This is a genomic window from Fervidobacterium gondwanense DSM 13020, assembly GCF_900143265.1.
Taxonomy (GTDB): Bacteria; Thermotogota; Thermotogae; order Thermotogales; family Fervidobacteriaceae; genus Fervidobacterium; species Fervidobacterium gondwanense.
This window is the reverse complement of record NZ_FRDJ01000002.1, coordinates 1-230,686: the sequence shown is the minus strand read 5'-3', so window position 1 is coordinate 230,686 and position 230,686 is coordinate 1. Positions and strand designations below refer to the sequence as shown.

Below are 230,686 nucleotides of genomic sequence, written 5' to 3'. Positions count from 1 at the left end.
CCTGTAGGGCGGGTTTGGAGTGAGGAAGAGCTTAGAAAGTTGTATGACGTAGCTCTAAAACATGAACTTGTTATTATCTCAGATGAAATTCATGCGGACATAATCTATAAGCCAAATCAATTCACAACGATGCTTAAAATTGGCACTGAGAATGTTGTGATCTTGAACTCACCTGGGAAGACTTTTAATATCGCAGGTCTGACAAATTCATATGGAATAATTCCAAATAGAACATTGAGAGTGTTGTATAAGAACTACCTTGAATCTTTAGAGTTGCTCACAGGCAATGTTTTAAGCCTTGAAGCTTTGAAAGCTGCCTACAAATCCGAAGATTGGGTGGACCAGCTAGTTGAGTACCTAAAATCGAATAGAGATTTTGCATATGGGTTTATAACCAGAAATATGCCTTTAACAAGACCAACGCTACCAGAAGGCACTTATTTAATGTGGATAGATTGCAGTAAGTTAAAACTTGGAAACCCGCAGAAATACTTTCTCGAACATGCACGTGTTTATCTCAACGATGGTCAGGAGTTTGGAGATCCTCAAGCAGTGCGTCTCAATTTCGCATGTCCAAGGGCATTGCTTGAAGAAATACTGAGACGGTTGAAAGAAGCGTACGAAAAGGCACTCATAATAGAACATTTTGACTTTCAAGACGAAAGATATGAAATATGCAAAAAGATAAGGTATGATGTGTTCGTTAAAGGACAGAACATCGATGAGAAGCTCGAGCAGGATGGAAAAGATACAGAAGCAGTTCATTTCTTGTGTAAGCATTTTTCAAACTATGTAGGAACGGCAAGAATCAGAGATATCGGAACACATTGGAAAGTGGAACGAGTTGCGGTATTGGAAGAATACAGAGGTATGGGATACGGTAAAAAGATAATGGAAGCTATTGAAGAATACATTAAAACAACGAACCCCAAGCTGATTGTTTTAAATGCACAGCTTGAGGTACGTGATTTTTATGGAAAACTTGGCTATGAGGCAATAAGTGACATATTCATCGAAGCCGGAATACAGCACGTGAAAATGGAAAAAAGAATGTTTTAAAACAGAGTATCTATGCCAATTACTAAGTTAAAATTGTTGGAAGTGAATATCGTTTCTAAATTTCCAACATTGCCGAGTGGAATTTTAATTAGTAATTGCGTGTAAAAACTACTGCCACCAAAAGATAGGGCGGAATTCCTTGAATACGTAGAGAGTGTAAATCCGCTGAATATACCGAAATCTTGAAGTTGAGTTGAGCTGTTGGATGTTGAATTCAAAACCGTAAAGTACCCACCAAAATTAAACTCAAAATTCTGGAGTCCTAAGAATTTTGAATACTCAATTCTCATTGGAATTTCCGTATCGATGCTTGTTGAAGAAAAGTTTTTGTATGGGAACAAAATACCAAATGTTAATGACCAGTTATAATTGCCATATATATCAGCATGTGCATAACCCGTTCTTATACCGAAACTCTCGTCATCGATAAAATAACTTGCCCTGAGATTCAATGAAACAGGGTATTGTTTTGTCTCAATTGCGAAGGTATTAGGCTTAACACTTTCACCCGGAACTATGTAAAAGATCTTCGCGCTGGATTTCAAATCACCAACATTTGTTATGCGCATGAATCCGGTCGTGTAGCCATTTTCAATACCTGCAAAAACGTAGTTGGGCTTAATTCCTATGTTCTTCCCACTCAATAATTGAACATCGAGGTTGTTAACTTCTCTTACAGCAGTAGTCAACGGAAAAACACTCTGGAAAAATTTCTGAACATTTGCCGCTATTGATGTATAACTCTCCCAAAGATTTTCTGTTGCTGATTGAACTCTTTCAGATAAAAAGCGGTCTACCGGGTTTTTCAACGTTGTATGCACACTATCGCTGAAGAACTTCCCACCAACAACTTCGGCTGATTCTGTGGAAATAGCTTTCACCGAGAAGCTGTAGAAATTGTAAACATTATCAGTTTGATAAAAGATGTAATCATAGAATGATGAGGTGCTTATGTATTCATCTTTCTCCCAAGGTCCTTTGTAGTACTTAATGTAATTTCCCTTTTCTCTATCAAGCACATACTTCTTTTGAGATGAGTCATATCTGTAGTAATTCCCAACCTCTACACGAACCGGAAAGCCCGATTTGTTTATATATGCACCATTCACATCGTTTGAGAAAAAGTAATACTTTTCCTCTTTGTATCTATCCACCTTATCGAAGTAGTTTTCAAAGCTTAGTATGAATTTGGGTGGTTTGTATTTCAGCTCGATATTTTCTCCACCGAACAACTCTGTTGTGCGGATTATATCCATCAGCTCTTTGAGATACAACCTATCGTATATATTGTAACGAGTATCCTCTTGGAATTTCGCTAAGATCTTTGCTCTAAGAATTGGATTAAAAGATTTTTCAAAAACAAGCGCAACGTCTATTTTATCTGGACTGTATTCATTCACAATACTTAAATAATACTTAGAAGCATTCTTGATGGCACTAAGAAGTGTATCTCCGGACGAGAAGACCGGTGTTATAGACTTCACGAAGAAAGTGCTGAGGTCTATATCGGTAACAACACCTGCAATAAAGTACTTTTCCTTTGTAACTGTGTAGCTTTTTTTCGAATAAAAAGAGCCAAGACCATACCATATGTACCTATCCTCGTCTTTCCTTGCCCAAGGATAATCGGTTAAGTAGATATAACTTCCGTTCTTATCAGGAACGTACCTCTTGTTTTTTGAGTCATACGAGTACCTTCTCCTATCGTTAGTCTGATAGTAGCTTCCTTTGTAAGCAATATACGTTCCGTTTTCGTCGGGCACGAATTCGTTGACTTTGTAAGAAAACGTCTCCTTTGAAACGTTAAGAACGTGAACAATCCTTGCATTCCCTTCTTTTGCATCCGCAAAAGCTTCAGCAAACGAATCCAGGAGACTCACATTTTCGTATACCGGTGAGATTTTGCTATCGAGATATACTTTGATGCGTATCTCTATACTTATCGAGCCTAACAAAATTACGTTACTCAGAAGGACATACAATAATGTAAGTAAACACAGTATTTTCTTCTTGATCACCATGAAATACCACCGCCTATCTCATAACTTGAAAATGTAAAATCGGTTAGAAATTTCACCGCAAGCATCCCTATTTGCGTTTCTAAACCTATTTTTGATACGGGTTGGAATATTTCATCTTCCAAATCATAGTCGAAAATTATCGAACTCAATAACTTCAGTTTAACAGGTTCGAAAAGTAGATTCTTTGAAAAGCTAAAGACTAAGCTTTTCAATCTTTCTTCAACAAATGAATATCGCATCCCAAAATCAAAGGTTGCGACGGTTTCTCTATGGATGTTCAGTGATTTTCCAATCAGTGAAAATTCGGCAAAATGCTCACCAGATGAATTGTAAATATAAAACATGCTAACTCCAAATGGAAGAACAAAGTCCGAATACTTTTCAAACACATACATTCCTGCAAGAATTTCTGAGCCCTTTCTTAAGTAATTTATTTCGCACTCGCTGTAATCTCCACCAACTCTCATTACTCTTAATTCTGCTATGTATTTTTTACCATCATTAACCCCGAGAATCATACCGTTCTTTACGCCATCCTGAGAACCTATGTTGACAATAACTCTTGGGAACTTGACATTTTCAACTTCGCCCTTTAATTTCCTGGAGCTCATAATCCTTTGATATATAGCACTGCTAATATGAGAAGATAAAACTTCATAAACCTCACTTACTGGCGATTCATTCCTTATCAATCTCTTGTTGTATGGATCGTATAAGTACTTTACAACGGAGACCATAGCATTATCAACAAAGTTATCTGAGATATCATAGCTTTCTTCAAAGAATCTATAAGTAAGTTTTAAACTTACTGAATAGGATATATAGTAATCAATTTCCTCGTGTGGTTCTCTTGAATAAAAGTTTCCAAAATATGGATAAAATTCACCGTTGGTACCTTTTACATATGAACCTTCTTCGCTACGTATGTAGGTTTTCTTTTCATAGTCATATTTGTATCGTTCTCCGGGAATTACACTGACGTATTTTCCAGAATAGTATATGTAATCACCAGATATATTGTTGATTATATACTCTTCGTATTTCTTCTTGTAGCCAGCATCTTTTATCGAAAGTACAATTTCGAGCTTTCCTTCAATTTTCTCCTCCTTCGAAAGTACAACATTCTCTGTCGACAGCAAATCTTGGAGTCGAAGTTCTTCAGCAAGAGTTTTTAAAGCTTCCTTCAATGTTATCTTGAATTTGTTTGTATCAAGCACCTCAGAAAAAATGATTCCTTGTGCAATTTTCATAATCGCTTCATCGCCAAAGACTGTAACCGAAACATCAATAACAGGTTTTGCAGAGAAAGATATTACCGACATCATAATTAATAAACAGATATACATTACCGGTCTTACAAGTTTATTTTTCATGCTTAAACACCCTTTCCAATTCTCTTGCGTAATTATGTTCAAATAACGATACTAACTGGTTCGAATATTTCCACAGCTAACAGCCCTGACTGCCTTCCGTAGAATTTATTTAATTCAATATATGGCAGCAGTACGTCAACTTGTGTCTTGAAGCGTTGAATAATCTTGTACTTTTCTTCGAAAACTTCAGAAATGTCTATATACAACCTTCTTGACGGCATTTGGAAAGGGTCAGATACAAAGAAGAGAACATTTTTACATACGTGAGGTTCATACTCCAAGAACTCTGGTGATGTCATTGCCATAAAAAGTGACTTCTCTACCGTTTCTCCAATTGTTGAATGGTCTGGATGTCTGTCCGTCCTTGGGTGAGTGACAAGCATATCGGGTTTGTACTTTCGAATAAGATTCGCAATTATCTTTGGCAGGTCTTGATACATACAAAGTGAGCCGTCTTTTAGCCCAAGCCTTTCGTATGTTTCTACCCCCAACATTTCCGCAGCGTTTAAGCTTTCTTGCTTACGTTCTTCAACTGTTCCGTAACCTGCCGAGCCATCTGTCAAAACAACGCAATGTACTTTTGCACCTTTGTTTTCTCTCAATATTCTTAGAACAAACCCTCCTGCCCAGATTTCAATATCGTCAGGATGTGCGCCTATGAAGAGATAATTATTGAAAATCTCAAACATCTTTTTTCACCTCTTTTCTGCCTACTGCAAATCTATTATATAACTTTTATCTGAAATTTTTGCGGTACACAATTTTAGTGTATAATTTTTGTCGGAGGTGATAATACTATGGATAAGGAGGACTATCTCAAAGAGTTTGAACCATTTGTTTATAAGGACTACGAATTACGACTGCCTTATCGTCTTTACATTCCAAGAGCTTATAGACGAGGTAACGTGGAGAATCAGAACTTCCCACTGGTTGTCTTTCTCCACGGAGCGGGTGAACGAGGGACTGACAATATTAAGCAAATCACCGCAAATGAAGGAGCAACAGTTTGGGCAAGTGATGAAGTTCAGGCAAAACACCCATGCTTCGTTCTTGCACCTCAATGTCCTGAAGATTCATATTGGGGCACGTCGTTTAGGACTGTCGGTTCATCAGAGTATTTAGAGCCGAACGCGTTGCTTGCGACAGTAAACGTTATAATAGAGAAACTTGTTGATAATTATCCAATTGATGTTTCCAGAATATACATTACCGGTCTTTCTATGGGGGGATTCGGAAGCATAGCATTAATGACAATGTGTCCTGATAGATTCGCAGCTAGTGTTGTAGTCTGTGGTGGGGGAAATGTACAGAAGGCTTACAAAATAGCGAAAATTCCAATTTGGTTTTTTCATGCAGAGGATGACGATGTTGTTCCTATACATTTTACAAGAGATTTAGTTCGTGAATTAGAAAGACTCGGTGCACCTGTGAAGTACACAGAGTACCCGAAAGGATATATGAGTTCACTTGGATTACCTCCACACGCATCTTGGGTTCCGACATATCGAAACAAAGAAATGATAGATTGGCTTTTTGAACAGCGAAAAAAATAACGAGGTGGTTAATCCACCTCGTTTCATTTGTTTTAAAACTTAACTATTTAGAATACTCATCCAGAAGTTTATTTAGAAATTCAATCACTTCACCTTTGCTGGTGTACTTTGGAATGTTGAACGATACCTCGCCCCAATCTTTGAGTATCACCGCTTCTTCCTCTGACTTGTACTTATCTAATAGCATCACGATCGTACTTAATAATTCATCTTTTATCAGTTCATAATGTGCTTTGAATCGCGCGTATCTTTCGTAAAGCATCATGCTTTGGGAGGTTATTATAGACGTCATAAGCGATGTAATTTGAGATTTCGCGTTGTCAGAGAATCCGAGAACCCTGGTCTGATTTTCAAAATCTAACATTGAGTTGTACGCATTTGTTTTCCATACACTCTTCTTTGAAACCTGTGGCCAAATCGAAGCCGGAAGTCTTGAAAGTTGGTCAACAAAATCTTTTTCGACGGCTTTGAAATCTGTTTGTATCAGTTGTTCGTGTAGCCTGTTTATTTTATCAACAAATATTGGGGTAAGGCTGTTTGAAAGGCTTCCTTTTTCATCGTCTTCCAGAATTTTGTCTAAGCTCTGCTTTGACTGCTCGACAAGTTGTTCAAAGGTACTCTTCCAAGAGTCTTCATCAGAAAGCTTCTTTGAAATGTATTCATAAGTTTCTTTATACATATCCAAAAGTTGCTTGTAAGTGTATACACTTTCTTGGTAATCTGAGATAAGCTGATACTCTCTTGCTAAGGCGTGCAAGTGGTCAAGTACACCATCAGGTACTCCCCATACTCCTTTGGATTCCATATACTTGCACGTCTTTATTTCCAGATTCGCCATGTCAACAAGTAAACGCCTTGCATCGTAATTTATAGGATCTTTGAGCGTCACAGTCATATTAGCAAAGAACCTATAAATATCTTGTCCACCACTTGTTGCAAGCTCGATATCGATGTTTTTCCAATCTGGGAACCTATTCCAACCACCCGGCATTATGTAAAGTGTCCTTCTTGTCCACGTATCGAATTTATTGAAGAATATTGATAAGAGCCCTCCTATCTTTTGCTCAAGATCTGCGCCTTTGATATTGTCTAAAAGCATCTCTGTTACTCTATAAAGCGAATTGTATCTAACAGCAAGCGTTTTGAATGTATTTCGTTCGGTAAATGTCAACAAAGATAATTCGTAGATACCGGCAGAATCGACAAGAGCTTGGGTAGTTGCAAGGTCAAACTTGTCGACAAAATCTGGATTAGCTTTCAAATAATCGTTTAGCACAGCAAAATACCTTGTCTTAAATCTTTCAGGCAACAATTTATGATATTCATCTGCTTCTTGGTTTAGGACAGACTGAGGATCTTGTTTCAAGCGTTGTTTTAGTTCTTCAATTCTTATTGGATCTGCAGCAAGCGCTGCCAAATAGAAGAATGACTTTCCGTAAGTGTGATTCAATTTTACACTTTTAAGGAGGTTTTCTTTAGCTTCTTGATACTGCTTCATTATTTCGTTTGGTATACCCTGCTTCTGTGCAAGTAACTGGTTTCTATTTGCGTTTATCTGACTTCTAATATTTTGAATTGTTTGCTGTCTTTCATTCTCTGCTTTCAATCTATCGTACGCAATTCCCAGTCTTCTTGCCTCAGCTTGTTTCTGACCGTGCCAATTTTCCTCTGAAAGTCCGACAAATTGACCAGAGAAACTGTTCAAATCTGATTCGATTTGGTCAAGCTGTTTCAGGTAATTTTCAATTTGCGTTTGTTGGTCTCTTAACATAGTCATAGTTTGGAAAGCAACGTTTCCGTTTCTAAAATAAACTTCTGAAATGAAGTGGTTCCATCTAAGGTATGTCGAAGCACCAATAGTACCTACAAGAACCAAACCCAGCGCCACAGCTTTAACGCCGTGAAGTTTGTATTCTTTTCCATCAACTTTGTTAAAATACTTCCCTAAGCCTACGCTCAGAACAAACGTCGCAAGAAGTGCGTTGGGCAAAAGGTGCCCAGGAAAACTGAAGACACTTTGGAACGCAAAGACAACACCACTTAAAACAAGCATTGAAAAGAGGGTTATATCGTCTTGTTCATCTATCTTTTGAGTGTTCTTGACCACGTATATTACTAATAAAATAAGCATAACCAAGATTAAACCAAAACCTATCAATCCTGTTTCGGAAAGTACTTGGAAATAATCATTGTGAGCGCGCTTGAAATTGTTCCAACCGTAGTTGTACTCTGGATTGTTTTCTATCAAATCAGCAATACCATAAAGGCTATAGATTTGATAAGTACCTATTCCTTGCCCCAAGATTTTGTGCTTCTGCCAAATGTATATTGTGGAAAACCAAGAGAGAAATCTTTCATCCATACTTGAAACAGAAGCCATTGCGCTGAATCTATCAGTCATTTTGAATGAACCGTAGTTGTTAAACGCCGACGGTACGTTGTAAAGAACGATAAGAAGAATAGTAATTAATACGAACACAGCAACTGAAATGCGTCTCAGAAATTTGAGCTTTTTAAGTAAGCTCGGATTTTTCTTCTCTAACTCCTTTTCGTGTAAGTTTTCTCGTTTCCTAATATAGAAGATGTAAGCGACTGCTAGTAGAATACCTTCAACTATCAATGCCAAATATTCAGAACGGGTTTGAGAGAATATTATAACGGTAATGTACAATAATGCAGAGATTAGAGACATTATCTTAACAAAGGCTATTCCAACGAATTTTTTTAGATTTATGGCACCTATATCAAGGCTTATGACAAAATACAGAGCTATTGGCAAAAGCATGTTCAAATAGTTAGATACAAATATGACATTACCGATATTAGCCTTTATACTTGCGCGCTCAAAAGGATTACCAACTTGACCTAAGAAGATGTCATATCCCATGTAGAAGTTAAGAATTGCATTTACAGCGATAAATAAACCTGTTAATACAAATATAAATAAGAATCTAACAATTTTTTGCTTGTCGTTTAAAATTGTAGCGAAATAAAATGCCAGAATTACGTTTAAGAAGAGATACAAACCTATATCAATACCTTGTCTGAAAAAGTAAGGATTGTCTTTCCACGTATTGATTGTCGAAAGCAGAGCCACAATGGAAAATGCGAACCACACAAAATGGATCTTGGAAGCAAAGAACTTGATCTGCTTGGTTTTGAACATTCTCCAAAGAAGGTATAACCCTATCAACAAAGTTGCGACCGTTAGTATGGCATACTTAGGCGTACTGAATTCGTATGTGTACTGCCTGTGTGCAAATAGTGCAACAAGTGGAATAGTAATGTAAAGAACAAGTTCTTCAAAGAATGACAACACGTGTACCCGCCTCCCTATATCACAGATTTAATTCTGTCAGTACTTGAGAATATTCAACCATTTGGAGAGAAACGCGTAAAGTATTAATATTACAACAACGCCAGATATCATCATGTAAATATTGATTCTAACAATTAGTCCTACAAGTAAGACGAAACATTGGATAAATATCATTGTCCATAAAGTTTTTCGTTTATCATTTACAACATTATAGATTTTATCATATACATGACCTCTATCACCGCTAAAGGGTGAACGTCCGTTTAGCAGTCGTCTGAAAACACCCGATGATAGATCAAAAAAGAAAATTGATACAAGAATTAGTGCTGAAACAGCTCTCGGAAAATTGTTTGTGCCTTCTCTAAACGCAGAAAGAAGACCTATCGAGAGTGTTCCTCCAATTAGATAACTTCCAGCGTCACCCATAAATATCCTTGCCGGTGGGTAGTTATAAATTAGATAACCTAACAACGCTCCAACAAGAGCTACAAGTAGCGTGGTATCATACTTTGAAGTAGAGACAACTGCTAATCCAAGAGCAGACAACAGACTGACACTTGCACATACACCATCTAACCCGTCCATCATATTCGTTGCGTTTATGAGCGCAACGACAACAAGCACATAGAAAGGTAGGAAGATTGAGAGTCCTAAATATTTGAATACTAACAGAGTAGAAACTACAAATTCAATTAATAACCTAATCTTTGGATTTAGATTTCTAACATCGTCATACAACCCAGTCAAGGTAAGGATCGTGAGACATATTTTTGAAATGATGTCAAACTCAGTTGTTATTATTACAGCCAAGAATATTGATAACCCACCGAGATAAGGTGTTATTCTTTCATGAGGTTTCAAGTCTCCATCGGGTTTGTCCACTATCCCTGTTTTGTATGCAATCCTTCCAAACAAAGGTATCGTTGTGACTGATATTATAAACGAGAAAATCATCGTCAAGAAATAATTATGCTGCATCGTACTGCCTCCAAGTTCAGAATTGTCCCGTTTGTGGAGCTTCAGGTTGCTGCTCTTCTTTTTCTTCCTGAGGAGGCTGTTGAGATTGCTGAGTTTTCTTCTTTTCCAAACTTTCCAGACTACCACCGTCTTCAAGCAGTTTAACTATTTCTGCAGTTTTTGTTGACATATCTTGTCCCTTATAGAACAGCTGAACTACGTTTACTTTTCCTGACGGCTCTACACTAAAATACACAGTTAAATTTGAACTCGAAAAAACAACCCTATCGTATTGCCTATCTATAGACCAGCCAACAGGTCCAAGGATCTCTTCATATGTTTTGTATGTAAAGATTGTATTTTTAACAAGTTCAGACAGATTATTTCCTAAGGTTTCTACTCTAAAGACTTTTGATACTACGTAGTCAACAACTTCGTCGATAGCTTGTGTACCGTCCATATAAACATATTCCAACACAGGCTCTTTACCAAAGAAAGTTTCAAACACAAATTTGAAGTTCCAATCACGTGAACCATATTTTCCTATGCCTGACAACACAACTCTGTCCGCGTTACTGTCATACTGCCATACTGGAGATTTCAAGAAAGACTCAAAAGCGACTTTGTTACTTTGAACAGGGGAGTACTTTACTATTTTGCCATTCATTACAACGCTCAATATGTTAGTCTGTGAAACTTGAAGGCTCTCATTTAAAACATTGTTGATAACAATGTCCGATTTTGCTTTCTCACTGCCGTAAACCGATTCAGCCAAATAAAGTCCATCAGGTGTAGAGATGAATCTCAGCTCAACCGGCGTATTCTTAGCCCGTGTCTTTCCAGACACTACGAATTCATATGAATTAGGTTTGTAATACATATCCCATTGAACTTCTGAAAAATGCTTGTCGAAAAACTCTTGAAAAGTTGATAAACCATTCGGCAGTCGAGATTTTAAAATTAAATCCTTGAACTTAGCTATATCCTTTTCTTTATCTGCATAACCGTACTTTGAATAAATATAACTGATGTAATAAATAATGGCCTTTTCATCGATCTTCTCGCCATTTAACAACAGATAATCTATGACAGTGTCTCCATTTTCGTCTATTCTGAACCCTAATGTAAGTGCTACTTCACTTTCTTCAATTTTCTCTATACCATTTAATTCTACAACTTTCTTAGTTTCATCTTTTATAGTCCATCTTGCGTTTGACAATTTTGAGAATACTTCTCCAATGGAGACATTTTGAAAGTCTTTAAGAAAGCTGTTTTTAATTGCTTCAATTAAATCTTTATCGATTTCCTTCTTGTATATTTTTGCAAGTGTTACACGCATTGCATTAGAGTTTAATTCTTTACCATTAATAACTAATTTTTCCGCTGTAACTTTAAATTTGCCACCGAACTTAGTGATAGCGTAAGAAATCTTGAGTATATTTCCTTCTTTATCACTTCCAGTTATCCTGAGATAATCCTTTTCGTTCTCTTTATAATATTCCATCGCAATATTATTTAGATAACTCAGGAAAGACGTTGGATCAGACGACTCGTAATCAGAAAGAGGTGTACTCGTTAAAATTTTATACAAAGCTCTTGTATAAATTTCCTTGTACACATCTTCAACGTTTGGTTGTATGGTGCCATTTATATGTATAAATATCGTACCGTCTTGTGAGACAACTACTGTGTAGCTATTATTCATTTCATCATTTCCCGTAACTTTGACGCTTCCAAAAAGGCTTATCTGGACATTTGCCTCACCGAACGCATGTTGAAAAACTTCTCTGATGCTTAACAATTTGAACTCACCATGTGGCCTTTGCACGCTTTGGATTCTTATATTGAAAAGAACAACTCCGATGATAACTATCGATACTATAGCAATTACCAAAAATGCAACCATCTTTCCGCCGCGCTTCTTTGGAACAGAATACCTTCTCATTTATATCCCCCCGATTTATTTTCTTTGGTTCATCTAAAATATTATACACTGAAATTCATCAACTTTGAACAGAATGCCACAAACATTATTAAATTAAGAAAAGACCCTCTTGAAAGATGCATCCACATATGGTAGAATCTTAAACGGATTTATCATTACGTGGGGCCGTAGCTCAGTTGGGAGAGCGCTACCTTCGCACGGTAGAGGCCGTGGGTTCAAATCCCATCGGCTCCACCAAAATATAAGAATTTCGGAAGCCTTGAGAAATCTCAAGGCTTTTTTATTTTTGTATATTAGTGCACAATGGAAGAACAGATAACATTATGAGCTGTATTCTTCTTCTATTATGGTCTATCTATACTGCTCTAAGTATATGTATGAAGTCTTAATGTATCGATATATCTACGAAAAGAGTTATACTTAAGCTAAGGAGGTGAATTCCATGGTAGGAAAATTGAATAAAATTCTAACAATTACAGGCTTAATACTCGTATGGATACCGGTATTAGCCCCTGCTTTCTTCTCCATAGTTGCTTTGATACAAATGGGAAGGTTTTTATTCGATTTCTTAATGCCAGCTGAGTTGTTTTTGGTATTTCTTGCGGGCGCTATTCTACTTCTTGTGGCTTCGATAAGGACCAAACATTACGTAAAACAGATAGGATTCGGATTATTGTCAGCAGTTATACTCTTATTTGGAGGACAAGGTATAGCTGTTATAACCGGGCTCGCTTCAGGTGAAAGAGAATTCGGTGATTGGGTAACAGTCTTGGTAATGGTAATGATATTTCTGTATATATTCGCAGTTATCGAAATCGAAATCTTCGGTTTCTATTTGCTGAGAAAGATGAATTCAAACAGCTCAGCAGATACAGAACGCAAGTAACAAGAATGTGATTTTGGATATTGGAGAGAACACTCATATGTACTGCCTAATTGAGCCTTTTTGAGTTACTTTGATTAAGGTTATTATTATGTATTCTTCAAATAGAACAAAATCACCTAGTATTAGAAAGCCATAGCTATATATGGCTTTTTTCTTTTTTTAATGTGAGTTTGAATAACAAAAGTGTATAATATCATTAGAAAATGTTTCCAAAACCCATCAAACACATTAAAGGAGGGAAGATAGCATGAGTAAAAGAGCAAAAGCTATGATTAGCGGTATTTTGCTTGTATTGACTCTTGTCATAAATACCTTGGGAGCTTTAGGCTTCATCAACGGGCGTTCGCAAAAGGATATTTCAGATTCGTATCCCACATTGATAACACCTGCTCCTTCAACATTCAGCATCTGGAGTTTGATTTATACTCTCTTAATTATTTCGGTTATATTCATGATAATTAGGGCAAAAGACGAATATTATGGTGATGTTGTCGATGAACTCAGCTTTCTCTTCTGGTTATCATGCATTTTCAATATTGTTTGGATTGTGCTATTCTCTTTTGATCTAATTGGACTTTCAACCATTGCGATTTTTGCTCTGCTTATAACAGACGTACTGATAGTTCAGAAAATTGGTAAGCTACAAACTCAAAGAAGGTTCTTGTTCCCTGTCACATTTGGTTTATATTCAGGCTGGCTGTTTATTGCAACGGTTGCAAACATTACTCTATGGCTTGTGAGTATTAATTGGAGCGGATTTGGAATTTCACCAGAAGTATGGGGCATAGTGATACTTCTTGTTGCAGTCGTACTCACATGGCTTGTGTTAACGAGAATAAAGAACGCAATCTTTCCTTTGCCTATCGCATGGGCATATTTTGGCATCTATAAAAACCTGACCTCACCAGAGGGTTATAACAATCAGTACACATTATTACCGAAGATAGCAATAATTGGTGCAATTATACTGATTTTGCTTGCTGTATTCCAATTTTATAGAAATAAATTCTGTTCAATGCCCATAAGAGTGATGAAATAAAACTATTATTTATTTACGGCTCCCCGAGCAAAGGCTCGGGATTTTTTAGTTTACGAGAAGATGTGCTATAATCACCATAGAATAGGAAAATCCGAAATGTCTTGAGGTATTGACTATGGCAAGCTCAACGGTTGTAAGCTGGGTAGGGTTTTACAAGGAATTTGCATACAAAAATGTTTTGCAAGAAATAATAACAAAATAATTGGGGGTTGACACCTATGAAATCTTTGGTTGTATTTTTCTCACTCGAAGGACACACAAAATACGTTGCAAAATTGCTCGCTGAAGAACTGAAAGCTGATTTGGTTGAATTAGAGACTGTTAAAGAATATCCAAAAAGGGGCTTTGCAAAATATTTCTGGTGTGGAAAGGCTTCCGTTTTCAGAGAAAAACCCGAGCTCAAAACAAAAATTCCTGACTTCTCAAAATACGAGCTCATCGTGATTGGCACTCCTGTATGGGCAGGGAATTGCACACCACCGATAAACACGCTTTTGAGCAAAGCTAGTTTCTCGGGAAAAAAACTTGGAATATTGGTCACAAATGGCGGTGGAAGTATTGCTAAATGTGTCAAGCAAATCACCAAAGTCTTGCCCGGAAATAACGTTCTCCAACCACTGCATTTTGTGAATCCGGAAGAAAGTAAAAGAGAAGAAATACTTCAGAAGATAAGGTCTTGGATTAATGCCATTAATGAGTAGACAGTATTTATTATTCGCAAAGCAATACAAAAGTGGGGTAATTACTCTACAAACTCCTCCCACAACAATCAATAAACAGAATCATTGGAAAATCTTTTACAGTTATTTCATAAATCGCCTCAGGTCCGAGGTCTTCAAATGCAACGATACGCCAGTCTATTGTTTTCTGAGATAGGTATGCAGCACAACCACTCGGTGCAACGAGGTATGGTACCTTGTATTTTTCTATTGCTTTAATGACTTCCTGTGTCCTAACTCCTTTACCCACGGTTGCCAATATGCCCTTCTGTGCGGTGAATTCAAAGAATGAATCCATTCTTTTGGAGGTTGTGGGACCAATAATCATCTTGTCATTTACAAATGTTGGTCCCGCGTAGAATATTATTTTCCCTCCAAGGTTTATAGGTAGTTGTTCGCCCTGTTTATCCATTTCAACCAATCTTTTGTGTGCAGCATCACGCATAGCATAAAGTTTGCCTGCGTAATTAATCTGAGTACCTGCAGGTAAATTGCAAAGAAATTGCCTACCCTCATCAGCGTTGCCATTGTAAATAAATCCAACTTTCTGGCTCATCAAAAGGCCACCCTCTTTGTTCTTGTTAGATAGCAATCGACACTTACAGCAACAGGTAAGGTAGCGATATGCGTCGGGTAGCCAAGCACTTTTGTCTTTATGATGCTCGGTCCTGTACCAAGCCCCTGAACGCCTATTTTCAAAGCTTCAAGCGAGCTGTGAAGCTTCTGAGAAAATTCGGTGTATTCTATAACGTTTGGTATGTTCGGCTTATGCTCGAATAACGCTAATCTTGAAAGAAGCATCGCGAAGTCAGCAGTTCCACCAATGCCAACTCCAACCGATATTGGCGGACATGCGTTTGGTCCGCTCTTTCCAATATGTTCTGCAACCGCTTCGAGTACAACGTTTTCTTTCGAAGATGGTGGTAGCATAAACAAAGCAGATAAGTTTTCACTTCCACCACCCTTGACCATTATCCAGATTTCCAATTTTGGAGCGTCTTTATAGAGAGTTTCATCAACATCAAATTCATGGATTACCGCAGGTAGGTTGGTTTTGGTATTTGTTCTTGAGAAGAGAGGATCATTTACTACACTTTTTCGATAGCCATTTATTTGATAAGTATCTTCTACAGCTTTAAAGAGTATTGATTGAAGTGACTGCAAATTATCTAATCTGTGGAATTTGTTTTTTTTGAAAACGAAAAACTCGACAATACCTGTATCTTGGCAAAGCGGAATTCTGTTTTCTCTTGCTATCCTTATATTTTCTTTCAACTCATTAGAAAATGGTCCTGTGTAATCTCGTAATATCTCTTCAACCTTAGGTGTAATTTGTGTGTTCAGCTCTATAAGCGCATCGCAAACCTGTTTGTATATTTCTTGATATGTTATCATTTTATCCCCCCTGCGGTAGAGATGATATATATTTAATCTGCAATCTCCTCGCTTTGAGCCGCAATGACTATTTCTTCAGTGCTCATAGTCACGTTTCTTATCCATTTGTTTCCACGGATTCTAAAGTAAACAACTATGGCTTTCGCTATTTCATCAGAAAGCGTCAAAAGGTAAACGAATGGAAGTGATAATTTAAAGATAAACGCACCGATTAACGCAAGCGGTATGCCTATCACCCATAGTGTTATTGTTTCAAGAATGAATGCGAACTTTGCATCGCCTCCAGCACGTAGTACACCTACAATCCCTGCACCGTTGAAAGCTTTTACGGGAGCGCCAAAGAGCATTACCCACATAGTTGTCGTAAGCATCTTCTTCGTTTCAACGTCAATTTTAAACGTTGGCAGTAATATGTAATACACAACAATTATTATAATTGCGGAAAGAAAACCTATTACTGCGTTTATTAAGAGCATCTTCTTACCAAATGAATGCGCTTTATCGTATTCTGTTTTTCCTATGTGTTTGCCAACGATGACTGATGTTCCTATGACCAATCCAAATGTGAACGTCCATACGTAATTTTCGAAAGAGGACAGTATATTTCTCGCGGAGTAGACATTGGTACCCATTCTTCCAAAGATGATTCCGTAAACAGTCATTCCAAGAGACCATGCTATTTCATTGAGTGTTGTTGGCGTTGCAAACTCGAAGAATTTTTTTACGAATGTCCTCTCAATGATAGATATGTTGAAGCTGTAAGGCACTTTGAGTAATGTAGCACGTACGATTTGGTAGAGTGGAATGAAAAAACGAGCTACAGTCGTAGCTATAGCTATACCAAGTAGTCCAATGTTTGGAAATCCGAATTTTCCATACAAAAGAGTATAAGCTAAGAATATTTGCAATATTGTTCCAAAAATATACGATTCCATCGGAATTTTAGCCTGTTCGATACCTCTGAGTAGGGTTCTGAATGCTATCTCCAAAGCTAAGCCAAAGTATGAAAGAGATATTATTCTCAAAAAGAGTACAGAAGTTTCTATTACTCGCGGGTCATTTGTGAATATTCTCGTAAATATAGATGGAAAGAAAAATGTTAGTGCGAAAAAAGCAGTAGCTATGACAATAGATGAGTATATCATCAAGGTAGAAGTTCTCTTAATCCCTGCATAATCCTTCTTCCCCCAATACTGCGAGACAAAAATCGCTCCTCCTGTGTTCAATCCAAAAAGGAACAAGATAACTAAAAAAGAACCTTGATTAGCAATGCCATTAACTGCCACCTCAACGTCGCCGAGTCGAGATAAAAAGATCGTCAGGATGAAGGTTCCAGTGTTGGCTATTAAGTTCTCTACGGAAACTGGTATAGCAATCCTTAATATGTCTTTAATCATTTTCCACACCCCTAATTAATATTTGATAGACTGTTTGTTTTTGAAAATATGAATTGGTTCGTGGAACGTATTATTTGGTACTTTTATTTTATCACATTGAGTGTATAATTCAATTAGAAAGCAATGCTCTCCCGAAAACCGCCTGCTGGGGTGGGAGAGTTACAACAAAAGGCGGCTAAAAATACCCCAGCTCAAGCTGTGCTATTTCGCACAGTTTGAAGAGATGATAAGTATGGCTGATAAGAGATACGACTTGAATAATTACAGATGGGCTTTAGTAACTGGTGGTTCCTCAGGCATAGGTAGAGAATTTGCAATCCAGTTAGCCCAGAAAGGAGTTAATGTAATAATAGTTGGACGAAATGCTGTAGCACTGAGTGAAGTGGCTGATGAAATTCATAAGATCTCGAATGTGAGTGTTGTAATTATTCAAGCCGATTTGACAAAGGATACCGATCAAGTGATTGATAATACGTCGAGATTTGAGATTGACTTATTAATTAACAATGCTGGCTTTGGTTTGTACGGTGATTTTGTGAGTCACTCCGAGCATGAGTACGAAAATATGGTAGAACTGAATGTTAAAGTTTTGACAAAATTGGCACGTCACTACGTTGAGAAGATGGTGAAAAAAGAACACGGCGGTATTATAAACATCGCATCGGTTGCCGGTTTCTTCCCAATCCCGCACCTATCAGTTTACGGTGCGACAAAGGCTTTTGTTTACAGCCTTTCAATGAGCTTGTGGGCGGAGCTTAAGGATAAGAATGTCCATGTCCTGTGCGTTGCTCCAGGTCCGACGGAAACAAAGTTTTTTGAAAGGGCGAAGATGAAACCGGGTAAACGAGTAATGAAACCTCAGGAAGTCGTATCGGGGGCACTTCAGGCTTTTGAGTATGGTAAACCACTGTACATTCCAGGTATTGAAAATCAGCTAAGTTATCATTTAGTAAGACGCCTGTTTGGCGACAAGTTTATTGCAAAATTTTTGGTGAAAAATTTTTGATATTCGGGAGCATGAAAACGGATGCGAATAACAAACAGCGATGTTAAGACAATATACTTCTGTCCAAGAAAAGCTCAATTTGAGCTAAAAGAAAGAAAAATAGAAAAAGATCAATTCAATGAACTCTTTGACATCTTTGAGACGGAAGCTTTTGGCTGCACGTTGGTGGCTGTAGTTGATGAAGTTGTATCGCGTGAACCGTACGTTGTTAAAATTAGAAAGAGTGGAAAAAGAGTTTCTGAATACCATATGCTTGAGGCAGCTTTCATTGGGTATGTTATTGAAAGCAATGGTAGAAGTGTAGAGAATATAATAATGGAAAGCCCGTTTTATAGCGTTTTTATCAATTGGCGACCTTATGTCACTAAGATGTTGTCATTACTATCATTTTTCTGTGAAAACTCGGAATTTAAAGTGGTAAAGACACACTTGTGCAGAACTTGTCAGTATTCAGGAGAATGTTTTAGAGAAGTTGCAGAAGTGGAAGGTTTGAATTTCCTGCATGGAGTAAAAGGGAGCAGTTTGGAAAAACTTCGTTCGTACGGCATAACGAACTTGAAGGATGTAATAAAACTTTATCATATTGTAGAAGAGCTTTTCGGCCAAGAAAAGTCACGAAGGATTGTAGCACAAGCTAAAAGCATTATAGAGCAAAAGCCAGTAGTTTTTAAGCAACTGCCTGAGATACGAGACGGGATATTTCTGGATATAGAAAGTTATACACCTTTCAATTTTGATTATCTATTTGGAATATTGGATAACGACAAATATATCCCATTTCTTGCGGAGGGAGTAAGCTCTGAAAGAGAAGCATTCGAAAGTACGGTCGAATATATTAAAAACACAGGAAAAATAGTGTACCATTTCCACAATTACGAAGTAACAAGATTTAAAAAGCTATCAAAGAAGTATAACATCAACTTACCCAAGAAATTCTTTGAAACTTTTGTAGACGTTTATAAACTTTATGCAGATCACGTAGCGTTACCCGTACCCTCTTATTCTCTCAAAAGTATTGCAAGATTCTTTGGCTTTAACTGGAGAACGTCTCTTAATGGTCAAATAGTTGTCCGCTCTTATGCGGAATATTTGGCTACCAGTGACAAGCATATCCTTTACGAAATACTAATCTACAACGAAGATGATGTCAGAGCTACGGAGCTTATTTTAAGAAAACTAAGAGAGTTCTCTTCACAAAAAAACTAAAAGCATAGTCCAAGCGATACATACCACTCTTCAGGAGAAAGGAAAAAGTTTGTCGTTGAGGGTTCTAAGATGTAGTACCAGCGAATACCACCTTCAAGGCAAAGGAATAACACTTTAAATCCACCACCAAGTTTTCCGAAAACATGAAGTGTTCCAGTGCTCGGAAATTCCATCATTTTGCCGTAGTTAACATAGGCAGCTCCGCGAATGAAAATAGGGTCGAGTGGAAGTTTGATACCTAATCCAAGTAGAAGTGAGTTGATGTCAAACGTTGGAGCAAGATGGAAATTTCCGCTAATTGGATCAACATCACCTATAGGATACATAAGTGTAAAGATTAAGACATCGGCTCTCACGGATACGTAGTATTCTGGCGGAGGTGACTCAAAATAAGGACTTGATGGTGGAAAATGTTCTATTTCCAGCCCCAAAAACGGCAAACAGAGTGTTGTCAAAAAGATGAAACTAGTGGCAAAAAGAAGTTTTCTCATAGTTACTGCCTCCTTCTGTTATAACTTCTCACTTTAACTTTACCACCCATACGTCATAATAACCGTTGTTACCACTTACATCTCCGTTCTTTGAAATAGTTCTTCCTGCAATAATATATCCACCATCTTTTGTTTGTTGAATACTGGAACCTTCTTCATGACTAGTTCCACCGACGCATTTTCGCCATTCAATATCTCCGCTTGTACCCAATTTGACAATCCATACATCGAAATCACCGTGATTTTCAGTAACATTCCCATCATTTGAATTAGTCGTTCCAATGATGACAAAACCGCCATCTGTCGTTTGCTGAATAGCACTAGCCCGCTCTTCATTTGTTCCTCCTAAGCACTTTTGCCACTCGATGTGAAGTTGCCTTTTATGTCCAACATCTTCCTTTGATATGTATACATTCAAGACCTTTGACATTCCAGGATTGATTGTTGCTGTTACGTTCTTAGTTCCTTTCCAGCTTGGTGGCAGACTGTACTCATCTTTTGCGGTCAATGATATGTTTAGTGCTGCTGTGTACTGTGCTGGTTGCACATCCCTGATCTGAATGAGAGTTTCTGTTGAGCTTACTGTTACCAACTCATCTGCAACAATAAAATCATCGTTCTCTCTTAAAATAGTTATTCTCGCTTGGGAAACTGTGTAATACTTAATCACTTCTTCGTCAATGAGTATTCGAATCATCAAATTACTTTTTGAAGGGATTGGCTTGGGCTCACATGAATAAATCATAGAGACAATGATAAGAAGAGTACTGAGAAACCAAAAACTTGTTCTTTTTGTAATAGCAGTACGCAAATAGTTCACCTCTTTTCAATGGAGTGAGCAGAACAGCACTTAACAAGTGATAAATCGAAATGATAAGTTGAATTTAGAACATCCCACCCCCCTATAAGTATCAGCCTTTTGGTACGAAAAACAAACATGTTTCAAACGTTATCTTAAAAAACGTAACTCACACTGATTTAGACAAATTGTCCATGCATAATGTTGTATGAACAATTCCACATTCTTATTTATATATAATTACATTAATATTAACGAATCAATACTCATATTTTTTTGAAAGTATGAGACAAAGGGTATTTGTTTTCAAAAGATTTTTGATATAAAAAAACACAGGAGGGAATCTATTTTCCCTCCTGCTCTATTGATTTGCTTTTTTCAGATATGTCAGAATGCTAAACCTACCGCAAAGTAATACTGTGTTGGGTCAAATGAAAATTCAAACTCTGGGTCTCCAAACAAGTAATACAGTCTTATTCCACCTTCAAGCCTAATGAAAAGTATGTCAAGTCCAAGTCCAATACGACCATAGATGCCGAGCTTCTGGATGTCCATGTAATTGGTAAAATCTCCTACAGTTGTGTACGCGGCTCCACGCAGATGTATTCCTCCGAGTGGTATATCAAGATTCAAGCCAAAAAAGATATCATTGAAATTGAAACCTTCGAAGATTGAAACTCCGCCTTCCATGTCATAGACGCCAAAAGGATACATCAGCGTGATTAAACCAGCGTCTAATCTGGCGTACAAACCAAAAACGTTTTCTTGAATATTAGTTGCCTCAACGCCCATAAATGAAAAACTGGAAACAGCCAAGACTCCTATGAGTAATAGCAAGAGAACCCTTTTCATACTTTTCACCTCCAACAAAGTTTGGTGCTACATGAGTATTATACCACTCATATATTTGGACTTAACAATATCAGTTTTCGTTTATTTACATCTTGATTATTCTAATTATCTCGCCCGGATTTTCAACAACAGGGCTATGGCCTATATCTTCTAAAACTATAAGCTCACCATTTTTAAAAGCCTTCGCAGTGATTTCCATCGATTCCAATGTCAGGATTACATCTTTGTCTCCATAGACAACCTTTACTGGTATTTCAATATTCTTTGCCTGTTCCGAATAGTTATAACTCGCTAACGCTTTTGCATTTCCTATGAATGTCTTTCTTGCCATCCTTAAAGCATCAGACATAATCTTCTTGAAGAACTTTTCATTTTCGTAAGTTGGCGCATTTATCATGAGTGCCTTCTTTATCATATCTGGATTCTTTCTGTAAAGTTCAATAATCTTGTACGCACTTTCATCATACTTTGGCATACCGTAGACCGGTGCTGGGTCAACTAATATCAGTTTCTGCAACTTAGACGGATTTTTAACAGCGTATCCCATCGCTACGGCTCCACCAAGTGAATGTCCAAGTAATATAATGTTTGAGATACCCAATTTCTCAATAAATGCACTCAATGCATCAGCGTATTTCTCGATACTTACCTCACCTTCAAATTCTTCCGAGAATCCAAAATTTGGAAGGTCCAACGCGTACACAGTGTACTCGTTCTTTGGAATTAACGCTATAAGAGGTTCAAAGAATCTTGCAGATGCAAAATTACCATGAACTAATACTAAATTCTTAGGACCTGAGCCAGATTTTATATAGTGAATTTTCCCAAACTTCGTGTCTAAGAATTGACCATACGGCTTTCGTGACTTCTTAAGATAGGCAGCAATTGAGTTTAGGTACTTCGTTCTGAATTTCCCAATATAAAAACTTACACCAAGTGGCATGAATAAAACTACAAATATAAGTATTATTCCGAACACGATTGAGAGTGATAGGTGTGATCTGCTGAACAAGAAAGGCAAAGCTGTGTATACAAGCGAACCATAGAAGGGACCATCAAGCGAAGCCATACCACCTATGACAGATATTGCTAATAAATCAAGTGACTTTGCTATTCCAAAGTCACTCGGTGCAATGTAACCAATGACATGTGCGTATAATGCACCAGCAATTCCAGCAAGCATAGAACCAATTGCGAATGCTAAAACTTTGTACTTTGCCACATTAACACCCATCACCGCCGATGCTATTTCATTTTCTCTTATCGCCATCCATGCTCTACCATTCTTGGAGTTTATTAGTCTTTGAAGAAGTATGTAAGAGATAAACAGGAAGCTGAGAACTAAGAGATATTTCTCAACATCCGAATTCCAAAGATATGGGAATGGTATATTCCTGATACCTGCGTGACCGCCTGTTAAGTGTTCAAGAGAACTGAAAAGTTGTTCTACCGCAACAACAAAACCCAATGTAGCTATTGCAAGGTAGAAACCTGAAAGTCTTAGTGCAGGAAATCCGATTAGTAATCCAAATAAAAACGCAACAATCCCACCTATTAAGATGCCAAAGACAATTGGGAGATTGTAGTTCATAACAAGAAGGGTGGAAGTATAGGCTCCAATGCTCATAAACGCTGCATGACCAATTGATATCTGCCCAGAATAACCCATTATCAAGTTCAATCCTAAGGAGGCTATCGAGTATATTCCAACAAGACTAAGGATTGTCATTATGAAAGCATTTTTGATAAGCAAGAAAGGTAATACAGCCAAGAAGATCCAAAGCCACATCATACTCGCCTCCTTATGTTTCTACCAAAGAGTCCTTTCGGGAAAAAGACTAAAACCACGATTATTATTATCAAAGATATTGTCGCCTTAAATCCCTCGAATATATAGTTGCCTACGATCTTTTCAATTACCCCAAGTATTAATCCACCAAATACTGCACCGGTAAAAGTTTCAAATCCACCAAGAACCGCCGCAGTAAATCCCTGGATTTGATAAAAGACTAGCATTGAAGGAGAGACAAAAACCTTTGGAGCGGATATGATACCAACAAGCGCAGCCATAGAAACACCAAACGCCCATGAAAAGCTCAATATCGTTCCAGTGTTTATTCCCATGTAACCGGCAATCTCCTCGTTTTCAGATACCGCACGAACGGCAATTCCAAATCGCGTATATTTTGTAATAAATGCCAGTAGTATAGAAATAGCTAACAGTAAGCTAAAAATTAGCAAATCTTGCCTCCTCAAAACCATTACTCCAAAGTTACCTCTAAGAACAAAAGGAGCACCTGTTACTAACTCAGGAAATGATTTATATTGTGTTCCCCAAATTTGAACTGCCAAACCTTCAAGAATCATAAGTAATCCAAATGTAACTATCAACATAGAACCGTGTGAAAGGTGTCTAATTGGTCTCAGACCAAATCTTTCAGTCAGTATACCCATAACCGCTGCAAAGATAATACCTACAACTATGGAAAAATAAATGTTCAGACCAAGAGAAGAAAGAAGCCACCACGTTATATACGTAGCAAACATTCCCATATTTCCAAAAGCAAAATTCATAACCCCACTGACTTTGTACATCATCACCAAACCTATAGCAACCAGTGAGTACATTGCACCTGTAGATAAACCAAGCAAGATTTGATTAATCACTTCGAAGCACCTCCAAGATATTTTTCTTGGATAACGGGATTGTTCTTCAGTTCATTTGATTTGCCATGAAGTGCCACTCGTCCATTTTCTAATACGTACCCATACTGTGCAAGATTCAACGCTAAAGAAGTATTTTGCTCAACTAGAACAACCGTAATCTTCAGCGTTTCATTTATATGTCTTATAACCTCGGCAATTTTCTGAATGATAATTGGTGCGAGTCCAAGTGAAGGTTCGTCCAAAAGAAGATATTTCGGATTAGCCATAAGAGCCCTTGCTATTGCAAGCATTTGCTGTTCTCCTCCAGAAAGTGTCCCAGCTATTTGATTTAATCTTTCTTTCAGGAATGGAAAAACACTGAATGCTATGTCAAAATTTGACCTGGAATTTGTATAAGCACCAGCCAAGAGGTTTTCCTTTACGGTCATGTTGTAAAAAATTCCCCTGCCTTCTGGACAGAGGACAATGCCTCTTCTGACTCTTTGATGTACCGGCAAATTATCTATGGCGTTCTCGCCAATGTAAATGTTTCCTTGATACTTTATACCGCCAGCTATAGCTTTAAGAGTCGAGCTTTTTCCTGCGCCATTTGCTCCAAAAATTGCTGTTATACTGCCTTCAGCAATTCTAATATCGATGCCTTTAACAGCATAAACAGGACCGTACCACACGTTAAGGTTCTTAATTGTTAAATCGTTAGCCATCAACTTTTCACCTCACAAATCTACAGCAGCTCAAGGTTGAGTTATCTCAGTTCCAAGATAAGCACTTATTACCTCTGGGGACTTAACAATCTCGTTCGGCATACCTTCAGCTATTTTCTTTCCAAAATTAATAACAGTTATTTTATCCGATATATCAAACACCATGCGCATGTCGTGTTCAATTAGGAAAGTAGTTAGCCCTGCTTCCTTTATCTTTAAAATCTTTTCTTTAAATATATCTGATTCCTTCTCAGTCAAACCAGCTGCTGGTTCGTCGAGAAGGATTATTTTTGGCTCACTCATAAGTGCTCGACCAACATCTATTAATTTCTGGTAACCATATGGCAGCGTACCCGCGTACACTCCAAGAATACTCTTAATACCGAGAATGTCGGCTACTTCGATAGCTTTTAGTCGTGCTTTTCTCTCGTATGTCGAGAATTTTGATGTCTCAAAAACACTGTCAAAAAACGTATAGTCCAAGTGGGGATGAATTCCAAGCATCAAGTTCTGAAGAACGGTAAGATATTTGAATATGATAATATTTTGGAAACTTCTGCCTATTCCGTAGTAAACCCTTTTATGAACCGGCAGTTTCGTCAGTTCGTATTCATCCAAGAAAATCCTTCCATCATGCTTTACTAAGCCAGAAATAGCGTTAAAAACGGTTGTCTTACCTGCACCGTTAGGACCTATCAATGAATGAATAGTTCTATCTTTAACGATCATAGATAAATTATCAACAGCCACAAGTCCGCTGAATCTAACAGTTATATTCTCAAGCCTAAGCATCAAGCACCAACTCCCGATACTATTTTTTTAATCTTTTCAAAACCCGCGGGCATTTTAAATAGCCCGCGGGAAATATCTAAATCCTGTTTTGAACCACGAAAAATAATTATGGTCTAATGAGATCGGTAAGTGGGACAAATTGCCCATTCTTTACTACCATAAAGTACATTGATGTTTTACCTCTTCTCAAGTTGGGACCCCAAGTAATATCTTTTGATAATATTCCATCCCAGTTCTTGAAGCTTTCAAGTGCTTTCACTAAGCCTTCTCTTGTTAAGTTTTTGCCTGCTCTCACCAAACCTTCGGTGAAGACTTCAGCTGCGATAAATCCTGCAACTGCGTAAGATGATGGAATTTCTTTTGGGTATGTCTGTTGGAAAATAGAAATGGCTCTTTGGTAGTCTCTAACAAAATCTGGTCTGTCTGGAGTTGCCAGTGGTACCCAACCAGTAAATATTACACCTTCGGCATATTTTCCAGCAAGCTTTATGAAGGATGGATCAGCATTTGGGTAAATCGTTATGATTTTGCTATCAAGACCGTAATCTCTTATTGTCTTTATCCATCTTATGGTATCTGTTATCAATCCGTAAATCACTATTACATCTGGGTTCTTTTCAACAAGCTTTATGACCGGACCGCTGTAATCAGTATCTGCTGGGTTGTATGATATTTCAACAGATGGCGTCATTTTGTAAGTCGAAAGTCTCTCTTTGAACGCTGCATACCCTTCCAAGCCTATGTCGTTGTTCATATAAACTATTGCAGGAGCTTTAAACTTTGCAATTTCACCAACGTACTTTGCAATCAGGGTTCCTTCAAGTGTGTAGTCTGGTTGAACACCAAATATGTACCTTTTTGGTGGAAACACAAGCTTCGATGTTCCTGCACCTTGGTATACGAATGGAACTTTGTTCTGTTCAAGGTAGTCCATTACCGCCAAACAACCGTAAGTACCAAGTCCACCAACTATTGCAAAGACTTTATCCTGTTCAACTAACCTTTTGACTTCGACAACTGTTTTTGCAGGGTTGAGCTGGTCATCGGCAACTATGAGTTCTATTTTCCTTCCGTGTATGCCACCACGACTGTTGATCCAGTTGAAATACGCCTTCATTCCTTTGGTCATTTCTTGTCCGATAACAGCATAAGCACCAGAAAGCGCTTGGAATGAACCAATAACTACCTTATCGTTGTAAACACCTACTTCTGCAAATACATTTACCAAGAGTACTAATGTCAAAATAAGAGCGAAGAACCTCTTCATACACCCACCTCCTAAAGTAGGATACAGTAAATTTTACTCTTAAATAATTCCGAGTTTTCTTGCTTCTTGCAAAAGGCTATCCCTAAAATCAGGGTGTGATACAGAAATCAGCGCAAGTGCTCTTTTTCTAACTGGAAGACCTCTCAACTTTACAGCTCCCCACTCTGTTACTATATAGTCAAGCTCTTGTCTCGGAACAGTGATTGGTGATCCCTGTGGAAGTAATGGAACGATTGTTGATACTTGCCCATCTTTGGCTGTTGACCTCATCGCAATTATACCTTTTCCACCTTTACTTTTTACAGCGCCACGATGAGTATCGAGTTGTCCACCAGTACCGCTGTAATGAGTTGTTCCAAGAGCTTCTGAGCAGACATTGCCAGTTAAGTCAACCATCAAAGCAGTGTTTATGCTAACCATCTTCTCGTTTTGTGATATTACGTATGGATCATTGACGTATCGACCACGTAAAAATAAGACTGAAGGATTGTCATCAACAAATTTGTACATTCTCTCGCTTCCATATGCGAAGGTACAGACAAATTTTCCGTTCCATAAGGTTTTCTTTTTGTTGGTAATAACCCCTGCCGCAAAGAGGTCAATCATACTTTCAGTGAACATCTCTGTATGAACTCCCAAATCCTTCTTATTTACCAAAAACTTTGCGACAGCATTTGGTATTCCACCGATTCCGAGCTGAATCGTTGAACCGTCTTCAATAAGTTCCACAATGTTTTCAGCTATCTTTTTTTCAATATCTGTTGGTTCGAGAAGTTCTGCCTGGGGCAGGTTATAATCTACCTCAATTAGATAATCCACATCTGTAATATGAATCTGAGTATCTCCATGCGTGCGTGGAGCTTTTGGATTAACTTCTAGAATTACAATATCGGCATTTTCCAAGACATCCTTTTCATACACAACGCTTGCCGAAAGCGTGAAAAACCCCTTCTCATCCATTGGGGAAGCAACACCAACAAACACATTTACGTGACTTGAATCTATTAAATTAGTGCCTGCTTGGTGCAAGTTGTTGGGAACGTAAAAAGTATTCCTTGAAGACTTTCTGTTGTACGGTCCGAAGAACCAAGAGTAATTATAAAACCTTTCGAAATACTCAGGGTTTGAACAAAATTCGTATGGTTCGGTATTTAGACAAGTATATACTTCCAAGCCATTAGCCTGTGTCTTATGAAGATTTCTGAGGAACATTTTTGGTTCCATTGGCGTCATTCCGACAACTATCGTCCAGTTATCTTTCAATAACGAAAGAACGGAATCAACATCGATAAGCTTTCGGTCATATAGTTCTCTTATCCTTGCTAAACGCACATCATTCGCCCCCTAAGCCTTCGAAAATGTAAACACATAGATCTTGGAGAAACTTTTCTAAATTTTCTGTCTCGGCTACTCTTCCGCTTATGAGGTACTTCTCACCTAAATAGTGTCCCAAACCCATAAGCATCAATGAATAATATTTGGATAGGACATCTTTGTCATAATTTATAACCTCATCTTTGGAAGCATTTTCAAAGAGCGATCTTAAATTACTGTAATATGGTTTATAAATTGAGATGTAATAAGTCTTTGCTAACTCCAAATCTAACGATTGACTTTCTCGAACTACTTTGTACATATTGGTATGATTTTTAAAAAACTGAACAAATGCATAAAGACCTGCTATCTCTTGAATTATCCTCGGCTCATTTTTATATCTCTCGACTGCAAGCTTAACATTGTACCTCAATCCTCGACTGATCCACTCTACAAGTTCTTTCAGTAACTCTTTTTTGGTTTTGAAATAGAGATAGAAAGTCCCTACAGCTATTCCTGAAGCTCTTGCTATATCGTAAATTTGAGTCTTGTTGAAACCATAGGTTCCAAAAAGACTTTCCGCGTTAGCAAGTATAATTTCACGTTTCTCATCACCTGAAAGCAAATGTTTGACCGGCTGAAAGTTAAAAATATCATCAGGCAACTGCCTAACGTTACCTTTAAAAACTTTGTAATTTATACCCTTCAGAACTATTTTTACAAAAATATCTGGCTGAATCTCTACATCAAGCAAGTCGCCAAAATTCACAGCAAATCTCAGTGGTGACCAGAAATAGAAATGTCCAACTTCAGACAATTCGAATTTTTTTGACACACTGTAGAGTATTTCTTCAAGATTGTTTCTAATCCATTCGAAGTGGTATTCATTTAAATGCATTGCTTTCACAAAATGTTTATTATTATTGCAATACCTTATATAGCTCAACCCTACTTCAGAAAGACTTGTTCCTGTCAGAAACTGCCTTAATCCAGAAAAAAATTCATCTGCAATTTCTCTGAAAATTTCGTCTTTACTAAGGTAATATTGGTAGAACGCAGCACTGCTTAGTCCTGACTTCTTTGAGATCTGGGAAATGGATACATTTGCAAAATTATTCTTGCTGAATAGTTTCACTGCTGCAGATTTCAATCGTTCCTTCGATTCTATTCCATCTGTTCTTTGCGGAATTCTCTTCTGCCTTGGCAAATTCTTACCTCCCAGATTTCCACTGAAAATTCTATACTCTCTCACACTCTAAACGCTGTAGCAACCTGCTGGAATCCTACTCCCGAAGTTAAGAAAATTATAACTTTCCCTTCAAGGTTATTCAATTTACCTTCGTCGAGTGCATCATCATATGCCATGTATACGCAAGCTGAACCTGTATAGCCGTACTTATGCATTATCATATGAGTTTTTTCAATGGGAAGTCCAAGTATGTCCATGACCTTTTCTATAGTCTTCTTTCTAACTTGTGTGAAGAAAATCATTCCAATTTCTTCTTTTGTTAAATTGTATTTTTCCATGAGTTTGTTAATAAGCATAGGCCAGCCTTCTTCGTTCACAGTTGCTGGATATGCAGCTCTCAAATCCAATTTATGAAGGCCTCTTTCAAAACCTTCAAGATTCATCGTTCCTGCTCCCATGTAGATACCCCAGTTCTGCCACCAGCTACCGTCTGCCCTGGAAACGCTACCGATAAAGCCAGGTTCATCAGATGCGGTAAGTATCAACGCACCTGCACCGTCACTGAAGAGCGCTTCCCAAGAGTACTTCCAGCTGAGAAATTTTGTCATTGCATAAGTACCGATAACAAGAACGTTCTTGTAATCACCCATTGCAATGTACCTTGCAGCTATATCGAGCATCAAGGCTCCGTTAGCACAGGAAGCATTAACATTAAAAGCGAGTGGTTCTGCTTTGTGTGCACCTATCAAGTACTGAACGCGAGGAGCATCTGGTGGTGAAACGGACTCTGGAGTATCAGTTCCAACAATGATTAAATCTATTTCCTCAGGGTTCATTCCTATCCTTTGTAAAGCTTTTTTTGCCGCTTCAGCTGCCATATATGTTGGTGTTTCCCAATCTTCAGAGACATGTCTGTGATTGATGCCTATCACTTCCGAAAAATATGGATCGATGGTAAATAATGTTTTCTTTTCAAATTCTGCGTTACTCATAACTTTTTGTGGAACATACATTCCTGAAGAAATAATCTTTGCATACTTCATACAACCTACCTCCCAAAGCAATTGTTGTGTGCTTCATAAGTATGATTAACGATGAATCACTCGTTATGTTTTTAGTGAATCAGCTTTCACATTATACCACTCATAGCCTGGTAAAAACTATAAATGATTAGTGACAAATATCGCACGTAATAGCAAAAGAGGTTAAATAAATTCTCATTTTGCCTAAATGCTCTTGATTTCTTTAATTTTCTTAATAAAAAAATTGACCAGGCTAATTTAAAAGCCTGGTCAGGTTAGTTTATGAAATTCATCAAATGTTGAGCAGTTTAAATTCCCAAATAGTTTTTTATATTGCTTTCTTTGTCGATAACTGGTACTATGTTACCTTCTTTGGACGTCATAATTATAACCATCCCAGGTCCGTGACCAGTTTTGAAGCAATCGGAATGGACAACTATACCTATTGAAACTGCGCCTCCTTTGTAGCCACCCGCACCATAGCCGTTGTAATGATCAGATATAGCGACGAGGTCCCCGATTCTCACTTCATCAAGTTTGTATTTCCTTATTTCCTCTTTGTCCAAGGTATTCATGTCGTAATCCGTTGCTGCTGGATTACCTGCACCGATTCCAGAGCCTGTGAGATGTGAAGGAACGATCGCTGTTACTGGTACATGAAGCTTTTTCTTCTGAACTTTTATTGGTATCTTTTCAAATAGCTCTGGGTCTATGTTTAGAACCTTTATCTCAGGAAAGTCAACGAGTTCCAATCCTTGTCCCCAGGCTTTGATTTGGATTTTATCTCCAATAGCCAATTTTTCTTTATCCGGAACCCAAATCAGGACGTGATCGATCCCACCATGTTTGCCTATAACATACCCTTCCATTCCTTTTCCATCACCAGATACTACAGTGGCTTTGTTACCGATGCAGGCTAATGCCATGCATGTTGGATTAATATCTTTGTCCTTGTTCTTCGCACTGACATCTGGCTCAATATGATCTCCATGCATCTTGAATGCATTATCGCCAAGACCAAAGTTGTAAGTTATACCACCAACTCCAGGAAAGTAATATACTCTTCCATCACCATCAACAACTGGCATTCTAACAACGGGATGTGCAACTTCAACAAGTATAGAGAGCTTTACCACGCTTTCTTTGTTCGTTTTAATGTTGTTCTTTTTCAACTTCTCCACCTCCAAAAGATTAGAAAATACATTGAATTACCACTGATTTGTGTGCATCTTTCGATTGTCTACTTCTTGTAATGAATGATATGGTTTCTCTTCGTCGGCATATCCGATACCGATTACACAGAGTACACGGTAGTTACTGGGAACATGTAATATATTCTTGATTTCCGCCTCCACGGAGAGATTATTATAGTACCTCTCATGGGCATGTCCCCAACAGCTTGAAAGGCCATAATCAACAGCTAAAAGTTGTACGTACGAAGCGACGATAGAAGCATCGGAAATCCATGTAGAGCTTGACTCATCTGCAACAATTACAAAACAGGCAGGTGCTGTCGAAAGGAAAGAAAACGCACCTTCTCTTGACTTCTTGATCTTCTCTATTACGTGCTTGTCCGTTACAATAACTATATCAACTGGTTTCTGATTTCTTCCGCTTGGTGCAAGCAATGCGTATTTGGCTATTTCCTGCAATTTTTCGTATGGAACAGTCTCATTTTTGTATTGCCTAATGCTTCGCCTCTGAAGTATAACATCTCTTAATTCCATAAAATCCCCCCTTAATAATTGTTCGCACTGCAAATTTATTATACAACACCTATTCAGAATTTGTTATCATCAGATGTGATCTTTTTAAAATGAAAAACCAGCCACAAACGCTATATTTCGCAGTGGCTGGTCTGTTTTGAAGAAGATACTATAAATTACTTATTTGATTTATCCATCTTTTCTAAAGCCTTAAGGGCAACGGTATTAAGGAAATTCCATGGTTTATTGAAGTACGGCTGGAAGAAGAAATCGGCAAAAGCTAAGTCCTTTATTTTGTATTTATTTTGAATAGCGACAGAAAGTGTATTCGCACTCTCAGTTACGTCCGCCCTTGACATAACTTGACCTCCGACAATGGTTCCATCATCTTTTCTATAAACTAATTTTACGTAAACCGGTTCATAGTCAGGCATGAATTCTGGTCTGTTGTTTTCAATTGCATATATGACGTCATAGTCAATCCCTTTTTGCTGGGCGAGCAACTCGTTTATACCAGATGTCGCTACGTTGTAAGAGAACACTTTAACACCTGATGTACCTTGAGTTCCAGGATATCTTATCCTGTCCTCAAATAGGTTATACGCTATGATTGTTCCCATCCTAACGGCATTCGTTGCTAATGGAATATACTCGTAAGAGTCTGTAGGATTGTACCATACTGCTGCACTGTCGCCCGCAGCATAGGCATCTTGGTTAGAGGTGTGTAAATATTCATCAACAATCAAAGCGCCACCGGGCAGAGTTTTGAGTTTATCTCTAAAAATATCCGTATTCGGTCTGAATCCTGTTGCTAAAACTACCATGTCAGCTTCATAGACTGATTTATTCGTTACTACCTTCTTTACACAACCATTTTCTCCTTCGAATCTCACGACGGTTTCACCCAAGGCAAGTTTTACACCATTTTCTGTCATTTCATTCTCAAGAAGTTCAGTGAATTCCTTGTCCAAATATCTTGACAGAATTCTGTCTGCAATATCGATAAGTACTACTTCCTTTCCTCTATGTTTAAAAGCTTCAGCCAGTTCAACGCCTATATAGCCAGCACCTATAACAACTATCTTCTGAGCGTTCTTTGAGTTATTGGCTATATCCTTTGCATGGTAAAAGTTCTTCGAAAGAAGTATGCCTTGTAAATCTTTTCCAGGTACATCAGGAACAATTGGCCATGAGCCTGAAGTGATAACTAGTTTGTCAAAATGGTCTTTGAACGTTTCGCCAGTCTCTAAATTCTTTGCTATTACATACTTTTCATCAAAATTAACACCGAAAACCTCATGTCTCATTTTCATCTCTGCTCCTAAATCGGAGAGTGTTTTTGGAGATGAGTAAAAGAGCTTCATTGGATCTTTAACAACACCACCAATGTGGAGAGCAATTCCACATGAAAGAAACGACACCGTGTCATTCCTTTCATATGTGGTTATTTTCACATTATCACCGTACAGTTTCTTTGCTGTCGTAATAAAAGCAGTTCCTGCATGTGTGCATCCTATCACGATTACTTTCATACAATTCAACCTCCCATAGTTCTTTTCTGCATTTTTCAAGTGATTTATATCACTTACTACTTAGATTATACTAAGTCTATTTATAGTTGTCAAGTAATTTTGTTTTTAATAAAAAAGCTCGGCATTTACCGAGCTTTTTTGATTTTGTTCGACAAAGGAATTTTAGAAGCGCTAAATTTGAATATTATAGATCTTTGAATACTTGTCTCCTATATAATCAATGAAAGGAGACGCGCTAAAGGGCTTACCAGTAACAATATGGATTAATTCCATTGGTTCGTATAGCCTACCCTTCGAATGGACACTTTCCTTCAAAAATTTGGCTATGACATCAAATCTACCTTCTTCCACGACACTTTCAAACTCTATTTCTTCCTTCATTTTTTCGTAAATCTGCGCTGAATAGAAGTTTCCGAGTGCATAAGTTGGGAAATATCCAAACGAACCGCCAAACCAGTGTGGATCTTGCATACATCCGAATGTGTTGCTTGGCACTTTCAAACCAAAGTAATTTTCAAATCTCTCATTCCATATTTCTGGAATGTCCTTTGCAAAGATTTTACCATTTATTAGGTCCCTCTCAATTTCGAACCTGAGTATTATGTGCAGATTGTAGGTTACTTCATCGGCTTCCGTTCTAATATAGGATCTTCTAACGTTATTTGCACCTCTCCACAAGTCTTCAGGTGTATATGTCTTCATTTCCGGGAATATTTCAGTGAATTTATCATAAACACTTTTCCAGAATGATAGACTCCTACCGACTATGTTTTCCCAAAATCGTGATTGACTTTCGTCAAAACCGTAAGATGCACTTGCGCCAATTGGCAATCCATAGAACTCTTCAGGAATCGAAAGTGAATAAAGTGCATGACCAAATTCGTGTATCGTAGAGTATATTGAGTTTTTTATGTCCTCTTCAAAGTACCTGGTTGTTATTCTAACGTCGTTAAGCCCAACGGGATTGGTAAATGGATGAGTTGAGACATCGAGACGTCCCTTTTTAAAATCGTATCCTAAGTATTGCAACAACCAATGGTTGAACACTTTTTGTTTTTCTATTTCAAATGTTCTGTTGAACGGATCTTCGAATTTCTCGGCAGATTCTATTTTCTTCAGAACATCTTGGATAAAGATCTTTATTTCAGAAAATACTTTTTCTATTTCTTTCGCTTTTACTCCTGGTTCGTAAAGATCAAGTAGCGCATCATATGGTTCTGTCTCATATCCAAGAAGTTCTGCATATTTCTTGTTCAAATCTACCAATTTTTGAAAGAGTGGATAGAGTTCTTGGTAATTGCCTGTAAACTTTTCTGTTTCCCATCTGTGTTCTAAGAGTGTACTTAGTTGCATCATTTCTTCAAACATCTCAGGCGGTATCTTTTTATATCTATAATATTCTTTCTTACCTAACTTTATTATCTTCTCTTCAATATCATTGCTCGGCACCGATTCTTCAAGAAGTTTTTCTAATTCATCAGATATGAGAAGTTTAAACACGTATGTACTTATATCTGAGAAAGCTTTGGCACGATATTGTGCGGCATCAGGTGGCATGTAAGTTCTCATATCCCAGTACATGAGTGAAACGGCACTTTCAAACATCTCGGCTTTGCGATAGTATGTTTTAAGTTCTTCAACTTTTGACATTCAAAATCCCCCTTTGTCTTATAATATAAACTCTAATTCCATATTGTTGAGTCGATATTGCACAGCTTCACTTATAGCTAATTTATCAATCCGTTCACTGTTGTTAAGATCAGCAATCGTTCGCGCGACTTTAAGTATCTTATCTATCGCTCTTCCAGACAATCTAAATTTCTTGGAATATTCTTTCAGAAATTCTTCGGCGTTTTCTTCGAGGATTATGTACTTTTCAACCATTTTATGGGTTAGCTTTGCGTTAAGCTTTATTCTTTCATCCTTATACCTTGTGTTTTGAATTTCGCGTGCCTTAATAACACGTTCCCGTATAGTTTCACTTGATTCTGCAGCAATATTTGTTTTACCTCGCATTTCTTCAAATGTTATTCGCGGTATTTGAATTTGTATATCTATTCTATCAAGAATAGGACCTGATATGTTTTTCCAATATCTTCTGATTTCGTATGGAGAACACTTACAAGCTACTTCTTTGTCACCATAATGACCACAGGGACAAGGGTTCATAGCGGCGATGAACTGAAAACTGGCTGGAAAAACGTGAGTTGCTTTTGATCTTGAAACTGTAACAACACCATCTTCAAGAGGTTCTCTAAGTGCTTCTAAGACATCCCTGCGAAATTCTGGTAGTTCATCCAAAAAAAGTACCCCGTTGTGAGCTAACGTTACTTCCCCAGGTTTAACGTTTGTTCCACCACCAATTATGGCTACTGCGCTAGAGGTGTGGTGTGGGCTTCTAAAAGGACGTTCTTCAATTAGTTTGGAATCGAGTAAACCCACTGCACTGTAAATCTTCGATATTTCTATCTTTTCTTGTTCACTTAGCGGGGGTAATATTGTTGAAAATCTTCTTGCAAACATAGTTTTGCCAGTTCCCGGAGGTCCAACCATCAAGACATTATGCCCACCAGCTGCCGCCACTTCAAGTGCTCTCTTTGGCATTATGTGGCCCCTTATGTCTGAAAAATCGACTTCAGATTGTGATTTCTCAATACTTGGAATGGAGTGCTGCGGAGGCTGGTAATTCCCATTGCGGAGTGAAACGACAGTATCGTATAAGTTTTTAAACGCAAGAAACTTACTTTTTGTTGCTGATGCTTCAGGAATGTTGTCATAAGGTATTATGAATGTTGTGTCAGGCTGGCTGAATTCTAACAGAATAGGAAGGACGCCTTTAACTTTTCTGATATTTCCCTCAAGTCCAAGTTCTCCAAGAACAATCATATCGAGCGTAGGAATATATTTATTCGCACCAAGTATCGCTAAAGCGATTGCTAAATCAAGGTAGGTTCCCTCTTTTTTGACATCGCTTGGCGCAAGATTAACAGTTATTAATCCATCAGGAATCAAGATGTTCGAGTTTTTAAACGCGCTGAGAATTCTTTGCTTACTCTCTTTAACCGCTGCATCTGGCAATCCAACTATGTTTATATCTCGCTTGACACTCCTTGAATTTATATCAACCTCGACTGTCACGAGCAAAGGGCTTATACCAACTATCACCGCCGACTTGGTGCTAAAATACATACCCCTATCCCCCCGAAGAATCAAATTTCAGATTTTCTCAAGACTTCGTAAGCTCTTTGAGCTATACGTGCTGTAAGCCCCCATATTACATAATTATTGTATTTATAAAAAAGTACCTTATAAATCCCTTTCTTCCAAGGATAATCTTCACCATAAAGTATAAGAGAAAATGGAAAATCTTCTCTTGGTCTCAAATCCACATCTACATAACCTACAGCATATGGTTCTCCAAAATTGTCGATAGGTGCAAAAAAAGTCTCCTTGACTTCTTCATGATTGATTTTTAATTCATCAATTTCTAATGAGACCAAAAATGGAAATATAACAGTATTAAAAGGTGTTATTAAAGGCTCTAAGTCACGTATTAGTTTACAATTCGTGATACCAAGTTCTTCTCTTAGTTCTCTCAAAGCGGCATCTTTTGGTGTTTCGTATTCTTCTATTCTTCCTCCTGGGAAAGATACCTCAAGTGGTTGAGATATATTTTCTGCCCTTACTTCGAACAGAAAACTATCTCTATAAACTGGTACAGCCACAGCATAATAAGAAAACTCGCCGAGGAATCTCAAAGTCTCACCCACATTATTTAACTCCAGAATTCCAGTTCAATGGATTTGCAAATAAACTGTTCCAGAAACCGGCAGGTGTATCGTTAACATAGTAGCTTCTTACTTCTTTTCCGAATGCGTAAAGATACCCATTGCTCAGACTTATGTACTTGCCGTTAGGAACTGTATCAGAAAAGAGGGTCTTTTTTGTACTTTTGTCTATAATAAGCAACTTGCCAGATGAAGTCATTATGTAAAGCTTTTCTTTACTTACGACCGCATCTGTTACCTCTTCGTTTATGGTCATGAATACTGATTTTCCTCTGAGAATCTGTGTTTCTTTTACCATAGGAACAAATTCGTAACTAACGCCCATATCATCATATAGGGTGAATCCGAGTTGCTGGCTGATATACGGAGTTTCAGAAACTACCGGCAGATTCTTTACTTTCCCTACAAAAGATTGAACAGATTTATCTCGCCATAAGTTACCTACACCATCTACTACAAATATTTTTCCTGACAGTGACACAGACGGTGGAACTACTGGGTATGAAGCTGTTCTATATGATGAAACTATGGAAGCATTTCTTATATTGTCTTTTAAAACATAGACTGTGCCATTATCCGTAACAACATACAAATAATACCCATCCCATGCGGGTCCTTGTGAAATATCGCCATCAAGCGCTAATTTCCACTTTAAACTTCCCTTTTCGTCAACAGCGTAAATGTTGTCATCCCATGAGGCAAGATATATATGTTCTCCAACCGTTACATGCCCAACGACTACAAAAGATGCCTTGTAAGTCCAATTTATCTTTCCGTTCGATATTGATAAGAGATTTCCTTTCAAAGTAGGTACATAGGCAACGTTATCCTTAACGGCAGGCTTTCCAAAGACATCATCGCTTAGCACTACCTTCCACACGAGCTCATAGAGCTTCGGGGTTTTCTGAACTGGTTGTGTTACTGTTGGTTTAACAATCGTTGGTTCAGGTTCTGAAGGCTTTTCTTGAGATGGATAATTTTTTTCAGATGTTTCAGTCTCTTTATTGGTCGTGGTTTGTGGTGTAGTCTGTATAGTAGTTTGCTGTGTACTCGGAATTTGAACTATTTGTTTTTCTCCTTCATCAGTTTCTGAACTCGAAGGAACTGGCACTAAGGATTTGACTGAGAATTTCAATTCCTTTTGCGTTAACTCTGACGAAATCACCAACGTTCCTGAGTACAGGAACGTTCCATCTGTCAGTAATGCTCCTTTGTAGGGAAAAGTTGTGCTAAGTCGTGCGTTGCCGCGGTAGAAATAAATCTTGGAATCATCTGCAAAGACGTGATAGATATCAAAGAACACATAATCTTTGAACTTAGGATATACCCTTTCCAATTTTATGTACTTTGGATTTGAAATATTAAAAAGCTGAGTTTGTGAATCAAAGACAGCTAAATAAGAACCACTCACCTTGATAGAAGAAGCGGAAGTTGATATAGACCAGACTATTTTGTCTTGGAAATAGCAAACTATCTGATTTCCCTCGATACCAATTATGTAATCGTCTTGAACGTAGATGCTTTTCATTTTCGATGAAACTGTTCCTATAGTTGTCGCATTTCCTTTCGAAATCTTGTAGACCTTTAGATTTGCCAAAACATAGTTTAACCCAACTCTTTGAGCATTCTTAATATCTATCTTTGTCTTCCCATCTAATGTATAGATGCCATCGGTTTGTATATAATAATACTCTGTGCCATCAAACAACAAATCATTCACTGTCAAACTCTTTATTAAGTTTCCTGATTCATCATATATCCCATTCCCAGAGACTAAAAGCGCACCAGCAAACACGTTAGAAAAAGATAGGAAGAAAAGATATGTAAAGAAAATTAAGTAAGCGAAGCCTCTTGCATTTTTAAAACTCAAATCACCCTTAACAAACACCACTATTACCCCCTGTTTTCTATTGATATCATGGTTCAGAATTCATTATACCATATCAAGAACTCTTATTTGTTAAGAAGTGAAACTTGCAGAATCAAAAATTTGAGATACATCGTTTCTAAGATATTGTAAATCTGAGGATGGTCAATTGGTTGCCCACCTCTGTGCAAAAGTCTCAAAATAACTTTCGCATCGATAGCTGAATCGACTAATATAGATTCAAATTCACTCTGAGAAACAACCTGGGTACATGAAGCTGTTGCTAATATACCACCATCTTTTATCAACTTCATACTTCTGTAGTTTATTTCCTTATATCCCTTGAAAGCTGCATCTCTACTTGTTGCGCTTTTTGCAAATGATGGTGGATCTAAGACTATGATGTCATATTTTTTCGCACTCTCATACTGGTTTTTAAGAAAATCAAAAACATTTGCCACGATAAATTCGCAGTTTTCGAATCCGTTCATTTTAGCTATCTCTTTTGCTACATCAATGGCACGTTCTGAGTAATCAACAAAAGTTACATGTTTGGCCCCACCCTTGAGAAGATGCATTCCAAAGTTGCCGGTATATGAAAAACAATCTAAACAGTTTTTTCCTTCTGCGAATTCCATAAGCTTCTTGGCATTTTCTCTTTGGTCTAAGAATGCTCCTGTCTTTTGTCCCTTCGTATCGGCGAGGAATTTGATATCGTTAATTTCAAAAGGGATTAATTCAGGACCTGAACCGTAAATCCAACCGCTAAACTCTTCGAGTCCTTCTTTTCTTACAGCACTCCCCTCGGTTCTCTCGAAAATTCCGAGAGGGTTAAATATCTCAACGAGTGTTTGTAGAATATAGCTTCTAAGTTTGTTAATACCAAGCGTGTTGAACTGCACAGAGAGATATTCCCCAAACTTATCAACGATTAATCCGGGTAGTCCGTCAGCTTCGCCAAAGACCACACGAAACGCATTTTCTTTGGCGAGGTTATACCTGTTTTTTATTGCCTCTAAAATTTTATCTTTGACAAATTCTTGATCAATTTCCATAGGTTTTCTTGAAAGTATCCTAATTGTTATCTTGGATTTCGTGTTTATATATCCAATTCCAAGGAACTGATTTGCAAATGTGTATATACCGACGACATCTCCATCGTCGAAATCGCCCTCAATACGTTCGATCTCGTTGTCATATATCCAAGGATGTCCAGATAAGACTCTTCTTTTTATATCTTTCTTAAGAATCGCCTTCGCTTTGTACATAAAGATATCACCTCTTTAAAGGATTTTATCTATAATCCTGTTTACACGAACATTATAACATAAAGAAAAGTAAAACATAAGTATTGAACCGTACTGGTAAATTGCTTTGGATAACGAACAAATTTCGTGTTTTGGTTCAACAGAGCCAATATTCTATAATTATTATTGAACACCATACAGTATTTCTGGGGAAGGGGGAAACAGCTGCAAATGAGAGTTAAAACACATCCTGTGATTGAGATCATTAAAGGAGGCGAGGAACGTTTTGTAACGTTCTTTTTTGAAAACACTCCGATTAAAGCCTTTACAACCGATACTGTCGCAAGTGCACTTATAGCAAACGGGATTGATATTTTTGGATTCACTGAGCATGGTCATCCAAGAGGCTTTTTCTGTGCAATTGGTAAATGCTCAGCATGCTTGGTAGAGGTCGATGGCATTCCAAATGTTAGGGCCTGTATAACACCAGTAAGGGAAGGAATGAAGGTTAATCGGCAGGTCGGAAGGGGGAAACCAAAATGGTAAAACATGTCAAAGCATTGATTGTAGGTTCAGGACCTGCTGGAATGACCGGAGCAATTGCTATTGCAGAAACACTTGGAAATGGTAAGGAAGTTCTGATAGTTGATGAAGGATTAGAACCCGGTGGACAGTTACCAAAGCAAACTCATAAATTCTTTGGCCATGAGGGGTTCTATGCATCAACACGAGGATTTGAGATAGGAAAAATCTTGACGAACAAAGTGCGAAGTCTCGGCGTAGAAATAATGCAGCAAACAACAGTTACAGGTATATATGAAGATGTTATCGTTTTGTATGATAGATTGAACAACATCATTTATGAGTATACAGCAGACTATTTATTGATAGCAACTGGCGCAACTGAAAAATTTCTGCTGTTCAAAAACAACACACTTCCGGGTGTATATGGCGCAGGGGCTGTTCAAACATTGATGAACCAGTATAAAGTTCTGCCAGGGCAATCATTCTTGATCGTTGGCGCAGGAAATATCGGACTTATAGTTGCATATCAATTAGCTCAAGCTGGTGCAACAGTGAAGGCAATTGTGGAAGCTTCATCACGAGTCGGCGGTTACGCAGTTCATGCAAACAAAGTGAAGAGACTCGGAATACCAATTCTTCTTAGGCATACTATAATTGAGGCTGTCGGAAATGATAAGGTTCGAGGCGCAGTTGTCTCACAAGTTGACGAAAAGTTCAAGCCTATAATTGGAACAGAAATGGAGTATATTGTTGACGCAATATGCCTTGCTGTTGGACTTCAACCCAACGTCGAACTTGTAGCACAGACAGGTGCAAAACTTTCATACGTTCCTGAACTCGGAGGTTATGTACCTGTTCGAGATGAAGACATGAAAACAACGATGGATAATGTCTATGTAGCTGGTGATCTGTCTGGTATAGAAGAAGCAACAACTGCAATGATAGAGGGATACATCGCAGGGTATAATATCGCTCAGAAATTGACAGGCAAAGACTTAAGTCAGAAGATAAATCATTTTAAAGAGGAACTTGTTGAATTTCGAAGAGGCCCATTTTCAAGTAAAGTACGAGAAGGTCTGAAAAGGATGGGTATAACCTTTCCATCGGGTGGTTACAGGGAAGAAATTCAAGAGGACATTGGACCCGCTGGAAAATTGAGAGCGATTATAGAATGTCCCGAGGCGATACCGTGTAACCCATGTGAAACATCTTGTCCAACCGGTGCAATAAACGTTGGAGGGAACATAAACGGAATTCCACAAATAGACTACGATAAATGCATAGGATGCGGCATCTGTGTTATGAAATGTCCAGGGCTTGCAATATTCTTGATTCAGGAAAAGGAAAACTCATCAATTATTGGTATACCATACGAATTACTACCTATGCCAGAAAAAAATCAAGTTGTAGATTTGCTTGACAAGGAAGGAAGAGTCATTTCACAAGGAAGAGTTCAGAACGTGACTGTAAACAACAAAGGAAAAACACATATCATCTTTTTAGAAGTGCCGAAAGGACTTGAATACGCAGTTCGAAGTTTCCAATTTGTAAAAGAGTCAGAAGAATTCGTCTGTAGATGTGAAGAAATAACAAGGAAGGATATTGAACAAGTAATCGATATGGGGGTAACGGATTACGAGGAGTTAAGACGTGTATTAAGAATCGGAATGGGACCGTGTGGAGGAAAGACCTGTCGAACACTTACGTTACAAATCCTTTCCCAAAAGACTGGTATGAATATTTCTGACATCCAACTTGGCGCATATCGCCCACCTACAATGCCTATCCCATTTGAGGCTATAGCTAATGCTGGTAATAATTCAAGAGATGATTTTTCGTCGGAGGTGGGCAAAAATGAGTAACAAAAAATATGATGTGTGTATTATAGGCGGAGGAATAACGGGAACAGCTCTTGGGTATTTTCTGTGTAAATTGGGTAAGACTTCAGTTGCTATATTTGAGAAATCGTACCTTTCTTCAGGTTCAACAGGAAGGTGTGCAGGTGGTATTAGGCAACAATGGTCAACAAGACCAAATGTAAGACTCGCAATGAGGAGTGTTAAGTTATTTGAAAGATTCAAAGAGGATGTAGGGATGGATATTGAGTATACACAAGGTGGTTATTTGGTACTTTCGTATACTGAGAATGAAGCTGCACAATTCGAACGCAACGTTTTGATGCAAAGAGAAGAAGGACTGAATGTTGAGATTCTCTCACCAAGCGAAGTGAGCAAGAGGTATCCTTATATAAATATTGAGGGATTAAAGCTGGCAACGTTTTGCCAAACAGATGGACATGCAAATCCGCACAAGGCAGTAATTGGATATGCTCAAGCGATTAGAAAAATGGGAGGTGCGATATTTACACACACAGAAGTAACAGATATAGATGTTATAAACGATCGGGTGGTAGGAATAAATACTTCGAGGGGTTATTTCTCTTGCGATGTGGTTGTTAACGCTTCGGGTCCCTGGTCGAGAGAAATATCTGAACTGGTTGGTGTTGAACTTCCTACGGAAAGTTACAGACATCAGATAATGGTTACTGAACCTCTTGAAAATTTCTTTCCAATGATGGCTATAAGTTTTTCAGGCAATTTCTACATGAGACAGACACAACATGGGCAATTCATACTCGGTCAAGGAGATAAAGATGAGAAACCTGGCATAAACTACAACGTGACATTCAAATTCGAGAAAGAACTTACCAGCAAAATGATAAGAATTTTCCCGTTTCTAAAGAACGTTAGATTGATTAGACATTGGAGTGGAATGTATAACATGTCCCCGGATGCACAGCCAATAATCGGTGAAAGTGAGAAAGTCAAAGGTTATTACTATGCTGTAGGATACTCTGGACACGGATTCATGGTTGCACCGGCAGTTGGCGAGGCTCTTGCCGAGCTACTAGTGTTTGGTAAGACACTTCATACCGACATATCATACCTCGGTTTGAAAAGATTCGAAAACATGGTTGTTGAAAAAGAGAAAAATGTTGTATAATATTGCTGAATTCCAACCTTAATAGACAATGCATGGGAGGATATTAAGTGGGTAAGAAAGTTCTTGTGGTCGATGACAGTAAGTTTTGGCGATTGGTCTTGCAGAGCATTCTTGAAAAATTTCAAATCGAAGCGGTATATACTGCGGAAAACGCTATGCAAGGTATAGAGCTCGCACTGAAAAACTTTCCGGATATTATAATTACTGATTACAATATGCCTGGTATTTCAGGATTACAGATGTGCCTTTACCTTAGGTCGATTCCTGCGTTCAAAGACGCAGGAATCGTTGTTCTAACAGGTTCTGATGATATAATCAATCAATTTTGGGCTGAACACAGTGGTGCCAACAAATTTCTTTCAAAATTACTTCCTAAGGATGAGCTCGAAAAAGAGATTGAAACTTTCATAGAAATGAACTTTTGTGCAAACAAAGGTACTGAAAAGTTCTACGTAAGCAGCATATATGATGTTTTAGAACAGAAAATGAGATCCGAAGTTTTGAACAGAGAAATATTATCCTTAATTCAATTCGCACGCGATGAAGTTTATGTGGTTAGAAAACTTGTTAATTTGTTTGAAAACTTTGCTCAGTTTTCTGCCTCTGCTGTTCTTTTGTTGTCGCCCGTCGAAGGACGCATATATAATTTTGGGTTTCAGACAACACGTAAGACGTTACACGATGAGTTAGTGAAAAACTTTGAAAAGCCAATTCAGCCATCTGATTGGTCATACATAGGTGGATATGGTCAGGAACTAAAAATAAATAACGCTATAACATTCCCAATAAAGTATGATGAAAACGAAATAGGGCTGATCTCATTTTCAAAAGCATCAGACTCAAGAGCACTTACAAAGATAGTAACAGAAGCATACGAAAGTCTTGCACTGCTTTTTAATACAATGAATCTTTTTAGAGAATTAAGAGTAGCATCAACGATAGACGGGCTAACGGGATTGTTCAACAAGAAGGAACTACTTAGGTTTTTAGAAGAGACTCACGAGCTTTCCAAAAGGTCCAATTTTGTATACTATGTCGCCATGTTTGATGTGGACAATTTTAAGAGAGTGAACGACACGTTTGGTCACATTGTTGGTGATGAGGTACTTAAAATAATAGGTAAAATATTGAAAGAAAAGATTCAGGGGAATGGTATCGTTGGAAGGTATGGTGGGGAAGAATTCTGTGCTGTTCTACCAAAAGTAGATTCGGATAGTGTGGTTCGATTGATTGACGACATCTTAGACACGGTCCGCAGCACAAAATTTTCGCATGGAAATTGTACTGTTTCATGTGGCGTAGTTAGCTCAGAATACTACTCATCCCCAACAGAGGTTCTAAAGGCTGCTGATGAGATGTTGTACATATCAAAACGAACAGGAAAAGACAGAGCGAGCTATATGTTCCTGCCTAAGGAAAATTCCCCAACTTTTTAATAAACGACTCTATCCTAATAAAACATCAAGAACAGACATTACTAAAAAACCGAATATCAAAAAGTATGTCGAGAGCCTTTCATTGCCCCTCAAATGAGTTTCTGGTATGACCTCATCGCTAACAACGAAAACCATAGCACCTGCGGCGAAGGCAAGCATGTATGGTAAAAGCTTTTGGCTTATCAATATCAAACCAGCGCCGAAAATACCACCAATTACTTCGACAATACCAGTAAGAAGCGTAACAAGAAGCGACGTTCTTACAGAATACCCAGCGTTCATCAAAGCAACCATCGTTGCTGCACCTTCTGGAATATTCTGAGCACCTATCGCAATGGCCACGTCTATCGCTTCGGGAGTGTAGCCACTAATCCCAACAGCCATTCCTTCTGGAAAATTATGAATAGTTATGGCTATTACAAAAAGCCATATTTTTGCCAACCTTCTTAGTTCAGCTCCTTCATGGCCTTTGAGAAAATGTTCGTGCGGTGAAAATTTGTCGAAAAGGTCAACTAATAATGCTCCAAGCAGGAAACCAACAGAGAATCTAATGCCTCCGCCAATTTCTAACGCCGGACCGGCTAGACTAAAAGCACTGGCAGCCAGCATTATTCCGGCAGCCATACCTAATAGTGCATCTATCAATTTTTCGCCAAAATGCTTATGAAAAACTAGCAAAGGAATAGCCCCTACAACTGTTGTAATTCCAGCAAGTGAACTAAGTACCACTCCACGCACAAAGTCAGAGATAACGACCACTCCTTTAGCTTCAGTAAATTCACTTAGTATTATAACATATTTTTATTAAACAACAGCTGTTGAATCATGCGGAACGGGTTCATAAGCTTCTTTCGGTGCTGTGAGTAAGAATATTACAACAACAACAGTAGATATAATATTCACACCAAGAAAGAGCCAAAATGGACTGATTCTATCTATTAAGTAGCCGTATAACATGGAAGATATCGGTACACTACCAGTTGCGAGGAAAGACAGGACCGAGAAAACTCGTGAACGCAGCTCAGATGGAACCAACAACTGCAGATTTGCGTTTATTGGGATGTTAACAAGTACGTTAAAGAAGCTGAAGATGAAGACGCCTATGGAATTTATGATATACAGCTGAGGATTGTTAAACCCGAAAAATGGCATTATCATAAACGAGAAAATTAACGTTGTTGTTTGTTGAATGAGTAATCCAGAGGAAATCAGAAGTTTTGAACTAAATTTATGAAGGAAAAACATTATGGCAATGTTTCCAACCAATGCTCCAAGCGTTCCAAAAACCTGGAACGAACCGAATTGGTTAGACGAAAATTTCCAAACGGTTCTTAATAAATATGGCCAGACAACACTGAAAAGCGAAGACATTAAAAAGTTTATGACAATTGCGAACGTAAAGAGAAATCTCAATCCATTATTATCCTTGACAAATTTAATCCCTTCAACTAAATCTTTTAAGAAGTTCAACTTGCCTTCTCTTCTAGAATGATTATAGATTATGAACAACTCGGTAATTCCAGAGAAAACGTATAACAAGCCCGTGAGAATGAGAACGTTTGCAAAACCGTAATACCCGTAAAGCATTGAACCTACTATAGGACCTATAATGTTTGCTACACTATTAGCCATTGCATTCAGTGATGTAGCACGTTTCAAGTTTTCTTTCCTAACAACATCACCAAACATAGCACCTGTTGGTCCGTCGAATAGTCCATCAAAAAAAGACAGAACCGCTCTGAAGAATAACAACAACGGTATAGAGAGTTTATTGGACAAAGCAAGAAGGTACATTATTAAGAGCAAGATTCCGCGAAGTTCATCAAGGATCACCATTATATGCTTTCTGTTTATCCTATCACCGATAACGCCACCAAATGGTGTTATTATCAGTCTGGGGAGAATACCAAGAAGGGTAAATATCCCCATCATCATACCGGAACCTGTCTTATCAAGTATATACAGTGGCATCGCAACCATTAATGCCGCAGCGCCTATTAACGATTCAAACCTCCCGCTAATAATCAGTGAAAGGTTTCTTTTCTCATACTTGTAAATATCATCACGACCACCCATAACTATCCCTCCACATTTTATTTGGTTTTTGACAAAAATATTTTATACTATACCAAAATTTTTGTCAATAGAAAAAATTTATTTGTATCCGGGATAACTTAGCATTACGAATAAGTTTTATGATATACTTTATTTATAAGAAGCGGTTTTCATTTCGAATTGGGGGGAGTGATGTTATGTTATCAAGCTTTTCAGCAGGTAGTTCAGTAGATGTGAATGTGGAAGATTTAATCGCACTTTGTAGCGTTCCCGGGGTATCAGGGAGAGAGGAGAATGTTAGAAACGAGATCTCAAAATTACTAAGAGTAGAAAACGGCCAGTTAAAGACAGACAAGATTGGGAATTTACTCTATGAAAAGTTTGGAACCGAAAATCATAAAGAGATACTAATTATGGCACATATGGACGAGATAGGTTTCTATATAACAAGTGTAAGAGAAGATGGAAAACTTGAAGTGAGAAATGTCGGTGGAATTATCGAAGATGCAATTCAAGGCTCGTTTGTTGAGATTATAACAAGAGGCGGTGTGATCCCCGGTGTGATTGGAGCAGTGCCACCACATCTGAAAGCGGACGGAGTCAACTTTGATAAGGTAATTGATGTTGGTGCAAAAAGCAAAGACGAAGTTTTAAAATTAGGTATCGACGTGATGGACTATGCGGTATTTAAAAAGCATTATGCTATCTTGAATAATGATTACATCGCGATGAGGAGTTTGGATGATAGATTTGGATGTTACACGTTAGTTGAATGTTCAAGAGGGTTTTCTAACAAATCAAAAGTAGTTTTTGCGTGGACCGTTCAAGAAGAAGTTGGACTAAGAGGCGCAAAAGCACTGGCAACCAATTATTCTCCCGATGTGGCAATCGCAGTCGATTCTTTTGCATGTTGTAGTAAACAGAACAGGCACATTGAACTTGGTAAAGGTCCAGTCATTAGAGCTCTTGACAACAGCTCAATTTCTGATGTTGAATATGTTCGGTATATGATCTCAATTGCAAAAGATAACGGTATTCCAATTCAAATCGGTGCTACGGGCGGTGGAAACGATGCAAGTGTGTTCGTTGAGAAAGGTGTGCCGATGATAGCGCTAAGCGTCCCAGTTAGATATTTGCATTCACAGGTTGAGATGATAAGTTTAACAGATTTGTGGAATCTTATCCGACTGTTAAAGAAGTTTTTGGAGGTGTACTGATGGCCGAGTTATTGCTTTTTCTCGCTGGCTTGTTTGCAGGTGTCATCAACGTGTTAGCAGGTGGCGGATCTTTTCTTACACTTCCTGTACTAGGATTTTATGGACTATCTACAACAGTTGCCAATGGAACAAATAGAATTGGAATACTGCTACAAAATATATCTGCTACTTGGAGTTTTTTTAGAAGAAAAGAGATTAGGCTAAATGATATTATTTTCGTTTCAATTCCAACTGTTCTTGGAGCAATATGCGGAACTTTGACAGTTCTGAGTTTACCAGAGAATGTTGTCAAATTAAGCGTTGGTATTCTATTTTTGATCATGTCATATTTTGTTTTGTTTTCTCCGAAAATATGGGAAGAAGGGCGAAAATCTAAATCAAATAGGGTTGTTAGTTTTCTTGTATTCTTTCTTATAGGGATATACGGTGGATATATCCAAGCGGGTGTTGGTTTTTTCTTGATATACGCTCTAACTATGTTAGAGGGGTTTGATATAAGGAAAGCTAACGCAATAAAGATATTCCTAACATTACTTTTTACTGTGTTCTCATTGGCTATTTTCTCTTTTAAGAGCAAGATTGAATTATTACCGGGGTTAATCTTAGGAATTGGGGCATTCTTTGGAGGATATATAGGTTCTTATTTGAATATGATGGTAACAAAGAAAATAATAAGGATTGTCGTCGCAATAATGATGATTCTATCAGCTCTCAACTATATTTTATGATTAAAAACAACAGCCCGGAAGTATCACCAGGGCTGTTGCTTTAATTTTCTGTTTATTTCATCTATCATTTTTTTGAGCTTTTTCGCTTTCTCATAATCTTCTTTTCTGATAGCTTTGCTTAATTTATGCTCAAGTAAAGTCAACCTTCTGCCTTCTATATCAGATACAATTTTTCCATACAAGTTAGCATCTCTTGGAAACATAGTTAGCTGGATTGTACTCGGTTGCTCTGAATAAAGGAATTCTAACGAAAATTCGAATTTCTTGTTTTTCGCGGGGGATTCTTCCATGAGCTTTTTGTGAGAGACAATCGTTTGAATCCCCGCTCGAGTGAATTTCTCACTTTCAAATGAGAAAATTTCACTTACACACTTCTTGCAGTAAGATATTATCTTGTAAGTACCATCTACGTATACCTTCTGTGAAATTTGTGCTCTACTTCCACACCTTGTACACTTAACGTCTTTTTCATTAGTCATAACATCTATCACCTTCTGGCCTCTATACCGTTGCAGAGTTATACTTATTCATAGCCTTATCTATACCTTCAGAGATTATACTTTTTATGGCTTCGATCGTAAGTTCCATAACTTTTTCCAATTTTTCGAATTCTTCTTGGCTGAAATTTGAGAGTACGTAGTCAGCTGCATCAACATCTTGTGGTTTTGGTCCAATTCCTATTCTTATCCTCGGAAAATCTTGACCAATAAACGATATTATGGATTTAATACCGTTATGTCCACCAGCACTACCATTCTTTCTGATCCTTATCCTCCCAAGTGGTAGATCAAGGTCGTCATACACCACAATTATATCATCATGCGGTAAATATTTAAAGACCTCTCCACTTAAGTTCATGTACGTTGTAGGTTTCACAAGTCTTACTTTTTCGCCAAAGATGTTTATATCAGAATATAGATAGTTGGGTCCCCTTTTCCATGATTTAGACAATTTATCGAGTACCATGAATCCGACATTATGACGTGTATTCTCGTATTTTTCACCCGGATTTCCAAGTCCTATTATTATCATCTTAATTTCTGCACCTCTCACAAATTTGTTTTCCTTGTTAGAAAAGTCCCCCATTCGGGGGACTTTTTACAGTCTTTTTTATTTCAAAATCTTCGGGTATAATTCTCTTATTCTTATTCTTCCTCTTCCTTCTTACCTTTCTTCAGCACTTCTGGTTCTACACTTTCTGTTGTTGCTGTTGTTTCCTCAACTTCAAGACCTCTTGGAACTACTACTGTAACAAGAACATCTTCTGGTTCCATATCAATTTTAACGCCTTCCGGAAGTTTTACGTCTTTTACTCTTATACTTTCACCAAGGCCAAGGTTAGCAACATCGATTTCTATAACTTCTGGAATTCTGTCTGGGAGTGCTTCAACAACAACTTCGTGGTGTACAACTTCCAGTATTCCACCTTTTTCAACACCAATAGCCTTGCCAATGAAGTGTACTGGAACGTTGATTTTCATTTTGTGGTGAGCTTCTGGAATGTAAAAGTCGATATGTTTAACTTCATCAGTTACTTTGTCGTACTGTACCATTTTAATGAATGCCATGTGCTTCAATACTTCTTTTCCGCTCTCGTCATTCACAACAAGTGTGAGAGGTGTTGATTCGGAAACTTCTTTAAAAAGTTTCATAAAATCAGCCTTCTTGAGCGTCAAGTTCAATGGTTTTTCAACTCCAGGACCGTAGGCTATCGCTGGAATGACGCCCTGTGCTCTCAATCTTCTGACTGCGCGCTTTTTTCCTACTACCGACCTAAGCTGCGCGTTAACTACGTGCTCCATGTCGAATACCTCCTTTTTTTCTTTTTTTAAGGTTTTTATTTTATTCTTTATTTTTCATCATTTAAAAAGTATGCTTACAGATAGATTCTTTCTTACACGTATAATAGCCTCTCCAAGAAGTGGTGCAACGGAAACAATGTAGAATTTTTTCGGAAGACTCTGATGATATATTGTATCACTAATATAAATCTTTTCAATACTCGAATTCTCTATTCTTTCAACAGCACCCGAAGAAAGCACTGGATGTGTTATACAAGCAACAACCCTACTTGCACCAGCATTCTTAATTGCGTTCGCACCTTCAACAAGAGATCTTGCAGTATCAACGATGTCGTCGACAATTATAGCAGTTCTTCCACTTACATCACCTATAATATTGAGTATTTCTGCGACGTTATCTTTTGGTCTTCTCTTATCCAATATCGCCAATGGTAAACCAACTTTCTCAGCAATCTGTCTGGCACGTTTCACACCACCAACATCTGGCGAAACTATAACGGCATCTTCGTTAAGTAAGCCGTCCTTATTCAAAGTTTCCAGAAAAACTGGGAAGCTCCACAAGTTGTCAACTGGTATGTCAAAGAACCCCTGAACTTGTTCTGCATGCAAGTCAACGGTCATTATTCTTGTTGCACCGGCAACGGTAATAAGGTTGGCTACGAGTTTAGCAGTGATTGGGTCTCGTCCTTTGGCTTTCCTGTCTTGCCTTGCGTACCCGTAATAAGGCATTACGACTGCAACGCTGTTTGCTGACGCTCGTTTAAATGCATCTATCATAATGAGTAACTCCATTAAGTTCTCATTAACTGGAGGGCATGTTGGTTGAATAACAAAGACGTCGTGGCCGCGGACCGTTTCTTCTATTCTTACGTTTATTTCCCCGTCTGCAAATTTGCCAACGGTAATATCGCCAAGTCGCATTCCAATGTAACTTGCAACCTTTTCAGCCAAGACTCTGTTCGCATTTCCTGAGAAAATTTTCATTTCATTTCTTGTTATCTGCATTCTCCATAGCCTCCCTCTTTTGTTTTGCCCAACCTTCCTTGATTGTCTGTCTCGCTCTTCCAAGTGCTAATGAATCGTCAGGAACATCCTCAGTGATAACAGATCCAGCACCAACGATTGCCCCTGAACCAATTGTGACAGGCGCAACGAGTGATGAATTGCTACCAATAAACGCTTTATCCTTTATATGTGTCGGATACTTTTTATATCCATCGTAGTTGCAAGTTATTGTACCAGCCCCAACATTTACGTCTTCTCCAACAGTTGCGTCACCGAGGTATGTCAGGTGTTGCGCCTTTGAATTCTTGCCGATTATGGATTTCTTCGTTTCAACGAAATTACCTATCTTCACATTTTCTTTAAGCACAGTTCCTTCTCTCAATCGGGCAAATGGCCCGACCGAGACGTTGTTTTCTATCTTCACACCTTCAAGTTCGGATCTCATAACTTTCACTTTATTTCCTATTTCCGAATCGATAATTCTCGTGTATGGACCTATTTCACAATCTTCACCTATTGTTGTCTTGCCTTCTATAATGGTAAATGGATGGACAACAGTGTCCATACCTATCACTACATCAGGACTTATGAACGTCGATTGCGGATCAACGATCGTAACACCCGAGAGCATCAATTCGTTGAGAATTCTCTCTTTTGCTATACTTTCAAGCTGGGCGAGCTGGATTCTGTCGTTTACGCCTGAAACTTGGATTGGGTCATCTAAGATTAAAGCCTCGGCATTTTGAGCCAAACCTACAAGATCAGTTAGATAGTATTCACCCTGTGCATTGTTATTGTTCAGTCTATCCAAATTTGCTAAAAGAAAGTTTCCTTTGAATATATATATGCCGCTGTTTACTTCTTTTATCTCTTTTTCGCTTTCCGAAGCATCTTTGTGCTCAACAATCCTTATCCTTCCATCCTGTCTGATTATTCTACCGTACCCAGTTGGGTCGTCAGCGATAAATGAAAGTACAGTAACATCAGCATTTCTACTCTTATGTATTTCGTTCAACTTTTCTATCGTTTCACTCTTGAGAAGAGGCACGTCACCGTATAAAATTAACACATCATCATTTTCGTCTATAAATTCCCTTGCACACATTACTGCGTGTCCTGTGCCAAGCTGATGTTCTTGAAGATATGTTCGCACATCCATCGGTAAGTATCCTTTAACGATTTCTGCTTTGTGACCAACAACAACACCGACTTCACCAAATCTCTTTCCAAGGTCAATAACCCAATTTATCATCGGTTTTCCGAGGATTTTGTGAACAACCTTTGGGTACTTAGACTTCATTCTTTTTCCTAGACCAGCGGCAAGTATGAGAACCTTCATTATACCCCACCTCTTTGCCAATTTATTTATTGTTTATGTTATTCAACTCATCAGTTGCCTTTTTCTGAAGGTGATATTCACGAATGATAACCGGAATGAGAATAAGTCCGAGGAAATAACCTTTCATACCCCACCTCAGATATCCTATCGCACCTATACCCATTCCGGTCAGTAATAACATTGGGATTAAAGAATACCATTTCTTCATTAGGTCATATAGTATGACTAAGAATGTTCCAATAAACATTAAGAATATACCCCTTATAATTAGGAATATTTGCGTGTCGTCGTAAAATTTGAATTTCCCGAAGAGTGCCATAGCACTTATAAGCAGCATATTTAAACCTGCAAGTGATTCAGCTCGTTCGTTCTTTCTTATCAAGAAATATACGCCAAGTAGAATTAGTAGAAAAGATAAGTAGTTCTTTGTTAGGAAAAAAGTCAGAACGGATGAGATGATTGAGAAAATCAAGGTAACCATTCAAACCACGCTCCATATTCTTTTTCACAGCAATAAATATATGGGGCGCAAAAGCGCCCCGAGAGAAAGACAATTATTAGCTTCTGTATTTGATGCTTGCTTGTGCAGCTGCAAGTCTTGCAACTGGAATTCTGTATGGTGATGCGCTGACATAGTCGAGTTTTGTTGTGGCAAAGAACATGATGGATTTTGGATCTCCACCGTGTTCACCACAAACTCCACATTTGAGTTTTTCCTTGACTTCTTTTCCTTTCTCTGTAGCCATCTTAACGAGCTGACCAACGCCTTGTGTATCAACGTGTTTGAATGGGTCATCTTCGAGTATACCTTTTGCAAGGTACTCTGGCAAGAACTTACCAACGTCATCTCTACTGAATCCAAAGGTCATCTGTGTAAGGTCGTTTGTACCAAAGCTGAAGAAGTCAGCTTCTTGAGCAATCTGATCAGCTGTAACTGCCGCTCTTGGAACCTCAATCATCGTACCGACAAGGTATTTAAGTTCAACGCCATGTTGTTTGATAAGTTCATCAGCGGTCTTTATTACAACATCTTTAATGTATTTAAGTTCGTTAATGTGTCCTACAAGAGGAATCATTATTTCTGGAACAACGTCAATTCCTTCTTCTTTCTTGAGCTCTATTGCGGCAAGAATTATTGCTTTCGTCTGCATAACAGCTATCTCAGGATATGTTATGACAAGTCGCACGCCTCTGTGCCCAAGCATTGGGTTGAGCTCGTGGAGTTGTTCAACAACTTTCTTAAGTTCTTCTACGCTTATACCTATCTGAGCAGCAACTTCCGCCATCTGTTCTTCTTCGTGTGGCAAGAATTCGTGGAGTGGTGGGTCAATCAATCTTATTGTAACCGGGTAACCCTTCATTTCTCTGAAGAGGCCTTTGAAGTCTTCTTTCTGGAGTGGCAGAAGTTCAGCAAGTGCTGCTTCTCTTTCTTCAACTGTTCTCGCAACGATCATTCTTCTGACCTTTGGTATTCTGTCCTTTTCAAAGAACATGTGTTCTGTTCGGCACAAACCGATACCCTCTGCTCCGAATTCCCTTGCAACCTTTGCGTCTCTTGGAACGTCTGCGTTTGCCCTAACGCCGAGTTTTCTGAATTCGTCTGCCCATGATAGCAGTTCTGCAACTGGTCCTTCAAGACCGCGTGGTTTGACTGTTGTCACTTTACCGAGGAAAACTTCACCAGTCGTACCATCGATTGAGAGCCATTCTCCTTCTTTGACAACAAAATCTCCAACTTTAAGGAAGCCTTCTTCTTCGTCAACATATATGCTCTCTGCACCAACTACCGCTGGCTTACCAAGACCTCTTGCGACAACTGCCGCGTGCGATGTCATACCACCACGTGCGGTGAGTATGCCTTCTGCTGCGTTCATACCGCCAACATCTTCAGGGCTTGTTTCAGGTCTTACAAGCAGCACTTTTTCTCCTGCTTCAGCCATTTTCTCAGCCTTGTGTGCGTCGAAGTAAATCTTACCTGTTGCAGCACCTGGTGACGCTGGAAGTCCCTTTGCTATAACTTTTGCATTCTTTCTTTCATTTTCATCGAATTTTGGATGGAGGACTCTTTCAATGTCTGACGGCTGTACTCTAAGGACTGCTGTCTTCTTGTCGATAAGCCCTTCGTGTACCATATCAACAGCGATTCTTATAGCTGCCTGGCTTGTTCTCTTAGCATTTCTTGTTTGGAGAATGTAGAGTTTTCCTCTTTCAACTGTGAATTCGATGTCTTGCATATCTTTGAAATATGCTTCAAGTCTATCCATTATTTCAATAAGTTCATCATACGCGTGTGGGATCATTTCCTTCATCTTTTCGAGAGGATATGGTGTCCTTATACCTGCGACAACGTCTTCACCTTGCGCATTTGGCAAGAACTCTCCATAGTGTACCTTTTCTCCAGTGTTTGGATCTCTCGTGAAGCAGACACCAGTACCGCTGTCGTCACCCATGTTACCGAATACCATGGCAACGATGTTAACAGCTGTTCCGAGAAGTTGTCCTTCCTTGATTCCGTGAATTTCTCTGTACTTAATTGCCCTGTCGCTCATCCATGACCAAATAACAGCCTCAATAGCTGCCCATAGCTGTTTATTTACATCTTGTGGGAATTCTTTTCCATGTTTCTTGTAAATTTCCTTGTAAATTTCGACAAGCTTCTTAAGGTCTTCTGCATCGAGGTCTGTATCGAGCTTTACACCTTTGTTAGCTTTCATTTCAGAGAGTGCATTTTCGAAATCAGAGTGAGGAATGCCAAGTGCAGTATCACCAAACATCTGTAAGAACCTTCTGTATGAGTCGTATGCGAATCTTTCATTGTTGGTCATTTCAACAAGACCCTTAACTGTCTCGTCGTTAAGACCGAGGTTGAGGATTGTGTCCATCATTCCTGGCATGGAAATTGCAGCACCGGACCTGACTGATACAAGAAGAGGTTTTATCGGATCCCCAAAACCTTTTCCTGTAACTTTTTCCAACTCTTTAATTGCTGCGTTGACTTGTTCTGCTAAATCTTGTGGATAAGTTCTGTTGTTGTCGTAGTAATACTTACAAACCTCAGTTGTGATAGTAAAGCCAGGAGGTACTGGAACACCGGCGTTTGTCATTTCAGCAAGGTTTGCACCCTTACCGCCAAGCAACTCTTTCATTTGAGCGGTTCCTTCGGCTTTGCCGTCGGCAAAGAAATAAACCCACTTTTTACTCATTTTCACACCTCCAAAATCAAAATTTTAGAAAAGTACCTGTATAATTCTACCATACTTTTCTAATTTCTCGTATACACTCTCTGATAAATTGTTTTTTTCTTTTATGTTAATTTAGGCAAATACCAGCAGGAGTATAATTGAATAAGGTAAGCATTGTCTAAATATGTGCTTATTGAAAGAGGTGTTTAAAGTGGCTAATCTTCTTCGAACTATACTAATAAGCCTTTTGGCATTTCTCATCACAACTGACATAGCTACAAGAAATCTACATAAACAGCTTTCTAAGGAAATTAGGACAGTTCGAATTGAAGGACTGACTTTATCTTACAGAGAGAGCGGTCCTGTTAATGGGAAGACAGTAGTCTTTTTACATGGATTTGGTGGTTCATCATATGATTGGAACTTTTTAATGGGAGAACTATCCAAAGAATATCGGTGTGTCGCATTAGATATTCCACCGTTTGGTCTGTCAGAAAAAAGCGTAACCTTTGATTACTCAGATAGAAACTTGGTTAAAGTAATTATATCTTTCATAGAATCATTAAATATAAACCAATTCACTCTTGTTGGTCATTCTATGGGTGGTTATTTGTCAATACTAACGGCTATCAACCAGCCTGGTCGAGTCGAAAGACTTATCTTGGTGGATTCTGCATTTAGTTTTAGACAATCAAATGAAAATATAAACGTTAATTCGAATGTACCATCAGATGAAGAAACATTCGATAGGCTTACGCTATTGTTAAACGTAGGTTTGAAGACTTATCCTGTTGTGAAATTTGTGTACAGAAATTTCCTCGGTGAGACAAAGGATTTGAAAAATATGGAACACTTTGACTATATTTTCTCACAAAATTATTTCCTGCCTGCGGAAGTACTCGTTAAGTTCTCTAAGGACAAAATTGCACAAGAAGAGATAGAAATAGACTTAAGTAATTTGAACATTCCCACACTTATAATATATGGTGAAAACGACACCATCACACCACCAAGTATAGGGAAGTACTTGTCAGAACATATTAAAAAGTCAAAATTCATTCTGATACCAAGCGAGGGACATTTACCTCTCTGGAATGAAAAAGTTCTTCTGGAGATAAGAAGATTTCTTCGCGAAAGTGAATGAAAAATACCGGTCCGTTCTTTGGACCGGCAACTATGGTATTAAAGCTATACGATAGGCAACACTTAGAGAGGAGGAGTATTTCAGTTTTAAGCAACTGAAATTACAATTCCATACCGCCATCAATCACTATTACTTGACCATTTATATATGTTGCTTCTGCAACAAGAAATCTAACTACTTTTGCGACTTCTTCCGGTTTTCCAAATCTTCTCATCGATATCTTCTCTATCGCTGCTTTTTTTATCTCTTCTGGTAATTTCTCGGTCATTGGAGTCTCAATGAATCCTGGTGCTATTGCATTAACCCGGACGTTCTTTCTTCCAAATTCTTTAGCCAGAGATTTTGTCAGCCCAATCAGTCCCGCTTTAGATGCTGAATAGTTTGCTTGACCTATATTACCTTCCAGTCCAACTACTGACGAAACGTTGATAATAACTCCTTGATTTTTAACGATATCTCTTATGCATGATTTAACCAAGTTGAAAGCACCAGTCAGGTTTGTGTTGATGACGCTATCCCAGTCTTCATAGCTCATTCTATAAGTAAGATTATCCTTAGTAATACCAGCGTTGTTGATTAACATATCAATCCTTCCGAACTTCTGAATCACATCATGGACCGCATTTTCAACACTTTTTCGGTCCGTTATATCAACAACATACTCATTATCAGCGCCTGTTGGAGCGTAGTTGAAACCAATCACCACAGCGCCTTCGTCTGATAGTTCCTTAGCAATTGCCCTACCTATCCCGCCAGATGCCCCCGTCACTATAGCAACTTTTCCATCAAGCTTTCCCATACACGCTTCCTCCTAATACTTTTTCAATCTTTTGAGCTGCGTATATCGCAAGAGCTAATTTGACTGCATCGATTAACGCAAACGGAACTACACCGACTAAAAAAGCCTTACTGAAGTTCTTCAGATACATTCCAAGAACTAACCAACCGTGAAAATAGACTATCGATAATCCTACGAACCCTGCAAAAATATTGCCCAGTTTCCTTCTCAAATTTGCTATCAACAATGCCGAGATAGGAAATGCCCAAAGGTACCCTGCGGTTGGACCAACAAGATGTGATAATCCTGCTGAAAAATTTGCAAAAACAGGTATACCACTTGCTCCAAGTACTAAGTATAGTGCCATAGATACAAAAGCGTCGATTGGCTCAAGTAGAAAACCTGTTAGGAAGACAAATAGCATTTGTAGCGTAATCGGAACACTACCAATAGGGAGTGAAATCTGTGCACCAACTGCTGTCAAAGCTGTAAAAAGTGGTATGAACCCAAGCCGAAGAGTCCTTTCCGATTTATTTTGTGTATATCTGTAATTATTTGCCATCCAAGACCCCCTCCTGAACAACAGCTGTGAAGTGTTTGGCATTAAACTTAGCTTTCTTAAGCATTGATGACAACACGTTCTTAGGTCCGAGCTCAATGAACTCTTCGACACCAAGTTCCAACATTCTGTCGATCGATTGTTTCCAATAAACTGGTCCACTTATTTGCTCTAAGACATAGTGTTTTATCTGATGCGGATCTGAGATTTCTTTTGCAACACTGTTCATAACTATCGGATATTTTGGCTTATTAAATTTTATATGCTCAATTTCCTTTGCCATCTTCTCCCTTGCGCTATCAAGGTATGGTGTATGGAATGGACCAGAAACCTTTAATTCCATTGCTCTCTTTCCTTGTTCTGTTAAATTAATCACAAAAGATTTAATACTCTCTGCTTTTCCACTAACTACGGTCTGTTCATTCGAATTGTAATTTGCGATGTATAATCCTTCATATTTTTTCACAAGTTCTTCAAGCTCTTCAGCAGATACACCGATAACAGCAGCCATACTTCCTTTACCTGGTTCGATAGCTTGCGATATATACTCGCCCCTCTTTCTAACTAAATATATGCCCGTTTCGAAGTCATAAACACCAGCGGCAGCAAGTGCTGTGTACTCGCCAAGACTGTGTCCAGCCACGTATTCAGGTTCTATACCTTTCTTAAAGATCTCAACATATGCAACATAACTTGCAAGATATATTGCAGGCTGGGCATTTTCTGTAAGTTTAAGAGTTTCCTCGTCACCATCCATGATTTCTGTGATAGAAAAGCCTAATACTTCATTTGCTTTTTGAGCGTATTCGTCCCAAGATTCATATTTGGAAAAGTCACTAGCCATACCACTGTATTGAGAACCTTGGCCAGGGAATATGAATGCCCTTATCATATTTTCACCCCCACTTTTTCATCATTAAAGCCCTTTGAATTACTTACAAGACGAGATTTCTCAATCAAATCTTCAATTGCTCTGTGGAATTCAATGATGATATCTTCAATTACTTCTTTTACAGTCTTTATCTCGGTTATTAAGCCTACACACTGCCCTGCCATAAACGAGCCTTCGTCGATATTACCATCTACGACAGCTTTTCTTAAGCTTCCAACTAAGACTTCTTCCGCCTCCTGCAAACTCTTAGTTTCCAATTCTTTTACCTTTTTTGCAAATCTGGTTTCTATAACTCTTGCCGGATGACCGAGTGCTGCTCCAGTTACAACAGTATCGCGTATTGAAGATTTGAGTATAAGCTTCTTAAAATTTTCGTGAGTGTCTGCTTCAACAGTTGCAATGAACCTTGTTCCCATCTGTATCCCTTCAGCTCCAAGAGCGAACATGGCTGCCATTGCTCTACCATCTGCAATTCCACCCGCGGCTATTACAGGGATTTTAACAGCCTTGCACACTGCATTGACAAGTACAAGTGTGGTGACCTCCCCAATGTGTCCTCCAGATTCCATACCTTCCGCTATAACAGCATCAGCTCCGATGCGTTCCATCATCTTTGCCATATTGTCGGAAGCTACCACTGGTATTACTTTAGTGCCAGCTTCCTTAAGCTTTGACATGTACTTACCAGGGTTTCCAGCTCCAAAAGTTACGACTGGTACTTTCTCCTCAATGACCAAATCAACAAGTTCGTCGGCATATGGTGAGACAAGTATAATATTGACACCAAAAGGTCTATCTGTGAGCGCTCTGATTTTGTCAATCGCTTCTTTCAAATGTTCCCTCTTCATCGCACCGGAACCGATTATTCCAAGTCCACCTGCGTTTGACACAGCAGCTGCAAGGACTGGCGTTCCTGCCCAAGACATTCCACCCATGATGATTGGATATTCAATATTCAGTAATTCGCACACTCTGTTCATCTTCATACAGCATCAACCCCACCGTTGTTATTCTCCTTAACGCCAAGCATTAATCTCGCTTTCGCTACAATTTGCCCATTTACAAGCGCTTTTCCTTCAACAAATGTTATTGGACCTTTTTGTTCAAGGAGTTTTACATTGTAAACAAGCTCACACTCTGGCCTTACTTCTTTCTTAAATCTTGCTTCGTCGATACCCAAAAACAACGGAACGGTGTTTGATAAGTCTGGTTTAAGTAAGAGAAGTCCAGCACTTTGTGCAAGACCTTCGATGATATAGACGCCAGGATATATAGGATAATCAGGAAAATGCCCTTTCAAAACAGGTTCATTAGCTGTAATGTACTTCTTGGCTATAATATAATCTTCACCTTTTTCCATAACTTCGTCAACCAAAAGTATAGGTTCTCTGTGTGGTAAAATATTCATTATGTCTTCCCTCTTCATTGAGATGTTAGACATATTTTCCCACCACCACGGAAGCGTTATGGCCACCAAAACCGAAAGAATTTTTGACAAAGTTTCTTATGTTTGCTTTGACTGTTTCACGTGGAATATTGAAATATTCAGGTCCATCAAGTTCTTCAAGGTTGGGCATGCCGTGTACAAATCCCTCGTTCATCTGAATTATCGCACCTATCGTTTCAACAGCACCGGCTGCTCCGAGCAAATGACCAGTGAGTGTCTTTGTTGCATTGACATAGATATTTTTTACATGTTCACCAAAAACTTTCTCTATTGCTTTAAGTTCAACCTCATCACCTGCTGGTGTACTCGTAGCATGGCAGTTAACAAAATCTATATCTTCTGGTTTGAGTGTCGCATCATTTATGGCAGCTTTCATCACCTTAGATGAACCATTGGCTTCTGGATCAGGTGCACTGAAATGATGTGCGTCATCGTTCATCGCAAAACCTTTAACTTCGGCTATTATTCTGGCACCTCTCTTGATTGCAAACTCCTCGGCTTCTAAGACTAAAACGCCTGCACCTTCTCCCATCACAAAACCATCTCTGTTTTTGTCAAATGGTCTCGAAGCCTTCTTGGGTTCATTATTTCTTGTTGAAAGAGCCCGCATAGATGCAAAACCAGCTATTGGAAGTGGTGCAATAGTGGCTTCTGTGCCACCGACTAACACTACGTCAGCATATCCATGTCTTATCAGCATAGAACCTATGGCTATCGAGTGAACAGAGGTTGCACACGCACTAACAGGTGCAAAGTTAGGACCTTTTAATCCAAATTCCATAGCTACAACGCCGCTTGCCATGTTTATTAAGATCATCGGTATCAAAAATGGGCTAACCCTATCCGGTCCTTTTTCTCGCAATACCTCGTTCTGTTCAGATAGAGTTAGAAATCCACCCATACCTGAAGATATCAAAACGCCAACTCGATCTTCAATGCCGTTGAACGTTAGTCCACTCATCTCAACTGCTTGTCTTGCCGCTGCCAAAGCGAATTGTGAGTACCTATCGAGCCTTTTTACAAGCTTTTTGTCCATATATTCTTCTGGTTTGAAATCTTTAATTTCAGCTGCTATCTGGACAGGAAGGTGCGAAGCATCAAATGACGTTATACGATCAATACCAATCTCCATACCTCTAAGATTCCGGGAGAATTCTCTAATACTATTTCCCAAAGGAGACACAACCCCCATACCTGTTATGACGACCTTTCTCAATTTCAAACACCTCCACTGCATTGTAAAGATTAGTCGTTATAACTCTATCCTTTCGCCTATAACCAACCCGAACGCCTCAGGACCAACGTGAGCAGCTATCGCTGAACCTATTGTTGAAGAGCCGATCACACTTGAAGTAGAGAAATTACTAAGCAGCCTTTCTAAATTAACCTTTGTGGAACCGATCGTGTAGCCGCCTACAATAGAATAAGAATTTTCCAACCCTTTGCTCTGAACAAAATTCTTAGCAAGATTAGCCATCGACGATATTGCAAGTTCTACAGAACGAGCTGTTGCAAGTGTGCTGACTTCGCCTTCATTATCTGTCGTGAGAATTGGTTTTATATTCAGAACTTTTCCCAAAAGCGCTTTTGCTTTACCTATTCGTCCTCCTTTATAGAGATATTCCAAAGTTGGCACATAAAACACAAGAAGGCTATTGGAAACTATACTGTCTATAACAGCCTGCGTAAGATTGTCTCGTTTCTGAACATACTCCATAGCCTTTAAGAGGACATATGCTTGCTTTATTGAAGCGGTTTTTGAATCTAAGACCTTTACATTCTTCAGATTTAGCGAATTGACTATATTCTTTATAAGGTCGTGCGTGTTACTAAGTTTTGCAGATATGGTTATTACATATACATACTCACTCTTCTCAGCAGCACCTTTTATTCTTTTTTCGATAATCTCCGGCCTTGGTAGAGAAGTACTCGCGAGTTCACCTTTTAGCTCATCATTATAAAGTTCTTCAGGTGTTATTGTCACTTTGTCATCGTATTCTTGATTTTTCAAAAATACCCTTAGTGGCAAATACTCGACTTCATAAGGCAGATTCAAAGCCTTAGGAATATCACAACCAGTGTCAGTGATGAAAGTTACCATTTTACTCACCTCTCAAAAGATAGCTAGCTGAAGCTCAAACAAATTATATCAACATCAACAAAATTAGTCAAGTTTAATTTTTTTGCTATACATAAAAATAGTTGTTGACAACAAACATTTTATATGGTATATTAATTTGCGTTGGTGAGGAGTCACAACGTATTGAATTTGGAAACTAAAAGTCTTAAGAAGTAGAAGGGGGTATATAATATGGAAGAACTTGAAAGCAAGGTATGTGAAATCATCGCTGAGCAACTTGGTGTTGATGCGTCAGACGTTAAACTGGAAAAGAGTTTGACTGAAGATTTAGGAGCAGATTCCTTAGACATAGTGGACTTAGTTATGGCTTTTGAAGATGAGTTCGGTGTAAAAATCAGTGACCAAGACTTATCAAAGATTAAAACGGTTAAAGATGTAGTGGACGCCATAAAGTTGCGAATTTGATTTGAAAAGTAGATAAGTTCAATAGAGGTCTTGGGTTTGCCCAAGACCTTTTTTCATTTGTTACAAGAATTCTTAAATTTGTGTTTGGATTAGGAATAAAATTCTGATATAATTTTTTTGTAACCCTTCAATAGGAGATGAGATAATGTATATTCTTGGTCACAGAGGAATTCCAACTTTGGTTAAGGAAAACACTCTCGCCTCGCTTTTAAAGGCGATTGATCTTGGAGCAGACGGTATCGAGACGGACGTTAGACTAACAAGAGACGGTGTTCCTGTATTGATTCACGATGATAATCTTTCAACTTTTGATGGAAGCGATCTTAAAGTTCATGATTTAACTTTAGCTGAGCTAAAAGAACATTCTTGTGATGGACTAACCATCCCTACGTTAGAAGAGTTTCTAAAGGCAGCTCCTGATGGCAAGTGCTTGAATATAGAGCTGAAAGAATACGAGGCTGGCGAAATTGCATTAAAGATGTGTGAAGAGCTTTATCAGGGAGAAATAATATACAGTTCGTTTAACCATACTCTTATTTCGGAACTAAAGCAAAAGTATCCAACTCTCAAGTTCGGATATCTTTTTGATGATCGCCACCTTTCAATGAGTGACGAAGGAATATTACAGTTATTCAAAACTAATACATACAGTGCACACCTTCCTATTGAAGGTTATATGCAGTATCCTGAAAGACTGAAAAGTATACTGAAGGAACTTAAAAGGCTTGATGTAAAGATTGTATTCTGGACTGTGAATTCAAAGGATGTAATTAAAGATATTTTTGATTTAATAGATTATGTTATCACCGATGATGTCAGGCTTTTTATCTAATCAATAATCTATAACCATGTGGGGTGTCTAAAAAGATGAGAAAACTATTCATAGTTTTATTTTTAATGTTCCTTGTCGTCTACACATGGTTTAATTATTCTTCTAAAACTGTTGGATATGTTTACAACCCAATTACACATGCCGATGACTATCTCAGTGAGAAAAAGGCAGTGCTAAATCTTGTTACTTTTAACACTTTGGGAAACGTCGACAAAGCATTTCAGTATTTTTCCAGACTCGGAATTAAGTTTGTTATAGGTCCATCAATGTCAACAGATGGAATGAAAATATTGCCATATTTAAAGAAATACAAGATGCTTTCGATCTCTCCAACAATTTCCTCTACGAAGCTTTTGAATTCAGGTTATTTTTATTCTCTCACTCCAAGCAATTTGCAAATAATAGATGTATTTAAAAAGTACCTTAAATTATTCGAAGCCAAACGTATATTGCTTGTTCTGGATGATAATAATAGAGAATATGCCGACGAATTTAAGAGCTTACTGAACGTGTTTGAAGGCAACTACGTTTATTATGATGATGTAAGTTCTCTTTTTTCAATTGAGATTAGCCAATTTGATACGGTTATCTTGACAACTATAGGCACAGAATCTGCTAAAATAGTGAAATATATTAGGACAAAAGATGACGATGTAAGAATAATAGTAAGTGAGGCAGCTTTCACTCCTGAGTTCCTCTCGTTAGGCGGAAGTGTTGTTGCAAATACATATGCAATAGTTCCTTCCTTAAGCGTTCGAAACACGGAGACAGAGCTAATAGAAGAATGTGAGAGACTATTAACGGATCATAGGTTTTTATCAATTGAGCAGATGAAAAGGTTTTTAAGCAGATCAATCATAAACACCAGAGAGGGATATTTGTACTTTACACCAGATGGAATAAGTCAGAAAATAGGTCTTTACAAAGTGATAGAAGGACAGTTCAAGGAGGTATTTTTAGAGTGAAAGCAAAATACATCATAATTATCCTTGTTCTCTCTTTAATAGTTTTTTTGTTTTCGACTTACTTATACTTTTCTTCAGTTTTGAATTACTCATCGGTATATCTCAAGAATTTCGCGATCACAATTGACAAGCACATAGAAAACAGAATAGGCATAATTACTGAACTTTCGAACGATTTTAAGATAAACGATTACGATTATTCAAATTATCTTAAAATGGGGCCGAACAGTTATTTGCCTGGTATTTCGACTAAAGAATATTCTCTAAAATACGTGACGAAGGAAAGCGATAAATTGATACTCATAGAAATACCTTTTTCGGCGATCGTCTTCCCTTCAGATGACTATACCGTAGCTATTTCATTAGACGGAAAAATTGTTTACTCAAACAATTATGGCTTGATTGGTGCATTGGAGAACAATACGCTTCCAAGATTTCTCAAGCATTCAGCAACAACAAATTCAAAATTCGATATTTCAATCATTCCGGCAACCGAAATCACATTGCTTAGAGCCTCCATCATGGCTCTTTGGGGATTCATACCTCTGATTGCATTCCTCTCGATCAACCGAATTCATTGGAATAAACAGAGAGATTTGGAGAAAGCTACAGAAGCTCTGGAGACAATAATTAACGATATGATTATGCGTGTAGAAACTGGCGAGCATGTAGAATATAAACCAATTGAAACTCAACATGAACCTCTGAGAAAGATACAGCAAGCTTTGGAAAACTTGTTTTCAAGATACGTTGAAGCAATTGAAGGGTATAAATCGACAACAGAAGAACTTGAGAATACAATGTCTCAAATTGAAGAGATGCAATCAGCTTTAGAAGAAAGAAATTTTCTACTTATTAATACTTTGGCTGAAACGGTGGAGCTTAAAGACGTTGGCACAGGTGAACATTCAAGGAAGGTTATGCAGCTTTCTTTATCAGTTGCTTCAAGGCTCGGAATTGTTGACCCCGAGGAACTCAACGCAATAAAGTACGGTGCAATATTGCACGATGTTGGAAAGATTGGAATACCCGATAGAATTCTCCTAAAACCCGGAAAGCTAAGTTTGGAAGAGTTCGAAGTTATGAAAGAGCATACAATATTAGGAGAACGTGTCGTCTTACAGATTCCAGGTTGGGAACTCGTAGCGGATATAGTCAGGCATCATCATGAAAATGTAGATGGTAGCGGATATCCTGATGGTCTTTCAAAAGATACACTAAGCCTCAGAGCGCAAATTGTAGCACTTGTTGACGTTTATATAGCTCTTACCGAAGACAGACCGTATAGGAAGGCATTGACTCCATCAGAAGCCTTAGAACTTATGCAAACCATGGTTGGCACTAAGTTCGATCCTGAGCTATTTAATGTATTCAGGGAAACTGTTCTTGAACACTTTTCAAATTCTGACATTCTTTTAAATAATCATGGAGAATCACGCGAATTCGAAGATAAAGATAACTTACCCGGAGAGATGCGTGTATGAAAGTAGAGAAATTTAGTCTAATCCTTTTAACTATATTTGCTGTATTGTTTATAGTAAGTTATTCTCATAGTCTGAAAATATCAAATGAGTTAGAGCAGACAAAAAAGGTAGTCAAAGCGTACGAACTTTACGTAAATAATGATCAAAACTTTGAAAAGTTCGTTTCTGAAAATGACCTGAAAGATCTGGTAAATCTGGTTTCAAAACAAAAAATAACGTCTATACGAACGAAAATAGATAATGCCAAGAGCGCTTACAGAAATGGTAATTATTCAGAATCGGCTGATATATTGAGAACCATCAAAGACGAGGAAAACCCTTGGGCTGATGAGATATACTTTTACCTTGGAATGTCACTTTACAAAATTGGAGAAATTGAAAGTGCAAAACTTTTCCTGTCATCGTTTATAGATAATTTCCAGTATTCAATATACAGAAAAGAGGCTTTGATGTTGCTCAGAGAAATATCGATTGGAGACATGAAAAAACGAGTCGAAGAAGCTTTGAATAAACTATCAACTTCATATTAGTCTCCTTCTAAAATCATTAATTTTTTTTCTCGGAGGTCTAGACGATGCTCAAAGATGTTCAAAGTCAACATGATAGTAGAAATGTCTATCTAAGAAGGGTTGGCGTTAAAGGGGTAAGATATCCCGTAGTTGTTCTGGACAAGACAAATGGTTCTCAGTCGACGGTTGCTACTGTAAATATGTATGTTGATCTTCCAAAGAGATATAGAGGCACGCACATGAGTAGATTCATCGAAGTCTTAAATGAGTACCATCTTGAAATTAATCCAAGAAGAATTAGAGAGATACTTTCCAGATTGAAGGAAGTTCTACATGCAAAAAGATCCTTTATCGAAATATCTTTCCCGTACTTTCTCAGGAAACAGGCTCCTGTGTCCAGGAGTGAAAGTTATCTTGAATACGAGTGTTCATTTGAAGCAGAAATGTACGATGAGTCTTTTAACTTTCTTTCAAGCGTTAGAGTTCCAATACACACTTTATGCCCGTGCTCTAAAGAAATCAGTGAGCGTGGAGCCCACAATCAAAGAGCTTTCTGCACAGTCACATTTGAAAGCAAGGAAATGGTGTGGTTTGAAGAGATAATTGAAATTGTGGAGAGAAACGCAAGTTCGCCCCTATACACTTTGCTAAAACGACCAGATGAAAAGTATGTAACTGAACACGCTTATGACAATCCTAAGTTTGTTGAAGATGTAGCAAGAGATGTTGCACTTGAACTTAAAAGATATGATAAAATAAGATGGTACAAAGTTGAAGTTGAAAGTTTTGAATCAATTCATTTGCATAACGCATACGCCTGTGTTATGAGTGACGAAATTCATATTTAGAATCATTATTGAACGATTATCTCATTGAGGTGAAACAATGGAAGAAAAACTTATTAGAGTACTGAGTTACTTGGGATTCGCTGCAAAGGCAAATAAGATAGTGTTTGGAAAAGATATGATAAAAGAATATCTAAATAACCCAAAAATTAAGGATAAACTATTAATCATAGCGAAGGATGCAGGTGAGAGGGTTAAGAAGGATATTATAATAAGATGCGATATTAACAACGTTGATTATTTTGAAGTGTTTGATAAGAAGACTTTGGCAAAGGCTGTTGGAAAGAAGGAAATATCGGTTCTTGGGATTGAGGACGAAAATTTGGTAAGAGCAATCAAAACCGTTCTGAAAGACAAATAATGTTAACCGAGGTTCTTTAACTTCCAAGGGGGTGTTTATATGACTGAAACGAGAGTTGTAACGTTAGCAGAATACCCTTTGATAGATTTTGTTGAGTTAGTAAACAGAATCTTTGCTGATTATGTAGTTCCAATAAATTGGAACGTTTTATCTTTCAAAATGGACGCACGCGAAAACTCCATATCTTTTGCTGATTCGTTCATCTTTCTGCGTGGCAATGAACCGCTTGGTTTCATACTAACTGCTGTTCGAGGAAGCAAGGCAAGGATTGACGCGATGGGAGTAGTCACTAATGAGCGAGGAAAAGGTTTAGCCGAGCAAATTCTGAAGCATGCTTTCAGGCATTTGAAAACCAAAAATATAGATAGTATATTCCTTGAGGTTGCATCTTCAGATGAACGAGCCGTACGTTTTTACGACAAGAACGGATTCCGAAAAGTGCGTAATCTAAATACTTTCGTTTTGAATAATCCTCAACCATCGACAATCAAATACTCTTCATTTACCGCTGATAATAGGCTTGTCTATTCCATAGCTATCTCTAACGAGATAAATATCCCACGGAAAGTAAATTGGCAGCGTGAGCCAATTACGCTCCTACTTTCTGACGGAAGATATAACCTTGTACGATTGCACTTTAAAAATGTCGAAGGATACTTAGTATGGGGCAAGAATGAAGATAACAGTGCTTACATTGTAGATTGTGCCCCGAAATCTTCAGAAGATTTGGACTGGTCATCTATCATTAATATCTCGGTTGACTATATTCTCCAAAATACAAATGCTCATTTGATATCTGTTGTTTCTGTTGCGGAAGATGACAAGTTGCATCAGGCTCTCTTAGAAAATAAATTTAACATAGTATTAACTCAATACGAAATGTTCAGGAAACTCTAGTAGCAATTCACTTAGATTGACTTAGTAAACTTTTATAAGCTTTGTGCCACTATAGAAATACTCTAATATCTGTTGATATGTCCAGCCGTATTTTTTGGCAAATGCATTTGCGGCAACTTGACTCAAACCAATGCCGTGTCCAAACCCACCGCCATAGATGACTACAGAATTAATGTTTAGTTCACTGTCCCTAATTACATCAATGGAGTAGAATTTGCTGGGGAATGAAGAAAAGTCATCACGTTGTATCCCATTAAGTAAAGTGATTTTCTTTCCTGAAATATCAAAAAGTTTTCTAACGTCAGCTTCGGAAAGTTTATATATGCTGTCTGCCGTCTCTACAGTGAGTTCTTCCACGTATCTTCCATTAGTTCTTTTGCTTATATATATGTCTGTAATTTTCTCTTCATTTTCCTTATCCTCTTCAGTAACTCCTTCCTCAGTAACTTCTACGGGAGCATTATTCTTAGAATATTGTAAACAGTTAATTCCTTGCTCCTCTCGCAAAGATAAAATTTCCGCTTCCTCAATTTTTAAATCAGTGTTTTCAACAATAACAGGATTATTACTCCAATATTTTTCATCTAATTTTTTCGACAAGTCTAACACGCTATAAAGCAGGGTGCGAGTATTATCTCTTGTAGACTGAGAATTCTTCATTGACACTGACTTTACTTTCAGATTACTTAAACGCTCGTACAGTTCTTGTGGAGAAAACTCAACTTTCCATCTAAAAAATCCGTTCTCGACTTCAACAAAGCCAATCTCGCTCAGTGATTGTCTATCCCAGTTTTTCAAAAAATTCAGAATACTTTGTTCATCATCTAAAAAATAGATGCTTGCCATATTTGTACCGTTGATTTTCGATTTCAGATATGGTACCGACATTTTGAAGACATCCTTAACATCGAAGTTTACGCCACCTGAAACAGCATAGTAAAATGTCGATGCAGGTTTAGAGTTGTAGAGCATTAGCTCTCCGCTGGTTAATTTTACAGCACTTACTGCTTTTTCGTTTGTTTTTTGTGTGTTGTAGGCTTGGAAATTTATTGAATCGTCAATGTTTGCACCAATTTTTGTATACCTTCGATCAGAAAGAATCTTGTCTATAACGTATGTTCTGGCAACTACTGCTTGAGCTTTAAGAGCTTCTAAATGATAAGTCGAGGGCATTTCGCTTGAGACAACGGAATAGAGGTACTGTTCTATTTCTACATCGTTTATCAAATAAAATCCACCTTGTGTTGTGGCCAGTATTTCAAAATCGCCATAATACTTGTTTCTGCTTCTCTGAACGAGTAGAACATACGAATCAGAATTCTTACTTTTCAAATAAAACCTTGTTCCATCTATAAACGGTCCGAATATTCCACTTTCTGTTTCAATGTATACAAAGTCATTATTCTTATACAACATAACTTTTCTATTTCCTACCAGTGAAAGAAGACGCACTAAGTTATTACCTACCCCTGAATACAAATCATAAATTCCGTTAAGTTCTATTAGTAAATCGCTGAATTTATTTGAAACCATACCACCAACTGAATTAATCCTCGAGCTAACAAGAACTCTCACTCTTTTTGGAAAATCATTCTCAAAGGAAAGAATTCGTGATATGCGATCGCCTGAAAATTCAACGATCAAGTTTTTCACACCAGGGTAGAGAACATTAGCCCAATTTGATTTTTCATACCCAACCACTTTTACATCTTTTGACAGCTTAAAATCTCCTTCTAGTTCGAAGCATATCCTCTTTGCCTCTGAATCAAATGAGATTACTTTTGACAGGCGAGCAACATTTTTTTCTAAAATTATACTGTTTTTCTTTGTATCAACTTTCATCATTATTGCTGAGAATTCACCGGGTTGAAGTGCCATAGGATAGTTGACCAACTTAGTAAGCGAACCATCGTTTTTTGCAATACCGATTTCATAATTGCTCGGAAGAAGCTCCAAGTTTATTGGTTCTTCTTCATTTAGTTGACTAAACGTTGTGAGCTCTTTGCTGATCACATTCTCCAAATATATAACTTTACCCTTAAAGTATTCACTCTTTTGGTCCATCTTGAATGTAATTAAAAGTTTTGAGGTAATGGGCTTTAGATTTACAACTAAGAAGCTATCTGGTTTATCCCATCCAACGTATGTTTCACCATTTCCAGTGAAATACCTTTTGCTCTTATAAAACACATCAACAAATACTCTATAATGACCTGGATTAGAAACTGAAAAGCTGTTAATGAGGCTATGTGATGGAAATAACATTCTCATTCCATTAGGAGCTTCGAAAACTATCTCCGCAGCAAAGTCGTTTTCCAAATCTGGGGACGAGTCGAAAAAGATATTATCAGGGAACCTAATTTCTATGTTGATCGTAAAATTATTAGAGGCAAAAGTCTGTCCAAAAACTGACATCAAGAATGTTAGAAAAAGGACCGTGAGTAAACCAGGCAATACTTTCAAACTATCACCCCGTGAATATTATGAGTTAACGTCTCTCATTTAGTCAATAGCACATCAAGTATAGCAAAATAGTGACTCAAACTTCCAAGCAAAACAAAAAGATGCCAAATCATATGATGATATTTGAAACCCCTCCATACATAGAAGATAGCTCCAACCGTATATAATATACCACCAGCAACGAGAAACATAAGAGACACATTTGATACACTATTAACGAGCGGTTTAAAAACTAAGACAACCATCCAACCCATCAGTATATAAAGCAAAGTTGACAAAATCATGAATTTTTTTACAAAGAATACCTTAAAGACAATACCAACAATAGTTAAAGCCCAAATTATACTGAATAAAGTCCATCCAAGCCATCCTTTTAAGGATATTATAAGGAAAGGTGTATAACTTCCTGCAATCAGAATATATATCGATGAGTGGTCCATGATTTCTAAAACGTATTTTGCCTTTTTGTGTTGGATTGAGTGATATAAAGTTGAATTCATGTACAGAATAAACAAAGAAATACCATAAACTATCGCTGAGGCAAGTTTACCTCCACCTCCGTTGTTAGCAGCAACAATTATAAGGATAACAAAACCGGCGAGGCTTAAAAGTGCACCTACTCCATGAGTAACTGAATTTGCTATCTCTTCCCCTATAGTGTATTTTTCTATATTTTCTTTATCTTTTATTTTTGCCATCTTTGCTCCCCCTACTCAACAATCTAAAGAGCCATTGAAAGGCTTTAAGTCCAATAGCATAACACTGATCATTATATTATTTATTATACATCTAATTCATCAGAACACAATTGACTGAAAAACAAATGCACGCAAAAAACTACCAAGAGCTATTCAGCAATCGTTTCATTTAAAACATCGGATATTTTCACATTCACTGTTTCAACCATCATACCAGTCATCTCTTGAACACTCTTTTTTACGTGACAAGCAATAGAATTAGCAAACTCTACAAAATTACTGTTAAATTCAGCGGGCAGAGAAATAAAAAGTCTAACTATCTCCTTTTGGTCTTCATTTGCAGATTGTACTTTTTCAACAACTATGTTTCCTTTCTTAAAATTAATAACTTTATCTGCCTCTTGAATTCCAAGATACTCACAAATACTTCTGTACGCAATCTCTGGATAGACATTGGAATTTATTTCAACATAACCCATGTTCAACCCTCCCATGTTTTTGTATCATGCAGTTACTTAAGTTCGGTAACATGCATGTTTACATCTACATTTTCAATTGCAAAATGCTTCTTAAAGGATTCTATAATCTTATCTTTGACAACTGCAAAAGTTTCAGGGATGTTTATTCCATAACCAACAGCTACGTACAGGTCAATCGTCACACCGGAATCATCATTGATAACCAAGTTTGACTCTTCCGAAGAGAATATGTTTAAAACCTTCTGCAGCCAGTTTCTCGCGGATACACTTAACTTATCAGAAAGCTCTGTTAATGAGTAATATACTATTTTCTTTAACGCCTTTTGTGTCACTTCAACCTCTCCACAAGTTCCTTGAAACTTCACTATAATCACCTCCATACCACGGTTAAAATAACTTAAAAAATGTTACTGTGTAACATAGTATTTTAATACGCAGTAAATAGATTTTACTACTACGTTAAGATATGTCAAGTGGTTTTACCAAAAATCAAAAAGCCTCCCTGAACCCACACCGGATCAAGAACAGGGAGGCCATTTTACCAGTCTTCTTAGTCACAGAATCCATGGGAAGAAGTAATGAATAGCTAAGAGCATCAAAAGGACAAACCCCATTGCTCTGTGAATCACTATCCATTTCTTGCCTACTCTATTCTTGAAAAGGAAACTGATAAACATAATTAGTGCACCAAACCAGAGTATCCATCCTGTATGAAGCTGAATTCTTCCAAGTATCAGCATTCCGTGAATGAATCCTATTACAACAAGAGCTATCCCAGTATAAGTATGGGCATTCTTAAGAAATTTCAGCAATGGTATAAACACCTTTGGTTTTTTTGGAAGGTACTTGTACAATCTTCTGAACAAGAACAATGATAGTTGAAAAAATAGTAGAATAGCACTGGTTATTCCAAGGTAGCGAAAAAGCATTTAATCATTCCCTTCTTGTTTAAGTCATAGGTTATTTGAATACATATCCTACGACTAACCATTCTTTTCGAGGTGTACCTGTAAGCATAGAGCCGGCTTTCACGCCATCAGAATTTTTGGAGATATCGTAAACTTTATCATCGGCAATTACAAACGGTTTGTTGTTCTTGCCGTCGAATTTCGCAATGCTTTTTTCATCAAATACGTACAATCCTATTGCATACAATTTGCTCAGCAAGTTAACGTGACCTTGCAATGAGAGTATTTCATTTGTTAGGTCAACACCCATATCATGTCCGTAATGCTCACCACCTGAGAATTTTCTTGAATAGGTTGCATCGTAGACTATTCCGTACACGGAAACGTATATCTTTTTCTGGTTTTTTCCATCGAATTTTAACATCTCATCTGGCGTAAAGACAAGAACACCATACGATGGGAAGGATTTGATTTTGCTTATCCCGTGTGGTGAGAGTTTTAAAATATCATATGTCAAATCTTGACCAGCTGTATGTTGATTCTTGTGGTTTCCACCACTCCATGATTTAGAATTGCTCAAGTCATAGATAATACCGCCCACAGATACCATAACTGGAGCATTCTTACCGTTGTATTTGGATAATTCAGAGTACGTAACACCAAGCAATCCCACAATTTTGTCTTTCGTCAGCAATTTTGAATCGATTTCTGAGAGTTTTACGTGCTTTTTCAACACTGAACTACCAAGATTGTAAATTACACCTTCAACAGAAACCCAGCCGGAAGTCTTTTCAAGAGTTTGAGGTGAGATGATTTTGTACTGACCACTGAAGTTAGAAATGTTGAAAATGTTGTCAAGATGTCCGGCAAATACAGTCATCACCATAACAACTAATAGCACTGCTGCTGTTGAAAATCTTGTCATAATTCCACCTCCTTGCAACTCCATTTTTTATTATATCAGAAAATAGAATTCTAAGCAAATTAAGACTTAGTTTTACCTAAATTGAAGTTAGAGAAATTTGACTACTTTGTTGTTTAGAAAAAACAAAACATGGTATAATTATATATGCTGTACATTGTGTGGGATGATAAATTGTACTTTCAATCAGAAAGGGGTGGTGCTATGGCAAAGAGCTTTTTTCAGAAGCAACCCATGATGAGAAAGATGTTGTATGCTCTATTGCCTATTTTATTGTTCTCTGTATTTGCTTACGGTTTCACAGTTTTGATTAATGCCGTGGTTGTGTTTGGCGTTGCCATTTTGGTTGAATACGCATTTGAAAGGAACAAAAACAAACCTGTTAGTGAAGCTGTTCTTGTCACGGCAATGTTGTTTTTGCTTTCGCTTCCTCCAAAGGTTCCATTCTGGGTAGCAGCGCTTGGAATTGCGTTTGGAGTGGCTTTTGGTAAAGAAGTATATGGCGGTTTTGGAAGGAACGTTTTTAATCCCGCTATTGTTGGAAGGTTGTTTATATATATAACCTTTCCAGTCTACATGACTACGAATTGGGTCAGACCTTCCATTCTTGGTCTTGATTCCATTACTTCCGCGACGCCTTTGCAGATATTAAGAGAGAACGGTCTAGTTAATATTTTAGATTTATTCTTGGGTTGGCGCGCTGGCTCTTTTGGTGAGGCGCCTGTCTTTCTGATTCTGGCAGCTGCTGTATATTTAATCTACACAAAGACAGCAAGCTGGAGGCTTATGCTCTCCACATATGGCGCTGCTGCATTGTTAACGTTCTTCTTAGACATTCTCAACGTGCCCAAGGCACTGCCAACATTACCTGCTATCATGTCTGGTAGTTTGATTTTTGTAACAGTCTTTATGGCAACAGAGCCAATAACTGCACCAAAGAAGGTTAAATCGCAGTGGATTTATGGAATGATAATAGGTGTAAGCGGTGTTATTATAAGGACGTTCTCACTATTCTCTGAGGGATGGAGTTTCGCGATCTTAATAGGAAATGTATTCGCACCACTTCTTGATGAAATTATAAAAGAGAAAAAAGTGAAAAAATCCGTTCCTGAAGCAAAGAAGGTGGGAGCATGAAATTTGACAGGGAGAGTAAAATTTATACCGTGATTTTTACTTTTGTTATATCTTTTGTTTTTGTATTTGTACTTTCTGGTTTGAATTACTTAACAACGTCAAAGGTAAAGATCAATCAAGAATTGTTTACAGTAAGGGCTGTTTTGAATGCAATGGGGATAAGTTATAAATCGAATGAAGAGGCATTGGAGATATATAAATCGCAAGTTAAGGTTGAAAATGTAGGTTCGTATACCTTATTTTCCGCTGTTGTTAACGGTGACGAAGTATATGCTATTTTATTCAACGGAAGTGGTCTTTGGGGAAATATCTCCGGTGTTTTGGCTGTGAATAAAGACGTCTCAAAAATAGTAGGTATAGATTTCATATCTCAAAGTGAAACACCGGGACTTGGTGGTAGAATCGAAGAAAGTTGGTTTAAGGATCAATTTAAAAACGAAAGTCTTGTGAATGATAGAATCATCGTATCAACAACAAAAGTGAGTGAAACAAAAGACGATGGTCAAGTCGATGCAATAACAGGTGCAACTTTGACTTCAAAATCTATTGAGAAAATCATAGCAACTTATATCCCCATTTTAAAAGAATTGTTGGGGGTGAAGTGATATGTCAGATTTCAAGAAGATTTTCAAGAACAACTTTTGGCTTGAAAATCCTGTTTTTGTTCAAATATTAGGAATCTGTTCTACTTTAGCAGTCACAAACAATCTGCGCAACACACTTATTATGACTATAGGTGTTACTCTCGTTACCGCCCTGTCAAATCTCACTATCTCAATGATAAGGAACATCATACCTCGAAAGGTCAGGATGATCACTCAGGTTCTTGTGATCTCATTCTATGTGATTGTCGTTGATATAATACTGAGGGCGTACGTACCTGAGGTTAGTAAAGCTCTTGGTCCATATGTTGGATTGATAATTACCAACTGCATCATAATGGGACGTGCAGAAGCGTTTGCGCAAGGAAACAAGCCTCTAATCTCGTTCTGGGATGGTTTCACAGCCGGTCTCGGATATATGTTGGTGCTTGTCACCGTTGCTTTCTTCAGGGAGCTTCTCGGATTTGGTACAATCTTAGGATTTCCAGTTCTACCTGATTCCTTTACAAAGTGGACAATTATGGTAATGCCACCAAGTGCATTTTTCGTACTTGCTGCTTTTATTTGGATAGTGAGAGGTGCACAGATAAAGAAAGATATTCAGACATCGAGACAAAGCGTACAACAGCCAGCACAAGTAGGGGGTGATAAAAGATGACAGGTTTAATTCCTAACATAAACCCATTAATTCTCTTCTTTGCATCTATCCTTACAAGCAATATATTATTAACAAACTTCTTAGGGATGTGTTCTTTTATATCTATTTCAAAAGACCTCAAGTCTTCTAACGGACTGGGCGTTGCTGTTACGCTTGTTATGACCGTGACCACGGCTCTGAACTGGTTGATAGAGAAGTACATAATTCAACCACTTGATTTAGGTTATCTTAGATACATAGTTTATATAATCGTCATCGCGGCTGTTGTTCAGGTTCTCGAGATGATAATCGATAGAGTTTCACCAACACTTTATATGGTCCTTGGTATATTCTTACCATTAATAACAGTTAACTGTGCTATCCTTGGTGTTGCACTTTTCATGCAACTGCGCAATTATTCTTTCATCCAGTCAGTCTTTTTTGGTTTAGGCAGCGGAATTGGCTGGTGGCTTGCAATAGTTCTTTTGGCTGCAATTAGGAAGAAAACAGACAATGCTCCTGTTCCAGCCCCGTTAAAGGGTGTTGGTATAACACTTATCACTATCGGAATCATGGCTATGGCGTTCATAGGTTTCGCTGGCATGATAAACGTTCAGTAAAGCGGAGCGATTTTGTAAAATGGGCAGGTGATTTGTATGAGTATGATTATTGCGCCTTTAGTTGTATCAGCGGTTAGTACAGTCCTTGCAATAATTATCACCATAGTTGATAGCATAGTAAATAATTACGGCGAAGTGCAGATAGATATAAATGATTCAAAAAAGGTCTTGAAAGTAAACGGAGGTTCTCCGTTGCTTCAAACACTCAGTTCACAAGGAATTTTCGTACCTTCGGCTTGTGGCGGGAGAGGTAGTTGCGGTGCATGTAAAGTTAAAGTCCTGTCCGATGTCGGTCCACATCTGCCCACCGAATTACCGTACATGTCAAAAGAAGAAATAAATGCTAACGTAAGGCTTGCATGTCAAATAAAATTGAAAAAGGATATCAAGATTTACTTGCCGGAAGAACTCTTCAATATTAGGAAATTCAAAGGAATTGTTGAAAGCTTGAAAGATGTTACGTACGACATAAAGGAATTAAGAATAAGGCTTGTCGAGCCTAAAGAAGTTAGTTTCAAAGCAGGTCAATACGTTCAACTGGTTATACCACCTTACGAAAACATAAGAGAATCAACACAAAGAGCATATTCCATTTCTTCTTCGCCAAGTGATAAGAATCATGTTGAGCTGTTGATAAGATTAGTTCCTGGTGGTATAGCTACCACTTACGTTCACAAATACATGAAAGAAGGAGATATTGTAGAGGTTGTTGGACCTTTCGGCGATTTTTACATGCGCGATACAAACGCTGATATGATAATGGTTGCTGGTGGAAGTGGAATGGCACCGATAAAATCCATAATCTTCGATATGTGGGAGAGGGGAATCACAGATAGAAATGTTTGGTACTTCTTCGGAGCTCGAAGTAAGAGAGATCTGTACTACGTTGAAATTTTCAGAGAACTTGAAAAGAAATGGGATAAATTTCACTTCATACCAGCGCTTTCTGATCCACTACCGGAGGATAATTGGGACGGAGAAACAGGACTTATTACAAATGTTCTTGATAAATATTTGCAGAGTGTTATACCAAATGAGAATCCAAAAGAAGGTTATTTGTGCGGTAGTCCCGGAATGATAAACGCGTGTGTCCAGGTTTTTGATAACCATGGAGTCAAAGATGTCTATTACGACAAATTCGCATGATGAGGGGGGATACATATGAAAATGACTCCCAAATATATAAGAGCTCAAGAGAATATGAAACCAGGCAAGATAACAGCAGATGGATTTTTAGGAGATGATGATAGAAATATCGTAGATATAATAGCTGCGGATGAAGAAGAATTTCAGTTCTTAGGGCTTGATTTTGTTGAGGTAGCGAAATTGATGAGAAAACTTATGAAAGAAGGTCTGAAAGGGCTTGGCGAACCGATTAGGTTCGAAAAATGGGAGATACGTGTAGACGAGGCACGCGGATTTTTAGCTTGTCCATTTCAAGACGGGATTTTTAGAAAGCGCGTAGCGGTTGTGAGAAATGTGAACAACAATAGTGAGTTAATGTACAGTGAACTGTCCATTCATCTGCTTGCGGCGCATCATTTCCTTCAAGGAAAGGGTGCAAGATTTAGATTAGAACCTGCAATTATTAAGGCAGTATTATACGAATGAATTTTCTTCACTACTATTAAAGGAGGGGGATTTATGAAAGTTACATTTTTGGGACATGCCGCTGTACTTGTAAGCGATATCGAAGAAAAGTACAACGTGATAATAGACCCTTTCATATCCGGAAATCCTGCTTTTCCAAAGGGATTTGAGCTTCCAAAGATTGATTACGTATTAGTTACTCACGGACATGCTGATCACATAGGAGATACTGTAGAAATCTGTAAGGAGCATAGCTCCACTGTTATATCAAACTATGAACTTTGCAATTATCTCCAAACCAAAGGGTGTAAAGTGCATCCAATGCACGTTGGAGGGGTATACTACTTTGAATTTGGGAAAGTGAAACTCACACCAGCACTCCACGGTTCTGGTATTCATGATGGAGATAAGGTAATATATGGGGGTAATCCCTGCGGATTCTTGATTAAAGCTGAAGGCAAAACTATTTACCATGCTGGTGACACCGGTTTGACAAAGGAAATGGAACTATTGAAAGGCGTAGACATCGCTTTCATACCGATAGGCGGTAATTTCGTAATGGATGTGGAAGATGCGTTAATCGCTGTTGAAATGTTCAAACCTAAGACTGTCGTACCTATACATTACAATACCTGGGATATAATACATGCTGATGCCGAGAAGTTCAAAGACGGTGTAGAAAAACTTGGACTGAGATGTGTTATTTTGAAACCAGGTGAAAGTATTTCTTGTGAAGGCGTCTAAATATGATAAAAAACGAAAGGCTCGCAAATTGCGAGCCTTTTTCACTATTATCTTAAACTAAGCTTGATTAATTCTTTGGTTTTGCAATTTGCACAAGCGGCCGTGATGGCTTCTTGCCTCTTCTTGAACTCTTGTTGAAAGTCTTCATGATTATTTCCGCATCGATTTCGCTCACGTCTATAAAAGAATAGGTTTCAAATATACGCACGTTGTTAATGTTCCTTTGTTCGATTCCCGTCTTTTCAGAAATGTACTCAACGAGTTTTTTCTTGTCGAGGCCTTTTGAAGTTCCAAGAGCAACAAACAATCTCACTGTTGAATCTTTGCTAACATTCTTCGAGAAATCCTTTGGCTTTATGTTTCCGTATCTTTCGACATCTATTCTCTCTTTGAGAAGGGCGTGCAGGAGCATTTCAACAACTTCCGTAGGTCCCATCTCTTGAAGAAGTTTCTGCGCTATATCCTTATATAGTTCATTTGATACATGGGGCATTGATTTTATACTTTCTACAATATTTTCAAGCTGTCTATTAAGGATTTCTTCAACCATTGGTACTTTGTCTTTTACAATCTTGGCTTTTGCAAATCTCTTGACTTTTGAAAAGTGATAATATTCATCTTTAGTAACGAATGTAATGGCAAACCCTTTTTTTCCTGCTCTGCCAGTTCTTCCTATTCTATGTACATAATATTCCGGGTCTCTCGGTACTGAATAGTTAATCACATGTGTAAGACCTTCTATATCGATTCCACGAGCGGCAACATCGGTGGTCACAAGAATATTCAATTGCCTCTTTCTAAACTTGTCGAGAACTCTTTCGCGTTGGTACTGAGAATAATCTCCATGCAAACCATCTGCGTTGTATCCAAGATCAGAAAGTTTCTTTGATAGTTCGTCCACTTCGGATTTTGTTTGACAGAAGATGATACCGTAAAAACCAGGATTCATATCAATAATTCTGCAAAGAAGTGGTAATTTATCAGCTTCATCGACTTCGAAATAAATCTGCTCTGCATTCTCTGTGGTTAGCTCTTCTCCAACTGTTGAGATGTGTTCGTATTCTTTCATGAATTTTCTTGCTATGTTAACTATTTCCTTTGGCATAGTTGCCGAGAAAAGGAACGTTCTTTTAGACTCTGGCGTTTGTTTTATAATCTCCAAAACGTCGTCAAGAAATCCCATGTCTAACATTCTATCTGCTTCATCAAGTACCAAATATTGGACATTCGAGAGATCCATTGTCTTTCTATTAATGTGGTCAAGCAGTCTTCCAGGTGTACCAACAACTATGTCAACGCCTTTTTCCAGATCCTTTAACTGCCTTTCCATCGACTGCCCACCATATACTGTGGCTATTCTGATTCTTCGGTTTCCTTTAAGACTTTTCAACTCTTCGTATATCTGCAATGCAAGTTCCCTTGTTGGTGTTACTATCAAAGCCTTGATACTCTTGCCTGATTTGAAGTCAATTCTTTCAAGTATTGGAATTCCGAAGGCTGCGGTTTTCCCAGTACCAGTTTGAGCTTGCGCAATGATGTCCTTATCTGTTCCCAAAGCTATTGGGAGGACTAACCTCTGTATTTCCGTTGGTTCCACGTACCCTTTTTCTTCAATAGCCTTGAGTGTTTCATCGCTTAAACCAAAATTTTTGAAACTAAGTTTTGTTTCAACACTTGTCGTACTGTTCATATGTTCTTCTACCTCTCTCCTCGCGATATTTTCTCCACCCCTCACCTTGCTTTTTTCTCTTTACGATAAAATTCGGGCGGATTTCCAATCAGCAAGGAGAAAGGTGTGGCGTGCAATATGTTAGATATTCACACATGCTAAGTAAGTTTAACACACTTTCGACAAAGTACAATTAACATCCTATTAAGATTGATTACAATTGCGTTCTCGTATTTGGAAAGAAAATGTTCTTATACCAACTTAGCAAGTAACACTTCCTTCATTTGACGTAAAGCGAATTCGTGCATTGCCTTGTCAAAACTATCAACGCACTTTGTATGGACAGTTGTTTCTATTCCTCTATTTCTAAGCTCCTCAACCGTAAATAGGACACATATGTGAGTAACCAGTCCACCAACATGAACACTCGTTACTCCGAGTTCTTTGAGCAGATTTTCTAAGTTTGTTCCATAGAACGCAGAGTACCTACTCTTCTTAATTTCGTATGCCTTATCGTATCCAACTAAAGCTTCTTTTAATTCATCGACAATTTCACTGCCCTTAGTATCGTGCAGACAATGGACGCCCCATACGTCGAACTCATAATCGTTATCTTCGTGCCAATCTCGAGTGTAAATGATCGGAAGATTCCGTTTTTTGAAATCATTAACCAATTCTATTATTGGAGAAATGACATTCTCTGCACCTTGAAAGTATAATGCACCACCTGGTTTTGCAAAGTCGTTTTGTAAATCAACAATTATAAGAGCTTCCATTAGAACCACCCCCTGTTTAGACTTACGTTTTTATTCTGTCGCCTCTTCATTATCTTTTGTTATTCGATATCTTCTTATTGCTTTCAGTATTTTATTCATCGTCTCTTCGTCTGGTGCTTCAATTGTATGTAGGTGGATACCGTTTGATATTTCAGACAACGGTTTAGTACCGGTTGAGGCAAGCAGAGATACAAATTTCTCAACTTCATCAAGAGTCCCCACATCTATACGACCTGTCAATTCTCCGTATATTGGATGCTCAACTATAACATCGAGAACCTTACCACCGTTTTCTACAATCTTTTTGAGTTCGTCATATATATCACTCACATTGTGTTTCACAGCAATGACCCTTCTCACAGTATTGCCATGGTCAAAGACATATCCATCTCTTGTGGAAACAATTTTGTATCCTTCCTCTCTTAACTCAGCGATGTCTGAGACTATCATTTGTCTACTTACATTAAACATCTCCGACAAATCTTTTCCCTTAATGGGTGTCTTACTCTTCTTAAGCACTTCTAAAATCTGATACTTTCTTTCCATTCTAATCACCCCTGTTTCGGTGTTCAGCTTTATTATACAACATTTCACAAAAAAATGTTAAGAACGGCAATTACTAACTACTGTGAAAAAATAAGGCGGGGCTTGAAAATTGCCCCGCCTTCGAAAATCCTAAAATTTGCTAGATTTTGTTATGTTATTATTTTCTTTCTACCCTTGGCTTATCATCGTAGGTAGTTATCTTACCGCCAAGAACATTCTGTATATATTCTACAACAACGTCAGCCATGACGTAGAAGGTATTGTATCCTTTTTGACCCTTGAGAGTTGCGTATCCGTCGCCACCCGCTGCCATATAGTCATTCGTGACAACTTTGTAAATCTTTTCTGGGTCAACTGGTTTTCCACCGATGAGTAACTCTGTAAGTTTTCCGCCTTCTGCTTTCCATGTTGCGCCAGCAACCTGTAAGAATGCTCCCTGACCGTTCGGAACGGAAGCGGCGTATTCAAAAACCTTAACTAAGTCAGAGCCCTTCATTTCAAGAACGTAAAGGGTGTTTCCGAATGGCAGCACTGTGAGTACATCGCGAATCTTTATCTCACCCGGTTTTATCGATGCCCTTATACCTCCACCATTTGTAAGTGCCACATCTGCACCTGTTTTCCACTTCATTGAATCTGCTATCAAGTTTGCGAGGTTCGTTGTCTTTGATCTGACATCCGCTCTTTCACCGTTCAGGAGTATTTCGGTTCTGCCGATTACCGTATCAAGTTTTGCGCCACCTAATTTTTTGAAGTAATCAAGAGCGGTCTTCACATAAGGTGCTTCAGGTGTCACAACCTGGTATATATTCTTACCTGCTTCGTCTTTTCCAACAACTTTTGACTGGATGACAGGTATAGCACTCCACTCTATTTTTACAACCTTACCATTTTCAATTTCCATATCGACTTTTCCAAGTATCTTTGCCCATTCGAACGCTTGAACAATTGGAACTCCATTAACAACCATCGGTGTTGTCATATTTGTATGGCTGTGTCCATCGATTATCAAGTCTATACCTTCGACATTCTGAGCCAATTGGTCTGCGGTTGTGTAAATATCTGAATACCCTTGTCCAACTCCGAGGTGTGTGAGAGCAATTACAACATCTGCTTGTTTTCTAATTTCTGGAATTAGTTTTTTTGCAACCTCAACAACATTTTTGAATTCGAGATCTTCCGAATTTGGACCTTCCAAAATTTTGGTATGTTCAGTTGTAAAGCCAATTATAGCTATTCTAACTCCTCCAACGTTCTTAATTATGTATTGTGTAAAGAGTGGTTCGCCACCTTTGTAAATATTCGCACTCAAGAATGGAAACTTTGCCCACGAGATTTGTTTTAAAAGCACATCGCGTGGTTTGTCAAACTCGTGGTTTCCTACTGCGACTGCATCAAGCTTCATTCTGTTGAGAACAAAAATATCAGGTAAAGCATTCAACAAATCTGATTCTGGAACGCCTGTGTTGATATCACCAGCGTGTAAGAAGAGTACGTTGGGATTTACTTTGCGTTCGGCATCAATAATAGACGCAACTGTTGCAAAACCGCCTATGACATTTCCTGCTGAGTCGGTGAAGGACCACGCACGACCATGAGTATCGTTAACGTGGAAAACCGTGATCTTAACCGCTAACGCCAAAAGACTCAACACTAAAAAAAGCAAAACAACGTACTTTCTCATACCTTATCCCTCCTTTTGAAGATATTGGCAAAATTAATTATACTACAATAGCGTTAATTTAAAAAAGTTTTTCTATAAGCGACATGGCGATTTCTACAACAAAAAGGAGAATAATCATCCATTCTAAAAAGTTAGCCTTACTTTCGCTATGAATTTCGAGCAATACACTCGCAACTTCAAAAGCGTGATCAAGTTTGGTTGTGACATTTTTGTACCGTCTTGATAATTCATAGTAACGGGAGAGCTTCTGATATATTTGATCATAGACTTCGCTTTCCCAAGTAATGTCTGGTTTATCCAGAATCATAACGTCGGATAGTATCTCATGTCGAGTCTTCAATATCTTCATTGCTAATCCGAGAGATTTTCTTCCTTTTGCTACTTTTCCTTTTTCAGAGAGAAATTTTTCTATTTCGTCTATGAGAACACCTGTCTTTTGTTCAACTCGCTCTAAAGAGACACTCTGAGCTAATACGAAAGCTACAGTTGCGATAACGCCGTCGTCGAGTTTTGGAACATAGAACCTATCTTCAAAAACTTCTAACTCTTTTTCTTTATTCGTTATAATTTCAAGTGTTTCGATAGAAGTATGTTTAACTTGACCAACCACATATTCATCGAGCTCAGATAGTAAAGTGTTAAATTGCTTTGTTGGAACGTTCAACCCGACAACAGCTCCAAATGAATAAACATATACCATGCCATCCCCATACTTGAATTTAAAAGGTTCTTCCCATCTTATGTACTCAACATGCGAAGATTTTTCCTGCATCAATTTCTTTATATTAATATCGTCACCTAAGTCCAGAGCTATAAATTTCACACAATACACCTCTTATTTTAAGATTATCTCCATTTTATTTTCCATTTGCTCAATCACAACAAGATTGCCATAAGAATATACTATTCTGCCACCATAAATCGAAAATTCTCCTCGTACTCTCAAATAATAGTACCTGGGCAAATGGTGGCCAATAGGAATCTCAACGCTTAGTTTGTTTGCAAATTTTCTTATTATGGGTTTTTGAGTTAAGAAATCATAAAGAATCTCACCACTCTCAGATGCTGTGTGATTTCTCAAGAAAGGGTAATACCTTGTCATAGTCGAAAGAAATTCTCTAAGGCTATTATACATCTCCTTCCAAGTTTTCCCATCAGGATTTCTGTCTTTGGAGAATAAATCATCAGGATGCAGGAAGTACTGAAATGTACCAAAGGTCATGAGTGAAAGTATTGAACTTGCCAAGAGATTTTCAGCGGGATAGTATCCAAATGTGGTTCTTGGCATTACAACAACTTTTTCATGAATAACCTCAAATTCGTCAAAAAGTTTTTGAGTTGTGGTATAAGATGTGCCTATCACTTTAATGCTTGGAAAAATTCTGAGCAATGTTTCAACTCCGAATGAGTCTATTATATTATTAGGTGCAACATAAACATAAGGTATGTAGTTGTCACCTAATGTATTCTTTAGAAAAGTTTTGTAAAGCTTTAGAACAGTTTCGAGATTCTCCTGTTTCCAGTTTTCTTGAGTCAAGTGAATGTGATTGTATCCGTGCAACCCTATCTCGTAAGAGCTGCTGATAAGTTCTTGAAGAGCTCGCATCTGTTCTGGTGTATTCGTATACTCTTGAAAACTAAATGGCCAAGTCACGGAAGCATTATAATTTGCGACAAATATAGTAGTATATTTAATCGAAAACTCCTTCGAAAGTTGCTTCATCATTGGCCACCAGATGTTGTAGTAGAACTCATTGTCAGTGATATCTCCAAATTCTCTCGTAATTATGTCAATCTTCCTTTTATATGCAGGTAATGGAAAGTCATCAAGATGCATAGACCAGCTGTTCACTATAGGTTGTATTGATACTTTAAGCTGTGACAAAGCACTTTGCATAAGCAAGCCTCTGTAGGTTTTACTTACCAATTCAATTGGGTAGAATATCACGGTACCATTTCCAAGTGGAATTGACCAAACAAGCGCTTCGCCATTTGATGAGGTTACAAGAACCTTCGAATTTTGTGGTGGTTTTTCCCAACTGATGTTCTTCTTTACATTAAATTTCAAATTTGCCGGCACTGGAAAAACTTCGTCACTTACTGTCATGTAATCAACAAAACTTAAGTTACTACCTTTTCCAATAATAACAGCAGTTCCACCATTAGATAAATAACTTACAAGGTTCTTGTCGGCCGGTGGATAACTACCACCAAAATGAAACACCAAATCATATGTGGACAGTACAGATGACATCTGCTTTTTCCATTGATATTTGAATGAGGTGTAATCAAGAGCTTTCCGAAGCTCATAGTTATCTTGACCAACAACTAATATTTTGAATTCTTCATCATTGCCAATAAGTATGTTCGAAAAAATCTTCTGAAGGTCGAGTACAATTTTCCCGTCATCATCGAAAAGATAGTTGTACGCTATCAGTCCACCAAGTGGACTTAGAAAAGCCATGTTATATGTATTACCTTGCTGATCTTTCAGTTCAACAAGAGTTTTGATAAACGTACTTATTGGTGTGTAGCGCTCAACATCTCTTTCATTTTCAAATTTCAGCAAGGTCGTGTTTATAAAATTCTCATTTATATTTATGGTACTTGGTTTAACCTTTCTCCAGCCGAAATAGTATGACAAACCAAGCAGATTATACACAGAATTGATTTCATATAAACCCGGATGGTTTTCACCAGATGAATCAAGTGTTGCTCCGAGATTGTTTATAATGAATAACTTTCCACCATTGATCAAAAACATCGAGAGTTTCTCGAGATACTTCTTAGCATCTCTCATTTGAGGCGTGTAATAGCATGTTACTATTAAATCATAATTATTTAAATCAAAACTGATGAAGTTCAGACTTTCGACATCAATTATTTCGTAATCTTCAAGTATGTCTTTCAAGGCTGGGGCAACATACTTCAGAAGGATACTGTATCCATATCCCTGTTCTGATCCCTTATACAGCAAGAGAGTCTTTGAATATACAATTGTTTCTGATAGTATTAAAGACCATATTAGAACAATCATGACTTTTACAAACTTATTAAGTGTTTTGTATTGCACTACTCAAAACCTCCTCATACAACCTTCTGTACTCGCTAATCATCTTTTCTAAGTTGTATTTTTCCTGTACAATTTTTCTTCCATTTTCACCAAAAGTTTTGCACAAGTGTTTATCTGATGCTAAAACATCAAGTTTTTCAGCCATGGCTTGATAATCTTTCGGCTCAACAACAAAACCAGATTGCCCATCAGGGTCAAGCGCGATTTCTGGGCAATTCCCTACGTTTGTAACAACAACTGGAATGCCTGATGCCATAGCCTCTAATTGTACAAGCGGTTGACCCTCGGAGATACTGCTTATTAGCAAAACATCGATCAGAGGATAATAATCCAAGACATTCGCCCTGCCAGTGAATATTACCTTTTCTTCCAAGTTAAAAAGTCTAACAATGTCAACGCACCTTTGATAATATTCTTCATCCTCGTCTGTTGGTCCGATGATGTACAATTTTGAATTTGGATGCTTCTTTACAAAAATATCGAACGCTTTAATTCCAGTTATCACGTCTTTTATTGGCACAACCCTGCCAATCATTCCTATGTTAAATGTGTCATGTTCGACAGGCTCGATTGCTGAAAACTTTTTAACATCAATACCATTGGGAATAACTCGAGACTTGCGGATATCGGCGTTCAACTCAAATTGGAAGAGCTGATTTTTTTCAAAGAGGGTTGTTAGCGCATCACACTCTTGATAAGCAGTTTCACTTATGAGTCTGAAAATCTCAATCCATGTCTTCTTATATATTTCTTGAATACTCGTTGATTTTATGATCTCTATTTCTCTTTCACGATGATATATCCCGTGTTCTGTTACTATCAGCTTTCCCTTGTGTATATATTTTCCAGAAAGAGCGCTGAGAACTGCGTAGCCGGTGGTTGTTGAATGATATATATCAGCTTTTGGTGGGATTGATTGGATGGCGCTTAAAATTGGAAGCACAAAACCTATAATTGTCCAATAGAAACTTGGAAACCCTTCTTCATAAAAGTAACGTTCGTAAATGTCAACCAGAAATTGCCAAAATGTCTTGCTTTGAAGTATATAATCAATATGTTTTCCTGAAACAGATCTAAGGATGTTAGAAAAAAACTCAACTCTACTTTCCTTCAAAAAGAGTAGTTGTCTTATGTTACGAACTATTTCCTTTTCATCTAACATTTCTCCGTCCTTCTTGAAATCCACAGAAAAAAGCGGATATTCGTACACGCTCTTCAAATTAACTGGCATTTTATAAGAAAAAGGACGTGACCATTTCCACGGTGCTAAATGGACCACGTCGAATTCTACGTCAGGTATATTTTCAATTATCATTTGAATCCATGAAGAAACCCCACCTGTAATGTAAGGATACGTTCCTTCAACAATCAAGCATACACGCATAAAATTACGAAATTTCTATGATCTCAACCTCAAATATAAGGTTCTTTCCAGCCAACGGATGGTTTGCATCAAGTATCGCAACATTTTCATTGAGTTCCTCAATTCGCACAACGAAGAAACCACCGTCTTGTTGGTGAACTTCAAGAAGGTCTCCTACATTAGCATCTTCAGGAAGCATCGATCTTTGAACACTGAATTTTAAGTCTTCTCTTACTGGGCCATAAGCTTTTTCAAAAGGTATAAGAAATTTCTTCCTATCACCAATTTCCAAACCGATAAGTTCTTCTTCAAAACCTTGAATAACTTGACCTGCTCCAACTACAAATTCGAGCGGTTCTCTGTTGAGCGAAGTGTCAAAAACCTGACCATCCTCAAACATCCCTGTGTAATGAACCTTGATCTTATCTCCATTCTTAATACCCATAAAATCACATCCTTTGTTTTTTTCGACATTTTGATTATAGCACAAAATTTCAAAATCAAAAGTCGCTTCTTTTTCTCCTTACTGATCCTTGTTTAACGAACACAGAAACATAATGCCTTTTCGTCGTTGTATTAGGAGTATGGATATGAATACTAACATGAGTTGTTCTTCTAAAAAGTGGAAAAGTTTTCTTCGCTTTAGGAACAGGTCTACTTTTCTTGCTGTTCTGCTTTTCTGATAATTTGTGGGCCTCAGAATTAGTATTCTGTTCTGACACTTTATACATCAGGTAGAACACAAACAGTGTGAGTAATGTGTTCAATAGATAAAACAATCCAGTAACTCCAAAAAGCTTATTGTAATCTGTCTCACCGGTTACAGACAATTTTGTAAATATTTGTGCTGACACTGCCCGCATGACATTATTAACAAAGTAGCTCAATCCTGAATATGTAGCTATGTACTGTCTTGGAAGATAAGATAGGCAGAATACCATGTAGAGCGGTGTTGAAATATTTATCAAGACGTATCTGAGAATGTAAGCAATGCTGAAAACATATGAATTAAGCATGAAAATTGGCATCAGGAAAATTAGAACTGAAACACTAAGGTATATCAAAAACAGCGACAATTTATAGCCGTATCTGTGAGTAAGTTTGTGTGAAAAAAGAGATGTCGCCGCTGTGGATAACTGAGATATCGCAAGCACAACAGTAATCATAGCCGTTGAGAATGAAAATAGGTCATAGAAAATGACATTTCCAAAATTTATAAAAACTCCAGCAGCCAAACTAACAAGCGCACCGGAAGATATGTAATAAATTAACATTATCAGCTGTGACGGTGACAATTCATTTTTCCTCTTAATTAATCTTTTCTTTATACGAACATTTGGAAATGCCAATACTGGCAGTACGGACAATATTGCAAGTACCATTGAGATGTTGAGACTTGGATACAGGCCAATACGTTCTGAGAGTACCCCAGCACCGAAATATCCAATGACACCAGTAATCATTACTATGGCGAAGTTTATATTCGAGTTTCTTAGCCTCTTCTTCTCGTCTGAATTTTCAATAACCGATATTGTAGGCATTATGACTGATGTATCGAAAAATCCAAACAGAAAGGATACTAAATACAAGTATAATGCCCATTGCAAGTTAAGAAGTCTAAGTATTCCAAATAATCCATAAAGAGGCATCGTAAATAAAATGGTCTTTTTTCTCCCTATCTTATCTGAAATCCCGGCAAATAAGAACCCACCAATCGCCATCCCCCAAGAATAATAGAATGTTGCATTCCCAATAACAGTATTGGGGATATCATATGATTTAAGATACAAATTGAATAACGCGGTGTACGCAGCACGCGATATACCAACCAGAAGGGTATAAAGATTGATAAGAAATATCAAACCAATCCCCCCAATATTCCTTTAACATTCTTCCCTTAAGTTAAATCCATAAAAGGCATCGTAACTTCAGCCATAAAGCAAGATTGTGTAACGGATTTATGAATAAAAGCCTGTATGTTCATCTTCCAGAATGATTTAAAATAGCTCATTACGGATTATAGCACAAAACCTCCAATTTCTATCTTTGCAATTATGTAACGACAAATGTGTTTGTTAAGTAAACTCATCTAACTATGGACACCTAAAATTAACATATCTTTTTCGTCTTTGTTACCTATGACTTGTTTAATTAATTGATTTTTCTGCAATAGAATGTATGATATTCTACGGAACACTTCTGCGGGGTGATAAGATGTTTGAGGGTTTAAGGGATAAGTTATCCAATGCATTTAAGACATTGGCTGGTAAAGGAAAGATCACAGAGAGGAATATAGAAGAAGCCATACAAATAGTAAAGACGTCTCTCTTAGCAGCAGACGTTAACTACAAAGTAGTTAAAGAGTTTGTTGAAGAGATCAAGAAAAAGGCACTTGGCGAAGAGGTGCTTAAATCACTTACTCCTGATCAGATGTTCATTAAAATAGTTAGAGACGAACTAATAAAATTGTTGGGTGAGAAAGAATCGTTCAGGTTGATTCACAACCCATCGTACGTTATGATGGTAGGTCTTCAGGGTACCGGTAAAACAACAAGTGCTGCTAAGATAGCTAACTATCTTAAAAAGCAAGGTAAACATCCAATTTTAGTTGCCGCTGATACTTACCGACCTGCAGCAATTGATCAGTTGGAAACCTTAGGAAAAAAGATAAATGTGCCAGTCATAACTGGTGATAGAAAGAATGCGTTGAAAATCGTTGAGGAAGCAATGAAGCAAGTTAAGGATAGCGGATATGATGTCGTAATTTTAGATACTGCCGGACGTTTACATATCGACGATGAAATGATGAATGAACTTGAAAAGATAAAGGACATGGTAAATCCAGATGAGATACTCCTAACTGTCGATGCCATGGCCGGTCAAGATGCCGTTAATTCTGGTAAGGTTTTCAACGAAAGGCTTGACGTGAGTGGATTTGTTGTTACAAAACTCGACGGTGACTCACGCGGTGGTGTAATACTCACAATAAGATATATCACCGGAAAACCCATTAAATTTGTTGGTGTTGGAGAAAAGATAGATGATTTCGACGAGTTCTATCCCGACAGAATGGCAAACAGAATTCTTGGTTTAGGTGATGTGCTTTCTCTGATCGAAAAAGTTGAGAGAGAATTAGACCAAGAAAAGATGCAAAAGATGGGCGAAAAATTCATGAGAGCGGAATTTACTTTGGACGATTTCAGAGAGCAGATTAAAGAGATCAAAAAGCTTGGAATGGACAAGATTCTTGAGGCTCTGCCTGGTGCGCCCGAAGTCGATTTGAACACAAGTGAAAAAGAACTTAAGAAAGTGGAGGCTATAATTAACTCAATGACACCAGAAGAGCGAAACAATCCTTCAATAATAAACGCAAGTAGAAAGAAGAGAATCGCCAATGGGAGCGGTACAACAGTGCAAGATATAAACAAACTCTTGAAATCTTATGAAGAAATGAAAAAGCTTATGAAGATGATGAAAAAAGGGAGAATGCCATTCGGTTTGAAGGGCTTGAAATTCTGACGATGTCATCACATAGAAAACTTAGGAGGTGTTGTTAGTGGTTAGGATTAGATTAACACGCATGGGAAAGAAGAAACAACCATTCTACAGAATCGTCGTCGTTGATCAAAGAAAGAAACGCGATGGTGCGTACATCGAGAGCCTTGGTTATTACAACCCACTCAAGGAACCATATGAAGTGAAGGTTGACATTGATAAAGCAGTTGAGTGGATGTTGAAAGGTGCTCAGCCAAGTGAAACAGTTTCAAAACTTCTTGGAAAACTTGGACTTTACGAAAAGCTTGAAGCTGCAAAAGCAAAGAAGTGAGAAGTTTAAGGATAAGCATTCTTGACTATGGAACGGTCAGAAGGAGGCATAAGCGTGAAAGATTTCCTCGAGTACGTCCTCAAGTCAATAGCAAAACACCCAGACGATGTCGTAGTAGTCGAGTATGAAGAGGGCGGAAAAAAGGTTTTTGATATTTCTGTCCATCCAGAGGATGTGGGTCAGGTTATCGGTAAAGACGGCAGGACAATCAAATCTATTAAGATATTGCTTTCCGCTATGGCCGATGATTCTGACTTCATCCTGAAGGTGATAAGATGAGGAAAGTAGAAGAACTTTTGAAAGAAAAGATACCTGTTGGTGTATTGAGTAATACTCACGGTTTAAATGGAGATTTGAAACTACACACTTTTACAAATCTGCCAGAAGTAATTGCTAAGCTCGTTGAAGTAATAGCATATAATGAGGCTCAGAAAAAGTTTACGTATTGCAAATTCGAAAAGATCAAAAAGGCTCACGGATATTTTATTGTCCACATAGCTGGTGTAAATACTATATCTGAAGCTGAGAAACTTAAAGGATTTGTAATTTATGTAGACAAATCGGCATTTCCAAAGTCGAAAGATGGAGAATATTACTTCTACGAACTACTCAATTCCGAAGTCTATGACGAAAACGAAAATTATATTGGTCTTGTTGAAGACATCGTAGAAACTGGGAATAACGATGTGATAGTTGTGAAGAAGAATAAAAGCTCTAAGGAAGAGATTATGATTCCAGTTATTGAACGGTACGTTCTAAAGATCGACAAGGAAGGAAAGAAAATTCAGGTCAAGCTTCCGGAGTGGTTAGAGTGAGAGTAGGTGTAGTTACCATATTCCCGGACTTTGTAAAAGTAATAAAAGATTACGGAGTAATTGCACAGGCTGTTGAGAATGGTCTCATTGACATTGAAATATTTAATTTGAGGGATTTTACAACAGACAAACACAAAGTTGTTGACGACTACCCATATGGCGGTGGACCGGGTATGGTAATGAAGCCCGAACCATTTTTTAGATTCTTCGAGTTTTACAATCAAAAGTACGGAAAACCTTACGTTTTACTTACAACACCACAAGGAAAAAGACTTACAAATAGCTTTGCTCAAGAATTAGCATCAAAGGAACATATACTGATAATTTGCGGTCGGTACGAAGGAATAGATGAGCGAGTCAGTCATTTTGTCGATGAAGAAGTATCTATAGGTGATTATGTTCTTACTGGTGGAGAGTTACCTGCAATGGTAGTTATAGACGTCGTGTCAAGGTTTGTATCAGGAGTCGTTGAGGAGGAATCGGTAAAGAACGATTCTTTCTACAATGACTTATTAGACCACCCACATTATACACGTCCAAGGGAAATTGAGGGTTTCAAAGTGCCAGAAGTGTTGGTCAGCGGCAATCACGAAGAAGTAGAACTGTGGAGAAGGAAAGAATCGCTCAAAAAGACGATACTTAAGAGACCTGACTTGTTCATGAAACACGCATTTGATGATTTAGACAAGAAGGCTTTAATAAGCCTCTTCAAGGAGTTGATGTCAAATGCTCAATAAAGTTTACACTGCGCTGATACATTACCCTGTGCTCGGGAGAGACGGTAGAATAATAACCACGGCTGTAACTAACTTAGACATACACGATATAGCAAGAAGCTCCCGCACATACAATATCAAAAAATATTATGTTGTCACTCATCTTCCAGCTCAGCAAGATATCGTAAGAAAGGTGCTCGGTTATTGGACGGATGGGTTTGGTAAAACCTATAATCCAAATCGTTCTGATGCATTGTCTATTGTCGAGCTAAAGTCATACGTCGAAGATGTCATAAAGGACATAGAAGAATCGGAAGGACAAAAACCAATAGTTATGTTCACTTCAGCAAAAGTCAGGCCAAACACAATAACATACGAAGAAGGAAGAAAGATTATCCTTGAAGACGAAAGACCAGTATTATTGCTTTTCGGAACTGGTTGGGGAATGCCTAAGGAACTCGAAAATATGTGCGATTACTCTTTGGAACCAGTAAGAGGAAAGAGCGACTTTAATCACCTATCCGTTAGAGCAGCGGTAGCGATAATACTTGATAGATTGATTGGTGAATCAGTCATCGAAGAAAAGTAAAATAGCAAAAGGGAGGTCATACATATGAGCATGGACAACTTAGTGAGAATCATCGAAAAGAGCCAACTTAAGGAAGTTCCTCAGTTCAGACCTGGAGATACCGTAAGAGTCCACGTGAGAGTAAGAGAAGGTGACAAGGAAAGAATCCAGGCTTATGAAGGTATCGTTATAGCTATCAGAGGTTCGGGAGTTAGCAAAACGTTCACAGTAAGAAGAGTTGCTGCAGGCGGAATAGGTGTTGAAAGAATATTCCCACTTTATGCTCCAACCATTGAAAAGGTAGAGGTTATAAAGAAAGGAAGAGTGAGAAGGGCAAAGCTTTACTATCTCAGAAACGTCAAGGGTAAGGTGAAAATTAAGGAGAGAAAATAAAATGCCCAAATCAAATATTACAGATAAAAGAACAAAAGAAGGGCAGAAAGCTAAAAGCATAGTTAAGGAAGTTTTTTTGACTTTAATCTATGCGGTAGTTGCAGCAACTATAATAAGAATTTTTGTGTTTGAAACAATGCTCGTCCCTACACCATCTATGGTCCCCACAATAAATGTAGGGGACCGTCTGTTTGTTGAAAAAATAACATATTCGGCACGCGAACCAGAAATAGGAGAGATAGTAGTATTCTATACTCCTTTCCCTGACGAGAGAGCCCAGCAAATGCTAAGAGCATTCGACAAGTTCATGGATATGTTCACACCAAAGCAATTCTCAGGCTCTGTAAAATATGTTAAACGTCTTGTTGCAAAAGAAGGAGATGTTATAACTCTCAAAAATGTCGACGGAAACTGGAAATTATTTGTAAACGGTAAGATACCGGAACATTTAAAGAGCGTGAATTATACTCTTGAAGGAATATTTAAGTATCCAAAACTGTGGAGCTATCTTGCTGAGGCAAGCCGGTTGAGAAATGACAAGCCAAAATACCGAGAATATCTCTTTAATTTAGCTTCAAGAGATGGGAACGAGATTGCGAATATAGTATTTAGCATATTGGGTGGTCTTGAGCCTGTACCCTACGGTATAGATTACACTGTATTTGTCGATAGATATCTTATCCCAAACAATATCGACTTCTCAAACTATGTATGGGAAGAGAACGGGCAAGTTTATGTAAAGATCCCAAAAGGTTTCTATTTCTTCATGGGAGATAATTCTTCACAAAGTCTTGACAGTAGATATTTCGGTTTCGTTCCAAAAAGTGCGGTTGTTGGACGTCCAATTCTTAGAATTTGGCCTTTCAAAGCATTTGGACCTGTTCAGCCATTGATTGCAGAGAAGAAATAAGAAGAATGAAGCGGGGAGCTTTCCCCGCTTTTTTGTTTTCTTATTAGTCTATTTTTGAGCTTCTTCGATAACGGCATTGAGTGCTTTGAAGAAATCGACGCCAGACTTTCCGAGTTCTTCAATTTGTTTAGAAATTTCTTCATTTTGTTTTAACGCTTCAATAGCACCTGCTGGATCAAAAACTAAAAGTACATATGTGTACACAAGCGCTCCCACTCTTTCTTCCCAGATCGCGTAGATGTAGGCACCTGATACTTGAGCGTCAGAAAAGAGCTGTGTTACTCTTTTATAAGCATCGAGAGCAACACTTTTGACTTGTTGTGCGTTTTGTCCAGTAACCGACTGGAGTTGTCCCTCAACTAATGTAGCAAATGTATGGACCCTTGCTGTGAAATATTCGGAAAGTTCTTTAAACGCGTTAATTTTTGCCTTATCACGTGCCGTTACAGTGTCTATTCCACCACCGATACTTTCGCCACGAAATGCAAGAAGCTTCCCTGATTTGTAAAGTTCCGCAACCCTCTTCTCCATACTGTTGTTAACGTACACAATATTTGCATCTTTTGGTATGCTCTGTATTCTTACACCGTTTGCTGTTATCCATTGTACGTCCTCTTTTGGTAAGAGAAGAAATATAAGCAATCCTGCTAACAGAATTCCTGAAACCACAAGTATAATCCACGCTGTAGTGCTATCTAATCCCATCGTTTCAGCCTCCCCTTAGACATTTGCTTTAAAGCGACAGACGGTTTTGATTATTTTGTAACTTGATATGTATTATCTGATGTCTTTTTGATCTTCAAAACATCGATACTTGAAAGGTACCTTTCGAAATCTGAAGGAGGTACGTTTTCCAATTCGACAATCAGTTTTGTATCAACCTTTTCTATTACCTTCATATCTTTGAATTTTGCGTTCAAATTATCAAGTAATATCGAACCGTAAATGGTCTTTTCAAGTATGAATGTGTACCTATAAGCTGCTTTCGTTGCTACATTTTCGAATCTTAACGAGCTTATCAACTCATTTACGTAATCTTTGAATTTCTGTCCCGAGACAGTTTTTGAGATTGCCGCCTGTTCTGTTGCTCCAGTATTGGTTTCTTCAAATCTCGGTGCTGCAAGTATATTACCGGTGATTGTATCAATTATTTGAGTTGTTACAAGCGTGCGGACAGAATAAACCTTATAATCCGAAAGGTATGTTGATGTGTAATTTACTGTAACGTACAAAAGATACCTTGCAGCGCTCAGTGCAGTTATCTTTGCAAGCGTAGCTGGTGGAAGATTAGTTTTCGCTTGGGTTTCGAGTACCTTTTTCGAAAAATCCTTCGACACGAGGTTTATTTTTGACCTTGTTAATTCGTCAATCAAGGCCGGTTCAACATATCCGAGAGTATCACCTTCTGTTATAATCATAGCAAAACCAGATGGTGCATTTCTGAGCGCATCTTTTACGTACGCTTCAAAAACGTCCTTTGAAATCGTAGAACTTACAAGAACGTAATACAAACCGCTATACTCGCCTGTAGCCGTTATCTCATAGTCAATAGCTCCGACAACTTTGCCGAGGATGTAATCGTCTATCGGTATGTCAAGTAGTTCTCTATCCGAACCAGCCAGAAGTTCTGATGCTACTTTTTTGATAGTCTTTACAAGAGCATCTTTAATTGCATTTTCCCGCATAAGCTTTTGGTCAGAAAGTATCTTTGACGTACCACCAGCAATAATCTTTATTTCCTGCTCACCTTTATAAGTTGTTCGCAAAATATCAGGATCTTGGGTAACGCTTCCCGGTGCCCAGGCACTCTCAACAATACCAGATAACGACACATTCAATTTTGAATTTGGAGCTTTTACTATGGCAGACAAAACTGCTGTTCCATTTTGAAGGGTAACTAAATCCTGCGTTTCAATATTATCACCATAGACGAATAAGGATTTCACAGTACCGGGCTCGACTTTCACCTCGACCTTAACCTGCTCACCAAGAAGGACTTCCTTAGGACCGCTTAGCGATATTTTGACATCCTTCAAGTAAGGTCTGAGTTTTTCAGTATCTATTAAATTCGCTGGTAAATCATTGACTGTCGCAAATAACTGGTTTACCAAGTCTGCAGCGTCGAATGCAGTTTGTGCATCTCTAACCTGTGCAGAATTTATATTTTTTATGAGCCCTTGAACTTTATCATATTTTGATTTTATTTGACTTATCAAACTAGTAAGTTCCTCACTGATTTTGGGTGGAAACACATTTTGGGAAAGGAGTGGTTCGTACTTGTCAGCAATATTCTTCGCAGTGAATACCATCTTGTTGTCCAGCAAAGTTTTGCCGATATTGATCGCTATGTAAGCTTCTAATGCTTGCTTTGCCTTTTCTGCTTCTATATATACTTGCACTTTGGCGTAGTATTGATTCCCGGATTGCTTTCTTTCGACTAACCTGTAAGTAACCCCCGTTAACTCAAATTCTGTTTTCGTCTGTATAGTTTTTTCATACTGGCTTTCAAATTTCTCCCTGACTTTTCCATCCTGGATAACTGTTGTTAGCTTTTCTTTCAGCTCTGCAGATGTTTTTACCTGAACATAGAGCTGTTCAGTTAGATTCTTTAATCCATTATTCTTAGCGATTTCCTCTGCTTCCAATTCTGTCTTGCCATATCCTTCTCCGTATGCCTGAATGTACGCACTTGATAACTGAGCTGGTGGTTGTACTGGAGAGGTAGAAGGCTGTTGTGGAGACTGTGTACCCTGAGAAGGTTGAGTTGGTTGAGTCGGCTGCGTTGGTTGAGAAGGAGTAGATGGTGTTGCCGAACCTGAACTACTGGACATCACTTTATTAATGTCTTCCATGGTTTTAACAGCTGAAGATGTGTCTAATGGTCGAGAAGGTTCTTCTTTCGGCATGAGGAACAGGAATCCAATTACGATAGCACCAACAAGTACTGCGGATATTAATATTATTGTAGTTGTATCCATGTAAACACCTCCTTGCCTGCACTACAAAGTGCAAGCTTAAAATAAAATTACCCCCTGCACACCTGCAGGGGGCAAGAATAAAAGTATATTACTTTTGTTCCATCGGAGTCCCTTTTGTCGCTTCACCGAGAACTGCATTCAAGTTCTCGAAGAAGTTCACTCCTTGCTTTCCAAGCTCATCGACTTTTTGTTTTACCACTGCATCAATTTCAAGTAGCTTTATAATCTGAGCAGGATCGTAGACTAACAAAGAATAGGTGTTGACTACATTACCTTGTTTGACTGTCCAAACGGCAAAAACATACGCTCCTGAAATATTGGCATCCGCGAGCAGGGATGTAACCCTCTTATAAGCATCAACAGATGCGCTGACTATCTCTTGCTTATTACCTGACACTTGAACGTTTTGAAGCTGACCTTCTACAAGTTGGGCAAATGTCTGCACTTTTGCATTAAGAAACTCTGCAACTTGTTGATACGCACGAATCTTTGCTTTTTCCTTGTCTTGAGACGTGCCTGTTCCCTGTGCTTCGCCAACAAACGCAATAAGTTGCCCTTTTTGAACAAGACTCTTCACACTTGCGGCTTTCGACTGATCCACAAATATAATTTCAGCATCGTTTGGAATTTTCCAGACCTTAACCCCGTCGACCTCAATGTACTTATCTTTTGGCATCAAGAAAAATATCGCACCGACAACTATACCAACCGCTAAAACACCGATAAGTACCCATGTTAACAAATTCTGATCCATACAATTTCCCTCCCTAATTTTTGAAGCGTACAATAATTTGACTTTCTAAAATCTGAAATCGTTCAATTCGAAATTAGGAAGGTTGAATATAGAAAACCATTTCAACTATTACACCCTTACCCTTTTCAGATAAAACAACCATCTTATCTGAGAATCTTTTCATATTTGGTAGCCCCATTCCAGCGCCAAATCCAAGTTCTCGGACATAGTCCGGCGCTGTAGAATAGCCCTCTTTCATTGCAAGTTCTATACTTTCGATACCCTTGCCCTTATCTTCTACTCTCACAACTATCCTATCTGGATATATAAAACAGAATATCTCGCCTTCGCTTCCACTGTGGATAACAACATTCGTCTCGGCTTCGTAAGTAGCTACCGCTACACGTCTCACGTTTGATGAATCTATTCCCTTACTTATAAGAAACTTCTTTAGCTGTGCAGCACCAACTCCAGCAAGATTTATGTCGAAATAATCAACCTTGAAATAGAAATCTGCCCCTTTTTTGTCAATTTCTTCGCCCGTGACAAGGGATCTATTCAGAATATCCTCATCAAGTACCTCTTTCCGACGCTCGTCATGCAAATAAAGAAGACCAAGTCTTGTAGCAACAGCGGCTAAAATGTCGTTTTTGGTTACGATACCAACGAGACGGTTATTATTATCGACTACTGGGAAACGACCATACCTATATCTTTCAAATTGTTTAATTACATCTTGCAAAGTTGAATTTTCATCTAAGCAAATAACATTCTGCGTCATATGTTTTTCAACATGTTCGTTGAGAGTACCATTTTCAAGGCACTTAATAATATCTTCTATGCTTATTATTCCAACAACTTTTCCTTCATCGTCCACAACTGGGACACCTGAAATCCTCTTTAGTCGCAGGATCTCTTTTACCTGAGCTACCGTTCTATCTGGTTTCACATACACGACGTCCTTCGTCATAAATTCTGATACTTTGATATTAGCAAAAACTTTTTGAACCTTTTCAAGAATTTCTGTCAAGTTATACACCCCTTAAGAAAATATTCGATAACCATAGATTACCAATTTGTTTGAACCATTATGCATTTAATGAATGAGAATTCAGCATCATTCAACGTTTTTGCGTACTCAAGAATTTCTGGTGATTCGGCTCCGGGTTGGAACCAGAATTTTCTAAATCCGGTACCGTAAGCCTTCTTCAGTTCTTCAATCCCAATTTCAGGTGGAACGATGAAAACGATAAGTTCCGTATCGACCGGTAATTCTTCAACACTTTTGTAAACTTTCAGTCCTTCTATGAAATCATACCTTGGACTGACAGGGAGAACATCGTATCCTTTTTTCAATAAATCTTTCAAGACTATATTCCCAAACTTTTCCGGATTAGTTGTGGCACCTATAATAGCTATTTTCTTAATCTGTCTCAAATCCATTCTAACACCTCCGACTTTATTATACTCATTCAATAAGGCTTTTCTCGAAATCGTTTATATCTTTCTGAATCGATGACATGAAATCTATAGAGTCAAAATTATATCCACCAAAGACAAGTTCTTTTAAAATTTTCGCTGGTCCGCTGTCAAGTACACCATTTTGAACCGCACGTTCAACTTCTTCGTAAGCTTTTTCGGGTGTGTTCGCTCCTCTGTAAGGGCGGGGCTCAAGAACGGCAGTGAAATAATCGGCAACCTGCAATATTTTATCTTTGAAACTCATTTGGTTTCCCCTGAGTTTCCAAGGATAACCGCTCCCATCAATTCTTTCTTGATGCCTGACTGCTGGCCAGAACCATGGTTCGTCTTCATGCTCTAAAAGTATAAGATAGCTGTAATAAACATGTTTGCGCATTATATCCATCTCAGCTGCTGTTAACTTCCCCTTTTTTTCGAGGACTTCTATAGGTGTAGTTATCTTTCCTATGTCGTGAAATAGACCAGCAATAAAAAATTCGTGCTCATTTAAAAGAATTTCTTTCGCAATAGCAGCTGAGACTTTCGCCACTCTCCAACTATGTTCTCTTGTAAATTGGCTCTTTGAATCAATTATATAAGCAAGCACGGCACCGATTTCTATAATCTCGTCTATGGTAAGCTTAGTATCTAACTTGAATTCCTGGATCAATCTTTCCCTGTTAAACCCAGCTTTAATGTCGTAAAGCATCCATCTTATGTACTCTTGCTTAATAACCTTGAGCGCGGCATCGTAAACACTGCCGAAAAATCTATTCTTGATCATGGACAAAGGTACAAGAAAATCCTCATAAGTTAGTTCCTCATCATTTACTAACACATACTTAGAAATCTCTTCGCTTATAGAAATGACATTTGCGGCAACATCCTTTGTTGATGACTCATTCAAGTAATTTGGTAGTGCATGATGTAAAAGTATACTTGAAGAAAGATTTGGAAAGTGTTTTAAAAGTGCGGAAATTTTTGAAACTTCGAAAGACGATATAAGGGTATGGTCTTTTGTTGGAGATTCATATGTCGGGATGTCTTCTTTTATAAGAAATTCGTTGTCAATGTCATCTAACAAGATACCTTTGTGTGGAGTAAGGACACCTATATCGTGTAATACACCGGCGTAAAACATTTCAAATTCATCCAAATTCAGTTCCTTAGCAATTTTCGATGCCAGAAAACCGACCTGAAGCGAATGTATACCAAATTTTGGAACAAACATGATTGTTTTCAGCAGCACATTTATCATGATCTCACCTCTAAACATATTATATCATACATCATTAACTACAGACCGTGAAAATTAAGTCTTGACAATTTCTCGTGATATGTTAATATATAACACGGTTAGTGATGAGTCTTTCAAATGCATATATACAAGGCCCCATAGGATAACGGCTAGTCCATCGGATTCTCAGTCCGAGGGTCGGGGTTCGATTCCCCGTGGGGCTGCCAGATTCGACGCCCCCATAGTTCAAAGGATAGAACGGCGGATTCCTAATCCGCAAATGGAGGTTCGATTCCTCCTGGGGGCACCATAATTGGGCCGCTAGCTCAGTAGGTAGAGCACCTGACTCTTAATCAGGTGGCCGTGGGTTCGAGTCCCACGCGGCCCACCAGAGTTTTTTAAGGCATTTAGTTGAAGTGGAGGCGCCCGGCTTCCCACCCAGCGGCAATCGGCTAGTTGGGTTCAGATCAGAAGTGTTAAAACTTAAATTCTATAAAGAATGAATCAAGCGGGCGCATGCTCGCTTTATTTTTTTAATCCTACTAAGGAGGGTGAAACTTATTAAAAACGAGAAGGAAAAGATTATAAAGAACGAAGAGATTCCATTCTCTGAACTGAGGGTTGTTGATGAGGAAGGAAAAGCTGTTGGTGTAATGTCTAAGAGCACAGCAATTGACTTGGCAAAATCAAGAGGGTTAGATTTGATTTTGGTTGCACCAAATGCTCAACCACCAGTGGCAAGAATTTTGGACTACGGTAAATATAAGTACGAACTTGCAAAGAGAGAGCAGAAGGCAAAGAAGAACCAAAGGATAATAGAAGTTAAAGAAATGAAATTTAGAACCGCGATAAATGAACATGACTATCAGACAAAACTTAAGCACATTAAACGGTTCTTGGAAGAAGGTAACAAGGTTAAGGTTACCGTGATGTTCAGAGGCAGAGAAATGGCATTCATGGACAAAGGGAAGGAGATATTAGATAGAATTGCGAAAGATATAGCTGATATCGGTAATGTCGAAAAAGAAGCGAAGGTTGAAGGCAGAGATATGTGGATGGTTCTTAAACCCAAGAATTTGTAAGAATAGAATAAACTTTTACAGGAGGGATGAGTCATGGCTAAGCAAAAGATGAAGACAAGCAAAACCGCAGCAAAGAGGTTTAAAGTAACAAAGAATGGAAAAATAATGAGAAGGCATGCAAATGCGTGGCACAAAACTGGAAAGAAGAGAAGATCAACGCTCCGCGCTTTAAGACTCGAAGATGTAGTTGCAAGTTCTGATAGCTCAAGAATCCTTAGACTTCTTGGAAAAAAATAATCATAGGGAGGAATAGACATGCGAGTAAAGAATGCTGTAAATGCTAAGAAGAAAAGAAAAAAGGTTCTGAAATTCGCCAAAGGATTCAGAGGTGCACTCGGCAGAAGATATACCCTTGCAAAACAATCCTATTATAGAGCTCTTAAATTCGCTTTCGACGGAAGAAGAAACAAGAAAGGGAATTTCAGAAAGCTCTGGATAACAAGAATCAATATAGCAGCGAGAAATGAAGGCTTGAAATACAACGAACTCATCCACGGATTAAAGTTAGCAAACGTAACCATAAATAGAAAGATGCTTGCTGAGCTTGCAGTCAACGATCCAGTGAGTTTCAAGGAATACGTAGCGATTGCGAAAACGGCTCTTGGAAAATAATTGATAATGATTCTCAGCATCAAGGGGCTTGAATAAGCCCCTTGTTTTTATAAAAATCTACAATAAGGAGGAATTAAATTGCAGAACTCCACAATTGATAAGAAACTTCGCCAAGTTGCAATAATAGCTGTGGCAACGAATTTACTGCTCGCAGTACTAAAAGTGACCGTTGGGCTGATTTTCAAGAGCATGGCGGTTTTAGCGGACGGTATAGACACATCTACCGATATCCTGACATCTTCTACAATGTTACTTGCAACGATAATTTCTCGAAGACCACCAGATAAGGAACACCCTTACGGACACCAAAAGGCTGAGAACATAGGTGCTAAGATAATCTCTTTCGTCGTATTCTATGCTGGCGTGAGCCTACTTATTGAAAGTTTGCATAGACTTATAACAGGGCGTTATCAAGTTTTGGAAGGTTTCTTACCCCTTTTAGTCGCGGTATTGTCGGTCGCTGGAAAGACATTCTTGTTTACGATTGAGTACTCTACAGGTAAGAAATACAAGAGTAATTCAATGATTGCGGAAGCAAAGAATATGAGAAATGATATACTGCTTTCAGGACTTGTGTTCCTTGGGGTTGGATTAAACAAAATTGGATTAGCATGGATGGACCCTTTGATTGGTGTCGTGATGTCTGGTATAATTATAAAAGTGGCATGGGAAGTATTTGAAGAGAACGCTCACGAGTTAATGGATGGTCTCAAGGAAGAAGAGATGTGGATTTACGAAAATATATTCAAAGTGTGTAAAGAGTGTGGTGCTCTAAACCCACACAAAGTCAGGGTACGCAAGGTCGGTGGGAAATTCGATATAGATATGGATATAGAAGTCACTGGCACTATGAGTGTAAAAGAAGCACACGATATAACAAAGTGTATCAAAAGAAAACTCAGCGATACAAAGGAAATATATGATGTCGTAATTCATGTCGAACCGGAGGAAAACGATGAAACAGAACCTTTCGGATTGTCAGAAAAGCACTAAAGTTGACATATTTCTCAAGTCTTTATTTGTTGCTATAATTCTACTCTCTTCTCTTGTCTTTCCACTGACATTAGATGAAATCGCTGAGAAGTCAAAAACTGACCCAGAGTTTGCCTGGGATATGTATCTTGTTTATGTTTCAAGGCTCGGTAGTAGCATATCTAAAGATGAGGAAGAAAAAATCGAAAGAATTGGAAGGCTTGTAAACGCAAAACGCAAACTCAAAGATTACGAATTTGCAGTGAAAGAAGATTTGTCACAGCTTGTTGAGTTTTCTAAGAATTTTGAGATTCTTAAAAGCTCGCAATATTACATCGTAGAGATTTTTGGGACTGAGCGAATAGTAAATTACATCAGTGAAAATATATCTAAAGATTTATCAGTAATTATTTTATTAAAGTTTCTACCAGAGACAGAGCATTTTTTTGAAAAATTCACACGTGAAATAATACAAATTTTGTTAGAAGACCAAAAAGCACGCGAATACTTTGTTAAAAACATCCTTAAGAAATTGGATATTGCAGATGCTGGCAGTAAGCTTCTCAAACATTTGTATAAGCAGTATTCCGAGTCGGACGAAAATCAAAGAGTCAAATTGCTCGAACTTTATAGGTACTTTAGCAATGATGGCTACAAACTCCAAGAAATGGAAGAACTTTTTCTAAAGGAGGAAGAAAAGAATAAGATATCTTGGCATAAAAGGATTTCTATATGGTTTGCTGAGCATCTTAAAAAGTTAGGAAGTATAAAATTGTCTTCATATGTTCAAAAGCTTATTATCACCGTTCTTATAATTCTCCCAATTACAATTGTCTTCGCGTTTCGCTATCCACGGTATGTTCTATTTAGGACTTTTGGTTTGAAAAAACGTGCGGCAAATATTTACAAGAAGATTGTTGAAAAAGATCCTTTTAATCCTGACAAGCGCCTCAAACTTGCACAACTTTTTGAAGAAGCTGGTATGTATGAAGAAGCCTTCAATGAATATAATTTTCTGAAAAGAATAAAAATCGAATAGTTGGTAAACAAATGCAGGTATAAAAGTGTCCCAATTAGGGACATTTTTTGTCGTTTTATGATATAATCTCTCTGGAGTGCAGAATTATTACAATATAAGGAGCTGATGAGATGGAAGAAAAAGGTAAAAAGACAGTTCCACTTTCAAATCCGCAGATATCAGAAGGTGATATAGAAGTTGTTGTAGAAGTCTTGAAATCAGGCAGGTTGAGCATAGGAAAATACACAAGAATGTTTGAGGAGAGTATTGCGAGCTATGTTGGGACAAAATATGCAGTCGCAGTTTCAAGCGGTACAAGTGCTCTGCACTTAATCATCAAAGCTTTGGGGTTTGGAAAGGATGATTTACTCATAGTTCCGTCATTTACATTCGTTGCTTCTGCAAACGTTGCACTTTATGAAGGTGGGAATGTTGAGTTCGTTGACATAGAACCTGAGACTATGAATATGGATATGGAACATTTTGAGCAAGTCGTTGAAAAAAACGCTGGAAAATACAGAAGTATGTTTCTAATGGCGGTTGACGTATTTGGGCATCCATTGGATTGGGATAGCGTAGTTAACGTATGCGAGAAATATGACGTGAAGATAATTGAAGATTCTTGTGAAGCCCTCGGAAGTGAATATAAAGGAAAGAAAGTTGGAACATTTGGATTAGCTGGCGCATTTGCGTTTTATCCCAATAAACAGATAACCACAGGCGAAGGTGGCATAATAGTTACAGATAGTGACGAAATATTCAAACTGTCTGCTGCGATGAGAAACCAAGGAAGAGGAGAAGGTCAAGGATGGCTTTCGCACGATTATATAGGATACAATTACAGAATAGATGAAATGTCAGCAGCGCTTGGATGGTCTCAGATGAAGCGAATAGATACGATTATTGATAAGAGAAATACCGTAGCGAAGAGATACGAGGAACTGTTAAAAGACTCTGGCATTGAAACTCCAAAGGTTATGGATTACGTGACAAAGATGTCATGGTTTGTGTATGTGGTAAGACTGCCAAAGCCTGCAAACAAGTCTATTAGGGATAACGTTATGAAGTATTTGGAAGAGAATGGCATACAATGTAGAAATTATTTCTCTCCTGTGCACCTACAAAGACCATATAGAGAACTTGGATGGAGCGAGGGAACCTTGTCTGTTACGGAAGATATTTCAGGAAGAACAATAGCGATACCGTTCTACACTGACCTTGAAAAAGAAGACCAAGAATACGTTGCCAACCATCTGAGAAAAGCGGTTGAGATATTCATAAAATAATTAAACTTCTTTATGTGTATAAATTAATGAGAAAACGGGGGGAATTTTGTGGGTGAGATATTAAATATCTTAATCGCATCGCTTCTCACGACTCTTTCCATGCCAGGTTATCTCTACGGGGGATTAGTGTTTTTTGCGTTAATACCGCTGTTCTTTTCGTTAGAGAGAAAGGGACCCATTCTCACAGCTCTTAGCTCATTTTTATACTTCTTCATTTTCTCTTTTGTTAATTTTCACTACTTAATTAACACACTCACCACAGGTTTACCAGAGCTTTTCGGAAGATTTGGACCAACCGCGGGTTTTTTCGTATATTTGCTTTTTTGCGTACTTGAAGCCCTGCCATTTTTGTTATTCGGCTTCTTATACGGTCTCTGGGCTGAAAGGATAAAATACAGGTTTCTGCAACCACTGTTCGTTGCTTCTGCGTACACACTGTCAGAATATCTTAGGGGAATCGGCGACCTGGGATTCACAGGTGGAAGATTGAGTGATGCACTGTACAACTTCACAGGGATATTACAACTACTTTCTATTACTGGCACCCTTGGATTGGTCTTTGTAATCGTTGTAATAAACTATGAATCTTACAGATTGCTCAAAAAAAGCAAAGCAAATCTGCTTGTAATGTTATCAATATTTGTCATAATAATTTCTGGTGATGGTATTATCGAGCGATTCATACCTAAGATAATTGGGGACAAACCTGTTGTTCTTGCCCAAACAAATGTACCGCAAAAAGTCAAGTATTCTTACAGTTCCTCAGAAATCGTCGACTATATAGAAAAGCAATTTTCAGATACGCCAGAATATATGACAATATTTCCCGAAGCTGTTTTTCCTGGAACAGATATAAGAAATTCTGATGTTGAAAAAGAGCTTCTTGAAATATTCTCTAAAAGAATAATAGTTGTTGGGTTCCCAACTCTTGATGAAGACAAAGCTTTTAACAGCGCTGTTATTTATAGTAATGGAAGCTTCTTAGATAAATATGATAAAGTAAAGCTCTTTCCATTTGTCGAAATGCTACCGTATGGGAGCATATTTGGCTCTCTGAGCTTTTTGAAGGGAATGTATTATTTCTCGCCTGGGACGCTAAAGGATATCGATATTCCAGGGTATGGAAAAATCGGCTTTGAAATATGTTTTGAGTCTTTCTTTCCAAACTTGTCAAGAAAATTGGCTCGCGATGTTGGGGCAATAGTGGTTATAACTAATGATGGATGGTATAACTCACGCATTCCGCTCCAACAGCATTTTGTCCAATCGATTTTCAGAGCTATAGAAACAAGAAGATATGTCATTCAAGTTTCGAACACCGGCATAAGTGGTGTTGTAGACATCTTTGGAAACTATACACAACTTCCTTATGGAACAATTTCAAGAACAATGTATATCAGCATAAATACACAAGAAACGTTTTATATAAAGTTTGGAGAATATATTGTTCTCGTCTCCTTATTTATAATAATTCTTAGCGGCTTAACATTGAAGAAGAAAAATACCATTTTCGACTAATAGCAGTTTGAGGAGGTAGCATAAGTGAAGAATATACCTGCCAGCATAGAAGCAGAACAAGCCCTAATTGGAAGCATATTAATTGAGCCAGAGAGATTGGATAACATTGTTTCAATTGTAAGCTCAGCAGATTTTTACGACCAAAAACACAAAGCTATCTTCAGCGCCATAGAAGAGCTTCATGATGATGGCCAACCTATAGATATAATATCTGTCTGCGACAGGCTAAAATCAAAGGGGCTGCTTGAAAAAATAGGCGGTGAACTTTACGTTGCTCAGCTTGCTGATAACGTGCCAACTGCCGCACACTCTGAGATGTATGCACAGATCATTCGTGATAAAGCAGTTCTTAGAGAGCTTATCACAGCAGGTAGCATGATTGTCGAAAAAGCATACAACGAAGCGCTTGACGTAGAAGAGGTTTTGGATGAGGCAGAAAGACTTGTGTTTAGAATCGCTGAATCAAGAGCAACAAAGACATACATTGATATAAGAAGCGCACTTACCGAGGTTTTTGAACATCTCGAAGATCTGAGAAACAAACATTTAAAAGGAATGACAGGATTAGTTACGGGAATTCCAACAGGTTTCAAAAAGTTGGACGAAATGACCTCTGGGTTCCACAAGTCTGATTTGATTATCATCGCAGCGAGGCCAAGTGTTGGTAAAACAGCTTTTGCGCTAAACCTTGCTAAGAACATGGCAATGATTGGAGAAGCTTCTGTGGGTATCTTCAGTCTCGAAATGAGCAAAGAACAACTTATACAAAGGCTCCTTTGTATGGAATCTCTCGTGGACTTACAGAAAGTTAGGCGCGGATGGTTGAGCGATGATGAATGGAAGAGGCTTGTACAAGGAGCTTCAAGAATAATGAAAGCAAACATCATAGTCGATGATGAGTCTAACCTCGAACCGAGAGTTTTGAGGGCTAAAGCGCGAAGAATGAAAAAGGAGTATAACATAGATGCGATATTTATTGATTACCTGCAACTTATGGATATAGGAGATGGAAGGAGAGACAGCAGACAACAAGAAATCTCAGAAATTTCTAGATCTTTAAAACTGCTTGCAAGAGAGCTTGATGTATCAATCATAGCACTTTCGCAATTATCACGTGCAGTTGAGCAAAGGGAAGACAAACGCCCACGTCTTAGCGATTTGAGAGAATCAGGGGCAATCGAACAAGATGCCGACGTAGTTATATTCCTGTACAGAGATGAGTACTACAAAAAACAGCACGTAGATTTGCCACATGAAACTGAGATAATCATTGGAAAGCAAAGAAACGGTCCAATAGGGACAGTAACGTTGATGTTCAATCCATCCTCTACAAATTTCTTCGAGCCAGATGTTTTCCACTCTGAGCAATAGAAGGGGTGTACGATATGGTAAAAGCTGTGTATCCCGGGTCATTTGACCCAATAACTTACGGTCATATAGATATTGCAAAGCGGGCAGCGTTGCTATTCGACGAGCTTTATGTGGTTATAATGGAAAACAAAAAGAAGAATTACACATTCAGCGTTGATGAGAGGATAGAAATGGTTCAAGAATGCTTGAAAAACATACCAAATGTACATGTTGAAACATTTTCTGGTCTGCTTGTGGAATACACTTCAGCGAAGAAGATCAATGTAGTAATAAGGGGTCTCAGGGCAGTTACAGATTTTGAATATGAATTGCAAATGGCGCTTGCAAACAAAGAAATTTGCGACGGTGTGGAAACCGTATTCCTTATGACCGATAAGAATTTTTCGTTTCTTTCCTCAAGTCTTGTCAAAGAAGTTGCGTCGTTCGGAGGCACAATCTCTCAGTGGGTACCAGAAATTGTTGAAAAGAAACTTCGAGAGAAATTCAAAATTCAAACTGAGGTGAAATGATGGAATCAAAAAATCCTGTGATATTAGCTGAAAACCTATCAAAGGTTTATGGAAGTGGTAATTCTAAGGTCGTTGCACTCGACAGTGTGAATTTGGAAATCTATGACAGGGAAATCGTTGCAATATTGGGACCTTCTGGATCTGGTAAAACAACACTGCTCAACTTGCTTGCAGGTTTAGATATTCCAACAACTGGAAGGATAATTATTGAAGAGAAAGAAATAACAAAAATGAGCGAAGAAGAAAAGGCAAAATTCAGGGCAAAGTATATGGGATTTATATTCCAGTTCTTCAACTTGATACCCGTACTAACAGCTGTCGAAAATGTCGAACTGCCAATGTTACTAAATAAAACCCCCATAACACAAGCAAGAGATCGTGCATTAGAATTATTAAACAAAATGGGAATCATACACAGAAAAGATGCCTATCCTTCACAACTTTCAGGCGGTGAGCAACAAAGGGTTGCCGTTGCAAGAGCTCTATCGACAAACCCAAAGATAATATGGGCAGATGAACCTACCGGAGCTCTTGACGCGAAGAATGGGGAACAGATAAAACAACTGATTATAGACCTTAACAGAGAATTTGGGACTATCTTCGTCATAGTCACGCATGACCATACCGTTGCACAGATTGCCCATAGAATATTCAGAATGGAAAGTGGAAAAATAGTCGAAGTAATAAACAACAGGGAGGACAAATGATAACATCTTATGGTTATATATCTTACTGGCGATTCTGAGCTCAAAAAGGAATTTTACGTAAAAAATTACATATCTGGAAAGGATATACACTACAGAAGAATATATGCAGATGACACAGATAAAATATCGGAACTGAAATATGCATCCCAAAGTGTTGGTTTATTCTCTAATTCGAAGGTATATGACCTTGTTGATTTCGATGAGTGGTCGAAAAGTGAAAAGAACGAGTTCATGAATATCTCATTTTCAAATGAGCAAGTAACAGTTTTTGTAAGAACTCAAAAAGTTTCTAAAGACATAGAGGGCGGGCAAGTTGTTGTTCTTGAAAAACCAAAGGACTGGGAAGAAGAAAAGTGGATCGAGTTAATACTACAAACAGCCAAGGAATTGAACATAATTTGCAATAAAGAAGTCGCCCAAGAAATATACAATCTTGTTGGTAGTGACGAGTTTGGAATACTAACAGAACTTGAAAAATTAAAGACCTACTCTAATGACGAAGTCTCTATCGAAGATGTTGATGAGATTGTCTACAAGCGTACAATAAGTAGATTAGATGAGTTTTTATTTGCCATCAGTGAGAGAAAATACTCAAAAGCCTTAGAGCTTTTGAATGACATCGTTTCCGAGTACGATGCAGTCGTAATCTCTTACGCACTCTCAAAACACTTTATAGATCTGTTCAACATAATCGCCAATTTACATAGAAAACAAGGTGAATATTCATGGTCCGAGATAAGTAAATTAGCAAAAGAAACAGAAATTGCATCGCCAAAAGTTGCAAGATTCCTTGGATTTAGATTTAAGAATTCTAAAAACCCACCATTCAATCACGTTTTGTACTATACACCTAAGTCTTTATCAAACCTCATAAACCGTATTTATTTACTTGACAGAAGAGTTAAGCTCGGCGATGATATTAAGGTTTTGCTGAGCGAATTAATATCTGAATTAAAGCAAGAAAAGAGCGAACAATCAGAATAGCTGAAGACAATGATAAGATAACAAGAGGTGTGGAATATGAGAAGTGGATTTGCTTCATTTGTGGGAAAACCTAATGTTGGAAAATCATCAATCATTAACGCAATCATGAAAAAGAAAGTAGTCATCGTCTCTGAGAAGCCACAGACAACTCGAAATAGGATAAACGTAATATACACAGACAACGAAGCGCAGATTATATTTGTAGATACTCCTGGAATACACAAACCATTACACAGACTTGGAGAATACATGGTCAAAGCAGCTGTTCAGGCTTTGAAAAACGTTGATATACTGTTGTTTACGATAGATGCAAAGGAAGGTTTTGAGACGCCAGAAGAATTTATATCGGATTACATCAACCAATCCGGGACACCTACAATAGGTATTATAAACAAAATAGACTTGGTGAAAGAGGATACAATCGTTGAAATTGAAAACAAAATTAGGAAATCTGTAAACGATTTGATTACAGTAGTACGTACGTCCGCTTTAACAGGTTCAGGATTAGACGATTTACTTAAAGTTATTAAGGATAATATCCCGGAAGGACCACAGTTCTATCCTGATGACATTCTCGTTGATAGACCGCTTTCATTCATAGCTGCGGAACTCATACGCGAGAAGATATTCCACTTCACATACGAAGAGGTGCCACATTCCGTCGCTGTTATAGTTGAAGAAGTAAAACAGCGTGACAACGGCATTGTTTACATAAGAGCTAATATATATGTTGAGAGAGATAGCCAAAAAGGAATTATCATAGGCCAAAAAGGTCAGATGATAAAAAAGATAGGTGAAAGTGCGAGAAAAGACATTGAGTATTTCGTCGAATCGAAGGTATATTTGGATCTCCATGTCAAAGTTAAGAAGGACTGGCGGAACAAAGATTTTATAATACTCAATGAAATAGGAATGAGAGACGACCTTGAATAAAAAATCAGTTGATAACTCTTGGAATATTTAGAATATTCAACTTCATATCCGTGCGTGCTACGTAATAAATAAAGCCGTATTTTGTTGCTAATTCGACATAAGTTTTTATCCTTTCAGAGTTAGTCTTATCTAAAGGATTCCCGTTATCTATATACTCAACTGAAAGAATTTCGACTCCATCGTTTCTAAGCTTTAAGAGCTTACTTAATCGCTCGGTATAATATTTTGTACTGAGTTTTAATTTGGTATTTGTGAAAAACAGACTCTCCACTAAAACATACTTGATACTCTTTTTCAAATCAGGAAACTCAATTAAGATATCTTCACCGTTGATTAATACATACTCCATTTTCGGAAATTCTGAGACAATTTTCCTAATATTTTCCACTATCGCAAGTTTAAGATTTTCTTGTGTCTTACCACTTAGCTTTTGAAGATTTTCGTGCGTATAAACATTTATCCAATCAAGCACTACTCCATCGAAGTTAGCGTTAGAGATTTTTGTCATATATTCTTTTATTATCGAATACCATTCTGCGTACCAATATTTTACGTAGTATTCACCGGTCCAACCTTCGAGATTACCTAAGATGATACTCTTTGGAAGTTTGTTCCAATAGAATCTCCAGTCTTCTGCAATCGCAAAATTTATGTATGAAAAAACCTTTTTTCCTGTAGACTTAAGCAAATTAATCTCAGCACTACTGAATGCCTTCTTGTCTGTACCATCTGCTGAGTAATCGATAACTACAATTTTGGCTGGATAATTGATTATCGAATTAATATCAGGTCCATTGGTGAAAAGTATCCAACCTTGTTTTATTTCCACAGCATATAGGTTTATGGTAATTAACAAAACAGAAATTACTAATGTTATCAGAATCGACAGCTTAAACGCAAAAGAACTGTCCACAATGAATCCTCCCAAAAGAAAAGCCGCCGTTTAGGCGGCTTTTATTCTTAGTACTTTATGTAAGGGATCAATGCCATCTGTCTTGCTCTCTTTATTGCATCCTTGACCATTCTTTGGTGCTTTGCACAGTTACCTGTTAATCTTCTTGGAAGGATCTTACCCTTTTCATTGAGGAAGTCCTTGAGTACTCTTATATCTTTATAATCAACGTATTCTACTTTCATTTCGCACATTTTGCATGCTTTAACTTTTCTTCTTCTCTGCCTTACTTTTGGCATATTATTCCCTCCTTTTTATATGTTTAAAACATCAAAACGGTGGTTCATCATCATTTGGTATGTCTTCATCTGTTTCAACATCTTGACCAAAGACTTCTTCGTACGGAATCTCATCAGGTATTTCTCTATCGCCTTTCTTAGAATCAACAAAAACTATATTGTCTGCCCATATTTCGACAGTTGAACGCGGTTGTCCATCGTTTGTCTTCCATTTATTTATCCTGAGCTTACCATCGACGAGGACCATGCGCCCTTTCTGAAGATAATTGTGTGCAAGCTCAGCGAGTTTTCTAAATGCAACGATACGAATGAAATCCACATCATCACCGTTGTTACCTCTATTAACAGCAAGCGTGAACGTTGTTATAAGATTTCCATCGAGTGTTTGTCTTGTTTCAGGATCTCTTGTTAGCCTTCCAACAAGAACAACCTTATTGTAAGACATAATTATTCACCCTTCTCTTCTGTTGTTCCCTCCTGGGATTCCGATGAAACTTCTTCTGTCTTTTTTGCTCTTGCTGCTCTTCTTTCTTTCTTTTCAAGGTCTTCTCTTCTAAATGTCTGCCATCTAATGAACTCTGGGTGAACTCTGAAATAGTTTTCGAACTGTTCAAGACCTTGACCTGTTGACCTGAAGTAGAGAACTGTGTAATCTCCTTCTGAGTATTTGCCGATTCTGTAGGCAAGTTTCCTTATACCCCACCTGTCTACGTTTTCCACATGTGCTCCTACTCTCTCTTCCAAAAACTTCTTCACGTTCTCAACCAAGCTGTTTCTTTCTTCCTCTGACAAATCTGGTTTGATGATGAACATCGTTTCGTAAATCCTCATAAAGCACCTCCTCCCTCGGTCTATGCGGCCCTGCCTTCTTTTAGCAGAGCGGGATTATTGAGCATAAAACAAATACGGGCATAACGCCCGCGGTATCTTTCTGGTGGGCTCGGGAGGGATCGAACCCCCGACCGTCCGGTTATGAGCCGGATGCTCTACCAACTGAGCTACGAGCCCACTCTCTTGGAGGCGACGGAGGGATTTGAACCCTCGAATAGAGATTTTGCAGACCTCCGCCTTAGACCCCTTGGCTACGTCGCCCCGTTGCGAGATACATTCTATCATATAACCGTTGTTCTGTCAACAGCTTCAAGCAAAATTCAACTGGCAAAATCCAAGAGTGCCTATCTTGTCTTTTTTTGAAACACTTCGCCAACACTAACTATGAATGGAACTACGAATACTATTAAGAAATCACGGGATCTGCAAGAGTACTTGCAGATGCCAAAACTGATACATGTATTCTGCTTTAGAGTATTTCCCAGCTTAACCCTTCATCTTTCATCGAGAAGAGCACCTTGTTTCCTTCTTTGACCTTTTCATCTATGATAAGTTCTGCTAATTTGAATTCTATAGTGTTTTCAAACAACCTTCTCAATGGTCTTGCACCCATCGTAGGAACGTATCCTTCTGTTGCTAAATATTCCATTACGTTTTGATCAAGTTCAACTGTAATCTTTCTATCAGCAAGTCTTTCGTTTAGTTCCTTCAAGTAGATGGAGATTATTTGTTTTATATGTTCCTTCTTCAAAGGTTTAAATACAACCGCTGCGTCTATTCTGTTGATGAGTTCGGGTCTGAAGTACCTGCGCATCTCTTCTTCCATATGCCTTGGAATAGCATCTTCCAAGCCATCTTCGATATCCTGGATAATTACGTCTGAACCGATGTTGCTCGTCATGATTATTATCGTGTTTCTAAAGTCCACAGTTGTACCCTTTCCATCTGTAAGCCTTCCATCATCGAAAAGTTGCAATAAGACGTTGAAAACTTCATGATGAGCCTTTTCTATTTCATCGAATAGTACAACGCTGTACGGTCTTCTCCTAACCTGTTCGGTAAGTTGCCCACCTTCTTCGTAACCAACGTATCCCGGAGGCGCACCTATCAACCTTGCAACTGAATGCTTCTCCATGTACTCGCTCATATCTATCCTTATGAGTGCCTTTTCACTTCCGAAGATTACATCAGCCAATCGCTTTGCAAGTTCAGTTTTCCCAACACCAGTCGGACCTAAGAAGAGGAACACGCCAAGTGGACGCTTAGGATTCCTTATACCTGCTCTTGCCATCTTAATTGCGTTAGAAACAAGCCTAACTGCTTCTTTCTGGTCAACAAATTTCTCGTGTATAAACTTTTCTAAGTTTTTAATCTTCTCCTTTTCATCACCCATTAGCTTGCCAACAGGTATGCCTGTCCAACGTTCCACAATCCTTGCAATATCTTCTTCCAATATTTCTGCCTTACCGTCAATCTTCGCTCTTGCAGCAGCTTCATCAACCAAGTCAACCGCCTTGTCAGGCAGAAATCTATCAGTAATGTACTTTGAAGACAACTTCGCAGCTGCCTCAATAGACTTATCAGTTATTTTAACACCGTGGAATTCTTCAAACTTCGGCTTCAATCCTTTCAAAATTTCAATTGTCTCTTCAACGCTTGGCTCTGGTACGAATATAACTTGGAACCTTCTTGCAAGGGCCTTGTCTTTCTCTACATGTTTTCGGTATTCCTCAACGGTTGTAGCACCAATAACTCTTAGAGTTCCTCTCGCCAATTCCGGCTTCAAAATATTTCCCGCGTCAAGTGCACCTTCCGCAGCACCTGCGCCAACGACAGTATGTAGCTCATCTATGAACAGTATTATATCTGTTCGTTTCTTGAGAACATCTATCAGCTTCTTCAACCTTTCTTCAAACTCACCCCTGAATTTCGTTCCTGCAACGAGTCTTGCGAGGTCAAGTTTTAAGACTGTCTTGTTCTTAAGGAAATCAGGAACTTCATTCTTTACAATTCTCTGTGCGAGCCCTTCAACAATCGCAGTCTTCCCAACACCAGGATCACCAATGAGTACTGGATTGTTTTTGATCTTCCTGCCAAGAATCTCTATCATCCTATTAACTTCGTTCTCTCGACCGACAACCGGCATCAATTGACCGTTCCTTGCCATCTCTGTAAGGTTTTCTGTAAATTTTGCAAGTACGTCTATATTTTCCTCTTCAGAATACGTTCTCTTCATCCTCAACTCTTTGATGGCGCTGTAAAGCTTGTCTTGAGTTACGCCATATCTTGTAAGTAACCTGTAAGTTGTAGTTTCTGGAACAATCGTCATCGCCAGCAACAGGTGATCCGTACCTACCTTTTCGTCACCCATGCGTTTCGCTTCACGTTTAGCTTCGTTGATTACCTTCGTAGTGTCTGGTGCTATGAAAACCTGACCTGTTCCACCTGAAGAATAGTAGTATGAGCCTTTTGAACTAATAGCGCGTTCGACATCACTGCGGAGTGCATCAATATCTACATTCAGATGGCTTAGAATATCATAAGCTGCATTTTTTGTGTTTTCTAACATAGTCAACAATATGTGCTCGGGCGCCATCTGATTTTGCCTGTATCTGTTTAAAACATCGGAAACGGACTGCAAAATCTCCTGAGCGTTTTCGGTGAAGTCTTCCGTGTTAAACATCATCATGACCACCCCTTTCTTAATCCTTTTTCTTATTTCCATTCCGGGACAATTTTACCAGATTAGCACTCATATGTCAAGAGTGCTAATTAAATCTCCGCACATTTCTTCTCGAAGAATACACAAATAAAACAATGGTGGATTCTTATATTGAAGTTGAATTGTCTGCTGCCGGATGGTAGAATATACTTGAAACACTTCGTCATGCTAACAGTTTTCGAAACAGGTCAAGCACCTTATTGGAGGGTTAATTGATGCCAATTCCCTATCTCGTAACACTTTTTACATTCATCGATGGACTTGCCCAGGGTATATATGGAACAATATTCAATCTTTTACTGCGCTCATCTGGACTTTCCACAAGTGCTGTTGGTAGGATAACTTCGTTTTCACTGTGGGGAATCGCTTTTTTTGGATTGATATTTGGCTTGCTTGCAGATAGATTTGATAAGAAGCAACTAATGGTGTTCACTCATTTGCTCAGTGTATTTTTTGGAACATATAGAATACTCGTTACTTCTGTCCACCAACTCGCGATTATGTCATTGCTCTTCGGTGGCTTTTCGTCTGCAACAAGTGTAATACTCTCAACTTTGCTGATACTTAAAACAGACGCGCGTAATCGTTCAAAGCACCTTGGAATGAATTTCGGTATTGGGATGTTCACCGGTGTTCTTGGAAATGTTTTTGGTGGTGTGTTTGGCGACCTGTTTGGCTTGAGACCTGTTCTGATAGTTTCGAGTCTATCAAGGCTCATAGCGATATATCCAATTCTCAAAATGAAAGCTTCTGAATTGATGGTAAAGAGAGAATCAAATGAGGGTATCTTAAGATTTTTCTCCATTGTAAGAAACATGGATTACAGAATGAGAAAGATAGTAGTTTATTATTTCCTGTCAACTATAAGCGTTGGTTTCGGTGCAGGATTGTTCGTTAGCTTTGGAAACGTTATCTTCTATGATATATTCCACATGAAACCTGCGATAATCGGTTCTATCCTCGCAAGTGCGCAGTTGGCAACGAGCTTAGGAGCGATGTTTTCACACAAGCTTGGCAAGAAATTTGGCGATATGAATGTACTGATCTTCTCATACGTTGTCGTGCCTATCTTGATAGTTATGCTGAGTTTTGTAAGAGAACCTATCACGTTCACTTCGGTGTACATACTCCGCTTTGCGGTTATGAACATGGTCAGTCCTTTGTTAACTGCTACGGTTTTCTCGAGTATCGATGTAGTGTATTTATCATCGATAAACGGCATGAACGTCTTTTTCAACAACGTCTCTCGAGCTTTTTCTGCAGAGCTCTTCGCTTATTTCACGCGCTTTAATTCTGGTTACACGTTAATCTTTGCAGTTAGCTCCGTTTTTTATTTTGTAAACGCTTATGTTATGATAAGAATGTACAAACATATAAGGGAAAGTTAACTGGTGCACTATGTGCACAGACAAGGTACACAGACGAGTGGAGGGTGAGAATGATAAATTTAGAAAGTGATTTTCGAAACATTTCCAAGAATCTATTTAAACTTTCTGTCCCGACGATGATTGGGTTTTCAATACAATCGCTATACGACTTGGTAGATATGTTCTGGATAGGCAAGATATCATACAAAGCGATTGCAGGCATTGTTATCTTTTCTACAATCTTTTGGCTCGTTGAGATTCTTAACGAGATAATAGGCACATCTTCGGTATCGTTGATATCACAATCTTATGGTTCGGGTGACAAACGCTTAACTTCAAGAATAATAGAACAAACCCTTATTTTTAAGGCATTAGTTGCGGTAATTGCTTCGACAATTTTAATTGTATTTTTCAAACCGCTTGTGTGGTTCTTTTCAAAGGATAGAGAAGTTGTCGAATCTGCAATTAAATATGGTTACATCCGCATATTTTTTATGCCGATATTTTTCATGACTTACTCTACCTTTACCGCACTGCGCAACATTGGACGAGCCACTTTAGCAATGACTACAATGGCTCTTGGGGCTTTTTTAAATATTATCCTTGATCCGGTATTCATTTTTGAAAAAATACCTTACATAGGTGTCCGCGGTCTTGGTTTGGGAATAGAGGGAGCTGCTTGGGCAACAGTTTTATCTTCTTTCTTTCCTCTGATTTGGGGATTAACGTTACTTTCAAGAGGTATAGATGGGGTGAAGGTCTCGTTTAAAGGATTGCTGAAATTGGACAGGCTAATAGATAGAAAACTAATTACCATTGGTTTACCTTCAGGTATAGAGATGCTCCTTCGAAATCTTTCGTATACCGTACTCATAAAATTGTCATCGCTATTTGGTTCGGAAATCGTCACTGTTTTCGGCATAATAGAACGAGTTATGGGTTTTTCCGTTATTCCGATATTCGGTCTTTCAATAGGTTCAAGTACATTAGTTGGATTTGCGCTTGGAAAGAACGATGAAAGGTTGGCAAAAAAGGTTGCCTTCATGGCAACCTTGTATAGTGTCATTATCAACATGGTTATCCTGACCTTGATTGCGAGTTTTAAAGACGACATTTTTAGAATATTCACGACAAACCAAATAGTTATCGAAATTGGTGCTAAGAGTCTCAAATTTGTCTTGACTGCAATGTTCTTTATTTCGGTTACTGCTGGTATTTCAAGTGCGTTCTTTGGATCCGGAAAGACCTCTATTCCGTTCATTTCAAGCATTATAAGTCGATGGGGTGTTATGGTCCCGTTTGTTCTTTTGAGTATTTTGACTTTCAAATTAGGTATAAACGGATTGTGGCTTGCGTTTCCTGTTTCTGAATTTGCAGAAGCAAGTGTGATGCTTTATGCGTTTGTAAAATCTAACTGGACAAAAAAACGAGTGATTTAGTTCTGTGATTTTAGTACATAGAACTTGTTGAAGAATAGCTGTATGGAATAAATAGCAAGTGATATAGCTAATGCATAAACAACCAATCCTGTATTTCCATTGAATCTATCAAGTAACAACCCTCCCAAGAATGGACCAACCCCAAAGAGCATACCTATGACCATCTCATGCAATGCTCCCTGCTTGCCGTGTGCTTCGGTCTCAGAAAGCAGACCGTAGAATATCGCAAAAGTATAGGGAACAGCATAACTGAAACCTGCAAAAAGCGCTGTTATAAAAAACGGCAAAGGTGATTTTGCAAAAATTGCCAAGATACCAGTTGCCGGGACGACACTAAGAAGCAAAGCACAGATTTTCTCGTTGCCTACCCAACCTTTCCAGGATTGAAGAAGAACAAACGTCAGGAAAACACCTATGTTGGCCCCCACTATTAAAAATCCGGCTTTATCCAAATTTAAACCTGCAAGTAAAATCAGTTTCGGAAAATCAGCCATCACAGATGTGTAAACAAGCCCGCCCAAGAACAGGATTATCCTGTATTCTAATCTGAGCTTTCTCATGAGCTTTGAATCGTTAACTATAGAAGAATTGTACGTATGTTCCGTTAACTTATGTGCAGGCTTAAATACAATAACATCACCGCTTTTCCTGCCGTCCTTTGTAATCAAAATAGCGCTACATGATGAAAGGATAAGACCTATCATGAATATAATGTATGACAAGCGAACGGTTAAGTATGGACCAAACGTCACTCCAATTATATTTCCCGTGCTCCATGATAACGTGAACCTGCCGGTAATTGATGGTGGATCTATTCCGAGAGTACTTTCTGACTTTGCAATAAGCCCTTCAACTTGAGGGAAAAATGAACCGAAGAACGCTCCTTGTAATATTGCAAAGAGCGTTAATGCATATGGTGTTCGAACCGCAAGTCCATAGAATGAAACAAACAGGAGGTACGCGAAAAGCAATGACATGGTTTTCTTATAACCATACTTGTATCCGCTATGACCTATCGTAATACTCGCTAAAGCGTAGACAAAGGATGCAACAAGATTGATAAGTCCAATTTGAGTAAATGTAAAATTCAGTTTTGCTGCGGTTGAATTTATAAAAGTACTGAAAAGATACGCTTGAATTGAAACAGAAAACGATAGCAAGTGATATTTATGAAAAAACCTTCCCATAACAATGTTAGCCCCCTAAAATGTAGTTTTCTTACAAACTATAACAAAACATTCTCCATATTACTAGACTGTTATCTACTTGGTATCACCCATGGCGACAGTGGTAAACCATGTGGCGATGAATTGAGTCCAAAATAAATCAGATACAATGGCTCCTCGCTTAGGATTTCAGTAAATGGTGAAAAAATACCTGCAACAGGATAGAGCTTTAAACCTGAGACATACGTTTCAATAAAGAAATGAGTGTAAAGTCCATAGATGGATTCATTTGATAAAGCTACTGGATTGGAAATTCCGAGGGTAATACCGCTATTTCGTACGTAAATAAGATTTCCGAATATAAATGAACTGTCTTTGAACAACGTGTATGCTAATGAAACATCGTACGAAACTGTCTGAATATCCTCGAGTCTTACAGCAGCTTGGCTTTCAAATGTTGTGTCTAAATTCAAAGCAATGCCAAAATAGCCGAAAGCGTACAAGTTTGACAACAGCTTTTCATACGAGAATAGTTCTTCGTACGTTTCACTGCTGAGCAATAAGAAAGCTTGGGATTTATAAGGGTAACCAAACAAATTCGATGTAACAAGTAACCCAAAGCCTATGTTTTTTGAATAAACAGCAGGTACATTAAAGGTAGCAAATAGGTTGAAGTAAGCGTCGAGTATATTGCTATATTCACTTCTAAAACTGAAAGTCAAGTAACCATACATGTTAGTATTAGGCGTTAGTTTAAGAGTCCCAAATCTAAACGCACCGGTCAAGTTGTAGTCGTTTGTTGGATAATAATAACTGGCGAAAAGCTCGTAAGTATCCTTAGATTGGATAGCACCGATGTACTGTGAATAAGAAAGGTTGAAGCTTGAATCTGTTATTTTGAGGTCAAAGATTGGTGTTAAGACTACAAACGTATCGTTCTCTATGTTTCCAAAAGTAAATATCATATACCCACGATGAATGTCGTCAGTTTCGTTGTACTCGTACATCGGAATCCAAGTAAGCGGTTGCATGAATTTATTCATTCTAAACGCGAGCTCAGAGCCGTACTCAAATTTCACGTCAGTAAAACTGAAATCGTATTTATATGATTTCAATTCTGCTTCAGATTGACTATACTTGATTTTGTAAATTCCCATACCGGTATTCACCGTGTAGGGAATATAGCTTACATAATAGATGAAATCATCTGCTACGCAAAAATCATAAACCAACAAATTTTCTCCAAGTTGATAAAGTTTTTTCTTAGATAGGTCATAATAATATGGATTCACGTATTTTCCATCAACTCTTGTAAAGAGAATGCCATCTTTCCAAAATCTTACATACGGGCCCTTCATTGCATCGTCAGTTATCTCAAACGTTTCTTTGGTTTTGGTATCTACTATAAGAATCGAATAATCCGACAGCAGAAGAGCCAATTTCGTATCTCTACCGTCCATATAAGAAACATACTTGTCTATTGTTAATTCAAAGTTCTCTCCTACAATTCTGGTCTTCATAGTTCTATTGTCATAATTTGCTAAGTATACCTTCTTATCTGCTACCGCAAATGCCGATATGTTTCCTTTAGCAATAATCCGGTTTGCACTCAAATCCCAAACCTGATTCTCGTATGTTCCCATAGTCTCGCTTTTGATAAGACCATACTTTGTATCAGAATCAATTTTCAAATCCATTGCAAAAAGAACTTGTTTTGAAATTTCCTTTCCGCTTTGATCCAATTCTATCAATTCTGAATTAGTGGTACCAATGTAAGAAGTTGAGGGACCAAATTTATCAGTTAGTATTCGAATGCCTTTATCTGTTTTGTCGATTTTGTAGATCTGAGTATTTGGAAGTTTGTATATAAGCTCACCTTCATGGTATTTTATCTTCATTACACTTCTAATCCAATCAGTATAAAGCTCGTCAAAAGTTTTTCCAAAGACTTTTTCAAAGATATCTTTATACTTGCTCCCAATCTCTGGGTCAGGTAAAAATGCAGAAGTTAATTCAAGATATTTTTTCATCTTATCCAGACCGTACGTATCTACAAGATATTTATAAAAGCCAGCTGTGAAATTGTAGTACAGCAAACCTCCTCTGAAGTCATCAACAGGCATCAATTCTTTATAGGTGAATGACGGAAAATTTGGAATAGAATAATAATACATACCATCAGAATAGAACGGATTATTCAGTCTACCTGAGGATTTCGAAAAAGAGCTTTCAGCAAAGACCGTTGTGCCTTCGACAAATGGTCCATACATTTGAGGCAAATACGGAATGCCTGTTAAGATACTTATTATCTTTGAGAATAAATCTTGGTAGGTTAAATGCACCATGTGCGTAAATTCGTGAATGATAAGATATGTATACCAATCCTCGAGCGGCAATGAGAATTGGAACCAACTTTCCGGTGGCCAGAGGTAAAGAACTATTGTTTTGTGAAGTAAAGGATTTGTATATCCGTTACTTATGGCTCCCTTATCTTGAAGTATGAAAGTAACTCTACCCGGGTCGTTTCCAATTAAATCGATAACCTGTTGCCGAACGTTTTCGAATATCTTCCCAACAAGTTTGGCGTTTTCTTCATAACCTTCCGGAAAAACAATGTCCGCATGTTCAAAATGCAAGACACCACCAAACGAAATAGTAAGTACAAAAACACTTAGCAAGATAAGAATGTGCTTTCTCATAGTTTCACCCCTTCTTAGAAGTAAGTGGTTTTAGAGATAACCTTTAAGTTAATTTTATCACAATGAAAGTTATGCGCAATAATCGACGATTAAACTTTCCGAAAACTCAACGACTTGACTGTTAGTAACAGCTATTGTAAAATTCATTGTGAAATACTATACCTGGAGGGGAGCTCCTAAATGCGGGGCTGAGAGGGGAACGCAAGTTCCCGACCCTTCGAACCTGATCCGGTTAATACCGGCGGAGGGACCAGGGCACACAATAAGTGTGAATCTGGAAAAATTAATAATAAAACGATGTTCCCTCCGTAAAATTGGAGGGATTTTTTCTTTTAAATGCGCATAACGTATGAATATCGTGAAAAGGAGGGATTTTTATGAAAAAGCTGTTTTTTTTAACTCTTGTGCTCATCACAGCGGTATCTTTCTCTGCTGAACTTGTCATATACACATCCGACAGTTTTGCAGGGGGCATAGCAAAGGTTGTTATACCAAAATTTGAAAAACAGTACAACTGCAAAGTAAAAGTTGTCAGCTTTGGTTCGATGGGCGATGTGCTTGCAAGGCTAATAGCTGAGAAAAATTCGCCAAGAGCTGACATAGTCATAGGATTGAACCTCCAGCAACTGAACAAGGCTATCAGCGAAGGTATCTTGGAAAAATACAGAGCAACGAATTCTAAAAATTTGATGTACAAAGGTTTTGTAAACGACTACGGGACCGTGTACGATTATGGCGCTATAGCTATGCTTTACAACGCGGAGAAGATAAAAAATCCTCCAAGATCATTCAAAGATTTGCTGAAATCGGAATACAAAGGCAAAATCGTTTTAATAGACCCAAGAACTTCAAGTACAGGATTGACATTCCTCATGTGGACAATAGCGGCTTTTGGTGAAGATGGAGCTATGGAGTACTGGAAAGAGCTCAAGAAGAACGTACTTACATTCACAAGTGGTTGGAGTGCAGCATTCAAGATGATTGAAACAGGTGAGGCTGACATAATAGTTAGTTTTGCAACAGACGGAGCTTACAGCATGTATAAATACGGCTCAATAAAGTATGTACCTGTAATCTTTGAAGAAGGCGCATACGTTCTTGAAGAATACGCAGGTATAATTAAGAATGCCAAAAACAGGGCACTTGCAAGAGCGTTTATAGAATTTATTTTGACACCTGAATTTCAAAAAGAAGTTCCTCTGAACCAGTGGATGCTTCCTGTTATAAACATCGAACTACCTGAAGTATTTAAATACGTTCCTGAAACAAAGAAGATTTTGAGAGTAGACCCAAAGATTAACGAACGATTGGATGAAATATTGAAGAAGTGGGAGAAAGCTGTTATAGGATAGTTCTAATTCGAAAAGAGAAGGGCAGGGATTCCTTCCCTGTACTTTTTTTAATAATTTATATAGCTTTCAACGATCCAAAGCTTCGCATAGTCTAAAAGAGTAGATGAGAGACAAGTTTTATCAAATTCCAAGAAGTGAGGTGCTTCGGTTTGATAAGAAGAATTCTTCTGCTACTATTATCTCTTGTTCTTATATTGCCTACATCGTTTATCTTCTCTCAGTATCTTAAAGTTGGGTTCCTGTTAGGTTCTCCATATGCATTTTGGAGTGGGAACACATTCAAAGGCATAGAATGTGATATATGGAAGGCGGTTTCTCAAGAGATAGGTTATCAGCTTGAAGTGTACGTATTACCTTTTTCCGCAATTTCCCCTGAGATTTTAACAAAATTATCGATGGACGTAGTCGTAGGCGGCATACATATGACAGATGAGAGAAAGAAACTCTACGATTTCGGAACACCCTATATGGATTCAGGTTTAGCTATTGTGACAAGAAGTGATCTAAAGTGGGATGGAAGACCGGAAAGCATTACTTTTGGAGTCAAAAAAGGGGCAACAGGAGAAACCATCGTTCAGCAATGGAATCAAAGCGGGAGGAAAGTTAAGTACATATCTTACGTTTCTAACGAAGAGATAATAACACATCTCTTGATAAAGAAAATCGATGGCGCATTTTTTGATTACATCAACGCACTATACCTTGCTAAAATGTACGGACTTACAGTCCAAAAGCAACTCATTTATACGACCAAGATAGGCTATATATCATTGAATAAAGAGCTCAAGAGTCGAATTGATAAAGCGGTTCAGAAGTTAATTCAGGAAAATAAGATAAGGCAGATAATAGCTTCCTATGTAGGAAATTATTGAAAGAAAGCGCTCCTTAAAAGGAGCGCTTCAATTTTATTATTATCAACTACACTATAGTACAAGTCCTCCATCGACACCTATGACTTGACCTGTAATGAATGCTGATTCGTCGGATGCCAAGAACAGGTAAAGATAAGCAACTTCTATAGGTTCTCCAAGCCTCTTTAATGCTGCTTTCTCAGCCATTGCCGTTAAAATCTTTTCTGGCACTTTCTCTGTCATTGGGGTTTTTATAAAGCCCGGAGCAACTGCGTTAACTCTAATTTGTGCGCCTTTTCTTGCAAATTCTTTCGCCCAGGTTTTTGTCATACCTATAACCCCAGCCTTTGTCGCTGAGTAATTCGTTTGCCCAATGTTTCCGTAGACACCTACCACAGACGATGTATTAATTATACTACCTTTTCCAGCTTCGAGCATATAAGGGACAACTGCCTGAGTCATATTGAAAACGCCTTTCAGGTTTACATTTATTACTCTATCCCAATCCTCTTCGGTCATATTTTGAATGAGCGCATCGCGTGTGATACCTGCATTATTAATAAGCACGTCTATTTTTCCGAACTTTTCGATTACATCCTTCACAACTTCTGCTATCCTGTTTCTATCAGTCACATCAAGTTTGTAAAAATGTATGTTCGGATGTTCGTAAGATGCTTCTCCAACATCACATGCAATTACGATAGCACCTTCTTTTGCAAAGAGTTCAGCCGCCGTTCTTCCAATACCGCTTCCTGCGCCTGTGATTATGCAAACTTTACCTTCCAATCTCATGTTGTTTACCCCCTTTTATATAAGAATCATTCAATATTCTCAACGATAACCGCAGTACCCATTCCACCACCGATGCAAAGCGTCGCAAGTCCGTATTTTATATGTCTCTTTTTCATTTCATACAGGAGCGTAACGATTATCCTATTTCCACTTGCACCGATTGGATGTCCAAGCGCAATGCCACCACCGTTTACGTTTGTGCGCTCCAGTATCCATTCCTTCGTAACTCCAAATGCTCGTTCCCAGCCTTTAATAACGGCTAGGCTCTGACCTGCAAACGCTTCGTTCAGCTCTATCAATTCGATATCTTGGAACGACATACCGGCTTTCTTAAGAACCTTTTCTGTCGCAGGAACTGGACCTATCCCCATCCTCATTGGGTCAACACCCGCTTGTGCCCATGCAACTATTCTTCCAAGAGGTTTCAATCCTTTCTTTTCAACATACCTATCACTTGCAAGGACAATTGCACTTCCTCCATCGTTTATACCACTTGCATTACCTGCAGTTATAGTTCCATCTGGTTTAAAAGCTGGTTTAAGTTTTGCCAAACTTTCCAGAGTCACGTCAAATCTTGGATGTTCGTCCGTGTCGAAGAGTTTGACACCCTTTTTGTCTGGTATTTCAACAGGAACGATTTCGTCTTTAAATTTTCCGTTCTCAATTGCTGCCTTTGCTTTCATCTGGCTGTTGTACGCAAATTCATCCTGCTCTTGACGAGATATGTCAAACTCTTCTACAAGTTTCTCAGCGGTCATCCCCATGTGCACTTTATTGAATACATCGGTTAATCCGTCGAGTATCATGTGGTCTTGAATTTCCTGATTTCCAAACTTCAAACCAAAACGTGCGCGATAAGAAAGCAAAAATGGTGCTTGAGACATGCTCTCTATACCACCTGCAAGCACTACATCTGCCTCTCCAAGCTCGATATCGGTAGCACCGATCATGACTGCCTTCATTCCACTACCGCAGAGCATATTGACTGTATAACCAGGTTTCTCAACGGAAATACCTGCGTATATACCAACCTGCCTGCCCGGTCCCATCCCCTGACCTGCGGTAAGTATACATCCAACGATCGTTTCGTCAAAATCTTCTACAGAAACACCGGATTGCGCAATGGCTGCTTTTGCTGCAATTGCTCCGAGTTGTGGTGCCGGAATATCTTTCAAAGAACCCGCGAATGTGCCTATAGCCGTTCTCTTTGCCCCGAGTATATATACCATCAAAACCACCTCCACCTTCTCCAATTAATGAGAAACTGAATAATAAAAAAGATGAATCACCATTTATATTATCAGTTTTATTAAACCATTTTCAAGATTCTACTGTCAAAATAACTGGACGATAAAAATAATTTATTAATTGCATCTTTCTAACTTTTGCAATCTTTTCATTCATATTGCTCAAAATTTTTCAGGATTTCTATATATATCCGAATCTATATTAGTTTTATAGACTAAGCTGTAGATTCAAGCATAATTTGTAGTATAATAATTATTGTAATTTGTGAATTTAACATACGGTAATAATTTTGAGGATGTGAGAGTATCGCTTAGTATCACAAAATCTGAAAGGAGGGCTTTTCATGAGAAACCTTACGATGTTCCAGAAGATCATGGTGGCTGTTGCGATCTTGATTCTCTTCATGGTGGCTATAGGAATTTATTCTTTGTTTACCATGAGATCCATGATTGTAGAAAAGACAGAACAGAACCTCCAAGCACTTGCGGAAAACAGCGGAGACAACTTGATGAGTTTCATTGACGGGCACGTAAAGCTCATCGAACTGCTATCAAAGGATGCAAACGTATTGGGTGTCTACAAAAACGAATTCCAGGAAGATGTTTGGATGAAGAAACTTTTCAACACCGTTATGAAGAGTTATCCAGATGTTATGTATGTTTATGTTGGATTAAAGGACAGAAGAATGTATTTGATACCTGAGACGGAACTCCCTGAAGGATATGACCCAACATCAAGACCGTGGTACAAAGACGCAGTAGCAAAACCAGGGCAGATTATCATTACAGAACCTTATGCTGACGCTTCAACTGGGCAACTTGTTGTTACTATTGCTAAGACTATTCAAACGGATGAAGGAATTGTCGGCGTTGTTGCACTTGACTTTGATATTTCAAAACTTTCGGAAAAACTCATGGTAAAGGGCAAGGGACTTGGATACCTAAATGCAGTTGTGTCAGAGAGCGGCAATATACTGTTGCACACAGATACAACACTGATAGGAAAGAACGTGTCGGATCAGGAATTCTTCAAAAAATGGCTTTCAGGACCTGAGAGTGGTGTTTTTGGATACACATTCAACAATGTCAAACGTATCACAGGATACAAGAGACTGCCAAATGGATGGATTTTTGCAACTCTTGTAATAGAGAAAGACTTGATGAAGGAAGCTAACATTGCCACAATCGTAATGATTGGTATTACTGTGATAGCAATCATCTTGAGCATTCTCTTAGCATTGTGGTTTACAAGAACATTCATCGTCAAACCAATCAACGAAATTGTTGCTGCCGCTGAGAAAGTAGCGCAAGGTGATTTGACTGTGAACATCGAAACCAAATCAAAAGATGAGATTGGAAAGATTGCAACCGGACTTTCGAGCACAATTAATGCTCTTAGAGGTATTGTTTCACAAATCCAGCAGGAAGGAAATGTTATAAAGCAAGAAGCATCTCAAGTGGCAGCAGTATCCGAAGAAACAAGCGCCACGATAGAAGAACTCACAGCACAAGTTGACAGTGTAAACACGAATGTGAACAACGCATCGGCTGCAATTGAAGAGATGACAAGCGGTATACAAGAAGTTGCAGCAAGTGCTTAAAATGTTGCAAACGCTTCACAAAAACTCAGTGAAGAGGCTCAGAGAGTGTCCACACTTTCAACAGAAGGTCAAAAGGCAATATTGTCCATAACAAACGTTATTGAACAAACAAAACAAAAAGCAAATACGACGTTTGAAACAGTTGAAAAACTCAGCGAAAGTGCGAAGAACATAGGCGAGATAGTAGATACGATAAACTCTATCGCCGAACAGACAAACTTGTTGGCACTAAATGCTGCAATAGAAGCAGCAAGGGCAGGAGAAGCTGGTAGAGGCTTTGCTGTTGTTGCGGATGAAATTAGGAAACTTGCAGAAGAGAGTAAACAAGCGACACAGAATATTGCGAACATTCTGAGGGGAATAGTCGATGAAAGCATGAAAGCAAGTGACGCAACAAAAGAAACTGTTGAGATCGTAAACCAGGCAGCAGCGCAATCTACATTAATTAAAACGCAATTTGAACAGATATTGCAGAGCATCGTCAAAATGTCGCAAATGACGGAGAACTTAGCAGCGAGCGCGCAACAGCAGAGTGCAGCAGCTGAAGAAATGAGCAGTGCGATGGACAGCGCAAGTAAGTCCATGGTAAGTGTTGTTGAGCAAATGAACGAAGTAACAACGGCTATTAAACAGCAATCTGATGCAATAGCTAACGTTGCAAAAACAGCAGAAAACTTGGACGATATTGCAGAAAAGTTGGTAGAAACAATAAGGAAATTCAAGATTTAGCAAGTATTTGTTATAAGAAAGCCCCTGAAATGGGGGCTTTCTTTATAAAATTAAACTATTTTATCTATGCTTCTGAAACCTTCTCCAAGTACGTATCTTGCTTCGTTTACTATAACAAACGCATCAGGGTCAATCTGCTTGATAGCATGCAGAACTTCTCCAAGCTCTCTACGCCTTAATGCAACATATAGAACATCCAAATCCCTTCCTGAATAAGCGCCTCGGGCTTTCAGTATAGTTGCCCCTCGTTCCATCTTATTCAATATATAGTCCTTTATTGAGTCGACTTTGCCTGAAATGATAGTCATAGTTACTGCAAGTTCTAAACCTTTTAATATGAAGTCTATCGTTATGCCGTTTATTATGATAGCAAGTAGTGCATACATCGCTATACGCGGGTTAAATGCGAAGCCTGCTAAGATACCGATTGAGAAGTCAATCATGAGTAGTGTCGTTCCTATCGGGGTATGAAAATACTTTGACAATATTTTGGCTACAATGTCTGTTCCGCCGGTCGATGAGTTGTTTGCAAATGCGATGGCCATACCTACTGAGGCTAATACATTGCCAAAAAATACGGCAAGCATCAGGTCGTCTCCTGTATAGCGAGGTATTTTGAGTATTCTATCAAATAAGTCTATAAAGAAATTCAGTGCGAATGTTGAATATATTGTTTTGAAACTGAAGTCCTTTCCTACAAGTGTAAATCCAAGAATGAACAAGACGATGTTAATAATATACATCCAAACACCAATAGGTATAGCACTTAACAAACGATGGAGTATCATAGCCATACCACTTGCCCCACCAGCTGCTATGTTGTTCGGAATAAAGAATATCACAAGCCCGAGTGCTGTAAGTAAGACTCCAATCGTCGATAAAACGTATTCTTTAATCTGTTCTTTTAGATCCATAATTTTAGAAACCTCCTTTCTTTTCTTAAAAATTCTCTCTATTGTATTCTTTGCATAAAATTCATCCGCATGGTATCATTATACCAGAAGGGGTGAAGTATGTGCATATCAAGTTACAGGATGTTTCTGTTAATTACTCAGGCAAGAAGGTTTTGAAAGGTATAACGACGACATTCGAAACAGGTAATATAGTCATGATAATAGGTAGAAACGGCTCCGGGAAATCGACCCTTTTGAAAGTTCTCGCCGGGTTAATTGATTTTGCAGGACAGATAATTATTCCGGGAAAATATTCAGATATATCTGAATTGACAGGGTACGTTTTTCAGAATCCGGAAACTCAAATTGTAGGTAGCACGGTATTTGAAGATGTTATTTTTGGTCTGGAGAATATCGGGCTCAGTAAAACAGAAATGGAAACTCGAGCGAAGTATGTCTTAGATTTACTTGAGCTTTCAGAGCTTAAATTCTTTGATCCATATTACCTTTCAGGTGGACAAAAACAAAGACTCGCTATTGCCTCAGTCTTAGCACTCAATCCTGAGTTTTTATTGCTCGATGAGGTAACCGCCATGCTCGACAAAAACGGTAAAAGAGAGGTTTTGAACGCCGTGCTTAAGTTGAAGGAGACAAATAAAGGCGTGCTCGTTGCAACTCATGAAATTAATTTGTTTCTACCTTACGTAGATAGATGTATTTATATAGAGGATGGAAAGATAGCCTTTGACGGTAATCCGCACGATGGTGCGGAGCTTTACAGAAAAGCAGCCACAGAAAAGTTTAAGAAAATGCAAGTTTAATCAATACAGTTGGGGAGGTGCACTTTCATGGAAGTTCTGACTTTTTCAAAAGGTCCCAAAGCTGTCGGTCCTTATTCATCAGCTGTTAGAGTTGGAAATTTGATCTTCTTTTCGGGCATATTGCCGATCAATCCAGAAAACGGCGAATTAGTTAATGAAAGCATAGAAAAAGCAGCTGAGCAGATTTTGAAGAATCTATCAGCCATGCTTTCCGAAATTGGTCTTACGTTGAAAAACGTCGTCAAGACAACCATATTTACAACTCGCTTGGACGAGTTTTCGAAAATCAACGAAGTCTATCAGAAATACTTTGAAGCTCAAACTTCAGTTTTCCCAGCGAGAAGCACTGTCGGTGTTGCAAGCCTTCCGAAAGGCGCACTGGTTGAGATGGAATTCATTGTTGAAATTGTCTAAGAAATTTTTATTTGGTTTCTCTTTTTTCTTTTACGTTCTTGAATAGTTCAATGCGATTTTTTATCAAATCATCAACATTGGTACTCGAAAAGAGTACCATTTTTTCGTAAGCTACCTTTAACGATTCAATCTCGTCACTTTTATTTCCGAGTGCTATTTTGACTTTATCATAAAAAGCTTTTTCGTTGGAATATTCAACAATATATATCACTGCTATTGCAACGATAATCACAACAGAGATTGAAATTGGATAATTCTTAATTGCAGGGAGCGCAAATCCAAGAAATACGCCCGCGGTACCGATTAATGTGAGGTAAGTCTTGTTACGAATCATGGCTCTGTTAAATAAGAACCTGCGTAAATCTTTAAGCATCTCCTTTCCAACAGGAGTATAAATATACCTCGATGGTAAAAGAAGAAGTGTCAATACAACAACTGCGTATGGATTTTTTATAAGAAAACCTATCCCTACCATCGTTAGTATAAGGATTAGTCTTGATAGAAGTAAACTTGAAACCCAATTATTCAAAAGAATTCCTGTCAAAAAGACAATCGTTCCAAAGAAAGTTTCCATGCTCCGCATTCCTCCCCTAATCAGATATAAATATGACAGTGCTATGCGGTTGAGCTGTATAATATCCCTTCACTAAGTATGGAGTTTCCAAGAAATCATCCGGATAATCTCTAGATGTGTCTACGATTAAGTACCAATCTTCGCCTTGAAGTGGCGGAAGTACAAAGTTCAAAGGTTCTTTCCATTGATTCAAGATAACGTATATATTGTTATCTATCCTTAAACCCTTAACTGGATCTGATCCAGATATCATAAAAGCTATCGAATGAGAATGATAACACATGTCTGGTTCAAAAGGATTAATGCCATGCCAAGTTATATCCGTTATGAGATTGCCAAATTTATCGTATTTTTCGTAAAAACACTCTCTCTTTAAGGCAGGATGTGACTTTCTAAAGCGAATCATCTTTTTAACAAACTCAAACAAATCTTTGTGTTTCTCTTTCAATGTCCAATCAACCCACGTTGTTTCATCATCAATACAGTAAGCATTGTTATTCCCATTTTGTGTTCTGAAAAATTCATCACCCATCAAAATCATTGGAGTTCCATGAGAAAGCATAAGTATGGCAAAAAAGTTCTTTACCTGCTGTTTTCGTATTTTCACGATTTTTTCATTATCTGTGTCACCTTCAACTCCGTAATTATAACTAAAGTTTTCATCTGTACCATCTCTATTTCCTTCGCCATTTGCTTCGTTATGTTTCTTATTGTAAGATAACAGGTCTCTCATGGTGAATCCATCGTGGCATGTTATGAAATTTATGCTTGCATGCGGTTTTCTATTTGCGTAGAGGTCGGGACTACCAGATATTCTAAGCATCAACTCTTCAATTACTCCATTATCGCCTCTGACAAACTTTCTAACGCAATCTCGATATTTTCCATTCCATTCAGCCCATCCTTCTGGAAAGAGTCCTAAGTGATAACCACCTGCAGCATCCCAACCTTCAGCAATCAATTTCAATTTTCCAACAATTGGGTCTTCGGCTATGTCTTTCAAAAGCGATAAATCACCTATCCACCTACCGTCTGGCGTCCTACCAAGCACAGATGCCAAATCAAATCTGAAACCATCAACGTGCATTTCGGTCGCCCAGTATCTCAGGCTGTCAATTATCATCTCTTTGACAACAGGATGATTACAATTCAAGGTATTGCCACACCCTGAATAATTTAAGTAGTACCTTTTATTCTTCGGATCAAGCATATAATATATCTCGTTGTCTATTCCTCTAAAGCAAAGCGTAGGTCCCTTTTCTCCACCTTCTCCTGTGTGGTTGTACACAACATCCAAAATAACTTCAAAGCCATTCTTGTGAAGCATCTTTACAAAGTCTTTGAATAGAAACACCTGTTCACCGAGCTTCAGCCCAACTGAGTAATTTCCGGTGACTGCAAAGAAGTTCAATGGGTTGTATCCCCAAACGTCTTTAAGCTGCTCTCCAGTAACTGGATTCACATTGGGATTTGAGTTAAGATTGAATTCAAAAATTGGCATAAGTTCAATTGTAGTAACGCCGAGCTCTTTTAAATGGTCAAGCTTTTCAATTATTCCAAGGAATGTGCCCGGAAATTTCACGTTTGAAGTCGGGCTTATAGTGAAAAGTCTAACGTGCATCTCGTATATTATAGTTTCGTTCCACGGTATGTGTAGTTGCCTGTCGTCTTCCCAGTCATACTTTGAATCATCAATTACGATTGACCTTATCATGCTTTTTGAAGAATCAATTGTAGAGAATGATAAGTCTCCCATCGGAGAATTTCTCTCGTACCCATAAACAGCATCATCGTTCCAGTCAAAAAATGTTGTTACTGCCTTTGCGTATGGATCTATGAGCAATTTGTTAACATTAAATCGCTTACCATTTAGTGGATCATAAGTTCCATCTACACGCCAACCATAATATTGGCCATGTCCAATGCCGTAGACGTATATGTGCCAAATGTCTCCGGTTTTATTTTTTATGGGATCAAGTTCAAAAGAATGCGATGGTATCGAATCATAGTAATTTTGGTAAAGTTCCAAGATAACTCGAGTGGCATTTCTAGAAAATATTGCAAAGTTAACCCCTGTTTCATCAGGTGTTGCACCTAATCTTGGATAACCTCTCTTCGTTTTTAGTACAACGTCAGGTCCGGGGTTCTTATACTGAAGTGGATAATCAGCCACTTATTTCACCACCGTTCCTAACTTCTCCAATCTGCGGAATTTCGAGTATTTTGTTCAATATTCTCTTGATCTCTTCTTTGGACCTATCTTTCATAAATAACTTCTCAAGTAAGTCTAATGCTTTCAATACGAGAATGTTTATTTCATTTACAGTTTCAGTTAACGCCCCGCTCTCCAAAATCAGACTCTGTATGAGTTCGATCTCTTCCTGAGTTTTTTCCTTTTTGGAAATGATATCAAACAAAGTCATTTTTTTCTCGCTTGAGAGCTTTTCGGAAGTTTTCTTTATCAGTATGGTAGCCTTACCCTCAACAATATCGTTAACACTCTTTTTGTCCCCACCAAATGTACCAATTATGTCATCTCGATACTGAAAAGCAATCCCAACGAGTTTGCCTATTTCTGTGAGCGTTTTTATTTCTTTTTCATCATTCTGGCCACTAAGATAGTAACCGAAAAGCATTGGATGTATAAACGTGTAGTACGCGGTTTTTAACAAGCTGATCTTTGCCGGGATATCGTCTGTTAATATTGTCTCATCCAATCGTCCAGTGTATAATATATCAAGCAGCTGACCGTAACCTGTTTTTACATAACAATCCGAGAAGAGTCTCAATACTTTTCTGAAGGTTCGACTTTCAATGTTTAGTTCAGATAACACGCCAAGAAGATAAAACGATATTATATCTCCAACAATTATTGCAAGGTCTTTACCGAGCTTTTCGTTCTCAAATTTGGATTCGTATATCTTGTGTAACGTTAGTTCCCCTCTTCTTAAAAGTGATTCATCGATAACGTCATCATGCACGAGTAAAAAGGCATGCATGATTTCAATTATTGCTGCTAACTTCAGAGCATTATTTTCAGCATCGTTATCCGAGTACCCCTTGTATGTTAACACAAGCAAAAAAGGTCTGATCCTCTTTCCAGGCCTTAGTACAAAATGTGAAAACTCAACGATCACATCTTTCAGTTCTCCTGGTGTATCTTCAAATAACCCATTAAGGATTCTTTGTATTTCCTGTTCTACGGCCTTCTGTATTTCAAGAGCTTCTTCTCGCATTCTATTTTGCCTCCATTAACCAGTTAGTTTGCAAATAAAATTATACCACACCTGTTTGAAATAGTCTAAAACTGGCAAATGTGGTATAATAAAATATATTGGAAAAGTAGTGAATCAGGAGGTGCATTATTTTTTGGATGTCACATTCAATGAAATTTCTAATGCTGCTGAAAATCTGAGAAAAAGAATCGAGAATGGTAAATCGTATGGTCTTGTAGTTGTGAATAAATCATTCGCCAGGACTTTGTTGAGATCAATAATCGATTTTTCAAAGATTTCTGACGTACTCATCATTGAGCCTGAAACTAATATCGGTATCGATGAAATAAGAAATGCCATAAATTTTTTAGAATTTACTCCTCAGGGTGATTCAAAATTTGTCATTATTTATGATGCTGACAAATTAACGCAGGAAGCAGCAAACGCTTTCTTAAAGACATTGGAAGAACCACCAGCTTATGCTGTCTTGATTCTTGTAACAACAAGGTGGAACTCTCTACTTCCAACGATAAGGAGCAGATTGCAGAAATTGTATGTCAAATTAGAAATCAGCTCTGAATTAAACGATTTTCAAAGATTTATAGCTTACTGGAACTACGATATGCTCAGAGAATTGGTGGGAGGAAACTACGACGTTCTTTCAGAAGATGAACTATTTGAATCTAAAACAGAAGATCTGTCAGATTTAACGATCTTCATGTCATTAAAAGAAATGTTCAAAAAGAATATCTCAGCGGATTTAAGAACCTTTAGTAAATTTCTTTTACGCCTTTCTAAGAAAAATGATGTCCGATTTCTGAAAATAACAGCAAAAGCGGTTATGTGGACTGCCTTCAAAGATGAAAGATTAACACTGAAAGAAAAGATTAGACTTGCACAAGTTTGTGATAGTGTGCTTAAAGCAAAAGTTTTTAACTTTAATTACCAGCTTACGTACTATACTTTATTACTTAACTTAAGAGGTGATAATCTGTGAGTTTACAAGCAACAGTCTATGGTGTTGAATTAATGCCAATGGGTAAGATTATCTATTACTTAGATAATGGTGAGAAAATGACCTATGGAGACTACGCAATTGTTCTCAGTGAGTTTGGAACTGATTACGGCAAAGTTCTTTTGGGGCCGAAAGATATAAGCATAGATGATGTAGACTACGAACTGAAGTCGGTTTTAAGAAAAGCAACGGTAGAAGATTTAGATATAATTCGCGAAAATGAGGAAATTGCAAAAAGAGCACGTGAAGTAACTATTGAACTTGTGAAGAAGCACGAATTGCCCATGAAAGTTCTGCAATCAAAATATATATTCGACAGGAGCAAGTTGGTAATATATTTTAGTTCAAAAACACGTGTGGATTTTAGAGAATTAGTAAAAGATATCGCAAAGGAATTCAAAACACGCATCGAACTTAGGCAAGTTGGTGCAAGAGATGAGATGAAATTCATTAAAGGATTGGGATTATGTGGTAAAAAGAGTTGTTGCTCTTATTTCTTAAGAGAGTTCGACAGTGTTACGCTAAAACATGCAAAACAACAACAGATGATGATTAATACTTCAAAAATAACTGGTCCGTGCGGAAGATTGCTGTGCTGTCTTACTTATGAACACGAATATTACATAGAAGCGCTCAAAAACATACCAGATGAAGGTTCAACGATATACTATGACGGTAAGATCGCTAAAGTAATAACTGTAAACGTCTTCCTCTCAAAAGTAACATTACAAACAGAAGATGGCGAGATGGTCGCACTCCCATTTACATACTTTAAGGAGGGAGAAAATGCGGGAAATTGGAAGGTTATTGATAGTGGTAGGAGTAGTAACTATTACGATGGGCTTGATGATATTGCTGATATCGAAGATGAGTGATTTGAAATGGTTGCCAGGAGATATTGTTATTAGGAAAAAGAATTTTGTGTTTATCTTTCCAATCACAACGATGATCATTTTAAGCGTAGCTTTAACGATTATATTGAATATAATTAGCAAATTTTTTAAATAAGAATGCCGAATGGTAGAGGGGGAAAGGGAAATGTACATTGGACTCGACCAGGGAACTACAAGCACAAGAGCTATACTTTTTGATAAAGACTTTGGGATAATTCACGAAGCGAGAAGAGAATTTAAACAGATATATCCGAAAGAAGGATGGGTTGAGCATAACCCTGATGATATTTGGCAAACAGTTGTGGAGGTTCTTGAAGAGTGTAAAAGAGTTGCAGATTCAAAAGGAGAAAAGATTGAAGTCATTGGCATAACAAACCAGCGAGAAACGGTTGTTGCATGGGATGCTGAAAGTAAAAGAACACTTTACAATGCGATAGTTTGGCAGTGCAGAAGAACAGCAGAGCGTTCAAGCTATTTAAGAAAGGAATACGGAACCGAAATCAAAAGAAGAACAGGTTTAGTTGTTGATCCATATTTTTCAGCAACGAAGATGGAGTGGCTCATCGAAAATGTGCCAGATGTAAAAGAAGCGTACAATAAAGGAACCTTAAGATTTGGAACAATTGATACTTTTCTTGCTTGGAAGCTTACAGGTAAACATGTAACAGATTATTCAAATGCATCAAGAACTATGCTTTTCAATATAAAAACCTTAGACTGGGACGATGAACTTCTTTCGCTATTTAATATACGAAGAGAATTTTTGCCGCAGGTAGTTGATACTGCACAGTTAATAGGCTATACAGAAGATGGTATACCAGTAGCTTCGTTAGTTGGTGACCAGCAGGCAGCACTTTTTGGGCAAACTGCTTTTCAAAAGGGAGATATTAAATGTACGCTCGGCACTGGTAGTTTCATATTGATGAACACTGGTAGTGACCTAATAACATCTGAACACAACCTGTTAACTACAATTGGATGGAAAATAAAAGATGAGCTAACATATGCACTTGAAGGAAGTGTTTTCATAACCGGCACATTGGTCAACTATCTTATTAGAAATCTTGGATTTGCAAAAGATAGTTCCGAATTAACGGAATTAGCCTTACAGGTTGGAAATAACGGAGGTATCTATTTCGTTCCAGCACTTACAGGTATAGGCGCACCGTACTGGGACCCGTACGCAAGGGGTTTGATAATTGGCTTAACACCAGGAACCGATAAGAGGCATATAATATACGCAGCATTTGAAGGTATAGCATTCTCTGTAGGACAACTCGTCATGCTAATGGAGAAGGAGAGTTCTATAAAGGTTAATACTCTCAAAGTAGATGGCGGTGTGTCGAAAAATAATCTTATAATGCAAATACTCTCTGATGTTGTCGGTTCAGTTGTTGAACGTCCAGTGAACAGGGAAACAACAGCCCTGGGTGCGGCAACATTGGCAGCTATGGCTCTTGGAATTGTCGACAAAAAGAAACTTCAAGAGATAAGAAAAATAGACAGAATCTTTACACCAAAACAGTCACGTGAGGAGGAGTTCGGTAAGTGGAAACAGGCTGTGAATCGTGCTTTGAGTTGGGAATCTTGACAGAAAAAGAATTGAAATCATTTGCGCGAACATTTTCCCAATGTCTTGCCGAAGGTGATGTTATAATACTTTCAGGTGAAATAGGCTCAGGAAAGACAACATTTGTAAGAGGACTTGTTACAGGTCTTGGATGCAGTGAAGAGATCGTTACAAGTCCAACTTTTACCTTGATGAACGTATATGCTTGTTCGAAGACGGTATATCACTTAGACGCCTATAGACTCAACGGAATAGAAGACGTTTTCTATGTACTCGAAGGTGAAATAGAAGACAGAAATGGTGTGTTTGTTATAGAATGGGGAAATCTGATAGATTCGTACTTCATAGAGGATGTTATCACTGTATTCTTCGAACATGAAGATGAAAAACACAGAAAGGTAAGACTGCGAGTACCATCAAAGAGGGTTAGCAGGTTCAGGAGGTGCTTAAACTTTGGAGAATATAAAGAACAATAAGAATAAAAGGAAGTTCAGCAGATTGGAGAAAGAAGCGAAAAAGGCCCGCGAAGAGCGAATATCTATTCCAAATACACTCCCAGCAATAGCTATGAGGAGTAACATGGTTATATTCCCAAACACGGTGGTTCCATTTTATGTTGGAAGAGAAATGTCCCTCATGGCTCTTGAAGAGGCTATGGAGAAAACAAATAATCTGGTTTTTGTTGTAAATCAAAAAGATCCTACCGTCGAGAATCCAACTGAAAATGATCTCTACAAGATTGGAACAGTTGTAAGGGTAATTCAAGTTGGTAAGCTTCCAGATGACACGTTCAAGGTTTTAGTAGAAGGTATCACAAGGGCAAGATGGACGAAGAATGTTGGCGAAAAGTTTTTCGTATTCGAACTCGATTTGCTAAGAACTCGATATGGTAAGTCTAAAAGGCTTATAGCTCTTATGCGGATGGTGAAAGAAGAGCTCCACAAATATGTTCAGTATTCAAGAAAAATACCGCCGGAGACGTTAATGCTGTTAGAAGACGTTGATAATCCGGATGTTTTCGCAGATATAGCCGCTTCACTTTGTCCAGGTACTATAGAAGAAAAACAAGAATTGCTTGAGATAGTACATCCCGCAAATAGGCTTGAGAAGATTCTCGATATTTTAGTTAGAGAAACCGAGTTGCTTGAGATAGAACAACAGTTAGACCAGAAAGTCAAGGAAAGAATTGAGAAAACCCAAAGAGAATACTACTTGCGCGAGAAACTTAGAGTTATTCGCGATGAGCTCGGCGGAGAAGAAGATGTCGAAATAAAGGAATTAAAAGCAAAAATAGAGGAAGGTAAATACCCAGATTACGTAAAAGAGAAAGCACAAGCTGAACTGCAAAGACTTGAAAAGATGTCACCATACGCTCCTGAAGCTAACGTCATACGGACTTATCTTGACTGGATTCTCAATCTACCTTGGTACGAGAAGACTGAGGACACATTGGATATAAACCTTGCTGAAAAGGTTTTGGAAGAGGACCACTACGGACTCGAAGAACCGAAAAGAAGAATCCTTGAATACCTTGCGACAAGAAAGCTGTCTGACAAGGCGAAGGCACCTATAATATGTTTCGTTGGACCTCCGGGAGTTGGAAAGACATCGCTCGCAAAATCGATAGCTCGGGCGATGAACAGAAAGTTCGGCAGAATGTCCCTTGGCGGATTGCGAGACGAAGCCGAAATCAGGGGACATCGAAGAACATACGTTGGTGCATTACCAGGAAGAATCATACAGCTAATCAGGAAACTTGGAGTGAGGAATCCCATAATACTTTTAGATGAAATAGACAAAATGGGAATAAGTTTCCAAGGAGATCCAGCATCTGCACTCCTTGAAGTGCTTGATCCCGAACAGAATAAGGACTTTGTTGACCTATACATCGAGTTACCATACGACCTATCCGAAGTACTATTTGTAACAACCGCTAACGTAATATACTCAATACCACCAGCACTGAGAGATCGTATGGAAGTTATTGAAATTTCAAGTTACACGGATGTTGAAAAATTTCATATTGCGAAGAAGCACATAATTCCAAAGATATACGAAGAATTCACAGAAACAGATAAGAAGGTTTTTGAATTCAAAGATGAATCGATAGGGAAAATTATAAATGAATATACAATGGAACCTGGTGTAAGGGAACTTGAAAGACAGCTTAGAAGCGTCATTAGAAGAGCCACATTGGAATACACAAAAGTCGGAAAGAAAGTTGTAATTACTCCCGAAAAAGTATCAGAATATCTTGGACCAAGCAAAGTCAGAGAAGAAGACAGATTAGATGAACCACTTGTAGGTGTTGCAACAGGACTTGCATGGACACCAAACGGTGGAACTACACTCTATGTAGAGAGCACACTTTTACCAGGCAATGGCGGACTGATAATAACCGGACAATTGGGCGATGTTATGAAAGAATCGGTAAGAATTGCTTTAAGTCTTGCCAAAAAGATGTGCGGCGATGAATATGCTGAAAAGTTTTCGAAAAACGATATACATATACACGTGCCAGAAGGCGCAGTACCAAAAGATGGTCCAAGCGCGGGAATTACTATAACAACAGCTCTGGTCTCTATAATCAAGGATATACCCGTTCGAAACGACATAGCAATGACTGGCGAAATAACGCTCAGAGGTCGTATATTACCGGTCGGCGGAATTAAGGAAAAGGTATTGGCGGCTTACAGAAAAGGAATCAATACAGTCATTATGCCTAAGAAGAATGAAGTTGATTTGGAAAAAATACCAAAAGATGTGTGCGAAAAGATGAAGTTTGTGTTCGTCCAAACTATAGATGAGGTACTGGAGGTGGCACTCTGTGACAAATCTAAACAAGAAAAATCCGATGCAATTACAAAAAAGAATAGCGGAAAACGTAGAACTCGCAAAGGTGATAGCAACTCCAAACGATAGATTTCCTGACCCCCTCCTTGGGGAATTCACGTTTGTTGGAAGATCAAATGTTGGAAAATCAAGCTTATTAAATGCGCTCTTAGGAAAAAAAGTTGCTTTTGTTAGTAAAAATCCAGGAAAGACGAAAACAATAAATTATTTTAAGGTTAACGGAAAGTTTTATTTTGTAGACCTTCCCGGATATGGTTACGCAAGGACTTCAAAAAAAGATAGAGAAGAGTGGAGGAAGATTATAGAAAGATACTTTTCAGAAAGAAGTTGGAATATGAAGCTCCTCTTTTCACTTATTGATTCGAGGCACGAATTGATGGAATCCGATGAACAGCTTCTCGAATGGTTACAGATCTTAGGAATTAGTCCAGTTGTGTTGCTGACGAAAACAGATAAACTCTCTTCTAATGAGCTAAACAAGCAAATCTCTTATTTCAAAAGAGTCCTTTCTGAATATGGTGTAGAAAAAATCATTCCTTGTTCATCTTTGAGCAAGGAAGGCATAGAAGATGTATGGAAAGTTATAGTTGAAGCCCTGCAAAACTCGGAAGAGTAATTCTGAATATTTAAAATTATTCACAACAAACAGGAGGTTTTTAGTAGATGATAAAAAGAGAGATAGAATCACTACTTAAGAGTTATCTCATGGAAACAGGAATGGAGTATGATTTCGTTGTAGAGATTCCGGAAGAAAAATTTGGAGATTTTTCGACTAACATAGCATTAATTGGAGCGAAATTCTTTAAAAAACCACCACGTGAAGTCGCCAAGTACTTTGTGGAGAAATTAACTGGACATCCTATGTTTGACGAAATTTCAATCGCAGGTCCTGGGTTTATAAACTTCAAAGTATCAAAAACTTTTTACAGGGATTTCTTGGACAACTTCCTAAGAAGTCCTGAAGGAATCTGGAGATTCAAGAACAAAGGAAAAATATTGTTGGAATATGGTAGTGCGAATCCAACAGGTCCTCTTACAGTTGGACATGGTAGGCAGGTAGTTATAGGTGATGTTCTGGGTAATATCCTAAGGTATATCGGTTTCGATGTAACTAAAGAGATGTACTTAAATGATGCCGGAAGGCAGATAAAACTCCTTTCAAAGTCAGTTTGGGCAAGGTACAATCAACTCCTTGGATACGAAGAACCAATACCCGAGGACGGTTACAAAGGCGATTATGTTATCGATATTGCAAGGCTCGTATTAAAGGATTGCGGTAATAGATTTTTCAGAACATGGGACAACGAAATTGAAGATATTTTCAGGGATTACGCACTGCGCGAAATCACGAAAATGTTTGATAAGACCTTGGAAATGTTAGACACCAAGTTTGATAACGTTTATAGTGAGAAGAGCCTGATAGATGATGGAACTGCAGATGAAGTGCTAAATATACTGAAAGAAAAAGATTTAACCTACGAACATGAGGGTGCACTTTGGCTTAGAGTGTCACGCTTTGTGAATGATAACGATAAAGTTTTGATAAAGAATGATGGCAGCTATACATATTTCCTAACCGATATTGCATACCACTACAAGAAGTTTAAGAGGGGCTATGACATCGCAATCGATATCTTTGGAAGTGATCACCATGGTCATCTTCCAAGAATGTACGCAGCGATGAAAGCTTTGGATGTACCGGAAGATTTTCTCGTTTTCTTACTTCACCAGTTTGTGACTTTGAAACGTGGTGAAGAGATTGTAAAAATGAGTACAAGAGCCGGAGAATTTGTAACACTTGATGAGCTGATAGAGGAAGTTGGCAAAGATGCTACAAGATATTTCTTTGCTATGGTAGATGTAAATACTCATTTAAATTTTGACTTGGAACTGGCAAAATCGAAAACGAATGAAAACCCCGTTTATTATGTACAATATGCTCATGCCAGAATTTCAAGTATCTTTGAAAATGCAAGACAAAAAGGTGTTCAATTTAATCTGTTAGAAAACATTGAATTACTCGAAAACGAGAGTGAAATGAAAATTATAAAACACATATCGTCTTTCGATGATATATTAGAAAGATGTAAAGAAAAACTTTCACCACACTATCTCACTGACTACCTCGAGACGCTTGCTTCCGCGTTTCACAAGTATTATGCTGAGTACAAGATAGTTGACACTGACAATCCAGAACTCACAAATGCAAGGTTAAATTTGGCTCTTGGTGTAAAGATCATACTTTCAGAAGGCTTAAAACTACTCGGAGTGAGTGCGCCCGAAAAAATGTAAGATAAGAATAGTAAAATATTAAAGCTAATTGAGAAGGTGCTTTATTATGGACGTTCAGCAGTTACTTTCGAAGTATATGTTGGAAATCTCAAAGGTGGAAGACGAAAAGACTCTCTATACTGCACTGAGTGAGATTATAAAACGCGTTTTAGACTTTCAGGTATTAAACATTCTGAGCTCTGGAAATGTAATTTATTTAGAACCTAATGGCGTATCGATAAGTGAGAACTATTACAGCGATTATATCAGTTGGGTTGAGGAAAGGTTACATCCAACGTTTTTACCATTTGAAGACCTGTATGTAGGTCTTGTTCCAATATTTAAAGGAAAGAAGAGCCTTGCTATAGCTGTACTTTTAACAACAAGTGAACCAACTCCAGAGATAATTGATTACCTCCAGTTAATTGCATATCTGTCGGGAATTACGTTGGAGAACCTTAGATTGTTCAAGATGGTGGATGATTCGAGAAAGTATTTTGAGACAGTGCTTAACGTTTCAAACGATGGCATTCTGGTATTTAAAGACACAGAAATCGAGTTTATGAATCTTAAAGCCAAACAAATTCTTGAGGAAAGTGGGTCTTTGCTCGAAAAAATTCGAGAAGAAGTTGAGCACGAGTCAGGTTTTTTCGAATTCGAAAAGGAGAGCACATTTTTCAGTATAGCTATTAAGAAGGTCGAATTTTTCGGTGAAGAACGTTTCTTGGTAAGTTTGAGAAACATAACGACTGAAAAGGAAATTCAAAAGTTAAAAGAAGTCGACAAAATAAAGACCAATTTTATAGCGAACATTTCACACGAATTGAGGACGCCTTTAGCTGCCATAAAGGCTTACACAGAAACGATGCTTAACATGCCAATGACATTGGAAGAAATCCAAGAATTCCTTACCATTATTCAAACTCAGTCTGAAAGGCTTGAAAATTTGTTGAACGATTTACTTGATTTTTCACAAATTGAATCTAACACTATGAAGATAGTAAAGGAGAACACGGACATATGCAAGATTGTTGAAAATGTTGTGAAGTCTGCAAAACAAATGGCAAGTGATTATAACGTTGACATCATGGTCGATTGCAAGAACGTGACTGTAAATTGTGACCCGGGGCGTATGGAACAAGTTCTTCTAAATTTAGTGACGAATGCTATCAAATTCTCAGACAAAAGCAAGGAAGAAAGATATGCGAAAATCGAGGCAATAGATGAAGATGATCAGATCAGATTAATGGTCTCAGACAACGGAATAGGAATTCCTGGTGATAAGCTGGACAAGATCTTCGACAAGTTTTACAGGGTCGATAATGATCTTACATATTCAATACCGGGAACAGGTCTTGGACTTGCGATTGTTAGAGAGATTGTTCAATTGCATAAAGGCACAATCCAGGTAGAATCTGAAGAAGGTAAGGGCAGTATCTTTACTGTAATTATACCAAAATAATAATCCAAGAGGGAATAATAATGATTAAAGAGCTACTAAACACAGTTACTGAGATACCTACACCTGACATAGTGGTACAACAGATAATCTCAACAGCTTCAAATCCAAATTCGAGTGCAAAAGACCTCGAAAAGGCTATATCTATGGATGTCGGGTTATCAACCAAAATATTGAGGTTAGTTAACTCCGCGTATTATGGTCTTCCACGCAAGATAACTAAGCTAAGTGAAGCGATTGTAATCGTAGGTTTCAAAACGGTCAGAAATCTTGCGTTAAGCGTCTTTACTTATTCGGCACTTCATTCGAAACATACCTTTATCGACCATGATAAATTATGGTCTCATTTCATGTTAACAGCAGTGTTTTCAGAGCATATTGCAAAAAGCATAGGTTTCATAAACAGAGAAGAAGTTTTCTTGGCTGGGATGATGCATGATATTGGGAAGTTGGTACTTGATTTGATGTTTCCCAAGTATACCTATGAAATTTCAAAAGTTGGTGAAAGATCTCAAGTACCGTTTTTTCTTTTGGAATACAAGGGAAATGTTGAAAATCACATGGAGATAGGTGGTGAACTCCTAAGATTGTGGAAATTCCCAGATGAATACATAAGTGTAGCGCAATACCACGAGAAACCATCATTGAACCCAGATTCTCGTTATATAGAGATGATATGTATAGTCCACTTAGCAAACGTTTATTCTAACATATTCCTACCTGGCTATTCACTGTCATACGGTGAACCGTACCTTGACCCGTTTGCTTTAAGTGTTTTGGGGTTGAAACCTTCTGCCTTGAAAGTAATATACAATGAACTTGATAGAGTGTTTGATAAATCTAAAGATATAATATACGGAGGTGTTGAAGATGAAGCAGGAATACAAGCTTAAAATGCTCGAATCAGAGTTGCGAAAAGTGATTTCTGAGGCGCTGATGGAAATGAAGGACGAATTCATAGAAAAATCAAGGTCTCTCATAACGATCTCAAGAGTAGAAGTATCAAAAGACAAAAGATATGCTGATATTTATGTTAGTGTCCTTGGTGACGAAAATAAAAGAAAAGAGATTTTGGAATACATTGAATCTAAGAAGGGGTATTTTAGAACTTTCGTAGCCAAGAATATAAGAATGTATGTAGCTCCCGAGTTGAGGTTTAAAGAAGATAAAGGCATTGAAGCAACTGTGAGAATAGGTCAGCTGCTTGATTCAATTAAAGAAAATAAAAAACTAGGCGATAACGAATAAGGGATATTCTAATAAACGGAGGGGTCCGTATGGAGGTTATAAAAGGTTTGGGAGTACCAAATGTTGACCAAGAATTTCAAAAGAAATCTCCAATGCCGAACACACATGTACAAACAACCGAAAATAACTCTAATCATCAAAGTGAGCAAATCGGTGTAGTCACTCCTCAATCTGAAAATATTGACTTGTTTAAGGAAAACCTTGAAAAATTAAAGAAAATTTTTAGAGGAGAAGCTGAATTCAAAATAGATAGAGATACAAACATGGTCGTCATAAAGATCAAAGATCCCGAAACGGGGGAAATTATTCGCCAGATTCCTCCAGAACTTGCAGTGAAACTCGCAAAGAATATACAGGAATTGTTGGGGGTTTTGATGGACGAAAGGGTGTGATTAAATGGACCTTTCAAGTATAGCAAATAACATCAATTATCGCTACCAGGGTTCGTCACGGCTGCAAATCGGCGGTGCGGTTAGTGGTCTGGATACACAATCTATCATTGAAAAGTTATTAGAAGTTGAGTCAATGCCCCTCCAGAGACTCAATGAAAAATATTTGCAATACACTTATTTACAAAAGGCCTATCAAAAGGTCTCAGATAAGATTAGAGATTTCTATACATACCTGTCAAACTTCTCGCTCCAGGCAACACTTATACCTAAAAGTGCCACAGCCTCAAATTCTATCCTCAGTGCGGTTGCCACGCCAACTGCTCAAGACGGTACATACAATGTCGAAGTATTGTCACTTGCTACAAACAGCATATTCTTAGGTGAGGACTTTGGAAAGACTATTACATCGGCAGATATGGTTGGTGACATAGATGCAAGATACGTTCCACAGAATTCAACTGTGAAAATAAAGATAGGTACGAATGAGACAACGATTAATGTTGCGACAACAGATACGATAAATGATGTCGTTGCCAATCTTCAAAACGCACTTTCAAGCCTCGGTGCGAACGCGACCGTTACCTTTACGGATGGTAAACTTAAAATAACATCTGATAAGGCGTTTCAGATTTCAAATACGTCTGGTAACTTCACTTTTGTTTTCAGATTAAACGACGCGGTTATGACTCAACAATCCGGAACATTCACCTTGGAAAGTAGCGGAAATGTCGGAGCGTACTCAACATATAAGACACTTTCTAATCTCGGAATTACTGGCGACAGAACTCTAACGATTAATGGAACAAATATAACTTTAAAAGATACAGATACGATTAGTAACATAGTTCAGAAAATAAATAGTTCAGTCTCTTCAGTACTCGCAACTTATGACGATAAAAACGGAAGGTTAGTCATAACAAGCAAAACAACAGGAGACAATATTATTGATGTGACAGGTGATAGCGATTTACTAACCATTCTAAGACTGGACACTGGTACCTTTACACTTGGAAGTGTTGCACAGGTAAACGTAACATTAAATGGATACACTGAACAATTGACCTCAAGAACTAACAGTCTGACATACAACGGGCTGACGCTTAATTTAACAGCAACTGGAGCAACAACAGTTACAGTTTCAACAGACAAGGATAAGATAGTCGAGCGTGTGAAAGAGTTCGTAAATAGGTGGAACGAGTTGACCGATTTTCTTTATACAAAACTCACTGAGAATAAAGTTAGAGGTAAAACAGAAGACCAGATGACTGAAGATGAGAAGATTCAAGGATTACTTAAGAGCGATTCGTTCATAAGAAGAACATTTGACAAATTCAGAAGCTTCTTAACAATGAACATTGATGGAAAAACTTTGAATACTCTTGGAATTGAATCTGGTGATACAGGAAAAGGTTTCACTAACACAATGAGAGGTAAAATTACCTTGAATGAAGACAAGCTGAAAAGTTTCATCGATGCCAACGGTGCGGAAGCGGTCTGGCAATTTTTTGGGAATACTGAGGGAACTAAAGGATTGGCGCTTCAAATAAAAGATTACAGCTGGACATTGACAAAATTCAACGGCGAAATAGACACAGTTGCTGGTTTGAACGGAAGGCTCGAGAGAGAGAAACGAATACTTTCCAAGCGTATGGCCACAATGCTTGAGTACTTGCAGAAAAAAGAGCAACAGCTCTGGGCAAAGTACTCAACGCTTGAAAGTGCACTGGCAAAATTGCAAGCACAAGGTGGATTCATGGCTCAGGCGTTTGCTCAAAAGAAGTGATAGAATTAATATTTATCTCTTTAGTTCTGAATAATATCGACAGCAATCTTTCAAAAAACAAATCTCGCATTTTGGTGATACAGGTTTACAAATATTCTTTCCAAACTCAACCATAGAACCATTTATTGGACCCCAAAGTTCGGGGTCCAATATTTTTGTTAATTGTTCTTCTGTATCTTCTGGTCTCTTTGTATTAACCCAACCCAATCTGTTGGAAATTCTGTGAACGTGTGTATCAACAGCAAGTGCAGGTCTTCCAAAACCAACATATAGGACGATATTCGCCGTTTTTCTACCAACACCGGGAAGACGCAGCAATTTTTCTAGCGTGTCAGGTACTACCCCATTATACTCTTCTAAGATTATCCTTGATACTTGAACTATTCTTTCTGCTTTCTCTTTATATAAACCAGCTGGTTTTATCAAATCGTAAAGTTGCGTTGGGTTCAAATTTGCTAAGATTTCTATATTGTTATACACTTCAAAAAGTTGTTTTGCAGCAACGTTTGTATTCTCGTCCCTGCTTCTTTGACTCAGTATAGTTGTTATTAGAACTTTGTATGGATCCGTTTCTGAATGAGGTCGTGGGAAATGTTCTATTATTAACTTCGACAACATATTGAAGTCTTTACAATTAAGACTTCTTCTTTTCATACTCTTCAATAAGCCTCCTTGCGTTTGCCTCATCGTTTTTCATCTGATCTATTAGCTCGCCGATGGAAGAAAATTTTATCTCTGGTCTCATAAATTCCAAGAATTCCACTCGAATTTCTTGCCCGTAGATGTCTGAGGAAAAATCTAATATGTATACCTCATATTTTAACTTCCTTGAATGCTCTATTGTAGGCCTGTAACCAACATTCATCAAGCCATACTTTTGAACAGGCAGATAGACTTTTACAAAGTAGACACCTGGCATCGGTTCAACAAGATAATGGTCTGGTCTTTTTATATTTGCAGTTGGAAATCCCAGCTTTCTTCCTATTTGCTTATCTCTATATACAGTTCCGTGTATTGAGTAATTTCTACCAAGAAATTTTCTGACCTCTGAAACCTGTCCGTTCTTTATGAGTTTTCTTATATAACTGCTGCTTACCCTTACACCATCCACAATTACGGGCGGTATAACCTCAAGTCTTATTCTCTTTTCATTGCAAAGTTTAGAAAGTAAAACAGTATCCCCAATTCCGCCTTTTCCAAATCGAAAATCATGACCAACAACTATACCATCTATGTTAGAGGAAATCCTTTCAAAAAATTCTTCTGGCTCAAAATTCTTTATATTTGGCAGTTCAAGTATTTCAACGTCACCATAAACGGAAAGCAGTTCAAATCGATCTTCAAGTGATGTAATTAACCCATCAAAATTTCCAGTGTAGTATTCCATTGGGTACACAATTGTGTATACACGAGCACCACAATCATTAAATTCGCATAGCTCCTTAAGCCTTGAAAGTATTTTTACATGTCCCTTATGAACACCATCAAAAACACCAATAGTTATGTACATCTATCAAACACTCCTCCTGATTTACTCCTTGTGTCTTCTTAGAAATATCTGACTAATTTCAGAAAACTTTAGAGGTCTGTGACTTTCTCCGATATCCATCTTTATGAAATATATCAAAGCTGCAAGCCTCAGAATGAATGCCAACATGAACATGATGTTGTAACCTGTTAAATTTCCAATAGTGACATCTCTAATTGCTTTCAAGGTAAAGCCACCAGCAAGTGAGGCTATCAGAGATGCAACGCCTGCGACAAAAGCATGCATGGATATGTATACCTCGCTCGGCTCATCTACTATTCTTAAAAGCAAAGTAAAATATGCGAGGTTTATAGCACTCCAAGCCATCGCGGCAACAGTCACATCAATCAAGAGCAAATACTTATAGTTGCTCGGAGTCATAATTGAATACAGAAACGGTATTCCGAGAGCAAGTGTAATACCGTACCTTATCATATTCTTTTCACCAATGTTGCTCGTTACCTTTCCATAGAAAGTGTAAAAGAACATAGCAAGGACTGAATTCACAACATTGAGTACACCAAGATATGAATAAGGAACCTTCAATTGAGAAACCTCGAAATAGCTAAAGAACGGGCCAGCAAATTGAATTGCAAAATTCCATATAAATACAAACAACAAGAAATTCCGAAACTTCTTGTTTCTCAAAGTTCCAAGTGGCATCAATAAACTATACTCTGCAACTTTTGTCTCTGGTATATCGTGTAAATATAAAAGGTATGCCGTTACTATAAATATCACAGATGAAACGGAATAGATCAGCAACAATGCAAGTTCTCTTTCAAAGTACTGAAGAATTAGAGAATACAAAACCCACGCAATTAGACCTGCAAAAGTTGCAATAGTATTCCTCATGCCGAAATACCTGTTCCTCTGCTCCTCAGGAACTATATTTTTCATTGCGGAGGTCCATAGACTACCAACTAAGCTGTTAAGTACACTGAAAAGAACAAAAGGAACCGCAACGATAATATCGTTCCTAATCCTTCCAATTATTGAGATAGGCAGAACGATAAATCCTGTTCGTGCAATTAGTGCAAGCCAAAATATAGCCTTTTGTTTTGACGGTATCAATTTGTATATCATGGGAGTTAGAAACTGTATCAATTGTGACGTTGCTGGTAAAACCGCTAAAACTGAAACAAGTAGCGGATCAAAGTCATAGTAAAGAGCAAGGGTTGAATATACAAACCCCTGTGTGGCGTTGAATGCAAGTGTGTAAAGGGCTCCTTCCAAAACAGAAAGTTTCATCGTCTTGTTGTACATTAGTTGATCTGCTCCTTAATCTTCAATATTCCTTTCATATATTTATATTATCACTGTAGATTAAGTTGTTAAGAGTCATTCATTTGGCATTTATGTTAAAAGTATTAAAAAAGGGCACTCATCAATTCTGCAGAGTGCCCCTATACGATCGCTGATTTTTATAATTCCAAAATAGTTATTTTAATCCGGTTCTTGCAATACCTCTTACGAAATACTTCTGTGTGAAAAGGAATATAACAACAACTGGCAGTATACTAAACGTTGCGGCAGCCATCAACATGTTGTAGAGAGTACCAACCTCTGAGCTAAATGCTTGAAGTCCAACAGTTAGTGTTCTGTATTTTGGACTATTAGTTACTATCAGAACCCACAAGAACGCATTCCAGCTTCCTACAAATTTCAACAATGCACTGGTTATGACAACAGGTTTACTTAAAGGAACAACTATTTGCCACAAAAATCTCCAGTGCGACGAGCCATCTATCTTTGCAGCATCAAAGAGTTCTGTTGGAATACTCATGAAATGCTGTCTCATCAGAAATATAGAAAATACGCTGACAACCCATGGAACGATAAGGGCGTAATACGTGTCAATCCATCCAAGCTTAGTTACTGTTATAAAATTCGGCACAAGCAAGACCTCTCCCGGTACCATCATTGTAGCTAAGAATATGCTGAAAAGAATCTTCTTCCCAGGGAAATTCATCCATGAAAATGCATAAGCAGCCATTGCTGAAATAATGACTTCGAGAATCGTCGTCACAACGGCAACGAATATTGTGTTTGCGTAATACCGTCCAAATGGCGCAGCATTCCAAGCATCAACGTAGTTCTGAAAGATGTTTTTGACAACTTCTGAAAACATGAAGGTCAGGCTAACAGTTTGAATATTGTCATCGACAAAATAAACAGGATGGACACCTTCCATGACTATCTCAACATTCTTTCCTTCTTTTACAAGAATATCTTTTACAAAAGCTGGCGCAGTTTTTATTTTCCATGCATATATAGTGCTCTCGTATATATTTCTCAGATTTTGCATCTCTTGAACGTTCAATGTAATGTCCTTGAATAGATTTTCAGAATTATCTATCTCTTCAGCAAAAGCATCAAGTTTAGATTTTGTTGACATGTACGACAAATTGAAGCCTACAACCTCTTCTATTCTTTTTGTTAGATTTTCAAACGATACTGATGCTTCTTTTTCTACATCTATTCCATTCTCAAGTGCTATATTAATAAGATTTCCTATCAATGTCTTTATACTTGTCAATTCGCTGGAACTCAGTTCATACTCTTTCAAAATCCTATCATCCAATCTCTTTGCAAACTCTTCAACGACACTATTCAGTGGAACGTTTCTAACTATCTCCTGCAACAATTTGTTGTCTTTCAAGTCTTCTGAACGCTTAATAAGTAGCTCAATTCGTTCTTTTTTCGTCATTGGTACTGCGATAATATCGCTGTCAACAACAAGAGACTGTATTTGTCCAAAGTAAGTAGCAACCTCTGTGTAGAATTTTATGTTTTGTAAATATGTGCCCAAACCACCTCTGAAAACGTTATTATAATTATCGCTTATCTCATTAAAACCATCGTAAACGAAGTTGTAATTATTAATGATACTCAGAATTTCGTGTATCTCTTTATCACTCAAAACAAGCTCAGTACCTGCTTTAAATTTCTCAAGTTTTGTTTTCAGCTCTTCGATATCTTTCTGTTTTGCTCTCAAGAAGTTCTCAAAATTGCCTCTTTCTTCATCATCTACTATTCTATCTATACCAAAAGTCATTATAGTATCTATCGTATCAAAGAGAGAATCTAGTGTCATAAGTAAGTTGTTTGTAAATTCAGACCTTTTGAAATATGGGTTAGCTCCACTCTTGTAATACAGAAACACACTTTCAAAAAACTCTTCTGGAGTACCATACTCGTTGCTAAATTCTTGAGGTAACTCGAGTTTTTGAATAAACTCGTCAAGCTTTTGCTTGTCTATACCATAGCTGTACTTCGCATTCTTCAATGGTATCCGAAGTGTTCCTCTATAAAACGGATCATCGTTTACGACAAGGTTCAAACCAGTGCTTTTTTTAGAAACGAATGTAAGCGCTTCTCTAAGACTCAATCCTTTGGCTGTCGAGACAGTACCTGTAGAGGGAACTACTTTTACAATCCTACTTGATAAAAATGATTTTGTAGTCCATCTTGGGGGCCAAGAATTTACTTCAGAAGGAAGCTTGAAAGAAGTTACAAGCATCCAGGCAAAAGGTGCTATCATGACAACAGTTCCAATAATTAACAACACATATATGAACAACTTTTTAAGCTCTCTCATACATTTTCCCCCTCAGCTGACATACTCTACAACTTTGTCGCCAACTTTGTACTGGATGAATGTGAAGACGAGAATTACTAAGAATAGTAGGTAAGCTGCAGCACTTGCTATACCCATCCTCTGTTGTCGGTAAAATAGATCAAAGACGTAGTAAACCATTGTCATACCGCTGTTTCCGTAAGGACCTGGAAGTCCATCGTAGAGTATGAATACTTCCTGGAAGACTTTGAAAGCACCTATCACAGATACTATGAGTAGGAAAAATGTTGTTGGAGAAAGTAGTGGCCATGTTATTTTGAAAAACTTCTGCATACTATTCGCACCATCCACTTCCGCTGCTTCATAGTAAAATGTGTCGATGTTCTGCAGGCCTGCTAAGAATATCATAGCGTTGTATCCAACACTCTTCCAAATTGAAACAATGCTCACAGTTGGTATGGTCCACTTTGCATCTTTCAACCACTTGACAGGTTGCAAACCCATTGAAGTCAATATATAGTTTAACAATCCAACATCATCGTTGTATATCCATTTCCAGATCAATCCAACAGCAACGCTTGATGTAACAAATGGTATGAAAAAAGATGTTCTGAAAAATGCTTTAAACCTTATATCATTGTTTAATAAAAGTGCTATTAACAACGCTAAAGTCAAGCCAATAGGAACGGTGAGGATAACGTAATACGTCGTGTTGAGAAGTGCTTTTGCAAAGAGATTTTTTTCAGAGGCATCGAGTAGGTAATCTATTAGACCATAAGACTGATTGTTTAGACTTGCTGACAATTGGAACTCAAAGACAAGGTATGAAATAATAAATATAATAGCACTAATCCACGCATGTTCTTTAATTAGACTGGTGAACGTAGATTTTTTCCAAAAATATACGATTGCTGCCGAGAACAATATGAACATCAAAATTGCCGCCAGTAACGAGAGGGATTGACGTAAAACAAGATAAATTAGAACAACAGCTATATAAGTTGCTATGAATAAAACATCTCTTCTCGTCCTGCTTCTTTTGATTACAAACTGGACAATGGCAAATACCAACATTGTCGTCAAGAATGCAATGGCAATATAGAGTAAGCTGTAGATTAATCCCTTGTAAAAGGAAAATTTTACAGGATAGTCAAATTTAAGAATCTCTTTGTAGTTCCCTAAGCCGTAGAAAAATGGGTTTTTCATGTTTCGAAAATCCCATTTAAAGAAACTTAGAACGAAGGAAAATCCAATTGGCCAGAATGTAAATACACTCAGCACCAGCAAAGCTGGCAGCAAGAACATGTAAGCAAGCAACCCTTCCTTAAACTTACGTATGTTCGTCTTTAACACGTTTCCACCCCCGTACACTATTTTGCCAATTTAAGATATTTGACATAGTTTTACAAGATATACGATGAAATATTCTCGTCTTTTACTATTTCTCCGAGTTTTTTTACAACAAATTCTCCATCGATGACTACTTTCTTTTCTTCCACTTCAGGTGCTTGGAACATGATGTCTTCTAAGAGCTTTTCAACAACGGTGTACAGTCTTCTTGCGCCTATGTTTTCAAGTCTTTCATTAAGTTGATATGCGATCTTCGCTATCTGTCGTATCGCGTCTTGAGTAAAATCAAGCTCGACACCCTCGGTGTACAACAGCGCTTTGTACTGTTTTACAAGAGCATTTTCAGGTTCAGTTAATATCCTTATAAAATCATCCTCTTTTAGAGGTTCAAGCTCAACTCTTATAGGAAATCTTCCTTGCAGTTCTGGGATGAGATCTGTCGGTTTTGTCATGTGGAACGCCCCGGCTCCGATGAAGAGTATATAATCGGTTCTCACTGGTCCATACCTTGTTGTCACTGTAGTTCCTTCAACTATTGGCAGTAAGTCTCTTTGCACACCTTGTCTTGAAACATCAGGTCCATGTGTTTGCCCCCCACCCGCTACTTTATCAAGCTCGTCAATAAATATGATTCCTCTCTCTTGTGCGAGCACCAACGCTTTTTGCACAACTTCATCCATATCTATAACCTTTTCTGACTCAATAGGTGCCAATACCCTCCGAGCTTCGGAGATTTTCATCCTCCTTCTTTTCTTCTGCTTTGGTAGAATATTTCCCAATACCTGAGAAAAATCTATCCCCATATCTTCCATATCGGGAATTCCCACAAATCCAACGCCTGGTGTAGACGCCTCAACATCTATTTCGATCTCCATGTCTTCCAATTCACCATTCTTGAGTTTTTCTCTTAATTCTGCTCTTCGCCTTCTAATGTCATGCTCATCAGGTTGCTCTGATTGCGGTTGAAAACCGAATATATTTGCAAATGGTACACTCTGTTTTTTACTTGGGACGAGTGCCTCAAGAATTCTCTCCTCCACGAGTTCTTTAATCTTCGGTTCTACTTCTTTTATCTTCTCTTGCTTAACCATATTGACCGCGATTTCAACAAGATCGCGTATCATGGATTCTACATTCTTTCCAACGTAGCCCACTTCTGTGAACTTTGTCGCTTCAACTTTCAAAAACGGAGAACCTGAGAGTTGTGCCAATCTTCTTGCTATCTCGGTCTTTCCAACACCTGTTGGACCTATTAACAGTATATTCTTAGGTATTACTTCTTTTCTCCATTCTTCTGGCAACCTCTGTCTTCTTATCCTATTACGAATTGCGATAGCGACAGCCTTTTTCGCTTCATTCTGCCCTATTATGTATTTGTTTAGCTCTTCTACTATCTGACGGGGTGTTAATGTATCGAAATCGTGCATTTTTCACACCTCCACTTTATTACTTTCATACTCTTATATCTTCCAGTCCAATACTCAGCTCTTCATTTGGCGTAACACACGTCATTGACCATTGTCCAGATATCATTTTTTCATATGCTTTCTTTACCGCTTCCAAATCTACTGCTTTTACATTTTCTATTATCTCATCTAACGTCTTAACTCTTAAGTCATTGGCTAAATATTGTGTGTAAAGCGAAATGAGAGATGATGTACTTTCTGTAAGTAACTCCAAATATCCAAGCAATCGTTTCTTTCCATAGTCAAAGAGCTTCTTAGTAATTTCCAAGTTTTTCAGCAAACCGAACAGCTCGCTAACAAGTGCATTTGAGTTTTCAATTGAAGTGGCCGCATAGATGAGGAAAACTCCCCATTCTTTTCCTTGTAAGTGAGAAGCGCTTATATCGTAAACCAGTCCTTTTCTTTCCCTTATCTGTTCAAAAAGGACAGAACTCATACCGCTTCCAAGCAGTGTTTTGAGAACCATAGCTCCGTAGATATTTTCTTCATCAGAAAGCGATATTCCGTTATGAGAAAAAAGAAAATGCATCTGTTGTGTCTCTTGAAATTTATCGTAAACAATTCCTGGCTTGAGCATAGAGTTTTGTTTTGTAGTTCGAATACCCTCTGAGAGATCTAGTTTTTTCTTAACGTATTCGAGATCTTTCTTGTCTATATGACCAGCTATCAAGACTTTAACGTTATAGGGTGCGTACATTTCGGAATGGAACTGTACGATATCATCTATCGTTATGCTTTTTATAGTTTTCTCATTGCCGATTACAGATTTTGAATGTGGACCGTCTATCAGTTCATCAAAGAATTTGTTAAACAACCTCTGCTCAGGAATTTCCATATCTGAATAGTACTCTTGGAGGATGATCTTCCTTTCTAGTTCCACGTTCCTTTCGATAAAGTAAGGCTCAAAAACTATTTCTCGTAAAATATCGAACGCTGTCTTGAAATACGATGATGGGACTTTGGCATAATAAACGGTGTCCTCTTTGTCGGTCCATGCATTTAAGCTTCCACCAACTTCCTCAATGGGAAATTTTATATCTTTCAGTGTTCTTTTTCTTGTTTTTCTAAAAACTGTGTGTTCAATGAAGTGAGAAATACCGAGTAAATGGTCCGGTTCATAAACCGGACCACTGCCAACAATGAAAGCTATTGTTGCAGAACGAACACCAGGGATTTCGTAATAATAAACGTTCTCCGCTATTTTTATCATAGATTGATCATTCAACCCTCCTTAGTTGAAAACGACCAGTCTCATCTATGCTTACAACTTCTACCTTGATTCTGTCGCCAACTTTGAACGCGTTCGGTTTCATATTACCAAGCTTGCTCGCATGAGTCAAACCTGTTTTACCCGGTGCGATTTCCACGAATATACCGTAGTTTTCAACGCGCGTTACTTTTCCATCGTATACATCACCAACATTCACATCTCTAAACATGTTTTTAATGTATTCGACGGCCTCATTGACTTTCTCTGCGTTAACACCACTAACTGTTACTTTTCCACTCTCGTCATCAAGAGCTATCTCTACATCAAACATCTTAATTATCGATTTTATAATCCTACCACCCGGTCCGATCAATTCTCCAGACCTTGAAGGGTCAATATAGAACCAACTAATTCTTGGGGCATATGGTGATAACTCCTTCCTTGGTTCAGATATTGTTTCGTAGAGTTTACCAAGGATGAACATCCTTGCTTCTTTTGCTTGGTAAAGTGCCGTTCTGAGAAGCTCTTCGCTAACCCCAGAGACTTTACAGTCCATTTGAAATGCTGTTATACCATCGTTTGTTCCCGCGACTTTAAAATCCATATCTCCCCAGTGGTCTTCAAGCCCGAGAATATCTGTAAGCACAACTGACTTATCACCTTCAAGTACCAACCCCATCGCAACTCCTGCAACATGTTTCTTCACGGGAACTCCTGCATCCATTAGTGCTAATGAAGCGGAACATACAGTTGCCATCGACGATGAACCGTTAGATTCAAGTATCTCAGATACAACCCTTATAACGTATGGGAATTCATCTTCTGACGGTATAATAGCTTTTACCGCCCGTTCAGCAAGATGACCATGTCCAATTTCTCTTCTGCTCGTGCCTCTAAGCGGTTTTACTTCACCTGTCGAGAATGGCGGGAAGTTATAGTGAAGTATGAACCTTTTCGTCCCTTCTTCAACGAGTGTGTCGATGATCTGTTCTTCTGCAGGAGAACCGAGCGTTACTATACCGAGACTCTGTGTTTCACCTCGTGTGAAAAGTGAAGAACCGTGGGTTCTTGGTAAAAGGCCGACTTCACATGTAATTGGTCTAATGTCTTTTGGTCCTCTCCCGTCTGCCCTCATTCCACGTTCAATAATTATCTTTCTCATGAGTTTCTTGGATAATTCATCATACTTTTCTTTCAATGGTATCTTATATTCTTCCTGCTCTTCTTCGCATATATTGTTATCCCCAAAGAATTTTTGAACTATACTTTCATAGTAGTCATCAGCCATCTCAGCTCGTTCCTGTTTTCCACGGATAAATATCCTCTTTTCAAGCTCGTTCATATCTACATATTCTGCGAATTTTTCAACGAGCTCAACGTTGTATTTGGGCTCTGGAAGAGGCATTTTCTCAATCTGGAACTCTTTCAAAATTTCCTCTTGGAACGCGACAATTTCCTTGATTGCTTCATGCGCAACCATTAGTGCTTTGAGCATCTCGTCCTCGCTTACCTCTTTTGCTTCACCTTCAACCATTGTGATAGCGTCTTTAGTTCCAGCAACGACGATATCTATCTTACTTCTTTCAAGTTGTTCGACTGTCGGAAAGACTATGAACTCACCATCGACATAACCAACTTGGACACCGGCGGCAATACCGTCAAATGGTATTTTTGAAATATTTAATGTAAGAGACGCGGCAGATATTCCAAGTACATCTGCTGGACAATCAGGATCAACCGATAGAACAGTTACAATAACTTGGACTTCGTTTCTTAGTCTCTTTGGAAAGAGTGGCCTAATAGGTCTATCTATAAGCCTTGAAGAAAGGATTCCGCTTTCTGAAGGCTTCCCTTCTCTTTTAACAAAACCTCCAGGTATCTTACCTGCTGCATAGAACTTCTCCATAAACTCAACGGTTAAAGGAACAAAGTCGATACCCTCAACAATATTGTCAGAAACATTCACGGTTGCCAAAACAACACTGTCACCAAACCTCGCCCAAATAGAACCAGCGGACTGCTTAGCAACTTTACCGTGTTGGAATGTCCATTCCTTACCAAAAAGCACCTTTTTCCATTCTTTCACACTCATATGTGCACCTCCATTTAATTCGCTCCTTATTTGCATCATATTATTTTACCACAAATCCTATACTTTTTGAATGATCAGAAAACTTTCTTTCCAAAAAATGTTAAATACATAAAAAGTTCCGGGGTCACCCCGGAACTTCGCTATTCTATATATTTACTAAGAAATTACTTAATCATGCCCTGGAATCCCATGAACGCTAAGGAAAGAAGAGAGGCTGTTATCATAGATATCGGCAGGTTAAGAAATGGTCTTGGCACATCGTACAAGTCAAGCTTTTCCCTTATACCAGCGAAAATCAACAGCGCTATCAGGAATCCAATGCCAGCACCAAGGGCGTTGAATACAGCTTCTAACAAGTTATACTTCGATAAGCTATTTACAATCGCAATTCCGAGTATTATACAGTTCGTTGTAATCAGAGGAAGATAAATACCGAGAGCTTCGTAGAGCGTTGGGTTATTCTTTTTCAAGAATGCCTCAACAAATTGTACGAAAGTCGCGATAACTAATATGAAGACTATTGTTCTCAAAAATTCTAAGTGAAGCCTTATTAGAAGCAAATCGAGTGACCAAGAAATTGCTGATGACATTACGAGAACAAAAATCACCGCAAAGCCCATACCGAGCGCAGTTGATGTTTTTCGTGACACACCTAAGAACGGACATATACCAAGGAATCTAACAAAAACATAATTGTTAACTAACATTGCGGACAATAATATAAGGAACAACTTCATTTCGATTCACCAGCCTTCTGTGCGGGTTGCGCTTTTTGTGCTTCCTGTTGTGCTTTTTTCTTTGCCCTTTCTTGGTTGTTTATAGATATTGCCGCAAAGAGAGCTGCAAGCAAACCGAGTGTGAGATACGCCCCAGGTGGAAGTATCATAACAAACATATTGAACGCCTTTCCCCATATTTCTACATCGAAAATTGTACCATTTCCGAGCAATTCTCTAATGCTTCCAAGCAATGTTAAACTCAATGTAAATCCAACCCCCATGCCAAGACCATCCAGTAATGAATCTACAACACCGTGCTTTGAAGCGTAAGCTTCCGCACGTCCCATTATTATACAGTTGACAACAATAAGCGGAATGAATAATCCAAGCGTTTTCCACAGCTCGTACGTAAATGCATGCATCAAGAGGTCTACTATCGTAACGAATGTAGCAATTACAGTTATAAATATCGGGATTCGTATCTTATCAGGAACTGTTTTCCGTATGGCTGATATAACAACATTTGACATCACGAGAACTACCGTCGCAGCAATTCCCATACCAAAACCATTCTTGGCGCTTGTAGTCGTAGCAAGCGTAGGACACATGCCGAGAACTTGAACATACGTTGGGTTATCTTTTATTATACCTTTCGTGAACTCTGAGAGCTTGGAGGCCATCACTGTTCACCTCCTAATTCTTTTTCTCTCAAGAATTTATACATTGTATTCAGAGAATTCACAACAGCCCTCGGTGTGATCGTCGCACCAGTCATGACATCTGACACTTTTACTACACCTTCAAGTTTTGCTTCATCAGGGTCTACAGATTGTTTACCTGCATCTTTATCCACCTTTAACCCAGCTTTCAGTCCCTCTTCTGGAATTGGGAAAAATCTTTTTTGGATGCTCTCTTCGGAGATCTTAGCACCAAGTCCTGGTGTCTCTTGCGAATAGTCAAGGACTTTTATCGAACTTAGTGATAGCTCGTTCCTATCATATTTGAATGCTGCCATTGTAACGACATTCCCACCATAACCAACAGCGTAACCACTGAGAATGTAATATTTCTGACCTGAAGTTTCGAATTCGTACACGGGAGAGATTACTGTACCTATATCATCTTGATATATTACCTTACCCATTTCGTTCCTCTTTTCAATCACAAGCTTTTTAATCTCTTCTGGACTTACTATTGGATTACCAGTTTCGTCTGTAAGTAAATACTCCATCGACTTTATAACATTAGCTAACTCAGCTTCAGCTATCCTTGTCTGCGTGTACTGGTAAACAAGCGCAAGAGCGATTCCAGCAATAAGTGTATAAATCATGAGAGTAATGCTAAGTTTCCACATTGCCTTCTTGCTTTCATTATTCTTGTTATTCATGCTTTTCCCCTCCCAAATATCTTTGGCTGGGTGTGCCTGTCAATTATCGGGACTAAACTGTTCATCAGCAGTATGGAGAGTGACACACCTTCAGGATAACCACCTAAGTATCTAATAAGCATCGTTAGTACTCCACAGCCAACACCAAATATGGCTTGCCCTTTCAAAGTCATTGGAGATGTTACCATGTCAGTTGCCATAAAGAGAGCACCAAGCATCAGACCACCAGCTAAGAGATGAAAAGTGGGTGAGCCGAACCTTTCCGGATTTATCGAATAGAAAATCGAGGCGACCAGCAAAACAGTGCCTATATATGTTGCTGGAACTATCACTTTTATCCTTCCTCTGAAAAGCAAATACAAAAAGCCAATAAATAGCAGTATTGCGCTTGTCTCACCAATACAACCGCCTATGTTTCCGAAAGCAAGATCTAAATAATTCGTGTTCTCCATAACCTTGCTAAATCCCTGAAGTTTAAGTATTGCGAGTGGTGTAGCAGTTGTCTGAGCATCAGTATACCATCCAGCAAACGAATTAATTGGTTTATACCATGTGGTCATTGCTGTTGGGAAAGAAACCAATAGGAACACCCTTGCGGCAAGCGCTGGATTGAATATATTTTGACCCAATCCTCCGAAAGCGTGTTTGACTATGGCAATAGCAAAGACAACTCCTATGACCAGTACCCACCAAGGAGTCGCGGCACTTACGTTTAGTGCGAGAAGCAAACCTGTTACTGCCGCGCTACCATTCGGAACAAAACTCTTATCTTTCCTCAATACTCTCATAATAAATAACTCAATTAATTCAGCGCTCACCATTCCTATGATGGAAAGAACCAAAGCGTAAAGCCCGAAAAAGTAAGTACCTGCTATAACGGCCGGGACCAAGGCTACTATCACGTCCAACATTATCTTGCTTGTTGAGTCTTTGGTTCTGACGTGAGGTGCTGAGCTCGTGGATAGTTTCATTTTTTACCACCTCTCAGTGTGCGATATACCTTCTTCGCCAATTTTATGGATTTAACGTGCTCTACGTTAGCTGGACAGATGTAAGTGCATGAGCCACACTCGATACAGTCGAGAAGACCTATAGCAGCGGCTTCGTCATATTTTTTCTTTCTTGCCATCAAATCCAAAAGGTATGGTTGCAAATTCATCGGACAGACATGAACACAATAGGAACATCTAATGCAATTAGTGCTCCTTCTTTCTTGCTCAAGTATAATGGTGATACCATTATTTCCTTTGAGAATCGGAGTATCAAAATTTGGAACAGGTATTCCCATCATGGGTCCACCCATCAATACCTTTATTTGTTCATAACCTTCGACTAAACCACCGCCAAGCTTTTCTATAATCCAAGATATTGGTGTACCTATCCTTACCCACCAATTACCTCTTTGCTTTACACCTTCACCGGTTAGTGTTAATCCTCTTTCTATCAGTGGCTTCCCGTCGATAACAGCTTCTTTTATGGCTATCATTGTACTAACGTTTTGCACAACAACCCCAACATCGGATGGTAGTCCCCCGCTTGGAACTTCCTTTCCCGTGATAGCTTTTATCAGTTGTTTTTCTGCACCCTGAGGATATTTTGTTTTGAGTGGTGCAACTTTTACCTTGCCATTCCATTCTCTTTCAAGTTTTTCAATGGCATCTTTCTTATTACTTTCAATTCCAATATAAACATCTTTTACCCCGAGTATCTTCTTTGTAATTTCTATACCTAAGAGTATATCCTCACTCATTTCAAGCATTACTCGATGGTCTATCGTGAGATACGGTTCACACTCTGCACCATTGATTATCAGAGTGTCCACGGGTTTCGGTGGATTCAACTTTACATGAGTTGGGAACATTGCACCACCCAAACCAACTATCCCCGCCTGTTTGATTCTTTCAACAAGCTCTTCCTTAGAAGCTTTGGCCCAATCCAACTTTGGTAACAGTTCCCATTCGTCTTCACCTGTTACCTCGATTGTAACAGCTTCGACAGCCATGCCGTGAACAGCGCTGTTAATTTTTGTAACACTAACAACGGTTCCAGTCACAGGCGAATGAACATAGGCTGATATAGGACCTTGTGGTTCACCGATAACTTGCCCGGTCCTGACTTGCTGCCCAGTTTGAACAACTGGCTTTGCAGGTGCACCTGCGTGCTGAGCCATCATGACTACAACCTTCTCCGGCAATGGGGCTTTCTGAATTTTTTCGTGCTCTGTTAATTTCCTCTCGGGTGGATGCACTCCTCCCTTAAACGTGAGCAACTTCACTTACCACACCTCCCAAAGAAAATGAAAAATTCAGCTCTATCGTCAAAGTGCTACTGTAACTATTATAAGCATAGTTACCTAATATATGAAGATTAAATTTGTCTAATTTTGTGTGAAAAAACTATAAAAGGTGGTAAAGATACTTGTCATCGTATTTAAAAACCAATACATCTTTGAATGTCACGTTCCTATTATACCCTTTCAAAGCAACCTTGGAGTTAAAGTAAACCCTTATGTTTCTATTTTGTAGGATCTTTATTGACTCAACATTCGTAATTGGTATTTCTTTATAATAAGCGTAAAACTTTAGGTGAGATATATCGTGTTTTTGACTCAATGCTTTTAACGCATCCAAGATTTTTGCTTTTTCTACATACTGTGAGGGTATATATTCACACAAGTAGATTGGAAAATTTTTTCCCTCTTCAACTCGGATATTTGAAGGAAATTTGACGCTACGGTACCCACTAATTTTAGCCTGCCCTATAACGTTGTGAGAAAGTGCAGAGAAATCAAAGGATGGGGTAACCGATTGTATTTTTGCATAGTAAGATGCCATCTCATAATTTTTTATCAGGAATTCCGACTTTGGAAGCGATTCATGTACGGCTATGCGTTGGGCAAGATGGCAACTGTTAACATTCAAAGTTAAGTTTCCGTTAGTATTTCTTACTTTTAAAGCTTGCGAATTCTCAACTAAACTATCAACTTTCAGAGAAAAACTTGCGTGCAAATCTTTAAAAAAAGGTACTACAATATCGAGCTTATCAAACTGAGACTCAAACTTGATAGACTCATTTTTCACGTCAGACTTAAATTCCAACTGTACACTTTTGCTCTTTAGAAAACCCAGTTCAAGTTTGAGAGTTTCTATTATCTCTCTTGCGATTCGCATACGTACTCAAGTGCCTTCTCTATCCTATCAAATGGTTCAAATATATCGAATTTCTGAGATAGCTCTACAACTTTTTGGACAAGAGTATTCTCTACTTTTATGTTTTCAGGAAAAGTTATTCGTATACTCTTGTTATTGACATTTACAACAGCTTCGTTGCCTTCAGTTTTTTCGTTAACCATTTGTGGTAGCAGTGTTACCATAACGATATTCTTGTCGAAAAGTAACATAGGATCCTCGACTAACAATAATTCTGGTCGATTTTCCAGCTTTTGTATCAAACCTTTTGAAATAATCTCGGTATTTAAGTAATATTCAAGCGAATTTCCGTAAATAATTTGCTGCAGCCTCGTTGGAACTATAGGCTCGGAGTACTTGAACTCGACAGGAATGCCGTAATCGTTAACGATCAAGATTCCTCCCAAGTACTTTCCATCGATGCTTTTGACGCTAAGATAGCCGATCATAATTCATACCCTCACATCTAATATATGAGAATTATCTTGATTCTTAATTTTATCCCTTACCCCTTCTTTAGCTTTTCTCTCCGAGGAGTAGTACTCTCCCTGACTCTTGCCCTCCGTGGCGCTTTTCATGTACTTTTGCTCGGTATTTTCAACATTTCTTGTTGAACGGAGCTCTGCTTCAGTTCTTCTCGCAACACTTTGTGCACTACTCATACTTGCAGCTTGTGCAGCATACTGCTGTATACTCACCATATGAGAATTTTCATGGCTAACTTTCAAAAAGATCGTCTGATTCTGTATGCCACTAATTGGTTCTGCCATCTGCATCACTCCCTCTCTGCTTCAATAGAAGCTCGAAGCTTCGAGAGTATCGCACTTAATAATTGAGAAACCCTTGATTCGCTTACACCAAGAATTTCAGCAATTTCTTTAAGTGAAAGCTCATGTTCAAATCTTAGGCTAAGTATAAGTTGCTCTCTTTCATCTAATTTATTTATCGCCAAAATTAGTTGTTCATAAAGTATAGATTTCCATGCCTGTTCTCTAACATCTTCGTCTGATGATATATCAAAGTTAATATGTGAATTTTCTTGAACTTCAAAAAGATATTCATCAATATTCATGTACTGCTTCAACATCAGTTCATTATAAATTTGCTGGATATCTTCTACACTCATGTTAAGGATCTCAGCTAATTCCTCATATTTTGGGAGTCGCTGGTGTTGTACGTAAAATTCTGAAAGTGCCTTGTCCAACCTTTTGATATCCTGTCTGACATTCTTCGGGAGATAATCTAATTTTCTCAAATAGTCTATCATTGCACCTTTTATTCTATTATAGACATATGTCTTAAATGTTGCTCCATGTCTTGGGTCGTATTTTTCCACAGCTTGCAAGAGGGCAATTACACCCTCCTGAATTAAATCATCAATTTCAACATTACGTGGAAGATTAACTTTTAGATCCTTAGCCATCTTTCCGATTAAAGGCAAGAATTCTCTTATTATTGATTCTTTATTAACAATCAAATTTCTATAACCTCCACAGCATCACCTGTTTTAACTTTTCTAACAAGTAACTTCCCACTTTCAATATCATATTCAATGCTCCTAGCTTTATTACCGCCTGTATCCTCAGCTAAAATCCTTACACCATTTCTTTGAAGCGCATTTCTCACAGCCTGGGTGTTTCTTGCACCTATGTCCATAGCAGACTGAAACATCGAGGCTCCACCAGCAATCTTAGCCTCAAGTCTACCCCTACTTGCTCCCATCTTTACCATCTCTTCAATGACCAAATCTATACCGGTATCAGCAAACTTGCCAGGTGTATTCGTAGGTTTACCGCCACTTTCAGGTAGCATTACATGAACCATTCCTCCTACCTTAGCCACTGGGTCTCTAATACACACGCCAACGCAAGAACCCAAGCCGAGTGTTACCAAAACTGCGGGATTCTTTTCAACAGCCCATTCGCCTATTCCTATTATAACCTTTTTCTTCATATTTATCACATCCCTAAGGCTTTAAGGAGCTTTTCCAATGACTCCACGGATGGAACTAAGAGCAGATATCCCTGCAGCTTTTGTTCTATGCCTTCTATCTCTATGAGCGTCTCAATGAGCATTATGCTTTCCTCACCTGCCATCGCTAATGGAATTGAAATTTCTGATATTATGGCGCTTATCATATCTATGGTTAATTCTGGTGGTTCTGGATTTATGAAAAGGTTTGTAAAACCTGCCAGTGCAGTTACATATGAACCGCACATTATATTTCCTATTTCTTTGAGCATTGAAGATGTAAATTCATCAAGTTCGGTGACATCATTAACTTCTACACCTGTTAATGCTTTTGCTATAATCTTAACTGTGTTGGGTTCAAAAATTAAGAGGATCTCACCCGTCATATCCTCTCTAAGTTCCATCTTTACTGAACAAACAACTTCCTCAGGTTTCTCAAACAAAAAAGGTATCTTAGAAATAGGGACAACTTTTACCTGAGGAACCGAAATGTCCACCTTTTTATCAAGCATCATTGAGAGTGCAGTTGCTGCATTACCTGTTCCTATGTTTCCAACTTCTTTTATCGCGTCTAACTGAACGTCTGTAAGCTTTTCAAGCATCCTTCTTCCTCCCTTCAAATAAGGCAAGACCATTGAAAATTATCTTATACTCTTCATTTTCAGTTCTTTCTGGAAAACAAATCTAACCAATTTTGTTTCAAGAGAGACTGGCAAATCCAAGAATTGAACACCGTATACAAATCCATCTTCAGTGTGCTCATCTTCGCGAACAATTTTAGACTTCTGTTTGTTCATCATCAAGTCTGTATCAAGCTTTAAATCGATATATATTATATCACCAACCTTCAAATACTTCTTTGTAGCCATCATGAGCCCACCGGCACTAATATTTTTGGTTGTGAAAACAAACGACTCTGTCTCATTCTCAACTGAAATATAAAATTTTCCCTCCACGTAAATTGGCACTCTAACGAATTTTCTACGCTCCGTCTTTCTAACACTCTCAGGGAATGGAACTGGAATCACGTACATGTTATCATACTTTATGACTCCCAAAGATACAGTATCAAACTCATATACTGAAGATCTATCGAAAAGATTTACGGTCATTCTAACACCTTTGGGAATTGGTATAAACTTGCCTTTTAAAGATGGAATTGATAAAAAAAGGATTCGACGGTTGAAATCTATGTCTGCAACATTACTCTTGTAGACACCTTCCAATTCTTTGACAAAAACTATTTTTATACTTGCCGGTAAACCTATCTTCAGCGTTTTTGAAGCATCGACAAGTTCTACATAAGCCATCACAGTCCCTCTCCTATTTGCTTATAGTTTTCAACTAATTCTTTCCATTCAGGTTTTATATCCTCAATGAAGATTCCATACCTATAACATTCTTCTTCTTCAACAACCCACATTACCGTGCCCTCAACTATAGAGGAATTTATCCTCTCGAGTTTCATCTCTATCTTTTCTTTCAGCTTTGGTTTGAATTCTGATATTACCTGACATCCGTTTTCTGAGACGTCAATAATAACGGTATCAAAACCATATATCGAGCACTCCTCAAACGCGGCGTATCTTGGCTTAGTCCTTCTTTGCAAAATACCAACTTTGTCCAGAGCTTCGTATTCATACAAGCCTTCATTTATGCTTTTAAGCTTCCCGACAAATGTTATAACAAAACCTTCGATTGGAACATCTACTCTGAGTAATTCTGGGATACTGAGAATTGTGACAAAAGTTATCACAAAAACTCGTCCTTTTATACCTTTGAGTCGGACTGTTATTTCTCCATCTTTTGTAAATCCTCGAAGCACAGCATTCATTAAATTGGCATTAATATACTCTTCCAAAGTCACCTGTATTCACCTCTAAAGAAATTGAGAAATCTCTGAATCAGAGTGTTTTCATCCTTTTTGTTGATATTCTCCTTAAGCAAATTAGAAGCGATTCTCATAATAGAAAACGCTGGTTGTATGCTTCTGTATCTGACAACAAAAAGCTCTCTGTCTTGAATACTTTTGACCACCAACGGGTGTTCTTTCATAAGTGTAACGGATGACACCTTGTTTCCTGCAAACTTTTCAACAACCTCAGTCAGCCTTTCCATAAGTTTCGTTGCATCCTTAGAATTCTGAACCATGTTCGCGACAACATGGATGTTTTCACCATTAATTCCCTTGAGACTGAGGAGTTTTATCATGGTGTAAGTATTAACCACAGATGTAGGTTCTGGTGTTGTCATGATAACAAAATCGTCCGTCAATGTTAGGAATGGCATGTAGGAATTCGAAAAACCTGGTGGCATGTCCATTATGACCAAATCATAATGATCTAACAGCTTCAAGAAGTGCACCGCGAAATCCTTCAAGACTAACTCGTTTGTCGCAAGTAAGTCGGTAACGTCTCCCCCAAGTGACATGAGATCCAAACCATATTTTGTTGGTGTGACAAGTTCTTCTATCGAACATTTATGATTCACGAAATCTTTCATTGTAAACTTCGGGTACGCTCCGAGAAGTATATCCGCATTTGTAAATCCCACATCGGCGTCTAAGAGCAGTACTTTTCTTCCGCTTTCCGCGATTACTGCAGCCATGTTTGTAGACACCAACGTTTTACCTACCCCACCTTTTCCACTTATAACTGACACTATCTGACTGCTTTTTAAACTACTTGCTTGATCTTGCATTTTTTAACACCTCGCGTGAGAGTAAAACGGCTAATTCCCTGCTGTTCGCTTCAATTATATCGTCTGGTACTCTCTGTCCATTCGTAACAAAAGCTATGGGAACATTCAAAAATGTCGGAACGTTTACAAAGTGTCCAAGCGATGATGTTTCATCCATCTTGGAAAGAATTACATGGGTTGGTGAAACTATCGAGAACTTAGAAGCAATCTCTTTCACGTCTTCTGATCTGTATTGCATGCCAACAACTAAAAAGACATAGTCGGGTTCAACAATCTCACTCATTGCTTTGATTTCTGTCATGTGGAGTTCGTTTTTTTGACTTCTTCCAGCGGAGTCAATAAGGATTATATCGTAATCAGCGAGTGCTTCTATTTCAAGTTTTGCTTCCTTTGGAGTGTATGCAACTCTTATCGGGACATCGAGAAGCATAGCGTAAGTTTTCAGCTGATCAACCGCTGCTATTCTATACGTATCAAGAGTAATTATCCCAACTCTTCTATGATCGTTTAGCTTCAATTTTGCGGCTAATTTTGCCAGTGTTGTGGTCTTCCCAACACCAGTCGGCCCTACAAACATAACTTTTCCCTTTATCTCTGGTACCGATGTATTCAAGAAAGGAAGGAACATCTCTGAGAGTATTAGTCTAGTGTTTTCATTTGAAAAATCCAGTTCCTGGTATTTTACCCTTGCGTATTCGATGATCTTTTCTGATATCTCTTCATCTATGTCTTGTTTACTCAAAGCTTTTCTAAAGTCTTGAACCCACTGGGGTTCATTGCTTCTCTGACTCACCATCATGGACTTAAGTTCAAGCATCATCTTCTTTAGTTCCGTAATATCTTCTGGACTTTGCTGGGGTTGTTTGGTTTTAGAAAGTATTTCCTGCAATTTATATATCTGACCCTTATCTTCGGTTTGTTGCTGTTTCTTTTCCTCAACGGCCGCCGTCACTTCAATATAAGTCTTTGCACCAATCCCTAAAAAACCACCTTTCTTTATCTTTCGCGTGCTGAGAATCACAGCATCTTTGCCAAGTTCAACTCTTATTTTTTCGAAAGCTTCTTTTATGTCGCTAACAACATACTTCTTCACTATCATATCTTCACCACACCCTCAATTGACAAATTCATATCTTCAGGTATCTCTTCAAATGCAATCACTGTTACGCCAGGTATGAATCGAATGACCATTTTTGCAATGTAAGGCCTTATGGTACCTGAAACAACGAGCACAGGTGCAAAACCTTTTCTCATAAGTTGTTCCAATTCCTGTGAAATCTTTTCTATAATCTCGCGCATAATCTGCGGGTTAACACTCAGGTATCTACCTTCTTCGCTTTCGGAAATCGACTCCGTAAGTAACCTTTCAAGCTCACTATCAAGTGCGATTCCGTGTATTTGTTTATCTTGTGCTAAGAGTTTTATTGTGATTTGCCTTTTGAGACCTCTTCGTACATACTCGACGAGCATCTCAACATCTCTTGCTTTATCTGCGTTATCAAGTATTAGCTCAAAGATATATGGTAAGTTTCTTATCGAAACACCTTCAGCAAGTAACTCTTGTAATACTTTTTTCACAACCGTTGGTTTCACAACGTTGAAGACGTCATCAACTAATCTGTCAAACTTATTTCGTACGCCGTCTACCAGTAGCTGAAATTCTCTATTCCCAAGCAGTTCAGGAGCATGTTTGCGTAGCAATTCAGTTATGTGCGTAGCAAAGACTGTCGGCGGATCGACTACTGTATAGCCCTTTTGAATGGCTTCTTCCTTTTTCGATTCGTCTATCCAAAAAGCCTGCAAACCGAAAGCGGGTTCTTTCACCTCTATACCAGCTATCTTTTCACTTACAAATCCAGGATTTATAGCCAAAAGCCTGTTAGGGATTAGTTCATATCTGTCAATTTCAGCACCTCTAATAAATACAGCGTATTCGTTTGGTTTCAATATCACACTATCTCGAACTCGAATTGGTGAAAGCACAAGTCCCAATTCTTGTGCCAACTGTCTTCGAATCATAGTTAGCCTTTCAAGCATATCGCCACCTTGTGAAAGATCCGCGAGTGGTAAAAGTCCATAACCTATGTTAATTTCAACAGTATCTGACTGAAGAACTTCTGAAACCTCTTCCGGTGTTGAGAGAATAGGACCAGATGGTGCTGGCATACCAGGGCCAGGCGGCGTTGGACCAATCGGTTGCACTTGTGGTTGTAATAGTTCTTGCCTACGTATCATAAATCCGACTATCAAGAAAAATCCGCCAATTATTAAACTCGTGAATGTTGGAAGGGGAGTAAAAACACCGAGAAAGATCAGTACAAATCCTGTTAAAATGATAACTCTCTTTTCTCCTGAAAGTTCTTTTATCAATTCGGTTCCAAGGTTATCTTTCGTCGCACTACGAGAAACAATTATACCCGTTGCGGTTGAAACCATAAGTGCCGGTATTTGACTAACTAACCCATCACCAACCGTGAACAAAAGAAAGGTCTTAGCAGCATCAGCAAAACCCAGTTGGTGCATCAATACCCCTATAATTATACCACCGAGACTATTAACTATTGTAATTATGATACTCGCTATCGCATCGCCTCGTACAAATTTTGAGGCTCCATCCATAGCACCATAAAAATCTGCTTCTCGCCTTATCTCTTCCCTCCTACGTCGCGCTTCCTCTTCCGTTATCAGTCCTGCATTCAAGTCAGCATCGACACTCATCTGTTTTCCAGGCATTGCATCAAGTGTAAACCTCGCTGCAACTTCCGCAATTCTTTCCGAACCACGTGTTATGACTATAAACTGAATGATCACCAAAATAAGGAAAACTACGATTCCTACGACGTAGTTACCACCAACGACGAAATTTCCAAACGTCTGAATCACTTTACCACCAAATTTTGGTCCCTCTAATAATATAGCCCTCGTAGAGGCAACATTCAGGGCTAATCTAAATATAGTTACAATAAGCAATAATGTCGGAAATGATGCAAGCTCAAGTATGTGAGTTATATACATCGTTGAGAATAGGATTACAAGTGAAATCGATATGTTCAATAACTGAAAGAAGTCGAGCATGAAGTCAGATATAGGTATTATCATCAGCAACACAATTGCTACGACCAATAAAGCAACAACTACGTCAAAATTCATAAACCCACCTCTGCCTGGAAAAATTTTAGAAAATTTTGAACGATTTTGAATTATATCGAGTCTAATATATTGAGAGGCAAAATGAGATGTTTTTAAGGCTCTTCTTAACACATCATGTATTCAAGTATTTTGTAACACAATTGTTCGGTGTTATTATAATAAAGAGTACTGATAATTTAACACAAAAAATGGTATACTCACTACAGAGAACCCCCTATCCCCCTTGAGATACACCCCCCACGGCTTTATGCGGGCAAAAAAAGCCCGCTTTTTTTTTAATCATTTACCTACGCAGAAATTTGCAAAGATGTTCTCAAGCAAATCATCTGTGAAATTTCTCCCGAGGAGCTTATCGAGCTCAGACAATGCATTGCGGATGTCTATTGATATGATATCAAGTGGGTAATTTTCTCTAAGCGACCTCATAGCTTTGACAACATTTTCATTCACTAATTTCAGATGTTCAATTTGCCGTTTGGACGTTATGTGTGACAGTTGTCCCTCTGCTACTAGTGGTTGTGCCTTTTCAACGATCTTTGCTTCGAGTTCTCTCAATCCTACACCACTCGATGCACTGAGCAGAATATCTTCGTTGTTTTTAGAAACTTTGATGACTTTGTTTCCAGAATCTATCTTATTCCACACCGGAATGAAATTGCTATCTTTAATTATATTAAGTATATATTGGTCATCCTTAGTGAAACCAGTTGTCGCATCGAGCAAGAATATGACCACATCAGCTTGGCTTGCTTCCTTTATTGCCCTTTCAATTCCAATCTTTTCCACAAAGTCATCCGTATGCCTAATACCTGCAGTATCTGATATGACAAAGTGAATGCCCTGGATCTTTATCTCACCTTTTATAATGTCCCTCGTTGTTCCAGGGATATCTGTTACTATAGCACGATCTTCCAAAAGCAATCTGTTCAAAAGTGTACTCTTTCCAACATTTGGTTTTCCAATTATTGCGAGCGTAACGCCAGTTGAGATGTGTATACCCTTGTCAGCGTGAGCCAATTTGTCTGACAAAAAATGTTCCACATCAGCTATGTCCTGCATAATCTCGTCGCGCGGAACTTCTATATCATCACCGTAATCTATTGAAACTTCGATTTTAGATAGTATATTTATTAGAGAGTTTCTAACTCTGTTTATCTCTTCAGATAGCTTACCTTTAAGGTTGTCAATCGCTAATCGAAGGCTTTCCTCACTCTTGGCTTCTATGATCTGGAGTATTGATTCAGCTTTTATCAAATCTATCTTACCATTTAAAAATGCCCTTCTTGTAAATTCTCCATTTTTTGCAAGCCTTGCACCATGTCTTATCAATTCGGCCAGTATTTTTTGAGTGACCAGTACGCCACCATGGCAATACACTTCTACCATGTCTTCGCCTGTATAACTTTTTGGTGCTTTAAATCCCACAAACAATATTTCATCTACAACGTTGCCATCTGTATCGTAAAAGTTTCCATAAAGAATTCTTCTCTCATCGTATATGCTCTTACGAACACATTTCTGAATTATTTCCCATGACCTTTCACCAGACATTCTTACAATACCAATTGCACCTGTACCCGGTGGGGTGGCGATCGCAACGATAGTATCTCTCTGCGCAGTTTCGACTGCCAAGAAGCTAATAAATAATCACTCCTTTAAACCTAATTTGCAACATTCTTATTATAACATATTTGCTTAAAACTAAAAAGGTGGCTCTCTAATATGAAAGCCACCCTGTGGAGATATACGAAAGAGTTAAACCTTAAACCAGCGAGAAATATTTTCCATCTTTTGCGAGATTACCTTAAGTTTTTCAGTACTCTCACTGAGTTGTTCAAATACTTTTGTAATTCTTCTGAAATCCTCATTGAACTTTTGCAACTGTTGTGAAGAAGAAATTATCGAATTTGCAACATCATCCATGAGGCCTTCTATCTGAGCAAACGCCTGACTGTTCTCTTCTATTTGCATTCCAACTTGTGCGCTCAAACTGCCTATATTTTGAACTTTTTCTATCACTGTATAATAATTCGAGGAAAATTCTTCCTTAGCCTGCTGCAGTTTTTTGAATTTCTCACCGGAGCTTTCATACAATTGGTCAAGCTCTCTGAGGTCATTAGTGTAGGTATCAACTTCTTTCACGAGGTTCTTGGAAAGTGTGTTTATTTCAACAGATAATTTCATAACCTCATCTGCAACAACAGCAAAACCTCTACCAGCTTCTCCTGCCCTTGCTGCTTCGATTGCCGCATTTAGTGCAAGTAAATTAGTTTGTGATGCAACATTTTGTATTTTTGCTATTGATTCTTTTATTGAAGAGAACTTTTCTATAGTTCTCTGAACCGTCGTACTGAACTTTGAAAACACTTCAACGTTAGAATTGACTGAATCGTTCATTTCTTCTATTAGGGCAACGTTCTTTAATATCTCAGCCTGTGCATGTTCAATATCTTTCAATAAATCAGAGAGTTTTTCAGAAAGGTTTTGATTATTAGTCATAGAGCTATCGACTGTATTTTGAAGAGTCATGATCTTGGACTTCACATCTTCAACATTCAGAATGTAGTTTTCTACAAAATCGCTGAAATCTGAAACAGATCTTTCGAGCGTATCTCTTATGGTTGTAACCTGCTCAACTTCGGTATTCAACTCTTTTGAACTCTCTTTCATATCCTTTGCATAGTCTACAAGGTTCTCGGACAATCCCTTTAGAGAATCTATAACACGCTCAAATTCTCCAAATGTCTTAACATCAAACGATACGATTTCGCCATTTGAAAATTTCTCAATTATATCTGCGGATCTCACTATTTCTTTCGAGATATTGTTAATAAGCGGCACAGATGCAATCAAGGCAACTACTAAAATCACAAAACCTACTATCAAGTTGATTACTACAAGCCTTGCAAGGTTGAAATCAACATTTACTTTGATGTCCGGCATTTTGATTTCAGGAAGCTGAAACTTTTCAGGCTGAGGAATCTCAATCTGTGCAGTTACAACTTCTTTTCTTAGTGCAACTTCAAATGTTCCGATCTTGTCTCCCATAACGTTGAGGTCGCTTTTAACTGCAAGATATTCATCACTACCAACTTTGAATGTATATTTTTCTTCTGAGGGTTCATCGATACCAGAGACCCTTTCACCGGATTCGTTCACCCTTGTTGTCACGTAAGCCTTACCGTCCACATATACTGTTAAATCAGCATTTGTAAGCCTTTTTATATCATCAAAAAAGCTTTCTGTAAGTCTACCAGCAGATATTACAAAACCAGTAACTGTGTTGCCAAGTTGGGGGTGCATGACTGGATTTATTGAGACTATATATATTCCCTGGGAACCTTTGAAAACAAAGGAATCGGAATAGGCTGATGGAGATGACAATATTTTATTAGCCCTTTCAATAATCGACTGTGAAAACTCCAAGTCTTTATACAAAGTAGATGAAACACCAGGTGCCAATGAGTAAGCATACTCCACAAGAAACTTCTCATTTAGCTTAACAAAGGGCCTTATCTTCAACTTTGGTTCACTGGGTTCGGTTGTCCAAAGAGAAATGTAATCGAACATTGAACGTTCAACATAGTTATTGAGCAGGCTTCTTTTCAAAGCGAGGTCCAAATTCTTCTCGGCAGCAGCGTTTATAACTTCTTTCGAAGTTGCAGCTACCTTTGAAAGATTTTCAATATTAGCAACTTTGTCTTTAATAAGGTTTTCAACAACGTTCTTTATAGAATTTGCTTCTTTTTCAAGTGTACCAAGGTAAACGTTCTCAAAAGCTGCACTGACGCTTTCTTTTTGTTTCTCTACAGCTGATACCAGTTTTTCATTGTATTCATTTATGTGTCGCTCAAGTTCTTGTGAAAATGTATCGAAAAACTCTTTGAAAAGAACCTCTGGATCACCGAGCTGCTTTTTAACTTCATTTTGTATTCTAGTGCTTTCATTCGATAAATTGATAACGGTAAATAAGATTGAAATTGTTAATGGAACCGCTACCAAAAGAATTGAAAGCAAAAGCAGACGTGTTTTAATAGACATAAAATCACCAGCTTTTGGCTTATTTACACGTTGTTTATAGTCTTTCAATAACTTTCGACAGTATTTTAACTATCATTTGTCCTGTTCTGTTGGCAACTTCAAGAACTTCCTCTGCCGTTAATGGTTTTAAGTCATCAGGAACTGCACGATCCGTGATTGCTGAAATGGCAAGAACCTTTGTACCTCTGTGAGCTGCAGCAATAACCTCAGGAACAGTTGACATACCAACAGCGTCTGCCCCCATCCATCTTAGCATCCTTAGTTCAGCAGGAGTCTCAAAGTTTGGTCCGGAGACGGCAACGTAGACTCCTTCATAAACAGGTATACCAAGTTCACCAGCAACTTCTTTTGCAATTTTCCTTAACTCCTTATCATACGCATTTGACATGTCCGGGAACCTTGGGCCCCACTCTTCAATGTTTGGTCCAATCAAAGGATTGTCACCCATCATGTTTATGTGGTCAGAGATTATCATCGGTCTTCCCACTTCAAAGTCTGGATTGAGCCCTCCTGCAGCATTCGTTAAGAATAAGTACTTAACACCGAGTTCTTGAATAACCCTAACACCAAATGTTACATCTCTCATGTGGTATCCTTCGTAGTAGTGGAATCTACCATTCATGAGCACGACATTCTTACCGTTAAGTTTCCCAAATATCAACTCGCCTTTATGTCCCGGAGCCGTCGAAACCGGAAACTCAGGAACGTCTTTGTAAGATATTCTTACAGGGTTTTCAACGCTATCTGCGATACCGTGTAAACCGGATCCTAGGACTATACAAATCTCAGGAAGCTCCAATACCTTAACTTTCAAATACTCAGCAGCTTTTTTAACCCTTTCAACGTAAGCCTTTACGTCATGTACCATAACTACACCTCCACCATCTGTATTAATATGAAACAAGTGTGAGTTCAACTATATTATATACCTTATATACCGTCTCAGTAAGATACTTATCATCACAGTTCCAATGAGAAGAAGCGTAGAAATAGCATTAATTACAGGTGATATCCCAAATCTTACCATGGAAAAGATTTGCAGTGGCAATGTTGTTGAACTCGGACCAGCAACGAAAAATGTAATCACAAAGTCATCTATGGAAAGTGTGAATGCCATGAAAAATGCTGCTATTACACCTGGTAATGCGATCGGAAAGATAACTTTCCTCAATGCAATGAACTTGGTTGCACCCAAATCGTAAGATGCTTCAATGATTGATTTATCAAAGTCTTGTAGTCTTGTGAGTATTATCATCATCGTGTATGGAATGGAGAACGTCACATGTGCGATGAATATTGTGAAGAGGCTTAGTCTTAAGTGAATTGTCGCAAAAAAAACAAGCAAAGAAACGCCTATTATTATATCCGGTATTATGAAAGGTATGTAAGTAGTTGTCCAGACTATCTTCTTAAATTTCTTGTTGCCGAGATATACAGAAACCGCTCCGAAAGTACCAAGTATAACACCAATGGCACTCGATGATATACCCACAATTAAAGAATTAAAAAAAGTTCTCCAGATGTGAGCAGACGACGTGAATAGTTGTTCATACCATTTAAGGCTAAATCCTGTCCATTCGGGTGATTTTGACGAGTTAAACGAAAAAAGCACAACTATGAAAATAGGTAAGTAGAAGAAAATCATAACAGTTATCAAGATAGCTTTAGCAAAATTACCTGGCTTCACGTTTTTCACCACCGAAAATGAAAAATAGGACAGCTATTATTGTAATCGCAAGCAGAACAGAAGAAATGGCTGCAGCCGCTGGCCAGTTTCTTGCTGTTGTAAGTAATCTTGCTATTTCGTTACCGATAAGTCTTGAGTTTTTCCCACCTACAAGTTCAGGAACTGCATATGTTCCTATCGCTGGAATAAATACAAAGACAAACGCAGACACAATACCTTGACGAATATTTGGCAGCAAGACTTTAAAGAAGGTTTGTCTCCTTGTACAACCTAAATCCATAGCTGCTTCGAATATCTGTTTTTCTAATCGTTCTATTGACGAAAACAGGGGCAGAATAGCAAATGGCAGGTATGTATAAACAAGGACCAAAACTACCGCGAAATTGTTGTATATGAACTTCACGTAAGATTCAATAAATCCAAGCTTAATTAAGAATTGATTGACAAGACCATTGTTACCTAATATGAATATCCAAGCATAGATCCTAATCAGAGAATTTGTCCAGAATGGAATAATTACAAGCAGAAGTAATATATTTTTGTATTTGCTGAAAGCTAAGTAATATGCAACAGGTATCGCTATTAAAATCGATACTGCTGATGAGATAAGGGATATTAGCACAGTTCTACCAAAAACAATTAAGTAATTGAAATTTAGAATATCACGGTAACCATTCAAGGAAAAGTTGAAATTAACTCCACCTTGGTAATCCCTTTCAAGAAAACTGTAAGCTAAGATAATTATGACAGGAATCAAAAAGAACAACAGCAACCAAATCAAATATGTTAACCCATAATTTTCGTATCCTTTGAATTTGGAAGTTTTCTTAGTCAATTCTTTAATCAACTCTTTCTACCTCCACGATGAAACTATCGTCTGGATTCCAGTACATATAAACTTCGTCTTTCCACTGGATTATCTTTTCATCCAAGAGGTAACTAGCATGTTGTTTATAGACCTTTAATATATAACCACCGTCAGTTCTAACGAAATATTTCGTTTGATAGCCCATATATATCGTCTCATCAACAATCCCGTGAACGATATTTGTGTATGAATCTGCAGACAATTGCGGTTTCGAATGACTTATTCTAATTTTTTCAGGTCTCAAAGTTATCAAGACATCATCGCCAAGGTTCAATGGCTTATCCCTAAAACACACGATGTCCCCAAGTGTTGGAAATTCAACAAGTGCGTAATTTTCAGAAATGAGCTCTTTTACCGTTCCCTTCATCAAATTACTTTCACCAATGAACGTTGCTACAAATGTATCCGCTGGGCTTTCATATATTTCATATGGTGTCCCGTACTGCACAACAATGCCATTGTTCATAACGGCGACATGATCCGAAACACTGAGTGCTTCAGATTGGTCGTGCGTAACGTAAATAAACGTGATGCCTACCTTGTCATGAAGATTATCAAGTTCAATTAGCAATTCCTGTCTCAATTTTGCATCAAGTGCACTCACTGGCTCATCAAGAAGAAGTACTTTTGGTTCGTTCGCAAGTGCTCTTGCAAGTGAAACGCGCTGTTTTTGTCCTCCCGAGAGTTGTGTTGGCTTCTTTTTTGCATGTTCTTCCAATCGAGTGAGTGATAGTAGCCATTCAACTTTTTCTTTTATCTCGTTTTCAGATAATTTTTTCAATCTTAGAGGAAAAGCTATATTTTCATAAACAGTTAAGTGCGGAAAAAGTGCGTAATTTTGGAATATCGTATTCACTGGTCTCTTATTTGGTGGCAAGTGAATGATGCTTTTATCATCGAGTAGAACATCGCCATCATCCACATCTTCAAGGCCAGCGATTATTCTCAACAATGTCGTTTTACCACAGCCAGAGGGACCAAGGAGAGAAAAGAATTCATTTTCTCTGATTTCAAGGTTAATATTCTTCAATACGTGAAAATCTCCAAAGTACTTATCGACTTCGACAATGCTCACGCTACTTCCAGGCAACTCAACCACTCCCAAAAAACGTTAGATTTTCATTAATAAGCTACAAACCAAAAAGGTATAGCAGGGCGAGGAAGAAAATTATTATCAGAACAAAAGATATGGATATAAGAACATATGACCAACTGAACGCAGCAAATATATGAAAGATTGTAGTAAGAGCAAAAAAAATATTCGCATATCTCAATTTAAGCGGTATTACTTTCACGCCAATATAAGCGAGAAACAGGAATCCTAATATTATTAAGACCAATCTCATTATTTAACCTCCTTGCATTCAACATCACCTTAGGGTTATGTTTAATTCAGTAGATGAGTTCGTCCGCAGAAATGTTTAGGAACTTAACTCTCACTGTACCGTCTCTCACATACAGACAGCTCAGTGAAGCATTGTCAAGTCCAAAGTTCAGATGCAAAGGTGGAACAAGACCGAGAACTTTGGCAATTAACATCCTCAACGCAATTGCATGCGAAACAATTATAACATTTTCATTCGGATAGTGAACTATTATTTCTGACAAAACTTGGGACATCCGTTCTTGCACGCTTGCTAGAGATTCTGCCCCATCTACATTCGAATAAAGGTTTGTTCTCCATTCGTTGAATTCTTTGTGATGGTCAGTCAGTACTTGTTCAAAATTCTTCCCGTTCCACAACCTTATTTCACATTCGCGAAGTCTGTTGTCGATTTCGATCTGCCCAGTATACCCTATTTCTTCTGCGATTATCTTTGCACTTTGTAAAGCCCTTTTCATAGGACTGGAGGATATTCTCGAGACATTTTTGTTCCTTAAAAGTCTCGCAACGTTTCGCACCTGCTCGTATCCTTTTCTAGACAGCTCTGTGTCGACAACTCCCTGCCATAGTTGTTGTTCATTCCATTCAGTGCTTCCATGTCTTAAGAGATATACGTTTCCCATTCATTAACCCCTCTCGTTTTGAGCATAAATACCTTCGAGTACATTTTCAACCCTTCGGAAGTATTCGATGAAAGCTCTTTTTAGCTCATCGGTGTCTGTAATTTTCATAGCCACATTTCTAAACTCCCGTGCGTATGGCAGGTCCTTAGTATACCCTGCAATGAATTTTCTGAACTCCACAACGCCATGTGTTCCGTATTCACTGTAAAGGCCATCTATATGTTCAAAGACTGTTTTAATTCTCTCATTCAAGGACGGCTTTGCTCCAGAAAAGATCCAAGGGTTACCAATTGCACCTCTGGCAACTATAGCACCGTCCATACCATATTTCTCAGTTGCTCTTTTAAAGTCATCATGAGAATATACGTCCCCACTTATGTATAACGGAACAAGTCCAGGATTGTAGATATCCCATACAGCTTCTCCAGAGTACATCTGCTTCGCAGTTCTTCCGTGGATGAATATCGCGTCCACACCTTCGCTAACAAGTATGTCGTAAATCTTTTCAAATTCGTATTTGTCCCAACCGATACGGGTTTTAACAGTGAATCGTTTTGCAACCTTTCTCATCTCACGCACTATAATTTTTAACTTATGAAGGTCTCTTAACAAACCACTGCCTGCACCTTTTTTTACTACTTTGTTAACTGGACACCCCGCATTTAAATCAATCCACAATCCTCTTTCTTGAACAATTGAAGCTGCTTCAGATAATTCATAAGGATCCGAACCGAAGAGCTGCACGCCAACTTTGTACTTTTCATCTTCTCTTGGCAAATAAGTCTCGTTGACAGATAAATTCATAAGAATACTCTTTGCACTAATCATTTCTGTAAAAGCAAAGTGAGCGCCGCGTGCAAAACATATGCGTCTGAAGGTGTAATCCGTTATTCCAGCCATTGGAGCTAATCCAATATTTCCTGGAAGGAAACTTGCTTTCTTCACCATCTCTCTCCCTCTTCTAAATGTTGGTAAGTTTTGATGACGTCATCCTCTATTTCGGTTGGAACAAGGCCAGTTATCGATTTCCCTTCTCGTACAAATCTCCTAATATCTGATGATGAGATCTCAATAATTGGAAAGTCCAGTTCGAGTACTTTATCATATAACTCCCCGAGAACATCGTGTCCACGTTTGTAAAGCCTTCCATCGCGTGTCCTTGGATACACGGCAAGTGTTGATTTTCTCAAAAGTTCTTCATATTTAAACCACTTTTCAATATTGCCAAGTGCATCTTCCCCAATAAGAAGTATTACATTTCTATAATAATTCAAGAAGTATTCCACGTTATATATGGCGTAATTAACTCCTTCAATATGTTTTTCCAAATCGGTTATGTATAGACCTTTATATTGCGACTTAAAAACCTGAAAAGTTTTGACTGCCCATTCGAAACGTTTTTCAAATGGAACATTTATCGCTTTGTGTGGCGGATTTTTGGTTGGTAAAATATAGAAATCTGCATCGAAGTAATTGAATGCGTAATTAAAAATGACAAGATGTCCTAAATGTGGAGGGTTGAAGGAACTCCCAAAGAGAACTGCAGTATCATTCTTTGAAAGTGAATTCAACTCCCTCAATCCATACAGTATCTCCATCTTTTACACCAGCCTTTCTTAACTTATCATCAAGTCCGTTCTTTTCAAGTATTTCGAGAATATCCTCTAACATGTATTTTGCCTCTTTCTTGTACTTCTCAAGATACGCTGTTATATATTGACTTTTTACTTCGAATTCACCTTTATCATTTCTTGTGATAACGATATCAACCCTATCCGGCAACGTGATTCTAACTGGTTCTGGTTTAGCAAACTGAATCTTTTCAATATCAACTCTGTCCGTAAGTAATTTGCGACTCTCCTTAATGCGCTCCCATATGTTGAACTTAAGCTTGTCAAGGCCAATACCGACCACGGCTGAAATTGGAAGCACGTCTTTTCCCGTTGCTTTCTTAAATCTCTCGATATTTTTTAACAGTTCTTCCTCTGAAAGTAGGTCGGATTTATTCCCAACCACTATCTCTTCCTTGCTTGCCAGGTATGGGCTGAAGAACTCAAGCTCTTTTCTTATATCGTAATAATCCTGCGCTGGATCGCGCCCCTCACTACCAGCAATATCAACAACGTGAACAATTAAATTACACCTTTCTACATGTCTCAGAAAAACGTTCCCAAGTCCTTTTCCATCACTCGCACCCTTAATCAGCCCTGGAATGTCTGCTACAACAAAAGAGTTTTCGGGTTTATCAACGACAACGACTCCAAGGTTGGGTATAAGTGTTGTAAAATGATAGTTTGCTATCTTAGGTTTAGAATTGCTAATTCGTGATATTATCGAGCTTTTCCCAACATTCGGATACCCAACAAGACCTGCATCAGCGAGCAACTTGAGCTCTAGCAAAATATGTCTCTCTTCACCTGCTACACCTCTCTCAGCGATCTTAGGTGCTTGGTTTGTCGACGATTTGAAATGAGTGTTGCCTCTACCACCTTTACCGCCACGCGCAACACAGCAATATTTTTCGGGTTCGTCAAGATCAGCAATCACTTCACCTGTATCGTAATCTTTAACAACAGTGCCTACAGGAACTCTTAATATTAAATCTCGACCACTCTTTCCATCTTGCTTTTTCCGTCGACCATTTTCGCCATTTTCCGCGGTATATTTTCTTTTTTCGGTTAAATGATACAACGTTGATATTGTTGGGTCAGCAACAAGGAAGACAAAACCGCCATCTCCGCCATCTCCGCCATCTGGCCCACCGAAAGGTACGTATTTTTCTCTTCTGAAAGTAGCAGCACCATTTCCACCGTCACCGGCTTTTACGTAGAAATCTACTAAATCCACAAAACCTATCTTCTCCATACTTACACCTCTTTCTTAAACGTTTCCGTTGAATTTACCTCATGTCTCGTACTCTATTATACTATGTATTGAAAAAAATATGGACTCCCAGTCGGAGTCCTAATCAGCTGATATTAGCTATTTGGAGCCAGCGGAGGGACTCGAACCCTCAACCTGCGCATTACGAATGCGTCGCTCTACCGATTGAGCTACGCTGGCTCAAACAAACCAGTGCTAACTTAAAAAATTGGTGGCGGCGAAGGGACTCGAACCCTTGACACGATGATTATGAATCATCTGCTCTAGCCACTGAGCTACGCCGCCACTGCTTATCTCTAACAGCGGTATGATTTTACCATAGCCGTTTTGTACTGTCAAGAATCGATTTTTTCTCATCCAGATAAGCAATCCCAATCGAATTTGTGGTATAATGATTAGCTAAACCGAAATTGGCAATTCAACCATTTCGAAGGGAGGATGGGTCAATGAACACTACGAAATTTGCTAAAGTTTTGCTAACACTTCTATTTTTCTCTTTCATAGTATTCCCAACACTAAGCTTAAGTTCTGCAGATGAGTACCAGATATTTTATGGAAATTTACATGCTCACACATCGTTTTCGGACGGGAAAGGTACACCAGAAGAAGCTTATGAGCATGCTTCAAACTATGCGGATGTTCAGGCAGTCACGGATCACTGCTACTTTTTAAAAATCCCTGTCAATGGTCAGTCAAAGACATCTCTTACCCAGGAAGCGGCAAGAACTTCAACGGTGAAAGGCAAATTTGTGGGACTGCAGGGATTTGAATGGACTGCCGGTTCAGGACACATAAATGTTTACGAAACTTTAGAATTCATAAGTAGAGACGAGAAAGGTGACCTGAAAGACTTTTATGAATGGATAGTAAAGGTAAAGAAGTTGGCTCAATTTAATCATCCAGGAATGACATTTGGAAACTTCAACAATTTCTGGTTTTGGCCAGAGGCTGATAATTACGTCAATCTTGTAGAAATTGGTAATGGTAACTGGTCGAGCTCAGACATTATCTCTGAGGAAATGTACAGAAACTACATCTTAGCACTGAACAGAGGCTGGCATCTAAGCCCCACTGCAAACCAGGATAACCACAAACCAAATTGGGCAAGCGCAAACGATGGTCGAACTGGAATATTAGCTAAAGAACTCACATACGAAGATGTTATGGAGGCTCTGTGGAGCAGAAGAACATTTGCGAGTGAGGATAAAAATGTAAAGATATATTTCTACGCAAATGGTGCAGTAATGGGAAGTATCTTGAATTCATCTAAAGATAGTCAGGTCGAAATATCCGTTTTTTACTCTGATAAGAATGACCCAGTAGGAAAGATGTATATCGTCTCACAAAGCAAAACCTATGAAGTAAAGGATGTTCAGGGCAAGGACGAATTTGAGTATAGAAACTCATTCGAAATTCCTGACGGCTTCGAATGGTATTTTATCTACATCTTGCAAAAGGACGGTAACGAAATCGTCTCTGCACCAGTGTGGTTTGAAGCGGAGTCTGGTATAAGAGTTAACTACGTCAGAGTAGGTCCAGAGAAGCCAAACGTATCACAAAGTGTCAGCGTTAGTTTCGATATTTACAACACAAAAAACACCGCAGAATCAGGAAAACTAAGGATTTTAGTAGACGATTCAGAGGTCTACACCGAAGATATTTCTTTGCCATCGTATGGCATTATTTACGACAAGAGTATAGACTTAGGAAAATTCACTGAGGGTACACACAAGGTTGAGTTCTTGTTCAACGATGTTAATATCCAGTCTATTTCATTTGAAGTTTCAAAAAAGGCGGGATTTTCTATACTATTTGACAAACTTCACGAAAATGACCTTTCAGATGAATTACTCAGAGCCATACAAACACTTAGCAACGCAGGAAATATCGTGTCGTTTAGTGAAACGATGCTAAAAGACTACGATGTCGACTATGTGATCATACCAACTCCAAGTGCTGAAGGCTTGAGCTTTTTCAAGGATTTGATGCCTGACGAGATAGAATGGCTCAACAAGATGGGTGAAAAGGTTTACTTAGTAAAAGGCTCTGATGAAGAATACTTCAATATATACAAAGAAGCTCTCCCAAGTGCGAGGGTGTTTGAAAGTGCAATCGAACTTCTGAAAGCCTTCGGTATATCACAAGATTCCAAGACTATTGAACAGTTAAGAAACGTTGTATTTATTGATCAAGGGCATTCTAACGATTATTCCAAAGATAAGCTGACCCTATTTGATAAGTTCTTGAAGTCAACAGGATATGATGTACAGTACATAAACACGATAGATTCACTTGACGGAAAATATCTCATAGTTATGAACGGAAAGGGATATTCAGATGAAGAAATTAAGAATATAGTGGAGTTCGTGAGAAAAGGTGGTACATTAGTCATTACCTCAAAGAGTGATTATAGTAACGGTGGGAACACTGAGGACCTCAATTTGATTTTAGACGCTATGAACTCACCTGTAAGGTTTAACGATGATCAAGTTGTTGACGAAATTAATAATTATGGTGCAAATTATAAAGTACTTGCAGAGAACGTGAGATTTTACTCAACATGTTCGCTCTTGATATATGGAAACGCAAATATACTGATATCGTCAGAAAGCGCAAATTCAGTGGATTCAGACGGTAAAGATGATGCTCAACCTGTGGATAAGGTTGTGCTCGCTGCAAGTTTCAAATTTGGCGACGGTGAAGTAATACTCCTTGGTAAGGCTGTTTTCTCAGATTACGATTTCGAATTAAATAAGGAATTTGTTCAAAAGATTTTTCGAGGTGCTATAGAGAAATGAAGTGTCCTTTCGGAAGTTTAAATATACCCATAAAGTGAGTTCGAAGATGTTCCTGTTTGACGAAATAGGGGGCAGTAAAAGCCCCCTATTTGTTTTCGATCAATTAACGCAAGAAACAGCAGAATTTCTTTTTCGTAATCTATAGATATTACCTCATGTCAGCTTTTTGTACTCATCTAAGCATTTCCATGAGATACATGAATATTTTGTCATTTAGGAAGAAAATTTGTTCATGTCCAAAGTCAGGGTAGATTAACATCTGCTTTTTACTTTGAATCTTGTTATATGCAGCAAACTGAGTAGATGGCGGGCAGATTGTATCCATAAGTCCCGTGACCATCAGAACTTCTGCCTTAATCCATTTTGCAAGATGTTGGACATCTATGTACCCAAGTCTCGTGAATATTTCATCTTCTCTTTCATGGAGTGGATCTCTGAATCTGAAATACGTCCTGATTTCCTCGTACGCATCCTTTGCAAGGTCCATCTCCCAAACTCTCTTGTAATCACACAAGAATGGGTAAACCGAGATCACTCTTGATACATAAGGCGAGAGCGCAGCACACGCAAGAGCTAGTCCACCACCTTGCGAAAATCCCATTGCAGCGATTCTACGGCTATCTACTTCCGGCATGTTCGCAATTATTTTTGCAAGCTCTGCTGTGTCCAAGAAAATTTGTCTGTACAAGAGGTCTTCTTTTTTCCCGTCTAAACCTCTAATAATGTGTCCATGAACTGTATTTCCTTTCACCCCACCAACATCTTCAGAATAACCGTTCTGTCCTCTCACATCCATCGCGGCAACAATAAAACCAGCAGCAACCAATCCAAATTTATCACTCCAATCGCCTGAATACCAAGAATAACCGTGAAAACTCAATATCGCGGGGCAAGGTTCTTCAATCTTCTTAGGCTTTATGAGCTGTACTCTTATCCTTGCACCTTTTACCCCTGTAAAGTAGAGGTTATAGCACTCCGCATAAGGTGCTTCAATAGACGTTTCTCTCACAATTTCAACTTGTGGATCAACATCGTCCATCTCTTTCAATGCTTGTTGCCAGTATTCGTCAAAGTCTGGTGGACATGGGTTTGTTCCCATATAAGTTTTGAGCTGTTCAAGTGGCATTTCAAATACCATAACGAAAATCCCCCCTGTTTTTTTGCTCTCATTTTCCATTATGAATTTCCGGTATTCTAATTGTAACGCATCTATGTGCCTTTTTGATTATACTTGCAGAGTTAATTAATATAAGGAAAAATCTTACCGGACTTTCTCATTTTTCGCGTTTGCCTTATAAAGAAAAAGAAGTAACTTTTTAATTCACATCCATAAGTTTCACATTACAAACTGGCTGAATAGGTAGAGTAAAACATATTATTGAAAGTTAAATGCAACCAACACTTACATTTAGTTCAATACTGTTCTTTGTTTAATGAATATTAGGCAAGTGAAACACCACATGCTTTATTTTTCTTAAATAGTGTGGTATAATAATTCTGAACATTGGAGGTGATAGATATGTTCGATAGATTTTCTGAAAGATCCGCCAAAGTTTTTGTTACTGCTCAAGAAGAGGCGAAAGACCTTGGACATTCATATGTTGGTACAGAACACCTTTTGCTCGCAATATTAAAACTCAATGATAAACCATTATCTACAATTTTGGAAAGATACGGTTTGACATATGCGCGGGTGAAGAACGAGGTAATATCTATAGTCGGTCTTGGAATGCGCGGTTTCATTATGTCACCACAGATGACTCCGAGAGCAAGAAAAGTAACAGAAATCGCTTTTGAAGAAGCGCGAATGATGGGAAGCGAAAAGATAGATCCCGAACATTTGTTGCTCGGTATATTACGAGAAGGTGAAGGTATAGCAATCCATATTTTGAAAAAATTAAATGTAAACATTCAGGCGCTAAGAAAAGAGATCGCAGATAACATCTCCGAGGAAGATTTCTTCGAAGAAGCTCAGCCACTGCCTTCATACGAAGAGCAGCCATCCTCGCCAGCCGTGAGGCAACTTGAAGGCTTTGGTGTAGACCTGACAGCGCAAGCACTCCGAGGAGAGCTTGACCCGGTTATCGGTCGCGAAAATGAAATAGAAAGATTAATGCAGATATTGGTGAGGAGAAAGAAGAATAATCCAGTTCTCATCGGAGAACCTGGTGTAGGTAAGAGCGCAATTGTTGAAGGGCTCGCACAGAAAATTGTCTCTGGTGAAGTACCTGAACCACTTAAGGGTAAGACTATTTTTTCTCTCGATGTTGCAGCCATAGTAGCAGGCACGAAGTATCGTGGAGAATTCGAAAAGAGGATGAAGAAATTACTCCAAGTAGTAAAAGGAAATAAAGACATAATACTCTTCATAGACGAACTCCACATGATAGTTGGAGCAGGTTCGGCTGAAGGAGCCGTAGATGCGGCAAATATATTGAAACCCGCGCTCGCACGTGGCGAACTTCACTGTATTGGCGCAACGACACCAGATGAATACAGAAAATACATAGAAAAAGATGCGGCACTTGAAAGAAGGTTCCAGAAGATATACGTCCAAGAACCAACGCCACAGATGGCGCTTGAAATCTTAAAAGGTTTGAAGGCAAAATATGAAAGTCATCACAAAGTCAAGTACACAGATAAATCCTTAGAAGCTGCGGTTTATCTCTCCCAGCGTTACATAACTGATCATTTCTTGCCAGACAAAGCAATCGACGTGATAGATGAGGCCGGAGCGAGAACGAGGCTTAAATTGTTTGTAATGCCAAGTGAATTGCAACTATTAAAGCTACAAATAGAATCTGTAAGAAATGAAAAAGAAGAAGCTGTTGCCAAGCAAGACTACGAACGAGCTGCCGAATTAAAACAGAAAGAACAAGAGCTAAGAGAAAAATTCAATGATATGTACAATGACTGGCGCAAAGAGATAGATTCTACAATTGCCACTGTTGATGTTCCAGAAATCGAAGAAGTAGTTGCAGGATGGACAGGCATTCCTTTAAAGAAACTCGAAGAGACAGAAAGAGAAAAATTATTGAAACTCGAATCCGCACTTCACGAGAGGGTTGTAGGTCAAGAAGAAGCGATAAATGCGATAGCAAGGGCTATTAGACGTGCTCGAAGTGGTTTAAAAGATCCAAGAAGACCAGTTGGAGTTTTCTTGTTCTTAGGTCCAACTGGTGTTGGAAAGACAGAGCTTGCAAAGACGTTAGCTGAATACCTGTTTGGTGACGAGAAAGCGCTTGTCAGATTTGACATGAGCGAGTATATGGAAAAATTCTCTGTCTCAAGGCTTATTGGTGCACCTCCGGGATATGTTGGATACGAAGAAGGTGGAACACTAACTGAAAAAGTAAGAAGAAGACCATTCTCTGTGATACTGTTCGATGAAATTGAAAAGGCACACCCCGATGTGTTCAACTTGTTGTTGCAGATAATGGACGACGGAAGGTTAACAGATTCACAGGGTCACGTTGTAGATTTTAGGAACACTATAATAATCATGACAAGCAATATAGGTGGTAGCGACATCGTTGCCACAAGAAAGAGCCTCGGATTTGTAGAGGGAGAAACACGAGAAAGAGAATTCAGCGAAATGAAAGACAAGGTTTTAGATGAAGTTAAACGGGTATTCAAACCGGAATTCATTAACAGAGTCGATGAAATAATAGTTTTCCACAAGCTTACAAAAGAGCATATAGAACAAATCATAGACATACTTTTGAGAGATATACGTTCAAGACTTTCCGAAAGGCATATCACTCTCGTGCTTTCACCGGAAGCGAAAGAATTTCTTGTCAACGTTGGGTACGATAATGTCTACGGCGCAAGACCACTTAAGCGAGCCATTCAAAAATACATCGAAGACCCACTCTCTGAAGAACTGCTGAAAGGTGAAGTTGAAGATAGCTCAGAAGTTTACGTTGTTCAAGAAGGAGAGAAGCTTGGTTTTGTTATAAACAAAAAAGCTGAGATGCAGACAGTTAATTAAGAAAAAACTGAGAAAGGACTTACCACTATGGCGAAGGGGAAAACTATATACGTATGTGATAAGTGCGGTTACGAATCTCCAAAGTGGTTTGGTAAGTGTCCAGTATGCGGTGAATGGAATACCGCTAAAGAATTTCAGATGAAAGATGTTTCTCTTAGTTCAAAATCTATACGAGCAGATAGTGCGGGGATGTTTCAGGCTCATCCTCGCTTTTTTGATATAAAGAGTGCGATAGAATTAACTAATGAAAAAAGAATCAAGACAAACATACCCGCTTTGGATCAACTTCTAAACGGCGGTTTTGTACACGGGCAGGTTCTTTTATTGGGTGGAGAGCCTGGGGTTGGAAAGAGTACCTTGGCACTCCAGATTTGCAATTCAATATCCTCAGTCAATGATGAAAAGCACGTGTACTATATTTCAGGTGAAGAAAGTGTTTCGCAGATAGGAAACAGAGCTAAACGCTTGAATATAAAGAATAATAACATATTAATTACATCGGAAACACAAATAGAAGACGTGCTAAATAACATCGATGTGGACAAAACAAAACTCATAATTGTTGATTCCATCCAGACTTTGAGCAGTGCTGATATTGACTCACCAGTAGGTGGAGTTGTTCAGATTAAGGCCGTCGTTGAAAAAGTGAGGATTTTTAGCAAGAAGAACGGAATACCGGCAATTTTGATCGCACACGTGACTAAAGAAGGTTTGATCGCTGGTCCAAAACTTGTTGAGCATGTTGTGGATACTGTTGTTTACTTTGAAGGTGAGAGGACAACCGATTATAGGATACTCAGAGTTCAGAAAAACAGATACGGTCCAAGCGGCGAGATTGCAGTCTTCCAGATGACGCAAGAAGGTTTGAGTAGCCTTTCCGAAGACAAGCTTTTAACGTATTCAGACACCGCTGGAAACGTGTTTACAGGAGTTTTTGAAGGCAGTAGACCTTTGAATGTTCAGATTCAAGCGTTAGTTTCGAGAGTCAAAATGGCTTCAGGACGGAGAATTTCCCACGGTGTAGACGTGAGGAAAGTGATTATAATATCAGCCGTGCTTGCTAAGCACCTGAACTTGCCGCTTGACTTCCACGATATATATTTGAATGTCTCTGGTGGTTTAAATATTACAGATCCAGGTTGCGAATTGGCTATTGCAGGTGCGATTCTTTCCTCTTTCTTAGATTCATATATCGGAAATACATTCATGGTTGGAGAGATAGGACTCGATGGCAGTGTTAGAGCGGCAGTGAACGTTACAAAAAGGATAGATAATGCAAAAAATCTTAGGCTTGATAAGATTATAATTCCTGAGAACGTTAAATACACCCCAAAAGATTCGAAAATGGAAGTTATATCTATAAGGAACATCAAAGAACTCTTTAAAGTGATAGCGAAATCAGAATAAACAAAGTGAGGTGTGGAGTATGCCTAAGAAAGTAAAGATATTGGTTGACAGTACGTCAGATTTTCCAAAAGAGATGCTCAAGGAATGGGATGTCGACATTGTACCTCTCTACGTAAACTGGCCAGATGGCTCAACGGAAAAAGATGATACGAGAGAATTCGAAAATCTGAAGAAATTTTACGAAAAACTCAAAAATGCTCAGGAATTGCCGAAGAGTTCGCAACCCAGTATCGAGGACTGGAGAATGAAATATGAGGAACTAAAGTCGCAGGGTTACGAGGGGATATTAGTAATAACAATTTCAAGTGCAATGTCAGGAACATTTAATTCTGCTACCCTTGCGGCGCATGAAGTTGATATTCCCGTCAAGGTTGTCGACTCCAAAATGGCATCTACTGCAATCTCCCCAATGGCTCGCTATGCCAGAGAGCTTCTTAATTTGGAAGCGGAACTCGATGATGTCGCACAAGAACTTGAAAAGAAGATAAAAGCTAAAGGTTTCGGTGCGTTCTTCTACGTTCAAGATTTTAACTTCTTGGTAAAAGGCGGAAGAGTAAGCAAATTTGCAGGATTTGTTGGTTCACTGCTCAAAATCAGAGTTGGGATATATATAAACGAAGAAGGAAATATGGTTCCATTCACTAAGGCCAGAGGTTTCAAAGCTATCGTGGATGAGCTACTTAAAAAAGCAGAATCAGAAGGTTTCACACCTGGCAGTACGGTCGATTTGTACATGGTTAGTTGCGACAACATGGAGGAACTGAAAGAGATAGAACAGATTCTAAAAGGTGTGTATAAAGTCAAGAATGTTTACTATACTCCGACCGGAAAAGTCATTTCAATGCACGTTGGACCAGGACAAGCAGGCTTTGGTATTGAGAAGTATTGATGTTTAGTTCCAAAGGGGGCAAAAGGATGTCAGAAAGTCAATTCAACACACTTGAAGAATTCAAAAAATTTAGAGAAAGAATGAATAAGGAAATACTCGACAGAGGTACGCTCAACACAAAGCGATTCTGGAATTTAGATGGTGCTGTGTATCAGAACGGAGCATTGGAACCAAAAGTAAAAGAACTCATGGGATTGGTCGCCTCAATGGTTCTGAGATGTGATGACTGCATCACTTACCATATGATTAGATGCGCAGAGCTTGGTGCGACAGATGAGGAATTCTTTGAAACATTCGATATAGCACTGATTGTAGGTGGCTCGATAGTTATTCCTCATCTCAGGCGTGCGGTAAACACATTACTAGAAATTCGGAGGTTGCAATCGAGTGGCGAAGGTATTTCTATTTGACGGTACTGGATTGCTTTATAGGGCATACTTTGCAATTGATCAATCTTTGTCAACAACAACAGGGCTACCAACTGGTGCCCTCTTTGGTGTTGCAAGGATGCTTTTGAAATTTCTGAAGGAAAATGTTTCGGTAGGTAAGGATTACTGCGCTTTTGTTATTGATGTCAAAGGTGGAAGTACGTATAGAAAGGAACTCTATCAGCAGTACAAAGCGCATAGACCAGAAACACCTGAACCTTTATTAAAACAAATTGATTTTGCTGAAGAGTTAGTTCAAAGTTTTGGGGTAAAAGTTCTGAAATATCCAGGTTACGAAGCGGATGATGTAATAGCTACATTTGTAAAAATCTTCGAAAGAAACAAAGATTTTCTGAATATAGAAGAAATAAACATAGTTACTAGCGATAAAGACATGCTGCAACTTATTAAAGATAATACTTACGTATGGCGTATAGAAAAAGGCGTAACGGATATTAAGAAATACACAGATAAAGAAGTATACGAAAAATACGGTATTTATCCAAATCAGATAGCAGATTATCTCGCACTTGTTGGAGATGCCTCAGATAACATTCCGGGAGTTCCGGGAATAGGTGAAAAGACCGCTGCAAGGATTTTGCAAGAATTTGGTAGTGTTGAAAACGCTCTCAACAACCTCGATAAGCTTCCAGAGAAAGTAAGAGAACGCATACAAAGCAGTCTTGAAGATTTTGAACTGAGCAGAAAACTGGTTGAGCTGAATTCAAATGTAGAAATAAATATAGAACTAAAAAATCTTGTATTTGAGGGATATAAACCTGAGGTACTTTTGGAAACACTCAAAAAATTTGAGTTTTCCAGTATTATTAAAGAATTACAACTTTCATCGAGTTTGACGGACAAGTCTCAATACAATGTCGTGCGAAATGAAAAGGAACTTGAAAAACTACTTAGTGAAATTGAGAAAGCAAAAAAGATATCTTTAGATTTGGAAACCACATCTTTAGATCCACATACGGGAAAGATTGTTGGTATATCGATCGCTATCGATGAAGGCATCGCTTATTACATACCTTTGTCGCATATTGGTGGTCCGAATATCCAGTATGAGAAAGCCAAACACTTCCTTGAGATAGTTTTAAATTTAAAAAACTTTGGTGGGCATAATATAAAATTCGACATCAAATTCCTCAAGAAGATGGGCGTAGAGTTTCCTTACCCATCTTTTGACACGATGCTCGAAGCATACCTTCTAAATCCCAACGAGAAAAGATTCAATCTCGATGACCTCGCTCTCAAGCTTTTAGGGCACAAGATGATAAGCTACGAGGAAGTTGTCCAATCTTCCGTTCCACTCTTTGCAGGTGACTTTTCTTATGTCCCCGTTGAAGCAGCTGCAAAGTACTCTTGTGAAGATGCCGACATGTCATTGAGAATACACAACAAGCTTTACCCGCTTATCTATTCTTACGAATTAACAGAGTTGTACGAAAAGATAGAATTACCGATGGTAAAAGTTCTTGCGGAACTTGAATTGAACGGCGTTTACTTCGATATTGGTTATCTAAATAACTTGTCAAATGAAATGGATAAGAAGCTCTCCAACCTTTCTCAAAAGATATTTGAATTAGCTGGTGAGGTCTTCAATCTAAATTCACCTAAGCAGGTTGGATATATACTATTCGAGAAACTCAACCTACCTGCTGTAAAGTCAACAAGCACTGGTGCTTACTCAACAGATGTCGAAGTACTTGAGAACCTTGCAGGTGATTATGAAATAGCGAAGCTACTACTCGAGTATCGAAAAATCCAGAAACTCAAGAGTACATATGTTGATGCGATTCCATCCATGGTTAACAAGTACACTGGCAGGGTGCACGCATCATTCAATCAAACTGGTACGGCAACGGGACGGTTGAGTAGCTCGGATCCAAATCTCCAAAACCTGCCGGGAAGAACTGACGAAGGTAAGGAAATAAGGATGGCGGTAAGGCCACAAAAAGAAGGCTGGTGGCTCTTGGGGGCCGATTATTCCCAAATTGAATTGCGCGTGCTTGCACACATAAGCGAGGATCCGGAGTTGATAAGAGCGTTTAGAGAAGACAAAGATATCCACTTAGAAAGTGCGAAGAAGATTTTCAATGTTAGTGAGGAATTCGTTACAGACAGTATGAGGCGCGTTGGGAAGATGATCAACTTTGCCATAGTGTACGGCGTATCACCTTATGGCTTGGCAAAAAGGCTTGGAATGGATGTAAAAGAGACAAGAAAAGTAATAGAGGCATATCTCGAAACATATAAGAACGTACAGGAATATATAGCAACGACAAAAGAATTTGCGAGGAAGAACGGATATGTAAAAACTTTATTTGGAAGACGCCGGGAGATACCACAGATCAATTCAAAGGATCAAAATATCCGGGCAGAAGGTGAAAGAATCGCGATAAACACACCGATACAAGGAACAGCAGCAGATATAATGAAGATAGCGATGATTAATATATACGAAAGAATGAAAAAAGAAAATTTGAAGAGCTTGATGATATTACAAGTACACGACGAACTTGTTTTTGAAGTTCCTGAAGACGAGGTTGAGATAATGAAAGAAATTGTGAAATTTGAGATGGAAAACGCTGTTAAGCTCAGAGTGCCTCTAACCGTGGACATTTACGTAGATAAATACATGATTTAGAAGAGCACCACTGAAAAAAGTGGTGCTTTTAATATATTAAGATACTTCCAAAAAACAGCAGAACCGCAGCTATGACTCTGACTCCTATCTTTTCTTTTAAGAAAACCTTTGCAAAGAACATCGTGACAAAGACTGACAACATCGAAAGTGGCTCAGCTACACTCACGCCGAAGTAGTTGAAGGCTTTGAGAAGCGCAACGTAAGAATATGCATTACATATTCCACCGAGGATTAAGTATAACCATTTTTCTCTTACGAGATTGAAATACTCTACTGGTTTATTCTTTCTAACGAGACCGTAAAGTAGTATGTAGAGACTTATAATCAAATATATCCCAACAGAATACCCTATCGGTGAGACATCTATCGTTATCTTCCTGTCGATTATCCTTCCAACTGCCATCAAGCTCGATGCCAATATCATAGCAACCGCACCCTTGCTTTTGAAAATATTCTTGTAAGAGATCGCTATATTATCTCCCTTTTTTAGATAACTAACACCATAAATCATAAGCAGTGCACCTATAAGTCTTTTCAAACTAAATTGTTCTCCAAGGAAGATAGCTGATAGAACAACTAAGAAAACAGCGTTGAGGTTGTACAGCGGTGCTATCACTGAAGCATCTTCATGACCTAACGCATATGTATATAGGGAAAATGAAACAGAATAAATAGTACCACTTATCAGAGAAAGCAACAAGATTTCTTTGGTAATGTAGTTGAAAAACGGGAACAATGAGAGAAACGAAAAGAAGAAAAAACCCCACGCCGCAACGAAAGTTGGAGAACCTCTCGAAATTCTGTTCCCAGCTATCCTTTCGTATCCGAGCAGTACAATTCTGATAGTCATCCAAAGAAGTCCGATCCCAGACTTCATCGTCCTTGGCTCTCGGAGACACGCAACTTTAGTCTTGTAATGAGAGAGCCTCTTCCCTCCTTTCAAATATGTTTTTGTCTTAGATAAGGGTGGGCATACACCCATCCTTTGCTGTAAACCTCCTTACGGAGTTAGGAGCTCATCGCCAATGTTAGATGGGCTTGTCGTGCCTACCGCACTGTTCCTACCCGCCAGAACTGTTTAACGATAGGCGACAGAGCATGGAACTTGAGCAGCATTCCATGGTGTCGTGACCCATCTAACGTAGCCTGATGGTCCTTTGGACCATAGCTGAGGCTAGTCAACGGGGGCTTCAAGCCCGCCACTTCAGTGGTGGGGCGTTGACCCTTTGATACACCCCCATTTTGATGTTATAATCATTTTAGCACGCACTTTATTGATTGAGAATATGAAAACGTCGGAGGTGGAAGAATTGAACGGTGATGCTACACATGTTTCTCTGCTGAAAATCTTCTCGATAAATGCGAAAATTGGTGGTGTTACCATCGGTGGTGGTTACGCTATGGTTCCTGTGATCAGGGATGAATACGTCAACAAGCACAAATTCATTTCTGACGATGAGTTTTCAGCATTACTTGTCATAGCCCAATCGATGCCAGGACCAATTGCAGTAAACACTTCAACGCTGGTTGGTTATAAGCTTCGGAAAATTCCAGGACTGTTAGCAGCCGTTGCCGGTGCTATCTTCTTTCCAACACTTATAATAATAACGATCGCCGTTGTTCTTGGAAAGTTTTACAACGTTCTGCAACCGTTTTTGAAAGGTATGAAGGTACCACTCTTTGCTGTAATATTTGTAAGCGTCTTAAAGATGTGGAAGACGAGTATAAAGAGCAAGGAAGACATTATTGTCTTTGCTGTAGCTCTTGCATTATTAAGCATTTTCAATTTTAGTCCATTCTATCTGATACTCCTTGGAATCTTGTACGGTATTGTTAGAACCTATATTGGTAGGAGAGTGAATGGAAAATGATTTGCATAAAACTCTTTACGACGTTCTTGCAAATAGGTGCAGTTAGTTTTGGTGGTGGATACAGTATACTGAAAACAATAATCCACTATGTCGTTGATACTAACAAATGGCTTTCTGTAGAAGAATTCAATGAGATTGTGGCTATTTCGCAATCGACGCCAGGACCAATTGGAATAAACGCTGCGACGTTTGTGGGATATAAAATGGGAGGAATTTTCGGTTCTTTAGTGGCTACGCTTTCTGTCATATTGGTTCCCGTTATCTCCACTTTGACACTTTATTTATTTTACAGAAGGCATTCTCAAAATACTGTAGTTCAGTTTGTTATATCCAAACTAAAACCCATAGTCTTGGCAATGATAGCATCCGCTGCTTTGAGTTTCTTGAGCTCCTCATTTGGTTCAGTAACATCTTTTATTATTACGCTTCTGGCAATTTTTATCTTACTTTATACAAAAATAGACGTTGTGCTCTTGTTACTCATCTCGGGAACGTTCGGATACATTTTCTTTCGATAAAATACAAAAGTATGATAGAATTCTAATGTGAGACAAAACAGGTATTCTTCGACTCAGGAGGTGAAAGTATGGCAACGAAGGAAGGAATTGAAAACATAACGCTTTACGACGACGGCGTTCACAAGTTCATATTTCTGGCTTGGGAAGAAATGGAAGAGGAAGGTATAGTCCAGACGAACCAATATTTAATAATTGATGGCAACGAAGCGATGCTCTTAGATCCAGGTGGTGCCCATGTCTTTCCAAGAGTCCTTGCGAACGTATCGGAGATTATTGAGCCGAGCAAAATCAAGTACATCTTCTTTACCCATCAAGACCCGGACGTGACATCTGGAATAACACTATGGCTTTCGATAGCGGAAAACGCAAAGATTTATATATCAGCACTTTGGACAAGATTCTTACCTCACTTCGGGATCTATGACCAGCGTAGAGTTGTTGCTCTTCCAGACAAAGGTGACAAGCTTCGCCTCCAATCAGGTACGGAACTTGAATTCATACCAGCGCACTACTTACATTCAACAGGGAATTTTACATTGTATGACCCGAGAGCAAAGATTCTGTTCTCTGGTGATTTGGGTGTTGCAGTTTTCCCAAAAGGGCAGAGGTATGTATTTGTAGATAACTTCAATGAGCATGTAAAGCTTATGGAGTTGTTCCACAGAAGATATATTACTTCGAGCGTTGCCCTAAGAAAATGGCTCAGCATAGTAGAAAGAAAAGACATAGAAATAGTAGCACCTCAGCACGGTGCAATATTTAGAGGCGAAAATGTAAAGAAACTTTTTGATTGGTTTAGAAACTTAAAGTGCGGAATCGACATCATTGATGAGATATACGGTAGGTGATACAAATGCCAAACATGAATAAAGATACTGTCGAAAAGATGTCTTCCGCATTTTTTGCTGAAAACCTCATGACATCATTTATGGCTCAATTAGATGAGGCACTAATATCTCGCGTAAAGGGTGTGCAGGAAAACATAAAAGATTTAGAGTTGGTTTTCAGAAATATGCAAAAAAGACTGGTAGAGCTTTCTGGACAATTTGAAGAAGAGAGTAAGAATATTGTTAACAGCATAGAATATTCCCAAACTGTCAATAAGAACATCACTAATGAGCTAAGAAAATCTGGTGCGGATATTACAAAGATAAACGAAATAGTTATGAACTCAGTAAAGAACACATCAAGTACCTTAGAAATGTTTTCAAAGGTTGAGAATATGGTTTCTGAAATCACAAAGATTGCAAAACAGACTAACTTACTGGCTCTGAATGCTTCCATTGAGGCAGCAAGAGCAGGTGAATTCGGTCGCGGATTTGCCGTTGTAGCTTCCGAAGTACAAAAATTGGCAGGCGAATCTAACAGGGTCGCTAAGGATATCAACGAACTTGTTAAAGAGCTTTCGGAGTCAGTCTCTGAAGCACTTGAAAGCATAAAGCTCGTTGGAGATATATTCAAAGCAGTACAGACCTCGATGGAACAATTGATGGGATTCATGCAGCAAAATTCTGCTTTGTTATCCCACGTTTCAGAATTACTATTACAAACAAAGAGCGAGCTTGTACAAGAAACTGGGAATTTCAATTCTGCAGTAGAAGTGATGAACAAAGCATCTGAAAAATTTGAAACTCTCTCAAGAGTCATATCTTCAATAGTCAAAGCTCAGACAAAACTCAAGGATTTGCAGCTGTGAATTAGAAAGCGCATATGCTATCTCCCTATTTGGAGGTATCCATGATGGAAAATCCCATAAATGAAATAGTAGAGAAAAAAAGGCTCTGCAAAGGTGTGTACGAATTCTGGATCAACAACGAATTCGTAGCCAAACACGCAAAACCCGGACAATTTGTAATTGTTCGAAATACAGAAAAAGGTGAGCGTATACCATTAACCATAGCAGATGTCAGTGGGAAGCAGTTCAGGATAGTTGTAAAAGCCATAGGTAAATCTACTCTTGAATTGTGTATGAAAAATAAAGGTGATGTACTGCACGATGTAGTTGGTCCTCTGGGCAAGCCAAGTGAGATAAAGTACTATGGAAATACTTTAATCATCGGCGGTGGTATTGGTATAGCTGCAATTTTCCCAATAGCTAAGGCTTTGAAAAGTTTTAATAACAGAGTAAATGTAATAATAGGTGCGAAGACAGTAGATGAACTAATCCTAAAGGATGAATTTACCTTCGCAGATGACTTAACAACTTGCACGGACGATGGAAGTTATGGCAAAAAAGGAAGCGTTGTAGATGTTATGAAAGACAAGCTTAGAAGTGAGAAATTCGACGTTATTTGGGCGATAGGACCTGCAGTTATGATGAAATATGCAAGTTTGGTAGCAAAGGAATTTGATACACCTGTGTGGGTATCACTTAATTCGATTATGATAGATGGCACAGGAATGTGCGGAGGCTGCAGGACGGTTATAAAGAAAGACGGAGAAAGTGAAATACAGTACGTTTGTGTCGATGGACCCGAATTTGATGGCCGATATGTGGATTGGGAAAGTTTTATCAAAAGACTCAGTCAGTATAGAGAACAAGAAACATTGGCTTTGGAAAGTTTCATTAAGCAGGTTGGTGATATCTCGTGGCTGTAAAAGACAGAATAGAAGTCAGGGAATTAGAACCAGAAGAAAGGCACCACACTTTTTCAGAAGTATCTTTGGGTTACACATACGAGATGGCACAGGAAGAGGCGAAAAGGTGCTTACAGTGTAAAGTACCAACTTGTATATCAGGTTGCCCAGTTGGCATAGATATACCGGGTTTCATAAGAGAAATCGTTAAAGGTAATTTAGATAGATCTTTTAAAATACTAAAATCATATAATTACCTCCCTGCTATCTGCGGAAGGGTTTGCCCACAAGAAATACAGTGTGAGGGGGTTTGTGTTCTCAACAAAATTGGAAAACCTATAAATATCGGTGCGCTCGAAAGATTTGTTGCAGACTGGGCAAGAGAGAATAATGTGAACAATTTGACCGACGAAGAGTCTTCTAACACATCAAACGCACAAAAAGATTACGTAGATAAGAAGGTTGCTGTCATAGGCTCTGGTCCTGCTGGTCTTACGGTAGCCTCAGAACTTGGAAAGCTTGGAATCAGTGTTGATATATACGAAGCGCTACATGAATTTGGAGGGGTTCTCGTATATGGAATACCTGAGTTCAGGTTGCCAAAAAAGATTGTTGGCAAAGAGATTTCACATTTAGAGGCTCTTGGAGTAAATTTTATAAAGAACATACCAGTAGGTTACGCAATCTCGCCAAAGGAATTACTTGAAAAATACGATGCACTCTTTGTAGGCGTCGGTGCGGGTACTCCGAAATTCATGGGAATTCCAGGAAGCGAGCTGAATGGAGTCTACTCTGCCAACGAATTCCTGACTCGAGTAAACCTCATGCGCGCATACAAGTTTCCTGAATACGATACACCTATCAGGATTGGAAAAAGAGTTGTCGTTGTCGGGGGAGGTAACACTGCGATGGATGCTGCACGCAGCGCTTTAAGGTTGGGGGCACATGTAACGGTAGTGTACCGGAGAACCGAATCGGAGATGCCGGCTCGTAAAGCCGAAATAGCGCATGCCAAAGAAGAGGGCATTGAGTTCATGTACTTATCAACACCGGTTACATACATAGGTGACGCGCATGGGAATTTAGTCGCAATTGAATGTGTAAGGATGCAACTGAGCGAGCCGGATGAAAGCGGGAGAAGAAAACCGGTTATCATTCCGAACAGCAATTTCGTTATCGAAGCTGATACAGTTATAGAAGCTATCGGAACTGAGGCGAATAAATTCCTCCTAAACCAATTTCCGGATTTGAAAACTAACAAGTACGGATACATTGTAACAAATGAAATGGGGCAGACGAGCATACCAAAGGTCTTTGCGGGAGGAGATATCGTAACAGGTTCTGCGACTGTAATCTTAGCCATGGGGGCAGGTAAGACGGCTACAAGAGGTATTGCCGAATTTCTTAAAAGTTGATGATGAACACGAGTAAGGGGGTATGGGGATAGGTTATGGTCTACACGGAAATACTATATGCAATGCTTGTACTGATGTTATTATTGACAATAATAGCCACTACAATCCCCGCTCAGCGAGAAACACTAAACGAATCAATTAGACAAGAAAAAGCTCAAATCATTGCAGAAAACATGTTCTGGGAAACAGTGGACGCTACGTATTTACAAAACTTGCCGGATAACAAATTCATCTTGACGTATTACATCGACGTAGACGGGCATAGATACAAAGTTGATATTAAAGCCATAAAGTTCGATAGGCCAGAAAAATAAAAACATAAAAACAAAGTGGGGCGCACGCCCCATTTTTCCTTGGATATATCAACCTTTCAATCCGCTTCCAACGAGTGATTTGACAAACAAATCTTGGAGTAAGAAGAATAACAGAAGTGTTGGTGCCAAAGCAATAATTGTCGCTGCCATAATTATTCCCCAGTTATTTGAAGACTCAGCATTGATTATCATATTTATCGCCACTTGCACAGTCTTCATGTCATCACGCATTGCCACAATCATAGGCCACAAATACATGTTCCAAGCGTATGTAAAATTAATTATAGCCGCCCCCCCTATAACTGGGCGAGAAAGCGGAAGAACTATCTTTGTAAGATATTGCATAGCACTTGCCCCGTCTATCCTCGCGGCATCTTCGAAATCTCTTGGAATAGTCTTAAAGTGTTGTTGGAACAAAAACACATTCGTTGCACTTGCGATGAATGGTACAATCATCGCTTGGTATGTGTTAACCCATCCAAGTTTGCTAACGACTTGGAACAGAGGGATAATTAACAATATTTCCGCTGGGATATATAAAGTTGAAAATATCAAACCAAACGTTAACGAATCACCCTTGAATTTGAAATTTGCGTACGCATAACCTGCAAGGATACCAGTGAAAAGCTTCCCAAGTGTTATTAAAGACGCTACTACAAAGCTGTTCCACATCATCCTTCCAAAAGGCACTATTTTAAAAGCTTGTATGTAATTTTCTATGTTGAACCCACGTGGCAAAATCTTAGGCGGGTAAGCAAAAACGAATTCTGAAGATTGAATACTCATAGTCAACGCTAAGAATATAGGTGCAAACATGATTATTGAAAATATTATCAGGGCTATCTCTACAAAAACGGTATTTACAATCTTTCGAGTACTCTTCTTCATAACTCCCACCGCCTTTTACTGATAATGAACGCTCTTACGTCCAACTTTAAAGTATATTAGAGTGACTATGATCATTATGGCAAACAATATGACGCTTTCCGCAGCTGCCGGTCCTGTTTTTGAGAATCTAAAATCGTCAAGGTAGATCCTGTAAATGATGTTCGTTGTATAATCACCGGGACCACCGCGTGTCATAACATCGATAATAGCAAACGACTGGAACATAGCGCTTATTATACTCATAATCACAAGGTAATATGTAATAGGTGAAAGTAAGGGAAAATACAACCTCCACATTCTTGTCCAAGTAGTTGCACCATCGAGCTTAGTTGCTTCAACAAGCTCATCAGGAATACTTTGCAAACCTGCAATGTAGAATATTATGTTAAATGGCAATGTTTTCCAAATTGCAGCAATTATTACAGCGTATGCAGCGTATGGTGCGGTAACTAACCAGTTCACTTGTATTCCGAATAACCTTGTCATAATATAGTTAACGTGCCCAACAACTGGGTTCAGTAAAAATCCCCAGAGCGCTCCTGCCACGGCTGTTGAGACAGCATAAGGAGCGAATATCAAAGTCCTGAATAACCTAACGCCGGGAACTCTTTGATTAAGCAGCAACGCCACAAAAAATGCTATAAAAATAGAGACAATTACCGTAATTATTGTGAAGACAATCGTAAAAGTGAATGATTTAACGAACTTCTCGTCTGAAAATAATTCTATATAATTCTCTAATCCAACAAACATCTTCCTATTGCCAAAGACAGACACTTTAAAAAAACTTAGATAAAATGAATTTATTGCTGGATAATATATAAAGAGTGAAATTATGATAAATGTTGGAAGTATAAAGATGTAAGGTAACAACTTTCTCACTTCTAGCACCCTCCTGAACATAAGAATTCAAAAAAGGCTGGCTGCAACGCCAGCCCTTCTTTTTGATTGAATCCATTAAAAGTATTGTTTTATAGCTTTATTTGCTTCTCTTTCTGCTTCCTCCAAAGCTTGCTTTGGCGTTAGCTGTCCATTTAGCATTTTCTCAACGGCATTATCGATCGCTGACCTTATTTCTGGGAAAGCACCAACAACCGCACCCATTGTTGCGTATGAAGGAATTGTATCTAACAACTGTTTAATGGCGATATAGTGGAGTGGATTTTCCTTGTAGTAGCCTTCTTTCTCAAGCTTTTCTTTCGCATCAAGTCTTACTGGGAAGTACCCAGTTCCCTTATGCCATGCGATTTGTGGATCAACATCGGCAAGATACTTAATCAATTTCCATGCCGCATCTATCTCGGCTTGGTTCTTCTGCTTAATTAGCCACAGGCTTCCTCCACCTATTATAACACCAGCTCGCTGTACTCCGTCTGGTATAGGAATGTAAGCCGCACCAATTTCGAAGCCTTGCTTCGCCGCTTCTGAAACAAGCAATGCAACATCTGATGTTGACGTAATTATCATTCCGACCGTTTGAGATATGAAGAGCTGTCTTGCAGCTGTCCAGTCCCCTTTCTTTGTGTTAATCATTAAACCTTCTTTTGTCAATGTGTTCCAAAATTCCATAATCTTCAAGCCAGCTTCGTTATTGAAGACTACCTTTGTTGGGTTGCCTGTTCTTCCGTTGTTGTTGTCAACAAGCAACTTATTTTGCTCTGCCATCCATTGTTCAAAGAACCATGCATAAAGTGGCCATGTGATACCAGTTCTTACTATGTTTCCCTTGTCGTCTTTCTTTAACAATTTCTTCGAGTAGGAAATCACTTCGCTGAAAGTTCTTGGTGGTTTCTCTGGATCAAGTCCTGCTTGTTTGAACATGGTCTTGTTGTAGAAGAGCAACGGTGTTGAGCTGTTCCAAGGCATAGAATAAAGCTTTCCGCCAATGCTGTAGTATTTAACCACCTGAGGTAAGAGCTTACCTTTATCAAATGATGGATCCTTTTTAATCATATCTTCAACTGGAACTATAACTCCACTATCGATCATCTTCTTCGTACTGATTTCGTTCAGTTGGACAACATGTGGTGGAGTACCTGCTTGTAGTGATGCAACTGTCTTTGCCAATATTTCCTCATAACTCCCAACATACTGCACTTCAACCTTGATTCCTGGGTTTGCCTTCATAAAATCGTTTACCATACCCTGAATCAAGTCAATTCTCCAACCGCCCATTGCGTGCCAGAACTGAATCTTGACTTCTGCAAAGCCCAAAGCAACAACGAATACTAAAAACAGTATAAAAAGTTTCTTCATACACCACACCTCCCATGATTTGTTTGATAAAATCCCCAAAAGAGGGACAACGTTATTATTATACTATCAAATGTTAAAAATAATTTAAGAAAAAAGCGCAAGCTTTCCTGAAGATTTGCACAAAAAAGGAAGCTTGCGCGTCATTTTATACATTAAAGAACTATAAGTATGATATTTAAACCATTGCAGATTTCACTTGTTGATATCCTTCACAGATTCCCTCTCGATAATCTTTGCTGGCAAAATTATATTTCTTGGCAAACGCACTTTCTTATCCACTATTCTCTCTATTAACAACTGTGCAGCAGTAGTCCCCATTTCCCAACGGGGTTGCATAACAGTTGTCAACCTTGGATTTGTGTACTGTGCAAATGGAGCATCATCAAATCCTATTATAGATACATCTTCTGGCACTCTAATTCCGTTATCCTTTAAAGCATCTATCGCACCGATAGCTGTCCAGTCATTAACAGCGAAGATAGCTGTGAAGTTTAGCCCATGTTCTTTCAGGTGCTGAACAACACTAACCCATCCGTGCTCGGAGTTATAGCCTCTATGTGTTCCATAAAAAATCTCAATCTCTTCATCCCTGACTTTATCAATGAATTTTCTAATACCTTTTTCCCTATCGACAGCTGCTGGTGATTGTTGTGGACCGGGTATAAAAAGAATCTTCTTGTGCCCGTGCTCATAAAGATACTTGATCGCTTGATAGCCACCACTTACATTGTCCACGTTCACAGTATCGAAATCGATCTCGTCGACCTGGAAATCAACAACAACCATTGGGATACCGCCTCTCTTGAAGCGCTCTATCAATTTGTAACTTCCAAAAAGTTCTCCCAAGATAACTCCATCGACCTTACGCCTGAAGTACTGATCAAGGATGTGCTGTTCGATGTCGACCTCCCATTTCGGAAGGGCAAGCATTATATCGAAACCTTTTGTGTACGCATATTCCTCGATTGCCATGACAATGTCACTGTAATGATAACCTCTTATGTCAGGTATAAGTATTCCAATAGTTTTAAACAGATCAGAAGAGGCTGTTCTGAAAGAAATCGTCGGTCTATAATTTAGTTTCTTTATAGCATTGAGCACTTTCCTACGGGTCTCTTCAGATACATTCTCGTTGCCGTTCAGAACCCTTGAGACCGTTGCTATGGAAACGTTTGCCATTTTTGCAACATCTCTAATATTTGCCATCGTACCACCTCGATGCAAATCTGTTTATCTTATTCATTGCTTTGTAGTTCATATACTCTTACATAATCTACATACATCTTTGCAGGAAACTTTGTTTCATTTGTTGGATATCCAGGCCAGTATCCGCCAACAGCCATATTCAGTATTATAAAGAATTCATTATCGAAGACCCATACCTTTCCTCTTGACTCCACCGCGGATTTTGTGACAATGTGGTAAACGGTATCATCGACGTACCAAACAATCTTTTCTTCATCCCACATTACCCCAAATACGTGGAAATCACTTGTAAAATCAGGCTTTGGTGGCTCTAACCTGATTTTGCCACCTATAGCGCTATTTCCGTGATACCCAGGTCCATGCAGCGTACCGTAGGCTGTCCACTTGTCGTGTCCAAGAAATTCGACTATATCGATTTCTCCACACATGGGCCATCCGACATACCTTATATTAGTCCCGAGCATCCAAAACGCTGGCCACAGACCCTTTCCGTAAGGGAATTTTATACGCGCCTCAATCTTTCCGTACTGCACTGAGAAATTACCTTCTGTCTTCATACGTGTTGAAGTGTAATTGAACGTCTTACTACCTTCTTTCACTGTCTCGTTTCTTGCTTCAATAACGAGCATGCCATTCTCTATCCAGGCATTCTTTCCTTCAGTATAGTACTGCCACTCACCGTTTCCCCAGCCGTTGTTGTTTCCAATCTCGAATCTCCATTTTGAAGTATCGATTTTAGGACCGCTGAACTCATCGGACCAAACAAGTTTCCATCTGCTGTCTTTTATCATAGGCTCAAACTCCTTTAACGATGCTATACAACTTGTGAAAATAAGAATGAGAAAGACAAAAGGAATTAATATATATCTTCTTCTCAACATCTTAAACCACCTCTTTATATGCCTATAATTTATCTTACTACTGAGCGATAAGAATTTCAATTCGATCCACCTTTCCATTTCGTACCATTTCGGCGTATTTTTCCTCAATTAGTCCACTGCTCAAACTTATTCTTTCTCCATCATTGAGGAACAGAGTTGCTCTTTGCTTTGAATAATCTACTTTGTATGTGTCCAATTTATCAGGATTTACATACGTTACAGTGCAATTTCCTAAGAATTTAAACGATATCTTGTTATTCTCATCAAAGAGCCAACCTGGTAAGACAGGTTCGAAAACTAAGACTAACTTTCCATTATCAACCTTAAACGGATTCTTTCCTGCCATCATTATTCTCCAAATGCTTAGAAATTCTGCGGTTGCACCGCTTAGTCGAGCAACAAAGCCCGTTCCGTGCACTTTCTCATCAGGATTTGCACTACTGGCTATAAACGAGGAATTTTCAAGTGGGCTCCTTCCGTATATTGCAGGATCTAAGAATGCAATTATCACGTTTTTGAAATCCTCGAAAAATTCATCGTAAAGTCCACTTCTTAAGAGCTCAAGCATGTATTTGTACTCCATATGTACCCATATCGATTCATTTTCCAACCAACCTGGTGTGAATGCCTTCGCCCTACCTATCTCTATGCTCTGATTCTCAAGAGAAGCATTCACTTTGTACATCTTCAGTTTTCTATCATACAAACCTGAAGATTTCACTTTTGAATATATGCTTTTCAAAATTTCAGGCTCTTTATATACTTTCATACCTCTTACAATTCCTTCCAAAAATAGCGGCATGTTTTTTCTTGAAAATTTTAAGACTTTTACTATATCCTCAGAGCCCACTTTTTCAACTACGTAATTCTCAACATCGTAATAGAAGTAGGTAGGCATCAAGTGGTCATTTTCTTCAACTGCTTTGTCCAGAGCATTTCTAAGCTTGTTAGCAAGTGCTTCAAGTTCCCCAGCAGTGGTCAAAGCTGAGATTTCTCTCTCATCACCAATGAAGCCGAACTTTGTCTCTTCCCTGTACTTTTCTCTAAGTATCGATATCTTATTCCAGAAGTCAAAATCCCTGTTTTCAGAAGTTGAGTTGCCGTATTCTCTGACAAGTGTCACAAGATCTCTCAATAATTGAAGGACCTCAACTGGAAGTCGCAACGTTTTATGCGGATATTCTTTCAGTGTTCTTATTATAAAATCAAGCAATCTAAGGAGCTCAAAGCTATCTGCAACAGAAGAACCGAATAATCCAGGCAATCCGTTTAATGCATCATACCAGCCTGGCTTTCCTGCTTCCATTTCAATACCAATGCCACTTGGATCAAGTGTCGCAAATTTTGCGACAGCTAAATTTATTAACTTAGCGATCAAGGATGTTTTGTAAATATCACCAGTTCCCTTATTCTTTCGCATAACGTTTTTGTATTCAGCGCGGGATTCTATCAGTCTTTTCTTTTCTTGGTCTTCGTATGTAGACTTATACTGCCTCACTTTACCGTCAGCAATTACGTATCTCTTGCTCCTTGGAAGTACACAATAAGTGTCATCGTAGTAAGTGTAGCTTTCATCGTTGAAGAGCAGTTCTTCTTTGTGATCCGGATATACCGAAAGGTAACTTTCTATCAAGTCCAAATTGTACGTCCAGTGATCGGTCCAGTATCCCTCACCATGTACAGCATCGATTTCTTCTTCGATGTAATTTCCTAAATATCTGAGCAATTCTTCAAAATCTTTTCTAAGCTTTATATTTTTATCTTCAATGAATTTTAAGAGCTTTCCTGGAGTAAATGAATTACTTTTCAAGAATTCTAAAACTACATCTACGTTAGTACCATCTTCGAAGAAATCATTTAGCAATAACTTGTCAAGTTTTGTCACATCTACTCTGTACTTTACACCGTTTATAACCAAAGGATTGTAACCATCTGTCTGTATTAGGTTCATGAAAAACCTTATGTTGTATCTTTCAACTCCTGGATTGAAGAATACATCATCTCTCCTGTTTTGATTTACATCTCGATAGTTTGCGTTTCCTGAAGAATAATACTCAGGCAACAATACAAAGTAGTTGTAGTCGCGTTCCAAATCGCCGTGTTTTCTTGAATATATGTGATAAACTAAAGGATTTTCACCATTTCTAACTATAACTGGATAGCCACCTCTTAGTACATTATCGAGATAGTTTTGCTTTGCATACTCGTCAAATAATTTGGAGCCTGTCTTTGTCCACACTCTGCTTACGATGTCTTCCGTTATCAGCCTATTCTCGCGGTACTTCTCTTCTAAATACTTACTATCGGAGAATTTTTCAGAATATTCAACAAGTAAATTTGTATTTGGAGCATGACCAACTACTGTATATATTTCTACCTTCTTACCAGGTTCCAAAACGGTTATGACTGGTGAGAATGCGCATGGAACTCTATTTGACATGACTTGTTTGATACGTTTTATCTGCTCAAGATTCAGCTCAGCAAATACTTGCGGCAAAACGTAAGAGGTATCAAACCCAAATACTACATCTGGATCCACTAAAGGTTTCAGCTGTTCTTTTTCACTCTCTTGAATCTTAAATGAGACGTAGAAATTTCCCTCTCTTATCTCTGAAACGGTTGCTACATCTTCCGCAGTAGAACGGAGCTTGAATATGTGAATTCCATTCTCAATTTCGAAAACTTCCATCCAAGCTTTTAGGGTATTACCCACATGCTTAAGTCCGTAATCGTTTATTCCAAATGGCAACAACATCGACAATCCGTCAAGTACTTCGAGACTTAAAGTTTCGCTTGAAATATTCTCAATTACAACCTTTCTAACAAGTGCTGCAAGTTTCTCCTGTGGCAATGTAAAGTAAAGTACGTTAGTTTTAAGACCAATTTCTTCGTTTATCTCTTCAATTTCGAGTGACTCTCTTGCGATGTACATCTTTTGGATAATTTTCTCGTTCTTTTTCACAAAAGCTTCATGTAATATATTTTTTTCGTGTACTTTGATAAAAGTTCTGAAGCCGTTCGTGTAGACTGTTTGATACGAACGGAACGCCGGGTGGAATTCCAGTATTGGATTGTCCTTGTGCGCCAGTCCAAATGAGGCGATGCACTGCGCCCTATTTACATAGAACACCCACAATGGAATGCCATGCCTTCCAGCAATCCCAGGAAGGAAACCTGCAAATGGTTTTGAGTTATTGTAGTCCTCAATTACGAATCTATCATCTGTGTTGAAGTAATATTTAGCCATTCTAATGCCCCCTCGTTGAAGGATTACATTATCTCTATATAGCCAGTAAGTCTGATATCTCTGGATGATGCACCAACCCTGATTTCGTACCTTCCAGGCTCAACCTTCCAGCAATTTCCATCGAATGAAGCAAGGTTTGAAATCTGAATTTCAACAGAAATCCTCTGAGACTCTCCCGGTTGCAATTCTTTTGTCTTTTCAAAGCCTTTCAATTCCTGGTAAGGTTTGTCAATTTTTCCACGTGGCGCACGTACATATACTTGTGCTACCTCTTTTCCTGCAAACATTCCTGTGTTTTCTACCGTGAAAGAAACATATATTTTATTACCTACCTGCTGTATTTGAAGGTCTTTGTACTCGAATTTTGTATATGAAAGTCCAAAGCCAAACTCATATGACGGTTCTATTCTGAATGTATCGTAGTACCTGTAGCCAACGTATATGTCTTCATCGTAGACAACAACAGCTGGATTTTCTCTTGGTTCACCTGGGAAAGATCTCGAAGGTACATCTTCGTACCTTTTTGGGAACGTAGTTGGTAATTTTCCTGACGGGTTTATCTTCCCTGTAAGAACATCAGCAAGTATTCTTCCAGCTTCCTGACCTGGTTGCCAGACCAAGACTATCGCATCGCACAGTGATTTCCAACTTTCAATCTCTATCGGTGAGCCTATGTTCAAGACTACAGCGAACTTCTTACCTTTGCTTCTAAAAGTTTCGGAAAGCTTTTTAATAATTGAGAATTCATCGTCAGTCAGATAAAAGTCACCTTTTTCGAGCTTTCTATCGACACCTTCGCCTGATATTCTCGTAAGTATATAAATACCCAAGTCATTCCGTTCAGCTATCTTTTCAATCTCCTCTTGTGAAATGATGTCCTGAGGCAATCTTGGAACAATATCTTCTCCCCACTGTCCTTTAGTTATTACATAGTCGGTCTTGCGAAATTCAGCTATCTTGTTCCGATAGAACTCTGCAAGTTCTTTATCTACGTTCAAACCTTTTTCCAAGAGTCCATCAAGGAAGCTTATCATATATTGCGGGTGCGTTTCACCACTACCCGTACCTCCTCTGATAGTTTCTATTTGTCCTGTGCCGAAAAGGGCAATCTTGGTAGTTTCGTTTATTGGAAGTGTATTATCATTTTTCAACAACACGACACCTTCGCTACCAGCTTCGTAGGATACCTTTGCATGTGCTTCGAGGTCTGGATTGTTACTGTACTTATAACCTTTGAAAGCAGGTGTTTTCACCAACACTCTTAGTATCGCCTTAACCCTTTCATTTAACATTTCATCTGTTATCTCGCCCTTCTCGTATGCCTCTGTTATTTCTTCTATCTCGGGTCTTCTATTTTTGAATATCTGGTACGTGTTTCCAGGCATGAGCAAATCGTTTTCTGACATTATCTGCTGAGCAGCGTTGTCACCAGCAAACCAATCTGTCATCACAAAACCTTCAAATCCCCATTCATCCCTCAATACCTTTTTAAGCAACCACTTATTTTGTGAGGTATACAGACCGTTCATCTTGTTGTATGAACTCATCACCGTCCAAGGTTTTGCCTTCTTGATAGCTATCTCAAATGGTTTTAAGTATATTTCTCTTAGAGCTCTTTCTGATACAACTGTGTCTATTGTCATCCTGTTTGTTTCCTGCTCGTTTACTACAAAGTGCTTAATGCATGCGCCAACACCTTCAGATTGGACACCTTCAACAAAACTCGCAGCCATTTCGCCTGTTAAATACGGATCTTCTGAATAGTATTCAAAATTTCTTCCGCCGAGTGGATTTCTGTGGATGTTTATCGCTGGTGCCAAGAGTATATCGACACCGTACTCTCTAACTTCCTCCCCCATCGCTCTGCCAACTTTTCTTAAGATATCTCTATTCCAAGTCGACGCTAACATCGTCTCAACGGGAAACGCAGTTGCATGATATTTTCTTTCGTCGTTCTTTCTCTCGGGGTCTATTCTTAATCCAGCCGGTCCATCTGCCAAAACTGTTTTCGGTATTCCAAGCCTTTCAATTTCAGCCGTCTCGCCAGCTGCACCACTAACTTTCGGCTCTGGATTTCCAAAAGCACCGAGAACTCCAACACCAACTACAAGCCTAATCTTTTCCTCCGTGGTCATTTTTGAAACAAGAGCTTCGATATCCATACTATTCCTCCTCCTTCTTTGTATATACTCAATTTATCACTCACCTGTAATTCCTGTTCGTTCGAGACTTTCAACGAAATACCTCTGCAAAATCAAGTAAGTTACTAAGAGTGGTAATATAGTAATCATCGTTGCGGCCATTCTAATTCCCTCATTTATCCTATTTGCTGCACTCCCATCAGCTGTTGGGAACAACACGGCATACCTTGCAACGAAATCGCGAAGTGCCAACGGAAGTGTTTTGATGTTGTTTCCCATAAGCAACCCGGAAAGTAGCGTTTCATTCCAGTACCACACCAAAGAGAATATGAAAGCTGTTACGATAGCCGGTAGCGAAAGCGGGAGTATGATTTTATAGAATATTTGGAATGAGTTTGCTCCATCGAGCTCTGCTGCCTCGTCAAATGCCTTTGGCAACATGTTGAAGAAGTTATAGTACATGAGTATGAAAATAGCACTTCTTATGCCCTGCCCAAGTGTTGCTGGCAATATAGAAGAAAAAATAGTTCCAGTAAGCCTTAACTGGCTGAACAGCATGTATTTTGTGACTAATGTTACTTGCGTGGGGATCAAGAAAGTAGCAAGCATCAATACAATCCAAAGTCGCTTCAGAGGGAACTCAAACCTTGAAAGTCCGTAAGCTATTAAGGCTGTTACAAGAGTCTGTAGCAGTGCCGGAAGTGTTGAAGTATACACGCTGTTGAAAAGGGCTTTTGTTGCATCGAGAACGGTCCATGCCCTTCTGAAATTTTCAATGGTCAACTTCGTCGGAATCCAGACAACGGTTGAATTTACTAAATCATCGACAGTCATAAACGAAGTTGTTATCATGTAAAGGAGAGGATAAAGATAAGCATAACCGATACCAATGAGAACTATATATATAATTGTCTTAGTCGCTGGATCTTTAAAATGCTTGTAGTACGAAAAGTGAAAGCTTTTATCTTTCATATTTTCTTTTTCCTCCTTTCATGCAGAAGCATGTACGCAACGCCGAGTATGCCCATCACAGCTGCGAAGTAAATCCAAGAAAGCGCTGAAGAGTACGAATAAGGCTTATCAATATCGAACATGTGCTGAGTTATACTCGTGTTAACTGGGTTGTTAGCAAACGATGCCAAGTCGACGATTGTATATATAGTGTTAACTATGACAAAAGGTCTAACGAGTGGCAATGTTATCTTCCAGAAGATTACCCAATCGTTCGCACCGTCAATTTGTGCGGCTTCATATATGCTACTGCTTATCTTTTGCAGACCAGCAAGGAAGAAAAGAATCTGGACTCCGGAGAACCATAGTATAAGCACAAGGTTGTTGAACATGTACAAGAACGGATAACTAATCGTGTTTGGAATCATTAAGAAGAACCTGTAAATAAAGTACCTCCTTGGATCGACTATACTTGCAGCATTGTTGGTAACAAGCTCCGAAATCACAGGACCACTGATTATGACAACGGGCAAGAAATACAGAAGCCTAAAGAACGTTCTTGCATGCAGTTTTCTGTTTAGCAAGATGGCTACTATCAAAGCGAAGATTACTACCAAAGGTGTCGAAAGCACTATGTTTATAATCGTATTTGAAAAGTTCAGAGGAAATGCTGTATCATTTCTGAAAGCGTATATATAATACTTCCATCCAACGTACTCCGTTTCTATTCCAGAAACGGTAAAGTTGACATGGAAAAAGCTCAAGTAGAGTGAATAGAAGAATGGAAACGCCGTAAAAAGCAAGAAACCAATTATCCAAGGCATTATATAGACATATCCAGCAATAGCTTTTCTTGCGCTTCTACTTATTCTCATTTCCATCAACTCCGTTTCTCACTACTTTAACAACTCTGTATGAAACAGGTTCAACAACTACGTTTCCAAATTTGACCCTTTCTTCTGTGTAATTCACCAAGATGCTGTATCCGTTTTCATAATCTACACGAACAAACCCAGGGTGGATAACTGTCCTGTCTATAATCTTAGAACCTCTAACGTATTTAAGAGCTCCATTTATTTTCTTGTAAATCTCAACTATCTTAGACTTCCAGTCAGCAAATCTTGTCGATGGATAATCCCACAGAGGTGTATCCTTCAGTGAAGCATTATCCAGCCAAGAGACGATGAACGATGGATATGCACCAAAATCAATCGATTTGAGCACATCGGTATCTGAAAAGAAACCATTGTTCATATATGGTGTGAAATACACGACATTACCACTTAGAACTATCTGTAAGAACGGAACCGTATCGGTTTCGAAAAGGTACTGACTTGAATTCATCGGTATATTTCCAAAGGTTTTCATATACTTCCATGAATAAACATTCGGGACGAAGAGTATAAGATTGTTGCCTTGATTCTTCACATCGGATAGTGTTTTTTCAACCAGTTTTCGTGCATCGCTTCTATAGATTTCCTCATCGCGTTTAAGATGACCATATAGTTTATTTGCAAACTCCTCAATGGCGATGTTCTTTATATTGTTTCTGTTGAGTTCTTTAATGCGTTCAACGAGATATCGACTTGACAAATCTATTTTTGTGTAATAGCTCCTGTAAAGCCACAAATCTTTGTTATCTCTCTCTTCAAAAATCAAAGACTGCGATAAATTCAATCCAACTTCATTTTTAAGATTGAGCTGTTTTTCCGTTACCCTTGTCGTGTTAGTAACAAAGTACAATTCGAAAGATTTTCCCGAAGCCGCAGAATGCTCCAATGCAAACTTAGCTATATCGTCAATTTCGCCAAATTTTGGTTCCACCTTTGTACTGTTAATCTTATTCCCGTTAACTCCTCCCTTTTCCCAACCCTTAAGGAGGAATACTAAATTACCTACTCCACTCTTTGATAATGTTTCACTCATTGCCTTGATGTTTTCCACCGAAGTAATCTGCACAACTTTCTGTCCGATTAACTGCTTTTCAATATCACTTACCAAGACTGTAAGATAGAGCGGTATATCTTTTGTCTTATATTCTTTTTTAGTTGGCTTTTCGCCGAATATCTGTTTCGAATAAGCCTCTCTATAATACTTTGCCATCCCTACGTAATCAGCTTGATCTCCTGTTAAAAAGACAAGCTCCAATCTTGCGTTGAACTTATTCATTTCTTTTTGTGCTACCTGAATTCCAGCACCACTTCGTGATGTTGGTTGTAGGTACTTCTGTCTGTATATGAACTTTGCGGAAGTCCAGTTGTAAGAACTGAGTATGCCACTTGGATACGAAATAATTGCACTGTACTCAGCACCCGAAGTTATTACTCCAAAAATAGCGTTTTTCTTAACACCGTGCACAACACCAAAGGCAGGAACGAGCACTGTCGGTTCCTCTCTAAGAAAATCGTTTGGTCTATTGGCTCGCAAGTCGTTTACACTTACAAGATTTTCGATACTGTAATCTTTTCCGTAAACTCGCTTTTCAAACCAGTTCAAATAATGCGCCGGTCTTGAGAATCTTATCAGCGCTCCTGGACCATCTGGAACAAATGCATATCCATTTATCTCATCCGCTATGGTACTTCCAAGAAATGGAGCAAATATTACAGAAGCCAAAGTGTATTTATCTTTCTCAGATATCGTCTTCTGATCCAAACTGAAGACGAGCTTGTCACCAAATATTTCAACAAATACTGTGAAACTTATCGAAACAGGTTCAAAATTCAATGTACAAGAAGCCCCATTCTTTAGGACTTTCCACGTTTTCTTAACATCTGGTGAAGCTGAACCAACTACACTTGAAATGCCTCGATCGTCAAAGTACTCTATCATTACAAGGGATTTTGCGATATTCTTCCAAACATCGTTCATTTCGTTGTAGGCATCTGTATCGGTCAAAACATCTCCCCACACGTACCCTGAACGCTTGTCTAATACTCTCATAGAAGTACTATTCTTGTCGATGTAAAGTTCCAATATTCCGCTATCGCCGACCTTTTCATAATCTTGCGTTGTAAATTTCGAGATTATTTCTACCGGTACCTCGGGACGAGTGAATCTATTGGATAAGAACTCATCGCCAATACCTTGACTGAAAAGCATAGAACTGATCATCATAATCGATCCTACTATTAATAGAACACTTTTTATATTATTAACGTGCACGGTAGAGCACCTCCTGAACAATTGCGTAACCTGTCTGAACGAGTTGGTCCCAGAGCATGTAAACTATTGAATATACAAGTATGATAACGAACACCCAAGCAAGCGTTAAGAGTATGCTCTTAACGGTATTTTTGATATCGTAATCGTGAATTTCCTTTACACCTGTGAAGAGTAAAACGGCACTCCATGCGATGAAGATGTCAGAAGCAAACGAAACAAGAAACGCTTCGTTATATGAAAGAATGTACGTTAGAAGAATAACGAATGGCTGGAACAGTATATAAGGCGCAAAGCTGTAAGCGGTGAAGATATATATGTCTCGTAAAGTTCCTCGCCCATCGTTTATTGAACTGACAAGGTAATTCGCAAAGACCCACAAAAACACGGGTGCAAAACTTGCTAAAAAGACAAAACCAACACTTCTGTCTGCTGTGTTCAGATTGAAAATGAAACTCCGTCCAAAATATTCTAACTGTATAACTATAAAGAAAATCGCGTAAATTATAGTTGCTGAAAGGACTGAACCATACCTCTTTCTCTGTATGTAGTAAAATGTATCGAGTGGATGTCTAAGAATGTTCCAAATGTATAGTAAATCCTTCACAAGTTTAGATTTAACATCTATTCTGAATTTTATTACTTCTCTCTTGTAGAGATTATCTAGTATTGAGACAAGAATTATGAGGATTATAAACGCAATTAATAATCCTCTTGTGTGCTTTTGCAAGAACTCGTTTCTTATTTCCCAGAAAGCATCGGAATAGTCGCGTCTTGCTTGAGCTATGCGGAACTCTGCGAGTGCCTGACGGTAATTACCTTCTTGGAAATACGCTTTTCCAAGACCGTAGTGTGCTATTTTTGAATATCCGTCGTAAATCATCACTTCCTTCCAAAGCTCTTTGCTTTGCAGGTACTTACCCTCAGAATAAAGCTCCAAGGCTTTGTGAAGAGTTTTTATATACTGCGTAGGATTGAAAACATGCACAAGTCCTCGTTCTTTATCTAAAACGTAAATTTTGCCATTTTCATCAACACAGATTGCAGCAGCAACAGTAAAGAGACCGTTTCTCTCAGTGGCAATTGCGCGTCCACCGAATGAAACGATAAGGTTGCCTTCAGCATCGTATTCATAAACCAGTCCTGTTTCGGTTAAGGCGTATATCCTTCCGCTATCATCAACTGCTAAATCTATAAAATTCGGTTCATCAATCATCCTTGCTTCTCTCGATATCGGCAGTATGTTGTTACCAAGGGTGTTGTGCTTCTTTATAGCGTTTCCTCTTTCTTTTTGTGTTACGGTGTATATGAGCCCCTTGCTATCAATTGTGATATTCGTGTACGGCTTTGGGATTCTGTTTAGTAGTCTTTCTTTTTGTTCGCGCGTATAGAAGATGTCAATGATCTTGTCTAATAGTGTCATAGATGCGAGATTTGCTCCATAGTAGCCAAGAAATTCGCCATTCTGGTCAAGCTGGATTACACCTTCAAAAGTGCCCTCGCTGACTATGTATAGATTTCCTCTTTTGTCAACGATAAGTTCTTTGGGTTTGAAATTCGCACCTTCGCCAAACAACGGGTTTGAGGGCCTACCGATTCTTTTTACCTCGTTTCCTTCTTTGTCGAAAACAATCACTTCAGAAGTTCCTGGATCTGCAACGTATACATAATTTTCATCAACAAAGACACCTGTAGGTTGCCAAAGCGAGAATTCACCAATCAAGCTTACTTTTCTTGTTTTCATATCGTAAACAACTATTCTTGCATTTCCAGAATCTGCAATATACATCTTGCCATCTTTGATGAATATGTCCTCAGGATAGTAAAGGTCCAAATCTTTAAAGAGAACTTCACTCACAACATACGCATCCTGAGTAATTTTCCACTCATTCCTACCGGAGATTGTGTAAGTCAGAAACGGACTGTTATTGCTCAACAATGTTTGAAAGACAAAACATAGAGATATGATAATCAAAAATCTTATACTAACTTTTGGCTGCACTTTTCAAGCACCACCCATATCAAAATTCGCTCAAAATTCACTTCGGTTACTTAAGACCACTGTAAGCCATTGTGTTCATTACTCGCGATTGCATGATTATAAATAATACAAGGTTCGGAACGAACATAATTAATCCCGCTGCTGCGGCAATTCCTTGTCCGGCAATCGTGTTTCCTGTGGTCTGCGTAAGGTTTGAAACGTAGAAAGCGAATGTCTTTAAATTTTCATTGTTTATGTAATACAAAGAGGCTTCGGCGCTATTCCATGCCACTTGAAATGCTAATATTCCAACGGTTGAAATAGCGGGTTTTAGCATAGGAATTATTAGATTAAAAATTATCTGGAAATCATTAGCACCATCTACGAGTGCAGCATCTATAAGTGCATCTGGTATCTGATCTATGAACTGCTTTATCAAGAAAACACCAATTGGCATTGCCAACAACGAAAGTATATTTATCAAAAACGTGTCTATAAGTCTCAGCTCCTGGATTAATAGATATCTTGGTATTATAACTGCCACAGGAACAAACATTAACGCAAGGTTGTTTATCGTGAATAACAGATTCTTTGTTTTGAATTGCTTTTTAGAAAGAGCGTAACCAGCGAACACAGAAATTATTATCGTAAACAGAACAACGAAAAACGCAGTCAGTATACTGTTCATAAGGTATCGACTCACGGGTATAGTCGAAGTTCTGGTCATGGCGAACAACTCGTAGAAATTCGCCAAAGTTGGTCTTTTAACAAAGAACCTCGGCGGATAGAGGAAAAGCTCATCAACTGGTTTAAAAGCTTGCGAAAAGATAAATATTATCGGTAACAACATGAAAATAGCGATAGGTGTCAATATGAAATAGAATTTAAGCTGACTCTTATGGAAATACCGTGGATTCGTCTTCGTCGAAAATTTTGCCATTTTTTCCACCTCTCTTTTAAAAGAGCCTATCTTTCACCAAACAATCGCCACGCGACTCTTGAGAAAAACCAAATAATTAAAAGTAGAACCACTGAAAGAGCCGCGGCGTATCCCATTTCGTACCTCAAAAATCCATAATCTTCTACGTGGTTCACTATCAATTGACCCGCATACTGTGGTGTGGGGTTTGAACCTGAGAGAGCTACACCGATGCCAGCGGATGTAAATGTATTGACTATTGACATAACCGCTCCGAAAAGCATCTGAGGCTTCATCGCTGGAATGGTTATATATATTATTTCTTGAAGTCTGTTCTTGATTCCATCAATATACGCCGCTTCATACAATTGTTCGTCTATGTTCGATATACCAGCCAGCATTGCCAAGAAACCAACACCCATACTGCTCCACAGTGCAACTAAAATCATTATGTCCATAAGATGTTCGGGCGATTGCAACCATTGAATCGGTTTATCAATCAATCCAAGGTTTAAAAGCAACGCATTTAGATAACCTTGCTGATCACCACTGAAAATGACACGCCACAAGACAGTCATAGTAACACCGGCTGTAAGAGATGGTGAGTATAGAATAAGAGCAAAGATAGTACGTGGAACGCGCGTCAATTGAGCAACAAGCCAAGCTAGGATAAATGATAAGATATACCCGCCAACTCCAACGATAAGTGCGTACTTTATCGTGTTTGGTAATACCTTTTGCATGAAAAGCGTGTCTCTTGTGATGAGCGTTATGTAGTTTTGCAGTCCTATCCAAGTTGGTCTCTCTATTGCGTTAAAATAAGTGAAGGATAAATATATCGCAACTATTACCGGGAGTGCGATAAATATTAAAAACAAAACCAAGTATGGTGATAGCAATATCCAATGGCCCTTATCCTTTTTAGAACTGATTTTCATCGGTATCACCTCGATCATCATTACCTATTTCGTTACTCTCTTCATTACTTTCCTCAACGTTCTTCAGTACATTCAGCATAGGAACGTTATTAACTCTCATGAATTCTTCCATTGAGTCGTACATCCTGTAATTCTTCAACACCTTACCTTCTTTGATATATCCAAATTCAGTCAACTTTCTTTCAAGCTCTCTATTTATAAGAATCACTGATCTGTCAATCGCCGTTCTAAGTGGTGCACCTTCTACAACAACCCTGTTCCAGATGTTACTGATTTCGCGCTCTGTCATGTATCCTCCAGGGTGTCGTTGAACTTCCCTTATCCAGCGCCATTGTTCTAAAACTACTTTCTTATGTCTCTCATCTATGAAATCAAGCTCTTTGAATGCCTCTATGTTCGCCGTGTTCCATATGTACAAAGGTCCGTATCTGTTGATCAATGTACGTGCGAATTTCAGTTGTGTCTCTTTAGACATCCACCATTTTATGAATTCCCAAGCTTTTTCTTTCTTCTCAGACGTTGCAAATATGACATCTGCCCTGTCTCCGGCAACTTGATATCTCAATACATTACCTTCCTCATCGACTACCCCTGGGGACGGTGCTATATCCCACAATCCGTATATCTCATCCGCTGCGTTCATCAACGTTACATACAAACCGAAATCTCCAACACCGATTGGTATACGTCCGTATCTGAAAGAATTATAAAAATTAGCAACTTGTTCAGGGATACCGAATATGGTGAATATTTCAGTCATTAGCTCAAATGACTTAACTCCTTCTTCAGTGTTTATAGCCGTTTTGACCCCATCCTCTGTATAAAGTCTTGCGTTATTTTGGAAGAAGAACGGAGCTGTAGTGTTGAAATATTTTGTTGTTTGTTCACACATTGGGATAGAGAAATTCATACCTCTTCTCTGTAACTCCGGTAAAATCTTCTTCACATCGTCCCAAGTATTCGGAACTGGAATTCCGAGCTTGTCGAGAATGTCTTTTCTATAGAAAAGCACATAGAAGTTCTGCGTTTCCGTTATGCCATAAACCTTATCTTCTATGACCATCGGAAGTAAAGTTTCAACGTTTATATTTCTGCTCACAAAACTGTAGAAATCTGGAAAGTTGGACAACGGATAAAGGGCATTCCTGATAGCGAGTTCAAAAGGTATCCAGTTGCTGATACTTAGAGCCACATCAGGCGCGTTTCCCGCTGCACTCGCAAGGATTAACCTCTGTTCGTTTGGCATCGCTGAGAAAACAACCTTTATGCCTGTTTTCCTTGTGAAATCAGTATCGGTTAAGTACTGCAGAGTTTCGACGTATTGAATAGGCCTATTAACCCATATCCTCAAGCTTCTCTCATCTACCTTCTCGTATATCGAATAAGCCTCGTTCTTATTAAAGAAAGAGAGCCACAATTTGTGAAGTTCTTCGTACGCAGTAATCAAAAATGCATTAGCTTTTGGGATGTACTTCTCACTCTCGCCTTGGTAGATCAGTACCCTGTCGATCCCCATAGGTTGGTTGCGAAGGTTCATCGAAAGCTCTGATAACCTTTGTGCAACAGATGCTGCTCCTTCACTTATAACATCAAGATAAAAAGGTATGCGTTCGGGACGCTTTAAAATATTCTCTATTATTCCGGCGCACACCAACATGTCGGCAATAGAAGGAAGGCCCTTCTGTCCAACAATCCCGATTAGTTTGTTGTGTTGTAGTCGCAAGTTCGTTGCTATAGACTTGAGATCACTAACAACATTTGGTAAGTACTTTTCGATATTCCAAGTCCTGTTCGGGTCAAGGTTATTACCAACTAATTTGCGTATATCCAGACCTATCGCTTGTAAAGTTTTCACACTATCTTGTAAAAATCTCACGCTCTCTTCATATACGCCTGTAGTGACTTCCAAAGACAACGTATGGTAACCTTTGTCCAAGTAAATCTCATATGGCTTTCCATTATTGTCAGACAACGTAAAGTCAACCCACTTAAATCCTGTGAACGGAAATTTATAACTCATGAGCTCAGTAAACGGAACCTTTCCATCTATGTAGATTCTCCTGTATACAGGTACCCCACGATTCAAAGATTGCTTGTATCTGAACGCAATCTTGTAATACCCAGGTTCTTGGATATAGAAACTCCAATGGACTTCTTGTCCCGACTGTTTAAATGTATTCTCGTCTATTACATTGACTTTCTTCTTAAGTAATTCATATGGTGAAACTTGCGCAGTTTGTTCATTCACTATAGATACCAAAGAGTCGGATTTGAAAGCCATATGCTCTGCCTCTATCAAGATTGGCTTCTCGTTTCCTATATCATTTTTCTTAGGATTGCTTTCTATGTATTTTGCATATGATACTGTACTGAACTCTTTCGAAATCGGCACAAAATATAACCCTTCTAAAATTATAGGGCGCCTTGTGTTCTTTATTTCAATTTCATTATCTCCATCATTTAATTCAAACAATATCGGTAAACTACCGATGCGGTGTGAATCCTTTAAATATGAAACGAAAGAATCGTCAAAAGGAATTTGCTCCGGAGTGATCTCGTTACCGTACCTATCGTACACTTTTTCACTGTAGTTGTAGTATGAATAGTTGTCCAAGATAGCCAAATATGGCACACTGTTGACATTCACTTCAAGTGCGCCAGTGCTCGATAATTGTTGAGTATACCTGTACTTCAAGATTGCGTAGTATAGACCTCTTTCTGGCATATTAACTATTAACTTAAACGATTCGTCGTTGTTTAACAAAACAGGAGTATCCAAAACACTGATGCCGTAGTCTTGTGCACGACTGATCCGTTGTTCCATAAGATTCTTAAAGCCTTGTTTTGCAAGGTTTTCTGTCGATGCTACGGAAGAAGTTCTTAAGTTGGATATATTGAGTGCATAACTTTCATAAGTTAACTTTCCTGTCCAATAGAGAATAATCAATAAACCAACCACAACTGAGACAATTATAGAAGACCAAATGACAAACTTCCTCACTTATTATCAACTCCCCACCAACTTTGGTTATAAATCCACCGACGGCTAAAAATTATGCCCATCGGTGGAAGTAATTTAATTAATTATTTACCTTCGATTTGTTTTCTGATTTGTGGGAATTTCTTTTCTGCATCAGCTAACTTCTTAGCAAATATGGTCCAGGATTCCTTTATAACTTTGTTTGCTTTATCCTGAGTCTCCTTTGCAACAGCTTCTGGTGTCGTTTCTCCTCTTCTTATCTTTTCATTAACTGGGAATATGACATCCCAAATCGCTTCGAACCAGCCAGGAACTATCTTCCACATATCAACACGGACTGTTTTGTCAAGATTCTTGAGCATCCACTTTATACCATTTGGAATTTTCAAAGTCTCAAAGTATTTAACAACATCTGGATGCATTGTTGCTGGGATGAACCAGTCTGTAAGTCTACCATTTTCCACACCTTCAGATTCGTATAGTTTGAGCCTTGCCACAACGCCTCTTGGATCATATGTTAAGAACCTTGCAAACAAGAATGCTTCCTTAGGATACTTTGTTGTTGAACTCACAAACGTATAGTTAATGTGCACTGGTAACCGTATGCCGATTTTTGGATCATGTGGAACTGGGTAATAATCGAAGTTCCAAGGTACTGTTCTGAGCCAACTCCAGTCGTACGTTGCTTCGAATCCCATTAAGACTTTCGATTCCCTAAATGCATCTGCGTCTTTGCCGAATTTTTTCTGATAATCATCGAGCTGTCCTTGATTTCTCATATCTTGGTTTATCAAGTCATCAGCAACAAGTCCTGGTATTGATTTCAGTTCCTTTTGCAATTTTATTGCCGGTATCCATCCACCGTTAACGAGATCGAATTCCCATTTATCTGGGTCAAAGCTCCAGAATGTTGTCTCTTTGCTCAAAATAGCTGCCATGAACGTATCAAATTCCCACAATTGATTTATTCCAGAGTACTCCTTTGTGGTTGCTCTTCTTGCATAGTTCTTGAAAAGGTCAACGGTCCAATTTTCGTACGTCGGAGCTGTCAAATTCAATTTTTTGAGCAAATCAAGATTCAGAACGATACACTCAAAGTGTAATCTTTCGCCAAGTGCGTAAGTTTTGTTGTTGTATTTAAATGCATTCCTTACACTGTCTGGGACATACTTTATGTACGGATCATCTTTGAAGAATTCGTCAAGTGGATAAACCCAACCCTGTGAAACTGGGTACGAGAGTGGTTCCCATGATTCCGCAACAACGTCTGGGAGAGCCTTTTTGGCAGAAACGGTCGCTGTTAAGAAACCGTTGATATCTGGCTCATTTACGATTATTTTTACTTCTATATCTGGATAGTATTTGTTGAACTCTGCAACGAGCTTTTTGTACCTATCAACATTCCAGCTCCATACAGACACTGTTATTGTTGCTTTTGCAAAACTGGCAACGGTAAAAATGATTAGCAAAGCTAAAAACACGAACTTCTTCATAATAATCCCTCCTCTTCAAAGAAATATTTTTGATTAGCCTCCTGAAATACGTTTTTTCTTATTTTTTCAAAAAATTCTTACTTCCCTTTCTTTTCCAAAAGAGTTTATCTAAAATCTTAATAATTTTAATTTTTTATCTTTAATGAATTAATTCATTATTTTTATGTCGCTTTATTCCTTCTTAGATTATTTTTTTTAACTACTTCCCCACCATTTTCCCTCAAACTAACCCTCTTATGCCCACCTGGTTTGTTCCACACTCTCACATTCCTTCGTCCTATTTGAGGTATGGTGAGTTTGCTTATTCTCGTATCCTGGTTACTTTCCTAATGGAGGTGACCGGCTTTCTCACCTATACATATACTCTC

Annotated in this window: 213 protein-coding genes, 8 tRNA genes and 1 riboswitch (1 of these 222 cut by a window edge); of the genes, 87 read left to right on the top strand and 134 right to left on the bottom strand. The window is 38.4% G+C overall.

Features of this window, described 5'->3' with window-relative positions; translation table 11 throughout:
• On the top strand, positions 1-1,059 hold the 3' portion of the coding sequence (locus tag BUA11_RS03285; protein ID WP_072758261.1) for a PatB family C-S lyase. 522 nt of this gene lie to the left of the window's left edge; the window shows 1,059 of its 1,581 coding nt (coding positions 523-1,581); its start codon lies off the left edge, out of view; it ends in the stop codon at positions 1,057-1,059.
• On the opposite strand, the gene BUA11_RS03280 is transcribed toward BUA11_RS03285, so the two are convergent.
• Genes BUA11_RS03280 through BUA11_RS03270 form a run of 3 tightly spaced genes read right to left on the bottom strand, consistent with a single transcriptional unit; the run spans position 1,056 to position 5,142 of the window.
• Positions 1,056-3,077: a hypothetical protein gene (locus BUA11_RS03280; protein ID WP_143145254.1), complete on the bottom strand. Its 2,022-nt coding sequence runs from the start codon at positions 3,075-3,077 to the stop codon at positions 1,056-1,058. The genes BUA11_RS03285 and BUA11_RS03280 overlap by 4 nt on opposite strands.
• The gene (locus BUA11_RS03275) at positions 3,074-4,453 is read right to left on the bottom strand and encodes a hypothetical protein (RefSeq protein WP_072758257.1); all 1,380 of its coding nucleotides are present in this window, start codon (positions 4,451-4,453) and stop codon (positions 3,074-3,076) included. Before BUA11_RS03275 ends, BUA11_RS03280 begins: the two co-directional genes overlap by 4 nt.
• 38 nt (positions 4,454-4,491) lie before the next feature.
• A complete protein-coding gene (locus BUA11_RS03270; RefSeq protein WP_072758255.1) occupies positions 4,492-5,142 on the bottom strand; it encodes a PIG-L deacetylase family protein in 651 nt (216 codons plus the stop codon).
• Between the two features lie 108 nt (positions 5,143-5,250).
• Here BUA11_RS03270 and BUA11_RS03265 point away from each other — a divergent pair, with 108 nt between their 5' ends.
• Complete coding sequence (locus BUA11_RS03265; protein WP_072758252.1) at positions 5,251-6,006, top strand: carboxylesterase family protein; 756 nt, start codon at positions 5,251-5,253, stop codon at positions 6,004-6,006.
• A gap of 43 nt (positions 6,007-6,049) precedes the next feature.
• On the opposite strand, the gene BUA11_RS03260 is transcribed toward BUA11_RS03265, so the two are convergent.
• From BUA11_RS03260 to BUA11_RS03250, 3 genes are read right to left on the bottom strand one after another with little or no spacing between them, the layout of a single operon-like run.
• Positions 6,050-9,325, bottom strand: coding sequence for an O-antigen ligase family protein (locus tag BUA11_RS03260; RefSeq protein ID WP_072758250.1), 3,276 nt, complete (start codon positions 9,323-9,325; stop codon positions 6,050-6,052).
• A gap of 36 nt (positions 9,326-9,361) precedes the next feature.
• Positions 9,362-10,303, bottom strand: a complete 942-nt coding sequence (locus BUA11_RS03255; protein ID WP_084634330.1) for a glycosyltransferase family 4 protein — start codon at positions 10,301-10,303, stop codon at positions 9,362-9,364.
• Between the two features lie 16 nt (positions 10,304-10,319).
• On the bottom strand, positions 10,320-12,227 hold the full coding sequence (locus BUA11_RS03250; RefSeq protein ID WP_072758248.1) for a hypothetical protein: 1,908 nt from the start codon (positions 12,225-12,227) through the stop codon (positions 10,320-10,322).
• Between the two features lie 161 nt (positions 12,228-12,388).
• Here BUA11_RS03250 and BUA11_RS03245 point away from each other — a divergent pair.
• From BUA11_RS03245 to BUA11_RS03230, 4 genes are all read left to right on the top strand, one after another.
• Positions 12,389-12,464: transfer RNA gene (locus BUA11_RS03245), tRNA-Ala, on the top strand.
• A 205-nt stretch (positions 12,465-12,669) separates the two neighbouring features.
• Entirely contained in the window at positions 12,670-13,113 is a 444-nt protein-coding gene (locus BUA11_RS03240; RefSeq protein WP_072758246.1) for a hypothetical protein, read from the top strand.
• A gap of 247 nt (positions 13,114-13,360) precedes the next feature.
• Positions 13,361-14,152 (top strand): TspO/MBR family protein, encoded by a 792-nt coding sequence (locus tag BUA11_RS03235; protein WP_072758244.1) that lies wholly within the window; start codon positions 13,361-13,363, stop codon positions 14,150-14,152.
• A gap of 218 nt (positions 14,153-14,370) precedes the next feature.
• Entirely contained in the window at positions 14,371-14,853 is a 483-nt protein-coding gene (locus BUA11_RS03230; RefSeq protein WP_072758242.1) for a flavodoxin family protein, read from the top strand.
• 46 nt (positions 14,854-14,899) lie between these two features.
• Here the strand turns inward: BUA11_RS03230 and BUA11_RS03225 are convergent, their stop codons facing one another.
• Genes BUA11_RS03225 through BUA11_RS03215 form a run of 3 tightly spaced genes read right to left on the bottom strand, consistent with a single transcriptional unit; the run spans position 14,900 to position 17,663 of the window.
• Positions 14,900-15,427, bottom strand: coding sequence for a FumA C-terminus/TtdB family hydratase beta subunit (locus BUA11_RS03225; RefSeq protein ID WP_072758341.1), 528 nt, complete (start codon positions 15,425-15,427; stop codon positions 14,900-14,902).
• Entirely contained in the window at positions 15,427-16,266 is an 840-nt protein-coding gene (locus BUA11_RS03220) for a fumarate hydratase (RefSeq protein WP_072758240.1), read from the bottom strand. The genes BUA11_RS03225 and BUA11_RS03220 overlap by 1 nt, the downstream gene beginning before the upstream one ends.
• A gap of 32 nt (positions 16,267-16,298) precedes the next feature.
• A complete protein-coding gene (locus tag BUA11_RS03215) occupies positions 16,299-17,663 on the bottom strand; it encodes an MATE family efflux transporter (protein ID WP_072758239.1) in 1,365 nt (454 codons plus the stop codon).
• Positions 17,664-17,895: 232 nt separating this feature from the next.
• Here BUA11_RS03215 and BUA11_RS03210 point away from each other — a divergent pair, with 232 nt between their 5' ends.
• Both BUA11_RS03210 and BUA11_RS03205 read left to right on the top strand, forming a co-directional pair.
• The gene (locus BUA11_RS03210; protein WP_072758237.1) at positions 17,896-18,669 is read left to right on the top strand and encodes an SDR family NAD(P)-dependent oxidoreductase; all 774 of its coding nucleotides are present in this window, start codon (positions 17,896-17,898) and stop codon (positions 18,667-18,669) included.
• A 21-nt stretch (positions 18,670-18,690) separates the two neighbouring features.
• Positions 18,691-19,875: a TM0106 family RecB-like putative nuclease gene (locus BUA11_RS03205; protein ID WP_072758235.1), complete on the top strand. Its 1,185-nt coding sequence runs from the start codon at positions 18,691-18,693 to the stop codon at positions 19,873-19,875.
• Here BUA11_RS03205 and BUA11_RS03200 read toward each other — a convergent pair.
• The 19 genes from BUA11_RS03200 to BUA11_RS03110 all read right to left on the bottom strand — a co-directional run bounded on the left by BUA11_RS03200 (position 19,872) and on the right by BUA11_RS03110 (position 41,133).
• The gene (locus BUA11_RS03200) at positions 19,872-20,366 is read right to left on the bottom strand and encodes a hypothetical protein (protein WP_072758233.1); all 495 of its coding nucleotides are present in this window, start codon (positions 20,364-20,366) and stop codon (positions 19,872-19,874) included. The genes BUA11_RS03205 and BUA11_RS03200 overlap by 4 nt on opposite strands.
• A 28-nt stretch (positions 20,367-20,394) precedes the next feature.
• A complete protein-coding gene (locus BUA11_RS03195) occupies positions 20,395-21,177 on the bottom strand; it encodes a hypothetical protein (RefSeq protein ID WP_072758231.1) in 783 nt (260 codons plus the stop codon).
• 375 nt (positions 21,178-21,552) lie between these two features.
• Complete coding sequence (locus tag BUA11_RS03190) at positions 21,553-22,017, bottom strand: hypothetical protein (protein WP_072758229.1); 465 nt, start codon at positions 22,015-22,017, stop codon at positions 21,553-21,555.
• 85 nt (positions 22,018-22,102) lie between these two features.
• Positions 22,103-23,806, bottom strand: coding sequence for an alpha/beta fold hydrolase (locus BUA11_RS03185; protein ID WP_245789485.1), 1,704 nt, complete (start codon positions 23,804-23,806; stop codon positions 22,103-22,105).
• The gene (locus BUA11_RS03180; protein WP_072758225.1) at positions 23,806-24,684 is read right to left on the bottom strand and encodes a branched-chain amino acid ABC transporter permease; all 879 of its coding nucleotides are present in this window, start codon (positions 24,682-24,684) and stop codon (positions 23,806-23,808) included. The genes BUA11_RS03185 and BUA11_RS03180 overlap by 1 nt, the downstream gene beginning before the upstream one ends.
• Positions 24,681-25,388 carry an ABC transporter ATP-binding protein gene (locus BUA11_RS03175; RefSeq protein ID WP_072758223.1) on the bottom strand — a complete coding sequence of 236 codons (708 nt, stop codon included), beginning with the start codon at positions 25,386-25,388 and terminating at the stop codon, positions 24,681-24,683. The genes BUA11_RS03180 and BUA11_RS03175 overlap by 4 nt, the downstream gene beginning before the upstream one ends.
• A gap of 30 nt (positions 25,389-25,418) precedes the next feature.
• Complete coding sequence (locus tag BUA11_RS03170) at positions 25,419-26,180, bottom strand: ABC transporter ATP-binding protein (protein ID WP_072758221.1); 762 nt, start codon at positions 26,178-26,180, stop codon at positions 25,419-25,421.
• A gap of 106 nt (positions 26,181-26,286) precedes the next feature.
• A complete protein-coding gene (locus BUA11_RS03165; protein ID WP_072758219.1) occupies positions 26,287-27,447 on the bottom strand; it encodes an ABC transporter substrate-binding protein in 1,161 nt (386 codons plus the stop codon).
• A gap of 39 nt (positions 27,448-27,486) precedes the next feature.
• On the bottom strand, positions 27,487-28,779 hold the full coding sequence (locus tag BUA11_RS03160) for an acetyl-CoA hydrolase/transferase family protein (RefSeq protein WP_245789483.1): 1,293 nt from the start codon (positions 28,777-28,779) through the stop codon (positions 27,487-27,489).
• A 1-nt stretch (position 28,780) separates the two neighbouring features.
• Complete coding sequence (locus tag BUA11_RS03155) at positions 28,781-29,968, bottom strand: TetR/AcrR family transcriptional regulator (RefSeq protein WP_245789481.1); 1,188 nt, start codon at positions 29,966-29,968, stop codon at positions 28,781-28,783.
• 41 nt (positions 29,969-30,009) lie between these two features.
• The gene (locus BUA11_RS03150) at positions 30,010-30,993 is read right to left on the bottom strand and encodes a 3-oxoacyl-ACP synthase III family protein (protein ID WP_072758217.1); all 984 of its coding nucleotides are present in this window, start codon (positions 30,991-30,993) and stop codon (positions 30,010-30,012) included.
• A gap of 287 nt (positions 30,994-31,280) precedes the next feature.
• Positions 31,281-32,144, bottom strand: a complete 864-nt coding sequence (locus BUA11_RS03145; RefSeq protein ID WP_434737192.1) for a DUF4438 domain-containing protein — start codon at positions 32,142-32,144, stop codon at positions 31,281-31,283.
• Positions 32,145-32,180: 36 nt separating this feature from the next.
• The gene (locus tag BUA11_RS03140; RefSeq protein ID WP_072758216.1) at positions 32,181-32,699 is read right to left on the bottom strand and encodes a nitroreductase family protein; all 519 of its coding nucleotides are present in this window, start codon (positions 32,697-32,699) and stop codon (positions 32,181-32,183) included.
• Positions 32,700-32,854: 155 nt separating this feature from the next.
• The gene (locus tag BUA11_RS03135; protein ID WP_072758215.1) at positions 32,855-34,210 is read right to left on the bottom strand and encodes an FAD-dependent oxidoreductase; all 1,356 of its coding nucleotides are present in this window, start codon (positions 34,208-34,210) and stop codon (positions 32,855-32,857) included.
• Between the two features lie 171 nt (positions 34,211-34,381).
• The gene (locus BUA11_RS03130; RefSeq protein ID WP_072758214.1) at positions 34,382-35,860 is read right to left on the bottom strand and encodes a carboxypeptidase M32; all 1,479 of its coding nucleotides are present in this window, start codon (positions 35,858-35,860) and stop codon (positions 34,382-34,384) included.
• Between the two features lie 18 nt (positions 35,861-35,878).
• Positions 35,879-37,399 (bottom strand): YifB family Mg chelatase-like AAA ATPase, encoded by a 1,521-nt coding sequence (locus BUA11_RS03125; RefSeq protein WP_072758213.1) that lies wholly within the window; start codon positions 37,397-37,399, stop codon positions 35,879-35,881.
• Positions 37,400-37,419: 20 nt separating this feature from the next.
• Positions 37,420-37,980 (bottom strand): NUDIX hydrolase, encoded by a 561-nt coding sequence (locus BUA11_RS03120; RefSeq protein ID WP_245789479.1) that lies wholly within the window; start codon positions 37,978-37,980, stop codon positions 37,420-37,422.
• Between the two features lies 1 nt (position 37,981).
• Positions 37,982-39,886, bottom strand: a complete 1,905-nt coding sequence (locus BUA11_RS03115) for an outer membrane protein assembly factor BamB family protein (protein ID WP_245789477.1) — start codon at positions 39,884-39,886, stop codon at positions 37,982-37,984.
• Between the two features lie 65 nt (positions 39,887-39,951).
• The gene (locus tag BUA11_RS03110; RefSeq protein ID WP_072758212.1) at positions 39,952-41,133 is read right to left on the bottom strand and encodes a class I SAM-dependent rRNA methyltransferase; all 1,182 of its coding nucleotides are present in this window, start codon (positions 41,131-41,133) and stop codon (positions 39,952-39,954) included.
• Between the two features lie 210 nt (positions 41,134-41,343).
• Here BUA11_RS03110 and BUA11_RS03105 point away from each other — a divergent pair, with 210 nt between their 5' ends.
• Genes BUA11_RS03105 through BUA11_RS03090 form a run of 4 tightly spaced genes read left to right on the top strand, consistent with a single transcriptional unit; the run spans position 41,344 to position 46,076 of the window.
• Complete coding sequence (locus BUA11_RS03105) at positions 41,344-41,658, top strand: (2Fe-2S)-binding protein (protein ID WP_072758210.1); 315 nt, start codon at positions 41,344-41,346, stop codon at positions 41,656-41,658.
• The gene (locus tag BUA11_RS03100) at positions 41,652-43,499 is read left to right on the top strand and encodes an FAD-dependent oxidoreductase (protein WP_072758208.1); all 1,848 of its coding nucleotides are present in this window, start codon (positions 41,652-41,654) and stop codon (positions 43,497-43,499) included. Before BUA11_RS03105 ends, BUA11_RS03100 begins: the two co-directional genes overlap by 7 nt.
• The gene (locus tag BUA11_RS03095) at positions 43,492-44,640 is read left to right on the top strand and encodes an NAD(P)/FAD-dependent oxidoreductase (protein ID WP_072758205.1); all 1,149 of its coding nucleotides are present in this window, start codon (positions 43,492-43,494) and stop codon (positions 44,638-44,640) included. Before BUA11_RS03100 ends, BUA11_RS03095 begins: the two co-directional genes overlap by 8 nt.
• A gap of 47 nt (positions 44,641-44,687) precedes the next feature.
• Complete coding sequence (locus tag BUA11_RS03090) at positions 44,688-46,076, top strand: GGDEF domain-containing response regulator (protein ID WP_072758203.1); 1,389 nt, start codon at positions 44,688-44,690, stop codon at positions 46,074-46,076.
• A gap of 9 nt (positions 46,077-46,085) precedes the next feature.
• On the opposite strand, the gene BUA11_RS03085 is transcribed toward BUA11_RS03090, so the two are convergent.
• Complete coding sequence (locus tag BUA11_RS03085; protein ID WP_072758331.1) at positions 46,086-46,826, bottom strand: ZIP family metal transporter; 741 nt, start codon at positions 46,824-46,826, stop codon at positions 46,086-46,088.
• A gap of 54 nt (positions 46,827-46,880) precedes the next feature.
• Positions 46,881-48,152, bottom strand: coding sequence for an MFS transporter (locus BUA11_RS03080; RefSeq protein WP_072758201.1), 1,272 nt, complete (start codon positions 48,150-48,152; stop codon positions 46,881-46,883).
• A 176-nt stretch (positions 48,153-48,328) separates the two neighbouring features.
• Between BUA11_RS03080 and BUA11_RS03075 the strand changes: the two genes are divergently transcribed.
• The gene (locus BUA11_RS03075) at positions 48,329-49,348 is read left to right on the top strand and encodes a M42 family metallopeptidase (protein ID WP_072758199.1); all 1,020 of its coding nucleotides are present in this window, start codon (positions 48,329-48,331) and stop codon (positions 49,346-49,348) included.
• Positions 49,348-50,076 carry a sulfite exporter TauE/SafE family protein gene (locus BUA11_RS03070; protein ID WP_072758197.1) on the top strand — a complete coding sequence of 243 codons (729 nt, stop codon included), beginning with the start codon at positions 49,348-49,350 and terminating at the stop codon, positions 50,074-50,076. Before BUA11_RS03075 ends, BUA11_RS03070 begins: the two co-directional genes overlap by 1 nt.
• Positions 50,077-50,099: 23 nt before the next feature.
• Here BUA11_RS03070 and BUA11_RS03065 read toward each other — a convergent pair whose 3' ends face one another.
• From BUA11_RS03065 to ppdK, 7 genes are all read right to left on the bottom strand, one after another.
• Positions 50,100-50,567 (bottom strand): UvrB/UvrC motif-containing protein, encoded by a 468-nt coding sequence (locus BUA11_RS03065; RefSeq protein WP_245789475.1) that lies wholly within the window; start codon positions 50,565-50,567, stop codon positions 50,100-50,102.
• Between the two features lie 10 nt (positions 50,568-50,577).
• Entirely contained in the window at positions 50,578-51,108 is a 531-nt protein-coding gene (gene pth, locus BUA11_RS03060) for an aminoacyl-tRNA hydrolase (RefSeq protein ID WP_072758326.1), read from the bottom strand.
• A gap of 113 nt (positions 51,109-51,221) precedes the next feature.
• Positions 51,222-51,878: a 50S ribosomal protein L25 gene (locus BUA11_RS03055; protein ID WP_072758195.1), complete on the bottom strand. Its 657-nt coding sequence runs from the start codon at positions 51,876-51,878 to the stop codon at positions 51,222-51,224.
• A 57-nt stretch (positions 51,879-51,935) separates the two neighbouring features.
• Complete coding sequence (locus tag BUA11_RS03050) at positions 51,936-52,883, bottom strand: ribose-phosphate pyrophosphokinase (RefSeq protein WP_072758193.1); 948 nt, start codon at positions 52,881-52,883, stop codon at positions 51,936-51,938.
• Entirely contained in the window at positions 52,864-54,222 is a 1,359-nt protein-coding gene (gene glmU / locus BUA11_RS03045; RefSeq protein ID WP_072758191.1) for a bifunctional UDP-N-acetylglucosamine diphosphorylase/glucosamine-1-phosphate N-acetyltransferase GlmU, read from the bottom strand. The genes BUA11_RS03050 and glmU overlap by 20 nt, the downstream gene beginning before the upstream one ends.
• Before the next feature lie 22 nt (positions 54,223-54,244).
• Complete coding sequence (locus BUA11_RS03040; RefSeq protein ID WP_072758189.1) at positions 54,245-54,703, bottom strand: hypothetical protein; 459 nt, start codon at positions 54,701-54,703, stop codon at positions 54,245-54,247.
• Positions 54,704-54,779: 76 nt separating this feature from the next.
• Complete coding sequence (gene ppdK / locus BUA11_RS03035) at positions 54,780-57,425, bottom strand: pyruvate, phosphate dikinase (protein WP_072758187.1); 2,646 nt, start codon at positions 57,423-57,425, stop codon at positions 54,780-54,782.
• A gap of 190 nt (positions 57,426-57,615) precedes the next feature.
• Here ppdK and BUA11_RS03030 point away from each other — a divergent pair, with 190 nt between their 5' ends.
• Positions 57,616-58,548 carry an alpha/beta fold hydrolase gene (locus BUA11_RS03030; protein WP_072758185.1) on the top strand — a complete coding sequence of 311 codons (933 nt, stop codon included), beginning with the start codon at positions 57,616-57,618 and terminating at the stop codon, positions 58,546-58,548.
• Positions 58,549-58,648: 100 nt separating this feature from the next.
• On the opposite strand, the gene BUA11_RS03025 is transcribed toward BUA11_RS03030, so the two are convergent.
• Genes BUA11_RS03025 through BUA11_RS02995 form a run of 7 tightly spaced genes read right to left on the bottom strand, consistent with a single transcriptional unit; the run spans position 58,649 to position 64,325 of the window.
• A complete protein-coding gene (locus tag BUA11_RS03025) occupies positions 58,649-59,347 on the bottom strand; it encodes a beta-ketoacyl-ACP reductase (RefSeq protein ID WP_072758184.1) in 699 nt (232 codons plus the stop codon).
• Positions 59,334-59,888, bottom strand: coding sequence for a biotin transporter BioY (locus BUA11_RS03020; RefSeq protein WP_072758182.1), 555 nt, complete (start codon positions 59,886-59,888; stop codon positions 59,334-59,336). Before BUA11_RS03020 ends, BUA11_RS03025 begins: the two co-directional genes overlap by 14 nt.
• A complete protein-coding gene (gene fabD, locus BUA11_RS03015; protein WP_072758324.1) occupies positions 59,878-60,774 on the bottom strand; it encodes an ACP S-malonyltransferase in 897 nt (298 codons plus the stop codon). The genes BUA11_RS03020 and fabD overlap by 11 nt, the downstream gene beginning before the upstream one ends.
• Entirely contained in the window at positions 60,774-61,757 is a 984-nt protein-coding gene (gene fabK, locus BUA11_RS03010) for an enoyl-[acyl-carrier-protein] reductase FabK (RefSeq protein WP_072758322.1), read from the bottom strand. Before fabK ends, fabD begins: the two co-directional genes overlap by 1 nt.
• A 2-nt stretch (positions 61,758-61,759) precedes the next feature.
• The gene (gene fabZ, locus BUA11_RS03005; RefSeq protein WP_072758320.1) at positions 61,760-62,203 is read right to left on the bottom strand and encodes a 3-hydroxyacyl-ACP dehydratase FabZ; all 444 of its coding nucleotides are present in this window, start codon (positions 62,201-62,203) and stop codon (positions 61,760-61,762) included.
• Positions 62,204-62,210: 7 nt separating this feature from the next.
• A complete protein-coding gene (gene fabF / locus BUA11_RS03000) occupies positions 62,211-63,440 on the bottom strand; it encodes a beta-ketoacyl-ACP synthase II (protein WP_072758180.1) in 1,230 nt (409 codons plus the stop codon).
• A gap of 36 nt (positions 63,441-63,476) precedes the next feature.
• Positions 63,477-64,325, bottom strand: coding sequence for a DegV family protein (locus BUA11_RS02995; protein WP_072758177.1), 849 nt, complete (start codon positions 64,323-64,325; stop codon positions 63,477-63,479).
• Between the two features lie 210 nt (positions 64,326-64,535).
• Between BUA11_RS02995 and acpP the strand changes: the two genes are divergently transcribed.
• The 8 genes from acpP (at position 64,536) to BUA11_RS02955 (ending at position 70,662) form a co-directional block, all read left to right on the top strand.
• Positions 64,536-64,769 carry an acyl carrier protein gene (acpP, locus tag BUA11_RS02990; RefSeq protein ID WP_072758175.1) on the top strand — a complete coding sequence of 78 codons (234 nt, stop codon included), beginning with the start codon at positions 64,536-64,538 and terminating at the stop codon, positions 64,767-64,769.
• A 145-nt stretch (positions 64,770-64,914) separates the two neighbouring features.
• Complete coding sequence (locus BUA11_RS02985; RefSeq protein WP_072758173.1) at positions 64,915-65,601, top strand: glycerophosphodiester phosphodiesterase family protein; 687 nt, start codon at positions 64,915-64,917, stop codon at positions 65,599-65,601.
• Between the two features lie 35 nt (positions 65,602-65,636).
• Positions 65,637-66,566 (top strand): ABC transporter substrate-binding protein, encoded by a 930-nt coding sequence (locus BUA11_RS02980; protein WP_072758171.1) that lies wholly within the window; start codon positions 65,637-65,639, stop codon positions 66,564-66,566.
• Positions 66,563-68,050 (top strand): HD-GYP domain-containing protein, encoded by a 1,488-nt coding sequence (locus BUA11_RS02975; RefSeq protein ID WP_072758169.1) that lies wholly within the window; start codon positions 66,563-66,565, stop codon positions 68,048-68,050. Before BUA11_RS02980 ends, BUA11_RS02975 begins: the two co-directional genes overlap by 4 nt.
• Positions 68,047-68,580 (top strand): tol-pal system YbgF family protein, encoded by a 534-nt coding sequence (locus BUA11_RS02970; RefSeq protein WP_072758167.1) that lies wholly within the window; start codon positions 68,047-68,049, stop codon positions 68,578-68,580. The genes BUA11_RS02975 and BUA11_RS02970 overlap by 4 nt, the downstream gene beginning before the upstream one ends.
• A 44-nt stretch (positions 68,581-68,624) precedes the next feature.
• A complete protein-coding gene (folE2, locus tag BUA11_RS02965; protein ID WP_072758165.1) occupies positions 68,625-69,407 on the top strand; it encodes a GTP cyclohydrolase FolE2 in 783 nt (260 codons plus the stop codon).
• Positions 69,408-69,444: 37 nt separating this feature from the next.
• Positions 69,445-69,765 carry a L7Ae/L30e/S12e/Gadd45 family ribosomal protein gene (locus BUA11_RS02960; protein WP_072758163.1) on the top strand — a complete coding sequence of 107 codons (321 nt, stop codon included), beginning with the start codon at positions 69,445-69,447 and terminating at the stop codon, positions 69,763-69,765.
• Between the two features lie 39 nt (positions 69,766-69,804).
• Complete coding sequence (locus tag BUA11_RS02955; protein ID WP_072758160.1) at positions 69,805-70,662, top strand: GNAT family N-acetyltransferase; 858 nt, start codon at positions 69,805-69,807, stop codon at positions 70,660-70,662.
• 21 nt (positions 70,663-70,683) lie between these two features.
• Here the strand turns inward: BUA11_RS02955 and BUA11_RS02950 are convergent, their stop codons facing one another.
• The 6 genes from BUA11_RS02950 to BUA11_RS02925 all read right to left on the bottom strand — a co-directional run bounded on the left by BUA11_RS02950 (position 70,684) and on the right by BUA11_RS02925 (position 76,135).
• Complete coding sequence (locus BUA11_RS02950; protein WP_072758159.1) at positions 70,684-73,125, bottom strand: SpoIID/LytB domain-containing protein; 2,442 nt, start codon at positions 73,123-73,125, stop codon at positions 70,684-70,686.
• Positions 73,126-73,160: 35 nt separating this feature from the next.
• Positions 73,161-73,823 (bottom strand): PAQR family membrane homeostasis protein TrhA, encoded by a 663-nt coding sequence (gene trhA, locus BUA11_RS02945; RefSeq protein WP_072758156.1) that lies wholly within the window; start codon positions 73,821-73,823, stop codon positions 73,161-73,163.
• Between the two features lie 149 nt (positions 73,824-73,972).
• A complete protein-coding gene (locus BUA11_RS02940) occupies positions 73,973-74,302 on the bottom strand; it encodes an Asp23/Gls24 family envelope stress response protein (RefSeq protein ID WP_072758154.1) in 330 nt (109 codons plus the stop codon).
• A 32-nt stretch (positions 74,303-74,334) separates the two neighbouring features.
• A complete protein-coding gene (locus BUA11_RS02935) occupies positions 74,335-74,667 on the bottom strand; it encodes an Asp23/Gls24 family envelope stress response protein (protein ID WP_072758153.1) in 333 nt (110 codons plus the stop codon).
• A gap of 189 nt (positions 74,668-74,856) precedes the next feature.
• Positions 74,857-75,231 carry a hypothetical protein gene (locus tag BUA11_RS02930; protein WP_072758151.1) on the bottom strand — a complete coding sequence of 125 codons (375 nt, stop codon included), beginning with the start codon at positions 75,229-75,231 and terminating at the stop codon, positions 74,857-74,859.
• A 31-nt stretch (positions 75,232-75,262) separates the two neighbouring features.
• Positions 75,263-76,135: a cytochrome b5 domain-containing protein gene (locus BUA11_RS02925; protein ID WP_072758149.1), complete on the bottom strand. Its 873-nt coding sequence runs from the start codon at positions 76,133-76,135 to the stop codon at positions 75,263-75,265.
• Positions 76,136-76,336: 201 nt separating this feature from the next.
• Between BUA11_RS02925 and BUA11_RS02920 the strand changes: the two genes are divergently transcribed.
• From BUA11_RS02920 to BUA11_RS02890, 7 genes are read left to right on the top strand one after another with little or no spacing between them, the layout of a single operon-like run.
• Positions 76,337-77,266, top strand: a complete 930-nt coding sequence (locus BUA11_RS02920; protein WP_072758147.1) for an RnfABCDGE type electron transport complex subunit D — start codon at positions 76,337-76,339, stop codon at positions 77,264-77,266.
• Entirely contained in the window at positions 77,263-77,871 is a 609-nt protein-coding gene (locus BUA11_RS02915) for an RnfABCDGE type electron transport complex subunit G (protein WP_072758145.1), read from the top strand. The genes BUA11_RS02920 and BUA11_RS02915 overlap by 4 nt, the downstream gene beginning before the upstream one ends.
• A gap of 1 nt (position 77,872) precedes the next feature.
• Positions 77,873-78,526 carry an NADH:ubiquinone reductase (Na(+)-transporting) subunit D gene (locus BUA11_RS02910; RefSeq protein WP_072758143.1) on the top strand — a complete coding sequence of 218 codons (654 nt, stop codon included), beginning with the start codon at positions 77,873-77,875 and terminating at the stop codon, positions 78,524-78,526.
• The gene (locus tag BUA11_RS02905; protein WP_072758141.1) at positions 78,523-79,125 is read left to right on the top strand and encodes an NADH:ubiquinone reductase (Na(+)-transporting) subunit E; all 603 of its coding nucleotides are present in this window, start codon (positions 78,523-78,525) and stop codon (positions 79,123-79,125) included. Before BUA11_RS02910 ends, BUA11_RS02905 begins: the two co-directional genes overlap by 4 nt.
• A gap of 36 nt (positions 79,126-79,161) precedes the next feature.
• Positions 79,162-80,271 carry an NADH:ubiquinone reductase (Na(+)-transporting) subunit F gene (locus BUA11_RS02900; protein ID WP_072758139.1) on the top strand — a complete coding sequence of 370 codons (1,110 nt, stop codon included), beginning with the start codon at positions 79,162-79,164 and terminating at the stop codon, positions 80,269-80,271.
• A gap of 15 nt (positions 80,272-80,286) precedes the next feature.
• A complete protein-coding gene (locus BUA11_RS02895; RefSeq protein WP_072758137.1) occupies positions 80,287-80,736 on the top strand; it encodes a hypothetical protein in 450 nt (149 codons plus the stop codon).
• A 33-nt stretch (positions 80,737-80,769) separates the two neighbouring features.
• On the top strand, positions 80,770-81,459 hold the full coding sequence (locus BUA11_RS02890) for a metal-dependent hydrolase (RefSeq protein WP_072758135.1): 690 nt from the start codon (positions 80,770-80,772) through the stop codon (positions 81,457-81,459).
• Between the two features lie 67 nt (positions 81,460-81,526).
• On the opposite strand, the gene BUA11_RS02885 is transcribed toward BUA11_RS02890, so the two are convergent.
• The 9 genes from BUA11_RS02885 to BUA11_RS02845 all read right to left on the bottom strand — a co-directional run bounded on the left by BUA11_RS02885 (position 81,527) and on the right by BUA11_RS02845 (position 92,432).
• Positions 81,527-83,149 carry a DEAD/DEAH box helicase gene (locus BUA11_RS02885; protein ID WP_072758133.1) on the bottom strand — a complete coding sequence of 541 codons (1,623 nt, stop codon included), beginning with the start codon at positions 83,147-83,149 and terminating at the stop codon, positions 81,527-81,529.
• Between the two features lie 230 nt (positions 83,150-83,379).
• Complete coding sequence (locus BUA11_RS02880; protein WP_072758132.1) at positions 83,380-83,904, bottom strand: cysteine hydrolase family protein; 525 nt, start codon at positions 83,902-83,904, stop codon at positions 83,380-83,382.
• A 30-nt stretch (positions 83,905-83,934) separates the two neighbouring features.
• Entirely contained in the window at positions 83,935-84,450 is a 516-nt protein-coding gene (locus BUA11_RS02875; RefSeq protein WP_072758130.1) for a transcription repressor NadR, read from the bottom strand.
• A 157-nt stretch (positions 84,451-84,607) separates the two neighbouring features.
• Entirely contained in the window at positions 84,608-86,134 is a 1,527-nt protein-coding gene (locus tag BUA11_RS02870; RefSeq protein WP_072758128.1) for a 5'-nucleotidase C-terminal domain-containing protein, read from the bottom strand.
• Between the two features lie 58 nt (positions 86,135-86,192).
• The gene (locus BUA11_RS02865; protein WP_245789473.1) at positions 86,193-86,957 is read right to left on the bottom strand and encodes an RMD1 family protein; all 765 of its coding nucleotides are present in this window, start codon (positions 86,955-86,957) and stop codon (positions 86,193-86,195) included.
• 12 nt (positions 86,958-86,969) lie between these two features.
• Positions 86,970-89,207 (bottom strand): DUF2194 domain-containing protein, encoded by a 2,238-nt coding sequence (locus tag BUA11_RS02860; protein ID WP_245789471.1) that lies wholly within the window; start codon positions 89,205-89,207, stop codon positions 86,970-86,972.
• Positions 89,188-90,591 (bottom strand): GT4 family glycosyltransferase PelF, encoded by a 1,404-nt coding sequence (gene pelF / locus BUA11_RS02855; RefSeq protein WP_072758126.1) that lies wholly within the window; start codon positions 90,589-90,591, stop codon positions 89,188-89,190. Before pelF ends, BUA11_RS02860 begins: the two co-directional genes overlap by 20 nt.
• Positions 90,592-90,595: 4 nt before the next feature.
• On the bottom strand, positions 90,596-91,015 hold the full coding sequence (locus tag BUA11_RS02850) for an FKBP-type peptidyl-prolyl cis-trans isomerase (protein ID WP_072758124.1): 420 nt from the start codon (positions 91,013-91,015) through the stop codon (positions 90,596-90,598).
• Positions 91,016-91,070: 55 nt separating this feature from the next.
• Complete coding sequence (locus BUA11_RS02845) at positions 91,071-92,432, bottom strand: MFS transporter (RefSeq protein ID WP_072758122.1); 1,362 nt, start codon at positions 92,430-92,432, stop codon at positions 91,071-91,073.
• A 352-nt stretch (positions 92,433-92,784) separates the two neighbouring features.
• Here BUA11_RS02845 and ffh point away from each other — a divergent pair, with 352 nt between their 5' ends.
• Genes ffh through lepB form a run of 8 tightly spaced genes read left to right on the top strand, consistent with a single transcriptional unit; the run spans position 92,785 to position 97,798 of the window.
• Positions 92,785-94,089, top strand: a complete 1,305-nt coding sequence (gene ffh / locus BUA11_RS02840) for a signal recognition particle protein (RefSeq protein WP_072758121.1) — start codon at positions 92,785-92,787, stop codon at positions 94,087-94,089.
• A gap of 37 nt (positions 94,090-94,126) precedes the next feature.
• Complete coding sequence (gene rpsP, locus BUA11_RS02835; RefSeq protein WP_072758119.1) at positions 94,127-94,396, top strand: 30S ribosomal protein S16; 270 nt, start codon at positions 94,127-94,129, stop codon at positions 94,394-94,396.
• Between the two features lie 54 nt (positions 94,397-94,450).
• Positions 94,451-94,675: a KH domain-containing protein gene (locus tag BUA11_RS02830; RefSeq protein WP_072758117.1), complete on the top strand. Its 225-nt coding sequence runs from the start codon at positions 94,451-94,453 to the stop codon at positions 94,673-94,675.
• The gene (gene rimM / locus BUA11_RS02825; RefSeq protein WP_072758116.1) at positions 94,672-95,211 is read left to right on the top strand and encodes a ribosome maturation factor RimM; all 540 of its coding nucleotides are present in this window, start codon (positions 94,672-94,674) and stop codon (positions 95,209-95,211) included. Before BUA11_RS02830 ends, rimM begins: the two co-directional genes overlap by 4 nt.
• Complete coding sequence (trmD, locus tag BUA11_RS02820; RefSeq protein WP_072758114.1) at positions 95,208-95,948, top strand: tRNA (guanosine(37)-N1)-methyltransferase TrmD; 741 nt, start codon at positions 95,208-95,210, stop codon at positions 95,946-95,948. The genes rimM and trmD overlap by 4 nt, the downstream gene beginning before the upstream one ends.
• The gene (locus BUA11_RS02815; protein ID WP_072758112.1) at positions 95,938-96,516 is read left to right on the top strand and encodes an RNA methyltransferase; all 579 of its coding nucleotides are present in this window, start codon (positions 95,938-95,940) and stop codon (positions 96,514-96,516) included. Before trmD ends, BUA11_RS02815 begins: the two co-directional genes overlap by 11 nt.
• Positions 96,517-96,540: 24 nt before the next feature.
• Entirely contained in the window at positions 96,541-96,888 is a 348-nt protein-coding gene (rplS, locus tag BUA11_RS02810; protein WP_072758110.1) for a 50S ribosomal protein L19, read from the top strand.
• A 1-nt stretch (position 96,889) separates the two neighbouring features.
• Complete coding sequence (gene lepB, locus BUA11_RS02805; RefSeq protein ID WP_072758108.1) at positions 96,890-97,798, top strand: signal peptidase I; 909 nt, start codon at positions 96,890-96,892, stop codon at positions 97,796-97,798.
• Between the two features lie 48 nt (positions 97,799-97,846).
• Here the strand turns inward: lepB and BUA11_RS02800 are convergent, their stop codons facing one another.
• From BUA11_RS02800 to BUA11_RS02775, 6 genes are all read right to left on the bottom strand, one after another.
• Positions 97,847-98,503, bottom strand: a complete 657-nt coding sequence (locus BUA11_RS02800) for a hypothetical protein (RefSeq protein ID WP_072758106.1) — start codon at positions 98,501-98,503, stop codon at positions 97,847-97,849.
• A gap of 50 nt (positions 98,504-98,553) precedes the next feature.
• On the bottom strand, positions 98,554-100,776 hold the full coding sequence (locus tag BUA11_RS02795; RefSeq protein ID WP_072758103.1) for an LPP20 family lipoprotein: 2,223 nt from the start codon (positions 100,774-100,776) through the stop codon (positions 98,554-98,556).
• 88 nt (positions 100,777-100,864) lie between these two features.
• Entirely contained in the window at positions 100,865-101,530 is a 666-nt protein-coding gene (locus BUA11_RS02790) for a hypothetical protein (RefSeq protein WP_072758101.1), read from the bottom strand.
• Between the two features lie 73 nt (positions 101,531-101,603).
• On the bottom strand, positions 101,604-102,479 hold the full coding sequence (locus BUA11_RS02785) for a CBS domain-containing protein (protein WP_084634333.1): 876 nt from the start codon (positions 102,477-102,479) through the stop codon (positions 101,604-101,606).
• 98 nt (positions 102,480-102,577) lie between these two features.
• The gene (locus BUA11_RS02780) at positions 102,578-102,952 is read right to left on the bottom strand and encodes a CoA-binding protein (protein ID WP_072758097.1); all 375 of its coding nucleotides are present in this window, start codon (positions 102,950-102,952) and stop codon (positions 102,578-102,580) included.
• A gap of 25 nt (positions 102,953-102,977) precedes the next feature.
• Positions 102,978-104,228, bottom strand: a complete 1,251-nt coding sequence (locus BUA11_RS02775; protein WP_072758095.1) for an HD domain-containing phosphohydrolase — start codon at positions 104,226-104,228, stop codon at positions 102,978-102,980.
• Between the two features lie 131 nt (positions 104,229-104,359).
• Here BUA11_RS02775 and BUA11_RS02770 point away from each other — a divergent pair.
• From BUA11_RS02770 to era, 15 genes are all read left to right on the top strand, one after another.
• A tRNA-Glu gene (locus BUA11_RS02770) sits at positions 104,360-104,434 on the top strand.
• A gap of 8 nt (positions 104,435-104,442) precedes the next feature.
• Positions 104,443-104,517 (top strand) — tRNA-Arg (locus BUA11_RS02765).
• Positions 104,518-104,522: 5 nt separating this feature from the next.
• Positions 104,523-104,598: transfer RNA gene (locus BUA11_RS02760), tRNA-Lys, on the top strand.
• A gap of 160 nt (positions 104,599-104,758) precedes the next feature.
• Positions 104,759-105,289, top strand: coding sequence for a translation initiation factor IF-3 (gene infC / locus BUA11_RS02755; RefSeq protein WP_218587305.1), 531 nt, complete (start codon positions 104,759-104,761; stop codon positions 105,287-105,289).
• A 33-nt stretch (positions 105,290-105,322) separates the two neighbouring features.
• Positions 105,323-105,526, top strand: coding sequence for a 50S ribosomal protein L35 (gene rpmI, locus BUA11_RS02750; protein WP_072758093.1), 204 nt, complete (start codon positions 105,323-105,325; stop codon positions 105,524-105,526).
• An 18-nt stretch (positions 105,527-105,544) separates the two neighbouring features.
• Positions 105,545-105,901 carry a 50S ribosomal protein L20 gene (rplT, locus tag BUA11_RS02745; RefSeq protein WP_072758091.1) on the top strand — a complete coding sequence of 119 codons (357 nt, stop codon included), beginning with the start codon at positions 105,545-105,547 and terminating at the stop codon, positions 105,899-105,901.
• Between the two features lie 78 nt (positions 105,902-105,979).
• Entirely contained in the window at positions 105,980-106,894 is a 915-nt protein-coding gene (locus tag BUA11_RS02740) for a cation diffusion facilitator family transporter (RefSeq protein WP_245789469.1), read from the top strand.
• Positions 106,857-107,912, top strand: coding sequence for a tetratricopeptide repeat protein (locus tag BUA11_RS02735; RefSeq protein ID WP_072758089.1), 1,056 nt, complete (start codon positions 106,857-106,859; stop codon positions 107,910-107,912). Before BUA11_RS02740 ends, BUA11_RS02735 begins: the two co-directional genes overlap by 38 nt.
• A gap of 110 nt (positions 107,913-108,022) precedes the next feature.
• Positions 108,023-109,177: a DegT/DnrJ/EryC1/StrS family aminotransferase gene (locus BUA11_RS02730; RefSeq protein WP_072758087.1), complete on the top strand. Its 1,155-nt coding sequence runs from the start codon at positions 108,023-108,025 to the stop codon at positions 109,175-109,177.
• A 48-nt stretch (positions 109,178-109,225) separates the two neighbouring features.
• Complete coding sequence (gene lnt / locus BUA11_RS02725) at positions 109,226-110,695, top strand: apolipoprotein N-acyltransferase (protein ID WP_245789468.1); 1,470 nt, start codon at positions 109,226-109,228, stop codon at positions 110,693-110,695.
• A gap of 24 nt (positions 110,696-110,719) precedes the next feature.
• Positions 110,720-112,066, top strand: coding sequence for a replicative DNA helicase (dnaB, locus tag BUA11_RS02720; RefSeq protein WP_072758085.1), 1,347 nt, complete (start codon positions 110,720-110,722; stop codon positions 112,064-112,066).
• A 14-nt stretch (positions 112,067-112,080) separates the two neighbouring features.
• Complete coding sequence (gene coaD / locus BUA11_RS02715) at positions 112,081-112,575, top strand: pantetheine-phosphate adenylyltransferase (RefSeq protein ID WP_072758083.1); 495 nt, start codon at positions 112,081-112,083, stop codon at positions 112,573-112,575.
• Positions 112,575-113,282: an ABC transporter ATP-binding protein gene (locus tag BUA11_RS02710; protein WP_084634326.1), complete on the top strand. Its 708-nt coding sequence runs from the start codon at positions 112,575-112,577 to the stop codon at positions 113,280-113,282. The genes coaD and BUA11_RS02710 overlap by 1 nt, the downstream gene beginning before the upstream one ends.
• Positions 113,283-113,291: 9 nt before the next feature.
• A complete protein-coding gene (locus BUA11_RS02705; RefSeq protein WP_072758081.1) occupies positions 113,292-114,266 on the top strand; it encodes a DNA polymerase III subunit delta in 975 nt (324 codons plus the stop codon).
• Positions 114,267-114,302: 36 nt separating this feature from the next.
• On the top strand, positions 114,303-115,199 hold the full coding sequence (era, locus tag BUA11_RS02700) for a GTPase Era (protein WP_072758080.1): 897 nt from the start codon (positions 114,303-114,305) through the stop codon (positions 115,197-115,199).
• Between the two features lie 4 nt (positions 115,200-115,203).
• On the opposite strand, the gene BUA11_RS02695 is transcribed toward era, so the two are convergent.
• The 7 genes from BUA11_RS02695 to BUA11_RS02665 form a co-directional block, all read right to left on the bottom strand.
• Entirely contained in the window at positions 115,204-116,112 is a 909-nt protein-coding gene (locus BUA11_RS02695) for a glycoside hydrolase family 191 protein (protein ID WP_072758078.1), read from the bottom strand.
• Between the two features lie 47 nt (positions 116,113-116,159).
• A complete protein-coding gene (rpsR, locus tag BUA11_RS02690) occupies positions 116,160-116,390 on the bottom strand; it encodes a 30S ribosomal protein S18 (protein ID WP_072758076.1) in 231 nt (76 codons plus the stop codon).
• A gap of 31 nt (positions 116,391-116,421) precedes the next feature.
• The gene (locus BUA11_RS02685) at positions 116,422-116,835 is read right to left on the bottom strand and encodes a single-stranded DNA-binding protein (RefSeq protein WP_084634325.1); all 414 of its coding nucleotides are present in this window, start codon (positions 116,833-116,835) and stop codon (positions 116,422-116,424) included.
• Positions 116,836-116,837: 2 nt separating this feature from the next.
• Positions 116,838-117,221: a 30S ribosomal protein S6 gene (gene rpsF, locus BUA11_RS02680; protein WP_072758072.1), complete on the bottom strand. Its 384-nt coding sequence runs from the start codon at positions 117,219-117,221 to the stop codon at positions 116,838-116,840.
• Positions 117,222-117,322: 101 nt separating this feature from the next.
• Positions 117,323-117,398: transfer RNA gene (locus BUA11_RS02675), tRNA-Met, on the bottom strand.
• Positions 117,399-117,405: 7 nt separating this feature from the next.
• Positions 117,406-117,482, bottom strand: a tRNA-Cys gene (locus tag BUA11_RS02670).
• Between the two features lie 208 nt (positions 117,483-117,690).
• Positions 117,691-119,904, bottom strand: coding sequence for an ATP-dependent Clp protease ATP-binding subunit (locus BUA11_RS02665; RefSeq protein ID WP_072758070.1), 2,214 nt, complete (start codon positions 119,902-119,904; stop codon positions 117,691-117,693).
• Positions 119,905-120,158: 254 nt separating this feature from the next.
• Between BUA11_RS02665 and BUA11_RS02660 the strand changes: the two genes are divergently transcribed.
• Positions 120,159-121,331 (top strand): MFS transporter, encoded by a 1,173-nt coding sequence (locus tag BUA11_RS02660; protein ID WP_072758068.1) that lies wholly within the window; start codon positions 120,159-120,161, stop codon positions 121,329-121,331.
• 50 nt (positions 121,332-121,381) lie between these two features.
• Complete coding sequence (locus tag BUA11_RS02655; protein WP_072758066.1) at positions 121,382-122,749, top strand: MATE family efflux transporter; 1,368 nt, start codon at positions 121,382-121,384, stop codon at positions 122,747-122,749.
• On the opposite strand, the gene BUA11_RS02650 is transcribed toward BUA11_RS02655, so the two are convergent.
• Both BUA11_RS02650 and BUA11_RS02645 read right to left on the bottom strand, forming a co-directional pair.
• Positions 122,746-123,936, bottom strand: coding sequence for an MFS transporter (locus tag BUA11_RS02650; protein WP_072758063.1), 1,191 nt, complete (start codon positions 123,934-123,936; stop codon positions 122,746-122,748). The two genes, BUA11_RS02655 and BUA11_RS02650, sit on opposite strands and share 4 nt — an antisense overlap.
• 71 nt (positions 123,937-124,007) lie before the next feature.
• Positions 124,008-126,614: a hypothetical protein gene (locus tag BUA11_RS02645; RefSeq protein WP_072758061.1), complete on the bottom strand. Its 2,607-nt coding sequence runs from the start codon at positions 126,612-126,614 to the stop codon at positions 124,008-124,010.
• Between the two features lie 156 nt (positions 126,615-126,770).
• A riboswitch (TPP riboswitch) is annotated at positions 126,771-126,881 on the top strand.
• A 110-nt stretch (positions 126,882-126,991) separates the two neighbouring features.
• Between BUA11_RS02645 and BUA11_RS02640 the strand changes: the two genes are divergently transcribed.
• Positions 126,992-127,966: a thiamine ABC transporter substrate-binding protein gene (locus BUA11_RS02640; protein WP_072758059.1), complete on the top strand. Its 975-nt coding sequence runs from the start codon at positions 126,992-126,994 to the stop codon at positions 127,964-127,966.
• Positions 127,967-128,115: 149 nt separating this feature from the next.
• A complete protein-coding gene (locus BUA11_RS02635; RefSeq protein ID WP_245789466.1) occupies positions 128,116-128,838 on the top strand; it encodes a substrate-binding periplasmic protein in 723 nt (240 codons plus the stop codon).
• Positions 128,839-128,889: 51 nt separating this feature from the next.
• Here BUA11_RS02635 and BUA11_RS02630 read toward each other — a convergent pair whose 3' ends face one another.
• Positions 128,890-129,609, bottom strand: a complete 720-nt coding sequence (locus BUA11_RS02630; RefSeq protein WP_072758057.1) for a beta-ketoacyl-ACP reductase — start codon at positions 129,607-129,609, stop codon at positions 128,890-128,892.
• 26 nt (positions 129,610-129,635) lie between these two features.
• Entirely contained in the window at positions 129,636-130,838 is a 1,203-nt protein-coding gene (locus BUA11_RS02625; RefSeq protein WP_072758055.1) for an acetyl-CoA C-acetyltransferase, read from the bottom strand.
• A gap of 362 nt (positions 130,839-131,200) precedes the next feature.
• On the opposite strand from BUA11_RS02625, the gene BUA11_RS10460 reads away from it, so the two are divergent.
• Together BUA11_RS10460 and BUA11_RS10455 are read left to right on the top strand one after the other, a co-directional pair.
• Entirely contained in the window at positions 131,201-132,457 is a 1,257-nt protein-coding gene (locus BUA11_RS10460) for a methyl-accepting chemotaxis protein (RefSeq protein WP_245789464.1), read from the top strand.
• Positions 132,458-132,502: 45 nt separating this feature from the next.
• Complete coding sequence (locus BUA11_RS10455; RefSeq protein ID WP_245789462.1) at positions 132,503-133,186, top strand: methyl-accepting chemotaxis protein; 684 nt, start codon at positions 132,503-132,505, stop codon at positions 133,184-133,186.
• 50 nt (positions 133,187-133,236) lie between these two features.
• Here BUA11_RS10455 and BUA11_RS02615 read toward each other — a convergent pair whose 3' ends face one another.
• Positions 133,237-134,100 (bottom strand): YitT family protein, encoded by an 864-nt coding sequence (locus BUA11_RS02615; RefSeq protein ID WP_072758054.1) that lies wholly within the window; start codon positions 134,098-134,100, stop codon positions 133,237-133,239.
• 101 nt (positions 134,101-134,201) lie between these two features.
• Here BUA11_RS02615 and BUA11_RS02610 point away from each other — a divergent pair, with 101 nt between their 5' ends.
• Together BUA11_RS02610 and BUA11_RS02605 are read left to right on the top strand one after the other, a co-directional pair.
• Positions 134,202-134,900: an energy-coupling factor ABC transporter ATP-binding protein gene (locus tag BUA11_RS02610; RefSeq protein WP_072758052.1), complete on the top strand. Its 699-nt coding sequence runs from the start codon at positions 134,202-134,204 to the stop codon at positions 134,898-134,900.
• A 27-nt stretch (positions 134,901-134,927) separates the two neighbouring features.
• A complete protein-coding gene (locus BUA11_RS02605) occupies positions 134,928-135,314 on the top strand; it encodes a Rid family detoxifying hydrolase (RefSeq protein WP_072758051.1) in 387 nt (128 codons plus the stop codon).
• Positions 135,315-135,321: 7 nt separating this feature from the next.
• Here BUA11_RS02605 and BUA11_RS02600 read toward each other — a convergent pair whose 3' ends face one another.
• From BUA11_RS02600 to BUA11_RS02590, 3 genes are read right to left on the bottom strand one after another with little or no spacing between them, the layout of a single operon-like run.
• Positions 135,322-135,888 (bottom strand): hypothetical protein, encoded by a 567-nt coding sequence (locus tag BUA11_RS02600; protein ID WP_072758049.1) that lies wholly within the window; start codon positions 135,886-135,888, stop codon positions 135,322-135,324.
• Between the two features lie 16 nt (positions 135,889-135,904).
• Positions 135,905-138,061, bottom strand: coding sequence for a glycogen debranching protein GlgX (glgX, locus tag BUA11_RS02595; RefSeq protein ID WP_072758047.1), 2,157 nt, complete (start codon positions 138,059-138,061; stop codon positions 135,905-135,907).
• Complete coding sequence (locus BUA11_RS02590) at positions 138,054-139,124, bottom strand: polyprenyl synthetase family protein (protein ID WP_072758045.1); 1,071 nt, start codon at positions 139,122-139,124, stop codon at positions 138,054-138,056. The genes glgX and BUA11_RS02590 overlap by 8 nt, the downstream gene beginning before the upstream one ends.
• 133 nt (positions 139,125-139,257) lie before the next feature.
• Between BUA11_RS02590 and BUA11_RS02585 the strand changes: the two genes are divergently transcribed.
• Genes BUA11_RS02585 through fliD form a run of 13 tightly spaced genes read left to right on the top strand, consistent with a single transcriptional unit; the run spans position 139,258 to position 152,587 of the window.
• Positions 139,258-140,100 carry a hypothetical protein gene (locus tag BUA11_RS02585; RefSeq protein WP_072758043.1) on the top strand — a complete coding sequence of 281 codons (843 nt, stop codon included), beginning with the start codon at positions 139,258-139,260 and terminating at the stop codon, positions 140,098-140,100.
• Positions 140,097-140,993 carry a PSP1 domain-containing protein gene (locus tag BUA11_RS02580; protein ID WP_072758041.1) on the top strand — a complete coding sequence of 299 codons (897 nt, stop codon included), beginning with the start codon at positions 140,097-140,099 and terminating at the stop codon, positions 140,991-140,993. The genes BUA11_RS02585 and BUA11_RS02580 overlap by 4 nt, the downstream gene beginning before the upstream one ends.
• Positions 140,905-141,126, top strand: coding sequence for a DUF2905 family protein (locus BUA11_RS02575; protein WP_072758039.1), 222 nt, complete (start codon positions 140,905-140,907; stop codon positions 141,124-141,126). Before BUA11_RS02580 ends, BUA11_RS02575 begins: the two co-directional genes overlap by 89 nt.
• A 30-nt stretch (positions 141,127-141,156) precedes the next feature.
• Positions 141,157-142,602: a glycerol kinase GlpK gene (gene glpK, locus BUA11_RS02570; protein ID WP_072758037.1), complete on the top strand. Its 1,446-nt coding sequence runs from the start codon at positions 141,157-141,159 to the stop codon at positions 142,600-142,602.
• A complete protein-coding gene (gene tsaE, locus BUA11_RS02565) occupies positions 142,599-143,057 on the top strand; it encodes a tRNA (adenosine(37)-N6)-threonylcarbamoyltransferase complex ATPase subunit type 1 TsaE (RefSeq protein WP_245789460.1) in 459 nt (152 codons plus the stop codon). Before glpK ends, tsaE begins: the two co-directional genes overlap by 4 nt.
• On the top strand, positions 143,035-145,503 hold the full coding sequence (gene lon, locus BUA11_RS02560; RefSeq protein ID WP_084634322.1) for an endopeptidase La: 2,469 nt from the start codon (positions 143,035-143,037) through the stop codon (positions 145,501-145,503). Before tsaE ends, lon begins: the two co-directional genes overlap by 23 nt.
• On the top strand, positions 145,409-146,050 hold the full coding sequence (yihA, locus tag BUA11_RS02555; RefSeq protein WP_339744686.1) for a ribosome biogenesis GTP-binding protein YihA/YsxC: 642 nt from the start codon (positions 145,409-145,411) through the stop codon (positions 146,048-146,050). The genes lon and yihA overlap by 95 nt, the downstream gene beginning before the upstream one ends.
• 47 nt (positions 146,051-146,097) lie before the next feature.
• A complete protein-coding gene (argS, locus tag BUA11_RS02550) occupies positions 146,098-147,726 on the top strand; it encodes an arginine--tRNA ligase (RefSeq protein ID WP_072758035.1) in 1,629 nt (542 codons plus the stop codon).
• A gap of 46 nt (positions 147,727-147,772) precedes the next feature.
• Positions 147,773-149,167: a sensor histidine kinase gene (locus tag BUA11_RS02545; RefSeq protein ID WP_072758033.1), complete on the top strand. Its 1,395-nt coding sequence runs from the start codon at positions 147,773-147,775 to the stop codon at positions 149,165-149,167.
• 20 nt (positions 149,168-149,187) lie between these two features.
• Positions 149,188-150,057, top strand: a complete 870-nt coding sequence (locus BUA11_RS02540) for an HDOD domain-containing protein (protein WP_072758031.1) — start codon at positions 149,188-149,190, stop codon at positions 150,055-150,057.
• Positions 150,035-150,412 carry a 30S ribosome-binding factor RbfA gene (rbfA, locus tag BUA11_RS02535; protein ID WP_072758029.1) on the top strand — a complete coding sequence of 126 codons (378 nt, stop codon included), beginning with the start codon at positions 150,035-150,037 and terminating at the stop codon, positions 150,410-150,412. Before BUA11_RS02540 ends, rbfA begins: the two co-directional genes overlap by 23 nt.
• Before the next feature lie 29 nt (positions 150,413-150,441).
• Positions 150,442-150,804, top strand: coding sequence for a flagellar protein FlaG (locus BUA11_RS02530; RefSeq protein WP_084634321.1), 363 nt, complete (start codon positions 150,442-150,444; stop codon positions 150,802-150,804).
• 4 nt (positions 150,805-150,808) lie between these two features.
• Complete coding sequence (fliD, locus tag BUA11_RS02525) at positions 150,809-152,587, top strand: flagellar filament capping protein FliD (RefSeq protein ID WP_072758027.1); 1,779 nt, start codon at positions 150,809-150,811, stop codon at positions 152,585-152,587.
• A gap of 12 nt (positions 152,588-152,599) precedes the next feature.
• Here the strand turns inward: fliD and BUA11_RS02520 are convergent, their stop codons facing one another.
• The 37 genes from BUA11_RS02520 to BUA11_RS02340 all read right to left on the bottom strand — a co-directional run bounded on the left by BUA11_RS02520 (position 152,600) and on the right by BUA11_RS02340 (position 188,699).
• Entirely contained in the window at positions 152,600-153,241 is a 642-nt protein-coding gene (locus BUA11_RS02520; RefSeq protein WP_072758024.1) for an endonuclease III domain-containing protein, read from the bottom strand.
• Positions 153,222-154,097: a riboflavin biosynthesis protein RibF gene (ribF, locus tag BUA11_RS02515; protein WP_072758022.1), complete on the bottom strand. Its 876-nt coding sequence runs from the start codon at positions 154,095-154,097 to the stop codon at positions 153,222-153,224. The genes BUA11_RS02520 and ribF overlap by 20 nt, the downstream gene beginning before the upstream one ends.
• Positions 154,098-154,118: 21 nt before the next feature.
• Complete coding sequence (locus BUA11_RS02510) at positions 154,119-155,381, bottom strand: MFS transporter (RefSeq protein WP_072758020.1); 1,263 nt, start codon at positions 155,379-155,381, stop codon at positions 154,119-154,121.
• A gap of 175 nt (positions 155,382-155,556) precedes the next feature.
• Complete coding sequence (locus BUA11_RS10325) at positions 155,557-157,716, bottom strand: carbohydrate ABC transporter permease (protein ID WP_072758019.1); 2,160 nt, start codon at positions 157,714-157,716, stop codon at positions 155,557-155,559.
• A gap of 12 nt (positions 157,717-157,728) precedes the next feature.
• Positions 157,729-159,000, bottom strand: coding sequence for a carbohydrate ABC transporter permease (locus tag BUA11_RS02500; RefSeq protein WP_072758296.1), 1,272 nt, complete (start codon positions 158,998-159,000; stop codon positions 157,729-157,731).
• Between the two features lie 98 nt (positions 159,001-159,098).
• Entirely contained in the window at positions 159,099-160,472 is a 1,374-nt protein-coding gene (hslU, locus tag BUA11_RS02495; protein ID WP_072758017.1) for an ATP-dependent protease ATPase subunit HslU, read from the bottom strand.
• A 25-nt stretch (positions 160,473-160,497) separates the two neighbouring features.
• Complete coding sequence (locus BUA11_RS02490) at positions 160,498-161,721, bottom strand: M16 family metallopeptidase (RefSeq protein WP_072758015.1); 1,224 nt, start codon at positions 161,719-161,721, stop codon at positions 160,498-160,500.
• A 7-nt stretch (positions 161,722-161,728) separates the two neighbouring features.
• Positions 161,729-163,813 (bottom strand): polyribonucleotide nucleotidyltransferase, encoded by a 2,085-nt coding sequence (locus BUA11_RS02485; RefSeq protein WP_072758013.1) that lies wholly within the window; start codon positions 163,811-163,813, stop codon positions 161,729-161,731.
• A 164-nt stretch (positions 163,814-163,977) separates the two neighbouring features.
• Positions 163,978-164,550 carry an electron transport complex protein RnfA gene (locus BUA11_RS02480; RefSeq protein ID WP_072758011.1) on the bottom strand — a complete coding sequence of 191 codons (573 nt, stop codon included), beginning with the start codon at positions 164,548-164,550 and terminating at the stop codon, positions 163,978-163,980.
• Positions 164,547-165,212 (bottom strand): electron transport complex subunit RsxE, encoded by a 666-nt coding sequence (gene rsxE, locus BUA11_RS02475; RefSeq protein ID WP_072758009.1) that lies wholly within the window; start codon positions 165,210-165,212, stop codon positions 164,547-164,549. The genes BUA11_RS02480 and rsxE overlap by 4 nt, the downstream gene beginning before the upstream one ends.
• Entirely contained in the window at positions 165,212-165,919 is a 708-nt protein-coding gene (locus tag BUA11_RS02470; RefSeq protein ID WP_072758007.1) for an RnfABCDGE type electron transport complex subunit G, read from the bottom strand. Before BUA11_RS02470 ends, rsxE begins: the two co-directional genes overlap by 1 nt.
• Complete coding sequence (locus tag BUA11_RS02465; protein WP_072758005.1) at positions 165,916-166,890, bottom strand: RnfABCDGE type electron transport complex subunit D; 975 nt, start codon at positions 166,888-166,890, stop codon at positions 165,916-165,918. Before BUA11_RS02465 ends, BUA11_RS02470 begins: the two co-directional genes overlap by 4 nt.
• Positions 166,887-168,194: an electron transport complex subunit RsxC gene (rsxC, locus tag BUA11_RS02460; protein WP_072758003.1), complete on the bottom strand. Its 1,308-nt coding sequence runs from the start codon at positions 168,192-168,194 to the stop codon at positions 166,887-166,889. The genes BUA11_RS02465 and rsxC overlap by 4 nt, the downstream gene beginning before the upstream one ends.
• 121 nt (positions 168,195-168,315) lie before the next feature.
• Positions 168,316-169,089, bottom strand: a complete 774-nt coding sequence (locus tag BUA11_RS02455; RefSeq protein WP_072758002.1) for a hypothetical protein — start codon at positions 169,087-169,089, stop codon at positions 168,316-168,318.
• Positions 169,068-169,556 carry a hypothetical protein gene (locus tag BUA11_RS02450; RefSeq protein ID WP_072758000.1) on the bottom strand — a complete coding sequence of 163 codons (489 nt, stop codon included), beginning with the start codon at positions 169,554-169,556 and terminating at the stop codon, positions 169,068-169,070. The genes BUA11_RS02455 and BUA11_RS02450 overlap by 22 nt, the downstream gene beginning before the upstream one ends.
• Before the next feature lie 3 nt (positions 169,557-169,559).
• Positions 169,560-169,877, bottom strand: a complete 318-nt coding sequence (locus tag BUA11_RS02445; RefSeq protein ID WP_143145246.1) for a hypothetical protein — start codon at positions 169,875-169,877, stop codon at positions 169,560-169,562.
• 5 nt (positions 169,878-169,882) lie between these two features.
• Positions 169,883-170,584: a FliA/WhiG family RNA polymerase sigma factor gene (locus BUA11_RS02440; RefSeq protein ID WP_245789459.1), complete on the bottom strand. Its 702-nt coding sequence runs from the start codon at positions 170,582-170,584 to the stop codon at positions 169,883-169,885.
• Complete coding sequence (cheD, locus tag BUA11_RS02435) at positions 170,581-171,060, bottom strand: chemoreceptor glutamine deamidase/glutamate methylesterase CheD (protein WP_072757995.1); 480 nt, start codon at positions 171,058-171,060, stop codon at positions 170,581-170,583. Before cheD ends, BUA11_RS02440 begins: the two co-directional genes overlap by 4 nt.
• Positions 171,061-171,065: 5 nt before the next feature.
• Complete coding sequence (gene cheC, locus BUA11_RS02430) at positions 171,066-171,680, bottom strand: CheY-P phosphatase CheC (protein WP_072757994.1); 615 nt, start codon at positions 171,678-171,680, stop codon at positions 171,066-171,068.
• A 39-nt stretch (positions 171,681-171,719) separates the two neighbouring features.
• On the bottom strand, positions 171,720-172,388 hold the full coding sequence (locus BUA11_RS02425; RefSeq protein ID WP_072757992.1) for a flagellar brake protein: 669 nt from the start codon (positions 172,386-172,388) through the stop codon (positions 171,720-171,722).
• Complete coding sequence (locus BUA11_RS02420) at positions 172,388-172,945, bottom strand: PilZ domain-containing protein (protein ID WP_072757990.1); 558 nt, start codon at positions 172,943-172,945, stop codon at positions 172,388-172,390. Before BUA11_RS02420 ends, BUA11_RS02425 begins: the two co-directional genes overlap by 1 nt.
• A complete protein-coding gene (locus tag BUA11_RS02415; RefSeq protein ID WP_072757988.1) occupies positions 172,942-173,778 on the bottom strand; it encodes a P-loop NTPase in 837 nt (278 codons plus the stop codon). Before BUA11_RS02415 ends, BUA11_RS02420 begins: the two co-directional genes overlap by 4 nt.
• Positions 173,759-174,877: a flagellar biosynthesis GTPase FlhF gene (gene flhF, locus BUA11_RS02410; protein WP_072757986.1), complete on the bottom strand. Its 1,119-nt coding sequence runs from the start codon at positions 174,875-174,877 to the stop codon at positions 173,759-173,761. Before flhF ends, BUA11_RS02415 begins: the two co-directional genes overlap by 20 nt.
• On the bottom strand, positions 174,874-176,928 hold the full coding sequence (flhA, locus tag BUA11_RS02405; RefSeq protein ID WP_072757984.1) for a flagellar biosynthesis protein FlhA: 2,055 nt from the start codon (positions 176,926-176,928) through the stop codon (positions 174,874-174,876). The genes flhF and flhA overlap by 4 nt, the downstream gene beginning before the upstream one ends.
• A gap of 279 nt (positions 176,929-177,207) precedes the next feature.
• Positions 177,208-178,560, bottom strand: a complete 1,353-nt coding sequence (gene mnmE, locus BUA11_RS02400; protein WP_072757981.1) for a tRNA uridine-5-carboxymethylaminomethyl(34) synthesis GTPase MnmE — start codon at positions 178,558-178,560, stop codon at positions 177,208-177,210.
• Between the two features lie 123 nt (positions 178,561-178,683).
• Positions 178,684-180,969 carry a methyl-accepting chemotaxis protein gene (locus BUA11_RS02395; RefSeq protein ID WP_072757979.1) on the bottom strand — a complete coding sequence of 762 codons (2,286 nt, stop codon included), beginning with the start codon at positions 180,967-180,969 and terminating at the stop codon, positions 178,684-178,686.
• Positions 180,970-181,003: 34 nt separating this feature from the next.
• A complete protein-coding gene (locus tag BUA11_RS02390) occupies positions 181,004-181,837 on the bottom strand; it encodes a purine-nucleoside phosphorylase (protein ID WP_072757977.1) in 834 nt (277 codons plus the stop codon).
• A 48-nt stretch (positions 181,838-181,885) separates the two neighbouring features.
• Positions 181,886-182,656 (bottom strand): ABC transporter permease, encoded by a 771-nt coding sequence (locus BUA11_RS02385; RefSeq protein ID WP_072757975.1) that lies wholly within the window; start codon positions 182,654-182,656, stop codon positions 181,886-181,888.
• Complete coding sequence (locus BUA11_RS02380) at positions 182,643-183,500, bottom strand: ABC transporter permease (RefSeq protein WP_143145258.1); 858 nt, start codon at positions 183,498-183,500, stop codon at positions 182,643-182,645. Before BUA11_RS02380 ends, BUA11_RS02385 begins: the two co-directional genes overlap by 14 nt.
• Positions 183,496-184,614, bottom strand: coding sequence for an ABC transporter ATP-binding protein (locus tag BUA11_RS02375; RefSeq protein ID WP_072757973.1), 1,119 nt, complete (start codon positions 184,612-184,614; stop codon positions 183,496-183,498). The genes BUA11_RS02380 and BUA11_RS02375 overlap by 5 nt, the downstream gene beginning before the upstream one ends.
• Before the next feature lie 40 nt (positions 184,615-184,654).
• The gene (locus tag BUA11_RS02370; RefSeq protein ID WP_072757970.1) at positions 184,655-184,870 is read right to left on the bottom strand and encodes a hypothetical protein; all 216 of its coding nucleotides are present in this window, start codon (positions 184,868-184,870) and stop codon (positions 184,655-184,657) included.
• Between the two features lie 46 nt (positions 184,871-184,916).
• Entirely contained in the window at positions 184,917-185,531 is a 615-nt protein-coding gene (locus BUA11_RS02365) for a histidine phosphatase family protein (RefSeq protein WP_072757968.1), read from the bottom strand.
• 3 nt (positions 185,532-185,534) lie between these two features.
• Entirely contained in the window at positions 185,535-186,479 is a 945-nt protein-coding gene (locus tag BUA11_RS02360; protein ID WP_072757966.1) for a tRNA dihydrouridine synthase, read from the bottom strand.
• A complete protein-coding gene (locus BUA11_RS02355; RefSeq protein ID WP_072757964.1) occupies positions 186,473-187,129 on the bottom strand; it encodes a nicotinate-nicotinamide nucleotide adenylyltransferase in 657 nt (218 codons plus the stop codon). The genes BUA11_RS02360 and BUA11_RS02355 overlap by 7 nt, the downstream gene beginning before the upstream one ends.
• The gene (gene obgE, locus BUA11_RS02350) at positions 187,080-188,396 is read right to left on the bottom strand and encodes a GTPase ObgE (protein ID WP_072757962.1); all 1,317 of its coding nucleotides are present in this window, start codon (positions 188,394-188,396) and stop codon (positions 187,080-187,082) included. Before obgE ends, BUA11_RS02355 begins: the two co-directional genes overlap by 50 nt.
• Before the next feature lie 122 nt (positions 188,397-188,518).
• Positions 188,519-188,594, bottom strand: a tRNA-Thr gene (locus BUA11_RS02345).
• 29 nt (positions 188,595-188,623) lie between these two features.
• Positions 188,624-188,699: transfer RNA gene (locus tag BUA11_RS02340), tRNA-Met, on the bottom strand.
• A gap of 161 nt (positions 188,700-188,860) precedes the next feature.
• On the opposite strand from BUA11_RS02340, the gene BUA11_RS02335 reads away from it, so the two are divergent.
• Positions 188,861-191,212, top strand: a complete 2,352-nt coding sequence (locus BUA11_RS02335; RefSeq protein ID WP_084634318.1) for a DUF4350 domain-containing protein — start codon at positions 188,861-188,863, stop codon at positions 191,210-191,212.
• A 172-nt stretch (positions 191,213-191,384) separates the two neighbouring features.
• Here the strand turns inward: BUA11_RS02335 and BUA11_RS02330 are convergent, their stop codons facing one another.
• A complete protein-coding gene (locus tag BUA11_RS02330) occupies positions 191,385-192,350 on the bottom strand; it encodes an acetylxylan esterase (protein WP_072757960.1) in 966 nt (321 codons plus the stop codon).
• A 381-nt stretch (positions 192,351-192,731) separates the two neighbouring features.
• On the opposite strand from BUA11_RS02330, the gene BUA11_RS02325 reads away from it, so the two are divergent.
• The 5 genes from BUA11_RS02325 to polA are packed head-to-tail and all read left to right on the top strand — an operon-like array spanning position 192,732 to position 200,580.
• On the top strand, positions 192,732-195,203 hold the full coding sequence (locus BUA11_RS02325) for an ATP-dependent Clp protease ATP-binding subunit (RefSeq protein WP_072757959.1): 2,472 nt from the start codon (positions 192,732-192,734) through the stop codon (positions 195,201-195,203).
• Positions 195,204-195,230: 27 nt separating this feature from the next.
• Positions 195,231-196,610, top strand: coding sequence for a DNA repair protein RadA (gene radA, locus BUA11_RS02320; RefSeq protein ID WP_072757956.1), 1,380 nt, complete (start codon positions 195,231-195,233; stop codon positions 196,608-196,610).
• A gap of 19 nt (positions 196,611-196,629) precedes the next feature.
• Complete coding sequence (locus BUA11_RS02315) at positions 196,630-197,499, top strand: DegV family protein (RefSeq protein ID WP_072757954.1); 870 nt, start codon at positions 196,630-196,632, stop codon at positions 197,497-197,499.
• A gap of 26 nt (positions 197,500-197,525) precedes the next feature.
• A complete protein-coding gene (locus tag BUA11_RS02310) occupies positions 197,526-197,909 on the top strand; it encodes a carboxymuconolactone decarboxylase family protein (protein WP_072757953.1) in 384 nt (127 codons plus the stop codon).
• Entirely contained in the window at positions 197,887-200,580 is a 2,694-nt protein-coding gene (gene polA, locus BUA11_RS02305; protein ID WP_072757951.1) for a DNA polymerase I, read from the top strand. Before BUA11_RS02310 ends, polA begins: the two co-directional genes overlap by 23 nt.
• Positions 200,581-200,608: 28 nt before the next feature.
• On the opposite strand, the gene BUA11_RS02300 is transcribed toward polA, so the two are convergent.
• A complete protein-coding gene (locus tag BUA11_RS02300) occupies positions 200,609-201,457 on the bottom strand; it encodes a DMT family transporter (RefSeq protein ID WP_072758288.1) in 849 nt (282 codons plus the stop codon).
• Positions 201,458-201,890: 433 nt separating this feature from the next.
• On the opposite strand from BUA11_RS02300, the gene BUA11_RS02295 reads away from it, so the two are divergent.
• From BUA11_RS02295 to BUA11_RS02265, 7 genes are all read left to right on the top strand, one after another.
• Positions 201,891-202,451, top strand: a complete 561-nt coding sequence (locus tag BUA11_RS02295; RefSeq protein WP_245789458.1) for a chromate transporter — start codon at positions 201,891-201,893, stop codon at positions 202,449-202,451.
• Positions 202,448-202,969: a chromate transporter gene (locus BUA11_RS02290; RefSeq protein ID WP_072757949.1), complete on the top strand. Its 522-nt coding sequence runs from the start codon at positions 202,448-202,450 to the stop codon at positions 202,967-202,969. The genes BUA11_RS02295 and BUA11_RS02290 overlap by 4 nt, the downstream gene beginning before the upstream one ends.
• Before the next feature lie 68 nt (positions 202,970-203,037).
• The gene (locus BUA11_RS02285; RefSeq protein WP_072757947.1) at positions 203,038-203,817 is read left to right on the top strand and encodes an oxygen-binding di-iron domain-containing protein; all 780 of its coding nucleotides are present in this window, start codon (positions 203,038-203,040) and stop codon (positions 203,815-203,817) included.
• A gap of 5 nt (positions 203,818-203,822) precedes the next feature.
• Complete coding sequence (locus tag BUA11_RS02280) at positions 203,823-204,665, top strand: methyl-accepting chemotaxis protein (protein ID WP_072757945.1); 843 nt, start codon at positions 203,823-203,825, stop codon at positions 204,663-204,665.
• 41 nt (positions 204,666-204,706) lie between these two features.
• Positions 204,707-205,567, top strand: coding sequence for a sulfide/dihydroorotate dehydrogenase-like FAD/NAD-binding protein (locus tag BUA11_RS02275; protein ID WP_072757943.1), 861 nt, complete (start codon positions 204,707-204,709; stop codon positions 205,565-205,567).
• Complete coding sequence (gene gltA, locus BUA11_RS02270) at positions 205,558-206,961, top strand: NADPH-dependent glutamate synthase (protein ID WP_072757941.1); 1,404 nt, start codon at positions 205,558-205,560, stop codon at positions 206,959-206,961. The genes BUA11_RS02275 and gltA overlap by 10 nt, the downstream gene beginning before the upstream one ends.
• Before the next feature lie 35 nt (positions 206,962-206,996).
• On the top strand, positions 206,997-207,275 hold the full coding sequence (locus BUA11_RS02265; protein ID WP_072757939.1) for a hypothetical protein: 279 nt from the start codon (positions 206,997-206,999) through the stop codon (positions 207,273-207,275).
• Positions 207,276-207,323: 48 nt separating this feature from the next.
• Here the strand turns inward: BUA11_RS02265 and BUA11_RS02260 are convergent, their stop codons facing one another.
• The 15 genes from BUA11_RS02260 to BUA11_RS02190 form a co-directional block, all read right to left on the bottom strand.
• Complete coding sequence (locus tag BUA11_RS02260) at positions 207,324-208,163, bottom strand: carbohydrate ABC transporter permease (protein WP_072757937.1); 840 nt, start codon at positions 208,161-208,163, stop codon at positions 207,324-207,326.
• A gap of 15 nt (positions 208,164-208,178) precedes the next feature.
• A complete protein-coding gene (locus BUA11_RS02255; protein ID WP_072757935.1) occupies positions 208,179-209,045 on the bottom strand; it encodes a carbohydrate ABC transporter permease in 867 nt (288 codons plus the stop codon).
• A gap of 75 nt (positions 209,046-209,120) precedes the next feature.
• Positions 209,121-210,419 carry an ABC transporter substrate-binding protein gene (locus BUA11_RS02250; RefSeq protein WP_072757934.1) on the bottom strand — a complete coding sequence of 433 codons (1,299 nt, stop codon included), beginning with the start codon at positions 210,417-210,419 and terminating at the stop codon, positions 209,121-209,123.
• A 192-nt stretch (positions 210,420-210,611) separates the two neighbouring features.
• A complete protein-coding gene (locus BUA11_RS02245) occupies positions 210,612-211,625 on the bottom strand; it encodes a LacI family DNA-binding transcriptional regulator (RefSeq protein ID WP_072757932.1) in 1,014 nt (337 codons plus the stop codon).
• A 29-nt stretch (positions 211,626-211,654) separates the two neighbouring features.
• Positions 211,655-212,416 carry a glycoside hydrolase family 16 protein gene (locus BUA11_RS02240; RefSeq protein ID WP_245789457.1) on the bottom strand — a complete coding sequence of 254 codons (762 nt, stop codon included), beginning with the start codon at positions 212,414-212,416 and terminating at the stop codon, positions 211,655-211,657.
• A gap of 127 nt (positions 212,417-212,543) precedes the next feature.
• Complete coding sequence (locus BUA11_RS02235) at positions 212,544-215,753, bottom strand: cellobiose phosphorylase (RefSeq protein ID WP_072757930.1); 3,210 nt, start codon at positions 215,751-215,753, stop codon at positions 212,544-212,546.
• A 23-nt stretch (positions 215,754-215,776) separates the two neighbouring features.
• Positions 215,777-217,915 (bottom strand): beta-glucosidase family protein, encoded by a 2,139-nt coding sequence (locus BUA11_RS02230; protein ID WP_072757928.1) that lies wholly within the window; start codon positions 217,913-217,915, stop codon positions 215,777-215,779.
• A 36-nt stretch (positions 217,916-217,951) separates the two neighbouring features.
• Positions 217,952-218,866 carry a carbohydrate ABC transporter permease gene (locus tag BUA11_RS02225; RefSeq protein ID WP_072757925.1) on the bottom strand — a complete coding sequence of 305 codons (915 nt, stop codon included), beginning with the start codon at positions 218,864-218,866 and terminating at the stop codon, positions 217,952-217,954.
• A complete protein-coding gene (locus tag BUA11_RS02220; protein ID WP_143145244.1) occupies positions 218,863-219,720 on the bottom strand; it encodes a carbohydrate ABC transporter permease in 858 nt (285 codons plus the stop codon). Before BUA11_RS02220 ends, BUA11_RS02225 begins: the two co-directional genes overlap by 4 nt.
• The gene (locus tag BUA11_RS02215; protein WP_072758282.1) at positions 219,707-221,962 is read right to left on the bottom strand and encodes a DUF5696 domain-containing protein; all 2,256 of its coding nucleotides are present in this window, start codon (positions 221,960-221,962) and stop codon (positions 219,707-219,709) included. The genes BUA11_RS02220 and BUA11_RS02215 overlap by 14 nt, the downstream gene beginning before the upstream one ends.
• A 37-nt stretch (positions 221,963-221,999) precedes the next feature.
• Entirely contained in the window at positions 222,000-224,009 is a 2,010-nt protein-coding gene (locus tag BUA11_RS02210) for a YIP1 family protein (protein WP_245789455.1), read from the bottom strand.
• A 46-nt stretch (positions 224,010-224,055) separates the two neighbouring features.
• Complete coding sequence (locus tag BUA11_RS02205; protein ID WP_072757921.1) at positions 224,056-224,928, bottom strand: carbohydrate ABC transporter permease; 873 nt, start codon at positions 224,926-224,928, stop codon at positions 224,056-224,058.
• Positions 224,929-224,954: 26 nt separating this feature from the next.
• Positions 224,955-225,845 carry a carbohydrate ABC transporter permease gene (locus tag BUA11_RS02200; protein WP_072757919.1) on the bottom strand — a complete coding sequence of 297 codons (891 nt, stop codon included), beginning with the start codon at positions 225,843-225,845 and terminating at the stop codon, positions 224,955-224,957.
• On the bottom strand, positions 225,829-228,846 hold the full coding sequence (locus BUA11_RS02195) for an extracellular solute-binding protein (RefSeq protein WP_072757917.1): 3,018 nt from the start codon (positions 228,844-228,846) through the stop codon (positions 225,829-225,831). Before BUA11_RS02195 ends, BUA11_RS02200 begins: the two co-directional genes overlap by 17 nt.
• Positions 228,847-228,929: 83 nt before the next feature.
• Entirely contained in the window at positions 228,930-230,318 is a 1,389-nt protein-coding gene (locus BUA11_RS02190) for an extracellular solute-binding protein (protein WP_072757915.1), read from the bottom strand.
• Between the last annotated feature and the right edge of the window lie 368 nt (positions 230,319-230,686).

What these genes read in the sequence shown, in the direction of transcription:
- BUA11_RS03150 (WP_072758217.1), bottom strand. Translation starts at nt 30,993, where the DNA reads ATGAAGTATGCAAAGATTATTTCTTCAGGAATGTATGTTCCACAAAAA.
- folE2 (WP_072758165.1), top strand. Translation starts at nt 68,625, where the DNA reads ATGCTCAAAGATGTTCAAAGTCAACATGATAGTAGAAATGTCTATCTA.
- BUA11_RS02360 (WP_072757966.1), bottom strand. Translation starts at nt 186,479, where the DNA reads ATGGTGAAGAAAGCAAGTTTCCTTCCAGGAAATATTGGATTAGCTCCA.
- BUA11_RS03140 (WP_072758216.1), bottom strand. Translation starts at nt 32,699, where the DNA reads ATGGAATTAAGAGATGTTATACTTCAGAGGCGAAGCATTAGGCAATAC.
- glmU (WP_072758191.1), bottom strand. Translation starts at nt 54,222, where the DNA reads ATGAAGGTTCTCATACTTGCCGCTGGTCTAGGAAAAAGAATGAAGTCT.
- BUA11_RS02735 (WP_072758089.1), top strand. Translation starts at nt 106,857, where the DNA reads ATGAAACAGAACCTTTCGGATTGTCAGAAAAGCACTAAAGTTGACATA.
- BUA11_RS02485 (WP_072758013.1), bottom strand. Translation starts at nt 163,813, where the DNA reads ATGAGTGTGAAAGAATGGAAAAAGGTGCTTTTTGGTAAGGAATGGACA.
- coaD (WP_072758083.1), top strand. Translation starts at nt 112,081, where the DNA reads ATGGTAAAAGCTGTGTATCCCGGGTCATTTGACCCAATAACTTACGGT.
- BUA11_RS02315 (WP_072757954.1), top strand. Translation starts at nt 196,630, where the DNA reads ATGCCTAAGAAAGTAAAGATATTGGTTGACAGTACGTCAGATTTTCCA.
- BUA11_RS10325 (WP_072758019.1), bottom strand. Translation starts at nt 157,716, where the DNA reads ATGAGAGAGCTTAAAAAGTTGTTCATATATGTGTTGTTAATTATTGGA.
- BUA11_RS02290 (WP_072757949.1), top strand. Translation starts at nt 202,448, where the DNA reads ATGATTTGCATAAAACTCTTTACGACGTTCTTGCAAATAGGTGCAGTT.
- BUA11_RS03265 (WP_072758252.1), top strand. Translation starts at nt 5,251, where the DNA reads ATGGATAAGGAGGACTATCTCAAAGAGTTTGAACCATTTGTTTATAAG.
- BUA11_RS02230 (WP_072757928.1), bottom strand. Translation starts at nt 217,915, where the DNA reads ATGGATATCGAAGCTCTTGTTTCAAAAATGACCACGGAGGAAAAGATT.
- BUA11_RS02955 (WP_072758160.1), top strand. Translation starts at nt 69,805, where the DNA reads ATGACTGAAACGAGAGTTGTAACGTTAGCAGAATACCCTTTGATAGAT.
- BUA11_RS02850 (WP_072758124.1), bottom strand. Translation starts at nt 91,015, where the DNA reads ATGGGTATTAAGAATGGAGATAAGATCAAGGTTCATTACACAGGGATG.
- BUA11_RS03185 (WP_245789485.1), bottom strand. Translation starts at nt 23,806, where the DNA reads ATGTGGCTTTGGATCTTCTTGGCTGTATTACCTTTCTTGCTTATCAAA.
- ffh (WP_072758121.1), top strand. Translation starts at nt 92,785, where the DNA reads ATGTTTGAGGGTTTAAGGGATAAGTTATCCAATGCATTTAAGACATTG.
- BUA11_RS02605 (WP_072758051.1), top strand. Translation starts at nt 134,928, where the DNA reads ATGGAAGTTCTGACTTTTTCAAAAGGTCCCAAAGCTGTCGGTCCTTAT.
- argS (WP_072758035.1), top strand. Translation starts at nt 146,098, where the DNA reads ATGATAAAAAGAGAGATAGAATCACTACTTAAGAGTTATCTCATGGAA.
- BUA11_RS02915 (WP_072758145.1), top strand. Translation starts at nt 77,263, where the DNA reads ATGAAATTTGACAGGGAGAGTAAAATTTATACCGTGATTTTTACTTTT.
- BUA11_RS02500 (WP_072758296.1), bottom strand. Translation starts at nt 159,000, where the DNA reads ATGTTCTTGCTGCCAGCTTTGCTGGTGCTGAGTGTATTTACATTCTGG.
- BUA11_RS02540 (WP_072758031.1), top strand. Translation starts at nt 149,188, where the DNA reads ATGATTAAAGAGCTACTAAACACAGTTACTGAGATACCTACACCTGAC.
- BUA11_RS02220 (WP_143145244.1), bottom strand. Translation starts at nt 219,720, where the DNA reads ATGAGAATAAGTAGAAGCGCAAGAAAAGCTATTGCTGGATATGTCTAT.
- BUA11_RS02685 (WP_084634325.1), bottom strand. Translation starts at nt 116,835, where the DNA reads ATGTCTTACAATAAGGTTGTTCTTGTTGGAAGGCTAACAAGAGATCCT.
- BUA11_RS02285 (WP_072757947.1), top strand. Translation starts at nt 203,038, where the DNA reads ATGGCAACGAAGGAAGGAATTGAAAACATAACGCTTTACGACGACGGC.
- BUA11_RS02960 (WP_072758163.1), top strand. Translation starts at nt 69,445, where the DNA reads ATGGAAGAAAAACTTATTAGAGTACTGAGTTACTTGGGATTCGCTGCA.
- BUA11_RS02900 (WP_072758139.1), top strand. Translation starts at nt 79,162, where the DNA reads ATGAGTATGATTATTGCGCCTTTAGTTGTATCAGCGGTTAGTACAGTC.
- BUA11_RS03235 (WP_072758244.1), top strand. Translation starts at nt 13,361, where the DNA reads ATGAGTAAAAGAGCAAAAGCTATGATTAGCGGTATTTTGCTTGTATTG.
- era (WP_072758080.1), top strand. Translation starts at nt 114,303, where the DNA reads ATGAGAAGTGGATTTGCTTCATTTGTGGGAAAACCTAATGTTGGAAAA.
- BUA11_RS02710 (WP_084634326.1), top strand. Translation starts at nt 112,575, where the DNA reads ATGGAATCAAAAAATCCTGTGATATTAGCTGAAAACCTATCAAAGGTT.
- BUA11_RS02590 (WP_072758045.1), bottom strand. Translation starts at nt 139,124, where the DNA reads ATGCGAGAAGAAGCTCTTGAAATACAGAAGGCCGTAGAACAGGAAATA.
- BUA11_RS02655 (WP_072758066.1), top strand. Translation starts at nt 121,382, where the DNA reads ATGATAAATTTAGAAAGTGATTTTCGAAACATTTCCAAGAATCTATTT.
- fabK (WP_072758322.1), bottom strand. Translation starts at nt 61,757, where the DNA reads ATGAACAGAGTGTGCGAATTACTGAATATTGAATATCCAATCATCATG.
- BUA11_RS02600 (WP_072758049.1), bottom strand. Translation starts at nt 135,888, where the DNA reads ATGGAAACTTTCTTTGGAACGATTGTCTTTTTGACAGGAATTCTTTTG.
- BUA11_RS03275 (WP_072758257.1), bottom strand. Translation starts at nt 4,453, where the DNA reads ATGAAAAATAAACTTGTAAGACCGGTAATGTATATCTGTTTATTAATT.
- BUA11_RS03130 (WP_072758214.1), bottom strand. Translation starts at nt 35,860, where the DNA reads ATGTCAAAAGTTGAAGAACTTAAAACATACTATCGCAAAGCCGAGATG.
- BUA11_RS03100 (WP_072758208.1), top strand. Translation starts at nt 41,652, where the DNA reads ATGGTAAAACATGTCAAAGCATTGATTGTAGGTTCAGGACCTGCTGGA.
- BUA11_RS02490 (WP_072758015.1), bottom strand. Translation starts at nt 161,721, where the DNA reads ATGATAAAAATAGCGGAGAACGTTTATTATTACGAAATCCCTGGTGTT.
- BUA11_RS02615 (WP_072758054.1), bottom strand. Translation starts at nt 134,100, where the DNA reads ATGGATCTAAAAGAACAGATTAAAGAATACGTTTTATCGACGATTGGA.
- BUA11_RS03175 (WP_072758223.1), bottom strand. Translation starts at nt 25,388, where the DNA reads ATGGCTAACGATTTAACAATTAAGAACCTTAACGTGTGGTACGGTCCT.
- rpmI (WP_072758093.1), top strand. Translation starts at nt 105,323, where the DNA reads ATGGCTAAGCAAAAGATGAAGACAAGCAAAACCGCAGCAAAGAGGTTT.
- BUA11_RS02250 (WP_072757934.1), bottom strand. Translation starts at nt 210,419, where the DNA reads ATGAAGAAACTTTTTATACTGTTTTTAGTATTCGTTGTTGCTTTGGGC.
- BUA11_RS03020 (WP_072758182.1), bottom strand. Translation starts at nt 59,888, where the DNA reads ATGGCAAATAATTACAGATATACACAAAATAAATCGGAAAGGACTCTT.
- BUA11_RS03055 (WP_072758195.1), bottom strand. Translation starts at nt 51,878, where the DNA reads ATGGAGCACGTAGTTAACGCGCAGCTTAGGTCGGTAGTAGGAAAAAAG.
- BUA11_RS02940 (WP_072758154.1), bottom strand. Translation starts at nt 74,302, where the DNA reads ATGGGTTATGTTGAAATAAATTCCAATGTCTATCCAGAGATTGCGTAC.
- BUA11_RS02995 (WP_072758177.1), bottom strand. Translation starts at nt 64,325, where the DNA reads ATGGTAACTTTCATCACTGACACTGGTTGTGATATTCCTAAGGCTTTG.
- BUA11_RS02575 (WP_072758039.1), top strand. Translation starts at nt 140,905, where the DNA reads ATGCGGGAAATTGGAAGGTTATTGATAGTGGTAGGAGTAGTAACTATT.
- BUA11_RS03040 (WP_072758189.1), bottom strand. Translation starts at nt 54,703, where the DNA reads ATGGTTACCTTGATTTTCTCAATCATCTCATCCGTTCTGACTTTTTTC.
- BUA11_RS03165 (WP_072758219.1), bottom strand. Translation starts at nt 27,447, where the DNA reads ATGAAGAGGTTCTTCGCTCTTATTTTGACATTAGTACTCTTGGTAAAT.
- BUA11_RS02355 (WP_072757964.1), bottom strand. Translation starts at nt 187,129, where the DNA reads ATGGAGATACTGTATGGATTGAGGGAGTTGAATTCACTTTCAAAGAAT.
- BUA11_RS02650 (WP_072758063.1), bottom strand. Translation starts at nt 123,936, where the DNA reads ATGGGAAGGTTTTTTCATAAATATCACTTGCTATCGTTTTCTGTTTCA.
- BUA11_RS02415 (WP_072757988.1), bottom strand. Translation starts at nt 173,778, where the DNA reads ATGCAAGATCAAGCAAGTAGTTTAAAAAGCAGTCAGATAGTGTCAGTT.
- ppdK (WP_072758187.1), bottom strand. Translation starts at nt 57,425, where the DNA reads ATGAGTAAAAAGTGGGTTTATTTCTTTGCCGACGGCAAAGCCGAAGGA.
- ribF (WP_072758022.1), bottom strand. Translation starts at nt 154,097, where the DNA reads ATGTACATAACTATTGGTGTTTTTGATGGTGTTCATAAGGGACATGTA.
- BUA11_RS02980 (WP_072758171.1), top strand. Translation starts at nt 65,637, where the DNA reads ATGAGAAAACTATTCATAGTTTTATTTTTAATGTTCCTTGTCGTCTAC.
- rsxE (WP_072758009.1), bottom strand. Translation starts at nt 165,212, where the DNA reads ATGGCCTCCAAGCTCTCAGAGTTCACGAAAGGTATAATAAAAGATAAC.
- BUA11_RS02455 (WP_072758002.1), bottom strand. Translation starts at nt 169,089, where the DNA reads ATGCGAATCGCAAGAGAGATAATAGAAACTCTCAAACTTGAACTGGGT.
- BUA11_RS02705 (WP_072758081.1), top strand. Translation starts at nt 113,292, where the DNA reads ATGGTTATATATCTTACTGGCGATTCTGAGCTCAAAAAGGAATTTTAC.
- BUA11_RS02870 (WP_072758128.1), bottom strand. Translation starts at nt 86,134, where the DNA reads ATGAGAAAGTACGTTGTTTTGCTTTTTTTAGTGTTGAGTCTTTTGGCG.
- BUA11_RS03250 (WP_072758248.1), bottom strand. Translation starts at nt 12,227, where the DNA reads ATGAGAAGGTATTCTGTTCCAAAGAAGCGCGGCGGAAAGATGGTTGCA.
- BUA11_RS02445 (WP_143145246.1), bottom strand. Translation starts at nt 169,877, where the DNA reads ATGGCAGAACCAATTAGTGGCATACAGAATCAGACGATCTTTTTGAAA.
- trhA (WP_072758156.1), bottom strand. Translation starts at nt 73,823, where the DNA reads ATGGCAAAAATAAAAGATAAAGAAAATATAGAAAAATACACTATAGGG.
- BUA11_RS02245 (WP_072757932.1), bottom strand. Translation starts at nt 211,625, where the DNA reads ATGGCAAATATTAGAGATGTTGCAAAAATGGCAAACGTTTCCATAGCA.
- BUA11_RS02470 (WP_072758007.1), bottom strand. Translation starts at nt 165,919, where the DNA reads ATGAATAACAAGAATAATGAAAGCAAGAAGGCAATGTGGAAACTTAGC.
- BUA11_RS02265 (WP_072757939.1), top strand. Translation starts at nt 206,997, where the DNA reads ATGGTCTACACGGAAATACTATATGCAATGCTTGTACTGATGTTATTA.
- BUA11_RS02510 (WP_072758020.1), bottom strand. Translation starts at nt 155,381, where the DNA reads ATGTACAACAAGACGATGAAACTTTCTGTTTTGGAAGGAGCCCTTTAC.
- BUA11_RS03110 (WP_072758212.1), bottom strand. Translation starts at nt 41,133, where the DNA reads ATGTACAAAGCGAAGGCGATTCTTAAGAAAGATATAAAAAGAAGAGTC.
- BUA11_RS03220 (WP_072758240.1), bottom strand. Translation starts at nt 16,266, where the DNA reads ATGATAACATATCAAGAAATATACAAACAGGTTTGCGATGCGCTTATA.
- BUA11_RS03050 (WP_072758193.1), bottom strand. Translation starts at nt 52,883, where the DNA reads ATGCAGATAACAAGAAATGAAATGAAAATTTTCTCAGGAAATGCGAAC.
- pth (WP_072758326.1), bottom strand. Translation starts at nt 51,108, where the DNA reads ATGATAATAATAGGACTTGGAAATCCGGGTGAAAAATACGAGAATACA.
- BUA11_RS02275 (WP_072757943.1), top strand. Translation starts at nt 204,707, where the DNA reads ATGATGGAAAATCCCATAAATGAAATAGTAGAGAAAAAAAGGCTCTGC.
- flhF (WP_072757986.1), bottom strand. Translation starts at nt 174,877, where the DNA reads ATGATAGTGAAGAAGTATGTTGTTAGCGACATAAAAGAAGCTTTCGAA.
- BUA11_RS03125 (WP_072758213.1), bottom strand. Translation starts at nt 37,399, where the DNA reads ATGTATTTTAGCACCAAGTCGGCGGTGATAGTTGGTATAAGCCCTTTG.
- BUA11_RS02280 (WP_072757945.1), top strand. Translation starts at nt 203,823, where the DNA reads ATGCCAAACATGAATAAAGATACTGTCGAAAAGATGTCTTCCGCATTT.
- rplS (WP_072758110.1), top strand. Translation starts at nt 96,541, where the DNA reads ATGAGCATGGACAACTTAGTGAGAATCATCGAAAAGAGCCAACTTAAG.
- BUA11_RS02530 (WP_084634321.1), top strand. Translation starts at nt 150,442, where the DNA reads ATGGAGGTTATAAAAGGTTTGGGAGTACCAAATGTTGACCAAGAATTT.
- BUA11_RS03200 (WP_072758233.1), bottom strand. Translation starts at nt 20,366, where the DNA reads ATGAGAAAACTTCTTTTTGCCACTAGTTTCATCTTTTTGACAACACTC.
- rpsF (WP_072758072.1), bottom strand. Translation starts at nt 117,221, where the DNA reads ATGAGGATTTACGAAACGATGTTCATCATCAAACCAGATTTGTCAGAG.
- BUA11_RS02920 (WP_072758147.1), top strand. Translation starts at nt 76,337, where the DNA reads ATGGCAAAGAGCTTTTTTCAGAAGCAACCCATGATGAGAAAGATGTTG.
- acpP (WP_072758175.1), top strand. Translation starts at nt 64,536, where the DNA reads ATGGAAGAACTTGAAAGCAAGGTATGTGAAATCATCGCTGAGCAACTT.
- BUA11_RS03240 (WP_072758246.1), top strand. Translation starts at nt 12,670, where the DNA reads ATGGTAGGAAAATTGAATAAAATTCTAACAATTACAGGCTTAATACTC.
- BUA11_RS02480 (WP_072758011.1), bottom strand. Translation starts at nt 164,550, where the DNA reads ATGAAGTTGTTCCTTATATTATTGTCCGCAATGTTAGTTAACAATTAT.
- BUA11_RS02785 (WP_084634333.1), bottom strand. Translation starts at nt 102,479, where the DNA reads ATGACGAAGGACGTCGTGTATGTGAAACCAGATAGAACGGTAGCTCAG.
- BUA11_RS02450 (WP_072758000.1), bottom strand. Translation starts at nt 169,556, where the DNA reads ATGATCGGCTATCTTAGCGTCAAAAGCATCGATGGAAAGTACTTGGGA.
- BUA11_RS03190 (WP_072758229.1), bottom strand. Translation starts at nt 22,017, where the DNA reads ATGAAAAGGGTTCTCTTGCTATTACTCATAGGAGTCTTGGCTGTTTCC.
- glpK (WP_072758037.1), top strand. Translation starts at nt 141,157, where the DNA reads ATGTACATTGGACTCGACCAGGGAACTACAAGCACAAGAGCTATACTT.
- rpsR (WP_072758076.1), bottom strand. Translation starts at nt 116,390, where the DNA reads ATGCCAAAAGTAAGGCAGAGAAGAAGAAAAGTTAAAGCATGCAAAATG.
- BUA11_RS02425 (WP_072757992.1), bottom strand. Translation starts at nt 172,388, where the DNA reads ATGGCTTATGTAGAACTTGTCGATGCTTCAAAAACGCTGAAGATAGGT.
- BUA11_RS02215 (WP_072758282.1), bottom strand. Translation starts at nt 221,962, where the DNA reads ATGATGATCAGTTCTATGCTTTTCAGTCAAGGTATTGGCGATGAGTTC.
- BUA11_RS02235 (WP_072757930.1), bottom strand. Translation starts at nt 215,753, where the DNA reads ATGGCTAAATATTACTTCAACACAGATGATAGATTCGTAATTGAGGAC.
- BUA11_RS03070 (WP_072758197.1), top strand. Translation starts at nt 49,348, where the DNA reads ATGGCCGAGTTATTGCTTTTTCTCGCTGGCTTGTTTGCAGGTGTCATC.
- BUA11_RS02640 (WP_072758059.1), top strand. Translation starts at nt 126,992, where the DNA reads ATGAAAAAGCTGTTTTTTTTAACTCTTGTGCTCATCACAGCGGTATCT.
- radA (WP_072757956.1), top strand. Translation starts at nt 195,231, where the DNA reads ATGGCGAAGGGGAAAACTATATACGTATGTGATAAGTGCGGTTACGAA.
- BUA11_RS03080 (WP_072758201.1), bottom strand. Translation starts at nt 48,152, where the DNA reads ATGGGTGGTCGTGATGATATTTACAAGTATGAGAAAAGAAACCTTTCA.
- BUA11_RS02465 (WP_072758005.1), bottom strand. Translation starts at nt 166,890, where the DNA reads ATGAAACTATCCACGAGCTCAGCACCTCACGTCAGAACCAAAGACTCA.
- BUA11_RS03225 (WP_072758341.1), bottom strand. Translation starts at nt 15,427, where the DNA reads ATGAGCCAGAAAGTTGGATTTATTTACAATGGCAACGCTGATGAGGGT.
- BUA11_RS03270 (WP_072758255.1), bottom strand. Translation starts at nt 5,142, where the DNA reads ATGTTTGAGATTTTCAATAATTATCTCTTCATAGGCGCACATCCTGAC.
- BUA11_RS02225 (WP_072757925.1), bottom strand. Translation starts at nt 218,866, where the DNA reads ATGAAAGATAAAAGCTTTCACTTTTCGTACTACAAGCATTTTAAAGAT.
- fliD (WP_072758027.1), top strand. Translation starts at nt 150,809, where the DNA reads ATGGACCTTTCAAGTATAGCAAATAACATCAATTATCGCTACCAGGGT.
- BUA11_RS02365 (WP_072757968.1), bottom strand. Translation starts at nt 185,531, where the DNA reads ATGGGAAACGTATATCTCTTAAGACATGGAAGCACTGAATGGAATGAA.
- BUA11_RS02200 (WP_072757919.1), bottom strand. Translation starts at nt 225,845, where the DNA reads ATGAAAATCAGTTCTAAAAAGGATAAGGGCCATTGGATATTGCTATCA.
- BUA11_RS02895 (WP_072758137.1), top strand. Translation starts at nt 80,287, where the DNA reads ATGAAAATGACTCCCAAATATATAAGAGCTCAAGAGAATATGAAACCA.
- BUA11_RS02780 (WP_072758097.1), bottom strand. Translation starts at nt 102,952, where the DNA reads ATGGATTTGAGACAGATTAAGAAAATAGCTATTATAGGTGCCACAACT.
- BUA11_RS02260 (WP_072757937.1), bottom strand. Translation starts at nt 208,163, where the DNA reads ATGAAGAAGAGTACTCGAAAGATTGTAAATACCGTTTTTGTAGAGATA.
- BUA11_RS02335 (WP_084634318.1), top strand. Translation starts at nt 188,861, where the DNA reads ATGAACACTACGAAATTTGCTAAAGTTTTGCTAACACTTCTATTTTTC.
- BUA11_RS02880 (WP_072758132.1), bottom strand. Translation starts at nt 83,904, where the DNA reads ATGGAAGCTCTTATAATTGTTGATTTACAAAACGACTTTGCAAAACCA.
- obgE (WP_072757962.1), bottom strand. Translation starts at nt 188,396, where the DNA reads ATGGAGAAGATAGGTTTTGTGGATTTAGTAGATTTCTACGTAAAAGCC.
- BUA11_RS02910 (WP_072758143.1), top strand. Translation starts at nt 77,873, where the DNA reads ATGTCAGATTTCAAGAAGATTTTCAAGAACAACTTTTGGCTTGAAAAT.
- BUA11_RS02370 (WP_072757970.1), bottom strand. Translation starts at nt 184,870, where the DNA reads ATGAGATTGGTCTTAATAATATTAGGATTCCTGTTTCTCGCTTATATT.
- BUA11_RS02625 (WP_072758055.1), bottom strand. Translation starts at nt 130,838, where the DNA reads ATGGTATATATACTCGGGGCAAAGAGAACGGCTATAGGCACATTCGCG.
- BUA11_RS02325 (WP_072757959.1), top strand. Translation starts at nt 192,732, where the DNA reads ATGTTCGATAGATTTTCTGAAAGATCCGCCAAAGTTTTTGTTACTGCT.
- BUA11_RS03205 (WP_072758235.1), top strand. Translation starts at nt 18,691, where the DNA reads ATGCGAATAACAAACAGCGATGTTAAGACAATATACTTCTGTCCAAGA.
- BUA11_RS02205 (WP_072757921.1), bottom strand. Translation starts at nt 224,928, where the DNA reads ATGGCAAAATTTTCGACGAAGACGAATCCACGGTATTTCCATAAGAGT.
- BUA11_RS02885 (WP_072758133.1), bottom strand. Translation starts at nt 83,149, where the DNA reads ATGAACAGTACGACAAGTGTTGAAACAAAACTTAGTTTCAAAAATTTT.
- hslU (WP_072758017.1), bottom strand. Translation starts at nt 160,472, where the DNA reads ATGCACGATTTCGATACATTAACACCCCGTCAGATAGTAGAAGAGCTA.
- BUA11_RS02875 (WP_072758130.1), bottom strand. Translation starts at nt 84,450, where the DNA reads ATGGAAAGAAAGTATCAGATTTTAGAAGTGCTTAAGAAGAGTAAGACA.
- BUA11_RS02630 (WP_072758057.1), bottom strand. Translation starts at nt 129,609, where the DNA reads ATGAGATTGGAAGGTAAAGTTTGCATAATCACAGGCGCAGGAAGCGGT.
- BUA11_RS02665 (WP_072758070.1), bottom strand. Translation starts at nt 119,904, where the DNA reads ATGTTTAACACGGAAGACTTCACCGAAAACGCTCAGGAGATTTTGCAG.
- BUA11_RS03255 (WP_084634330.1), bottom strand. Translation starts at nt 10,303, where the DNA reads ATGCAGCATAATTATTTCTTGACGATGATTTTCTCGTTTATAATATCA.
- BUA11_RS02310 (WP_072757953.1), top strand. Translation starts at nt 197,526, where the DNA reads ATGTCAGAAAGTCAATTCAACACACTTGAAGAATTCAAAAAATTTAGA.
- BUA11_RS03095 (WP_072758205.1), top strand. Translation starts at nt 43,492, where the DNA reads ATGAGTAACAAAAAATATGATGTGTGTATTATAGGCGGAGGAATAACG.
- BUA11_RS02930 (WP_072758151.1), bottom strand. Translation starts at nt 75,231, where the DNA reads ATGCTTTTTCGCTACCTTGGAATAACCAGTGCTATTCTACTATTTTTT.
- rbfA (WP_072758029.1), top strand. Translation starts at nt 150,035, where the DNA reads ATGAAGCAGGAATACAAGCTTAAAATGCTCGAATCAGAGTTGCGAAAA.
- BUA11_RS02775 (WP_072758095.1), bottom strand. Translation starts at nt 104,228, where the DNA reads ATGATAAATGTGCTGCTGAAAACAATCATGTTTGTTCCAAAATTTGGT.
- BUA11_RS03135 (WP_072758215.1), bottom strand. Translation starts at nt 34,210, where the DNA reads ATGAAAGTAATCGTGATAGGATGCACACATGCAGGAACTGCTTTTATT.
- BUA11_RS03105 (WP_072758210.1), top strand. Translation starts at nt 41,344, where the DNA reads ATGAGAGTTAAAACACATCCTGTGATTGAGATCATTAAAGGAGGCGAG.
- flhA (WP_072757984.1), bottom strand. Translation starts at nt 176,928, where the DNA reads ATGAATTTTGACGTAGTTGTTGCTTTATTGGTCGTAGCAATTGTGTTG.
- BUA11_RS02645 (WP_072758061.1), bottom strand. Translation starts at nt 126,614, where the DNA reads ATGAGAAAGCACATTCTTATCTTGCTAAGTGTTTTTGTACTTACTATT.
- BUA11_RS02905 (WP_072758141.1), top strand. Translation starts at nt 78,523, where the DNA reads ATGACAGGTTTAATTCCTAACATAAACCCATTAATTCTCTTCTTTGCA.
- pelF (WP_072758126.1), bottom strand. Translation starts at nt 90,591, where the DNA reads ATGCGTGTATGCTTGATTGTTGAAGGAACGTATCCTTACATTACAGGT.
- BUA11_RS02800 (WP_072758106.1), bottom strand. Translation starts at nt 98,503, where the DNA reads ATGGGATTAGATAGCACTACAGCGTGGATTATACTTGTGGTTTCAGGA.
- BUA11_RS02890 (WP_072758135.1), top strand. Translation starts at nt 80,770, where the DNA reads ATGAAAGTTACATTTTTGGGACATGCCGCTGTACTTGTAAGCGATATC.
- BUA11_RS02395 (WP_072757979.1), bottom strand. Translation starts at nt 180,969, where the DNA reads ATGTCTATTAAAACACGTCTGCTTTTGCTTTCAATTCTTTTGGTAGCG.
- BUA11_RS02925 (WP_072758149.1), bottom strand. Translation starts at nt 76,135, where the DNA reads ATGACAAGATTTTCAACAGCAGCAGTGCTATTAGTTGTTATGGTGATG.
- BUA11_RS02390 (WP_072757977.1), bottom strand. Translation starts at nt 181,837, where the DNA reads ATGGTACATGACGTAAAGGCTTACGTTGAAAGGGTTAAAAAAGCTGCT.
- BUA11_RS10460 (WP_245789464.1), top strand. Translation starts at nt 131,201, where the DNA reads ATGAGAAACCTTACGATGTTCCAGAAGATCATGGTGGCTGTTGCGATC.
- BUA11_RS02795 (WP_072758103.1), bottom strand. Translation starts at nt 100,776, where the DNA reads ATGGATACAACTACAATAATATTAATATCCGCAGTACTTGTTGGTGCT.
- cheC (WP_072757994.1), bottom strand. Translation starts at nt 171,680, where the DNA reads ATGCTTGAAAAGCTTACAGACGTTCAGTTAGACGCGATAAAAGAAGTT.
- BUA11_RS03210 (WP_072758237.1), top strand. Translation starts at nt 17,896, where the DNA reads ATGGCTGATAAGAGATACGACTTGAATAATTACAGATGGGCTTTAGTA.
- BUA11_RS03215 (WP_072758239.1), bottom strand. Translation starts at nt 17,663, where the DNA reads ATGATTAAAGACATATTAAGGATTGCTATACCAGTTTCCGTAGAGAAC.
- rplT (WP_072758091.1), top strand. Translation starts at nt 105,545, where the DNA reads ATGCGAGTAAAGAATGCTGTAAATGCTAAGAAGAAAAGAAAAAAGGTT.
- BUA11_RS02985 (WP_072758173.1), top strand. Translation starts at nt 64,915, where the DNA reads ATGTATATTCTTGGTCACAGAGGAATTCCAACTTTGGTTAAGGAAAAC.
- rimM (WP_072758116.1), top strand. Translation starts at nt 94,672, where the DNA reads ATGAGGAAAGTAGAAGAACTTTTGAAAGAAAAGATACCTGTTGGTGTA.
- BUA11_RS02520 (WP_072758024.1), bottom strand. Translation starts at nt 153,241, where the DNA reads ATGAAAAGAAGAAGTCTTAATTGTAAAGACTTCAATATGTTGTCGAAG.
- BUA11_RS02300 (WP_072758288.1), bottom strand. Translation starts at nt 201,457, where the DNA reads ATGAAGTCTGGGATCGGACTTCTTTGGATGACTATCAGAATTGTACTG.
- cheD (WP_072757995.1), bottom strand. Translation starts at nt 171,060, where the DNA reads ATGAAGAAAAAGGTTATAATAGGAATAGGCGAATGGGCTGTTGAAAAG.
- BUA11_RS02815 (WP_072758112.1), top strand. Translation starts at nt 95,938, where the DNA reads ATGCTCAATAAAGTTTACACTGCGCTGATACATTACCCTGTGCTCGGG.
- lepB (WP_072758108.1), top strand. Translation starts at nt 96,890, where the DNA reads ATGCCCAAATCAAATATTACAGATAAAAGAACAAAAGAAGGGCAGAAA.
- fabZ (WP_072758320.1), bottom strand. Translation starts at nt 62,203, where the DNA reads ATGAAGAGGGAAGACATAATGAATATTTTACCACACAGAGAACCTATA.
- BUA11_RS02970 (WP_072758167.1), top strand. Translation starts at nt 68,047, where the DNA reads ATGAAAGTAGAGAAATTTAGTCTAATCCTTTTAACTATATTTGCTGTA.
- BUA11_RS02240 (WP_245789457.1), bottom strand. Translation starts at nt 212,416, where the DNA reads ATGATAAAAGACAGCAGATGGAAACTTGTTTGGTCCGATGAGTTCAGC.
- BUA11_RS02790 (WP_072758101.1), bottom strand. Translation starts at nt 101,530, where the DNA reads ATGGATCAGAATTTGTTAACATGGGTACTTATCGGTGTTTTAGCGGTT.
- BUA11_RS03230 (WP_072758242.1), top strand. Translation starts at nt 14,371, where the DNA reads ATGAAATCTTTGGTTGTATTTTTCTCACTCGAAGGACACACAAAATAC.
- BUA11_RS02660 (WP_072758068.1), top strand. Translation starts at nt 120,159, where the DNA reads ATGCCAATTCCCTATCTCGTAACACTTTTTACATTCATCGATGGACTT.
- BUA11_RS03025 (WP_072758184.1), bottom strand. Translation starts at nt 59,347, where the DNA reads ATGGGAAAGCTTGATGGAAAAGTTGCTATAGTGACGGGGGCATCTGGC.
- BUA11_RS03170 (WP_072758221.1), bottom strand. Translation starts at nt 26,180, where the DNA reads ATGCTTAGGCTTGAGAATATAACTGTTAGATTCAGCGGACTTGTGGCT.
- BUA11_RS02545 (WP_072758033.1), top strand. Translation starts at nt 147,773, where the DNA reads ATGGACGTTCAGCAGTTACTTTCGAAGTATATGTTGGAAATCTCAAAG.
- BUA11_RS02330 (WP_072757960.1), bottom strand. Translation starts at nt 192,350, where the DNA reads ATGGTATTTGAAATGCCACTTGAACAGCTCAAAACTTATATGGGAACA.
- BUA11_RS02730 (WP_072758087.1), top strand. Translation starts at nt 108,023, where the DNA reads ATGGAAGAAAAAGGTAAAAAGACAGTTCCACTTTCAAATCCGCAGATA.
- BUA11_RS02190 (WP_072757915.1), bottom strand. Translation starts at nt 230,318, where the DNA reads ATGAAGAAGTTCGTGTTTTTAGCTTTGCTAATCATTTTTACCGTTGCC.
- BUA11_RS03075 (WP_072758199.1), top strand. Translation starts at nt 48,329, where the DNA reads ATGTTATCAAGCTTTTCAGCAGGTAGTTCAGTAGATGTGAATGTGGAA.